At 70.3% G+C, this 230,686-nt stretch carries 195 protein-coding genes and 16 pseudogenes (2 of these 211 only partly in view); 105 read left to right on the top strand and 106 right to left on the bottom strand.

What is annotated here, in order from left to right; all coding sequences use genetic code 11:
* Positions 1-16: the 3' portion of a cupin domain-containing protein gene (locus K1J60_RS04525; protein ID WP_220645023.1), read on the top strand. The gene continues 341 nt to the left of window position 1, outside the view; the window shows 16 of its 357 coding nt (coding positions 342-357); its start codon lies beyond the left edge, outside the window; the stop codon is at positions 14-16.
* A gap of 144 nt (positions 17-160) precedes the next feature.
* On the opposite strand, the gene K1J60_RS04520 is transcribed toward K1J60_RS04525, so the two are convergent.
* From K1J60_RS04520 to fdxA, 3 genes are all read right to left on the bottom strand, one after another.
* On the bottom strand, positions 161-958 hold the full coding sequence (locus K1J60_RS04520) for an IclR family transcriptional regulator (RefSeq protein WP_220645022.1): 798 nt from the start codon (positions 956-958) through the stop codon (positions 161-163).
* 236 nt (positions 959-1,194) lie between these two features.
* Positions 1,195-2,193: an NAD(P)/FAD-dependent oxidoreductase gene (locus K1J60_RS04515; RefSeq protein WP_259407552.1), complete on the bottom strand. Its 999-nt coding sequence runs from the start codon at positions 2,191-2,193 to the stop codon at positions 1,195-1,197.
* A complete protein-coding gene (gene fdxA, locus K1J60_RS04510) occupies positions 2,190-2,522 on the bottom strand; it encodes a ferredoxin (protein WP_383897524.1) in 333 nt (110 codons plus the stop codon). The genes K1J60_RS04515 and fdxA overlap by 4 nt, the downstream gene beginning before the upstream one ends.
* A gap of 188 nt (positions 2,523-2,710) precedes the next feature.
* On the opposite strand from fdxA, the gene K1J60_RS04505 reads away from it, so the two are divergent.
* The 6 genes from K1J60_RS04505 (at position 2,711) to K1J60_RS04480 (ending at position 8,594) form a co-directional block, all read left to right on the top strand.
* Positions 2,711-4,063, top strand: a complete 1,353-nt coding sequence (locus tag K1J60_RS04505; RefSeq protein ID WP_220645021.1) for an aromatic ring-hydroxylating oxygenase subunit alpha — start codon at positions 2,711-2,713, stop codon at positions 4,061-4,063.
* A complete protein-coding gene (locus tag K1J60_RS04500) occupies positions 4,060-4,587 on the top strand; it encodes an aromatic-ring-hydroxylating dioxygenase subunit beta (protein ID WP_220645020.1) in 528 nt (175 codons plus the stop codon). The genes K1J60_RS04505 and K1J60_RS04500 overlap by 4 nt, the downstream gene beginning before the upstream one ends.
* A gap of 21 nt (positions 4,588-4,608) precedes the next feature.
* Positions 4,609-5,820 (top strand): VOC family protein, encoded by a 1,212-nt coding sequence (locus K1J60_RS04495; protein WP_220645019.1) that lies wholly within the window; start codon positions 4,609-4,611, stop codon positions 5,818-5,820.
* A complete protein-coding gene (locus K1J60_RS04490) occupies positions 5,817-6,977 on the top strand; it encodes a hypothetical protein (RefSeq protein ID WP_220645018.1) in 1,161 nt (386 codons plus the stop codon). Before K1J60_RS04495 ends, K1J60_RS04490 begins: the two co-directional genes overlap by 4 nt.
* 193 nt (positions 6,978-7,170) lie before the next feature.
* Complete coding sequence (locus tag K1J60_RS04485; RefSeq protein WP_220645017.1) at positions 7,171-7,947, top strand: CoA transferase subunit A; 777 nt, start codon at positions 7,171-7,173, stop codon at positions 7,945-7,947.
* Positions 7,947-8,594, top strand: coding sequence for a CoA transferase subunit B (locus K1J60_RS04480; RefSeq protein ID WP_220645016.1), 648 nt, complete (start codon positions 7,947-7,949; stop codon positions 8,592-8,594). Before K1J60_RS04485 ends, K1J60_RS04480 begins: the two co-directional genes overlap by 1 nt.
* Positions 8,595-8,787: 193 nt before the next feature.
* Here the strand turns inward: K1J60_RS04480 and K1J60_RS04475 are convergent, their stop codons facing one another.
* Together K1J60_RS04475 and K1J60_RS04470 are read right to left on the bottom strand one after the other, a co-directional pair.
* Complete coding sequence (locus tag K1J60_RS04475) at positions 8,788-9,861, bottom strand: TauD/TfdA family dioxygenase (protein WP_220645015.1); 1,074 nt, start codon at positions 9,859-9,861, stop codon at positions 8,788-8,790.
* A gap of 114 nt (positions 9,862-9,975) precedes the next feature.
* On the bottom strand, positions 9,976-10,116 hold the full coding sequence (locus K1J60_RS04470; protein ID WP_220645014.1) for a hypothetical protein: 141 nt from the start codon (positions 10,114-10,116) through the stop codon (positions 9,976-9,978).
* 295 nt (positions 10,117-10,411) lie between these two features.
* Between K1J60_RS04470 and K1J60_RS04465 the strand changes: the two are divergent.
* Positions 10,412-11,078, top strand: a pseudogene (locus tag K1J60_RS04465) (acyl-CoA dehydrogenase family protein); the annotation flags it as partial.
* A pseudogene (locus K1J60_RS04460) lies at positions 11,078-11,275 on the top strand (CoA-transferase); the annotation flags it as partial. The pseudogenes K1J60_RS04465 and K1J60_RS04460, both read left to right, overlap by 1 nt.
* Before the next feature lie 82 nt (positions 11,276-11,357).
* On the opposite strand, the gene K1J60_RS04455 reads toward K1J60_RS04460, so the two are convergent.
* On the bottom strand, positions 11,358-12,059 hold the full coding sequence (locus K1J60_RS04455; RefSeq protein WP_259408227.1) for an IclR family transcriptional regulator: 702 nt from the start codon (positions 12,057-12,059) through the stop codon (positions 11,358-11,360).
* A 286-nt stretch (positions 12,060-12,345) separates the two neighbouring features.
* Between K1J60_RS04455 and K1J60_RS04450 the strand changes: the two genes are divergently transcribed.
* The 3 genes from K1J60_RS04450 to K1J60_RS04440 are packed head-to-tail and all read left to right on the top strand — an operon-like array spanning position 12,346 to position 15,556.
* Entirely contained in the window at positions 12,346-13,431 is a 1,086-nt protein-coding gene (locus K1J60_RS04450) for a maleylacetate reductase (protein WP_220651267.1), read from the top strand.
* The gene (locus K1J60_RS04445; RefSeq protein WP_259407551.1) at positions 13,428-14,339 is read left to right on the top strand and encodes a dioxygenase family protein; all 912 of its coding nucleotides are present in this window, start codon (positions 13,428-13,430) and stop codon (positions 14,337-14,339) included. The genes K1J60_RS04450 and K1J60_RS04445 overlap by 4 nt, the downstream gene beginning before the upstream one ends.
* Positions 14,336-15,556: an FAD-dependent monooxygenase gene (locus tag K1J60_RS04440; RefSeq protein WP_220645011.1), complete on the top strand. Its 1,221-nt coding sequence runs from the start codon at positions 14,336-14,338 to the stop codon at positions 15,554-15,556. Before K1J60_RS04445 ends, K1J60_RS04440 begins: the two co-directional genes overlap by 4 nt.
* Positions 15,557-15,593: 37 nt before the next feature.
* Here K1J60_RS04440 and K1J60_RS04435 read toward each other — a convergent pair whose 3' ends face one another.
* Positions 15,594-15,947: a LysR family transcriptional regulator gene (locus tag K1J60_RS04435; RefSeq protein WP_259407550.1), complete on the bottom strand. Its 354-nt coding sequence runs from the start codon at positions 15,945-15,947 to the stop codon at positions 15,594-15,596.
* Positions 15,948-16,146: 199 nt separating this feature from the next.
* Here K1J60_RS04435 and K1J60_RS04430 point away from each other — a divergent pair, with 199 nt between their 5' ends.
* Positions 16,147-16,764, top strand: coding sequence for a nuclear transport factor 2 family protein (locus K1J60_RS04430; protein WP_220645010.1), 618 nt, complete (start codon positions 16,147-16,149; stop codon positions 16,762-16,764).
* Between the two features lie 177 nt (positions 16,765-16,941).
* Here the strand turns inward: K1J60_RS04430 and K1J60_RS04425 are convergent, their stop codons facing one another.
* From K1J60_RS04425 to K1J60_RS04400, 6 genes are all read right to left on the bottom strand, one after another.
* Entirely contained in the window at positions 16,942-19,005 is a 2,064-nt protein-coding gene (locus K1J60_RS04425; RefSeq protein WP_259407549.1) for a glycoside hydrolase family 2 protein, read from the bottom strand.
* 242 nt (positions 19,006-19,247) lie between these two features.
* Positions 19,248-21,305, bottom strand: a complete 2,058-nt coding sequence (locus K1J60_RS04420; RefSeq protein WP_220645008.1) for an RICIN domain-containing protein — start codon at positions 21,303-21,305, stop codon at positions 19,248-19,250.
* 471 nt (positions 21,306-21,776) lie between these two features.
* Entirely contained in the window at positions 21,777-23,792 is a 2,016-nt protein-coding gene (locus K1J60_RS04415; protein WP_220645007.1) for a beta-galactosidase, read from the bottom strand.
* A gap of 47 nt (positions 23,793-23,839) precedes the next feature.
* A complete protein-coding gene (locus tag K1J60_RS04410; protein WP_220645006.1) occupies positions 23,840-24,724 on the bottom strand; it encodes a carbohydrate ABC transporter permease in 885 nt (294 codons plus the stop codon).
* Entirely contained in the window at positions 24,721-25,701 is a 981-nt protein-coding gene (locus K1J60_RS04405) for a carbohydrate ABC transporter permease (protein ID WP_220645005.1), read from the bottom strand. The genes K1J60_RS04410 and K1J60_RS04405 overlap by 4 nt, the downstream gene beginning before the upstream one ends.
* A 37-nt stretch (positions 25,702-25,738) precedes the next feature.
* On the bottom strand, positions 25,739-27,049 hold the full coding sequence (locus K1J60_RS04400) for an ABC transporter substrate-binding protein (RefSeq protein ID WP_220645004.1): 1,311 nt from the start codon (positions 27,047-27,049) through the stop codon (positions 25,739-25,741).
* A gap of 507 nt (positions 27,050-27,556) precedes the next feature.
* Between K1J60_RS04400 and K1J60_RS04395 the strand changes: the two genes are divergently transcribed.
* Entirely contained in the window at positions 27,557-28,594 is a 1,038-nt protein-coding gene (locus K1J60_RS04395) for a LacI family DNA-binding transcriptional regulator (protein ID WP_220645003.1), read from the top strand.
* A 251-nt stretch (positions 28,595-28,845) separates the two neighbouring features.
* Positions 28,846-30,906 carry an RICIN domain-containing protein gene (locus tag K1J60_RS04390; protein ID WP_220645002.1) on the top strand — a complete coding sequence of 687 codons (2,061 nt, stop codon included), beginning with the start codon at positions 28,846-28,848 and terminating at the stop codon, positions 30,904-30,906.
* A 698-nt stretch (positions 30,907-31,604) separates the two neighbouring features.
* Here K1J60_RS04390 and K1J60_RS04385 read toward each other — a convergent pair.
* Complete coding sequence (locus K1J60_RS04385; RefSeq protein WP_220645001.1) at positions 31,605-32,894, bottom strand: cellulase-like family protein; 1,290 nt, start codon at positions 32,892-32,894, stop codon at positions 31,605-31,607.
* Positions 32,895-33,052: 158 nt separating this feature from the next.
* On the opposite strand from K1J60_RS04385, the gene K1J60_RS04380 reads away from it, so the two are divergent.
* On the top strand, positions 33,053-35,101 hold the full coding sequence (locus tag K1J60_RS04380; RefSeq protein ID WP_220645000.1) for a glycoside hydrolase family 2 protein: 2,049 nt from the start codon (positions 33,053-33,055) through the stop codon (positions 35,099-35,101).
* Between the two features lie 67 nt (positions 35,102-35,168).
* On the opposite strand, the gene K1J60_RS04375 is transcribed toward K1J60_RS04380, so the two are convergent.
* From K1J60_RS04375 to K1J60_RS04365, 3 genes are read right to left on the bottom strand one after another with little or no spacing between them, the layout of a single operon-like run.
* Positions 35,169-36,098, bottom strand: a complete 930-nt coding sequence (locus K1J60_RS04375) for a carbohydrate ABC transporter permease (RefSeq protein WP_398683110.1) — start codon at positions 36,096-36,098, stop codon at positions 35,169-35,171.
* The gene (locus K1J60_RS04370; protein ID WP_220644999.1) at positions 36,095-37,075 is read right to left on the bottom strand and encodes a carbohydrate ABC transporter permease; all 981 of its coding nucleotides are present in this window, start codon (positions 37,073-37,075) and stop codon (positions 36,095-36,097) included. Before K1J60_RS04370 ends, K1J60_RS04375 begins: the two co-directional genes overlap by 4 nt.
* Positions 37,075-38,424, bottom strand: coding sequence for an ABC transporter substrate-binding protein (locus K1J60_RS04365; protein ID WP_220644998.1), 1,350 nt, complete (start codon positions 38,422-38,424; stop codon positions 37,075-37,077). Before K1J60_RS04365 ends, K1J60_RS04370 begins: the two co-directional genes overlap by 1 nt.
* A 188-nt stretch (positions 38,425-38,612) precedes the next feature.
* On the opposite strand from K1J60_RS04365, the gene K1J60_RS04360 reads away from it, so the two are divergent.
* The 8 genes and pseudogenes from K1J60_RS04360 (at position 38,613) to K1J60_RS04325 (ending at position 45,629) form a co-directional block, all read left to right on the top strand.
* Entirely contained in the window at positions 38,613-39,356 is a 744-nt protein-coding gene (locus K1J60_RS04360) for an SDR family NAD(P)-dependent oxidoreductase (protein ID WP_220644997.1), read from the top strand.
* Positions 39,357-39,423: 67 nt separating this feature from the next.
* Entirely contained in the window at positions 39,424-40,206 is a 783-nt protein-coding gene (locus K1J60_RS04355; RefSeq protein ID WP_259407548.1) for a FadR/GntR family transcriptional regulator, read from the top strand.
* A complete protein-coding gene (gene dgoD / locus K1J60_RS04350) occupies positions 40,203-41,348 on the top strand; it encodes a galactonate dehydratase (protein ID WP_220644995.1) in 1,146 nt (381 codons plus the stop codon). Before K1J60_RS04355 ends, dgoD begins: the two co-directional genes overlap by 4 nt.
* Before the next feature lie 119 nt (positions 41,349-41,467).
* On the top strand, positions 41,468-42,088 hold the full coding sequence (locus tag K1J60_RS04345) for a bifunctional 4-hydroxy-2-oxoglutarate aldolase/2-dehydro-3-deoxy-phosphogluconate aldolase (RefSeq protein ID WP_220644994.1): 621 nt from the start codon (positions 41,468-41,470) through the stop codon (positions 42,086-42,088).
* 41 nt (positions 42,089-42,129) lie between these two features.
* The gene (locus K1J60_RS04340; RefSeq protein ID WP_259408225.1) at positions 42,130-43,050 is read left to right on the top strand and encodes a sugar kinase; all 921 of its coding nucleotides are present in this window, start codon (positions 42,130-42,132) and stop codon (positions 43,048-43,050) included.
* Between the two features lie 14 nt (positions 43,051-43,064).
* The gene (locus tag K1J60_RS04335) at positions 43,065-44,015 is read left to right on the top strand and encodes an SMP-30/gluconolactonase/LRE family protein (protein WP_220644993.1); all 951 of its coding nucleotides are present in this window, start codon (positions 43,065-43,067) and stop codon (positions 44,013-44,015) included.
* Between the two features lie 274 nt (positions 44,016-44,289).
* Entirely contained in the window at positions 44,290-44,424 is a 135-nt protein-coding gene (locus tag K1J60_RS04330) for a hypothetical protein (RefSeq protein ID WP_259407547.1), read from the top strand.
* A gap of 112 nt (positions 44,425-44,536) precedes the next feature.
* Positions 44,537-45,629, top strand: a pseudogene (locus K1J60_RS04325) (tartrate dehydrogenase).
* 150 nt (positions 45,630-45,779) lie between these two features.
* Here K1J60_RS04325 and K1J60_RS04320 read toward each other — a convergent pair.
* From K1J60_RS04320 to K1J60_RS04310, 3 genes and pseudogenes are all read right to left on the bottom strand, one after another.
* Positions 45,780-46,420 (bottom strand): annotated as a pseudogene (locus K1J60_RS04320) (metallophosphoesterase); the annotation flags it as partial.
* Between the two features lie 391 nt (positions 46,421-46,811).
* Positions 46,812-47,546: an SDR family NAD(P)-dependent oxidoreductase gene (locus K1J60_RS04315; RefSeq protein ID WP_220644992.1), complete on the bottom strand. Its 735-nt coding sequence runs from the start codon at positions 47,544-47,546 to the stop codon at positions 46,812-46,814.
* A 65-nt stretch (positions 47,547-47,611) separates the two neighbouring features.
* Positions 47,612-48,520, bottom strand: a complete 909-nt coding sequence (locus K1J60_RS04310) for a helix-turn-helix transcriptional regulator (protein WP_220644991.1) — start codon at positions 48,518-48,520, stop codon at positions 47,612-47,614.
* Between the two features lie 137 nt (positions 48,521-48,657).
* Between K1J60_RS04310 and K1J60_RS04305 the strand changes: the two genes are divergently transcribed.
* Positions 48,658-50,265 (top strand): MFS transporter, encoded by a 1,608-nt coding sequence (locus K1J60_RS04305; RefSeq protein ID WP_220644990.1) that lies wholly within the window; start codon positions 48,658-48,660, stop codon positions 50,263-50,265.
* Positions 50,253-51,275 (top strand): zinc-dependent alcohol dehydrogenase family protein, encoded by a 1,023-nt coding sequence (locus K1J60_RS04300; protein ID WP_220644989.1) that lies wholly within the window; start codon positions 50,253-50,255, stop codon positions 51,273-51,275. Before K1J60_RS04305 ends, K1J60_RS04300 begins: the two co-directional genes overlap by 13 nt.
* Here the strand turns inward: K1J60_RS04300 and K1J60_RS04295 are convergent.
* Positions 51,265-51,492, bottom strand: a complete 228-nt coding sequence (locus K1J60_RS04295) for an STAS domain-containing protein (protein ID WP_220644988.1) — start codon at positions 51,490-51,492, stop codon at positions 51,265-51,267. The two genes, K1J60_RS04300 and K1J60_RS04295, sit on opposite strands and share 11 nt — an antisense overlap.
* Between K1J60_RS04295 and K1J60_RS47055 the strand changes: the two are divergent.
* A pseudogene (locus tag K1J60_RS47055) lies at positions 51,415-51,605 on the top strand (ATP-binding protein); the annotation flags it as partial. The gene K1J60_RS04295 and the pseudogene K1J60_RS47055 overlap by 78 nt on opposite strands.
* Before the next feature lie 76 nt (positions 51,606-51,681).
* Here K1J60_RS47055 and K1J60_RS04290 read toward each other — a convergent pair.
* Positions 51,682-52,047, bottom strand: a complete 366-nt coding sequence (locus K1J60_RS04290; protein WP_220644987.1) for a hypothetical protein — start codon at positions 52,045-52,047, stop codon at positions 51,682-51,684.
* 155 nt (positions 52,048-52,202) lie between these two features.
* Here K1J60_RS04290 and K1J60_RS04285 point away from each other — a divergent pair, with 155 nt between their 5' ends.
* The gene (locus K1J60_RS04285; RefSeq protein WP_220644986.1) at positions 52,203-53,072 is read left to right on the top strand and encodes a helix-turn-helix domain-containing protein; all 870 of its coding nucleotides are present in this window, start codon (positions 52,203-52,205) and stop codon (positions 53,070-53,072) included.
* Positions 53,073-53,384: 312 nt separating this feature from the next.
* On the opposite strand, the gene K1J60_RS04280 is transcribed toward K1J60_RS04285, so the two are convergent.
* From K1J60_RS04280 to K1J60_RS04255, 6 genes and pseudogenes are all read right to left on the bottom strand, one after another.
* A complete protein-coding gene (locus K1J60_RS04280) occupies positions 53,385-54,521 on the bottom strand; it encodes an XdhC family protein (protein WP_220644985.1) in 1,137 nt (378 codons plus the stop codon).
* 167 nt (positions 54,522-54,688) lie between these two features.
* Positions 54,689-56,884 carry a xanthine dehydrogenase family protein molybdopterin-binding subunit gene (locus K1J60_RS04275; protein ID WP_220644984.1) on the bottom strand — a complete coding sequence of 732 codons (2,196 nt, stop codon included), beginning with the start codon at positions 56,882-56,884 and terminating at the stop codon, positions 54,689-54,691.
* Complete coding sequence (locus K1J60_RS04270) at positions 56,881-57,861, bottom strand: FAD binding domain-containing protein (RefSeq protein WP_220644983.1); 981 nt, start codon at positions 57,859-57,861, stop codon at positions 56,881-56,883. The genes K1J60_RS04275 and K1J60_RS04270 overlap by 4 nt, the downstream gene beginning before the upstream one ends.
* A 7-nt stretch (positions 57,862-57,868) precedes the next feature.
* Positions 57,869-58,519: a (2Fe-2S)-binding protein gene (locus K1J60_RS04265; protein WP_220644982.1), complete on the bottom strand. Its 651-nt coding sequence runs from the start codon at positions 58,517-58,519 to the stop codon at positions 57,869-57,871.
* Positions 58,520-58,957: 438 nt separating this feature from the next.
* Positions 58,958-59,107: pseudogene (locus tag K1J60_RS04260) on the bottom strand (aminoglycoside phosphotransferase); the annotation flags it as partial.
* Positions 59,108-59,393: 286 nt separating this feature from the next.
* Positions 59,394-61,952 carry a glycoside hydrolase family 32 protein gene (locus K1J60_RS04255; protein WP_220644981.1) on the bottom strand — a complete coding sequence of 853 codons (2,559 nt, stop codon included), beginning with the start codon at positions 61,950-61,952 and terminating at the stop codon, positions 59,394-59,396.
* 536 nt (positions 61,953-62,488) lie between these two features.
* On the opposite strand from K1J60_RS04255, the gene K1J60_RS04250 reads away from it, so the two are divergent.
* The 9 genes from K1J60_RS04250 (at position 62,489) to K1J60_RS04210 (ending at position 75,554) form a co-directional block, all read left to right on the top strand.
* Complete coding sequence (locus K1J60_RS04250; protein WP_220644980.1) at positions 62,489-63,496, top strand: LacI family DNA-binding transcriptional regulator; 1,008 nt, start codon at positions 62,489-62,491, stop codon at positions 63,494-63,496.
* Positions 63,497-63,894: 398 nt separating this feature from the next.
* Positions 63,895-65,193, top strand: coding sequence for an extracellular solute-binding protein (locus K1J60_RS04245; protein ID WP_220644979.1), 1,299 nt, complete (start codon positions 63,895-63,897; stop codon positions 65,191-65,193).
* 48 nt (positions 65,194-65,241) lie between these two features.
* Positions 65,242-66,228 carry a carbohydrate ABC transporter permease gene (locus tag K1J60_RS04240; RefSeq protein ID WP_220644978.1) on the top strand — a complete coding sequence of 329 codons (987 nt, stop codon included), beginning with the start codon at positions 65,242-65,244 and terminating at the stop codon, positions 66,226-66,228.
* 6 nt (positions 66,229-66,234) lie between these two features.
* Positions 66,235-67,122 carry a carbohydrate ABC transporter permease gene (locus tag K1J60_RS04235; protein ID WP_220644977.1) on the top strand — a complete coding sequence of 296 codons (888 nt, stop codon included), beginning with the start codon at positions 66,235-66,237 and terminating at the stop codon, positions 67,120-67,122.
* 165 nt (positions 67,123-67,287) lie between these two features.
* Positions 67,288-69,585, top strand: a complete 2,298-nt coding sequence (locus K1J60_RS04230) for a glycoside hydrolase family 3 N-terminal domain-containing protein (RefSeq protein ID WP_220651263.1) — start codon at positions 67,288-67,290, stop codon at positions 69,583-69,585.
* Between the two features lie 100 nt (positions 69,586-69,685).
* A complete protein-coding gene (locus K1J60_RS04225) occupies positions 69,686-71,158 on the top strand; it encodes a glycoside hydrolase family 32 protein (protein WP_220644976.1) in 1,473 nt (490 codons plus the stop codon).
* A 92-nt stretch (positions 71,159-71,250) separates the two neighbouring features.
* Positions 71,251-74,187 carry a discoidin domain-containing protein gene (locus K1J60_RS04220; protein ID WP_220644975.1) on the top strand — a complete coding sequence of 979 codons (2,937 nt, stop codon included), beginning with the start codon at positions 71,251-71,253 and terminating at the stop codon, positions 74,185-74,187.
* A 553-nt stretch (positions 74,188-74,740) separates the two neighbouring features.
* The gene (gene panD, locus K1J60_RS04215; RefSeq protein ID WP_033532407.1) at positions 74,741-75,160 is read left to right on the top strand and encodes an aspartate 1-decarboxylase; all 420 of its coding nucleotides are present in this window, start codon (positions 74,741-74,743) and stop codon (positions 75,158-75,160) included.
* Positions 75,161-75,209: 49 nt separating this feature from the next.
* Positions 75,210-75,554 (top strand): GNAT family N-acetyltransferase, encoded by a 345-nt coding sequence (locus tag K1J60_RS04210; RefSeq protein WP_220644974.1) that lies wholly within the window; start codon positions 75,210-75,212, stop codon positions 75,552-75,554.
* 477 nt (positions 75,555-76,031) lie between these two features.
* Here K1J60_RS04210 and gndA read toward each other — a convergent pair whose 3' ends face one another.
* Positions 76,032-77,471, bottom strand: a complete 1,440-nt coding sequence (gene gndA / locus K1J60_RS04205; RefSeq protein ID WP_220644973.1) for an NADP-dependent phosphogluconate dehydrogenase — start codon at positions 77,469-77,471, stop codon at positions 76,032-76,034.
* A 336-nt stretch (positions 77,472-77,807) separates the two neighbouring features.
* Between gndA and K1J60_RS04200 the strand changes: the two genes are divergently transcribed.
* A complete protein-coding gene (locus tag K1J60_RS04200) occupies positions 77,808-78,962 on the top strand; it encodes a transglycosylase family protein (RefSeq protein ID WP_220644972.1) in 1,155 nt (384 codons plus the stop codon).
* A 33-nt stretch (positions 78,963-78,995) separates the two neighbouring features.
* On the opposite strand, the gene K1J60_RS04195 is transcribed toward K1J60_RS04200, so the two are convergent.
* Complete coding sequence (locus K1J60_RS04195; RefSeq protein ID WP_220644971.1) at positions 78,996-80,165, bottom strand: DMT family transporter; 1,170 nt, start codon at positions 80,163-80,165, stop codon at positions 78,996-78,998.
* Between the two features lie 228 nt (positions 80,166-80,393).
* On the opposite strand from K1J60_RS04195, the gene K1J60_RS04190 reads away from it, so the two are divergent.
* From K1J60_RS04190 to K1J60_RS04170, 6 genes and pseudogenes are all read left to right on the top strand, one after another.
* Positions 80,394-81,134 carry a (2Fe-2S)-binding protein gene (locus K1J60_RS04190; RefSeq protein WP_220644970.1) on the top strand — a complete coding sequence of 247 codons (741 nt, stop codon included), beginning with the start codon at positions 80,394-80,396 and terminating at the stop codon, positions 81,132-81,134.
* Between the two features lie 94 nt (positions 81,135-81,228).
* Positions 81,229-82,380, top strand: a complete 1,152-nt coding sequence (glgA, locus tag K1J60_RS04185; protein ID WP_220644969.1) for a glycogen synthase — start codon at positions 81,229-81,231, stop codon at positions 82,378-82,380.
* A 66-nt stretch (positions 82,381-82,446) separates the two neighbouring features.
* Positions 82,447-83,667 (top strand): glucose-1-phosphate adenylyltransferase, encoded by a 1,221-nt coding sequence (gene glgC, locus K1J60_RS04180; RefSeq protein WP_220644968.1) that lies wholly within the window; start codon positions 82,447-82,449, stop codon positions 83,665-83,667.
* A 165-nt stretch (positions 83,668-83,832) separates the two neighbouring features.
* Positions 83,833-85,176 (top strand): wax ester/triacylglycerol synthase family O-acyltransferase, encoded by a 1,344-nt coding sequence (locus K1J60_RS04175; RefSeq protein WP_220644967.1) that lies wholly within the window; start codon positions 83,833-83,835, stop codon positions 85,174-85,176.
* 28 nt (positions 85,177-85,204) lie between these two features.
* A pseudogene (locus K1J60_RS47050) lies at positions 85,205-85,402 on the top strand (cobyrinate a,c-diamide synthase); the annotation flags it as partial.
* 88 nt (positions 85,403-85,490) lie between these two features.
* Positions 85,491-86,984, top strand: a complete 1,494-nt coding sequence (locus tag K1J60_RS04170; RefSeq protein WP_220644966.1) for an SDR family NAD(P)-dependent oxidoreductase — start codon at positions 85,491-85,493, stop codon at positions 86,982-86,984.
* On the opposite strand, the gene K1J60_RS04165 is transcribed toward K1J60_RS04170, so the two are convergent.
* Positions 86,963-87,460 (bottom strand): hypothetical protein, encoded by a 498-nt coding sequence (locus tag K1J60_RS04165; protein ID WP_220644965.1) that lies wholly within the window; start codon positions 87,458-87,460, stop codon positions 86,963-86,965. The two genes, K1J60_RS04170 and K1J60_RS04165, sit on opposite strands and share 22 nt — an antisense overlap.
* 494 nt (positions 87,461-87,954) lie before the next feature.
* Between K1J60_RS04165 and K1J60_RS04160 the strand changes: the two genes are divergently transcribed.
* Both K1J60_RS04160 and K1J60_RS04155 read left to right on the top strand, forming a co-directional pair.
* Positions 87,955-88,128 (top strand): hypothetical protein, encoded by a 174-nt coding sequence (locus K1J60_RS04160; protein ID WP_192829880.1) that lies wholly within the window; start codon positions 87,955-87,957, stop codon positions 88,126-88,128.
* A gap of 49 nt (positions 88,129-88,177) precedes the next feature.
* On the top strand, positions 88,178-88,660 hold the full coding sequence (locus K1J60_RS04155) for a GNAT family N-acetyltransferase (protein ID WP_220644964.1): 483 nt from the start codon (positions 88,178-88,180) through the stop codon (positions 88,658-88,660).
* A gap of 202 nt (positions 88,661-88,862) precedes the next feature.
* Here K1J60_RS04155 and K1J60_RS04150 read toward each other — a convergent pair whose 3' ends face one another.
* Both K1J60_RS04150 and K1J60_RS04145 read right to left on the bottom strand, forming a co-directional pair.
* Entirely contained in the window at positions 88,863-89,468 is a 606-nt protein-coding gene (locus K1J60_RS04150; protein WP_220651262.1) for a lytic polysaccharide monooxygenase auxiliary activity family 9 protein, read from the bottom strand.
* 220 nt (positions 89,469-89,688) lie between these two features.
* A complete protein-coding gene (locus K1J60_RS04145) occupies positions 89,689-91,113 on the bottom strand; it encodes a lipase maturation factor family protein (RefSeq protein ID WP_220644963.1) in 1,425 nt (474 codons plus the stop codon).
* Positions 91,114-91,213: 100 nt separating this feature from the next.
* On the opposite strand from K1J60_RS04145, the gene K1J60_RS04140 reads away from it, so the two are divergent.
* Together K1J60_RS04140 and K1J60_RS04135 are read left to right on the top strand one after the other, a co-directional pair.
* On the top strand, positions 91,214-93,301 hold the full coding sequence (locus K1J60_RS04140) for a SpoIIE family protein phosphatase (RefSeq protein WP_220644962.1): 2,088 nt from the start codon (positions 91,214-91,216) through the stop codon (positions 93,299-93,301).
* A gap of 181 nt (positions 93,302-93,482) precedes the next feature.
* Positions 93,483-94,352 carry an Fpg/Nei family DNA glycosylase gene (locus tag K1J60_RS04135; RefSeq protein WP_220644961.1) on the top strand — a complete coding sequence of 290 codons (870 nt, stop codon included), beginning with the start codon at positions 93,483-93,485 and terminating at the stop codon, positions 94,350-94,352.
* Between the two features lie 155 nt (positions 94,353-94,507).
* Here K1J60_RS04135 and K1J60_RS04130 read toward each other — a convergent pair whose 3' ends face one another.
* From K1J60_RS04130 to K1J60_RS04115, 4 genes are all read right to left on the bottom strand, one after another.
* Entirely contained in the window at positions 94,508-95,167 is a 660-nt protein-coding gene (locus K1J60_RS04130; protein ID WP_220644960.1) for a hypothetical protein, read from the bottom strand.
* Positions 95,168-95,372: 205 nt separating this feature from the next.
* Positions 95,373-95,888, bottom strand: a complete 516-nt coding sequence (locus tag K1J60_RS04125; RefSeq protein ID WP_220644959.1) for a hypothetical protein — start codon at positions 95,886-95,888, stop codon at positions 95,373-95,375.
* Positions 95,889-96,043: 155 nt separating this feature from the next.
* A complete protein-coding gene (locus K1J60_RS04120) occupies positions 96,044-96,589 on the bottom strand; it encodes a sigma-70 family RNA polymerase sigma factor (RefSeq protein WP_033532425.1) in 546 nt (181 codons plus the stop codon).
* A 106-nt stretch (positions 96,590-96,695) separates the two neighbouring features.
* Positions 96,696-97,157 (bottom strand): universal stress protein, encoded by a 462-nt coding sequence (locus K1J60_RS04115; protein ID WP_220644958.1) that lies wholly within the window; start codon positions 97,155-97,157, stop codon positions 96,696-96,698.
* Between the two features lie 146 nt (positions 97,158-97,303).
* On the opposite strand from K1J60_RS04115, the gene K1J60_RS04110 reads away from it, so the two are divergent.
* Entirely contained in the window at positions 97,304-98,188 is an 885-nt protein-coding gene (locus K1J60_RS04110; RefSeq protein ID WP_220644957.1) for a polysaccharide deacetylase family protein, read from the top strand.
* A 34-nt stretch (positions 98,189-98,222) separates the two neighbouring features.
* On the opposite strand, the gene K1J60_RS04105 is transcribed toward K1J60_RS04110, so the two are convergent.
* A complete protein-coding gene (locus tag K1J60_RS04105) occupies positions 98,223-98,894 on the bottom strand; it encodes a class F sortase (RefSeq protein WP_220644956.1) in 672 nt (223 codons plus the stop codon).
* 344 nt (positions 98,895-99,238) lie between these two features.
* Between K1J60_RS04105 and K1J60_RS04100 the strand changes: the two genes are divergently transcribed.
* A complete protein-coding gene (locus K1J60_RS04100) occupies positions 99,239-99,730 on the top strand; it encodes a hypothetical protein (protein ID WP_033532428.1) in 492 nt (163 codons plus the stop codon).
* A gap of 118 nt (positions 99,731-99,848) precedes the next feature.
* On the opposite strand, the gene K1J60_RS04095 is transcribed toward K1J60_RS04100, so the two are convergent.
* The 3 genes from K1J60_RS04095 to K1J60_RS04085 form a co-directional block, all read right to left on the bottom strand.
* Positions 99,849-100,367, bottom strand: coding sequence for a hypothetical protein (locus K1J60_RS04095; protein ID WP_220644955.1), 519 nt, complete (start codon positions 100,365-100,367; stop codon positions 99,849-99,851).
* A gap of 236 nt (positions 100,368-100,603) precedes the next feature.
* Positions 100,604-101,368: a bestrophin-like domain gene (locus K1J60_RS04090; RefSeq protein WP_220644954.1), complete on the bottom strand. Its 765-nt coding sequence runs from the start codon at positions 101,366-101,368 to the stop codon at positions 100,604-100,606.
* Between the two features lie 16 nt (positions 101,369-101,384).
* The gene (locus tag K1J60_RS04085) at positions 101,385-101,990 is read right to left on the bottom strand and encodes a hypothetical protein (RefSeq protein WP_259407545.1); all 606 of its coding nucleotides are present in this window, start codon (positions 101,988-101,990) and stop codon (positions 101,385-101,387) included.
* Positions 101,991-102,263: 273 nt separating this feature from the next.
* Between K1J60_RS04085 and K1J60_RS04080 the strand changes: the two genes are divergently transcribed.
* From K1J60_RS04080 to K1J60_RS04070, 3 genes are all read left to right on the top strand, one after another.
* Positions 102,264-103,265, top strand: a complete 1,002-nt coding sequence (locus tag K1J60_RS04080) for an SCO0930 family lipoprotein (protein ID WP_220644952.1) — start codon at positions 102,264-102,266, stop codon at positions 103,263-103,265.
* A gap of 337 nt (positions 103,266-103,602) precedes the next feature.
* Complete coding sequence (locus K1J60_RS04075) at positions 103,603-104,415, top strand: SAM-dependent methyltransferase (RefSeq protein WP_220644951.1); 813 nt, start codon at positions 103,603-103,605, stop codon at positions 104,413-104,415.
* Positions 104,412-106,556, top strand: a complete 2,145-nt coding sequence (locus K1J60_RS04070; RefSeq protein WP_220644950.1) for a putative bifunctional diguanylate cyclase/phosphodiesterase — start codon at positions 104,412-104,414, stop codon at positions 106,554-106,556. Before K1J60_RS04075 ends, K1J60_RS04070 begins: the two co-directional genes overlap by 4 nt.
* 134 nt (positions 106,557-106,690) lie before the next feature.
* On the opposite strand, the gene K1J60_RS04065 is transcribed toward K1J60_RS04070, so the two are convergent.
* Entirely contained in the window at positions 106,691-107,575 is an 885-nt protein-coding gene (locus tag K1J60_RS04065; protein ID WP_220644949.1) for a LysR family transcriptional regulator, read from the bottom strand.
* 93 nt (positions 107,576-107,668) lie between these two features.
* On the opposite strand from K1J60_RS04065, the gene K1J60_RS04060 reads away from it, so the two are divergent.
* The 6 genes from K1J60_RS04060 (at position 107,669) to K1J60_RS04035 (ending at position 114,138) form a co-directional block, all read left to right on the top strand.
* Positions 107,669-108,394 carry a succinate dehydrogenase gene (locus tag K1J60_RS04060; RefSeq protein WP_052146611.1) on the top strand — a complete coding sequence of 242 codons (726 nt, stop codon included), beginning with the start codon at positions 107,669-107,671 and terminating at the stop codon, positions 108,392-108,394.
* 2 nt (positions 108,395-108,396) lie between these two features.
* On the top strand, positions 108,397-110,355 hold the full coding sequence (locus tag K1J60_RS04055; protein WP_220644948.1) for a fumarate reductase/succinate dehydrogenase flavoprotein subunit: 1,959 nt from the start codon (positions 108,397-108,399) through the stop codon (positions 110,353-110,355).
* Positions 110,352-111,101, top strand: coding sequence for a succinate dehydrogenase/fumarate reductase iron-sulfur subunit (locus K1J60_RS04050; RefSeq protein ID WP_220644947.1), 750 nt, complete (start codon positions 110,352-110,354; stop codon positions 111,099-111,101). The genes K1J60_RS04055 and K1J60_RS04050 overlap by 4 nt, the downstream gene beginning before the upstream one ends.
* A 192-nt stretch (positions 111,102-111,293) precedes the next feature.
* On the top strand, positions 111,294-112,319 hold the full coding sequence (locus K1J60_RS04045; protein WP_220644946.1) for a hypothetical protein: 1,026 nt from the start codon (positions 111,294-111,296) through the stop codon (positions 112,317-112,319).
* Between the two features lie 159 nt (positions 112,320-112,478).
* The gene (locus K1J60_RS04040) at positions 112,479-113,270 is read left to right on the top strand and encodes a GNAT family N-acetyltransferase (RefSeq protein WP_220644945.1); all 792 of its coding nucleotides are present in this window, start codon (positions 112,479-112,481) and stop codon (positions 113,268-113,270) included.
* A gap of 4 nt (positions 113,271-113,274) precedes the next feature.
* Positions 113,275-114,138, top strand: a complete 864-nt coding sequence (locus K1J60_RS04035; RefSeq protein WP_220644944.1) for a lysophospholipid acyltransferase family protein — start codon at positions 113,275-113,277, stop codon at positions 114,136-114,138.
* On the opposite strand, the gene K1J60_RS04030 is transcribed toward K1J60_RS04035, so the two are convergent.
* From K1J60_RS04030 to K1J60_RS04005, 6 genes are all read right to left on the bottom strand, one after another.
* On the bottom strand, positions 114,102-115,121 hold the full coding sequence (locus tag K1J60_RS04030) for an LLM class flavin-dependent oxidoreductase (RefSeq protein WP_220644943.1): 1,020 nt from the start codon (positions 115,119-115,121) through the stop codon (positions 114,102-114,104). The genes K1J60_RS04035 and K1J60_RS04030 overlap by 37 nt on opposite strands.
* Before the next feature lie 223 nt (positions 115,122-115,344).
* The gene (locus K1J60_RS04025) at positions 115,345-120,543 is read right to left on the bottom strand and encodes a family 43 glycosylhydrolase (RefSeq protein WP_220644942.1); all 5,199 of its coding nucleotides are present in this window, start codon (positions 120,541-120,543) and stop codon (positions 115,345-115,347) included.
* Between the two features lie 250 nt (positions 120,544-120,793).
* Positions 120,794-121,753: a GNAT family N-acetyltransferase gene (locus K1J60_RS04020; RefSeq protein ID WP_220644941.1), complete on the bottom strand. Its 960-nt coding sequence runs from the start codon at positions 121,751-121,753 to the stop codon at positions 120,794-120,796.
* Positions 121,754-121,962: 209 nt separating this feature from the next.
* The gene (locus tag K1J60_RS04015) at positions 121,963-122,685 is read right to left on the bottom strand and encodes an FAD:protein FMN transferase (protein WP_220644940.1); all 723 of its coding nucleotides are present in this window, start codon (positions 122,683-122,685) and stop codon (positions 121,963-121,965) included.
* Positions 122,686-122,689: 4 nt separating this feature from the next.
* Entirely contained in the window at positions 122,690-123,427 is a 738-nt protein-coding gene (locus K1J60_RS04010) for an FMN-binding protein (RefSeq protein WP_220644939.1), read from the bottom strand.
* A gap of 19 nt (positions 123,428-123,446) precedes the next feature.
* Positions 123,447-124,790 carry a ferredoxin reductase family protein gene (locus tag K1J60_RS04005; RefSeq protein WP_220644938.1) on the bottom strand — a complete coding sequence of 448 codons (1,344 nt, stop codon included), beginning with the start codon at positions 124,788-124,790 and terminating at the stop codon, positions 123,447-123,449.
* 149 nt (positions 124,791-124,939) lie between these two features.
* Here K1J60_RS04005 and K1J60_RS04000 point away from each other — a divergent pair, with 149 nt between their 5' ends.
* The 4 genes from K1J60_RS04000 (at position 124,940) to K1J60_RS03985 (ending at position 129,333) form a co-directional block, all read left to right on the top strand.
* A complete protein-coding gene (locus K1J60_RS04000) occupies positions 124,940-125,629 on the top strand; it encodes a response regulator transcription factor (protein WP_220644937.1) in 690 nt (229 codons plus the stop codon).
* Positions 125,626-127,071 (top strand): sensor histidine kinase, encoded by a 1,446-nt coding sequence (locus tag K1J60_RS03995; RefSeq protein WP_220644936.1) that lies wholly within the window; start codon positions 125,626-125,628, stop codon positions 127,069-127,071. The genes K1J60_RS04000 and K1J60_RS03995 overlap by 4 nt, the downstream gene beginning before the upstream one ends.
* A 362-nt stretch (positions 127,072-127,433) precedes the next feature.
* The gene (locus tag K1J60_RS03990; RefSeq protein ID WP_220644935.1) at positions 127,434-128,618 is read left to right on the top strand and encodes a sensor histidine kinase; all 1,185 of its coding nucleotides are present in this window, start codon (positions 127,434-127,436) and stop codon (positions 128,616-128,618) included.
* Between the two features lie 70 nt (positions 128,619-128,688).
* Positions 128,689-129,333 carry a response regulator transcription factor gene (locus K1J60_RS03985; protein ID WP_220644934.1) on the top strand — a complete coding sequence of 215 codons (645 nt, stop codon included), beginning with the start codon at positions 128,689-128,691 and terminating at the stop codon, positions 129,331-129,333.
* Positions 129,334-129,380: 47 nt separating this feature from the next.
* Here the strand turns inward: K1J60_RS03985 and K1J60_RS03980 are convergent, their stop codons facing one another.
* The 4 genes from K1J60_RS03980 to K1J60_RS03970 form a co-directional block, all read right to left on the bottom strand.
* The gene (locus K1J60_RS03980; RefSeq protein WP_220644933.1) at positions 129,381-130,835 is read right to left on the bottom strand and encodes a DUF1996 domain-containing protein; all 1,455 of its coding nucleotides are present in this window, start codon (positions 130,833-130,835) and stop codon (positions 129,381-129,383) included.
* 423 nt (positions 130,836-131,258) lie between these two features.
* The gene (locus tag K1J60_RS45610; RefSeq protein WP_259407544.1) at positions 131,259-131,765 is read right to left on the bottom strand and encodes a zinc-binding dehydrogenase; all 507 of its coding nucleotides are present in this window, start codon (positions 131,763-131,765) and stop codon (positions 131,259-131,261) included.
* The gene (locus tag K1J60_RS45605) at positions 131,702-132,037 is read right to left on the bottom strand and encodes an alcohol dehydrogenase catalytic domain-containing protein (protein WP_259407543.1); all 336 of its coding nucleotides are present in this window, start codon (positions 132,035-132,037) and stop codon (positions 131,702-131,704) included. Before K1J60_RS45605 ends, K1J60_RS45610 begins: the two co-directional genes overlap by 64 nt.
* 111 nt (positions 132,038-132,148) lie before the next feature.
* Positions 132,149-132,916 (bottom strand): SDR family NAD(P)-dependent oxidoreductase, encoded by a 768-nt coding sequence (locus K1J60_RS03970; RefSeq protein ID WP_220644932.1) that lies wholly within the window; start codon positions 132,914-132,916, stop codon positions 132,149-132,151.
* A gap of 236 nt (positions 132,917-133,152) precedes the next feature.
* Between K1J60_RS03970 and K1J60_RS03965 the strand changes: the two genes are divergently transcribed.
* From K1J60_RS03965 to K1J60_RS03915, 11 genes and pseudogenes are all read left to right on the top strand, one after another.
* Positions 133,153-133,872, top strand: coding sequence for a response regulator transcription factor (locus K1J60_RS03965; protein WP_220651261.1), 720 nt, complete (start codon positions 133,153-133,155; stop codon positions 133,870-133,872).
* A 476-nt stretch (positions 133,873-134,348) separates the two neighbouring features.
* Entirely contained in the window at positions 134,349-134,732 is a 384-nt protein-coding gene (locus tag K1J60_RS03960; RefSeq protein ID WP_220644931.1) for an oxidoreductase C-terminal domain-containing protein, read from the top strand.
* Positions 134,701-135,537 (top strand): SDR family oxidoreductase, encoded by an 837-nt coding sequence (locus K1J60_RS03955; protein ID WP_220644930.1) that lies wholly within the window; start codon positions 134,701-134,703, stop codon positions 135,535-135,537. The genes K1J60_RS03960 and K1J60_RS03955 overlap by 32 nt, the downstream gene beginning before the upstream one ends.
* Before the next feature lie 70 nt (positions 135,538-135,607).
* Entirely contained in the window at positions 135,608-137,440 is a 1,833-nt protein-coding gene (locus K1J60_RS03950; RefSeq protein ID WP_220644929.1) for a flavin-containing monooxygenase, read from the top strand.
* A gap of 17 nt (positions 137,441-137,457) precedes the next feature.
* Positions 137,458-139,158: a hypothetical protein gene (locus K1J60_RS03945; RefSeq protein WP_220644928.1), complete on the top strand. Its 1,701-nt coding sequence runs from the start codon at positions 137,458-137,460 to the stop codon at positions 139,156-139,158.
* Between the two features lie 9 nt (positions 139,159-139,167).
* A pseudogene (locus K1J60_RS03940) lies at positions 139,168-139,422 on the top strand (EamA family transporter); the annotation flags it as partial.
* Positions 139,423-139,532: 110 nt separating this feature from the next.
* On the top strand, positions 139,533-140,198 hold the full coding sequence (locus K1J60_RS03935) for a GntR family transcriptional regulator (RefSeq protein ID WP_220644927.1): 666 nt from the start codon (positions 139,533-139,535) through the stop codon (positions 140,196-140,198).
* A 66-nt stretch (positions 140,199-140,264) separates the two neighbouring features.
* Positions 140,265-141,020, top strand: coding sequence for a PIG-L deacetylase family protein (locus K1J60_RS03930; protein ID WP_220644926.1), 756 nt, complete (start codon positions 140,265-140,267; stop codon positions 141,018-141,020).
* Entirely contained in the window at positions 141,020-141,730 is a 711-nt protein-coding gene (locus K1J60_RS03925) for a 4-carboxy-4-hydroxy-2-oxoadipate aldolase/oxaloacetate decarboxylase (RefSeq protein WP_220644925.1), read from the top strand. Before K1J60_RS03930 ends, K1J60_RS03925 begins: the two co-directional genes overlap by 1 nt.
* A 37-nt stretch (positions 141,731-141,767) precedes the next feature.
* Positions 141,768-142,856, top strand: a complete 1,089-nt coding sequence (locus K1J60_RS03920; protein WP_220644924.1) for a 4-oxalomesaconate tautomerase — start codon at positions 141,768-141,770, stop codon at positions 142,854-142,856.
* Between the two features lie 11 nt (positions 142,857-142,867).
* Positions 142,868-143,818: a catechol 2,3-dioxygenase gene (locus K1J60_RS03915; protein ID WP_220644923.1), complete on the top strand. Its 951-nt coding sequence runs from the start codon at positions 142,868-142,870 to the stop codon at positions 143,816-143,818.
* A gap of 280 nt (positions 143,819-144,098) precedes the next feature.
* On the opposite strand, the gene K1J60_RS03910 is transcribed toward K1J60_RS03915, so the two are convergent.
* Positions 144,099-145,055: an alpha/beta hydrolase gene (locus tag K1J60_RS03910; RefSeq protein ID WP_220644922.1), complete on the bottom strand. Its 957-nt coding sequence runs from the start codon at positions 145,053-145,055 to the stop codon at positions 144,099-144,101.
* Positions 145,056-145,132: 77 nt separating this feature from the next.
* Here K1J60_RS03910 and K1J60_RS03905 point away from each other — a divergent pair, with 77 nt between their 5' ends.
* The gene (locus K1J60_RS03905) at positions 145,133-145,651 is read left to right on the top strand and encodes a MarR family winged helix-turn-helix transcriptional regulator (RefSeq protein WP_220644921.1); all 519 of its coding nucleotides are present in this window, start codon (positions 145,133-145,135) and stop codon (positions 145,649-145,651) included.
* Positions 145,652-145,820: 169 nt separating this feature from the next.
* On the opposite strand, the gene K1J60_RS03900 is transcribed toward K1J60_RS03905, so the two are convergent.
* Positions 145,821-146,918, bottom strand: a complete 1,098-nt coding sequence (locus K1J60_RS03900) for an NAD(P)/FAD-dependent oxidoreductase (RefSeq protein WP_220644920.1) — start codon at positions 146,916-146,918, stop codon at positions 145,821-145,823.
* 135 nt (positions 146,919-147,053) lie between these two features.
* On the opposite strand from K1J60_RS03900, the gene K1J60_RS03895 reads away from it, so the two are divergent.
* Complete coding sequence (locus K1J60_RS03895; protein ID WP_220644919.1) at positions 147,054-147,542, top strand: phosphatase domain-containing protein; 489 nt, start codon at positions 147,054-147,056, stop codon at positions 147,540-147,542.
* A gap of 51 nt (positions 147,543-147,593) precedes the next feature.
* Here K1J60_RS03895 and K1J60_RS03890 read toward each other — a convergent pair whose 3' ends face one another.
* The 5 genes from K1J60_RS03890 to egtA all read right to left on the bottom strand — a co-directional run bounded on the left by K1J60_RS03890 (position 147,594) and on the right by egtA (position 152,402).
* Positions 147,594-147,809 (bottom strand): dodecin, encoded by a 216-nt coding sequence (locus K1J60_RS03890; RefSeq protein WP_033528422.1) that lies wholly within the window; start codon positions 147,807-147,809, stop codon positions 147,594-147,596.
* 207 nt (positions 147,810-148,016) lie between these two features.
* Positions 148,017-148,979, bottom strand: coding sequence for an L-histidine N(alpha)-methyltransferase (egtD, locus tag K1J60_RS03885; RefSeq protein WP_220644918.1), 963 nt, complete (start codon positions 148,977-148,979; stop codon positions 148,017-148,019).
* Positions 148,976-149,785: an ergothioneine biosynthesis protein EgtC gene (egtC, locus tag K1J60_RS03880; protein ID WP_220644917.1), complete on the bottom strand. Its 810-nt coding sequence runs from the start codon at positions 149,783-149,785 to the stop codon at positions 148,976-148,978. The genes egtD and egtC overlap by 4 nt, the downstream gene beginning before the upstream one ends.
* Complete coding sequence (egtB, locus tag K1J60_RS03875; RefSeq protein ID WP_220644916.1) at positions 149,785-151,131, bottom strand: ergothioneine biosynthesis protein EgtB; 1,347 nt, start codon at positions 151,129-151,131, stop codon at positions 149,785-149,787. Before egtB ends, egtC begins: the two co-directional genes overlap by 1 nt.
* The gene (gene egtA / locus K1J60_RS03870) at positions 151,128-152,402 is read right to left on the bottom strand and encodes an ergothioneine biosynthesis glutamate--cysteine ligase EgtA (RefSeq protein WP_220644915.1); all 1,275 of its coding nucleotides are present in this window, start codon (positions 152,400-152,402) and stop codon (positions 151,128-151,130) included. Before egtA ends, egtB begins: the two co-directional genes overlap by 4 nt.
* A 331-nt stretch (positions 152,403-152,733) precedes the next feature.
* On the opposite strand from egtA, the gene K1J60_RS03865 reads away from it, so the two are divergent.
* Positions 152,734-153,612 carry a TIGR02452 family protein gene (locus K1J60_RS03865; protein ID WP_220644914.1) on the top strand — a complete coding sequence of 293 codons (879 nt, stop codon included), beginning with the start codon at positions 152,734-152,736 and terminating at the stop codon, positions 153,610-153,612.
* A gap of 212 nt (positions 153,613-153,824) precedes the next feature.
* Here the strand turns inward: K1J60_RS03865 and K1J60_RS03860 are convergent, their stop codons facing one another.
* The 6 genes from K1J60_RS03860 to K1J60_RS03835 form a co-directional block, all read right to left on the bottom strand.
* Complete coding sequence (locus K1J60_RS03860; RefSeq protein WP_220644913.1) at positions 153,825-154,271, bottom strand: type II toxin-antitoxin system PemK/MazF family toxin; 447 nt, start codon at positions 154,269-154,271, stop codon at positions 153,825-153,827.
* 98 nt (positions 154,272-154,369) lie between these two features.
* A complete protein-coding gene (locus tag K1J60_RS03855; RefSeq protein WP_033528429.1) occupies positions 154,370-155,773 on the bottom strand; it encodes a flotillin family protein in 1,404 nt (467 codons plus the stop codon).
* 160 nt (positions 155,774-155,933) lie between these two features.
* The gene (locus K1J60_RS03850; RefSeq protein ID WP_055513823.1) at positions 155,934-156,158 is read right to left on the bottom strand and encodes a hypothetical protein; all 225 of its coding nucleotides are present in this window, start codon (positions 156,156-156,158) and stop codon (positions 155,934-155,936) included.
* 33 nt (positions 156,159-156,191) lie between these two features.
* Entirely contained in the window at positions 156,192-157,616 is a 1,425-nt protein-coding gene (locus K1J60_RS03845; protein ID WP_220644912.1) for an amidase, read from the bottom strand.
* 104 nt (positions 157,617-157,720) lie between these two features.
* Positions 157,721-158,761 (bottom strand): helix-turn-helix domain-containing protein, encoded by a 1,041-nt coding sequence (locus K1J60_RS03840; protein WP_220644911.1) that lies wholly within the window; start codon positions 158,759-158,761, stop codon positions 157,721-157,723.
* A 141-nt stretch (positions 158,762-158,902) separates the two neighbouring features.
* Positions 158,903-159,877 carry an alpha/beta hydrolase gene (locus K1J60_RS03835; protein WP_220644910.1) on the bottom strand — a complete coding sequence of 325 codons (975 nt, stop codon included), beginning with the start codon at positions 159,875-159,877 and terminating at the stop codon, positions 158,903-158,905.
* Positions 159,878-160,409: 532 nt separating this feature from the next.
* Here K1J60_RS03835 and K1J60_RS03830 point away from each other — a divergent pair.
* The gene (locus K1J60_RS03830) at positions 160,410-161,444 is read left to right on the top strand and encodes a LacI family DNA-binding transcriptional regulator (protein WP_220644909.1); all 1,035 of its coding nucleotides are present in this window, start codon (positions 160,410-160,412) and stop codon (positions 161,442-161,444) included.
* 117 nt (positions 161,445-161,561) lie between these two features.
* Here the strand turns inward: K1J60_RS03830 and trxA are convergent, their stop codons facing one another.
* Positions 161,562-161,948: a thioredoxin gene (gene trxA / locus K1J60_RS03825; RefSeq protein WP_220644908.1), complete on the bottom strand. Its 387-nt coding sequence runs from the start codon at positions 161,946-161,948 to the stop codon at positions 161,562-161,564.
* 130 nt (positions 161,949-162,078) lie between these two features.
* On the opposite strand from trxA, the gene K1J60_RS03820 reads away from it, so the two are divergent.
* Positions 162,079-163,545 carry a dihydrolipoyl dehydrogenase family protein gene (locus K1J60_RS03820; protein WP_220644907.1) on the top strand — a complete coding sequence of 489 codons (1,467 nt, stop codon included), beginning with the start codon at positions 162,079-162,081 and terminating at the stop codon, positions 163,543-163,545.
* A gap of 240 nt (positions 163,546-163,785) precedes the next feature.
* On the opposite strand, the gene K1J60_RS03815 is transcribed toward K1J60_RS03820, so the two are convergent.
* Complete coding sequence (locus tag K1J60_RS03815; protein ID WP_220644906.1) at positions 163,786-164,442, bottom strand: peptide deformylase; 657 nt, start codon at positions 164,440-164,442, stop codon at positions 163,786-163,788.
* Between the two features lie 220 nt (positions 164,443-164,662).
* On the opposite strand from K1J60_RS03815, the gene K1J60_RS03810 reads away from it, so the two are divergent.
* Positions 164,663-166,072 (top strand): PepSY-associated TM helix domain-containing protein, encoded by a 1,410-nt coding sequence (locus K1J60_RS03810; RefSeq protein ID WP_220644905.1) that lies wholly within the window; start codon positions 164,663-164,665, stop codon positions 166,070-166,072.
* A 93-nt stretch (positions 166,073-166,165) separates the two neighbouring features.
* Here the strand turns inward: K1J60_RS03810 and K1J60_RS03805 are convergent, their stop codons facing one another.
* A complete protein-coding gene (locus K1J60_RS03805) occupies positions 166,166-166,615 on the bottom strand; it encodes a MarR family winged helix-turn-helix transcriptional regulator (protein WP_220644904.1) in 450 nt (149 codons plus the stop codon).
* Positions 166,612-167,100, bottom strand: coding sequence for a MarR family winged helix-turn-helix transcriptional regulator (locus K1J60_RS03800; RefSeq protein ID WP_220644903.1), 489 nt, complete (start codon positions 167,098-167,100; stop codon positions 166,612-166,614). The genes K1J60_RS03805 and K1J60_RS03800 overlap by 4 nt, the downstream gene beginning before the upstream one ends.
* 85 nt (positions 167,101-167,185) lie before the next feature.
* On the opposite strand from K1J60_RS03800, the gene K1J60_RS03795 reads away from it, so the two are divergent.
* From K1J60_RS03795 to K1J60_RS03785, 4 genes and pseudogenes are all read left to right on the top strand, one after another.
* The gene (locus K1J60_RS03795; protein ID WP_220644902.1) at positions 167,186-168,151 is read left to right on the top strand and encodes a pirin family protein; all 966 of its coding nucleotides are present in this window, start codon (positions 167,186-167,188) and stop codon (positions 168,149-168,151) included.
* 491 nt (positions 168,152-168,642) lie between these two features.
* Positions 168,643-168,749, top strand: a pseudogene (locus K1J60_RS47390) (IS630 family transposase); the annotation flags it as partial.
* A gap of 216 nt (positions 168,750-168,965) precedes the next feature.
* Positions 168,966-169,781, top strand: a pseudogene (locus K1J60_RS03790) (transposase); the annotation flags it as partial.
* A gap of 140 nt (positions 169,782-169,921) precedes the next feature.
* Positions 169,922-170,194 (top strand): annotated as a pseudogene (locus tag K1J60_RS03785) (xanthine dehydrogenase family protein molybdopterin-binding subunit); the annotation flags it as partial.
* A 103-nt stretch (positions 170,195-170,297) separates the two neighbouring features.
* Here K1J60_RS03785 and K1J60_RS03780 read toward each other — a convergent pair.
* The 18 genes and pseudogenes from K1J60_RS03780 to K1J60_RS03705 form a co-directional block, all read right to left on the bottom strand.
* Positions 170,298-170,546, bottom strand: a complete 249-nt coding sequence (locus K1J60_RS03780; RefSeq protein WP_220644901.1) for a hypothetical protein — start codon at positions 170,544-170,546, stop codon at positions 170,298-170,300.
* A 7-nt stretch (positions 170,547-170,553) separates the two neighbouring features.
* On the bottom strand, positions 170,554-171,105 hold the full coding sequence (locus K1J60_RS45600; protein ID WP_259407542.1) for a CocE/NonD family hydrolase: 552 nt from the start codon (positions 171,103-171,105) through the stop codon (positions 170,554-170,556).
* Positions 171,042-171,692 carry a CocE/NonD family hydrolase gene (locus K1J60_RS45595; RefSeq protein ID WP_259408223.1) on the bottom strand — a complete coding sequence of 217 codons (651 nt, stop codon included), beginning with the start codon at positions 171,690-171,692 and terminating at the stop codon, positions 171,042-171,044. The genes K1J60_RS45600 and K1J60_RS45595 overlap by 64 nt, the downstream gene beginning before the upstream one ends.
* Positions 171,682-172,295, bottom strand: a pseudogene (locus K1J60_RS45590) (CocE/NonD family hydrolase). The gene K1J60_RS45595 and the pseudogene K1J60_RS45590 overlap by 11 nt, the downstream one beginning before the upstream one ends.
* A gap of 142 nt (positions 172,296-172,437) precedes the next feature.
* Complete coding sequence (locus K1J60_RS03770) at positions 172,438-173,322, bottom strand: alpha/beta fold hydrolase (protein ID WP_220644900.1); 885 nt, start codon at positions 173,320-173,322, stop codon at positions 172,438-172,440.
* A 27-nt stretch (positions 173,323-173,349) separates the two neighbouring features.
* Positions 173,350-174,051 carry an SDR family oxidoreductase gene (locus tag K1J60_RS03765; RefSeq protein ID WP_220644899.1) on the bottom strand — a complete coding sequence of 234 codons (702 nt, stop codon included), beginning with the start codon at positions 174,049-174,051 and terminating at the stop codon, positions 173,350-173,352.
* Positions 174,052-174,154: 103 nt separating this feature from the next.
* On the bottom strand, positions 174,155-174,406 hold the full coding sequence (locus K1J60_RS03760; protein ID WP_220644898.1) for a hypothetical protein: 252 nt from the start codon (positions 174,404-174,406) through the stop codon (positions 174,155-174,157).
* Between the two features lie 466 nt (positions 174,407-174,872).
* Positions 174,873-175,301 carry an ester cyclase gene (locus K1J60_RS03755; protein WP_220644897.1) on the bottom strand — a complete coding sequence of 143 codons (429 nt, stop codon included), beginning with the start codon at positions 175,299-175,301 and terminating at the stop codon, positions 174,873-174,875.
* A 31-nt stretch (positions 175,302-175,332) separates the two neighbouring features.
* Positions 175,333-176,439 (bottom strand): NAD(P)-dependent alcohol dehydrogenase, encoded by a 1,107-nt coding sequence (locus K1J60_RS03750; protein WP_220644896.1) that lies wholly within the window; start codon positions 176,437-176,439, stop codon positions 175,333-175,335.
* Positions 176,436-177,962: an aldehyde dehydrogenase family protein gene (locus tag K1J60_RS03745; RefSeq protein ID WP_220644895.1), complete on the bottom strand. Its 1,527-nt coding sequence runs from the start codon at positions 177,960-177,962 to the stop codon at positions 176,436-176,438. The genes K1J60_RS03750 and K1J60_RS03745 overlap by 4 nt, the downstream gene beginning before the upstream one ends.
* A gap of 31 nt (positions 177,963-177,993) precedes the next feature.
* A complete protein-coding gene (locus tag K1J60_RS03740; RefSeq protein WP_220644894.1) occupies positions 177,994-178,395 on the bottom strand; it encodes an SCP2 sterol-binding domain-containing protein in 402 nt (133 codons plus the stop codon).
* 41 nt (positions 178,396-178,436) lie between these two features.
* Positions 178,437-180,026: a long-chain-fatty-acid--CoA ligase gene (locus K1J60_RS03735; RefSeq protein ID WP_220644893.1), complete on the bottom strand. Its 1,590-nt coding sequence runs from the start codon at positions 180,024-180,026 to the stop codon at positions 178,437-178,439.
* 238 nt (positions 180,027-180,264) lie between these two features.
* Positions 180,265-181,020, bottom strand: coding sequence for an SDR family NAD(P)-dependent oxidoreductase (locus tag K1J60_RS03730; RefSeq protein WP_220644892.1), 756 nt, complete (start codon positions 181,018-181,020; stop codon positions 180,265-180,267).
* The gene (locus tag K1J60_RS03725) at positions 181,017-182,075 is read right to left on the bottom strand and encodes a phosphotransferase family protein (protein ID WP_220644891.1); all 1,059 of its coding nucleotides are present in this window, start codon (positions 182,073-182,075) and stop codon (positions 181,017-181,019) included. The genes K1J60_RS03730 and K1J60_RS03725 overlap by 4 nt, the downstream gene beginning before the upstream one ends.
* The gene (locus K1J60_RS03720; protein WP_220651260.1) at positions 182,072-183,280 is read right to left on the bottom strand and encodes an acyl-CoA dehydrogenase family protein; all 1,209 of its coding nucleotides are present in this window, start codon (positions 183,278-183,280) and stop codon (positions 182,072-182,074) included. Before K1J60_RS03720 ends, K1J60_RS03725 begins: the two co-directional genes overlap by 4 nt.
* A gap of 81 nt (positions 183,281-183,361) precedes the next feature.
* The gene (locus K1J60_RS03715; protein ID WP_220644890.1) at positions 183,362-184,132 is read right to left on the bottom strand and encodes a 3-hydroxyacyl-CoA dehydrogenase; all 771 of its coding nucleotides are present in this window, start codon (positions 184,130-184,132) and stop codon (positions 183,362-183,364) included.
* Positions 184,133-184,169: 37 nt separating this feature from the next.
* Complete coding sequence (locus tag K1J60_RS03710; RefSeq protein ID WP_220644889.1) at positions 184,170-185,333, bottom strand: thiolase family protein; 1,164 nt, start codon at positions 185,331-185,333, stop codon at positions 184,170-184,172.
* 13 nt (positions 185,334-185,346) lie between these two features.
* Positions 185,347-186,216, bottom strand: a complete 870-nt coding sequence (locus tag K1J60_RS03705) for a crotonase/enoyl-CoA hydratase family protein (RefSeq protein ID WP_220644888.1) — start codon at positions 186,214-186,216, stop codon at positions 185,347-185,349.
* An 86-nt stretch (positions 186,217-186,302) separates the two neighbouring features.
* Here K1J60_RS03705 and K1J60_RS03700 point away from each other — a divergent pair, with 86 nt between their 5' ends.
* Both K1J60_RS03700 and K1J60_RS03695 read left to right on the top strand, forming a co-directional pair.
* Complete coding sequence (locus K1J60_RS03700) at positions 186,303-187,403, top strand: NAD(P)-dependent alcohol dehydrogenase (RefSeq protein WP_220644887.1); 1,101 nt, start codon at positions 186,303-186,305, stop codon at positions 187,401-187,403.
* 3 nt (positions 187,404-187,406) lie between these two features.
* Positions 187,407-188,870 carry an aldehyde dehydrogenase gene (locus K1J60_RS03695; protein ID WP_220644886.1) on the top strand — a complete coding sequence of 488 codons (1,464 nt, stop codon included), beginning with the start codon at positions 187,407-187,409 and terminating at the stop codon, positions 188,868-188,870.
* Between the two features lie 190 nt (positions 188,871-189,060).
* Here K1J60_RS03695 and K1J60_RS03690 read toward each other — a convergent pair whose 3' ends face one another.
* Positions 189,061-189,588 carry a winged helix-turn-helix transcriptional regulator gene (locus K1J60_RS03690; protein WP_220644885.1) on the bottom strand — a complete coding sequence of 176 codons (528 nt, stop codon included), beginning with the start codon at positions 189,586-189,588 and terminating at the stop codon, positions 189,061-189,063.
* 188 nt (positions 189,589-189,776) lie between these two features.
* Between K1J60_RS03690 and K1J60_RS03685 the strand changes: the two are divergent.
* From K1J60_RS03685 to K1J60_RS45585, 3 genes and pseudogenes are all read left to right on the top strand, one after another.
* Positions 189,777-190,132, top strand: a pseudogene (locus K1J60_RS03685) (short-chain dehydrogenase); the annotation flags it as partial.
* A gap of 77 nt (positions 190,133-190,209) precedes the next feature.
* Positions 190,210-190,938 (top strand): alpha/beta fold hydrolase, encoded by a 729-nt coding sequence (locus tag K1J60_RS03680; protein WP_220644884.1) that lies wholly within the window; start codon positions 190,210-190,212, stop codon positions 190,936-190,938.
* A gap of 40 nt (positions 190,939-190,978) precedes the next feature.
* The gene (locus tag K1J60_RS45585) at positions 190,979-191,104 is read left to right on the top strand and encodes a hypothetical protein (protein ID WP_259407541.1); all 126 of its coding nucleotides are present in this window, start codon (positions 190,979-190,981) and stop codon (positions 191,102-191,104) included.
* Positions 191,105-191,441: 337 nt separating this feature from the next.
* Here K1J60_RS45585 and K1J60_RS03675 read toward each other — a convergent pair whose 3' ends face one another.
* On the bottom strand, positions 191,442-193,070 hold the full coding sequence (locus K1J60_RS03675) for a long-chain-fatty-acid--CoA ligase (RefSeq protein WP_220644883.1): 1,629 nt from the start codon (positions 193,068-193,070) through the stop codon (positions 191,442-191,444).
* Positions 193,071-193,212: 142 nt separating this feature from the next.
* Here K1J60_RS03675 and K1J60_RS03670 point away from each other — a divergent pair, with 142 nt between their 5' ends.
* The 6 genes from K1J60_RS03670 to K1J60_RS03645 all read left to right on the top strand — a co-directional run bounded on the left by K1J60_RS03670 (position 193,213) and on the right by K1J60_RS03645 (position 198,305).
* Positions 193,213-194,442, top strand: coding sequence for a cytochrome P450 (locus K1J60_RS03670; RefSeq protein ID WP_259407540.1), 1,230 nt, complete (start codon positions 193,213-193,215; stop codon positions 194,440-194,442).
* Between the two features lie 42 nt (positions 194,443-194,484).
* Positions 194,485-194,679 (top strand): ferredoxin, encoded by a 195-nt coding sequence (locus K1J60_RS03665; RefSeq protein WP_220644882.1) that lies wholly within the window; start codon positions 194,485-194,487, stop codon positions 194,677-194,679.
* A gap of 5 nt (positions 194,680-194,684) precedes the next feature.
* Positions 194,685-195,929: an NAD(P)/FAD-dependent oxidoreductase gene (locus K1J60_RS03660; RefSeq protein WP_259407539.1), complete on the top strand. Its 1,245-nt coding sequence runs from the start codon at positions 194,685-194,687 to the stop codon at positions 195,927-195,929.
* 27 nt (positions 195,930-195,956) lie between these two features.
* Positions 195,957-197,126: a thiolase family protein gene (locus K1J60_RS03655; RefSeq protein ID WP_220644881.1), complete on the top strand. Its 1,170-nt coding sequence runs from the start codon at positions 195,957-195,959 to the stop codon at positions 197,124-197,126.
* A gap of 11 nt (positions 197,127-197,137) precedes the next feature.
* Positions 197,138-197,521, top strand: coding sequence for a Zn-ribbon domain-containing OB-fold protein (locus tag K1J60_RS03650; protein ID WP_220644880.1), 384 nt, complete (start codon positions 197,138-197,140; stop codon positions 197,519-197,521).
* Between the two features lie 73 nt (positions 197,522-197,594).
* Positions 197,595-198,305: a TetR/AcrR family transcriptional regulator gene (locus tag K1J60_RS03645; RefSeq protein ID WP_220644879.1), complete on the top strand. Its 711-nt coding sequence runs from the start codon at positions 197,595-197,597 to the stop codon at positions 198,303-198,305.
* A 135-nt stretch (positions 198,306-198,440) separates the two neighbouring features.
* Here the strand turns inward: K1J60_RS03645 and K1J60_RS03640 are convergent, their stop codons facing one another.
* Positions 198,441-199,715: a lipase family protein gene (locus tag K1J60_RS03640; protein ID WP_220644878.1), complete on the bottom strand. Its 1,275-nt coding sequence runs from the start codon at positions 199,713-199,715 to the stop codon at positions 198,441-198,443.
* Positions 199,716-200,378: 663 nt separating this feature from the next.
* Between K1J60_RS03640 and K1J60_RS03635 the strand changes: the two genes are divergently transcribed.
* A complete protein-coding gene (locus K1J60_RS03635; RefSeq protein WP_259407538.1) occupies positions 200,379-200,705 on the top strand; it encodes a hypothetical protein in 327 nt (108 codons plus the stop codon).
* Positions 200,706-200,994: 289 nt separating this feature from the next.
* On the opposite strand, the pseudogene K1J60_RS03630 reads toward K1J60_RS03635, so the two are convergent.
* A pseudogene (locus tag K1J60_RS03630) lies at positions 200,995-202,355 on the bottom strand (IclR family transcriptional regulator domain-containing protein); the annotation flags it as partial.
* Positions 202,356-202,583: 228 nt separating this feature from the next.
* Positions 202,584-204,104 carry a carboxylesterase/lipase family protein gene (locus tag K1J60_RS03625; RefSeq protein WP_220644877.1) on the bottom strand — a complete coding sequence of 507 codons (1,521 nt, stop codon included), beginning with the start codon at positions 204,102-204,104 and terminating at the stop codon, positions 202,584-202,586.
* Positions 204,105-204,591: 487 nt separating this feature from the next.
* Here K1J60_RS03625 and K1J60_RS45580 point away from each other — a divergent pair, with 487 nt between their 5' ends.
* The 3 genes from K1J60_RS45580 (at position 204,592) to K1J60_RS03605 (ending at position 206,476) form a co-directional block, all read left to right on the top strand.
* Entirely contained in the window at positions 204,592-205,569 is a 978-nt protein-coding gene (locus K1J60_RS45580; protein ID WP_398683106.1) for an MFS transporter, read from the top strand.
* 14 nt (positions 205,570-205,583) lie between these two features.
* Positions 205,584-205,709: a hypothetical protein gene (locus tag K1J60_RS03610; protein ID WP_398683105.1), complete on the top strand. Its 126-nt coding sequence runs from the start codon at positions 205,584-205,586 to the stop codon at positions 205,707-205,709.
* A gap of 197 nt (positions 205,710-205,906) precedes the next feature.
* A complete protein-coding gene (locus K1J60_RS03605; protein ID WP_220644876.1) occupies positions 205,907-206,476 on the top strand; it encodes a TetR/AcrR family transcriptional regulator in 570 nt (189 codons plus the stop codon).
* A 207-nt stretch (positions 206,477-206,683) separates the two neighbouring features.
* On the opposite strand, the gene K1J60_RS03600 is transcribed toward K1J60_RS03605, so the two are convergent.
* The 3 genes from K1J60_RS03600 to K1J60_RS03590 all read right to left on the bottom strand — a co-directional run bounded on the left by K1J60_RS03600 (position 206,684) and on the right by K1J60_RS03590 (position 209,734).
* The gene (locus K1J60_RS03600) at positions 206,684-206,956 is read right to left on the bottom strand and encodes a hypothetical protein (protein ID WP_220644875.1); all 273 of its coding nucleotides are present in this window, start codon (positions 206,954-206,956) and stop codon (positions 206,684-206,686) included.
* Positions 206,957-207,027: 71 nt separating this feature from the next.
* The gene (locus tag K1J60_RS03595; protein ID WP_220644874.1) at positions 207,028-207,597 is read right to left on the bottom strand and encodes a TetR/AcrR family transcriptional regulator; all 570 of its coding nucleotides are present in this window, start codon (positions 207,595-207,597) and stop codon (positions 207,028-207,030) included.
* 637 nt (positions 207,598-208,234) lie between these two features.
* Complete coding sequence (locus K1J60_RS03590; RefSeq protein WP_220651257.1) at positions 208,235-209,734, bottom strand: MFS transporter; 1,500 nt, start codon at positions 209,732-209,734, stop codon at positions 208,235-208,237.
* Between the two features lie 330 nt (positions 209,735-210,064).
* Between K1J60_RS03590 and K1J60_RS03585 the strand changes: the two are divergent.
* Positions 210,065-211,383: pseudogene (locus K1J60_RS03585) on the top strand (ISL3 family transposase).
* A 303-nt stretch (positions 211,384-211,686) separates the two neighbouring features.
* Here the strand turns inward: K1J60_RS03585 and K1J60_RS03580 are convergent.
* The 7 genes from K1J60_RS03580 to K1J60_RS03550 form a co-directional block, all read right to left on the bottom strand.
* Positions 211,687-213,375: a CocE/NonD family hydrolase gene (locus K1J60_RS03580; protein WP_220644873.1), complete on the bottom strand. Its 1,689-nt coding sequence runs from the start codon at positions 213,373-213,375 to the stop codon at positions 211,687-211,689.
* A gap of 58 nt (positions 213,376-213,433) precedes the next feature.
* The gene (locus K1J60_RS03575; protein ID WP_220644872.1) at positions 213,434-214,579 is read right to left on the bottom strand and encodes a serine hydrolase domain-containing protein; all 1,146 of its coding nucleotides are present in this window, start codon (positions 214,577-214,579) and stop codon (positions 213,434-213,436) included.
* A 1-nt stretch (position 214,580) separates the two neighbouring features.
* Positions 214,581-215,408, bottom strand: a complete 828-nt coding sequence (locus K1J60_RS03570; RefSeq protein ID WP_220644871.1) for an alpha/beta fold hydrolase — start codon at positions 215,406-215,408, stop codon at positions 214,581-214,583.
* A 210-nt stretch (positions 215,409-215,618) separates the two neighbouring features.
* The gene (locus K1J60_RS03565; protein WP_220644870.1) at positions 215,619-216,635 is read right to left on the bottom strand and encodes an ABC transporter ATP-binding protein; all 1,017 of its coding nucleotides are present in this window, start codon (positions 216,633-216,635) and stop codon (positions 215,619-215,621) included.
* Between the two features lies 1 nt (position 216,636).
* The gene (locus K1J60_RS03560; RefSeq protein ID WP_220644869.1) at positions 216,637-218,571 is read right to left on the bottom strand and encodes a dipeptide/oligopeptide/nickel ABC transporter permease/ATP-binding protein; all 1,935 of its coding nucleotides are present in this window, start codon (positions 218,569-218,571) and stop codon (positions 216,637-216,639) included.
* Entirely contained in the window at positions 218,568-219,602 is a 1,035-nt protein-coding gene (locus K1J60_RS03555) for an ABC transporter permease (RefSeq protein ID WP_259407536.1), read from the bottom strand. The genes K1J60_RS03560 and K1J60_RS03555 overlap by 4 nt, the downstream gene beginning before the upstream one ends.
* A 2-nt stretch (positions 219,603-219,604) precedes the next feature.
* Entirely contained in the window at positions 219,605-221,140 is a 1,536-nt protein-coding gene (locus K1J60_RS03550; protein ID WP_220644868.1) for an ABC transporter substrate-binding protein, read from the bottom strand.
* A gap of 499 nt (positions 221,141-221,639) precedes the next feature.
* Here K1J60_RS03550 and K1J60_RS03545 point away from each other — a divergent pair, with 499 nt between their 5' ends.
* On the top strand, positions 221,640-222,635 hold the full coding sequence (locus tag K1J60_RS03545; protein ID WP_220644867.1) for a LacI family DNA-binding transcriptional regulator: 996 nt from the start codon (positions 221,640-221,642) through the stop codon (positions 222,633-222,635).
* Positions 222,636-222,695: 60 nt separating this feature from the next.
* On the opposite strand, the pseudogene K1J60_RS03540 reads toward K1J60_RS03545, so the two are convergent.
* Positions 222,696-222,806 (bottom strand): annotated as a pseudogene (locus tag K1J60_RS03540) (IS481 family transposase); the annotation flags it as partial.
* 170 nt (positions 222,807-222,976) lie between these two features.
* The gene (locus tag K1J60_RS03535) at positions 222,977-223,507 is read right to left on the bottom strand and encodes a DUF6351 family protein (RefSeq protein ID WP_220644866.1); all 531 of its coding nucleotides are present in this window, start codon (positions 223,505-223,507) and stop codon (positions 222,977-222,979) included.
* Between the two features lie 623 nt (positions 223,508-224,130).
* Between K1J60_RS03535 and K1J60_RS03530 the strand changes: the two genes are divergently transcribed.
* A complete protein-coding gene (locus tag K1J60_RS03530) occupies positions 224,131-224,379 on the top strand; it encodes a hypothetical protein (protein WP_220644865.1) in 249 nt (82 codons plus the stop codon).
* Between the two features lie 103 nt (positions 224,380-224,482).
* Here K1J60_RS03530 and K1J60_RS03525 read toward each other — a convergent pair whose 3' ends face one another.
* Complete coding sequence (locus K1J60_RS03525) at positions 224,483-226,138, bottom strand: AMP-binding protein (RefSeq protein WP_220644864.1); 1,656 nt, start codon at positions 226,136-226,138, stop codon at positions 224,483-224,485.
* Positions 226,139-226,248: 110 nt separating this feature from the next.
* On the opposite strand from K1J60_RS03525, the gene K1J60_RS03520 reads away from it, so the two are divergent.
* Complete coding sequence (locus K1J60_RS03520; RefSeq protein WP_259408222.1) at positions 226,249-227,454, top strand: IS256 family transposase; 1,206 nt, start codon at positions 226,249-226,251, stop codon at positions 227,452-227,454.
* A 67-nt stretch (positions 227,455-227,521) separates the two neighbouring features.
* On the opposite strand, the gene K1J60_RS03515 is transcribed toward K1J60_RS03520, so the two are convergent.
* On the bottom strand, positions 227,522-229,030 hold the full coding sequence (locus K1J60_RS03515; protein ID WP_220651254.1) for an ISL3 family transposase: 1,509 nt from the start codon (positions 229,028-229,030) through the stop codon (positions 227,522-227,524).
* A gap of 156 nt (positions 229,031-229,186) precedes the next feature.
* Here K1J60_RS03515 and K1J60_RS03510 point away from each other — a divergent pair, with 156 nt between their 5' ends.
* Positions 229,187-230,215: an MFS transporter gene (locus tag K1J60_RS03510; RefSeq protein ID WP_259408221.1), complete on the top strand. Its 1,029-nt coding sequence runs from the start codon at positions 229,187-229,189 to the stop codon at positions 230,213-230,215.
* 101 nt (positions 230,216-230,316) lie between these two features.
* On the top strand, positions 230,317-230,686 hold the 5' portion of the coding sequence (locus K1J60_RS47045) for a zinc ribbon domain-containing protein (protein WP_398684211.1). Its footprint extends 239 nt past the window's final position; only the first 370 of its 609 coding nucleotides appear in the window; it begins with the start codon at positions 230,317-230,319; the stop codon falls past the right edge of the window.

Here is a 230,686-nt window from a genome sequence, read left to right as displayed (position 1 = left end):
CGACCTGCTGCCCTGAACGGCGGACCGGGAGCGCTGGGTCATGCGCGTCCGCCACTCACCTGACGCCCCGCTCACGGGGAAGAATGCCACCGCCCACGCGCAGGAACGAAAGAGGGCCCACCGCCGAGGCGGTGGGCCCTTCGGTGTCGCCGCAATCAGGTCAGCCGCCGTTGGGCGCGTCCTCCGAGGTGCCCAGCCGCTGCGACAGCGCGCGGGCGGTCTCCACCAGCGCCTGGGCCATCGGCGACTGGACGTCGTCGGGAACGGTCGCCGTCGTGCCGACGATGGCGAGTGTCCCGCTGATCTTGTCGCCCTCGAAGATCGGCGCCGCGACGGTGCGCACCCCGTTGATGGTGGGGGAGTTGACCGACAGTCCGTGCTTGCGGATGGCCTCGAGCTCCTCGGTGAGTTCGGCCGACTTGCGTACCGAGCGCGGCAGCGTGGGTACCTGCTCCGGCGGCAGGAACGCGAGGAAGACACGCCCCTGTGCCGAGGCCGTGAGGTTCAGTCGCGAGCCGACCCGGACGCTGATGCGCACCATGTGGTCGGTGTTGTCCACCGAGCGCACCACGGTCGCCGACTCGCCGTCCCAGACCGACAGCACGATCGTCTCGTCGATGCGCCGGACCAGTTCCTCCATGTACGGCTCGGCGGCGGCGACGATCGGAAGGCCGGCCCGCGCCGCCGTGGCGAGCGTCAGCACCTGGGGCCCGAGGGAGTACAGCGACGTGCGCTCGTCGTACCGCAGCAGGTTCGCAGCCCGCAGCGCCTTCGTGTACCGGTGCGCGGTCGCCTTGCTCGCACCGAGACGCGCGGTGATCTCGTTGAGGCTCATGTGCGGCTTGCCGACCGTGAACGAGCCGAGGATCAGGGCCGCACGCTGCACCGTCTGGATCGTGGGCGCGGTCCTGTCCGGACCGTCCTGCTCGCCGGTGCCGTCCTGTGCCTTCGTGGCCATGGAATTCTCGCTCCTGTCCGTGCCCGGTCAATGGTATGAACGTCAAATGAAACGCCATCTTGAATGAAGCAATGGTAAGGGTCGTTTCAAGGTGGATGAAAGAGCGCGGACGCGCGTCCAACGGGCCGTGGGGCGAGCGGAACCCTGTCGCCGCACCTCAGTCGTGGAGATGAGCGTGAGCCTGCCGGGTCGACGCCGTCAGGCTCACGCTCACCGCGCCGCCCGGCGCGGCGACCTCACGCGTCCGAGGAGTGCCCCGGTGTGATCGAGCGTGCCGGATCGAGCAGGGTGGCGATGTGGTTGACGGCCAGGGCCGCCTCGCCGAAGCCGATGGAGATGAGGCTGACCTTGCCGTCGTGATCGGCGATGTCGCCGGCCGCGAAGACGCGCTCCCGGTTGGTGCGCATCGTGCGGTCGACGAGGATGCGTCTGCGGCGAAGCTCCAGTCCCCACCGCTCGATCGGGCCGAGGTCGGCGATAAAGCCGAGCGCGGCCACGACGGACTGGGCGGGCAGGGTGACCCGGTCGCCGTCGGAGCACGCGACCACGACCTCCGAGACGGCCCCTTCACCGGAGACCTTCTCGACCTCGTACGGCGTCAGCACCCGCACCGAGGAGGCGTGCACCTGCTCGACGCTGCGCTCGTGGGCCCGGAACCGCGTGCGCCGGTGCACCAGCGTCACCGACGAGGCGATCGGCTCCAGGGACAGCGCCCAGTCCAGCGCGGAGTCACCGCCGCCGACCACCACGACGTCCTGTCCGGAGAGTTCGTTCAACCGCGGTACGAAGTACCGCAGCCCCCGGCCCAGGTACTCGGAGCCCACCGGGAGCTCGCGGGGGATGAAGTTGCCGATCCCGCCGCAGACGAGCACCGCCCCCGCGGTGATCCGCGCGCCGGCGTCGGTGGTGGCGACGATGCCCCCGTCCGTGTCGTCGAGCTGGGTGACTCCGTGCCCGAGCAGATAGGTGGGGTTCCACCGCCAGGCCTGCTCGGCCAGCCGGTCCACCAGGTCCTGACCTCGGACAGCGGGGAAGCCGGCCACGTCGTAGATGAGCTTCTCCGGGTACAACGCGGCGATCTGGCCGCCCACCGCGGGCAGGGCGTCGGCGACCGCGACGCTCATGCCGCGGAAGCCGGCGTAGTACGCGGCGTAGAGCCCTGTGGGGCCGGCGCCGATGATGAGCAGGTCGACGGTGACCTCGGAGCAGGCGCCCGTGGTCACTACGCCGGTCACGCGCCCACCTCCGGGTGGTCGTGACCGACCCGGCCGACCTTGCGGGCCCCACCGGGCGACCCGAGCGGTTCGGCGCCGAGGGTGAAGAACTCGGCGTTGACGCGCTCGAACTGCTTGCTCTCCTCCGGCAGGTCCTCGTGGTGGAAGATCGATATCTGCGGGCAGACGGGTTCACAGCGCCCGCACTCGACGCATTCGTCGGGCTGGATGTAGAGCATCCGATCGCCCTCGTAGATGCAGTCGGCCGGGCACTCCTCCATGCAGGACTTGTCCATGACGTCGACGCAAGCCTGAGTGATGACGTACGGCACGAGCTTGTTGCCCTTCACACGGTCGCACAGAATGCGAGACGGTGTATTTCAATGTGGAACAGGATGATGGTCACGTCCGGGTGCGGGTGTCAACCGTCCGGTGAATGCTTGACAGTGTGGGCGCGCTGGGGGAGGGTGATGCGACATACGAGACGGCGTCTCACGAGGCGCCGCTCGGGTCGGGACTTGTGAGAGGCAAACTCCCCATGGGAAGCAATCCCCGGACCGTCCCAGCGCCGATGATCGTCGAGGACTGGGACCAGCTCACCTTCCGGGTCAACCGCGAGGCCTACCGCAACGCGGAGATCTTTGCCCGGGAACGCGGCTGGGTGTGGATGCACACCTGGCTCTACCTCGGGCATGAGACCGAGATCCCCAACCCCAACGACTTCAAGGTCCGCACCCTCGGCGGCCGACCGCTGATCTTCTGCCGGGACAGCGCCGGCGAGGTCCACGCGTTCCTGAACTCGTGTCCGCACCGCGGCACCGTGCTGTGCCGTGAGAACGAGGGCTCGACCAGGCTTTTCCAGTGCTTCTACCACGCCTGGACGTTCCGCAACAACGGTGAGCTCGCCGCGATCCCCGATGTCGGCGCCTACGAATCGGGTGACGCGTTCGGGGCGTCGATGGGGCTGCGCGGCGTGCCGCGCCTGGAGACCCACGAGGGGTTCGTCTTCGTCTCCTTCGACCCCGACGTCCCGCCGCTGCTCGAGTACCTCGGCGACGCGGCCGACTACATGACCATGATCGAGCAGCAACATCTCGGCGGGATGACCACGCTGCCCGGCACGCAGCTCTACAGCGTGCGCGGCAACTGGAAGCTCGCCGTCGAGAACGCCATGGACGGCTACCACTTCGCGCCGACGCACAACACCTTCGTGGGCTACCTGCGGGAGAGCGGCTACGCCGTCACCGACGACAACCAGTACGCCTACAACCTCGGCAACGGTCACGGCCTCCTGGTCCTGACCGGGCACGGCGGACGCATCAGCATGCTCTGGGAACCGCGCTTCGGCGAGGACGAGCGGGTCCGCACCGAGGCCCACCGCGCCGAGATGACACAGCGGCTGGGGGAGAAGCGAGCTCACCACGTGGCCGACGAGAGCCACATCCTGTTCGTGTTCCCCAACCTCCTGCTCTTCGACATCGAGGGCCTGTCGATCCGGCAACTGGAGCCGGTGGCACCCGACCAGACCGACGTACGCGCCTGGCAGCTGGTGCCGCGCGACGAGGACCCGGACACACGTGCCCTGCGCATGAAGACGGTCGTCAGCTTCGTCGGCCCGGGCGGGCTCGCCACACCGGACGACATCGAGGCCTACGAGGCGGTCCAGCGCGGCATCCAGGCCACGGCCGGCACCACCCGGCCCGAGCTGGACTACAGCGACATGTCGCGCGGCATGGCCGATGAGGTCAAGGGTGTCCAGGGCAGATCGATCGACGAAGGCGCGATGCGGGGCTTCTGGCGGCAATGGGTCGAAGCCGTCGGGCTCGACGACGGCCTTGAGATCCACGGCGAGCGGCCGGCGTCCTTCCTGGTCGGGAGGGATGTGCGATGACCGCGATCAGCAACAGCGGCCTGGTGCTGTGCGCCGGGCGCACCGTCACCCGACAGGAGGTCGAGGACTTCCTCTACACCGAGGCGGACATCCTCGACCACTGGGACTACGACAGCTGGCTGGCCCTCTTCGAGGACGGCGCCCGCTACGAGATCCCGACCACGGACTACCGTCCCGGCTGGTCGCCGCACCGGACGGGATCGTTCGTCGACGACGACTGGGACCTGCTCAAGGCCCGGGTCAAGCGCCTGAAGTCCCGCAAGGCACACGCCGAGAACCCCCACTCACGCACGCACCGGCTGGTGTCCAACGTGCGGCTGTCCGAGTCGGACACGGAGGACTCCTTCCGGGTGGCGGCGTCCTTCGTGGTCCACCGCGCCCGGGACGGTCACTTCGACGCCTATGTCGGGTGGTACGACCACCTGCTGGTGCCGACCGAGGACGGACTGCGTTTCCGGTTGCGGCGCTCGATCCTCGGCCACGAGTCGCTGGCGGCAGGCGCCCGGCTCAGCTTCATCCTCTAGCCGGCGACGGAAGGCGATCCGATGATCCGACACACCCTGTCCTTCCGTTTCGCCGACGGAGTCGACGAGGCCACACGGGAGTCCGTGCTGGCCGAGCTGCGTACCTTCCCGGACCGGTACCCGTCCATGCGCGGCTTCGTCCTCGGCGAGAACATCAGCACCCGTGACCAGACCTTCACCCACACCATGGCCGTCGACTTCGACAGTCAGGACGACCTCCTCGCCTATCTCGGCAGCGAGTCCCACGAGACCTTCGTGCACACGCGCTGGCGGCCGGTCATCGCCCAACAGGCCATCACCTCGTTCGAGTTCGCCGAGCGTCCCGCGCTCGCTGCAGGAAGGACACCGCCGGTGAGCACCCGCCCGCACGGCCCGTACGGCATGGAGTACGCCCGGATCGAAGTCCCGGACATGCAGGCCACCATCGACTTCCTCGAATACCACGTCGGGCTGCAGCTGGAGCAGCGCACGGACGAGTACGCCTACCTGCGCTCCGACATCGAGCACCACGCGATCGAGCTGATCCACGCCCCCGAGCGCACCGACGGATGGACGACCGCGGTCGGCTACAGCGTGGAGAGCGAGGAGGTCCTCGAACAGTTGCACAAGAGGGTGCTCGACGCCGGCCTCGAGGTACTGGAACTGCAGGAGCGGCAGAAGGCGCTGTGCGACAACGGCTTCGCGGTGAAGGACCCCGACGGCCTCGTCGTCGAGCTGTTCACCGAGTTCCAGGAGTATGCCGAGCCGCCGCACCTGGAGATCCGGCCGCTCGACCTGGTGCACCCGTTCATCGCCACCGCGAAGTTCGAGGAGATGGTGGACTTCTATCAGAACGTCCTGAACTTCATGCCCTCGGACCACGTCGTCGGCTCGACCACGTTCTTCCGCGGCGAGGACCGATACCACCACAGCCTCGCGATCCAGAAGAACACCGAGCACTACGTCGCACACCTGTGCTTCGCGATGAAGAGCCTCGACCACGTCATGCGGATGCGCGCCCGCGCGCTGTACAAGGGCGCGCCGATCGCCTCCGACATCGTCAACCACTCGGCGTCGACGTCGATCGCGTTCTACATGCACGACACCCGCTTCGGTCCGCGTTACGAACTGTGCGACCGGCACCGGGTGTTCACGCCGGAGGAGCACGAGACACACCGGCCCCGCAGGATGCCGGCCGACCCGCGCAACATCGACGTGTGGCGTCCGGCGTCCGACGACTGGGGACGTTTTTGAGACAGCAGTTGCTCGACGTCCTGCACCTGCTCGACGCGCTCCCCGCCCCACGCGGCGGGGAGCGCACGGCGGCCCACCGGGTACGCGCCTGGTGCGCCGAGCGGTGGCCGCACGTCGAGTGGCAGGTGCTGGAGCACGGCTCCGCGGGCGGCAGCCTGGTCGCCGCCCACGGAGGCGGGCCGCTGCTGTACTCCCACCTCGACACGTCGCTGGACGACGGTGGTGAGTTCAACCGGCTGGTCACGGGCACCGCCGCGCCGGTCGGTCCGCTCACCGTGGACGACGACCTGGTGACCGGCTTCGGCCTCGGGGTCGCCCGGGGCCCGGCAGCCGCCGCTCTGGTCGCCTTCGCCGAGGCGGGTGCCGGGCGGCTCCTGCTCGCCGGCTCCGGGACACATCGCCGCACGAGCGGGATCACCGGTCTGGAGGCGTACACCGCCGCCTACCCCCTGCCGCCCTCGGCCATCGTGGCCAAGTGCGGCCCGCCGACGCTGCTGTGGCACGAGCCGGGCGCGTGCTACCTGACCGTCCGGGTGACCGGACGTTCCGGTGCCGCGATGGTGGCGGAATCCGCCACGCCACCCGGGGGAGTCGTCGCCCAGGTCGGCATCGTCATGGACGAACTGGCACGCTGGCGCACGGCCTACCTGGCCGCCGATCCCAGGGTGGGACAGACCGGCCGGGCCTGCGGAATCGGAGCGATCAGCGGGGGCTGGCCCGACAAGCCGGACCTGCTGCCGGCCCAGCTGCGGGTCGATCTGTACGTCGTCACCGGTGACCAGGTTGAGCCGAAGGCGCTGGCGGCCGAGCTGACCGACCGGCTGCGCGCGCGGTGCGCGGTGTCGGCACTGCGTGACTGCGAGGTCGACGTGGCGGCGGAGCCGGTCGCGTCCGCCGCGGCCACGCCGGCCGACGCCCCGGTGGTGACGGCCGCCCGAGCGGCCTGGCTCGACGAGTTCGGTACGCAGCCGCCGCCGATCACCGGATGGACGGGCTCGACCGACGGCGTCGTCCTGCGCGCCCGCGGCGTCGACACCGTACGCCTCGGCCCGAGGGCCAGGCCGGCCACGGACGACACCCGGCGGGACTCCCTGTCGTTGACGGAGCTGATGGCCTTCGCGCGCGTGTACCGAAGGCTCTTGACCGAACCGGGCTAGCCCGGGCGGTAGCCGATGGCGGAGCGTCCGGTCGTGGCGGCCCGTCCATCCCCGTGCGCCGGCCATCAGAAGACGAGCGCGTCGAGACGGCCGAATGACCTCAATACATCAGAGCCACTGGTGAACCCGAGTTCGTCAGTGCGCGACCTCATACCCGGGGCGCGGACTGCCCTGAAAGGAAGTGGAGGAGTCGATGGACAAAGTCATCGCCTCAGCCCCCGAAGCCGTGGCGGACGTCCCTGACGGGGCCTCCCTGACCGTCGGCGGCTTCGGTTTGAGCGGGGTCCCCGACATCTTGATCCAGGCCCTGTACGACGCCGGTGTGACAGGACTGGACGTGTTCTCGAACAACTGCGGCGCTCTGGACTCCGGCCTCGCCGTGCTCCTGGCCGCAGGCCGGATCGCGCGGGTGACCGGCAGCTACATCGGCGGCAACCAGGAGTTCGCCCGTCAGTACCTGGGCGGTGAGATCGAGCTGGAGCTGATCCCCCAGGGCACGCTCGCCGAGCGACTGCGGGCCGGGGGCTGCGGCATACCGGCCTTCTACACCCCGGCCGGCGTCGGAACCCTGGTCGCCGACGGCGGCCTGCCGTGGCGGTACGACGGTGACGGCGGCATCGCCGTCGCCTCACCGCCGAAGGAGGTCCGCGAGTTCGCCGGCGGGGACTACGTCCTGGAGCGTGGGATCACCACCGACTTCGCCCTGGTGCGGGCGGCGAAGGGGGACCGGCACGGGAACCTGGTGTTCAGCAAGTCCGCCCGTAACTTCAACCCGCTGGCGGCCATGGCCGGCCGCGTCACGATCGCCGAGGTCGAGGAACTGGTCGAGCCGGGCGGCATCGACCCGGACCAGGTCCATCTGCCGGGCATCTTCGTGCAGCGGGTGGTGGCCCTCAGCCCCGAGCAGGCTGCCGACAAGAAGATCGAGAAGCTGACAGCCGTCCCCAGGGACCGGGAGGTGCGGGCCTGATGGCTTGGACACGCGACGAAATGGCCGCCCGCGCGGCCCGTGAGCTGCGCGACGGCGAGTACGTCAATCTGGGCATCGGGCTGCCGACCCTGATCCCGAACCACCTGCCCGAAGGTGTCCATGTGGTGCTGGAGTCGGAGAACGGCGTTCTCGGCACCGGCCCCTTCCCCTACGAGGACGAGGTCGATCCCGACCTGATCAACGCGGGCAAGGAGACCGTCACGGTGCTGCCCGGCGCCGCGTTCTTCGACTCCGCGCTGTCCTTCGGCATGATCCGCGGCGGCCACATCGACACCGCCGTACTCGGTGCCATGCAGGTCTCCGAACTGGGCGACCTCGCCAACTGGGCGATCCCGGGCCGGATGGTGACCGGCATCGGCGGAGCCATGGACCTCGTCCACGGTGCCCGCCGGGTGATCGTCACCATGACGCACACCGCCAAGGACGGCAGCCCGAAGATCGTCCAGGAGTGCGACCTGCCGCTCACCGGGAAGGCCTGCGTCGACCGGATCATCACCGACCTGGCTGTCCTCGACGTGACAGACGGCGGACTGGTCCTCGTCGAGACCGCCCCCGGTGTCACCCATGAGGAGATCGCCGAGAAGACGGCGGCGAAGGTGATCATCCCGCCGGAGGTCGCCTGCTGACCTCGCTGGACAGTAGGTCGTCGACGGTGTCGGCACCCTGGTCCCTGGTACGACGGCGCGCTGCCCGTGGGCGCGCCGCTGTACCAGGGCCTCGGCGTGTGGAAAGGGCTTCTGCATGGGGAGATCCCGCCCGGGCAGAAAGCCGCCGCAACCATGCGTCGGCATGGCTGCGGCGGTGGGGAACTGCCTGGTGTCACACGCCCCAGTCGTCGTTGACGGTGACCGCGTCGGCGATACGGAACCGGCCGCCGGGCACCAGCGGGGTCGTGGGCTCACCCAACTCGACGACGTGCTTGCCGAACTTGGGAGCCAGCGGGCGGCCGACGTCCCGCTTGAGCCACAGACGCAGCAGGTGCCGACGGCGCTCCGGCTGCGGGTGGTCGACGTAGCTGGTGCGCGAGTGCAGCGCGGCGTAGTTGAGCAGCCACTGCACGTCCCCCGGCTGGAAATCCATGTCGATCGGCAGGCCCGGCTCCTGCGAGATCTCGTCGAAGAGGTTGATGGCCGCGACCTGGTCGGGCGTCAGTTGCGGGACACCGGGGTACTCCTGGGCGCTGAAGATCATCGAGTTGCCCGCGTAGGTGCTGAAGACTCCGTCGACGTAGCCGATGATCGGAGAGGTGTACGTCAGTTCCGGAGAGTCGGGGTCCTGACGCCGCCAGTCCCAGTGGTACGTGTCGAAGAGCCGCGGGGCGAGATCCGGCCGGCGGCGCAGCATCTCGTTGTAGATCGTGGTGCCGCTGACCAGGCTGGAGGCTCCGCCCTCCTTGGCGCCGCGCAGGCACATGAGGGCGACGACGTCGGAGCTGTCCGAGTGGAACGGCAGCCGGTCCCGTACGCGGGAGGGCAGAGCCCCCTCGTCGGACAGCGTCTTGTTGGAGGTGGCGATCACATGGTCGACCAGGTCCCCTCGCTGGTTCTGTCCGATCGGCTGGCCCAGGTGCAGGCCCATGACGAAGAAGATGGCGGCGGCCACGACGTCGCCGTACTCCTCGGTGCGCAGGCCGCGCACCAGGACGAAGCCGCGTCCGGTGTCCATCTGGGCCGCGCACTCCTCGTTGAGTGCGCGGCATGCGTCGAACGGGTAGTCGGCGGCGGTGACGGTGCGCAGGTCGGGATTCTCGGCGACGAAGCGCCGCCCCAGTGCCTCCAGCTCAGCGCGCTCGGCATCGCTGAGCACGTAGATCCATTCGGTGGACCGCGACAGTTCGTCGCCGCGCCAGGCGGATGGTCCGGAGATCGGCTGGAGGCCGACAGAAGTGGTCATGATGAAGCGCTCCTCGACAATGCAGTGAAAGCCCGTGGGCGAAGACCCGACGGACGACGAAGGTTTCGGTGCGGCGGGTGTTCGTCGCTCGGCGACGAACGGCGCTCGGACTGCTCAGAACGGGGTCTGAGGCTCGCCGGCGGCCGTACCGGGGCGCAGTCCTTCCCGCGGCGGGAAGTAGCTGAGCGGCTCGTCGTAGGTCCGGCGGCCAGGGCATGACACGAGCAGAACGCCGATCAGGGCGGCTGTCTCCATGCTGGTCCCGTCCTTTCGAGAAGTGCCTCAACCATAGGCCAGGGCAGAATTCGAGTCAATGTGCGTGACGCCGTCTCGTATTGCAGTACGTGGTTCAGGTCATGGTGGCCCTGGTGCCGCTCGTCAGCCGCCCGCACTGGACGAGCGGGATGGAGCACGCCCTGACCGCCCCCTTCGACGGAGTGGTGGCCGAACTGCGCGTGGCTGCCACCGTGGCGATGGACGAGACGCTCGCCGTCGTCACGCCGCCCGTCACCCCATTCCCCATCCATCCATCAGACGGCCTGAACCCCTGCTGTTCGGCACCCAGGAGCAGAAGGCCGAACGGCTGCGGGGCGTTCGGCCTCACCGAGCCCGACGGCGGCTCGGACGCCGGAGCCTCCCGGACGACAGCCCGCCTGGACGAGGCCACGAACGAGTGGGTGATCAACGGCAGCAAGTGCTTCATCACCAACTCCGACACCGACATCACCGGGCTCATCACCGTGACCGCGGCCACCGGCACCATGCCGGACGGGCGCAAGGAGACCAGCGCGATCATCGTCCCCGCGGGAACCCGGGTCTGACCGTGGCCGCGCCGTACTCCAAGGTGGGCCGGAACGCCTCCGACACCCGGGAGCTGGCCTTCACCGACGTCCGCGTCCCGGCGCGGAACCTGCTGGGCGAACGGGGCCGGGCACACCGCCCGACTGGCCTGGCATCACGCCGCCTCGAAGCTGGTCGCCGGCGAGCGCGTCAAGAAGGAAGCCGCGCTCGCCAAGCTCTACAGCTCCGAAACAGCCGTGGACAACGCCCGTGACGCCACCCAGATCCGCGGCGGCTACGGCTTCATGAACGAGTACACCGTCGCCCGTTTCTGGCGCGACGCGAAGATCCTCGAAATCGGTGAGGGCACCAGCGAGGTCCAGCGCATGCTCATCGCCCGCGAACCCGGCCTCGCCGACCTGAACGGAGCCCGCTGATGAACAAGGTCGTCACCTCGGCCGCGGAAGCCGTCGTGGTCATACCCGACGGGGCCTCACTGGCCGTCGGAGGCTTCGGCCTCTGCGGCGTACCCTCCGTACTCATCCAGGCCCTGCACGCCCAGGGCACCACCGATCTGCGCGTCGTGTCGAACAACTGCGGTGTCGACGGGTGGGGCCTGGGGATGCTGGAAGCCCGGCGCATCTCAGTGCCTTGATCCCGGCTGGCTCGGCGGGCTGCCCTTGGTCTCGGGCAGCAGGGAGCAGGAAATCCGCGCCTCAGGCGCCGAGACCCCGGGAAATGCCCCGGCCTGCCAGCACGACAGCCGGTACCAGCAGGTGTGTTCGGGCGTCGGCGCCCACCACGGACAGGGCCGCGACCGCGCGGCCTTTGGTGTCGGTGATCGGCGCGGCCACCGAATAGGCGTCCCCGCTCATCTCTTCGCGTACGACCGCGACGCCGGTCCGTCGGCACTCCGCCAGCGTCAGACGCAGTGTGGCCGGATCGGTGACGGTCCTGGGTGTGAAGCGGGCGAGGCCGTCCCGTACGACCTCGGTGAACAGGTCCTCGCCGGCGTGGGCCAGCAGCACTTGGCCGACGGCGGACGCGTGCAGAGGCAGCCGTCCCCCGACCTGGGACACCACCGGGACCGCTCCCGCCGCGGAGATCTTCTCGACGACGAGGGCGTCGGTGCCGTCGAGGACGGCCAGTTGCACGTGCTGGCGAGTGGCCGCGTGCAGGTCCTCCATGATGGGCATGGCCCGGACGCGCAGCGGCAACCCCCGTGGGTTGAGCGTCCCCAGCTCCCACAGGCGCAGGCCGATGACGTAGGAGCCGCTCGGCAGGCGTTCCAGTGCGCCCCATGCCGTCAGTTCGCCGACCAGCCGGTGGGCGGTGGCGTGGCGGAGGCCGGTGAGGCGGCAGATCTGGGCGAGGGGAAGTTCCGGGTGTTCCTGTGTGAACGCGTCCAGGATCGCCAGGGCCCGGGAGGTGACCGTGCGGCCGCGGTCGGTGCTGTTGGCCGTGTCGGTTCCTTTCGCCGTCGTGGCGGGCCTTCCGCCTCGGCCATTCTCCGGTCGGCGGCGGAGGACGGGCAGGAAGGTGTCCGTTCAACGGACATCGTACTGACCGCCGTGGGTTCCGCGCCGGACTCTCTCTCCCAGTCCGACAGTCGAAGGGAGTCCGAGCATGCGCATGACCGGGACGTCACTGGGCGGCGGTGGCCATGGTGCCGAGTCGCAAGCCAGTCCACACAACGGGTCGCTGCTGCGTTTTGAGCACGAGAGCCTGACCCAGCGGGTCTGTTTCGCCTCGGGTGGGGCGGCGGCGCTGGTACGGGCCGAGGTGGAGCGGCTCGGCGCCTCACGGGTGATGGTGATCGCGGCGGCGGCCGAAGCCGAACTGGCGCAGACGGTCACCGCCGGTCTGCCGGTCGTGCTGCGGTGGGACGAGGTGGTGATGCACGTGCCCGTCGAGGTGGCCGAGCGGGCTCGCGCCGTGGCGGCGGAACACGGGGTGGATCTGCTGCTCAGCGTCGGTGGTGGCTCCACCACCGGCTTGGCGAAGGCGGTGGCGCTGACCAGTGGGCTGCCGATCGTCGCCGTTCCGACCACGTACGCGGGTTCGGAGGCCACGAGCGTGTGGGGAATGACCGAGCAGGCACGCAAGACCACCGGAGTCGACGTCAGGGTCCTGCCGCGTTCCGTCGTGTACGACGCGGCGCTGACGGTGTCCTTGCCGGTGCCGATGAGCGTCGCGTCGGGGCTGAACGCGCTGGCGCACTGCGTCGACGCGATGTGGGGCCCCCGCGTGGATCCGGTCGACCAGGCGCTGGCGGGGGAGGGGATCCGTGCGCTGGCGGCCGGACTGCCCGCGGTGGTCGCCGACCCGGCCGGCCTTCCGGGCCGCGAGCAGACGCTGTACGGGACGTACCTGTCCGCGGTGGCCTTCTCATCGGCGGGTTCGGGGCTGCATCACAAGATCTGCCATGTCCTGGGCGGCATGTTCGACCTGCCGCACGCCCAGACCCACGCGGTGGTGCTGCCCTACGTGCTGGCGTTCAACGCACCCGCCGCTCCGGAGGCCGAACAGCGGATCGCGGCCGCCTTCGGTGCCGGTTCGGCCATCGAGGGGCTGGAACGGCTCCGGCGTGACGTGGACGCGCCCAAGGCGCTGCGCGACTACGGCGTCACGGAGGCCGAGGTGGACAACGCCGTGCAGGCGGTTCTGGACGTGGTGCCGGACGGCAATCCGCGGCCGGTGACGGCCGCGGACGTCCAGCGGCTGCTGCGTGCGGCATGGCGGGGCGCGGACCCGCGTCCGGCGAGCGACGAGGAGGAGAGCCGACAGTGAACGAGCGGAACAAGGTGACCACGGAGCAGTACGCACGCGAGCAGGCCCTGGAGGACAAGGTCGTGGCCTCGTTCGAGACCGCCGAGGACCCGCGGCTGAAGCAGCTGACGCAGGCCCTGACCCGGCACCTGCACGCCTTTCTGCGCGAGGTGCGCCTGACCGAGGCGGAGTGGGACGAGGCGATCCGGTTCCTCACCGCGGCCGGGCACATCACCGACGGCAAGCGGCAGGAGTTCATCCTGCTGTCGGACGTCCTCGGAGCGTCCATGCAGACGATCGCGATCAACAACGAGGCGTACGCGAACGCGACCGAGGCGACGGTCCTCGGCCCCTTCTTCGTCGAGGGCTCCCCCGAGATCCCGCTGGGCGGGGACATGTCGTTCGGTGCCGCCGGGCAGCCGTGCTGGGTCGAGGGCACGGTCGTCGGCACCGACGGGAAACCGGTGCCGGGGGCCCGCATGGAGGTGTGGGAGGCCGACGAGGACGGCTTCTACGACGTGCAGTACGACGACGACCGCACCGCGGCGCGCGGCCATCTGTTCAGCGACGAGAACGGCACCTACCGGTTCTGGGCGATCACTCCGACCCCGTACCCGATTCCGCACGACGGCCCGGTCGGCGAGCTGCTCGCCGCGGTGGGCCGTTCCCCCATGCGCGCCTCGCACCTGCACTTCGACGTCCGCGCCGAAGGCAAGCGAACCCTGATCACCCACATCTTCGTCCGCGGTGACGAACTCCTCGACAGGGACTCCGTGTTCGGGGTCAAGGACTCGCTCATCCACGACTTCGTGGAGCACCCCGCGGACACACCCACTCCCGACGGGCGCGATCTCGGGGACCGGTCCTGGTCGAGTGTCCGCTTCGACATCGTCCTCGCACCCGCGGACACGACAGGAGCCGGTGAATGACCAGCCAGGAGAAAAGACGGACGCCCGCCCCGCGCGTCGTCGTGGTCGGCGGCGGAATCGGCGGACTCGCCACCGCGGCCTTCCTGCACCGGGCCGGGATCGAGGCGACCGTGTACGAGCAGGCGCCCGCCCTCACCGAGGTCGGTGCCGGTCTCGTCGTCTCCCCGAACGCCGTGCGGCTGCTGCGCGGCCTCGGTCAGCTGGACCGCTTCCGCGAGCGCGCGGTGCCACTGCGGGTCGGCTGGGAGTTCCGGCGCTGGGAGGACGGGCGCGTGCTGTTCTCCCAGAACCTCGGCGAGGAATGCGAACGGCGCTTCGGCGAGCAGAGCTACGTCGCCCACCGCGCCGATCTGCTCGCCGCGGTCCGGGCAGCGGTCCCCGAGGCGTCGCTGCGGCTCGGGTCCAGGCTCGCCGGCCTGCGCCGGCTGGACGAGGGTGTGGAGCTGACGTTCACCGACGGCGCACGGGAGTTCGCCGACGTGGTCGTCGGTGCCGACGGCGTCCACACCACGGTCGGGCAGTACGTGGCCGAGGCGGGCCCACCCCGATTCTCGGGCATCTGTGCCTGGCGGTGCCTGGTACCGGCCGCGAGAGCACCCGAGTTCGCGCGCCGTCCGGTCCAGACGCTGTGGCTCGGCCCCGACCGCCACCTGGTCCACTATCCGATCTCCGCGGGCGGACAGATCAACATCGTCGCGTTCGGGCCGGCGTACGACTGGACGACGGAATCCTGGTCGGCAGAGGGGCGGATCGAGGACCTGCGCGCCGAGTTCGCCGACTGGTCCGACGACCTGCGAGCCCTCCTCGCGGCCGCGGACCGCACCGGACGGTGGGCGCTGCTCGACCGTGACCCGATACCCCGCTGGGCGAACGGACCGGTCGCCTTGCTCGGCGACGCGGCGCACCCGATGTTCCCCTTCTTCGCCCAGGGCGCGGCACAGGCGATGGAGGACGCCGCCGTCATCGCGGGCTGCCTCGCGGACCAGCCGGAAGACCCCTCCGCCGCGCTGCGTCGGTACGAGGACATACGTCGCCCGCGCGCCACCCGGGTACAGCAGATGAGCCGGGGCAGGGCGGAGAGCAACCACTTGCCCGACGGTCCCGCTCAGCAGGCCAGGGACGCCTCGTTCTCGAGCGCGGACCCTTTCGCCCACAACGGCTGGATCTACGGGCACGACGCCGAGCTGTCCCTGCGGGAAGCACCGGCGGCCGGATGAGCCGACGGGCCGCCGCCGGCAGCGGCGACGGCCCGTTCTAGGCGCTGGTCGCGGCGATGCGGAAGGTGCGGTCCGACGTCGCGGGATCGAACGTCGGAGGCGCGAGTACGTGATGGGTGGCGGTCTCCAGGATCAGGTTGACCGGTCCGACCAGCGCGCCCGCGCGCTCGGTGAGGACGTAGTGGCGGCCGACCCGGACAAGCAGCTCGTCGCCAAGTGTGCGCCGCAGTCGCTGGAGGGCGTTGCTCATGGCCGGCCGGGTCAGTCCGACCGCCCCGGCGGCGCGGGTGACACTGCGGTGCTCGAGGAGGGCTGCGAGCAGCGGGAGCAGATTGAGGTCGACCCGGTGCAGGCCGGTCGCGGCGCTCGTCGATCGAATGTGGAAACTCACGCCTGATATTCACCTCGCCCATGTATCGCATGCGGTATTTCCATTCGATGGATCGTCGGCGCGGTATTACCGTCCTGGGTATCGGCAGAGCCAGGTCGATGCCGTCCCGTATCCGGTCGTCGGCAGGCTTCTTCGACGCCTTCCAAACCGTCTTCGCCGACCTGATTCAATTCCTTTAGCGACAGGACCGAGGTTTCGCATGCCGACAATCGAGACGGACAGGAGCGAGCTGCGTCAGCTCGTCGAGGACTGGGCACTGTGGCGTGACGCCGGGGACTGGGAGCGGTTCGCCACCGTGTGGCATCCCGTCGACGGCTGGATGACGGCCACCTGGTTCCAGGGCCCGGCGACGGACTTCATCGCGATCAGCCGGGAGGCCTTCGACAACGGCGTCAGCATTCTCCACTTCCTCGGCGGCCACACCTCTGACGTCATCGGCGACCGAGCCATGGCCCAGACCAAGATGACCATCAATCAGCGGTCCGAGATCGACGGAGTGGAGGTCGACGTCGTCTGCACGGGACGCTTCTACGACTTCTGCACGCGCCACGAGGGCGCATGGAAGATCGTCCGTCGGCAGCCGATCTACGAGAAGGACCGTCTCGACGTGGTCGATCCGTCCGCGACGCTGAGCCTGGACCCGCAACTGTTGGGCCGCTTCCCGGTGGGGTACCGCCATCTGGGCTACCTCCAGACGAAGGCCGGCTTCACGGTGAAGACCGGGCTGCCGGGCCTCACGGGCGAGGTCGTGCAGCGCCTCTACGCAGAGGGCGCGAAGTGGCTGGCCGGCTCCAGCACTCCGGGTGATCCCCACTGATCGGCCACTGACCGGCCACACTGGCGGTGTCATGTTTCCTCCGGCAGGCGACTCTCTCCCAGTAGGAGCACCATAGTGCATACACTTAGGGAGAGGGGGCGTGGGTAAGTCGCGATCGGTGGCGGAATAGGAGCAGGTGGAGCAGGCGCGGATGGAAGGGATACCCAGCGGATGTTGTCAACTGAGAGTCCAGTTGACGCTGTCGGTGTAGGTGGAGCCGTTGATCGTCGCGGTGACGGTCACGGTGTTCTGCCCGGGCCTCAAGGTGATGCTGGGCCATCTGAAGATGTGGTCGGTGCTGCTCCGGGTGCCCAGGGAGGTGCCGTTGAGGGTGGCGGTGACCTGGCCCGCGTTGGAGTAGACCTTGAGTTCGGTGGTGGCGTCGGTGCGCTGGGTCCAGCGGCGGCTGGTGATGTGGAGGGTGGGAGTGTCGGCCCAGTTGGCCTTGTACCAGTAGAAGGCGTCCTTGCGGGTCTGCCGGTCGCGGGTGACCAGGCCCTTGTCGTTGATTCCGGGCCGGTCCCCTTCGTTGCGGCCGTCGGAGGCGAAGTCGAACATGGCCCAGACGAACGTGCCCCAGATGTACGGGCGGCTCGCCAACTGCTTCCAGGCCGCTTCGTGGAACAGCGACTGGTACTCCTCGGGGTGCCAGGATCCGCCCGGAGCCGGCTTGGGCGGGTTGAGGGCGTGCTGGGTGGTGCTGGCACCGACGCCGTACTCGGACATGGCGATCCTGCGGGACGGGGAGGTCGCGTGCAGGTTGTCGGCCCACGCTCCGAGGTCGCCGTCCTTGGAGCCGTAGTACCAGCCGTAGTACTTGTTGAAGCCCGTGGTCCGCGTGTGCAGCCCTGCCTGGGCGTTGTCGGGGTCCTCACCGCGCACCGCGTAGGTGGAGAGGCGGTCGGGGTCCTCGGCTTCGATGATGCCGGCGAGTGACGCGAGGAGCTTGTTCGTGGCGGCGCCGTTGTAGTCGAGGAGTTCGTTGCCGATGCCCCAGAAGGCGATCGACGGGTGGTTGTAGTTCTGCCGGATCAGTTCCCGCAGCTGGTTCTGGGTGCTGGTGGTGAAGGCGGCCGAATCGGTGACGATGTCGACCAGCGGGATCTCCGCCCACAGGAGCAGCCCGCGTTCGTCCGCGAGGTTGTAGTCCTTCTGGTCGTGCTGGTAGTGCGCCATCCGGACGGCGTTGGCGCCGATCTCCCGGATGAGGTCGAGGTCCTGTGTGTGATCGGCGTCGGATATCGCCCAGCCCTTGACGGCCCGGTCCTGGTGCAGGTTGACGCCGTGCAGGTGGAGGTGGCTGCCGTTGAGGTGGAAGCCGGTGTCGGCGTCGACGGCGAGGGAGCGAAGGCCCAGACGTTCGGTCACCACGTCCGCGATCCGGTCCCCGCCCCCGGTGACGTCATGGATCTCGACGCTGGCGTCGTGGAGGTAGGGATCCGCCAGTCCGTTCCACAGGCGCGGGTTGTCGATGCGGACGGTCTGCCGGATCTCCGCTCCGGTGGCCGCGGGGACGGTCTGCGCGGCGCTGCCGGCCTCCGCGACGACGGTCCCGCTCTTGTCGGCGATGACGGTGCGGACGACCACCGATCTGGTGGTACCGCTGTCGTTCCACAGCTTCGTCGTGACGGTCACCGTGGCCGACGCCGCGGTCACGTTGCTCTGCCGGAGGTAGATTCCGGGGCCCGCGTAGTCCGTCATCCGCACATGGAGGTCGTCGACGGCCCACAGACTCACGTTGCGGTAGATACCGCCCTGGAAGGTGTAGTCCGCGCCCACCGGGGCGATGTTGGTGTCGCGGGCGTTGGTCACCTTCACCGCGATCACGTTGTCCTGTCCCGGGACGAGCGCGGCGGTGGTGTCGAACCTGAAGCGGGAGTACCCGCCCCTGTGCTGCCCGAGGTACGTGCCGTTGACCCAGACGTCGGCGACCTGGTTGACCCCGGCGAACTGCAGGTACAGCCGCTTGCCCGCCAGTTCGGACGGCACGGTGTAGTGACGGCGGTACCAGCCCACTCCGCGGTAGTAGTTGTTGCCGCCGTCCGCGCCGTCGACGGCGTTCCAGGTGTGGGGCGTGTTGACGGACGTCCATCCGGAGTCGTCGAACCCGGTTGCCTGCGCACCTGTGACGTCCTGTCTGATGAATCGCCACCCGTTGTTGAGGTGGATCCACACACGCGGATTCGGCGCCGTGTACGTCACGGCGGCGGACGCGGCACCGGGAGTCGCAACCCCGACCATCGAGGCCGCCACTCCTCCAGCCGTCGCTGTCAGCACCTGTCGGCGAGTGGGGGAACCGGTCATCGCAGAACTCATTTCCGTGGAGGTGGAGTAGAAGGTCTTCTTGGCACCGCGCTACGCCGACGGCCGTGGCGGGAGCACGGCTGTGACCGATGGACGCGTACGGATCAGGGATGGCCGGGCTCGTGGGCTTGGTCGTCGAGCCCGGTCGGCGGGGTGCCGCCCCCTGCCCTCGCGTCAGGTCAGTTGATGCGGACGATCTTCCAGAGCTGGTCGTCGAGGCTGAGGCTGCTCCACTGGACGATGGCTGCGCCGTCGGCGGTGGAGGACTGGGCGACGCCCGCGACGAGGGTGCTGTTCACGTTCCGGAGTCGGTAGTAGCCGTTGCCGGCGTCGATGAGGGTCCACTTCTGGGAGTCGGCGCCGGAGGGCGTGTTCTGGACGACGGCCGCTCCGGCGGTGCTGGAGGAGCTGCGGATGTCGAGGTTGAGGTTGCTGGTGACGTTCTTGATGCTCCAGGCGCCGCCGCCGGCGGACTGGAAGGTGAACAGCTGGCAGGCACAGGCGGAGTTGCGCCACTGCTGGGCGGCGGTGTTGGTGGCGGTGGAGCCGGCCGGGATGTCGAGGTACCTTCCGCTGTTCTTGTTGACGAGGACGTACTGCCCGGTGCCCAGCGGCGGCAGGGCGGTCTGGGTGAGGTTCCAGCGCTGGCAGGCGCAGTCGGTGCTGCTCCACTGGGCGACGGTGGTGCCGGTGGTGGTGGAGGCGCCCGGTACTTCGAGCAGTTTGCCGGTCACGCGGTTGGTGACGGTGTAGCCGCCGGCGGGGTGGGGGGCGACGGCCCATTCGTGGTCGAGGGTGCCGTTGTCGTCCCACTGAAGGATGGTGGCGCCGTTGGCGGTGGACTGGTTCTGGACGCCGAGGACCTTGCCGCCGGCGACGTTGAAGATCTTGAAGTAGCCGGAGGGCTGCCGGGCGAAGCGCCACTGCTGGTTGGTGGAGGTGGTCGGGGTCTGCTGGGTGGCGGGGGTGCCGTTGGTGGTGGAGCCGCCCGCGATCGTGAGGTTCAGGTCGCTGCCCGCGTTGGAGGCGGTGTAGGTGGCGCCGTCGGAGATCCCGCCGCCCAGATCGATCGTGCTGTACTGGATGGGGTTGAGGGTGCTCACGCCGTTGCGGCCTCCGGTGAACACCATCAGGCTGTGTCCGTCGGTCAGGGGGAGCAGGCCCCGGCTGTAGCCGCGGGGGACGTTGGCGCGGATACGGGTCCAGGCGCTCGGGTCACCGTTCTGGGTGTTGAGGAACAGGTCTTCCTCGGTGTCGCCGCTGACGGCGAGCGTGCCGTTCGGGCCGCCGGTGGGCAGCCAGGTGACGAAGGGTGCCCCGCTGGGGATGGTGCCGTCGGTCGCCCGCAGCACCCGGCCGGTGACGGAGCCGAACGCCTCGGGGTCCGAGGAGATCTTGTAGTAGACGGAGCACCTGCCCTCGGGGGCGTTGCAGTACTCGTGGACCATCACGTAGTTGCCGTTGGGCAGCCGGGTGACCACCGGCATGCCCGGCCGGTCCGCGTAGGTGGGCATCGACACGTCGTCGACGACCGGGCCCCAGGTGCGCAGGTCCGTGGAGACCTGGTGGACGATCTCCTGGCCGTGGGCGGTGTCGCGCTGGTCGGAGTAGTAGACGATGAGTTTGTCACCGGACACCAGGAAGTAGGGCTCCCAGACAGGGGTGTAGCCGTTGCTGGATATCGCCCGTCCGCCGGTGGCGATGTTGCTGACGAAGGTCCAGGTCTGCCCTCGGTCGGTGCTGGCGTACAGGTCGATCTTGGTGGCCGCGCGGTCGGCGGGGACGGAGTCACCCGCGGCCAGGATGGTCCCGGCGGGGAAGCCGCCCATGGCCCTGGGCAGTTCGAACAACTCGGGCTCCCAGCGCATGCCCCAGCCGTTCTGGGTGTCGGCGACCTCGGAGATCTTCGTCCAGGAGGTGCCGTTGTCGGTGCTGCGATAGATGGGGAAGACCGGCTTGCTGTTGGTCCACTGCTCGAAGGTGGCGAGGATGGTTCCGTTGGCCGAGCCGTTGTGCTGCAGACGCAGGGCTCGCGGGTACAGCGAGCCGGGGGCGGGCGCGTCCGGCGGCGGGGTGTACAGGGTCTGGGCGGGGCGGGAGAGGGCGTCCACTCTGCCCGCGGCGGGCAGGACCAGTGTCGCCGCAGCCATGACAAGGGCGAGCAGGAGGAACAGGAAAGAGGCGAGCGGGGGACGTGACGGGGCGCCGGGTCTGGCACCTGGCTGTACGAAGGACATGTGCGGCTCCCGAGCGGGAAGGGAAGGAAGGGTGTTTCGGCGTCCGCCGTCCTGGTACAGATCCGGATCGGCGCGGCGGAGTTCGTTGGGCGCGTAGCCCGGGGAGCAACCCGGGGCGCCGCAGGGCGCTGTACCTGAGGGTGGGACGAGCACGGCACTGCTGGGGCGGGGAAGGCGCCCCGGCGGAGGGGCCCGCGGGGCAGTGGAATGTGGGGGGGGGCAGAGGGAGGGCGGGGGCGCGGTGGAACCGCGGACGATGATGTGGGCGGGTGGGTCGTTCGCCGGTGGCGGTTCGGTGTCGGGCTTCTCGACGGCGTGCACAAGAAGCTGGATTTCTTGGCGTGATGCGGCTTCGAAGGGCCGGCGGACGGTGGCCAGGGGGCGGGGAGACGTAGGCGGAGACGCGGTGCACCGGGCCCTCGCCGAAGTCGGGCTCCCGCGACATCGGCGGCCCAGGAACCGCGCTCTGGGTCAGCGTGGCTCGCGGATGACGGCGACGCCTCCCGGTGGAACCCTGACAGCGCCGGAGACCGGCGAGCCGCTGAGGAGTTCGACGCCTTCGCTGAGCACTTCGGCACCCTTTCCGGTGTGGTCGATGAGGAACAGATAGTCGGCCTCCGCGCCCCGGCGCCGGACGACCTCGACCCCTGCGGGTGCGTCCTGCTCCGGTGTGACGCCGGCGTCCTGACGGATGCGGTCGAGCAGGGCGGCGAGCGTGCCCTGGTCGGGGCGGGTGGCCAGATACCAGGCGGTGCCGTCGCCGTGCCGGTGGCGGGTGACGGCGGGGTGGCCGGCCAGTGGGCCGTCGGCGTGGGAGACGACGGCCTGTGCGCCGGCGAGCCGGACGCGTTCCGACCACAGGTCGGCGGTGGCGGCCGGAGGCACGTCGCCGGTCAGGCCGGTCGTCTCGCCCGGCAGCAGGGGGAAGAGCTCGTCGGTGACCACGCCGAGGACATCGCGGAAGGCGCCGGGGTAACCGCCCGGGTACACATGGCAGTTCTCGTCGACCATGCCACTGTGGAAGCCGACGGCAAGAGTGCCCCCGCGTTCGGTGAACCGGGTGAGGTTCGCCGCGGCCGCTTCCGTGACCAGGTACAGCGAGGGTGCCAGGACGAGTTTGTAGCGGTCGAGTCCGGGATCGTCGGGGTGTACGAAGTCGACGGCGACCCCGGCCCGCCACAGGGGGGTGTACCAGTCCCGTACCAGGTCCTGGTAGCGCAGTTCGCCGCTCGGCTGGGAGGGGAGTTCCAGTGCCCAGCGGGCGTTCCAGTCCCACACGATCGCCACCTGTGCCGTGCTGGTGGAGTCCCGCACCTCGGCCAACGTCCGCAGGTCGGCGCCGAGTTGGACGACGTCACGCCAGATCTGGCTGTCGGTGCCGGCGTGCGGGAGCATCGCCGAGTGCCACTGCTCGGCGCCCGCCCTGGCCGCCCGCCACTGGAAGAACGCGATGCCGTCGGCGCCGTGGGCCACGTGCGCGAGCGCGTTGCGGCGCATTTCCCCGGGGAGCTTGGCACGGTTGACGGGCTGCCAGTTGACGGCTCCGGTCGAGTGCTCCATGAGGAACCACGGGCCGCCCGCGAGCGAACGCATCAGGTCGCCGTGGAGGGCGATGTCGACCTCGGGCTCCCGGTCGTCGGACAGTAGGTAGTGGTCGTTGGAGAGGACGTCCAGTTCGGGTGCCCAGCGCCAGTAGTCGAGAGCGTCGATGGTGCGCAGGACCAGGAAGTTGGTGGTCGCGGGGGTGTCCGGAGCGGCCCGCCGCAGTACCTCGCGTTCGGCGGTGCACAGGGAGAGCAGTTCGTCGGAGCAGAAACGGCGCCAGTCGAGCCGCTGGGTGGGGTTCGGGGGAGCCGGGGTGGTGCGGGGCGGCAGGATCTGGTCCCACGAGTAGTACCACTGGCTCCAGAAGGTGGTGCCCCAGGCGTGGTTGAGGGTGTCCAGATCATTGTCGTATCGGGCGCGCAGCCAGGCGCGGAAGGCGGCGGCGCTGGTGTCGCAGTAGCAGGCGTCGTTGTGGCAGCCGTACTCGTTGTGGACGTGCCACATGGCGACGGCCGGGTGGGTGGCGTAGCGCTCGGCGAGGGCTTCGGTGATCCGCAGCGCCGCTCGGCGGTAGGCGGGGCTGGACGGGCAGAAGGTCTGGCGGCTGCCGTACGTCAGTCGGCGGCCGTCCTTGTCGACCGGCAGGGCTTCCGGGTGCTCGACGAAGAACCAGGCCGGCGGGGCCGCCGTGGGGGTGGCCAGGTCGGCGGCGATACCGTTGGCCTGGAGCAGGTCGAGGATCTTGTCCATGCGGGCGAAGTCGTAGACGCCCTCGGACGGTTCGAGCAGCGCCCAGGAGAAGATGCCGACGCTGACCATGGTCACCCCGGCCTCGCGCATCAGGCGCATGTCCTCGGCCCAGACCTCCTCGGGCCACTGTTCGGGGTTGTAGTCACCTCCGTAGGCGATTCCAGGTGTGCGAAGACGGCGTGCGGTACTCACTGGTGATGCTCCGGGAGGGGTGTAGGGGAGGGGCAAGTGGGGGTGTGTCAGCCCTTGTTGGCGCCCAGCGTGAGGCCGCTGACGAACTGCCGCTGCAGCACGAAGTAGACGATCAGCGTCGGGATCGCGGTGAGCAGGGCGCCTGCCGCGACCAGGTTCGGGTCGGTGAAGTACGCCCCGGTGAGGTTGTTCAGGGCCGAGGTGATCGGCATGTTCTCTCCGGTGGAGATCAGGACCAGGGCCCAGAAGAAGTCGTTGTAGATCCAGATGGAGAGCAGAGTGGCCAGGGCCGCCATGGCCGGGCGGCACAGCGGGAGCACGATCTGCCAGTACTGCCGCCACACCGAGGCGCCGTCGACGAGCGCGGCCTCGGTCAGTTCGTGCGGGAGCGAGCGCATGTAGTTGCTGAGCACGAAGGCGCAGAAGCCGGACTGGAAGGCCACGTGGATCAACACCAGGCCGAGCGCGGAGTCGTAGAGCTTGCCGCTCATCGTGATGCCGGGCAGGTCGATGAGCAGGTACAGGCGGTACAGCGGGGTGATGACGACCTGCTGCGGGAGCAGGTTGCCGGCGGTGAAGACCAGCAGCAGGGCGAGGTTGAGGCGGAAGTCGAAGCGGCTGACGTAGAAGGCGACCATCGACGACAGGAACAGCGTCACCAGCACCGCCGGCACGGCGATGATCACCGTGTTGACGAAGTAGTGCCCCATGTCCGACTGCGTGAAGGCATTCGTGAAGTTGTCGAAGCTCAGCTTGTCGGGCCAGGACACATAGCCCTTCTCGCTGGTCTCCGCGTACGACCGCATGGCCGAGTACAGCGCCCAGAGCAGCGGCGCGAGCCACGCCGGCGCGGCGCCCGCGAGGAAGACGTGCAGCAGGATCCGGGCGGGCCGGACGGGCGTACGGACCTTGGTCATGACGGTGGAGCTCATGCGCGCCGCTCCTTCCGGAAGGTGGCCACCAGGTAGGGGATGATCACGGCGAGGGAGATGACCAGGAGGACGACGGCGATGGCCGATCCGTAGCCGATCCGGCTGGACTCTCCGATGATGTTGTTGGTGACGAGGATGGAGAGCAGTTCGGTGCCCTCGGCGCCCTTGTTGAAGACGTAGACGAGGTCGAAGGCGCGCAGGGCCTCGATGATGGTGACGACCAGCACGACGGTGTTGGTCGGCCGCAGGGTCGGGAAGATGACGTTCTTGAACGTCTGCCACTCGTTGGCGCCGTCCAGGGCGGAGGCCTCGCGCAGGGAGGGGTCGACGCCCTTCAGGCCGGCCAGGTAGAGGATCATCATGTAGCCGGTGTGGCGCCAGGAGGCGGCGATGAGGATGGCCCAGAGGTTGAGGTCCGGGTCGCCGATCCAGTCGATGTAGCGGCCGGGCTCGTTGGCGCCGATGATGCTGTTGATCAGGCCCGTGTCCGGGTTGTAGACCAGCTGCCAGACGAACCCGATGACTGCCATCGACAGCACGACCGGCAGGAAGAACGCCGTCTGGTAGACCCGGCTGAACCGGATGTTCTTGTCCAGCTGCACGGCGAGGAACAGGCCGAGCGGCGTGGGGAGCGCGATCAGGACGACGAACCAGATGACGTTGTGCTCGACGGCGGGCCAGAACTGCGGGTTCTGCTCGAAGAGTTCCTCGAAGTTCCGGAGTCCGACCCACTGGATCGAGTCGAAGCCGATGCCGTCCCAGGTGGTGAAGGCGAGGGCGATGGAGGCCAGGGCGGTGACCCAGACCAGTGCCACGTGCAGGATCGTCGGCAGGCCGGCCATCAGGCCGAGCGCGATCCGGTCGCGGCGGGTCAGCAGGCGCTGGTGGCCCTGCGGAACCCGCCTCTTCGGCGTCGCGGCGCCCGGAGGCGGCGCCGCGGCCGCCTCCGGGATCTTCGTGGTCGTGTCGGAGCTCATGGTGTCGGTGTTCATCCGCTTCAGAAGGGGGTCGGGCTCAGCCGGACGCGAAGATCGTCTTCTTCTGGCGCTCGATCGAGGACAGCAGGCTGTCGATGCCCTTGGGGTCGCGGATGAACTTCTGGAGTGCGGGCTGCATCACCGTGGAGGTGAAGTCGGGCCGACTGTCCCGGTCCATGAACTGGGTGAGGTGCTTCGCCTGCGCGATCATGTCGTAGCCCTTCTTCTGAAGGGCGCTGTAGCCGGAGGTGTCGGCTTTCGTGGAGGCGGCGATAAGGCTCGGGTCGGCCTTGAGGTAGATCTCCTCGGCCTGTGGCGTGCCCAGGAATTCGAGCAGCTTGACGGAACCGGCGTGGTTCTTGGGCTTCTTGCTGAGCATGATGCCGTCGGTCGGTGCCTCCACGGTGTCCTGGCCGTAGGCCGGGTCTATCTCGGGGAAGGCGAAGAAGTCGAGGTCGTCCAGGTCCGCCTTGTCGGTGAACTGCTGGGCCACGAACATGCCGAGCATATACATGCCGGCCTTCTTCGCCACCAGAGTCTGGGCCGCGTCCTGCCAGGTACGGCCGACCGCGCCCTCCTGGTGGTAGGGGAGGGTCTCGGCCCAGGTGTCGAAGACCTTGCGGACCTTCGCGTCGGTCCACGAGGCCCTGCCCGCCATCAGCTCGACATGGAAGTCGTAGCCGTTGAGGCGGAAGTTGATCTGGTCGAAGGAGCCCATCGCCGGCCAGGCGTCCTTGTCGCCGTACGCGATCGGGACGAGGCCGTCCTTCTTCATCCGCTTGCACAGGGCGAGGTACGCGTCCCACGTGGTGGGGACCTCGTAGCCGTACTGCTGGAAGACACTCTTGCGGTAGAAGACCGCCCACGGGGACGTGGTGAGGGGTACCAGGTAGTACTTGCCGTCCTGCCCCTTGCTCAGGTCGTGCATCGCCGAAGGGAAGTTACCGCCGATCGTCTTCCACACGTCGTCGATCGGGGAGGCGAGCCCCTTGGCCGCGAAGAACTGCATCCGATAGCCGGCGAACCACTGGAACACGTCGTCCGGGGTGCCTTGCAGATAGGTGTTGATCTGCTCCTGGAAGGTGTTGTGGTCCTTGGTGTTGATGTCGACGGCGATCCCGGACTGCTTCGTGAAGGCCGCGTAGACGTCGGCGTACCCCTTCTTCGGGACGGCGTCGGACGCGTTGGAGCCCACGGTGACCGTCTTGGTGCCCGACGACTCGGAACTGTCGGCGCAGGCACTCAGCAGGGGGATGCCGGCCCCCAGTAGCGCGGTTCCGCCAAGCCCGCGGAGCACGGTGCGGCGGCTGGTGCCAGGCATGGGCCGACCAAGGGATGAATGGTGCATTTTGACTCCTGACAGGGCTGGCGGTACCCAGGCGTGGCGCGTCAGCCGGAAGAGGGGAGGCGGAGAGACAGCCGCTGAGCGATCAGAACCAAACACGATCGAACAAGTGCGATCGGTGGACGCCAGGAAGCGTGAACGCTCCGTGTACTGGATGTCAAGATGCCGCGTCCGGCGATTTGCGCGGGATACAGGTCCGATCGGGGCCCGGTATGCGGGCAGTCGGAGCCGACGGGCGGGACCGCCCCGGCTGGCCGTCGCGTCGTTCCGAAGCGAGAGAACGCCTCTTGAACTGCGGTGATGAAGGGCGGGCGCGTTTCCTGGGAGCGCCTGCGGCAACCCCTCCGCCCGGCTGCGGGCCCCGACGTCCGCTCGCGTCGGAGGCAAGTGGCGTTGCGAAAACCCTTGACGTGCGATCGGTGGATGCGTAGACATTGACCGCGCGGTCAGACCGCGCGGTCATTCAATTGACCTCGTTCGATGGCGAACACACGGCCATGAGGAGACTTCATGACAGCAGGGGTGGAGCGGGGTGTCGGCTCCTCCGCGCCGCGTAGTGAGGACGTGGCCAGGCTGGCCGGTGTCTCGCGCAAGACGGTCTCCCGGGTCCTCAACGACGAACCGTATGTCTCCGAGGAGTCCCGCCGGCGTGTCCTGGCGGCCGCCGAGGAACTCGGCTACCGGCTGAACCACGCGGCCAGGGCACTGGCCTCCGGCCGTACCCGGTCCATCGGTGTGGTCGCCCTGGCAACAGCCGGGTACGGAACCGCCTCCCTGCTGGTGGGCATCGAACAGGCCGTACGGGACGCCGGTTACGCGCTGCGCGTGGTCAACACCCCCGACGGCGACCCGCGCAGCATCGCCGGCGCGCTGGAGTCACTCCTGGAGCAGGGAGTCGACGGCATCGTCGTCTCCGTACCCATCGTCGAAGGAGAGGTCCCGCTCGGTGTCGACGTACCGGTCCTCTTCGTCGGAGCGCCACCCGCCTTCACCGCCACCCGGACACTGACCGTCGGCGTGGGCGCCCATCAGCTGGCCCGTGCGGCCACCGAACACCTGCTGGACCTGGGACATTCGACCGTCCATCACCTCGCCGGACCGCGCCGGTGGTACGCCACCAAGGACCGCATCGAGGGATGGCAGGCGGCGCTGGCGGATCGGGGCGCGCACGAACCGCCCGTGCTGAACGGCGACTGGTCGGCTGCCTCCGGGTACGCCGCGGGCCTCGGCCTGGCCTCGGACCGATCGGTCACCGCGGTGTTCGCCGCGGGCGACGAGATGGCCATCGGACTCATCCACGGTCTGCGGGAAAACGGCCGCCGTGTGCCGGAGGACGTCAGCGTGGTCGGCTTCGACGGCAACCCCGTCTTCGCCTACGTCTCACCGCCCCTGACCACCGTCCGCCAGCCCTTCGAAGCCGCGTCGCACCATGGGATCCAGCTTCTTGTGCACGCCATGGAAAAGCCCGACACCGAACTGCCGCCGACGATCGACCCACCCGTCGAACTGATCGTCCGCGGTTCCACCGCACCCCCGCCCTCCCCCTGATCCACCCCGCCCCGCCCTCCCCCTGATCCACCCCGCCCGTGCCACTGCTCCGGCGCACCCACACGCCCGGGCGCTCCACCTCCACCGTTTCGCGCTTGTCGCGCCGCGCCACCCCCGCGCTCGCGCGCCCGCGCCCGGCAGTGTCGCCCGGCTGTCCGCCGGGCCACGCGCCCAACGAACTCCGCCGCGTCACCCTGAGCCGTTCCGAGCCGGCGGCGGACACCGCAACACACCTTCCCCTGGGAGCCGCAATGTCCCCTGCGCAGACAGGCGCCAGACCTGGCGCCGCTCCGCGTTCCCGTCCCGTCTTCTTCCTGTCCCTGGCTTTCGTCCTGCTCGTCGCGGCGGTGGCCATGGTCATGCCCGCCGGCCGCGCGGATGCCCTGGCCCGCCCCTCGCAGACGATGTACACCCCGCCGTCCGGTGCGCCCTCGCCCGGGTCGCTCTACCCGCGGGCCATGCGGATGCAGCACAACGGCTCCGCCAACGGCACCCTCCTCGCGACGTTCGAGCAGTACACCTCCGGCACGCCGGTCTTCCCCATCTACCGCAGTACGAACAACGGCAGCTCCTGGACGAAGATCTCCGAGGTCGCCGACACCCAGAACGGCTGGGGCATGCGCTGGCAGCCCGAGCTCTACGAGCTGCCCACGGCGGTGGGCGGCTTCCCCGCGGGAACCATCCTCGCCGCCGGGGCTTCCGTACCCGCCGACCGCTCGGCCATCAAGATCGATGTCTATGCCAGCACCGACCGCGGACAGACCTGGAGCTTCGTCAGCAACATCGCCACCGGCGGCCAGGCATTCGACCAGAACGGCAATGGCAACACTCCCGTGTGGGAGCCGTTCTTCCTCCACGCCAACGGCAAGCTGATCGTCTACTACTCCGACCAGCGCGACCCCGACCACGGCCAGAAGCTCGTCCACCAGGTCACCACGGACCTCCGCAACTGGGGCCCGGTCGTGGACGACGTGGCGATGCCCACCTACAGCCAGCGCCCGGGCATGGCCACCGTCGCGAAACTGCCCAACGGCAACTACGTCATGACGTACGAGTACGGCGGCTCGCCCTCGGGCAACTTCGCCGTCTACTACAAGATCTCCGCCGACCCGGAGGCCTTCGACTCCGTCACGGGCATTCCCCTGCGATCGACGGACGGCGCGGTCCCCACCAGCACCCCGTACATCACGTGGCTGCCCACCGGCGGTCCGAACGGCACGCTCGTCGTCGGCGCCTACAGCACCAGCGACCTGTTCCTCAACACGCAGAACGGCGCCGCGAACACCTGGACGCGCATCCGCTCCAACGTCGCCAACGGATACAGCCGCGGCATGGTGCCCCTGTCCGACGGCCACAGCCTGCTCGTGCTCAGCGGCGGCAACGGAGGCGGCAACCTCTCCAACCCCGTCACCTACAGCACCATCGACCTGGGCGGCGGCATCTCGGACGGTGCCACCTACACCATGTCGAACGCGGGCTCCAGCCTCATGCTGAGCATCGCGGGCGGCTCCACCACCAACGGCACGAACGCCACCCAGCAGAACGCCGACAACGCCACCGACCAGCAGTGGCGCTTCGTGCAGCAGAGTTCGGGCTACTTCAAGATCTTCAACGTCGCCAGCGGCAAGGTCCTGGGCGTGGAGAACCAGTCCACGGCCAACGGCGCCAAGATCCTCCAGTGGGACGACAACGGCACCCTGGACCACGAGTGGGCCGTCGCCCCGCACCAGGCCGGCGGGTACACCATCACCAACCGGGTGACCGGCAAGCACCTGGAGATCCCGAGTGCCTCCACCGCGGTCGGCACCGCCGCCGTCCAGTGGAGCGGCACCAGCTGCGCCTGCCAGCGCTGGAACCTCACCCAGACCGCCCTGCCGCCGCTGGGCACCGGGCAGTACGTCCTCGTCAACAAGAACAGCGGGAGGTACCTGGACATCCCGCAGGGTTCGACCGCCACCGACACGGCGGCCCAGCAGTGGCAGAACTCGGCCTGTCTCTGCCAGCTGTTCACCTTCCAGTCCGCCGGCGGCGGAGCCTGGACCATCAGGAACGCCAACAGCAACCTGAACCTGGACATCCGTAACGGCTCCACCACCGCCGGAGCCGCCGTCGTCCAGAACACGCCGTCCGCCGCCAACTCGCAGAAGTGGACCCTCACCGACGCGGGCAACGGCTACTACGCACTCAAGAACGTGGGCAGTGGCTTCAACGCCGCCGTCGCCCAGTCCTCCACCAGCAACGGCGCGGCAGTCGTGCAGTGGAACGCCCTGGACCTCGACGACCAGCTCTGGAAGATCGTCCGCATCAACTGAGTGGCCGCGGATGGTGCGGAGAGCGGGCGTGTGTCCACGCCCGCTCTCCGTGTTGGCCAGGCGGAGCGCATGTCCCTGCCCGTCCCCTCGTGATCGGTACGGTGGGTCGAGGACGGCTGGAGGACCCGCGTGGTGCCTGGGTCGCCGTGCAGGTGAGCGCCTTCGGCTTCCTGTACGGCCCGGCGGCGGTCGGTTCGGTGGCCGGCTCGACTGGCCGCCCAGGACCCGCAGTTCGCCCGCGGCAGGTGCCCGCCCAGGGAGGCCGTGACCAGCGGGCGGAAGGCGATCGGTGTGGGGCGGCTCCGGCGCGGCCCCTGGCCACCGGGCCCGTCAAGTGGGTGCTGCCCGGCGGGGCCACGCCCTTCATGTCCTGGGGGCAGCGGGCCGCGATCCTGAAGCAGGCCAAGAACCCTGCCGCGGCCAAGCTCCACTCGACCGGCGGCTGTCCACCGGGGAACAGCAGGCCGCCACCAACGGCCGGCCGGTCCGTACGGATGTCACCCCGCCGACGGGTCTGAAGCCCATCCGGCAGTACCCGAACGCCGACCTCGACGGATTCCCCCGCTCCATGGCCGACCGTGCAGGCCGTCCTCGTGGTCGACGGGCGGCCTGCCAGGCGGGTACCGGTTCCGGCGCGGGGTCCGGTCATCTCGCGCGTCGTGGGACCACCGGCGTCCCCGGCCGCCGCCGGGGCGTGATCAGGCCGCGGTGATACGGGCGTTGACCCGCCGCATCCAGTCCCGGTCGGTGTGCCACATGGGGTGGTGCGGGGCCGCGTTGGAGGTCAGGACGACGCCCTGGAAGCCCGCGGCGAGGCAGCGGTCGACGACGAACTCGGCGACGTCCTTGCCGACGGCGTCCTCCTCGAAGCGTGTCAGCAGCGGGGTGTAGCCCACGACGCCTTCGCCGAGGACGGCGGGGATGCCACGGTGACGGGCGAAGTCGGCGACGGAATCGACCCATCCGGCCAGCGTGTCCCGCATGGCCTGCCGGTGGGCCGGATAGTTCTCGTAGAGCCACAGGTCCCAGCGGTCGGGGTCGACCCAGTCGTGTGCGTAGAACAGTTCGCGCGGGATTCCGGTGGCGGCCAGTCGCCAGGGTTCGTCCGGCTGGTAGTCGGCGAAGGCGGGCGCGTCGGGGCGCAGCATGGCGGCCAGTTCGGGGGTGGGCCAGGTGGCCGTCTCGGGTGCCGCCTCGGTGCCGTGCCCGAGTCCGACCGCCTCGTAGAGCGCGCCGAGCACGCCGTAGACGTAGAAGTGGAAGTGCGCGATCTGCGCCCCCTCCGGCAGGTCGTCGATCTCGCTCGGCCAGGGCTCGCCCAGCGAGTAGGTGACGGGGATGCCGGGGTGGCGGGCCCGCAGCAGCTTCACGGCACGGTCGAGCGGGCCGCGCAGATAGGCGTAGTGGGTGGCGCCGTCGCGCGGTACCAGGGAGCAGTTGTCGACCTCGTTGTGCACCTCGACGTAGGCGACGTGGTCGGCCAGCCCGCGCTCGGTGAGGAAGTCGAGGAGGTCGGCGAGGGCTTCGGCCACCGCCTCCGCGCGGTCCGGGCCGGGCACCTCGGCCAGGGCGCGGTGCCAGGCGTCGGTGTCGGCGAAGCTGGGGGACTGCTGGTACTCCCAGGAGGACACGATCACCCTGCAGCCGTGGCGGGCGGCGGCCTCGAACAGCTCGACGAGCCGTCGGCGGCCGTCCAGCGGATAGCCGCCGCGCACGTCGTACCAGCGGGTGCGCTGCCCGAACTCCTCGCCCAGGCCGCGGACCTCGATGGACTCCGGATCGGGGACGCGGCCGGAGAACAGCAGGAAGGGCATGGCGCAGACGCGCACGGTGTTGAAGCCCCGGTCCACGGTCTCGGCGAAGGCGCGGTCGAGGTCGGCGAAGGGCTCGCCGGGTCCTGCCTGTGTGTACCAGCTGAAGTCCCACAGGGTGATGGCGAGTCGGCCCGTGGTCTCGCTCGTGGTCGCTTGTTGCGGTGCGGTGGTCATGAGGTCACCCGTCTTCGTGTGCGGTAGGACGCCGTCGGCGGCTCGACGGCATCACGCTAGCTCAATTCATTATTTATGAATAATCCTTGACGAGGGTGACGGGGTTGTCCAGGCTGTGGGGCGGACGAACACGTATGCGCATCGAGGAGCCGCCTGTCATGACCGAATCCATCCACCCGTCCCGGCGCACCGTCGTCACGGCACTCGGCGCTGCCGCGGTCGTCGCCCTGCCGGCCTGGCCGGAGACGGCGCGAGCGGCGGACGGCGCTGCCGCGGCCGCCGCGAACGGCCCGGTTCTCGACACTCACCCCGTCACGGAACCCTCCGGCACCCATGTGCGCGAGGTCGGCGGCACCAACGTCGTCTTCCAGTACGGCACGGTGCTCCCCGCCTTCGACGGCTGGCGCACGCACGAGCCCACGCGCGACTACCTGTCCCTGGACAAGCGGTGGCGCTTCCGCTTCGACCCCGCCGACCAGGGGCTCGACGAGGGCTGGCAGTCCCCGCGCCACGACGACCGGGCCTGGGACCTCATCGACGTCCCGGCGGCCTGGGACCTGCTGGACACCCCCGGATTCGGCTCGCAGACCGCCCCCTTCGGCCAGGGCACGGCGTTCGCCGACGGCTACGCCTGGTACCGCACCACCGTCGACGTGCCCGCGTCCTGGCGTGCCCGGCACGTACGCGTCGCCTTCCTGGCGGCCGGCTACAGCGCCGAGGTCTGGCTCGACGGCAAGCACCTCGGCAAGCACGAGGGCGCCAACTCCCCCTTCGCGCTTCCGGCGGCCGGCGCCCTCCGGCCGGGGACCCGTCAGACGATCGCCGTGCGGGTCTTCCGCCGGGCGAGCTACACCGACTACACGGCCGCCACTCCGCGGCCGGTCACCGACGACCACGAACTGCCGTACAAGCCGGTGGACTACTGGCCCTACGCGGGTCTGACCCGGTCGGCGTGGATCGAGGCGGTCCCGCAGGTCACCGTCACCAAACTGCTCGTGTCCGCCGCGAACGGGCGCCTGGAGGCACGCGCGGTCGTCGAGAACCACGGCACCTCCGACTTCGACGGCCGGCTCACCCTGGATCCCGGCCGGGGGAGCGGCGCCCGGCCCGCCGTCGTCGCGGCCCGCATCGCCGCCCGGTCGGCGGGCGTCGTACGGGTCGTGGTCCGTATACCCGGCGCGCCGCGCTGGAGCCCGGCCGCGCCGCACACGCTCACCGCCCGCGCCACCCTGACCGCCGGGAGAACCACGGGCCCACGGGTGGACACGCTGTCCACCACCTACGGCGTACGCGAACTGACCGTCGCCGACGCTCAGTTGCGGCTGAACGGCAAGCCGCTGTTCCTCAAGGGCCTCAACTGGCACGAGGAGACGGCCGCGCACGGCAGGGCGATGACACCGGCCGAGTACGACCGGGAACTGGGCCACATCACGGCAGTGGGTGCCAACTTCATCCGCAACTGCGTCTACAACCGCCACCCGTACGTCTACGACTGGGCGGACGAGCACGGCATGCTGGTGATGGACGACATCGACACCATGTGGCTCAACACCCCGCAGGAAAAGCTCCAGACCGAGCGCTACGGCCTCGCCCGCGCCCTGGCCCTGACCATGGCGTGGAACCAGCACAACCACCCCTCGGTGATCCTGTGGGGCCTCCAGAACGAGTCGGAGATCGACCCCGACGGCGCCCCCGTCTACCGGGCCTGGCTCGCCGACCTGAAGGCCGCCGTGAAGGCCGTCGACCTCACCGCCCGCCCTGTGACCTGGGCGTCCAACACGAGCAACGACCCCGCGTTCGACCTCGCCGACGTGATCGGGTTCAACGAGTACTTCGGCTACTTCTACGGCAAGGACGCCGACCTCGGCCCCACGCTGGACGCGGTGCACGCGAAGCATCCCGACAAGCCGATCCTGATCACCGAGAACGGCACCTGGTCCGTGGCCGGCACCCACGGCCCCGCCACCACGCAGGGTACGGAGGAGTGGCAGGCGGCGAGCTTCACCGCGCACTGGGACCAGGTGGCCGCGCGCAGCGAGTTCGTCGCCGGATTCACCTACTGGGTACTCAAGGACTACAAACAGCGGGCCGGATACAACCAGGACTACAACGGCATCTCCGTCATGGGGCTGCTCACCTTCGCCGAGGAGCGGCCCAAGCTCGTGTACGACGCGTTCCGGAAGGCCGTCGATCCCAGGGGCAGGTGACCTTCCGCGGACGCGGTCGTCGGCCACGGTCGCGTGGAGGGGAGGGGCGGGCCGCCCCTCCCCTCGCTCAGCCCTTGACGCTGCCCTGGGTCAGGCCGGAACGCCAGTAGCGCTGGAGGACGAGCATCGCGGCGGCCAGCGGGAGGATCGACAGGAACGCGCCGCCGATCGTGAGCTGGTAGAGCTCGGGATTGCGGTCGGCCGCCGACTGCCAGGTCGTCAGGCCCAGGGTGATCGGGTACTTGCGGTCGTCGGAGAGCATGACCAGCGGCAGGAAGTAGTTGTTCCAGATGCCGATGAACTGGAAGAGGAAGACGGTCACCAGCGCGGGCGTCATCGTGCGCAGCACCAGGGTGCCGAAGATCCGCCAATCGCCGGCGCCGTCGACGCGTGCGGCCTCCAGCATCTCGACGGGCACCGCCGCCTCGGCGTAGATACGGCACAGATACACGCCGAACGGACTGACCACGCTGGGGATCAGCACGGCCCAGTAGGTGTTGGCCAGACCCACCTTGCTGAACAGCAGGTACAAGGGGAGGGCGAGCGCGGTGCTGGGCAGCAGCACACCGGCGAGCACCACCCTGAAGACCGTCTCCCGTCCGCGGAAGCGGTACACGGCAAGGGCGTACCCGGCGGCGCACGCGAGCAGGGTCGCCAGCGCGCCGCCGACCCCCGCGTACAGGAAGCTGTTCCACGTCCAGCTCCAGAACACGCCGTCGTCGTAGGAGAAGACCTGGGACAGGTTGTGCGGCCACTGCGGGTCGGAGAACCACAGGCCGAAACTGCCGAAGAGGTCGGCACCGCTCTTGGTGGAGGCCACCAGCAGCCAGTAGACGGGCAGCAGGAAGTAGAGCGCCGCGACGGTCAGCAGCGCGACGAGCAGGATCCGCGAGGGCCTCACGCCACGGCGCGGCTTGCCGGCCCGACGTCCCGTGGCGGCCCGTGGAGCCCGAGCGGCGGCGGTCGGCTTCCTGACGTCGGGTGTGGACACGCTCACCGTGCATCCCTTCCCTTCCCGCGGTTCACCAGGCTGAGGAAGCCGAACGACAGCACGCTCGCGACGAGGGCGAGGATCACCGACTCGGCCGCGGCGAGGTAGATGTTGTTGTTGGCGAACGCCTCGTTGTAGGCGCTCAGGTTCGGTGTGTACGAACTGGTGACCGACGAGGTCAGCGGCTTGATGACGAGCGGCTCGGCGAAGAGCTGCAGCGTGCCGATGATGGAGAAGACACCGGTGAGGACGAGGGCGGGCCGGGCCAGGGGGAGCTTGATCCGGATCGCCGTCTGCCACGCACCGGCCCCGTCGATGCGCGCGGCCTCGTAGAGCTCCTGCGGGATCGCCTTGAGCTGGGCGACGATCACCAGCATGTTGTAGCCGGCGAACTCCCAGATCACGATGTTGGCGATGGACCACAGCACGTTGTCGTAGCCGAGGAAGTCGGGCGCGAGGCCGACCCTGCCGAGCAGGTCGACGACCGGGCTGACGCCCGGTACGTACAAGAAGCCCCAGAGGATCGAGGCGATGACGCCGGGGACGCCGTACGGCAGGAAGTAGGCGGCTCGCAGGACGCCCGCCCAGCGGTGGGAGAGCGTGTCGAGGGCCAGTGCCAGCGCGGTGGCCAGCAGCAGCATCACGGGGATCTGCACGACGCCGAAGAGCAGCACCCGCGCGAAGCTCTCCAGGAAGGCCGACTGCTGCAGGGCGAGGGAGTAGTTGTCCAGCCCGGCGAAGCCGACGGTGGCCGGACCCAGGCCCAGCGGACCGGAGCGGACCGGCTTGAGCATGCTCTGGTAGACGGCGTAGCCGAGCGGGAGGACGAAGGTGAACAGGAAGAGGGCGACGAAGGGGAGGAGGAACGTCCAGGCCGCCCGGTCCGGGCGAGCGGAGCGCCGGCCGCCCGGTGTCCGTTTCTCCGTCCGTTTCTCCGCTCGGTTCTTCGTCCGGTTCTTCGTCCGGCTGATCGCGGTGCCCATCACGCGCTCCTCGCCTTGAGGCCCTTGGCCAGCAGGTTGTCCACGGTGTTCTTCTGCGCGCCGGCCAGCGTCGCGGCGAGGGAACCGCCTCCGGCCATGGCCGCACCGAAGGCGTCTCCGAACTGGGCGAAGTCGGCGTCCGTGGTGGGGGACCACTTCCAGGAGGTGTCGATGGCCCGGTCGGACGCGGTGAACACGTCGTTGTACCGCTGGCCGCCGAAGAACGGGTCGGGCTTGTCGAGTGCCGATCCGCGGAAGACGCCGGCGGCGGCGGGCCAGCCGTAGCCGACCGAGATGTTCAGGTCCACGGCCTCGGGATCGGTGTTGACCCAGTGCGCGAACCGCAGCGCCTCACGCGGGTGGCGGGTGCCCTGGAGGATGGCGGTGGACGATCCGCCCCAGTTGGCGGAGGCGTTGTCCCCCCGAGTCCACTGCGGCAGGGGAGCGACCCGCCACTTCCCCTTGGTGCCCGGTGCGTTGCTGCGCAGCATGGCGTCGCCCCACTGGGGGCCTACCCAGGCGGAGATCTGTCCGGTCTGGACCTGCCTGAACCAGGCGCTGGACATGTCGGGCCCGACGAACACGAGGTCGTCGCGGACCATCCGCTCCCAGAAGTCGGCCACCTCACGCGAGAGGTCGCTGTTCATGTCGACGATCCAGTCGTCGCCCTCGGTCCGTATCCAGCGCGCACCGCGCTGCCAGCACATCGCGGCGAACCAGCTCGGCTGGTTGGGCGCGAACGTGCATAGTCGGGCGCCGCCGCCTCGGGCCTTCACCACGCGGGCGGCCTGCTCGAACTCGGCCCAGGTGGCGGGCGTTTCGATGCCCCACTTCTCGAAGAGGTCCTTGCGGTAGAAGAGGCCCATCGGGCCCGACGCCTGCGGGATGGTACGGACCCGCCCGTCGAAGACGCCCTGGTTCCACTGCCACGGCACGTAGCTGTCGCGCAGCTCGTCGGCACCGTACGCGCTCAGGTCCGTCAGGCCGTTGACCAGCATGAAGCCGGGAAGCTCGTGATACTCGACCTGCGCCAGGTCCGGCGGGTTCCCGGCCGTCAGCGAGGCGTGCATCTTCTGGTAGCCGCCCTGCACGTTCTGGGGGATGGTCTGCATCTCGACGTGGATGTCGGGGTGCGTCCGGTTCCACAGGTCGACGGTTTTCTGCATCGGCACCCAGGTCCAGAAGACGAGGTTCACCTTCTGTCCGGGGCGGGTGGCCGCCTGCCGGGTCGTGCGGGCGGCTCCCACGGTCTGACCGCAGGCGGTGAGGGCGGGGAGCGTGGCAAGTGCTCCGGTCGCCCCGGCGCCCCATCGGAGCACCGACCTCCGCGAGGGTGGTGAGCTGTTCATGTGTGTCCCTTGCGTCCCTTGTGTCCCTTGTGACTTCTTCGCGGCTCGCTGAGTGCGGCAATGCCGGTCAGTCTTGGAGCGGCATCGCCGCGCCGTCAAGATATATTCATAATTAATTGAAAGAGCTATGGTGGGTGTCGTCAGCAGGCATCAGACGGGAGACGCGCACGATGACGGAGTGCCGCAGGATGGCGGGACGCGTGGCGGTGATCACCGGCGCCGCGCGCGGGATAGGCGCGGCCACGGCTCGAAGGCTCGCCGACGAGGGCGCGACCGTCGTGGTCACGGACGTGGACGACACGGCCGGCAAGACGCTCGCCGCAGGCATCGAGGACGGCGGCGGCCGGGCGGAGTACGTGCGGTGCGACGTGACCTCGGCCGCCGACTGGGCGAACCTGGCCCGCCACGTCGACGAGCGACACGGGCGGCTGGACGTGCTGCACAGCAACGCCTTCGCCCAACTCAACAAGCCCGCACACGAGTTGAGCGAGGCCGAGTGGGACGGCCAGATGGCCGTACTGCTGAAGCCGGCCTGGCGCGGGATGAAGACCTTCGCGGCCATGCTGCGCGAGGCGTCGGGATCCGTCGTCCTCACCTCCTCGGTACACGCCGTCATGGGCCTGCCCGGCCACGCCGCCTACGCCGCCGCGAAGGGCGCGCTGTGCTCGCTGGGGCGGCAACTGGCTGTCGAGTACGGGCCGGACATCCGGGTCAACACGGTGCTGCCCGGCCCCATCCTCACCGCGGCCTGGGACGGCATCCCGGAGTCCGAGAGGGCGCGCAGCGTGTCGGCCACGGCGGCGAAGCGGTTCGGGCAGCCGGAGGAAGTCGCCTCGGCGGTCGCGTTCCTGGCATCGGCGGACGCCTCCTATGTGACCGGAGCGAGCCTGGTGGTCGATGGAGGATGGAGCGTCATGAAGGAGTCCTCGTGAGCGGGGCGTCCTGCGCGGGAAGCTGTACGCGGCATCCGCGAACAGCGACTGAACGGAAACGGAGAACGTGGTGACTCATCCCGGTAGGGGGCTGCACGGCCAGGCGGTGGAGGAGCTGGGCCGGCGCATCATCCGCGGCGACTACCCCCCGGGCTCCGTCGTGGACCCCGTCAAGTTCGAGACCGAGCTGGGCGTCAGCAAGACCGTCGTGCGCGAGGCTCTGCGCGTCCTGGCGTCCAAGGGCCTGCTGGAGTCGAAGCAGAAACGCGGGACGACCATCCGGCCCCGCGCCGACTGGAACCTGCTCGACAGCGACCTGCTGCGCTGGCAGGGCAGCAGCGCTCCCACCGACGGCTTTCTGGAGGACCTCGCCGAGGTGCGCGCGATAGTCGAGCCCGCCGGAGCCCGGCTCGCCGCGGCCCGCCGTACCCCCGCCGACCTGGACGCGCTGCGGCAGGCACTCGACGCGATGGCGGCCGCCGGGACGGACGCGGACGCGATGGTCGAGGCGGACCTGGCCTTTCACCGCGCCCTGCTGGACTCCGCCCACAACGAACTGCTCAGCCGGATGGAGGTCGTCATCGAGGCCGGTCTGCGGGTCCGTGACCGCATCGTGCACGGCGCCCGGCACTTCTCCGACTCCATCCCCGTGCACCAGGAACTGCTGGCGGCGGTCGAGGCGGGTGATCCGGACGCGGCGGTGGCCGCCGTCGAGTCACTGCTCGCGCAGGCGTCCCAGGACCTGGCGGCCGTACAGGCCCAGGAAGACCTCGACGACCTCGACGACCGCGAAGACCACGATGACCACGAAGACCTCGCGACCGACCCGCTCCCCGAGGAATCCCCTTGAAGATAACCGGACTTGAGACGTTCCTGGTGGCCCCGCGCTGGCTGTTCCTGCGCGTCGCCACCGACGAGGGCGTCACCGGCTGGGGCGAGCCCGTGATCGAGGGCCGCGCCGAGACCGTACGCGCCGCGGTGCACGAACTGGCCGACTACCTCGTCGGCCGGGACCCGCTGCGCATCGAGGACCACTGGCAGGTGCTCACCAAGGGCGGCTTCTACCGGGGCGGCCCCATCCTCTCCAGCGCCGTCGCCGGTATCGACCAGGCCCTGTGGGACATCGCGGGCAAGACCTACGGCGTTCCGGTGCACCGCCTCCTCGGCGGCCCCGTACGCGACCGCGTCCGGATGTACGCCTGGATCGGCGGCGACCGCCCCAGCGATGTCGCGGAGCTGGCCGAGGAACAGATGAAGGCGGGCTTCACCGCCGTGAAGATGAACGCCTCGGCCGAACTCGCCCCGATCGACACCCCGGCGCGCACCGCCGAGGTCGTCGAGCGCGTCGCCGCCGTCCGTGAGGTGCTGGGCGACGAGCGGGACATCGCCGTCGACTTCCACGGCCGGGCCTCCACCGCCATGTCACGCCGTCTGCTGCCCCTGCTGGAACCGCTGTACCCGCTGTTCGTCGAGGAACCCGTCGCACCGGAACACTCGGGCCACCTGCGCGGCCTGGTGGAGTCCACGAGCGTCCCGCTCGCCACCGGCGAACGCCTGTACTCCCGCTGGGACTTCCGTGAGGTCATGACCAGCGGCATCGCCGTCGCCCAGCCCGACCTCTCGCACGCCGGCGGCATCTCCGAGGTCCGCCGCATCGCCGCCATGGCCGAGACGTACGACGTCGCCCTGGCCCCGCACTGCCCCCTCGGCCCGATCGCCCTGGCCGCGAGCCTGCAGATCGCCTTCTCCGTGCCGAACTTCCTCATCCAGGAACAGAGCATGGGCATCCACTACAACCAGCAGTGCGACCTGCTGGAGTACGTGATGGACCCCGAACCCTTCCGCTTCCAGGACGGGTACGCCGTCGCCGCCTCCCGCCCCGGCCTCGGCGTCGACATCGACGAGAAGGCGGTACGCCGCGCCGCCGAGACCGGACACCGCTGGCGCAACCCCGTATGGCGGGGAGCGGACGGGGCGTTCACCGAGTGGTGAGCACCCCCAGGTACCGAGTGGTGAGCAGCCCCAGGTACCGAATGCTGAGCATCCCCAGGTACCGAATGGTGAGCACCATCAGGCCCGCACACCCCGAACCCAAGGAGAAATCCGCGCCCATGAACCTGGTGGAATCGCTTCGAGCCCACCGCCTGTTGGCGATCGTCCGCGGCAAGGACCCCGCCGCGGCCCTGCGCACCGTACGCACGCTCGCCGAGGAGGGCGTCGCGGCCATCGAGGTCTCCCTGACCACCGCCGACGCCCTGACCGTCATCCGGCAGGCCCGCGCCGAACTCGGCCCCGACGCACTTCTCGGCGCCGGAACCGTGCGCTCGGCTGCGGACGCGGCCCGCGCCGTGGACGCCGGTGCGTCGTACCTCGTCACTCCGGCACTGGTCGACGGACTGGAGCCCTACGGCATACCCGTGCTGATGGGAGCCCTGACGCCGACCGAGATCGAACTCGCCCTCGCACGAGGTGCCGCCGCGATCAAACTCTTCCCCGGCACTCTGGGCGGACCCGGCTACCTGCGGGCCCTGCGCGACCCCTTCCCCGAGGTGCCCTTCGTACCCGTGGGCGGAGTGGACGCTCAGGCGGCCCGCGACTACCTGGACCGGGGCGCCCTCGCCGTCGGCGTCGGCTCACCTCTCGTCGGGGACGCGGCCGACGGCGGCGACCTGGATCAACTCCGGTCCCGGGCGGCCGAGTTCCGCAGGGTTGCCGCCGGGGGGAGGCCGTGACGCGATCGATTCCACCCGAGGTCGTGACCTTCGGCGAGACGATGGCGGCGCTCCGGGCTCCGGGCGCGCTGCGGCTCGGCGGCACCCTCGGCCTGTCCGTGGCGGGCGCCGAGTCCAACGTCGCGATCGGCCTCGCCCGGCTCGGCCACCGAGTGCGCTGGGCCGGCCGGGTCGGTGCGGACGAACTCGGCGCGCTCGTACTGCGCACCCTGCGCGCCGAGGGCGTCGACATCGACCACGCGGGCACCGACGACACCGGCCGCCCCACGGGACTGCTGCTCACCGAACTCCGCCTGGGCACGCTCACGCGCGTCAGCTACTACCGCGCCGGTTCCGCCGGTTCGGCCGTCACACCGGCCGACGTCCTGCCCGCTCTGGCCCCCGAAACCCGCGTCCTGCACCTGACCGGCATCACACCGGCGCTGAGCCCGTCGGCGGCCGAGGCCGTTCTGGCCGCCGCCACCGCAGCCCGCGACGCCGGCGTCACCGTATGCCTCGACGTCAACTACCGCTCCCGGCTGTGGACCGCCGACCGCGCCCGCACCGCGCTCCGGCCGCTGCTGGCCCGCACCGACCTGCTCATCGCCTCCGAGGACGAACTGCCGCTGGTGCTGGAACGATCCGGCGTGGACGAACCGGAGGCCGTGCGCAGCGTCCTGGCGGAAGGGGTCGGAGAGGTCGTCGTGAAGCGTGGCGCGAGGGGCGCGACCACCTTCACCGCGGAGGGGGCGACCGACCGCGCGGCGATACAGGTCGGCGCCGTCGATCTGGTCGGCGCGGGCGACGCCTTCGTGGCCGGATATCTGTCCGGACTCCTCGACGGCGCGGACATCCCGGCCCGGCTGCACCGAGCCGTCACCACCGCGGCCTTCACCGTGGCCACCCGGGGCGACTGGGAGGGCCTACCCACACGGGACGAACTCGGCCTGCTCGACCAGCCCGACGGCACCACCATCCGCTGACCCGGGAGAGGGACATGACATCAACGGCACCGTCGGCGGCGCTCGTCGTGGAGGGAGCGTACGAACTCGCCGAGGGCGGCCGCTGGTTCGACGGCCGGTACGTGTACGTCGACATCCTCAGCGGACGGCTCTTCGAACTGCGCGACGTCGGCCACGACCGCGAGGTCCTTGAGGACCGGGACGTCGGCGAGGACCGCGAGGACCGCGAGGACCGCGACGACACCGGGCCGACCGAACTCGCCCGTCTCGACGTACCGTTGGGCGCCGTCGCGCCGGTGCACGGCCGGCCGGACACCTGGATCGCCGCCGCGGGCACCGGCATCGCGCTGCTCACCCCCGACGGCGCCCTGGAGTGGCTGGACCGCCCCGAGGACCGCACCCCGGTCCCCAGCCGGATGAACGACGGCGTCGCCGACCCCGCCGGGCGCTTCTGGGCCGGCAGCATGGCCTACGACGGCACCCCCGGGGCGGGCTCCCTCTACCGCACGGACCCCGACGGCACGGTGGTCCGCGTCCTCGACGGCCTGACCATCGCCAACGGCCCGGCGTTCACCGCCGACGGCACCACCATGTACCTCGCCGACACGGCCGTCGGCACCGTCCTGCGCTGCGGGGTCGACCCCGTCTCGGGCGACCTCACCGGCGACCCGGAAACCTTCGCCCGACTGCGGGACGGCGAGGGCAGCCCCGACGGAATGACCGTCGACGAGGAGGGCTGTCTGTGGGTCGCGCTGTGGGGCGCCGGGGCGGTCCGCCGCTACCGTCCCGACGGCCGCCTGCTCCACACCCTGACCGTCCCCGCCCCGCACCCCACGTCGGTGTGTCTGCACCCCGACGACAACCGCCTCTTCGTCACCACGGCCCGGTACGGGGTGCGGAACCCGACGGCGACCTCCGGCGCGGTACTCGGCATCCCGGTACCGGCCAGGGGACCGGCAGCCTGCTCCTGGCGGGGTCGGCTCTGAGAGGCAGGGTCGCGTGAAGAGAGCCCGTGACGTGCGCCGGCACTGATAGGCCACGCCTATACGGGGCATCGATTTTTGGTCGTGGACCCCCCCATCTGTGACCCGGTTCACTGTGGCGAAAGTCGGTGCGGTACCGATCGGGCTCGGTACCGCGCGATCAGGGAGGCCGCAATGACGCATACCCCGGGCATCGGACGAGCCGAGCAGGCCGCGCGTATCTCGGCGAAGCCGTGGTACCGGCAGTTGTACCCGCCTGGCCCGCCGTTGCGGTGCCGTGGTCGCCCCCATCGAGCCGACCGCCCACCTCCACGTGGCGATGGTCAGCCTGCCCGCGCACCTCACCCCGGCCGCGCGGGCGTTCCTCGCTCTCACCGGGTCGTTGGCGGAGCGGCGGGCACGCCCCGCCTGACGCGGGACCGATCGGCCACGCCTATACGTCGTATCGAAAGCTGGTCTTGGACGCGCTGTGACCTCGGTGTGTTGACTCGAACCGACCGCACGACAGCGAGCCGGAGGCCCTCATGACAGCCGCACCCCGCACGTTCCGCATCGCCGCCATCCCCGCCGACGGGGTGGGCAAGGAGGTCGTCGCCGCCGGGCGAGCCGTCCTGGACGCCCTGGCCGAGACCTCCAGGAGCTCCGCGGCCCCCTTCGCCTTCACCTGGGAGGAGTTCCCCTGGGGCTGCGAGTACCACGAGCGCACCGGCAAGATGATGGACGAGGACGGGCTGGAGCAGCTGAAGGACTTCGACGCGATCTACTTCGGCGCGGTCGGCTGGCCCACCGTCCCCGACCACATCAGCCTGTGGGGCCTGCGCCTGAAGATCTGCCAGAACTTCGACCAGTGGGCCAACGTCCGCCCCGTGCACTTCCTGCCCGGTGTGCAGAGCCCCTTGCGCAAGGCCGACGACACGGAGCTGGACTGGGTCGTCGTCCGCGAACAGCGAGGGCGAGTACGCGGGCCTCGGCGGCCGCAACCTCGGCGGGCGCGGGCCCGGTGGTGAAGTCGCCGTCCAGTCGGCCCTGTTCACCGAGGTGGGCTGCGAGCGGATCATGCGGTTCGCCTTCGACCTGGCCCGCACCAGGACACACAGGAAGGTCTCCTCGGTGACCAAGAGCAACGCCCAGCAGTACGGCATGGTCCTGTGGGACGACGTCTTCAAGCGTGTCGCCGCCGACTACCCGGACGTCGAGACCGAGAGTGTGCTCGTGGACGCGATGTCGGCGAAGTTCGTCCTCAAGCCCGAGGATCTCTCGGTCGTCGTCGCCTCCAACCTCAACGCCGACATCCTCTCCGACCTCGGCAGCGCACTGGCCGGCAGCCTGGGCCTGGCAGCGAGCGCCAACCTCAACCCCGAGCGCCGCTTCCCCAGCATGTTCGAGCCGGTCCACGGCTCCGCCCCGGACATCGCGGGCCAGGGCCTGGCCAACCCGATCGGCGCGGTCGGCAGCGCCGCGCTGATGCTGGAGCACTTCGGCCTCCCCGACCAGGCGGCCCGCCTGCACAAGGCGATCGAGGCCACGACCGCCGGGGGCATCCTCACCCGCGACGTCGGCGGCACGGCCACGACGGAGGACGTGACCAAGGCGCTGATCGACGCACTCGACGCCTGACGGTCCGAGAGCGTTTCCGGACGCGGCGTCCCAGCCGTCGGCCCGGGAACGGTCCGGATCCCGTCCTCGGGGTGAGGGGCCTGGCCGTCTGCTTTCCCCGCACCCCTCAGCTCGACGACACCTCCAAGCGGATGTGCCGGCCCGCCCCGTCTACGGCGAGGTGGGCAGGTGCGGGGAGCGGAGCACGAGCAGGGTGATGTCGCTGGGTGCGAAGACGCGGAACGGCGGGCCCCAGAAGCCGGTGCCGCGGCTGGTGTGGAGGAGGGTGCGGGTGCCATGGTGGCTGAGGCCGGCGACAGCGGGCTGGTCGATGCGGACCAGGTGATGGAAGGGCCAGATCTGGCCGCCGTGGGTGTGGCCGGAGAGTTGGAGGTCGATGCCGGCGGCTGCCGCCCGGTCGACGAACTTGGGCTGGTGCGCCAGGAGCAGCACGGGCAGATCGGGGTCGGCGCCGTCCAGGGCACCGGCGAGGTGGGCGCGGTGGCCTGCGAGGCCGGAGGACTCGGCGGTGACGTCGTCCACGCCGGCGACCACGAGGGTGTCGCCGCCGCGTTCGAGCAGCAGATGGCGTTGCGCAGCGGCTCCCAGCCCAGCTCGTCCATCAGGTCGACCCAGCCCCGGGCCTCGCTGTAGTACTCGTGGTTGCCGGTGACGTACACGCGGGCATGGGTGGCCCGCACGGTACCGAGGGGGAGGGCCTGGGCGCGGCGGCGTTCGGCCGTGTCGTCCGCGATGTCGCCGGTGTGGCAGACCAGGTCCGCTTCCAACGTGTTCACGGTGCGCGAGATCCGAGTGACGGTGGACGCGAGCTGCCGGATCCCAGGCAACGGCAGCGGATTCCGTACGGCCCCACCCCGGTGGCCAAGCCGCTCTTCGCCAAGTGCGGGGGCGTCTTCATCCCGCAGGGCACCTTCCCCGACGCGCCCGTCCCCGAGGTCTCCCTCACGAGCGTCATCGCCATCGTCCGGGGCAACATCGCGCGCGTCCAGAACTGCACATCCCGGTCGCTCTCGGTCTCGCCATCCGCACGTGCCACGAGATCTGCATCCAGGACCTCAAGGCCCGCATGGCATGGACGGAAACCAACGACACCCCTGATCAAGACCCGTACGCTGGGCCCTGACACCGAGGAGCGCGCCGCCGCAGGAGGCGAGTGCCGCAGGCACCCCTGGAGGGGTGTTGTCACCGCACTTCGAGAGGGGTGCCTGTCTCCTCGGCCAGCGTCTGCAGGAGCCGGTCCTGGAACGCCTCATCGTGTACGGCGGGGTGAGGCCGCTGCCGCTCGCGGTGATACCAGTAGCCCCCGGTCGTGAGCGCCTGGAGATCGTCGCTGGAGGCCAGCCACTGCTGTGTCCGGTGACCGAGCTGAAGATCGTCGGGTGCGCCGGGTCCCCCCATCTTCGTGGGCACCCAGCCCGGGTCCACGGCGTTGCTCAGCACGTCGGGGCACAGGCGGGCCACGGCGGCTGCGAGCGTCGTGACGAACAGCTTGCTGTCCGCGTATGACCCCGGCCTCGTGCCGCGCCAGTCGATGCCGTCCGCTGAGGGGCGGCCGTCGAAGTGCGAGCCGCTGCTCACGTACACCAGGCGGCGCGGCCCGCGCACGAGCGCGGTGAGCAGGTACGGGGCGACGATGTTGACCGGCATGACCGCAGGCCCGCTCCAGACACCGGCGTTGTGAACGACCGCGTCGAGCGGCGGGGTGTCGTTCAGTTCGGCGGCAATCCGCCGTACGGCGTCACGGTCGGTCAAGTCGGCCACGACGAGACCTGCTCCGCGGCCGACGAGCAGGTGGAGGGCTCTGGCCCGTTCAGGGTTGCGGGCGTGGACCACGACGTCGTGCCCCGCGGACTGCAGCGCCTCGGCCGTGGCGTATCCGAGGCCGTCCGTGGAACCGGTGATGAGGATCCGGCTCATGCTCGTCCTACGTGCTTCACGGAGGGGCTCCTTCGCTGCTTGGAATGGCTGTGCTGAACGGCTTTTCAGCGTGCCGGAGACTGCCGGGTGGGTGGGTGAGGCCTGTGGGTGGCTGCCCAGGACGCGAGCAGGCGCAGGCCGTCTTCGGAAGCGGAGCCGGGTGCGGCGGTGTAGATGGTCAGGGAGTGCGCCTCGCGGGCGGACATGGGCAGGTCCAGGGGCTGGTAGGTGAGTTCCAGGTCCCCGGCCTCGGGGTGGTGGAAGCGTTTGACGCCGCCGTGATGGATACGCACGTTGTGAGCCGCCCACCGGGTGCGGAACTCGGGGCTGAGGGTGGAGAGTTCACCGATGAGCTCGCGCAGGGCCCTGTCGTTGGGGTAACGGCCGGCTTCGGCGCGCAGGAGTGCGGCGGTGATGTCGACGGCGCCGTCCCAGTCGGCGGCGAAGTCCTGGGAGTCGTCGTCGAGGAACCAGAACCGGGCGAAGTTGGGGCGGCCGCGCACGTCGGCGGTTCGGCTGTTGAACAGGGGTGCGAACAGGGCGCGGGCGAGTGTGTTGGTGGCCACGATGTCGAGACGGCCGTTGGTGACGAAGGCCGCGGACAGGGGCATGGAGTCGAGCAGCCACTGGACGCGGGGCGGGACGTCGACGGCCTTGCGGCGGCGCCGAGGGGCCGGGCTGGGCTGGGCGGCCTTGGCGAGGTCGAACAGGTAGGTGCGTTCGTCGTCGTCCAGCCGCAGGGTGCGGGCCACCGCGTCGAGGACCTCCTCGGACACACCGCTGATGTGGCCTTTCTCCAATCGGGTGTACCACTCGGTGCTCACGCCGGCGAGGACGGCGACCTCCTCGCGGCGCAACCCGGGGACCCGGCGCCGGCCGCTGGTGGGCAGCCCGACCTGCTCCGGGGTGAGCTGGGCACGGCGACGGGCGAGGAAGTCGCGGATGTCGGCGCGGTTGTCGGAGCGGCGTTCCATGCTCTTCACGCTACGGCGGGAACCCGGCGAGTGGGGGGTCGAGCCTGTACCCCCTATGAACGCAGCCTCCCGCGCACGCGGCCGGGCCGGTTTCGTGGAATGCGCACCCCGATGCCGAACCGTTGCGGAGATATCGCATGACCACGCGAGGAGGAACCCTCCAGGCCCCTTCCGACCTGCCGTTCGGTGACCGCGAGCGTCCGCCCGCCCGGCTGCCGCTCGTTGTGTACGTGCTCGCCCTGGCCACGTTCTTGATGGGCACGACCGAGTTCGTGGTCGCGGGTCTGCTGCCCGAGATCGCGACTGATGTGCAGGTCGGCGTGGCCCGGGCCGGGCTCCTGGTCACCGTGTTCGCGGTCGGGATGGTCGTCGGCGCGCCGCTGATGGCGATGCTGACCCTGCGGCTGCCCCGGCGATGGACGCTGCTCCTCGCCCTGGCCGTCTTCGCTGCTGGTCACGTGATCGTGGCCCTCAGTACCAGCTTCACGCTGGTGCTGGCGGCCCGGTTCCTGACGGCGCTGGCGACCGGCGCGTTCTGGGCGGTGGCCAACGTGGTGGCCACTCGCGCGGTCGGTCCCGCCGCGAGCTCCCGCGCGCTGGGCGTCGTAGGCGCCGGCGCGATGCTCGCCAACGTGGTCGGAGTGCCGCTCGGCGCCTTCGCCGGACAGCTCATTGGCTGGCGTGGCCCCTTCTGGGCGCTCGCCGCCCTCGCCGTGGCCGCCATGACACTGATCGCCCGCCATGTCCCGCACGACGGGCCCGCCCAGGAGGCGCTCTCGCTCCGGTCCGAACTGTCCGCTCTGCGGTCGGGGCACCTGTGGCTGGCGCTGGCGGCCTGTGCGACCACGACCGGCGGCGTGCTGTCCGCGTACTCCTACGTCTCGCCGCTGCTGACCGACCGGGCGGGCCTGGCCTCCAGCCTGGTGCCGTTGGTCCTGGCCGGATTCGGGATCGGCGCTCTGGCGGGCTTCCTCGCGGGAGGCCGTCTGGGGGATCGCCACCCGTACGCGACCACGATAATGACCCCCGCGGTCACGACGGCCCTGCTGCTGGCAACCTGCCTGTCGGCCGACCATGCCGTGCCGACGATCGCACTGATCGCCCTGCTGGGCCTGTTCGGGCTCGGCGCGAACCCAGTGCTCATCGCGCTGGCCGTCCGCTTCGCCGGCCGCGCCCCCACCCTGGGTTCCGCGCTGACCGTCTCGGCGTTCAACCTCGGCACCGCCACCGGCTCCTGGGCGGCCGCAATCGCCCTCGAATCGCCGCTGGGGGCCGGGGGACCGGCCGCGGTCGGCGCTGTCATCGCCGCGCTGACGCTGATCCCCACCACCATCATCGCGCTCACCCAGCACCGCCTCCCATCGCCGTGGCCCAGTGCCGCGACAGGCAACGTCCGCCCCGTCGCGACGCCCGGCACGCCCTCTCGCCGCACCGGCCGAAAGCGCGAGTACGTCCAGTACGAGGGCTTCCGGCCGGCACACCGAGAGCACGCTCCCCCGGTCTCGGCTGCACTCGACCGGGAGGTACCCCCACGACGTCGCCCTTTGACGGGCAAACGTTGTCTGCCGCGGCACTGGACACCGGCGGGCAACGAGCCTCCGAGCCGGTTACGCCCTTCCAGCGGGCTCGGCGCGCCAGAACCACCGACCGAGGAAGCCGCGGCGATCCCGTGCCTTCCTGAAACAGGAACCGGCGCCCAGGGCGCCGGAACAACCAGCAAGGAGAAGCCACCATGCGTGGAGTAGTGATGCACACCGCCGGCGACGTCCGCGTGGAGGAGCGCGACGACCCGAAGATCATCGATGCGACCGACGCGATCGTGAAGCTGACCGCGACCTGCATCTGCGGCTCCGACCTGTGGCCGTACCGCGGAATCGAGCCCGCCGACCATCAGGCCATGGGGCACGAATACGTGGGCGTCGTCGAGGAGATCGGCTCCGAGGTCAAGAACGTCAAGGTCGGCGACTTCGTCGTCGGATCGTTCGTCATCTCCGACAACACCTGCGAGATCTGCCAGGCCGGGTTCCAGTCCAAGTGCGTGCACGCCGAGTTCGTCGCGCAGACGATCGGCACCCAGGCCGAGAAGGCCCGTATCCCGCACGCCGACGGCACTTTGGTCGCCACCCCGGGCCAGCCCGACCCTGAGCTGATCCCCGCCCTCCTCGCGGCCTCCGACGTACTCGGCACCGGCTGGTACGCCGCCGTCGCCGCCGAGGCCGGCCCCGGCAAGACCGTCGCGGTCGTCGGTGACGGCGCCGTCGGCCTGATGGCCGTCCTCGCCGCCAAGCAACTGGGTGCCGAGCGGATCATCGCCATGTCCCGCCACCCCGAACGGCAGAAACTGGCCCGCTACTACGGTGCCACCGACATCGTCGAGGAACGAGGCGAGGACGGCATCGCGAAGATCAAGGAACTGACGAACGGGCTCGGCGCGCACTCGGTCGTCGAGGCGGTCGGCACCCAGGAGTCCTTCATGCAGGCCGTCGGCGCCACTCGCGGCGGCGGCCACCTGGGCTACGTGGGCGTGAACTACGACGTCACCATCCCCGGGATCGAACTGTTCTTCGCCGGCATCCACACCCTCGGCGGCCCGGCCCCCGTACGCCGCTTCCTTCCCGACCTGATCCAGCTCATCTGGGACCGCAAGATCGACCCCGGCAAGGTCTTCGACCTCACCCTGCCGCTCGACCAGGCCGCCGAGGGCTACAAGGCCATGGACGAGCGCCGCGCCACCAAGGTTCTCCTCACCCTCTGACCCACTCTGCCTGTGCCGGGGCCTGGCCGGGTACGCCAAGCTCCGGCCGGGCATTCCTGCAACGCCTACAGGCCGTCAGGGCCTGCTCGACGCTTTGCGCGGCGGCGATACGCAGCCACCCCTCGGTGGGGCTGACGGCCTGGTAGGCGGTGACGAAGATGCTGATTCCGCTGGAGTCCACGAAGGTCACGCCGCCGCCTTCCTCGAGCAGGCCCACGCCGACGGCCGCCTGATGGTGTCAGCTCGCACGCGGACCTGAGCCGGCTGGTCGTCAGCGAACTGGTCACCAACGCCCTCAAGTACGCTCCCGGCCCGGTTCTGATGAAACTGCACGATGAGCCACCAGATCCACCCTTCGGGGACATATGCGAACCACTGCAGTTCGCTCGCCGACAGGAACGCCTTCTCACGGCAGAGTTGAGCGGTGGTGACGGTGCTTGGCGCGCAGGACCCCGCGGGCTTCGCCGTCATGGCCGAGGACGCGATAGGCCGCTGCCAATTGCTCGTAGGGCTGAAACAAGTACTGACCGCTGAGGCTCTCCTTGAGCCAGGCGAGCCGAATGCTGGTCGAGCGAGGTGGGAGCGGCTCGAGCCGCTCGTAGGTGAGGGCGTCCAGTTCCAACAGGGGACCTCCTTGCGGACGGTCGACCAGCTTGCCGATGGTCGCTCCATGGCCCATCGGGTGGGGCTCGTCGACCGGTTCCGCGCCGCGGTGGGGCCGCAGGTCCGAACCGGACACGCAGGTGACGACGGTGCGGACCGTGCCGCGCATACGTGGGCTTCCCCACGGTGCTGGAGGTCTCTTCGACACGAGGCTCACCCGCGTCGGCGTGTACGAAAAGCAGAGAAACACATCCGGGGAGAGAGACATCCTGGGAGGAAACTCTCCCCCCTTGCCGGGGTGCGATCGATGTCATCCTGGGCACCATGACCAGCAACCTCCCCCTCAATGAGCTGGGTGAATTCCTCAAGAAGCGCCGATCCGAGCTGAGCCCGCGCACCGTCGGACTACCGGAGACCGGCGGGCCCCGCCGGGTGACGGGGCTGCGCCGCGAGGAGGTCGCCCAGCTCGCCTCGATCAGCACCGACTACTACACCCGGCTCGAACAGGGGCGCATGCAGGCGTCCGCCCCGGTGCTCGACACCCTCGCCCAAGTGCTTCATCTGGACGACGACGAGCGGGGCTATCTGTTCCGGCTCGCCGGCAAGCCCGCCACGCGCACCCGGCGGCGCGGCCGTCAGACGGTTCAGCCACAGCTGCAGCGGCTCCTGGACGACGTGACCGCCACGCCGGCCATCGTTCAGGGCCGTAGGGGCGACGTCCTCGCCTGGAACGCGCTGGCCTCCGCGCTGGTCACCGACTTCGCCGCAGTTCCGGAGAAGCACCGCAACTATCCGCGGATCATCTTCACCGAGCCGGCGATGCGCACCCTGTACGCCGACTGGGACGGCTCCGCGCGGACCGCCGTGGCGCAGCTGCGGATGGAGGCCGCCAACTATCCCGAGGACTCCCGGCTGATCGCGTTGGTGGGCGAACTCTCCACACGGGACAAGCAGTTCGCCCGCTGGTGGGGAGACCACCGGGTCTCCGCCCGCACCATCGGCACGAAGACCCTCAACCACCCGGTCGTGGGCGAACTCGTCCTCGACTGGGACACCTACACCGCCAACACCGATCTCGACCAGCACCTCACGGTGTGGACCGCGGCCCCCGGCTCCGCCACCCACGAGCGGCTGCGCATCCTCGCCTCCTGGGCCGCCGACCAGAACCTGTCACCCTCCTCCGCCCTTGCCTGATCATGATCGGCCGCCCTTCGCCCTTCGCCCTTCGCCCTCCGGTCGCCCGTCGACGGTTGCCGGTCGTCGTGAGGGGCCATGCCACTGATGGCAGTGGTGGCGCTGAGGAGGGGAGCGGACAAGTGGCGTTGCCCGACCTTCGTGACGTTCCTGGGGCCGCGGAGCAGGTCGCCGGAGCCGCAAAGGGCAGCGCCGACCCACGCTGCCCGCTGTCCTCCGGGGCGGTGCGCCTTCTCGGCGGACGCTTTCGACGGATCTCGCACGCCGCACGGTCGGCTGCGGGCACGCCGTGTGGTCCGTGTGGGCAAGGCCTCAGCGAGCGCTCGACAGCATGAGCTGCCCGTCCCGGTGGATCGGCCCGGAGAGGCCGGACAGGGGGAGACCGGTTCGCTGGTTGGCGGCGGCCACGATTTCCGCCGCGATGGAGAGGGCCGTCTCCTCGGGCGTGCGGGCGCCGAGGTCGAGGCCGATGGGGGAGCGCAGCCGGGACAGCTGTTGCCCGGTCACGCCCGCCTCGCTCAGGAGGCGCAGACGCTTCTCGTGGGTACGCCGCGAGCCCATGGCACCGACGTAGCCGACGGGCAGATCGAGCGCGAGACGCAGCAGCGGGATGTCGAACTTCGCGTCGTGGGTGAGGACGCAGACGGCGGTGCGAGCGTCCACGGTGGTGCGCTCCAGGTAGCGGTGGGGCCAGTCGACGACGACTTCGTCCGCGTGCGGGAAGCGGGCGTGCGTGGCGAAGACCGGGCGGGCGTCGCACACCGTGACGTCGTAGCCGAGGAACTTTCCGGCCTGGCTGAGGGCCGCCGCGAAGTCGACGGCTCCGAAGACCAGCATGCGGGGGCGTACGGCGTTGACGTGGAAGAGGACGGACAGCGGGACGGGGCAGGCCTCGCCGTCTCCGCCCAGGTCGACGCGCGTGGTCCGTCCCGCGCGCAACTGGGCGACCGCCTGCGCGGTCACCGCGCGGTCCGCGGCCGCGCCGTCCAGGATGCCGTAGGACGCGGCACCGTGGCCGAGCACGCTCAGGGTGGCTCCGATCAGGTCGTCGGGGCCGTCGACCACCTGGGCCACTGCCGTCGGCAGCCCCTGTGCCACGTCCTCCAGGGCGGCACCGAGTTGCGGCTCCGTTGTCGGGTCGACGCGTCGGACGAGGACGTCGAGTTCACCGCCGCAGGTCAGGCCGACGGCGAAGGCGTCGTCGTCGGAGTATCCGAACCAGGCGCGTTGGGGGGCGCCCCGGTCGTGGAGCACCTGTCGGCACAGTTCGTAGACCGCGCCCTCGACGCAGCCGCCGGAGATGCTGCCGACGGCGTTGCCGTCCTCGTCCACCGCCACCGACGTACCGATCGGCAGGGGTGCGCTGCCGTGGACGTCGACGACGGTGGCGAGGGCGAAGCGGCGGGCTTCGCGGCACCAGCGGTGCAGTGTGTCCGCGATGTTCAGCATGCACGGGTCCTTCGTGGAGGTGAGGTGAGCGGGCCGCCGCCGTGACGCCGGGGAGCGTGACGGCGGCGGCCCGGGAGGTCCGGCAGTCGAACGGGGGAGCAACTGCCGGACGAGGAGTGGGCGTCCCGGGCACGGGTCCCTTGCTTCCCGTGCCCCGGGCGCTCGGTTCAGAGCAACGCCTCGGCCGTGATGGGCAGTTCGCGCACCCGGCGACCGGTGGCGTTGAAGACCGCGTTGGCGATGGCGGGCGCTACGCCGATCATCACAAGCTCGCCGAGGCCCTTGACGCCGATGGGGTCGGCCTCGTAGTCCTCACCGTCCAGGAAGATCCCCTTGAGATCGGGGATGTCTGCGTTGACGGGGACGAGGTAGTCGGCGAGGTTGGCGTTCACGATCCGGCCGTCGCGGTGGTCGGTGACCGTGTGTTCGAGCAGGGCCGTGCCGATGCCGCCGACCATGCCGCCGAGGGCCTGGCTGTCGGCGAGTTTGGGGCTGATGATGCGGCCGGCGTCGTACACGCCGAGCACGCGCCGCACGCGGACCAGGCCCAGGGTGGCGTCGACGGCCACCTCGGCGAAGGTCGCGTTGTAGCCGTAGAAGGAGTGCCGCTCCGGTCCTGACGGCGGGGCGAAGGAGCCGTCCGCTTCGAGATGGGTGCGGTCGTTGCGGGACAGCAGCCGCTGGTAGGTCTCGCCGCGGGCCGGGTTGCCCTGGACGTGCAGTCGGCCGCTCCGGACGACGACCTCGTCGGCCTGGACGCCGTACAGCGGGGAGTCCCTGTCCTCTACGGCCAGTTGGATCGCCTGCCGCCGGATCCTGTCGCAGGCGTCGAGGGTGGCGGAGCCGACGCTGGCCATGGTCATGGAGCCGCCGTGGGGCGGGGTCGGCGGGTAGAGCGAGTCGCCGAGGCGGAAGGTGACCGTGCGCATGGTCAGCCCGAGGGCGTCGGCGGCGACCTGGGCCTGGGAGGTGTAGGTACCCGGTCCCATGTCGCTGGCGGCGGCCTCGACCACCGCCGTGCCGTCGGCGTCCAGACGGGCCCGTGCCTCGGCCTGGAACCGCGCGGTGTCGTACACGCCCGCGGCCATCCCCATGCCGATCAGCCAGTCGCCGTCACGCGTCGAACGCGGCCGCGGATCGCGGCGGTGCCAGCCGAACTCGCGGGCGCCGACGGTGTAGCACTCGCGCAGCCGGCGCGTGGAGAACGGCACGTTCCTCGCCTCGTCCTCGTTCGGCTCGTTGCGCCGACGCAGCTCGATCGGGTCGACGCCGAGCTTGTGGGCGAGTTCGTCCATGGCCGACTCGATGACGAAGGACGCCGTCTGGAAGCCCGGGCCACGCATCCACAGCGGCGTGGGCAGATCCAGCGGCACAAGCCGGTAGGCCTGCCGGACGTCGGGCATGCTGTAGAGCATCTGCCCGGCCGCCAGGATGGCCTCGGTGAACTGCTCGTACGACGAGGTCTCGGCGTCCATCGCGTGGTCGGCCGCGATCAGCCGTCCCCGCCGGTCGCTGCCCAGCCTCAGCCGGTACTCGTACGACGGCCGGTAGCCGGTGCCCAGGTACATCTGCTTGCGGCTCAGGACCAGCTTGACCGGTCGTTCGGTCTCGCGGGCGGCCAGCGCGGCGACGATCACGTGCGGCCAGCAGCGCAGCGCTGTTCCGAAGCCGCCGCCGACGAACGGGGAGATGACCCGCACGGCGTCCGTCTCCAGGCCGAACACCGCGGCGAGTTCGGTCTGTGTGCCGACGACCCACTGGGTCTTGTCCCAGACGGTGAGCTTGTCGCCCTTCCAACGGGCGATGGTGGCGTGCGGTTCCATCGGGTTGTGGTGGTTGCGGGCCGTGCGGTAGTTCAGGTCCAGACGTACGGCCGCCGAACGCAACCCGGCCTCGACGTCGCCGCGCGCGTAGTTCGCCGGCTCGCCCGGCTCACCCTCGGTGAGGTCGGTGGCGGGCTGTTCGGAGTCGTAGCGGACCTTCACCAGGCTCGCACCGTGCTGAGCGGCCTCCAGAGTGGTGGCGACCACGACGGCGACCGGCTGGCCGTGGAAGCGCACCTGGTCGTCCTGGAAGACGCGCAGGCGCCGGCCCGGCGGGTTGTTGGAGCCGGAGTTGTCGCGGTACGGCAGTTTCGGCGCGTTGCGGTGGTGGATCACCCGCAGCACGCCCGGGTGGGCTTCGGCGTCGCGGGTGTCGATGGACGTGACGCGCCCGCGCCCGATGGAGCTGTCCACGATGACCGCGTGCACCGCCCCGTCGACGTCGTGCTCCGCGGCGTACAGCGCCCTGCCCGTGACCTTCAGCCGCCCGTCCACCCGGGACAGCGGCGCGCCCACGGCTGCCTGTGGCTGGGGGCTCACTTCGTACCTCCTACGATGCGCAGCTGGCGTTCCACGGTCCGTTTCAGCAGCTCTGTCTTGAAGCGGTTGTGTGCCAACGGCCGGGCTCCGTTCGCGGCGTGCGCGGCGGCGGACGACCAGAGGGCGTCCGAGGGCCGTTCGCCGACGAGGTGCTGCTCGACCACGGGGAGCTTCCACGGCACGGTGCCCACCCCTCCGGCGGCCACCTTCGCCGTCTGGATCACGCCGCGCCTGACATGCAGCGCGACGGCCGCCGAGGTCAGCGCGAACTCGTACGACTGTCGGTCACGCACCTTCAGATAGCCCGACTTCAGCGGGCGCGGCAGCGCGGGAATCTCCACTGCGGTGATCAACTCGCCCTTTCGGAGGGCCTGTTCACGGTTCGGTGTGCTGCCGGGCCTCAGGAGGAAGTCGGCGAAGGGGACACGACGCTCCCCGGCCGGCCCCAGCAGGTGCACGTTCGCCTCCAGCGCCGCGAACGCCACGGCGACGTCGGAGGGATGGGTGGCCACGCAGGCGTCCGAGGTGCCGAGGATGGCGTGCGTGCGGTTGTGGCCCTCCAACGCGGCACAACCCGAGCCGGGCTCACGCTTGTTGCAATCGGCGGTCACGTCGCGGAAGTACGAGCACCGGGTGCGCTGCATGATGTTGCCGCCGATGGTGGCCATGTTGCGCAGCTGCGCGGACGCGCTCAGCTCCAGGGCCTCGGAGATCACGGGGAACAGGGAGCGCACCTTGGGGTGGGCGGCGGCCTCCGCCATCCGCACCAGCGCGCCGATACGCAGTCCGCCGCGCTCGGTGACAGTGACCCCGCGCAACGGCAGACCGGAGATGTCGATCAGCGTCTCGGGGCGCTCCACGGTCTCCCGCATCAGGTCGACCAGGGTGGTACCACCGGCGATGTATCGGCCGCCGCCACGACCGGCGTCGAGGGCCTCACGGGTGTCGGTGGCCTTGGCGAAGGCAAAGGGATACATCAGGCCCTCACTTCCGGCCGGCGGTCTGCTCGACCGCGCGCACGATCTTGACGTAGCAGCCGCAGCGACAGATGTTGCCGCTCATGAACTCCCGGATCTCCTCCGGCGAGTCGGTGTGACCCTCCTTGATGCAGCCGACCCCGGACATGATCTGCCCGGGGGTGCAGTAGCCGCACTGGAAGGCGTCCTCGTCGATGAACGCCTGTTGGAGCGGGTGCAGTCGGTCGCCGTCGGCCAGGCCCTCGATCGTGGTGACCTCGGCGCCCTCCAGCCGAACGGTCAGCGCCAGACAGGAGTTGACCCGCTGCCCGTCCACCAGGACCGTGCACGCCCCGCAGGCCCCGGCGTTGCAGCCCTTCTTCGAGCCGGTGAGACCGAAGTGCTCACGCAACAGGTCCAGCAGCGAGGTGCGGTTGTCGACCGTCACCGTGCGCCGGGTCCCGTTGACCGTCAAGGACACCCGGCTCGAGGGGGCGGCGTCGGCGGCGGCCGCCGCCGCATCGATGAACCCGGAGCCGGCGACGAACCCGCCGGCGACGACGGCGCTTCCGACCGCGGTGGTCGTGGCGATGAACGTGCGCCGTGTGGGCGTCGTGGACGACCCTCCGGAGTCGCCGGAAGGCGGTACTTCTGACTCGGTCAGCTCAGTGGGAGGCATGCGTACGCTTTCGAATCGGTGGATGGGGCACCTGGCCCGCACATCGGCATGGACGCGCGATTCCCGTGACGTCGTCCTCACCGGGCACGGGGCGATTCGGATCCGCCGAGCGGCCCGAGGTCCGTCACGCCGGTGAGTCTCGCACCGTCGACCAGGCCCCTGGGAGGGAGACTTTCCTCCCCGGATGCCGTTCTCCCTGGCAGGGCCGCGCGATCCAGGAGGAGAGCAGCCGCAGGCTGTCGTGCGAAGCCGTTGTTCGACCTGTTGGTCGGGTGGTCGAACCCTGCGTGGTGAGTGTCACGAGAGTCTTCGGGAGCTGTTGCGTACGCTGATCGCGGGCGTTCGTGAGGGGCGCACCCGGGGGCGTGGGGGCGAACCCGAGTGCTCCTCCCGACGCCTGATGCACCGTCAGATAGTCGGCATCCCGTCAGCGCGCTACCGGACGGCGAGGTCGTCGCCGAGCCGCCACAGCTGGTTGTCCCAGCCACGCGCGCCGAGCTTCAGGGGACGACCGGCCAGGTCCGGGTGCTGGTCGAGCAGCAGGTCCCGGACCAGATCTGCGGTGATGTCGATCTCGGTATGGGGCATGCGGAGCCACGGCAGTCGGACGCTGACCCGGGCGTTTGTGACGCCCAGCGCTCAGTGCCGCTCACCATCCTCACTTCCTGGACTGGGCACCGCACTGCAATGCCCATCGGCGCCTGGTTCCCCCTCGGCCGTCCTGCGAAGGGAGGAAGAGACACAGGCTGGCACCCCCCGGTGCGGGCCAGGTTCGGTGGGGATTGCTTCCACGCCCCTTTCTTGGCGCCTGCCTTGCCGAGAGCCGCGGGCCGGTCGCCGCCCCTGGGCCACCGGCCCGCGGACCTGCGGCTTGTCACCTCCAGATGGACTTCAGCTGCCATGCCTGCATGTGGTCGAGGGTGGCGGTGCCGCCTTCGGCGAAGACCTCGACGCCGGTGCTGGAGGGGTCGGGGAAGATCTGGTCGGTGATCACCGCTTCGCCATTGCCGCCGAAGACCTCGACGGACGACCAGTCGACGAGGATCCGCAGCTTGACCTTGCCGTTCTTGGGCTTCAGGGGTGCGGTCTGGACGCCGGGGAACGTGCTGTTGAAGTCCCCGGCGCCGGAGCGGGTGCGGTCGACGTACAGCTCCTGGGTCGTGGTGTCGTAGCCGATGACGGTCTCCTCGCCGCCCGCGCCGGTGCGCACCTTCAGGCCGAAACGGTCGGCGTTCTCGACGGAGAAGGTCGCCTCGATGTCGAGTGCCCTGCCCTGGGCCGTGGGGCCGATCAGGGGCTTGGAGGTGCTCTTGACGGTGACGCCGGACGCCTTGGTCGGGCGCTTGTTCCGGAGGGACTCCAGGCTGCCCACCGGCTTGCTGGTCAGCCGGATTCGGCCGTCGACGGTGCGCAGCGCCATCTCCCTCGGAACGCTCTGCGCGCCGCGCCAGGGGGAGGTGGGGACGGACTGGCCGTAGTCCCAGTTGTTCATCCAGCCGATCATGTAGCGCTTGCCTCCCGGAGCGTTCTCCCAGGACACGGCCGCGTAGTAGTCCTTGCCGTAGTCGGCCCAGTCGGCGCGCTGTACGACGGAGAGGGCGGGCTTGTCGGCGGCGGTGAACCGGTCGGCCATGACGTGGCCCCAGCCGGCGGTGTTCATGTCGACGACCTGGATCCGCGCCTCCTTGCCGGCGTACGGGCGCAGGTCGAAGGACGCCCAGTCCAGGCTCTCGCTGTCGGCGCCGGTCACGCTGCGGACCACCTTGCCGTCGACGATCAGGTTGACGGACGTCTCCTGGGAGACGCGCGGGGCCAAGGCGTCGGACAGCACGATGTGGTCGACGTTGATGTGGCCCCAGCCGCCGGTGTTGTGGTCGACGATCCTGATCCGCGCCTTCTTGCCGGCGAGGTCGCCGACGTCCCAGGAGGCCCAGTTGAGTGCCTCGGCGTCCTTGCCCGTGGCGCTGCGGACGACCTGGCCGTCGACGAGCAGTTCGACGGCGGTGGGGTGGTCGGAGGCGGCCGGGTGGTTGCCGCCGCCGATGAGGAAGTTGATGTGCTTCTTGTCGACGACGAACTCGGGCGAGGTGAGGGTGCCGGTCGTGGCGTCGCCGTTCCGGAAGGTGTTGACCAGTCCGTCTCCCAGGAAGCCGGAGACCTGTCCCTGGTGGGGGAGGGTGCCGGTGGCCGGTGCGGTGCCGAAGGCGTCACCGGTCGCCGTCCAGTCGCCGTAGGTTCCGCCCTCGAAGTCGGCGAGAACCGTGCCCTCGGGCGGAGTCCTGTCCATGACGGTTCCGGGCTCGTGCGGATGCCGCCCGCCACCGATCTTGAAGTTCAGGTAGGGGCTGTCGACGGTGAAGGAGGGGGAGGTGAGCGTGCCGGTGGCGCCGTCGCCGCCGTGGAAGCTGTTGGCGAGGCCCTTGCCGTCGAAGCCGGAGACCGCCCCCTGCCCGTCGACCGCACCGGCTGCCGGCCCCGGGCCGAAGGCTGTTCCGGTGGTCGTCCAATCACCGAAGCCGGAGCCTTCGAAGTCCTGGACGACCGTGCCCGTGGGCGGTGTGTAGGTGCCCTTGTCCTCGGCGGTGAACTTCTTGCCGTCGAAGTCGCCGATGAAGTACTGGGCGGCCGAACCGCCCGCGATGCCCCCGGGGTTGATGTTGACGACCAGGACCCACTTGATGTTGTTCTTGTCCCCGTCGACCGCGAGGGGGAACAGGTCGGGGCACTCCCACACGCCGCCCGTCGCACCGGCCGGCCCGAACTCGCTCTGCAGCTCCCAGTCCTTGAGGTTCTTGGACGAGTAGAACTGCACCTTGTGCTCGGCGGACAGCGACACCGTCATCAGCCAGCTCTTGGTCGGCGCGTACCACTGGACCTTGGGATCGCGGAAGTTGTCGGAGCCGATGTCGATGACGGGATTGCCCTGGTACTTGGTCCAGGTGCGGCCGCGGTCGGTGCTGTAGGCGAGCGACTGGGCCTGCTTGCCGCCGTCCTTGTAGGCGCTGGTGTAGACCGCCACCATGGGCGGGTTCTTCTTCGTGCCGAAGCCGGTGGTGTTGTTCCAGTCGACGACCGCGCTGCCGGAGAACACCATCTCCTCGTCGTCGTGCGACAGGGCGAGCGGCAACTCCTCCCAGTGCACCAGGTCCTTGCTCACCGTGTGCCCCCAGGACATGTCGCCCCAGGAGTTGCCGTTCGGGTTGTACTGGTAGAAGAGGTGGTATTCGCCCTTGTAGTACACAAGGCCGTTCGGATCGTTCATCCAGTTCTTCTGCGGCGTGAAGTGGAACTGGGGTCTGTAGGTCTCGGAGTACGGCGGGGTGTCGGCCGCGACGGCCTGGGGGGTGAGCGGGGCCGCGGACAGGGCGCAGACGGTCGCGACCGCCGCCATCATCCGTATGCGGGCATGCCGGGATACGCGTACAGAGCTCATGGTGTCTCCTAGTCCCGCGGCCGTCCACGCAGCGGTGACTGCGGCTTCTGCGCGACGGACCGAAAAGTGCACCCCAGGCCGATGCCGGCTCCGTGCCGTCGGCCGAGGGTGTCATCGTTGACTTGTGTCATCGATGACATCGATGCCCGATTATGAAGCCCAATCCGGCCTCCGCGTCAACGGTCCGGGCCCGATCGCTCCAGCATGACCGCCAGTTCATCGGCTGTCGTCGGTGGTCGCGAACCGCGCCGCCCCGTTGGCAGTGGCGGTCTCGGGTTCTGTGACCGCCCAGTTCGGAGGGGTGGGGCGGGGGCCGCCCGGCAAGCTTCGGCCTCATCGTCGACGTTGAGACGGGCCGGTGAACGAGTTGTTTCCGGCCTGTTGACCGATCGGGCCTTTCGGTGCTTCACTGCCGGAACCGCTACCGAAACCGGTTCCGGAACCGATACCGGTACCGGTTCCACAGGCCTCTGTACGATCGGCCCTTCGGTGCGGGAGGACGTCTTCCGCCTCTGCAGGAAGGAAGGGGAGGTGACATGGGAGTCACTATCGCCGACGTGGCCACGCGGGCCGGGGTCAGTAAGACGACGGTCTCGCGGGTGCTGAACGGCAAGGGCGAGATCAACGAGAACACCGTCTTGAAGGTCCGCAAGGCGATATCGGAACTCGGTTATGTGCCGAGCGCCGGGGCAGTGGGGCTCGCACGCGGTACGACACAGATGATCGGCATGCTGGTCCCTGACCTGGCCTGGGCCTGGGCCGGCATAGTGCAGGCGGTCGTCGAAACGCTGGAGGCCGAGGGCTTCGGGCTGCGGATCCTGACCTGGAACCGCGGTGAGGAGTCACTGCGCAGGCTGGGCCTGCAGGTCGCTGCCAAGTCGTTCGACGGGCTGCTGGTGATAGAGCCCGAGGGGGCCCTGGGATCCATCACAGAACTGCACGAGGCCGGACTGCCGGTGGTGCTGATCGACGACCGCTTCCAGCGGCCGGGATTCCCCTACGTGGCCACCACCAACCGGGAGGGCGGTGAGCAGGCGGCGCGTCACCTGCTGGACCTCGGTCGCCGTCGCCCTCTGGTGGTGACCGGTCCTGATGAGTACGGGTGCACGCAGGAACGGCTGGGCGGCTTCGTCGACGCGTATGCGCAGGCCGGGATCGAACTCGACCCGCGCAGAATCATCTGCGGCGACTTCCTGTTCGACGACGGCCGGAGCGCGGTGGCGCAAGCTCTCGCGGACGGCGTGGAGTTCGACGCGGTCTTCGGTCACAACGACCCGTTGGCAGCCGGCGTGATCGCGGCCCTGCACGAGGCCGGCCTCAAGATTCCGCGGGATGTCGCCGTGGTGGGGTTCGACGACGTCGAGGTGGCGTCGTACACCTATCCGGCGTTGACCACCATCCGCCAGCCGATGCGGGAAATGGGTGAGGCGGCGGCTCGTCTGCTGCTCGACCACGTGCGCAGATCGCCGGAGGCCGCTCCCTCGCGCATCGTTCCCACCAGCCTCGTGATCCGTGGCTCGACGTTAGAGCCGAGCTCGAACTGACGCGACGTCATCGCGATGAGCGAATGACGGCGCCCCGGCGGCCGGGCGGTGCGTTGCCGGTGACGCACCGCCCCCCGTCTCCTTGAAACATCGGCGAACCTCTTCGGGCCTCGCCTTCCTCACAACTCAGGGCGGCTGCGCCTGCGTTCACGCGGCACCGCCCACCTGCACCTTCCGCCCGCGCGTTTCCCGATCCGGGACACCGAAGGGGCGCCTGGCACATCCCGCCCGGCCGCTACCCACTCCGCGTCGGACGCTCCCACCGCGACCCGCGAGGAACCGCCGCCGCTGTCACCACAGACGCTGCCCACTCGTGGGCCGGCCCATCCGGGCGCCCGCCCCTTCTCATTCTTCGCCGCCCCCCGCGCCTGTCTCGCACAACGGCAAGGAGCCGCATCATGCGTATCACCACCCGTCACGCTGTCAGAACCGTCCAGACCCTGTGCGTCACCGTCACGGCAGCCCTCGTGGCCACCGGCTGCGGCCGGAGCGAGGACTCCGGCCCCGGCAAGGACGCACCCGCCGAGATAGCCGCGGGCAAGGCCAAGGGGACGGTGGTCATGTGGTCCATGGGCGACCCCGACGAAGACCTGAAGGAGCTGGGCAAGAAGTTCGAGCAGGAGAACCCGGACGCAGACGTCAAGATCACCGCGGTCCCGTGGGACGGCGCCCACGACAAGCTGACCACCGCGATAGCCGGCGGCAACACACCGGACATGTCCATGGTGGGCAGCACCTGGATGGCCGAGATGGCCGCCTTGAACGGCTTCCAGGCCACCCCGACGTCGATCAAGTCCTCGGACTTCTACCCCGGTCAGTGGGACACCACCAAGTACAAGGGCATCTCCTACGGCGTCCCGTTCATCGCCGACACCCAAGCGGTCTTCTACCGGACCGACATCACCAAGAAGGCCGGTATCAAGGGCGCGCTGGCTAGCGACCGGGCCGGGTACCTGAAGGACCTCAAGGCCATCCAGGCCACCGCCGGCAAGGAGAACCCCGAGCTGCGCCATGCCAGCGGGCTGGTGATGGGCTTCAACTCCTGGATTTTCTGGGTGCCGATGGTCTGGCAGCAGGGCGGTGACATCTACGACGCCAGGACCGGGAAGTTCACCTTCGACTCGCCCGAGGTCGCCAAGGCGCTGGAGGACTACGCGAGCGTCCCCAAGCAGGGCCTGGCGCCGACCGACAGGTCGGACAACGTGCAGGGTTTCCGGGACGGGCTGATCGCCGTCTACCAGGAGGGTGCGTGGGCCGGCGGCAGCCTCCACAAGGACGCCCCGGAGCTGGACGGCAAGTGGAAGACCATGCCGATGCCGTACACCGAGCAGCCCGCCGGGTTCGCGGGCGGCAGCGACCTGGCGGTGTTCAAGGAGGCCAAGAACCCCGACGCGGCATGGAAGTTCGCCCAGTTCCTGACCGAGCCCGCCAACCTCGCGGCCTATTCCAAGTCCACCGGCAGCCTGCCGCCTTCGCCCCAGGCGTGGACGGAGGGGAAGCTGACCGAGGACGAGAACCTGAAGGCGTTCGCCGAGCAGCTCGAGGTCAGCAAGGCGCCGCCCGCCATCACGACCTGGCAGCAGATCGCCGACACCATCGACTCCGAACTGGAGAAGCTGACCCTCGGCAAGGCCACCGTCGCCGAGGTGCAGAAGACGCTGCAGTCCAAGGCCACCAGCATCGGCACCGGTCGCTGAGCGCCGCCGCGTGAGTATCCCTCGTACGGACAACCCTCGCACGGACGGATGACATCCATGTCCACGAAAACGCTCCCCGAGCGGGGCGGCACCCACGAGCAGGGCACCGCGGGGTCGGAACGGAGTGCCGGTCGCCGGCACTCCGGGCTCCGGAGCGCGGCGCGCGGCAGGCAGGCCCGGGCCGCCTGGGCCCTCGCCGCCCCGTTCCTCGCGCTGTTCTTGGCCTTCATGCTGCTGCCGGTGGTGTGGTCGCTGCTGATGGGCCTGACCGACACCAAGAGCGCGGACCTGCGCACACCGCTGAACGTGTCGTTCGTCGGCCTCGACAACTACGTACGCCTCTTCGAGGACCCGCAGTTCTTCACGGCCCTGCGCAACACGGCCGTGTTCGTCCTGGTGGCCCTGCCCCTGACCCTGGCCGCCGGGCTCGCGGCGGCGGTTGCCCTCGACCGGGGCATCCGCCGCTTCCGGGCCGTCTTCCGGGTCGGCTTCTACCTGCCGGTGATCACCAGCATCGTGGCCGTCGCCGTGGTGTGGAAGACGCTCCTGGAACCTCGCGCGGGACTGGCGAACCTCGTCCTGGGCTGGTTCGGGATCGACGGTCCGGCCTGGCTGGCGGACACCCGCTTCGCCCTGCCCGTCATGATCGTGATGGCGGTGTGGCGCAACCTCGGCACGGTCATGATCATCATGCTGGCGGGGCTGCAGTCCGTACCCCAGTCCCTGATGGAAGCGGCCGAACTCGACGGCGCCGGGCCCTGGCAGCGGTTCTGGCGGGTCACCTTCCCGCTCCTGCGGCCGGCCCTGCTGCTGACCGCCGTGACCACCGGCATCGGCTATCTGCAGTTCTTCGACGAGCCGTTCGTGATGACCGACGGCGGACCGCTGGACTCCACCCTGTCGGCGACGTTGTACGCCTACAAACAGTTCGGCAACGGCAACTACGAGATGGCGTCGGCCGCCGGCTACGTCATCTTCGTCCTCATCGTCGCGCTGACCGTGCTGCAGTTCCGCGTGCTGCGAGACAAGGACTGATGCCTCATGAGCACCCTCTCCACTCTCCGAACGCCACAACCGGGCACGAACCGCGCCCTGAGGCGGCGCCGCATTCGCCAGAACTGGGGCCAGCCCTGGCTGTACCTACCGCTCGCCGGCGCCCTGCTGCTGATGATCGCGCCGTTTCTGTGGATGCTGTCCGGGTCGTTCAAGCCCGAGGCCGACATCCGCAGGGTCCCGCCCGTCCTGATACCCACGGCGCCCACGACCGCCAACTACGGCGAGCTGTTCAGCACGCTCGACTTCACGAGCATGTTCGCCAACTCCGTGATCGTGGCCCTCGCCGTGACCGCGGGCAACCTGATCTTCTGCTCGATGCTCGGATACGCCCTGGCCAAGCTGGAGTTCCGAGGACAGCGCGCCGTCTTCCTGCTGGTCATGGGGACGCTCATGATCCCCGGCCTGGTCACCTTCGTACCGCTGTACGTGCTGGTGGCCAACATGCAGCTGACCGGCTCCCTGCTCGGGCTGATCCTGCCGTTCCTGGCCACGCCCTTCGGGGTGTTCCTGATGCGGCAGTTCATCTCCACCCTGCCCGACGAACTGATCGACGCCGCCCGCGTCGACGGCTGCCGCGAGCTGGCCATCTTCGCGAAGATCATCCTTCCGCTGACCAAGCCCGCCCTCGCCACCCTCGGGATCATCACCTTCCTCGGCTCCTGGAACAACTTCCTGTGGCCCCTGGTCGTGGCCCAGAACGAGAGCCAGTACACCCTCCCCGTCGGCCTCGCCCTGGCCAGCAGCGGACAGTCCTTCACCCGCTTCGGCATCCTGCTCGCCGGCGCCATGGTCGTCCTGCTGCCGGTGATGATCGTCTTCCTCCTCTTCCAGCGCCAGTTCGTGGCCGGCATCGCCACCACCGGCCTGAAGTGACACCCCGATTCCCGCCCCGCCGTCCCATGCCGTACCGGTCCCGCCCGGAGCGGCGGACGGACGGCACGCGAGCCCCGCCGCGCGGCGGCAAGGTTCGCGCGACGAAGCACTCACCGTCGCCAATCAACTCTCTGATCTGTGACGACTCATCTCTTGGAGAACACCGTGGGACAGCCGGTCCACTCTGCCGCGTACCTGGATCCGGAAGCGTCCGTGGAAGCGAGAACCGACGACTTGCTGTCCCGGATGACCCTGCCGGAGAAGGTCGGGCAGCTGCTGATGCTCGACGCACAACACGGGGACCTGGCGGACATCGTGTCGGCCAAGCTGGCCGGGGCAGTGCTGCATGTGTCTCCCGACCTCATGCCGCAGGCCATGGAACTGGCCCGGCGGACACGGCTCGGCATTCCGCTGCTGACAGCCGACGACGGCATCCACGGCCACTCGTTCTGGCCGGGGGCGACCATCTTCCCGACCCAGCTGGCCATGGCCTGCACCTGGGACGCCTCCCTGCTCCACCGAGTCGCCCGAGCGGCCGCGACCGAGATCGCGGCGACCGGAATCCACGGGACGTTCTCCCCGGTGCTGTGCATCACCCGCGACCTGCGCTGGGGCCGGATCAACGAGACGTTCGGCGAGGACCCGTTCCTGATCGGTGAACTCGGGGCGGCGATGGTGCGCGGCTACCAGGGCGACGGCCTCAGCGACCCGACCGCCGTGCTGGCGTACGCCAAGCACTTCGCGGGCTACTCCGAAACCCTGGGCGGGCGCGACGCCAGCGAAGCCGATCTCAGCCCCCGCAAGCTGCGCTCGTGGTTCCTGCCCCCCTTCGAGCAGGCGGTACGGGCCGGCTGCCGCGGCTTCATGCTCGGCTACCAGTCCATCGACGGGGTGCCCATCACGGCGCATCAGTGGCTGATCAACGACGTGCTCAAGGGCGAGTGGGGCTTCACCGGGACGCTGGTGACCGACTGGGACAACGTCGGCCGGATGGTCTACGACCAGCGGACCTGCGCCGACTACGCCGAGGCGGCGGCGGTCGCCGTCGACTCCGGGAACGACCTCATCATGGCCACGCCGCAGTTCTTCGAGGGCGCCCAGGAGGCGGTCGCCCGCGGCCTGATCGAAGAGAAGCAGATCGATGACGCGGTGCGGCGGGTTCTGCGGCTGAAGTTCGAGCTCGGACTTTTCGAGGACCCCCGTGCCCCCGACCCCGAGCGGCAGGCGCAGGTGATCGGCTGCCGTGCACACGCCGACCTCAACCTGGAGACGGCCCGTCGCGCCCTGGTGTTGCTGCGCAACGACGGGGTCCTGCCCCTCGAAGGCGGGCTGACCTCGGACGGAATCGGCCGCGCCGCGAGCCGAGGCACGCAGCGGACGATCGCGGTCATCGGCCCCAACGCCGACAGCCCGCAAGCCATGCTCGGCGACTGGGCGGGCGCCACCGGCCAGGTCCCGTGGATGCCCGACGGACATCCACGCGAGTCGGTGGAGACGGTGCTCGACGGCCTGCGCGCCGTCGCACCTGCCGACTGGACCATCACGTACGCCCGCGGAGCCGACATCGAAAGCCCCGCCTCCAACTCCGAGTGGTCCCTCGGGCCCGACGGCCAACCGCAGCCATCCGTTTTCACCCCCGCCCCGGTCGACCAGGCACAGCTACGGGAGGCCACCGCCGCCGCGGAGGCCGCCGACTACGCCGTCGTGGTCGTGGGGGACACCATCGCCCTCACCGGCGAGGTGCGCTCCACGGCGACGCTCGACCTCCAGGGAGGCCAGATCGCGCTGCTGGACGCGGTCGCCGCCACCGGCACACCGATGATCGTCGTACTGGCCCAGTCCAAGCCGAGCACCCTCCCGGAGTCGGCACTGAACGCGGCAGCCCTCATCGAGGCGTTCAACCCGGGCATGCGCGGTGGCCGCGCCGTCGCCGAACTGCTTCTCGGACTCACCGAACCCAGCGGCCGGCTCCCGGTCTCCTTCGCACGGCACGTCGGACAGCAACCGGCCTTCTACAACCAGGTGCGAGGCCAGCACGGGAGCCGCTACGCGGATCTCACACAGGACCCCCTGTTCGCGTTCGGCGAGGGCCTCACCTACACCACGGTCACCTACTCCGACCTGGTCGTGCACGACCCGGAGGTCTCCGCCGACGACACCGTCGACGCCACGGTGCGGCTCACCAACAGCGGCAGCCGCAGGGCCGTGGAAACGGTCCAGGCGTACGTCAGCGACCTGACCACCAGCGTCACCTGGGCCGAGCAGGAGCTGAAGGGTTTCACCCAGGTCGAGATACCTCCCGGCGAAAGCCTGGACGTCCGCATCAGCATCCCCGCCTCCCAGTGCTCACTCGTCACCGCGGACAACCGCCGCGTGGTCGAACCAGGCGAGTTCGCACTCCGCGTCGGCCCCAGCTCACGACGCGAGCAGCAGCTGAGCGCGGAATTCCGCATCCGGATCTGAAGGCCGCACACAGGCTTGAAGACCACCGCCCCGTCGGCCCGCCGCCCCGCCAACCAGAGGGCCGGCGGGGCGGTCCCCTGTCATACCGAAAGGCACGCGTGTGTCCACCCCACCCCGCGACCCGCACTTCCCCGTCGCGCACCTGCGCCCGCCCCGCAACTGGATCAACGACCCCAACGGGCTGGTCTTCCACGACGGCCACTACCACGTGTGCTACCAGTACAACCCGCACGGAGCGACCCACGCCACCATGCACTGGGGCCACTTCCGCAGCCCCGACCTGCTGACCTGGGAGCCGCTGCCGATCGCCCTGTCCCCGACCCCCGGTGGCCTGGACGCCGACGGCTGCTTCTCCGGCAACGCCATCTCCGACGGCGAACGGCTGGTCGCCTTCTACTCCGCGCACCGCGAGGACCGCTCGTTCCAGCACCAGCCGGTCACCCGCGCCGTCTCCCGAGACAGCGGCCGGACGTTCAGCCCGAGTGGTGAACTGGTCATCCCCGGGCTGCCCGAGGGCTGCACCATGTACCGCGACCCGTACGTCTGGCAGGACGGCGAAGGCTGGCGGATGCTGGTCGGCGCCGCCCTCACGGACGGCCGCGCCGCCGCCCTCCTCTACGACTCGCCCGACCTGGAGAACTGGGCCTACCGGGGGCCCTTCGCCACCCGCCATCCGGAGCCCGTCGGTGGCACCGACCTGCTCACCGGGGAGGGCTGGGAATGCCCGCAATACCTCCCGGCAGCCGACGGACGCGGCGCCCTCCTCTTCAGCACCTGGACCGAACCCACCGGTCCGCAGAGCGTCGCGGCCCTGATCGGCGAAGAGCATGACGGTCACTTCAAGGCGGGCTCAGCGGTGCCCGTCGACCACGGCCCCGACTGCTACGCCCCCGCCCTGCTGCGGGCACCGGGCGACCGGTGGCTGCTGTGGGGCTGGTCGTGGGAAGCCCGCGACGAAGCCTGGGCCGTCGCGGACGGATGGGCCGGCGTCCTCACCCTGCCCCGCGAGATCCACGTCCACGACGACGGCACACTGCGCCAGCGGCCCGCCACCGAACTGCTCGCCCTGCGCGGCCGACACACCATCACCGCCACAGGCGCGACGCACGGCTCGCAGCCGGTGGACCTCGGCACCGTGGGCCGCGCCTTCGACCTGACGGCCCGTCTGGAGCCGACCGGAAACGCCGGCCTGCGGCTGCTCACCAGCCCGGACGGCTCCGAGTACCTCGACATCCGTCTCGACGTGGACGCGGGCGACCTCGTCGTCGACCGTGACCACGCCTCACTGGACAGCCGGGCCCGCGGTGGTTCCCACCGGATGCCCTGCCCGCCAGACCGGCCCGTCGACCTGCGCGTCGTCGTCGACCACTCCATCGCCGAAATCTTCCTGATCACCACCGGCCAGGTCCTCACCCTGCGCTTCTACCCCACAGGGCGGAGCCCGTGGCGACTTCAGGCCCGCACCGCCCCGGGCACGCGCCTCGGCTTTGCCGTCGACGCCTGGGAGATGCACCCGCTCGTGATCAAGGAGCCGAGCACCGGCACCCCAGAGCCGGCGCAGATGTCGCCGTAGAACCGACTCCAACCGGTCGATCCCCCACCTCGGCAATGTGTCCCACCCCTTCTCCCCAGTACTGAACAAGCAGGTCCGAAGGAGGATCTTCCATGAGGTCATACGGTCTCGGACGACGCCAGTTCCTGGCCACCGCCGTCGGTGTCGCCGCCGCCTGGACCCAGGCTTCCGGGAACGCCATCGCCGCCCCGCAGTTGAAGCAAGCCTCACGTGACAATTCCGTCCGTGTGTGGCTGACGGACGTATCGGCCGACAAGTGGGTCGCCGGCCAGGACGATGTGCTGTTCAAGGCGAAGAGAACGGCCAACCCGCTGACGATCAAGATCGACGACAGCGTCAAGTACCAGAAGGTCCAAGGCTTCGGCGCGGCCATGACCGACTCCTCCGCCTGGCTCATCGACAAGCTGTCCACCGCCGAGCGGACCAAGCTGATGAAGAAGCTGTTCGATCCCTCGAAGGGAATCGGCCTCAGCCTGCTCCGCTCTCCGATGGGCGCCACGGATTTCAACGCGTCCGGGAACTACTCCTACAACGACATGCCCGCAGGACAAACGGACCCCACGCTGTCCAACTTCTCCGTCCAGCATGACGTGCCCTACATCATTCCGGCCTTGCGGCAGGCCCTCTCACTCAACCCGTCCATCAAGATCATGGCCAACCCGTGGAGCCCACCGGGCTGGATGAAGACCTCCGACTCCATGATCGGAGGCACCCTCAAGAGCGAGTACGTCTCCGCGCTCGCCACCTACTTCGTCAAGTTCGTGCAGGCCTACGGCGAAGCCGGCGTGCCCATCTCCTACATTTCCCCGCAGAACGAACCCATGGGTACCCCCACCTGGCCCGGAATGTTCCTGTCCGCGTACCAGGAAGCCGAGTTGATCCAGGAGATCGGCAAGGCGTTCGAAGCAGGCGGAATCTCCACGAAGATCCTGGCTTGGGACCACAACTGGGACGTGCCCTCGTATCCGGAGACGATCTTCAGCGACCCCGCAGCCTCCAAGTACACCGCGGGAACCGGATGGCACATCTACAGCGGCAACCCGAACTACCAGACAGTGGTCCACAACGACTACCCGAGCAAGGAAACCTTCATCACAGAAGCCACCGGAGGCGTTTGGCAGGACAGCAACCAGACGGCGTTCAGCGAAGCACTGGGAACGTGGATCATCAACGGAACGCGCAACTGGGCAAACGGGGTGATGCTGTGGAACATCGCACTCGACCCCGATCGGGGCCCGCTCAACAGCGACACGGCCGGCATACCCATGCTTCGGGGCCTGCTCACGATCGACCCGGCCGACGGACGGGTGACCTACAACGTGGACTACCACGCCCTCGCTCACGCCAGCAGGTTCGTCAAGCCCGGAGCACGCCGGATCTACTCGAACACCTTCGGCGAAGGAAGCATAGAGAACGTCGCGTTCCAGAACCCGGACGGATCGAAGGTCCTGATCGCCCACAACTCGGGCAGCGCCGCGAAAACCTTCAGCGTCGCGGACGGGACACACTCGTTCGACTACACCCTGAACGCCGGCGACGCCGTCACCTTCACGTACTCCGGACCTGCGCAGAGCGGCCGCACCCCCGCAGCGACCAAGGTCTCGGACCCGACACACGACTTCACGTTCACGTCGGCATCCGGCCCGGTCACCGTCACGTACGATCCGGCACTGCTGCCCTACCAGAACGCCATCCGTACCGGAAACAAGCTGGTCACGTACTCCCTTCCGATCGGGGCTTCCGTCCAGACGACAGGAAGGGCGCTGAGCCGTGGCAAGTGGACCGCCACGGCTTCCGCGCAGCCGGACTGGGGGGTGGCCGCGAACGCGATCGACGGCGACATCGACACCAGGTGGAGTCTCGGGCACGGGCCGACGAGCGGCGACTGGTTCCAGATCGACCTGGGGAACCCCACGAGCTTCAATAAAATCGTCATCGACACCGGCGTGAACAATTCGTTCGACTACGTCACCAGGTACCAGATATACGTTTCGAACGACGGAGTCGATTGGGGCAGCGCGATTGCGAGCGGCAGCGGGGGCATCGGCAAGATAGCCGTCACGTTGCCGACCCGAACGGCACGGTACATTCGCGTCGTCAGTACCGCGGCATCCGGTTTCTGGTGGGCCATCGGCGACATCGAGGTGTACGGGTCTGCGCGTGGAACCGGCTCGATCACAGCTCCTGCAGCGGTATCGAACGGCCTCCAGCTGAAGACCTGGACCAGCAAGGAAGGGTCGCGGGTCACCGTCGTATTCAACGGGACTGCCGACAGCAGGAGTTTCAAGATATCCACCGACGGCTCGTACACGTATACGCTGCCAAGCGGCACCTCGGCGATGTTCACCACCAAGAAGCTGTCGAGCTTCCCCGCGCCGACCTTCAGTGATCTGAAGCCGGGCCAAGGCATGCCGCGCTCCAAGTTCACGATCCGCGGTTCTGGTTTCGGTGATGCACAGGGGCTGGGTACGGTGTATTTCGGATCGAGCTATGCCGAAATAGACACCTGGTCGGACACGAGCATCAGCGCCTACGTTCCGAAGGGGCTTCCAGCGGGGAAGGTCACGGTTTCCGTGAAGGGGGCCAGCGGAGCAGAGGCAGGTGGATCAACGTTCGACGTCATAGATCTTGGTCCTGCGCTGCCGCGGACGGGCTGGACCGCAAAGGCTTCGGACGCAAGCCAGTGGGATGCGCCCGGAAACATGCTCGACGGTAGTTCCGACACTCGCTACAGCTCCGGAGCAGGGCAGTACGACGGCCTCTGGATCCAAGTGGACATGGGGCAGACACAGACCTTCGACAAGATCGTGCTGGATGTCGGCGGCAGTGTCAGCGACTATGCGCGAAGCGCAGACGTATACGTATCCACGGATGGAACCGACTGGACCAAGGTCACGTCCGTAGCGGACGGCCAACGAGTCCACCTGATCTCCTTCCCCACGCAGACAGCTCGCTACATCAAAATCGTCAATACCGGCAACGTGGCGCGTAGCTGGTGGTCAGTCGCAGAATTCAACGTCTACAACTGACCTCGGGCTTTTGAGGGCCGGGGTGGCACGCCTCACCAAGGCGTGCCACCCCGGCCGTGGGCTGACGCTCGTGACGTGGGAAGCCGGCACCGGGGCTCGTGCGGGAGTCACCGGTCCCTTCGCCGACAGTCCTCGCGCTCCGCTTGGCTCGCCGGAAGCTTCGGCACCTTCATCTCCGCCTCCGCCGCGCCGTCCCTGCACCGAAGCCTGGACAGCTCACGTCAAGCCATCCAGGCGCGAGTTACACCGCTATTTGCCATAGGTGCTCGCGTGAAGCGACTCGCCCTGGGCTCCTCGTGTGCCTGATATAGCGTCAGCTGAGTCAGTATCTGATCAGCATCAGTCCTTGCACATTCCGAGACGGTTGTCTGAAAAGGTGCTTGGCGACGGCGTCGCAGCAGCCTGGTTCGCAAAGAGCCGCAGGCAGGAAGCCTTCTCGCCAGAGTGAAGCGACGTTCCTCACAATCTTCGAGTCCAACGCGTGCCGGTGTACAGTAAAGACCGCCCTTGACCTGCACAAAACAGGCAGGGAGCCGTCTTTCAGGAGTCCAACATGCTGCGCACCATGTTCAAGTCCAAGATCCACCGTGCCACGGTCACCCAGGCCGACCTGCACTACGTCGGTTCCGTGACCATCGACGCCGACCTGCTCGACGCCGCCGACCTCCTGCCGGGTGAGCTCGTGCACATCGTCGACATCACCAACGGCGCCCGGCTCGAGACGTACGTCATCGAGGGCGAGCGGGGGTCCGGGGTGGTCGGCATCAACGGGGCCGCGGCCCATCTCGTGCATCCCGGGGATCTGGTGATCATCATCAGTTACGCTCAGGTCTCCGACGCCGAGGCCCGCGCCCTGGAGCCCAGGGTCGTGCACGTGGACCAGGACAACCGGATCGTGGCGCTGGGTTCGGACGCCTCTGAGCCGGTGCCGGGTTCGGACCAGCGGCGCAGCCCGCAGGCCGTCTCCGTCTGAGGCCTCGGGCGACCCGCTCGGCGTCCCCGATCCGCACGCGAGGAGTGGCATGAGCGACGTACAGATCCGCGACGACCGGGCGGCCGGCCGGCTGGAAGCCTTCGCCGGTGACGAACTGGCCGGTCACATCCAGTACTTCGCCCTCGAATCCCCGCAGAGCGCGCTGGTCCCGGTCCACACGATCGTCGAGCCGGCGTACGAGGGGCAGGGCGTCGCGGGCTCGCTGGCCCGGGAGCTGTACGGCATCGCGGCCCGCGAGGGTGTCGTCGTCGCCCCCCTGTGCCCGTACGTCGTGAAGTGGGCCGAACGCCACCCCGAGGAGGCCCCCGCCGCCGATCCGGAGCTGCTGAGGGCCGCGAAGGACTGGCTGATCGCCCACCCCGAGGGCTTCTGAGGAACCCGTCGGCGGCCGTTGTCCGCCGCTCTCCGCCGCTCTCCGCCGACCGGGTGACTGGCCGTGCGGGCGACGGGTACCCGTGGCATCAGTCCATGGCCGACGTACCCCTGGCTGGAGGACGCGATGACGCATCCCGACCCGGACCCCGTGAAGCCCGGCCCCACCCCGGGCCCGGGCCCCGACCGCCCGGAACCCTTCCCGGAGCCCCCTTCCCCGACCCTGTCCCCACCCCCGACCCCCGCCCCACCCCGGAACCGGACCCCATTCCCAGCCCCCCGGGCCCGGACCCGGTGCCGGGGGAGCCGAGGCCGGGACCCTTGTCGTAGCGGGCAGCGCAGCACATGAAGGTGGCCCGGCGCGGACTTTTCCGCACCGGGCCACATCTCCGACCTCAGGGGCGCGGGCAACCGCGCGACCAGCCACAACCAACCCGCGGCCGCCGACCGATCAGCACCCCCACCCCCTCAGGCGCCCTCAGGCCTCGACCTCACCGCGGCCCTGCCCCCACAGCGTGTGGAACGACCCCTCCCGGTCGACCCGACGGTACGTGTGCGCCCCGAAGAAGTCCCGCTGTCCCTGCGTGAGCGCCGCGGGCAACCGCTCGGCGCGCAGCGCGTCGTAGTACGCCAGCGCCGCCGCGAACCCGGGCGTCGGCACGCCCTGCCGCGTCGCGGCGACCAGCACCTCGCGCCAGTCGTCCTGCGCCGCCGCGATCTCCTGGGCGAACGTCTCGTCGGACAGCAGGCTCGGCAGGTCGGGCCGGGCGTCGTAGGCCGCGCGGATCCGGTCCAGGAAGGCCGCCCGGATGATGCAGCCGCCCCGCCAGATGGAGGCGACCTTGCCCAGGTCGATGTTCCAGTCGTACTCGTCGCGGGCGGCGTCGATCTCGTGGAATCCCTGGGTGTACGACACGATCTTGGAGGCGTACAGCGCCTGCTCGACCCGGTCGGCGAAGGCGCCCGCCTCGGCCGCGCTGAGCGGGGTGGCCTTGGGGCCGGCCAGCGAACGCGAGGCGTCGCGCAGCGCGGCGTGGCCCGACAGGGAGCGCGCGAAGACGGCCTCGGCGATACCGGACACCGGAACGCCCAGGTCCAGCGCGATCTGGACGGTCCAGCGGCCGGTGCCCTTCTGCTCGGCCTGGTCGACGACCACGTCCACGAACGGCTTGCCGGTGGCCTCGTCGACGTGCGCCAGCACCTCGGCCGTGATCTCGATCAGGTACGAGTCGAGGCGTCCGGTGTTCCAGGTGCGGAAGATCTCGGCGATCTGCGCGGGGGTGTAGCCGGCCACGTCGCGCAGCAGCTGGTACGCCTCGCCGATCAGCTGCATGTCGGCGTACTCGATGCCGTTGTGGACCATCTTCACGAAGTGTCCGGCGCCGTCCGGGCCCACATGCGTGACGCACGGAGCGCCGTCGGCGGCCTTCGCGGAGATCTTCTCCAGCATCGGGCCGAGGGAGTCGTAGGACTCGACCGGACCGCCGGGCATGATGCTCGGCCCGTTCAGCGCGCCCTCCTCGCCGCCGGAGATGCCCGCGCCGACGAAGTGGATGCCCTGCTCGCGCAGCGCCGCCTCACGGCGGCGGGTGTCGGCGAAGTGCGCGTTGCCACCGTCGATGATCATGTCGCCGGGCTCCAGGAGCGGCGCGAACTCCTCGATCACCGCGTCCGTCGCCCCGCCCGCCTTCACCATGACGACCAGGCGCCGGGGGCGCTCCAGCGCCTGTACGAAGTCCTTGGCGGTCTCGGCCGCGATGAAGTCGCCCTCGTGCCCGTGCTCCTTGATCAGCGCGTGGGTCTTCGCCGCGGAGCGGTTGTGGACCGCCACCGTGTAGCCGTTGCGAGCGAAGTTGCGGGCGAGGTTGCTCCCCATGACCGCGAGGCCGGTGACGCCGATCTGGGCTGAAGTGCTCATACGGTTGGCTCCTATGGATCCTGATATCGGTGGTGCCGTTCCTGCCCGCCAGTATTGTCCTTCCGGCCATCCTGACGTGCACCGGCCCCGTCCGCACTGCGCGGCCTGCCGGGATTGAGTACGCGGGAAGGGCCCTACCTGCCTCAATGGGGCGCGCAAGCCGATGCATTGCGCGCCGTCCCTGGTCACTCGCGCGCCGGACGGGGGCACTTACGCGCCGGAGCAGGTCGCTTACCCGCCACTCGCGGGACGGGAGCGGCTGAATTTTCGTCTTGTCCTGGCCGGTTCGTGGCGCTTACTTTTGCGGCTCATGGCACAGGCGAGGGGGGCTTTCCCATGGCCGTACGCGGTCGGCACCGGCGGTACCAACCGAACAGGATCAACCGCGCCTCACTGACCGTCACGGCGGGCGGTGCGGGGATGGCGCTCCCGCTGATGGGCACCGGGGTCGCGGACGCGGCCGATGTCGAGACCTGGGACAAGGTCGCGGCCTGTGAGTCCACCAACGACTGGAACATCAACACCGGGAACGGCTACTACGGCGGCCTGCAGTTCAGCCAGTCCACCTGGGAGGCCTTCGGCGGCACGGAGTACGCCGCCCGCGCGGACCTGGCCACCAAGGAACAGCAGATCGCGATCGCCGAGAAGGTCCTCGACGGCCAGGGCCCCAATGCCTGGCCCGTCTGCTCGCAGCGCGCGGGCCTCACCCGCGGCGGCGACGGGCCCACCCGCCAGATCGAGGACGTGAAACCGCAGACCACGCCCCAGTCCCAGGCCGGCCAGGTCGAGATGTACACCGTGGTCCGTGGCGACACCCTCTCCGAGATCGCCGACGCCCACGACGTCAGGGGCGGCTGGCGCGGGCTCCACGAGGCCAACCGCACCACCATAGGCTCCGACCCGCACGTGATAATCCCCGGCCAGCGCCTCAGTCTGAACACGGCGGGCCAGAAGAAGGAGCAGAAGAAGGAGCAGAAGAAGGAGCAGAAGAAGGAACACAAGCAGGAGCAGAAGCAGGAAAAGAAGAAGGTCCAGAAGGACCAGAAGCAGCAGAAGCAACAGGCCTCCGAGAAGCGGCAGGAGTCGGCGTCCCTCGTCGCCCCCGTGAGCGCCTCCCTCGGCACGCCCTACCGCGCTTCGGGCTCCTCCTGGTCGAAGGGCTACCACACGGGTGTCGACTTCCCCGTGTCGACCGGCAGCACGGTGAAGTCCGTGGCAGCCGGGGAGGTGGTCACCTCGGGCTGGGGCGGCTCCTTCGGCTACCAGGTGGTGATCCGGCACGCCGACGGCCGGTACTCGCAGTACGCCCATCTGTCGGCGATCTCCGTGAAGACCGGGCAGAACGTGAGCGCCGGACAGCGCATAGGCCGCTCCGGTTCCACGGGCAACAGCTCGGGCCCGCATCTGCACTTCGAGGTGCGGACGGGGCCCGGCTTCGGCAGCGACATCGATCCGATCGCCTATCTGCGGGCGGGAGGGGTCCGGATCTGACGTGGTGCGGGAGGCCCGGTCCGGGCCTCCCGCTCAGGATTTCACGCGGTCGCGATGCCGGTCGAGGAGTGCCCTGGACACATACGGCTCGCCGTGGAAGGAAAACGGCAGCAGGCTGCCGGGCGGGACGTCGTCCTCGTACTCCGGGATCCGCCGCAGGAACGAGGCCGGTACGGCCACGGCCTTGTCCAGGTCGTGCGGTTCCTCGACCACCTCCGGCGCCCCGTCGGTCTGTCGCGGCAGACCCGCGAGCAGCTTCTCCACGGTGAGCGATTCCAGGTCGACGGTCCCGGCCGCCGCACCCTGGGGCATCGCCGTCGGCTGCTGCTCGTCGGCCGGGACCGGGAGGCCCTCGTCGGCCCGCTCCGTCCGCACCTGGTCGGCGAGCCGCTCGGTGGTCAGCAGGATCAGGCCGCCCGCCGCGACGACACCGCTGGCCAGTGCGAGCAGGGTGCCGGTCGTGCCGTAGCGGAACGTCTCGCCGAACATCGCGATGCCCACGGCGGCCGCCACCACCGGGTTCACCACGGTCAGCGTGGCGAGCGGGGCCGCCAGGCCGCCGCCCCGGTACGCGGCCTGGGACAGCAGCAGACCGGCCGTGGCGAAGACACCGATGAGCGCAAGGGTCGGCACGTCGGAGAGGGCGACGCCGTCCGTCCAGTCGACGGCGACCGTCTTGGTGAAGACCGAGGACATGCCGAACGCGACACCGGAGGCGATCGCGAGCAGGATGCTGCGGACCGCCGGGTGCCGGTGCGCCGCGCGTCCCGCCACCATCAGCGCGGCGACCGCGCCACCGCTGACCACGGCCACCAGCACCCGCTGGGTGTCGTCCAACGACTGGGCGTCGGCCGAGCCGACCAGGGCGAGGAGGCCCGCGAGACCCACCGTCGCCATGATCGCGCCCCGCCAGGCCGTCGCGCCCGCCCTGCGGCCCACGAAGAGCGCCGCCATGGGCAGGGCGAAGACGATGGTCAGCGCGCCGAGCGGCTGCACCAGGCTCAGGGGGCCGTAGGCCAGGGCGACCACGTGCAACAGCCCGCCGAGGCCGTTCAGCCCGACGGCGGCCCACCAGACCGGCCGGCGCAGCGGTGCGTACGCCTGGCTGGAGGACACCGCCACTCGCTCCTGGACGATCGCCCCGCCCGCGTAGGCCACGGCGGAGACGAACGACAGCAGTACGGACAACGCGAGGGCACTCATATGCGGCTCCTCAGCGAAGCGCGGGGGCTCCCGGCCCGGCGCGGTGAACGCTCGGCTTTCATGATGTCCACGATGCCTCGGACGGGCGTCGGCGTCGTCGTACCTGAGCACTCAAAAAGTCCTACTGCCGTTGGAGTACGACGGGCCCGCCGTCATACCCAAGGGGGGCGACACGGGGTGCAGGCCGCCCGGTGAACGCGGGTACCCGCCCTGGTACTACTGGTCCTCGTGGATCACGACCCCGGTCTCACCGCCCTCGCGGCCCTCGGCGACTTCTTCGTACTACGCACGGGACGACCACCGCACGGCCGGCCGCCCACGCTCGCGGAGGCCTACGTGGCACGGGATGCCGATGTGGAACGGGAGGTTTACGCGAATCCCGTAATTTTCCGTGTCCGGAAGGTCGCGCGGAGTCTCCGGACGACCGAGCCGCGCGTGGCGGCGTCCATCGCCCACCTCGGCTTCGCCGCCCGCCTGTGGTCGGTGGCCCTGGGGTCGGCCGCCCTGTACGGACGCGTCCCCGACCTCGACCCCCGTCTGCTGCGCTGGGACGCCGACGCGAGCGCCCCGGACGAGCTGTGGCTGACCGAGGTGCGCGGCCTGCCCGTCGAGCGCATCGGCGAGGTCGTACGGGAGGGCCACCTCGTACCGCTGGCGCGGTCCCTGCGTGCTCAACTGCAGCTGTCCGAGCGCCTGTTGTGGGGCAACGCGGCCTCCGCCCTGATGGGTGCCGTGCGTCAGGTCGATCACTGGGCGGCGGCCAACGGCCATGCGGAGGCGGCGAGTCGGGCTCGCGCCCTCGCCGCCGACCTGTTCGCCCACCCCACCCTGCGCGGCACGCTCGACCCGGTCACCCGTCGCCGGCGCAGCTGCTGCCTCTACTACCGCCTGCCCGGCGGCGGGCTGTGCGGCGACTGCTGTTTCGACCGGCCGCCCGGCACCCGCTCCCGCCGCGGTCCTCGCTCCTGACCCGGGGGTGCGCCCGCGCGAACATCGTGGTCTTCCCCAACCGACCCTTCTGAGTGACCATGTGGGAACCAGCCGCAGAGACAGGGGGTTCCGGGTGCGAGTCGGCCTGCTGACCCGGGAGTATCCGCCCGACGTCTACGGTGGCGCGGGCGTCCATGTCGAGTTCCTCGCCCACGAGTTGCGGTCCCTGGTCGACCTGGAGGTGCACTGCTGGGGCGAGGGCGCCGCCGGTGGTGTCGTACGCCACCGGCCCTGGTCCGCGCTCGACGGCGCCAACGACGCGCTGCGCACGTTCTCCGTGGACCTCTCCATCGCCGCCGGCCTCGAAGGCCGCGAACTGGTCCACTCGCACACCTGGTACGCCAACCTGGCCGGCCACTTCGGCAAGCTGCTGCACGGCGTCCCGCACGTGATGACCGCGCACTCGCTGGAACCGCTGCGCCCCTGGAAGGCCGAGCAGCTGGGCGGCGGCTACGCCCTGTCCAGCTGGGCCGAGCGCACCGCGATCGAGTCCGCCGACGCGGTGATCGCCGTCTCCGGCGCCATGCGCGACGACATCCTCGGCTGCTACCCCGCCCTGGACCCGGCACGGCTCCACGTCGTCCACAACGGCATCGACACCTCCCTCTACCGGCCGGACCACGGCACGGACGTCCTCGACCGCCTCGGCGTCGACCCCGGTCGCCCGTACGTCCTGTTCGTCGGCCGCATCACCCGGCAGAAGGGCGTGCCCCATCTGCTGCGCGCCGTGCGGGACATCGACCCGGCCGCGCAGGTCGTGCTCTGCGCGGGCGCGCCGGACACCCCGGAGATCGACCGGGAGTTCCGGGACCTCTTCGCGGAACTGAGCCGTGCGCGCGAGGGCCTGTTCTGGATACCGCAGATGCTGCCGCGCCCGGACGTGATCCAGCTCCTCACCCACGCCGCCGTGTTCGTCTGCCCGTCGGTGTACGAGCCGCTCGGCATCGTCAACCTGGAGGCCATGGCCTGCGGTACGGCGGTGGTGGCGTCACGGGTCGGCGGTATCCCGGAGGTGGTGGAGGACGGAGTCACGGGCCTGCTCGTGTCGACCGACGAGGACTTCGAGAACGGACTGGCGCGTGCACTGGACTCGGTGCTCGCCGACCCCGTGGCGGCCGCCCGGATGGGCGAGGCCGGCCGGGAACGGGCGGTGCGGGAGTTCGGCTGGGACGCGGTCGCCCGGCGGACGGTCCGGCTATACGAGGAAGTCCGCAAACAGGGGTAGGCACGGGGTAGTCACAGGGCAGTCAGGATCAGCGTTCGGCACGACCGGGCGTAGAGGGGCGGCGGCATGCGGCGCGGTGGACCATCGGTGCTGGGAATCGTACTGGCGGGCGGTGAGGGCAAGAGGTTGATGCCCCTCACGGCCGACCGCGCGAAACCGGCGGTGACTTTCGGCGGCACGTACCGCCTGGTGGATTTCGTTCTCTCCAATCTCGTCAACGCGGACATCCTGCGCATCTGCGTGCTCACGCAGTACAAGTCGCACTCGCTGGACCGGCACATCACCACGACCTGGCGGATGTCGAGCCTGCTGGGCAACTACGTCACCCCGGTCCCGGCCCAGCAGCGGCTCGGCCCGCGCTGGTACCTGGGCAGCGCCGACGCGCTCCTGCAGTCCCTGAACCTGGTCCACGACGAACAGCCCGAGTACGTGGCCGTGTTCGGCGCCGACCACGTCTACCGCATGGACCCCCGCCAGATGCTGACGCAGCACATCGAGGGCGGCGCGGGCGTGACGGTGGCCGGCATCCGGGTGCCGCGCACGGAGTCGTCGTCCTTCGGCGTGATCACGCCCGGCTCCGACGGCCGGACCGTCGAACGCTTCCTGGAGAAGCCGTCCGACCCGCCGGGCCTGATCGACGACCCCGAATGCGTGTTCGCCTCGATGGGCAACTACATCTTCACCACCAAGGCCCTGGTGGAGGCGCTCCAGCGGGACGCGGAGGACGAGCACTCCGTCCACGACATGGGCGGCTCGATCCTGCCCCAGCTCACCGACCGGGGCGAGGCCCAGCTGTACGACTTCAGCGCCAACCACGTACCTGGCGAGACCACTCGTGACCAGGGCTACTGGCGGGACGTCGGCACCCTCGACGCCTACTACGACGCCCATATGGACCTCATCGCCGAGCGCCCCGCCTTCAACCTCTTCAACCGCAGCTGGCCCATCTACACCAGCTCCGGCCAGCTCTCCCCGGCCCGCTTCAACGCGGGCGGCATCGCCAGCGAGTCGATCATCAGCGCGGGCTGCCTGATTCGCGGCCAGGTCACGAGATCCGTCCTCTCCCCGGGGGTCGTCGTGGACCCGGGCGCGGTCGTCCAGGGCTCCGTGCTGCACGACAACGTCCACATCGGGCGGGGCGCGGTCGTCCGGGGCGCCGTGCTCGACAAGAATGTCCAGGTGCCTCCGGGGGCCACCATCGGAGTCAATCCCGAGCGCGACGCCGAGCTCTACACCGTCTCCCGGGGCGGGGTGATCGCGTTGGGCAAGGGGCAGCAGGTGTCCTAGCCCTTCAGGGTGACCGCGTTGCACACAGATGTCGCATGAGTCCCGCCTTTTATCGGAGGCGGGACTTAATCTGTTGTTAACTGTGCGTAGCTTGATCGTACTTGACCGTAATCGGCAAACAGCGATTGACTACCGACTCACCCGTCGTCGACGCGAGGCAAGCCATTGACTTCTCACCTGCTCGCCCCCCTCGACCTTGCGTTCTGGAACATCGAGTCCGCCGAACACCCCATGCACCTGGCCGCCCTCGGCGTCTTCACGGCGAACTCGCCCACCGCGGGCGCCCACGCCGCCGAGCTGCTCGCCACGCGGGCCGTCGCGGTGCCCGGGCTGCGGATGCGGATCCGGGACGTATGGTTCCCGGACGTCCGACTGCCCCTGGCGTTCGGCGGCGCGACCCGGGAGCCCGTCGACGACTTCGAGCCCTTCGACCACGTACGGCTGCACGCGCCGACAGCCGACTTCCACACGGTGGCCGGACGGCTGATGGAGCGCCCGCTGGAGCGCGGCCGGCCCCCCTGGGAAGCGCATGTGCTGCCGGGGGAGGACGGCACCTCCTTCGCCGTGCTGTTCAAGTTCCACCACGCCCTCGCCGACGGACTGCGGGCGCTGACGCTCGCCGCGGCCGTCATGGACCCCATCGACATGCCCGCGCCCCGGCCGCGCCCCGCCGAGCCCCCACGCGCCCTCCTCGACGTGCGCAAACTCCCCGACCTGGTCAGAGGCACGCTCTCCGATCTGGGGCGCGCCCTCGACATCGGCGCCTCCGTGGCCCGCACCACGCTCGACGCGACCCTCGGCGCCCGTTCGTCGGCCGCGCTGACCTCCGTGGCCAGCGGCACCCGTCGAACCGCCGGGGTGCTCGTGGACCTCGACGACGTGCACCGGATCCGCAAGACCGTCGGCGGCACCGTCAACGACGTCCTCATCGCCGTGGTGGCGGGCGCGCTGCGCCGGTGGCTGGACGAGCGCGGGGACGGCAGCGAAGGGGTCGCGCCCAGGGCGCTGATCCCCGTCTCCAAGCGCCGGCCCCGCACGGCGCACCCGCAGGGCAACCGGCTCTCCGGGTATCTGATGAAACTGCCGGTGGACGATCCGGACCCGCTGCGCCGGCTGCGTACGGTGCGGGCGGCGATGGACCGTAACAAGGAGGCGGGGCCCAATCGGGGCGCCGGCGCGGTCGCCCTGCTCGCCGATCACGTGCTGCCGCTCGGTCACCGTCTCGGCGGACCGCTGGTCAGCCAGGCCGCCCGCCTCTGGTTCGACATCCTCGTCACCAGCGTCCCCCTCCCCAGCCTCGGGCTCCGGCTCGGCGGCTGTCCGCTGGCGGAGATCTATCCGCTGGCTCCGCTCGCTCACGGGCAGTCTCTCGCGGTGGCTGTCTCGACGTATCGGGGGAGCGTTCATTACGGGCTGGTCGCCGACGCGGAGGCCGTGCCCGATCTGGAGCGGCTGTCGGGGGCGGTCGTCCGGGAGGTGCGGGAGCTGTTGGCGGCGTGTGAGCCCTGACACGTGACGCCGGGCGCCCGATCTTCCTTCGCCCCCGCCGCCCCTGCCCGTCCCGTCCCCAGGGGCTGCGCGCCCCTTCGACCCCCGGTCACAGACTCGGGGCTCCGCCCCGGACCCCTCTCGCGCAGTTCCCCGCGCCCCTTCAGGACCGCGGGGAACTGCGCGAGAAGCCCCACCGGGCCCGCGCATCGGACGGGCAGGGGCGGCGGGGGCGGGATTCGTTTTTTGGTGACCGGGCACGGCGATCCGTACAATCCACCGTTCGGTGGCGGACGCGGTGGGCGGGCCGCGGTGATCAGGGAAACGGCAGCGCGATGACGGTGACAGAGGACGGCCCCGCGACCACGGACGAGGTCGCGTACGGCCCCGGCATCGACCCGGAGCGGCTCGCCGTGTGCCTCAGCGTGCTGGAGGAGCTCGACAAGCTGGAGGTCGACCACCCGGACGCGATCGCGGTGCGCCGGGCGACCGCCGGCGTCTACCGCACGGTCAAGCAGCGCCGCCGCCAGGAACGCCGCGCCGCCAAGACCGCGCACGACAAGGCGGTCACGGAGTCCACGGCCACCGGCTCCGCCCAGCGCATCGACGACGAGACCGAGGGCATCCTGCCGTCGTCCGTCACCGAGGCGGGGCAGATCGCGGGGATACTCCAGCGCCCGCGCTCCTGCTACACCTGCAAGACCCGGTACATCGAGGTCGACTACTTCTACCACCAGCTCTGTCCCGAGTGCGCCGGCGTGAACCGCGCCAAGCGCGACGCCCGCGCCGACCTCACCGGAAAGCGCGCCCTGCTCACCGGCGGCCGAGCCAAGATCGGCATGTACATCGCGCTGCGGCTGCTGCGCGACGGCGCGCACACCACGATCACCACGCGGTTCCCCAAGGACGCCATCCGCCGCTTCAAGGCCATGGACGACTCGGCGGACTGGATGCACCGGCTGGAGGTCGTCGGCATTGACCTGCGCGATCCGGCGCAGGCCGTCGCCCTCGCCGACCGGGTCGCCGAGGCCGGTCCCCTCGACATCCTCATCAACAACGCGACCCAGACCGTGCGCCGCCTGCCCTCCGCCTACGCCGCCCTGGTGGACGGGGAGAGCGCCCCGCTGCCCGCCGGTGAGCTCCCCGCGCACCACGTCATCGGCGCCTTCAACTCCGGCGCCGTCGACGGTCTCGCCGCGCTGCCCGTCGGTATCAGCGGCCTCGACGCGCAGCAGGTCGCCGACCTCGCACTGGTCGCGGGCAACGCCAGCGTGGCCCGGCACCTCGACGGCACCGCCATCGACGCGGGCGGCCTCGTGCCCGACGTCGTCGACAGCAACACCTGGGTGCAGACCATCGAGCAGATCTCCCCGGTGGAACTGCTGGAGACCCAGCTGTGCAACTACACGGCGCCGTTCATCCTCATCAGCAAGCTCCGCCCGGTGATGGCCGACGCCGCCCGGAAGGCGACCAGTTCACGCGCGTACGTCGTCAACGTCTCGGCGATGGAAGGTGTCTTCGGCCGTGGCTACAAGGGCGCGGGACACCCGAACACCAACGCCGCCAAGGCCGCGATGAACATGGTCACGCGGACCAGCGCGCAGGAGATGTTCCAGACCGACGGCATCCTCATGACCTCCGTCGACACCGGCTGGATCACCGACGAGCGCCCTCACTTCGACAAGCTGCGCCTCGCCGACGAGGGCTTCCACGCCCCGCTCGACCTGGTCGACGGCGCGGCCCGCGTCTACGACCCCGTCGTCCGCGGTGAGCAGGGCGAGGATCTGTACGGCGTCTTCCTGAAGGACTACGCGCCCGGCAAGTGGTGAGCCGCCCTCGCCCGGTCCGACACCAGCTTCAGTACCGTCCGCCAGTCCTCCAGAACCCCGGCGTCCATGCCGGGGGTCCAGCCCGCCTCGTCCGCGTGCCGCAGGGCCAGCACGTCCTCGACGAGCGTGGCGTCCGCCCACCCGCCCGCGTGCAGCCGCACGAGGTCGTCCGCGCCCAGGGCGTGCAGGCGCACGAGACGGGCGACCCGCTCGCCGAGCAGCGGCCGTACCGCGTCGGCGGCCAGATCGGCGTGGCCGGTGTCGTCACCCGGACGGAGCAGCCGCCCGAGGGCGTGCACCAGGCCCGCCACCTGCAGCTCCTTGTCGGCGGGCCGGACCCGGCGCAACAGCGCGGCGGTCCGCAGCGCGTGCTCGTACGGATCGACCGCGGTGCCCCGGCGGTGGTCCGGTGCCGTGCCGCCGCTCCGGCAGGCGTGCAGCAGATCCATCAGCTCCTCGACGCTGCGCAGTTCCATCCGCCGGTCCTCCCGAGTCCGCCCGCGAGAAATGCCGTTGCGGTGCATGAGCAGATCATGGTCGGCTTGCGATTCGGCCAACAGGACCTGAACTGCGTACCGGGAGCGGCGATCCGATGGGTCGTCGGGTCGGTGCGCGGTTCGAGTACTGAGCCGAACGGGTGATGAGAAACCGAACAAATGGGTCAAATTCCCCTAGGGTGGGGCCTGCTGGACGCTGAACGACTTGGGACAGTTACCTCTTGTTTTCAGCCCCATCGAGCGGCCGCCCGCTCATTTGGTTACTCTGTACCGGACGGACAGCCTTATATGGGTCCCACCCACACCCACGGTCCGTCCCGGGGCAAGCCGGTCACCACGGCCTGCTCTCACACCAGGTAATCCGGCGCCACCGCGTCCGAACTGACATCGACTCAGACCCGAGCGGACGTCAGGCGCGCAGCGGCAGGCTGGGCCGACGCCCCGAGGGTGACCCGACACATAAGGAGTGCGCGGTGACACCAGAGAAGACGAATCGCGAGCAACGCCCCGAGGAACACACCGAGGGCGGCGGCCGGTCGAAGAAGGAGCTGGGCAGCCTGGACGTGTGGGCCAGGTCCGCCCCGATCCGACTGGCGGGCTACGAGGACGACCTCGCAGAGCCCCACATCCTGCCCAGCGTGGACTGAGCGGGAGCACCGCGATCACCGTCTGCATGGGCGTGCCAGACTCGCGCCCATGCAGATCAGAGAAGCCACCGCCGACGACTGGCCCGGCATCTGGCCGTTCTGGCACCGCGTCGTGGCCGCCGGCGAGACCTACACCTGGGACCCGGACACCTCCGAGGAAGCCGCCCGCGCCCTGTGGATGGCCCCCGCCAAGCGCGTGTACGTCGTCGAGGACGAGACCGGAACCGTGGTCGGCTCCGCCTACCTCACCCCCAACTACGGTGGTCCCGCCGCCCGCGTCGCCAACGCGGGCTTCATGGTCGACCCCGACCACGGCGGCCGCGGCATCGGCCGCGCCCTCGCCGCACACGTCCTCGCCGAAGCCGGCGCCCAGGGCTTCCGGGGCATGGTGTTCAACGCCGTCGTCGAGACCAACCCCGCCGTACGGCTGTGGACCTCCCTCGGCTTCACCGTCCTCGCCACCGTCCCGGACGCCTTCGAGCACCCGAAGGACGGCCTGGTGGGACTGCACATCATGTACAAGGCGCTGTGACGTGACCGGTCCCGTGTGCCGGACGGCGCCGGGAGGCGGCCGGTCCTGCCCGCCGAGGGTTCGGACAGGCCAGGCCCATCTCGAGCAGGAAGCCCCGTCGGGGCAGGGCTACATGGGTCGCTGCCCCGACGGAACCCGGTCGGCCGGACGGCGGGCTACCGGCGCCCGGCAGAGGCCGTTGCCGTGTGCGGCGCTCCTCGGCTCAGCCGAAGTTCACGTCGCTGCACCACATGTAGGCCTGGTCGAGGTGCGAGGCCTGCCAGATCACGAACAGGATGTGGTGTCCGGTGTAGCCGGAGGTCTGGACGGGGAACGTGATGTTCTGTGCTGGGGCGAAGCGGCCGGTCTGCGTGATGAAGTCGAGGTTGCCCCAGCCCAGGGTCTGGGTCTTGGGGTTGAAGCCCTGCTTGCTCACGTAGACCTTGAGGTAGTCGGCACCGTGGGACGCCTGGTCGTACAGGTGGACCGAGAAGTTGTTGCCGACGGTGGTGGTCTTCCACTGCCCGGGCTTGTCCAGGCTGGCGTTCCTCGAGAGGTTGTTGCTGCAGAGCGTCCCGTCGGGGGTCCGCGCCTGGAACTGGCCACCGAGGCCGTCGCGGAGCGCGCTCATCCAGTTCCACATGGTGTCGGGGTTGGCCTGGAAGGCCTGCCAACACATGGGGTCTTCGGTCTGCATGGCCGGGTTCGTGTGGTTGTTGCCCCATGTCTTCCAGCACTGGTACGCGCGGGAAGCGGGGCCGACGATGGTGCCGTGAGCCTGAGCGGGAACCGACCAGGTCAGTGCGCCGACAACCACGGCGAACAGCATGACGAGCGCCTGGAGGGGCCGGCGGAGGGACGATCGCGAACGTCCGGTCAACGGACTTTGTGTGCGCATGTGGGGGGAGCTCCTTCCGGTTGCGAGGCTGTCATGGGAGCGCTCCCAACGGTAGATGTCCTGAGTTGGATGTCAATGAAACAGACGGAGTTGGTTACCGGGGCGGGCGACGAGCGGGAGGGCCGTGGCCCTGACCGGGCAAGTGGCCCGGTCAGGGGTCGCCCGCGGGCGACGTGACCAGTCGCGTCGGTGGCAGGAACTCCCTTACGTACGTCCGCTCCCAGCACGCCCCGGTCTCCCGCAGCTCGCGCCAGGTCGTGTAGCGGTAGCGGAAGAGGCGGGCGCGGACGAAGCGGGGCGGGGCATCGGCGGGGAAGGGCGAGCGGCGCAGCAGGCGGAGGGTGTCGCGGTCGTTCTCCAGGAGGCGTTCCACCATGGCGCCGAACCAGGAGCCGGCGTACGCGGGGGAGAGCGCGGCGAACCACATCAGCCAGTCGAGCCGCAGGTGGTACGGGGCGAACTGGCGCGGCCAGCGCCTCGGGTCACCCGGCTTGCCCCTGAACTCGTACTCCCGCCACTCGGAGTCCTCGCGCGGTACGTCGTCCGCCGTGCCCTCGACCACCACCTCGTACCGCACCCGGCTGACGCTGCCGAACGCCCCGTAGGTGTTGACCAGGTGCAGCGGGTCGAAGGAGCGGTTCATGACCTGGCGGCGGGAGATCATGTTGCGGACCGGGTGGTAGCTGAGCCAGAGGACCAGCGCCGCCACGGCGAGCACGACGATCGTGTACCACAGCGGTGGGCCGGGGGTCCGAGGTGCGGTCGTGCCGAAGTCGACGGCGGACAGGGCCAGCACGATGGTGATCCAGTTCAGCCAGGAGAAGTTGCCGGAGAGCACCAGCCACAGCTGCGTCGCGATCATCAGCGAGGCGGCGGCCGTCGCGACCGGCTGTGGGGCGAAGAGCAGGAACGGGACCACGAGCTGTGTGACGTGGTTGGCGGCCACCTCGACGCGGTGGAACGGCTTCGGGAGGTGGTGGAAGAACCAGCTGAGCGGGCCGGGCATCGGCTGGGTCTCGTGGTGGTGGTCCAGGCAGGTGAGCTTGCGCCAGCACTCGTCGCCGCGCATCTTGATCAGTCCGGCGCCGAACTCGACCCGGAAGAGCACCCAGCGCAGCAGGAACAGCACGACGACCGGCGGCGCCACCTCGTCGTTGCCGAGGAAGACGGCCAGGAAACCGACCTCCAGGAGCAGCGACTCCCAGCCGAAGGAGTACCAGGTCTGGCCGACGTTCACGATCGACAGGTACATCGCCCACGGCACGAGCCACAGCAGCATGCCGGCCCACAGGGGCAGCAGGGAGTCCAGTCCGGCGACCAGCGCCACCGACACGGCGCAGCCCGTCCAGGCCCATGCCGCGAAGAAGCGGTCCGAGTAGTGGCGGTGGAACACGCTCGGCGCGCGCCGGAACGGCACCCGTTCGACGAAACGGGGCACCGGCAGCATGCCCCGCTCGCCGATCAGCGCGCGGAACTGCAGGGCCGCCCCCAGGAAGGCGACCGCAAAGATCACGGCCAGGGACCGCTGGAAGAGCAGTCGGCTCAGCCAGAGGTCGGGTGCGGTGAACCAGTCCACGGCACCGACGATAGTGAGCGGATCGATGCCCGGTCCGATGTCCGGTCCGATGTCGGTCCCTCCACTCGAATAATCGGGCAAATGCTGTCAAAGTGGCCCCATGGTTGATCGGGGAGCGAGCGACTCGGACGTCCCGGACGACTGGCTCTCCCACCCGGACCCCGTCCTGGCGCTCAACCTCATGGGCACCTTCGACTGGGACCTCGACGCCGGTGCGTTCCACATGGACGCCAAGGCCCACGAGATCTTCGACGTGCGCCCGGACGAGTACGACGGCAACCCCGAGACCCTGTCCATGCGGGTGCCCCCGATGGAGGGCTACAGACTCGACGCCATGGTCTCGCAGGCATTGAAGGACGGCAGCGAGAACTACGGGGCCTACTTCCGCCTCCGGCTGCGCGACGGCACCCTGCGCTGGACGCACACCCAGGGCTACATCCGCCGCGACGCCACGGGCCGCCCGTACCGGGTCATCGGCATCGTCCGTGACGCCACCCGCGAACTGAGCGAGATCGGCTCCCGCACCGAGCCGGCCGCCCTCGACGAGGCCCGTCGCAAACAGACCAACGTCGTCCAGGTCATCACGGCCGCCCTGGCCCACGCCCGGACCGTGCAGGACGTGATCGACGTCCTGGAGGACACCGACGGCCTCACCCACCTCGGCGCGACCAGCCTCGTCATGGGCCTGGTGGAAGCCGGACGCGTCCGGATGGTCGCCGCCGGACCCGAGGACAGCTATGTGCCCGGCACCAGGATCACCCGCCTCGACGTGAAGTACCCGATGAACGAGGTCGTACGGCACCTCTCCCCGCACTTCATCGAGTCGCCGGAGGAGTTCGCCGAGTCCTATCCGCTGCTGTGGCCGCACATCACCGACCTCAAGATCACCTCCGCCGCGTATCTGCCGCTGATCGTGCAGGCCCGACCCATCGGGGCGATGGGGCTCCTCTACAACGACCGGCGCGGCTTCAGCTCCGAGGAACGCGACGTCCTCATCGCGCTCGGCAGCAGCATCGCCCAGAGCCTGCAGCGCGCCATGTTCTACGAGCAGGAGAAGGACCTCGCCGAGGGGCTCCAGCAGGCCATGCTGCCCCGGTCCATCCCCAGCGTCCCGGGCGCCGACATCGCCGTCCGCTACCGCGCCGCGTCCTTCGGAGGCTCGCTCGGCCGGGACATCGGCGGCGACTGGTACGACCTGATCCCGCTGCCCGGCGGGCGCGTCGGCGCGGTCATCGGCGACGTCCAGGGTCACGACACGCACGCGGCGGCCGTCATGGGCCAGCTCCGCATCGTCCTGAAGGCCTACGCCACCGAGGGCCACACCCCGGCCACCGTGATGGCCCGGGCCTCCGCCTTCCTCCACGAACTCGACACCGACCGCTTCGCGACCTGCCTGTACGCGGAGGCCGACCTGTCCACCGGAGTGGTCCAGGTCGTCCGGGCCGGACACATCGACCCGCTGGTGCGGCACACCGACGGCACCTGCCACCGGATCAACGTGGAAGGAGGCCTGCCGCTCGGGCTGTCCGCCGAGTTCGGGGGCCTGGAGTATCCCGTCACCACCGTCGAGATGTTCCCCGGGCAGACTCTGCTGCTCTGCACCGACGGCCTCATCGAACAGCCCGGCGCCGACCTCGACGACGGGATGCGGACGCTGAAGGCGCTGATCGCCACCGGCCCCGACGACGTCGACGATCTCGCCGACCGGCTCATCGACGTGGCGGAGGAGAGGGGCGGCGACGACGATGTGGCCCTCCTGCTGCTGCGACGCCGCAGCCGCAGCGCCGAGCAGCCCGGCGGGCGGCTCCAGCAACACGTCGCGCCCGGCGATCCGGAGGCGCTCACCGAGGCCCGGCACATGATCGGCGCGGCGGTCCGCACCTGGGGCGCGCGAGATCGGGCCGACGAGATCGAACTCGTGGCCGACGAGCTGATCACCAATGCGCTCATGCACACGGAGGGCGCCGCCATCGTGACGCTGCGGGCGCTCGCCGGCCCCGACCGGCGGCTGCGGGTGGAGGTCGAGGACTCCTCCAGCGCGCTGCCACGGCGGCGGGAGGCGGGGGAGGCGGGGGTGTCGGGGAGGGGGTTGCTGTTGGTGGACCGGCTGACGGATGTGTGGGGAGTGGAGGCGCGGGGTGGGGGGAAGTGCGTGTGGTGCGAGTTCGTGCTGCCGGGTGCCTCATAGCTCGGGGGTGCGTGTGCGTTGGCGGCCTCGGGTGCGTGGGGCTTCTCGCGCGGTTCCCCGCACCCCTGAGAAGCAGGGGCTGCGCCCCGTGCTTCTCGGGCCCGCAGCCCCTGCGGCTGAGTGAGAGGCCCCCGCCCCCACGCACCCGGCCCGGCGACGCACCCCGTGGCACTCTTGATGTATGCCCGAATTGCCTGAAGTGCAGGCTCTCCGGGACTTCCTGGTCGACAGGCTCGTCGGCCATGAGGTCGTCCGTGTGCTGCCCGTGGCCATCAGCGTGCTGAAGACGTACGACCCGCCCCTGAGCGACTTCGAGGGCCGGGAGGTCACCGACGTACGGCGGCACGGGAAGTTCCTCGACCTCGCGGCGGACGGGGGCGAACTGCATCTCGTGACGCACCTGGCGCGCGCCGGATGGCTCCAGTGGAAGGACCGGCTGCCGGACGGTCCGCCGAAACCCGGTGGCAAGAGCCCGCTCGCGTTGCGGGTCGCCCTGGAGACCGGAGAGGGCTTCGACCTCACCGAGGCCGGGACGCAGAAGCGGCTCGCGGTCCACCTCGTGCGGGACCCGGCGGAGGTGCCCGGCATCGCCCGCCTCGGCCCGGACCCCCTCGCCGACGACTTCGACGTGACTCGTTTCGCCGGGCTCCTCGCCGGGGAGCGGCGGCAGATCAAGGGTGCGCTGCGGGACCAGAGCCTGATCGCGGGGATCGGGAACGCGTACAGCGACGAGATCCTGCACGCCGCGAAGATGTCGCCCTTCAAGCTGGCCTCCTCGCTGAAACCGGAGGAGATCCGCCACCTCCACGAAGCGCTGCGCACCACGCTCACCGACGCCGTGGAGCGCTCCCGGGGGCTGGCGGCCGGGAGGCTGAAGGCGGAGAAGAAGAGCGGGCTGCGGGTCCACGGCCGTACCGGCGAGCCCTGCCCGGTGTGCGGTGACACCGTCCGGGAGGTGTCCTTCAGCGACTCCTCGCTGCAGTACTGCCCGACCTGTCAGACGGGCGGCAAACCCCTCGCCGACCGACGTCTGTCACGGTTGCTCAAGTAACCCGGACCGAGAGCTCGAACAGCCCGGAACCGACGGCCGGTCATGATCCGCAACCATTGAAGGTACGGACCAATCCTGGACGGAATCGGGGGCGGAACTTCAGGAGGAACCGGGGCTGTTCCCGGGCCGGCGCGGAGCCGGTCCGGTGGACCCGGTCAGCGCCAGGCCGGGGCCTTGAGGGTCACCAGGAGCTCGCCGTCCTGGCTGCGTACCTCGAAGTGGTCGATGTCCTCGCGCTGCATCGCGGTGCCCCCCATCATCTCGGAGGCCTTGTCGGCGCCCTCGGGGGACTTCCAGTTGGCGGCCGTCTCCTCGGAGCCGTCCTTGCCGACCACGACGAGCCGGCAGGCGTGGGCGCCGTCGGCCTCCTTGACCTTCAGCTCGATGTCGCTGCCCCAGAGCCGCTCCTCGGCCTTGACCTCGGCCCACACGCCCGTCTTGGCGTCGGTGGCGGCGACGGTGTCCGGAGCCTCGCCCGGACCTGCGAGAACGGCCACGGCGGGACCGCCGACGGCGATGACCACGGACGCCGCGAGGGCGAACAGCCAGCGCCTGCGCTTCGCCCGGTGGCGGGCGGCCACCTCGTCGAGCAGCCGTCCCAGCATCCGGGGGCCGGGCGCCGCGAACGGGTGCACGGCGCGCGGTGTCGCGTTGCGGTACAGCATCAGCTGCCGGGCAGCCGGACGGAACTCGGTGACCTGTACCGCGCACTGCGGGCAGCCGCGGACATGGTCCTCGAAGTGGAACGAATCCACCTCGTCCAGCACGCCCAGCGCGTACGCGCCGACGTCGTGATGACGATCCTGGGACCACATGGCAATTCCTCGGGCCGGTGTGCGGTGGGGGTTGCTTCCTGCCCCCACCGGTACGGACCAGACCGGCGAATCACTCAAGCCTCTCGACAATGCCAACCAAAAGATTCGGAGCCCTCCGCCGCGCGGATTGGTCCGGGACCGAGAAAGTTGGTTCACCAAGGCCGGGACAGGTGGACGGCCGACACCCGCGCACGGGGCGTCCCGGCTAGAAGAGGTGGATCGCCAGGTGCCCCAGCGGCAGACCGAGCCGCCATGCCGGCGTCCAGACCTTTGGGCCGTCGTCCTCTCCCAGTACCGCGCCGCCGCCCGGCACCGCGTCCAGGTCCGGTGCGAGCAGCTCCGTCTCCTCCAGCCACCGCCACGCGGCGGCCGCCAGCTCCAGATCCGGGGACGGGCCGCCCGACTCCATCGCCTCGGCGGTGAAGTCGGCCATGCGCTCGCACACCCAGTCCTGCCACGGCTGGTCGTACGCCGTAAGTGAGAGCCAGGTCTCCAGCTGGGTGACGACCCGGATGCCGGAGAGCTCACCGCCCGCGTCCGAGAGGAAGATGGTCAGCGCCAGGGCGTCCCGCCCCGCACGGAACTCGAAGGACGTCGGCGGCATCAGGTCGCCCGTCCGCAGCAGCTCCTCCGCGATGTACTCGGCATAGAACCACGCCATCGGGACGGCCAGTTCTCCGCCGCCGGCGCCGTCCGTGCTCTCTTGACCTCTGTGCAGCATCCCTTCCTGCCTTCCTCCGGTGCGTGCGCGTCGCCCGACCCCGGGCCTGGAGACCAGGCCCCGGCCCCCATCCGGAACACGGATAGAAGACAGCTGATTGCTCAACGGGGGTCCTCAGCAAGGCGCTTTACCGAGGTTTGACTCGGCCATGGGTTTCACCGCAGGTCGGCCGCGTATCCCGGAAGCACCCGGCGTAGGGCGCGCAGTGCGTAGTACGCGCGGGACTTCACCGTACCGGGCGGGATTCCGAGGGCTTCGGCGGCTTCCGCCACACTCGCCCCCTGGAAGTACACCTGCACCAGTACTTCGCGGTGCTCGGGAGTGAGTGTCTTCACAGCTTCCCGCACATCGAGGGTCGCCACCGACCGTTCGGCGTGATCGGTCATCACCCGGGCGTTCTCCAGCACCGCGTCCCCCACCTCCGCGGGACGCGCCTGCCGGGCCCGCCGCGCGTCGATGGCGAGTCTCCGCCCGACGGTGAGCAGCCAGGGGCGTACGGAGTCGAAGTCGTCGGCGCGCAGCGCCTCGGGGTGCTGCCAGGCGCGCACGAAGGTCTCCTGCACCAGGTCCTCGGCGCGATGGCGGTCCCCGTCGGAGAGCCGCAGCAGCAGGGCGAAGAGGGGTCGGCCGTGTTCGCGCTGGAGCTCGGCCAGCTCGTGTTCGGCGGTCGTCCCGTTGGTGATCGTGGTTCCGGCCGTCATGGCCGTATGGGAACGCGGGGCGCTTCGCGGGGACAGAGGCCGGTCAAGGATGTGCGGCGGGCGGTCGAACCTGTCGACGAACGGTGCGACGAACGGTCGGCGGAAGCTAGGGAACCACGGTCACCGGCCAGCGGCCCGCCTTCACCAGGCGCACGGCGACCGAGCCGACGATGCGGTGGCCGGCCTGCTGGGAGGCCCCCACCACGACCGCGTCCGCCTTGAGGCGTTCCGCCGCCGTCACCAGGCCGCTGTACGGGTCGCCACGGAAGGTGTGGAACTCCCAGCGCACTTCGAAGATCCCCTTCACCTGCTCGGCGGCCTCCCGGATCTCCGCCACCAACTGCTCGGCGATCTCCTCGGTCGTGCCCGCCACCGGCACCCCGAGCGCCGCGCTGGTCGCCAGCGGCGGCTGCACGTACACGATGGCGAGCAGCGCGTGCTGGCGGCGGGCGAGACCGGCGGCGTAGGCCACGGCGCGCAGGGAGGTGTCGGAGCCGTCCAGACCGACGAGGACGACCTTGGGTCCGTCGGTCCCGCGTTCGAACCGCGGTGCTTGCTGATCGGTCACGGTCGCGAGGCTATCCGAGCAGCCGGCCCCCGGCGTGCGCCGGGCGGTCAGCAGGGGCGCGGAAATCTACTCTCATCGTGTGATTTCATGCCGCCGCACCGGTGTCGTGGTGGTGCGCCGTCCCCGCCTTGGTCGACTGATGAGTCATGACGAAGGATCAGATGCCCACGGTTCGCCGCCTGTTCACACGTCGCCACCTGCTGACCGGCGCGGCCGCCCTGCTGGGCGCCGCCGGTACGGCGGGCACCGCCGCCCTGCTCATCGGCGGCGGGGGCTCGGCCCCGGCACCGGCCGGAGCCGGCTCCCCGGCCGCCGGTCCGGTGGGCCGTCCCGCGCTCAGGCCCACCGCGTACCGGCTCGAGCCCATCGCCGGGTACGGCCCGCGCACCCGCCGCCGCACCCTCGTCCCGGCCGGCGTCCGGCGCGAGCCGTTCCTGCGGGTGGACGGACGCGGCCGGAGCATGGTGCTGACCTTCGACGACGGCCCCGACCCCCGCTTCACCCCGGACATCCTGCGCATCCTGCGCGACCACGACGTCCGGGCGATGTTCTTCGTGTGCGGCGAGATGGTGGTCCGGCAGCAGGACCTGCTGCGCGAGATGGCCGACGACGGCCATGTGGTCGGCAACCACACCTGGTCCCATCCGCTGCTCACCACCCTCTCCCGCTCCAGGGTCCTCACGGAGATGGCCCGCACCAGCGAGATCATCGAGAAGGCGTACGGGGAACCGCCGCTGTGGTTCCGTGCCCCCTACGGCGCCTGGAACCGGGCCGCGTTCCGGTTCGGTGCCGAACTCGGCATGGAGCCGCTCGGCTGGACCGTGGACACCCTGGACTGGCGGATGCCGGGCGCGCACACCATCGCCGAGCGCGTGGAGGACGGCGCGGGTCCCGGAGTCGTCGTGCTCTCCCACGACGCGGGCGGCGACCGCTCGCAGAGCGTGGCGGCCCTGCGCGACTATCTGCCCGAGTTGCTGGAGTCCGGTTATCGCATCACCGTGCCGCAGCGGCAGTACGTAGAGGCCCGATGACGTCCGTGGGCTCTCGCCCGCCGACCGGGAGCGCTCAGCGCACCTCGACCAGGCGGGCGAACACGACGACGTTCCCGTCGTAACCGTTCTGCTTGGAGAAACCGCCCCCGCAGGTGATGACGCGCAGTTCGGGAACTCCGCTGTTCCCGTAGACCCGGTCGCCGGGGAAGTTGTTCTTCGCGAAGACCTCGACGCCGTAGGTCTCGAACACGGCGGTCCGGCTGTCCGCGCGCCGGATCTCGATCTTGGCGCCCTTCTTCAACGCGCCGAGCCCGTAGAACACGGCCGGGCCCTGATCGTTGTCGACATGGCCGACGACGACGGCCGTGCCCTTCTCCCCGGGGGAGACCGCGCCGGTGAACCAGCCCGCGAGATTCGGGTCGCGGGCCGGGGGCGCGTCCACCCAGCCCTGCGCGTCCAGTCCGACCGCCACGGCCGGCGCGTCCACGCGGATGGACGGGATCCGTACCCGGTCGACCATGGCGTACGGCAGCGGGTCCGGGGCATGCGCGAAGGTGCCGTGCGGGGTGCTGCGGCTGTCGGCGGCCGCCGCCGACGCGGGTTGCGGCGGACCCACGTCGAATTCCCCCGAGCCGTTGCGAATGAGAGCGAGACCGGTGAGCAGAACAAGCGCTATCACGCCCCACGGAGCGCGCTTCTTCCGCCGCTCCTCCCATTCGGCCTCGGCCGCTCCGGACGAAGACATTCGCCATCCCCTCTCGACACGGCCGTCGCCGTGTGCGTCGCGCGTACGAAAAAGCTAAGCGCCCCGCACCGCGACGGCGACGGGGCAGGTACGAACGGGTGGCGGCGCCGCGGAGTTCTGCGCCATCCGAGTTCGTCTCCCCGAGGAAATTTCTGCCGGTCCGTGACCTGCGGTGATATCCGATCATGCGGAGATATCCCCGGCGTGTCCCCTCACCGGCACTCACCAGGACGGACCAGCCCCGAAATGCGGCCCCGCGCACGGCATCTGAGGGTCTTTCTGGGAGGCGCTTTCTCGCCGATCGACCGGGGACGGGACCCGGGGCGCCTTCCGCGGAGGATCACATGCGTACTACTCGCGTCCTGGCGGCCACGGCTGCCGCGGCCGCCCTGGTCGGTGTCGCCGCGCCGACGGCCGCCGCTTGGGACCAACCGAGCTCGGTCACGGCCGCACCCAACGTCATCGCCCGTGGCGGGCAGATCGTCCTCACCGTCAAGGGCGGTGACGCGTGCGCGACCGCCGGCAGCACGATCAGCTCGAACGCCTTCCCGACCACCAACCTCGCCTCCATGGGCGGCACGACCGCCACGGCCCGGGTGCGGGTCAACTCCGACGCCAGTCCCGGCTCGTACAGCGTCACCACCCACTGCGAGGGCGAGCGCAAGACGTTCACCGGCGTCTTCACCGTCATCGGCGGTGTCCGCGGTGGGCTCGGCGGCAGCACCTCCACCGGGGCCACGACCACCGACATCGCGATCGGCGGCGGACTGGTGACGGCGGCTGTCGTCGGCGGCGGCGTCTTCTGGATGCGGCGCCGCTCCGAGAACAAGATCTGAGCCCGGGAGCGACGAGCCGGATCGGCTCGCGAACGACAACTGCGCCGCACAGCCCTACGCCCCGGAACCCGTAACGGTCCGGGGCGAAGGGCTGTCGGGGGTGTCGCGCGGGCGGCGGTCAGGAGTGGCTGCCGTCCTCGGGGCGACGGCGCGCCCAGTGCCAGGCCACGCCCAGCGTCCCCGCGACGAGCGCGGCGCCGAGGCCGATCTCCGACAGGTCGAAGCCCGCGACGGTGCCGCCGGCCCCGGCGTGGGAGCCCCGGGTGGGGTGGTGGCCGGGGTGCCGGGTCGGGTGGACGCCGATGATGGTGAGATCGGTCCGGCCGCTCTCGTCGCCGCACTGGAACGTCACCTCGTACACCGTGCCGGGCCTGGCGTCCGCGTCGACCGTAACCGTCGCCGAGGACTGACCCCTGGGGATGCTGACGGCGTCGAAGACACCGGAGGAGACGGTCGTACGGCGGTGGCAGCCGTCCACGCGCAGGATCACCTGCCCGCCGGGGGCGACGGCCGAGGGCGTCACCCCGAATCCGAACGACGTGATGTCACTGCCCCGTGCCGCGTGTGCGGCGGGGGCGGAGAGGGAGAGGGCGGCCACGCCCAGCAGAGCGGCCGAAGCGACGCGTATCGCGCGCATGGTGGAGCCTCCGGGTCCCCGAGGAGCCTGCTGCGGACCGTTTCCGCCTGCGTCTGAAATGCACCTCGATGACCGAAACGCTAAGAAGGCGCGCCCGGTGGCGCGATCGCAGTCGCGCGAATGGGGCAAGCGTGTGCTCCGCACAGGGGACCGGCATACGTACGGCCGGGGGACGGGCGCGGCACCGCGCCCGTCCCCCGGCCGCGGACCGGGCCGGGCCGGGCTGGAGGGGACCGTCACCCGCCCGCGTTCGGGAACAGGGCCAGGAACGGATCCGCCGTGGCCGACAGTCCCCGGCTGTAGGGCGCGTCGAAGTCCCAGACCAGGAACAGCAGGAACGCGATGAGGGCGGAGAACAGCCCGGCGAGGATCAGTTCGCGCGGCGTGCGCCGGATCTGCAGGGCGAACACCATGCCGACCGTCACGACGGCGCCGATGATCAGGCCGAACCACACCACGCCGGGCATCGTCTCGCCGGTGGAGTCCGCGCGGCTGCCGCGCGCGGCGTCGGCCACGGCGACCTGGTCCAGCAGCGGCTGATAGGCCTGCGCCTCGAAGTCGCTGCGCGGCTCGTAGTCGGTGACCTCGTGGCGGACGGTGTCGAACAACTCGGTGCCGCGCTCGGTCACCTCGCCCTTCTCGGCCATCACCTTCCACTCGGTGGTCACCACGTGGCCGACGTAGGCGTCGATGTCCGCGCGGATCCGGTCGCGTACATCCTCCGGGTACACGCGCACCCGCTCACTGATCTCGTGCAGGGCCTGCGCCTCCGTCTGGACCTGGTCCTGGGCGGCGCTGCGGGCCTCCCAGACACCGGCGATCGCCAGACCCAGCACGATGGCGTACACCACGCCGATCATCATGGTGATGTACTCGATGACGTCCGGGGTCTCGGACGGGTCCTCGTCCGCGGGTGCGGCGTGATGCCGTACTACGGCCACGATGAGGACGACCAGACAGGCCGCCCCCATCGCGAGGGTGAGAACAAGCCATTCCGACAAGAGGTTCCTCCAGGAATCAGCGCGGACGCAGGGCCGCGGCGGCGAACACCGCGGGCACGGTGACGAGCAGGGCGAGTGAGACGAGCGACGGTCCGGAGCGCTTGGCCCGCGCGTGGGACGGGGCCCGGTACGGCGGGAAGCTCACCGGGGTCGGCGACACCTTCGGGCGTGGGCTCGGCGAGGGTTTCGGCTTCGGCGGGGGAGTCGGGGCGAGGGCGGGCCGGGGCGCCTCCTGCACGGGCGGCGGCGGTGGAGGTGGCGGCGGTGCGGGCTTCGGTGGTGGCGGCGGCGTCGGCTTCGGGGCGGGCGGGGGATCCGGCGTGGGCTCCGGGGTGGGCGTGGGCGACGGCGGTCTCGGCCGCGGCGGGGGCGTAGGGGTGGGCGTCGGCTCCGGCGGGCACGACGGCGTGGGCGTGGGGGTGGGCGACGGGGTCGGCTCGCAGGAGTCGGTGCTCCCGATCGCCACGGCGACCCTGCCTCCGCTGTCCGGGCCGACGGTGGCGTACGCGCAGGCGTCGGCGACCGCCGTGCCGCTCGGTGTTCCGGTGAGGAGCCAGGTCAGTGCGATCAGGGCCGACAGCCGTAGGGCGAGAGCGGATCGGGTCCGCTGGGGTCCTTGCACGTCGGAGATCATCCGGGCCCGCGCTCGCGCGTACGCGGGAGCGCGGAGGGATTGCTCCAAAAGAGCGAAAAACGGGCCCCGAACGTTTGAGTGCGGATGCCCGGTGCTGACCCCTCTTTCGATATCCCCGGGGGTCGCGTCGCACGCCGCGGCACAGACTTCGGAAAGAAAATCGTGCGGCGTTGAACACGGCAGGCACTCCCACGCGTACCTAGGGCCAGCAAGCAGCGCAGTAGAGCGCTGCAACACCCACCGGATACACGGGGAGTTGGAATGAAGACCTCCTGGCGGAGCGCCTCACTCGTAGCGACAGCTGCGGCTGTGCTGGTGCTGACGACGGCGTGCGGTCAGGAACAGGGGTCCACGTCCTCGCAGAACGTGGGCGCCGCTTCCACCCCGACGCTGGGCACCGGCACCATCGCCGGAACCGGATCCGGTACGGCCGGCGCCGGTGCGGCGGGTTCCGGCACGTCGGACCAGGCCCAGTCCACCACGGCGGCCTCCGCGGGCCAGCTGACGGTGTGGAACAGCGACGAGTACGGCAAGGTCCTCACGGACAGCGCCGGTCGCACCCTGTACCGCTTCGACAAGGACTCGTTCGAGCCGCCGAAGACGACCTGCGAGGGCGAGTGCGCCACCACCTGGCCGCCGGTGCCCGCCTCGGGCGCCACCGCCGCCCAGGGCGTCGACAAGGCCCTGCTCGGCGAGGTCAGCCGTCCCGACGGCACCAAGCAGCTGACGGTCGGCGGCTGGCCCATGTACTACTTCGCCAAGGACACCAAGGCCGGTGACATCAAGGGCCAGGGCCTCAAGGGCACTTGGTTCGCGTCGGCCCCCAACGGCAAGAAGGCCTCCACCAAGGGCGGCGGCGGAGCCGGCGCGGGCGACACCGGTGGCGGCGGGGCGGTCGAGCAGGCCGGTCTGACCACCCGCAAGGACGCCAAGCTCGGCGAGATCGTCGTCGACAAGAACGGCATGACGGTCTACCGGTTCCTCAAGGACACCCAGTGGCCGATGTCGACCAAGTGCGTCGGCGACTGCCTCGACAAGTGGCCCGTGGTCGCCCCGGTCGACAAGAACGACACCGAGGGCATCCTGCTGAAGGGCTACACGGTCTTCGACCGTCCCGACGGCATCAAGCAGCAGACCATCAACTGCATCCCGCTCTACACCTTCGCCAACGACAAGGCTCCCGGCGACACCAACGGCCAGGGCGTCGGCGGCACCTGGTTCGCGATCAACGGAGACGGAGAGCCGATCGGCGCCGACAAGTAGGCCGCGCCTTCCCCACGCACCGCATCAGCGCGGCCGATCCAGGTCCGCCCCCTCCGTACTGCACCGGAGGGGGCGGACCGCTTGGCATGCCCGGGCGCGGCCGAACCGGCCTGCCCGGACGCGCTGTTGGGGGGATGCGGGCAGAGCTCCGCGGGGGCGCGCGGAATGTTCGGCTGCCGAACAGGCATGGTCGGGGCGGCGGTTGGGCATGTGCCATCGGCAGCGGCTTTGAACGGACGGTCAATTTCCGTTTTCGCTCGCTCCTTCGGCGGACGATCAGTAGCCTCAGCTCGAACACCGGATCGCCTACGCCACCCCCGACGCGTTGGAGAAACTGATGGAGCGTCCCGCCTGGGCGCCGCGGAGCATTGACATCTCGATGCCGTCCGTGGCCCGCATGTACGACTACTACCTGGGCGGTTCGCACAACTTCGAGGTCGACCGCGAGGCGGCCCGCCGGGCCATGGAGTTCGTGCCCGGCCTGCCCAAGATCATGCAGGCGAACCGCGCCTTCATGCGCCGTGCGGTGCGGTACGCGGTCGACGCGGGCGTCACCCAGTTCCTGGACATCGGATCCGGGATCCCCACCTTCGGAAACGTGCACGAGGTCGCCCAGGAGGCCAGTCCCGGCGCACGGGTCGTGTACGTCGACCACGACCCCGTCGCCGTAGCACACAGCCAGGCCGTTCTCGAGGGGAACGACGACACGGATGTGGTCGCGGCCGACCTCCGCAAGCCCCGCGAGATCCTCGAGAGCCCCCGAGTCCGGCGACTGATCGACCTGAACCGGCCGGTCGCGCTGCTTCTGGTTGCCATACTGCACTTCGTGGAGGACACGGACGACCCGTACGGAGCGGTGGCGGAGCTGCGTGACGCGCTCGCGCCGGGCAGCCTGCTCGTCGTCTCGCACGCCTGCCGCGAGGGAATTCCGCTGCCCGAGGAGCGGGCGGCGGGTGTGGTGGACGTGTACAGGAACATTCGCAATCCGCTGACCATGCGCTCGTCCGACGAGGTCGCGCGGTTCTTCGAGGGGTACGACATGGTGGAACCCGGAGTGGTGCCGATGGCGAAGTGGCGGCCCGACACGGCTTCCGAGGACGACGACCCGTACGCCTACGCACAGTTCGCCGGCGTGGGGACCAAGGCGTGAGGGCGGAGCCGGACGGGCCGGAGGACAGACTCCGCAGGTTCGCGACGATCTGGAGCCGCGCGGTCTTCCCCGCCACCTCCACGTCGCTGACCCGGCCCGAGTTCGAGGAACAACTCCTGCCGCTGGCCCGCAGGCTCAGCGAGGCACTGCGGGCCAGGACGTACGACGCCGAGGAGGGCAGGGCCGTCGGCGCCGACCTCGTGGCGGCGCACTGCACCGAACCCGAGGCGCTCAGCCGGACCCTGGACTGCGTCGAGGCCTATCTGGTGCTCTACTGCGGCGGCGACGGACCCCAGGAGGACCTGCGGGCCCGTGCCGCGCGACTGCAGTCCGCGATGGCCGCCGGATACGCCGAGGCGCTCCGGCAGCGCACGCTCGCCGAGCAGGAGGCGATCGCCCGCGCGGCGCTGGAGGCCCAGGGCGCGGTCGCCCGGGCGCTGCACGCCACCGAGGCCCGCTTCCGCGCCGTCTTCGAGGGGGCCGCCATAGGCATCGGCATCGCCGATCTCGACGGCAACGTCCTCCAGGTCAACGGCGCGCTGCTGCGGATGTTCGGCGTCACCGAGCAGTCCATGCGCGGGCGGCCCGTCCCCGACTGGCGACACCCCGACGACGCGCCCCAGGTCTGGCGCCTCTACGACGAGCTGGTCCGCGGAGAGCGCGAGCACTACCACACCGAAAAGGCGTTCTCCCGACCCGACGGAACGGTCCTGTGGACCAATCTCACGGTCTCCCTGCTGCGGGACGCCGACGGCCGGCCCCAGTACCAGCTGGCCCTCATGGAGGACACCACCGAGCGCCGGCTGCTGAACCTCCGCCTCCGCTACGAGGCCACCCACGACGCGCTCACCGGACTGCCCAACCGCACCCTGTTCTTCGAGCGCCTGGAGAAGGCCCTCGCTGCGGGCGACGGCCAGCGCTTCGGCCTCTGCTACCTCGACCTCGACGGCTTCAAGACCATCAACGACAGCCTCGGGCACGCGGCCGGCGACCGGCTGCTCGTCGAGGTCGCCGACCGGCTGCAGTCCTGCGCGACCGCGCCCGGCGAGATGGTCGCCCGGCTCGGCGGCGACGAGTTCGTGGCGCTGACCACCGGCCCCGACACCGAGCGCGAGGTCGACGACCTCGCCGACCGCATCATGAACGCGCTGGTCACCCCCGTCCGCATCGACGGCCGGGAACTGCTGGTGCGCGGCAGCATCGGCATCGTCGAGGGTCCGGCGGGCGAGCGCGGTCCCGCGGAGGTGCTGCGCAGCGCCGACATCACGATGTACCGCGCCAAGTCGGCGGGCGGCAACCGCTACGAGGTCGCGGACGCCGAGGCCGACGCCCGCGCCATCACCCGGCACGGTCTCACCACCGCGCTGCCCGCCGCTCTCGACCGGGGCGAGTTCTTCATCGAGTACCAGCCGCTGGTCCACCTCGGCGACGGCACGGTGCGCGGCGCCGAGGCCCTGGTCCGCTGGCTGCATCCGCAGCACGGCGTCCTCGGCCCCGACCGGTTCATCCCGCTCGCCGAGCGCACCGGCCTGATCGTGCCGCTCGGCCGCTGGGTCCTGGAGCAGTCGGTGCGCCAGGCCCGGGAGTGGCAGGAGCGACAGGGGGGCACGGGGGCCGCCGGTCCGCTGCGTGTCAACGTGAACCTGTCGCCGTGCCAGTTGACCCACCCCGGGCTGGTCCAGGACACCGTCGACATCCTGGAGCGCGCGGGCCTCGAACCCGACGCCCTCTGCCTGGAGGTCACCGAGTCCGCTCTGATCGGCGCCGACGACGACCTGCTCAAACCCCTGCGCAGGCTCTCGGAGATGGGCGTCGACATCGCCCTCGACGACTTCGGCACCGGCTACTCCAACCTCGCCAATCTGCGCCGGCTGCCGGTCCGCGTCCTGAAGTTGGACCGGTCCTTCACCCAGAGCATGCAGCAGTTCCCGGCCGACCCCGTGGATCTGAAGATCGTCGAGGGAATCGTCTCCCTCGCCCACAGCCTCGATCTCGCGGTCACCGTGGAGGGCGTGGAGACCGGCGCCCAGGCCGAACAACTGCGCGTACTCGGCTGCGACACCGCCCAGGGCTGGTACTACGCCCGCCCGGGCCCGCCGGAGCGCCTGCACGAACTGGCACTGGTGGACGCGACGGGTTAGGGGATCGTCTCAGCCGCCGGTTCGCGCAGCGCGCCCCTCGGGGCGCGGGGAACTGCGGCACCAGCCACAAGGCACCCGCAGACCCCAACGGTGGCTCACCACCAACGGTGGGACCGGGGCCCGCCGGAGCCCCCTCACCGCTCCACCAACATCCGCTGCAACTCCCTGGCGGCCCGAGGCGGAGCCACATCGCTGCGGTGCGCCAGCGCGATCGTCCGATGCAGCCCCGGGCGGGCCAGCGGGGTCACCCGCAGGCCCCGCCCGGAGCGGTGCGCGACCATACGCGGGACGACGGCCACGCCCAGTCCCGCCCGTACGAACCCCAGGACCGCGTCCATCTCTCCGCCCTCCACCGCGAAATCCGGCTCGAACCCCGCGGAGCGGCACGCGGCGACGGTGAGTTCCCGCAGGTCGTAGCCGTGACGGAACATCACAAGGCGCTCGCCCTCCAGATCGGGGACACCGACCGTGCGACGGCCGTTGCCGGGCTTGGGGGCGTCCGGGGAGGAGACCACCACCAGGTCCTCGCGCAGCAGTTCGACCGTGGTGAGCGCGGGAGAGGGCGTGGGGAGCGGGAGGACCACCAGGGCCAGGTCCAGCGCGCCGCGCGCGAGCTGGCGTACGAGGTCGTGCGAGCCGCCCTCCTCGATCAGCAGCCGGATGCCCGGATAGCGGTCGTGGAAGGCGCGCAGGACGTCCGGGAGCAGCCCGGTGCACAGGCTCGGGGTCGCGCCCAGCCGGACCCGGCCCCGCCGCAGCTGCACCAGCTCCTGCACCTCGTGCCGGGCGGTGTCCGTGTCGGCGAGGATGCGCCGGGCCAGCGGCAGCAGGGCCTCGCCCGCGTCGGTCAGCGTGATGTTGCCGCGCGCCCGCTGGAAGAGGTCGGCCCCCAACTCCCTTTCCAGCGCCTTGATCTGCTGCGAGAGCGACGGCTGCGCCACATGGACCAGCTCGGCGGCCCGGGTGAAGTGCCTGGTCTCGGCCACCGCCACGAAGTACTGGAGCTGCTGGAACTGCATCCATCCACCATACGGGACGATAGTTTGCGGCTATCGAAACGAGCTGTTTCATGTCTTGGACCGATGGGGTGACGCGGATCTAGCGTCATGGGCATGGCTCTGGCAACGCGGACGGAACGGGCGAAACGGTCGGCGCGAAAACCGTCCCCGGCGCGCTCGGTGTGGGACAGCTCCCTCGGCAAGAAGACGGTGATGGCCGTCAGCGGACTGATCATGCTGGCGTACCTGGTCGTCCACATGCTCGGCAACCTCAAGATCTTCTTCGGCTCCGACGAGTTCAACGGCTACGCGCACTGGCTGCGCACCCTCGGCGAGCCCTTCCTCCACCACGAGTGGGCCCTGTGGATCGTCCGTGTGGTCCTCGTCGTCGCGGTCGTCGCCCACGCCACGGCCGCCTACCAGCTCAGCCGCCGTGGCATCAGGGCCCGGCCGGACAAGTACGTCCACACGAAGCGCCGGGCGAGCTACGCGACCCGCACCATGCGCTGGGGCGGCGTCATCCTCGGCCTCTTCATCGTCTGGCACATCCTCGACCTGACGACCGGCACCGTCCACCCGAACGGCTTCGAGGCCGGGCACCCGTACCAGAACGTGATCGACACCTTCTCCACCTGGTACGGCAACGTCATCTACCTCGTCGCGATGCTCGCGCTCGGCCTGCACATCCGGCACGGCTTCTGGAGTGCCGCGCAGACCCTCGGCGCCGGCAGCCGCACCCGCGACCGCGCGCTGAAGGCCACCGCGAACGTCCTGGCCCTGGTGCTGACCGTGGGCTTCGTCTCCGTACCCGTCGCCGTCATGACCGGAGTGGTGAGCTGACCATGACCACGTCCTCCGCATACGCGGACTTCCTGACCGGTGCCCCGGTCGTCGACGGCAAGGCCCCCGAAGGGCCGATCGCCGAGCGCTGGGACAAGCGCCGCTTCGAGGCCAAGCTGGTCAACCCCGCCAACCGCCGCAAGCACACGGTGATCGTCGTCGGAACGGGTCTCGCCGGCGGCTCGGCCGGTGCCACGCTCGCCGAACAGGGCTACCACGTGGTCCAGTTCTGCTACCAGGACTCCCCGCGCCGGGCCCACTCGATCGCCGCGCAGGGCGGCATCAACGCGGCCAAGAACTACCGCAACGACGGCGACTCCGTCCACCGGCTGTTCTACGACACCGTCAAGGGCGGCGACTTCCGGGCGCGGGAGTCGAACGTCCATCGCCTCGCGCAGATCTCCGTCGAGATCATCGACCAGTGCGTGGCCCAGGGCGTGCCGTTCGCGCGGGAGTACGGCGGTCTGCTCGACACCCGCTCCTTCGGCGGCGTCCAGGTGTCCAGGACCTTCTACGCCCGGGGACAGACGGGACAGCAACTGCTGCTCGGCGCCTACCAGGCACTCAGCCGGCAGATCGCCGCGGGCAACGTGGAGATGCATGCGCGCACCGAGATGCTCGACCTGATCGTCATCGACGGCCGGGCGCGCGGAATCGTGGCCCGGGACCTGATCACGGGGAAGATCGACACCTACTTCGCGGACGCCGTGGTCCTGGCGAGCGGCGGGTACGGCAACGTCTTCTACCTGTCGACCAACGCCATGAACTCGAACGCGACCGCCGTGTGGCGGGCGCACCGGCGCGGCGCGCTGTTCGCCAACCCGTGCTTCACCCAGATCCATCCGACGTGCATCCCGCGCACCGGCGACCACCAGTCCAAGCTGACGCTGATGAGCGAGTCGCTGCGCAACGACGGCCGTATCTGGGTGCCCAAGGCACGGGGCGACCAGCGACCCGCGAACCAGATCCCGGAGGACGAGCGCGACTACTACCTGGAGCGGATCTATCCCTCCTTCGGCAACCTCGTCCCCCGTGACATCGCCTCCCGCGCCGCGAAGAACGTCTGCGACGAGGGACGGGGCGTCGGGCCCGGCGGACAGGGCGTCTACCTGGACTTCGCCGACGCCATCGCGCGGATGGGCCGGGGGGCCGTCGAGGCCAAGTACGGCAACCTCTTCGACATGTACCAGCGGATCACCGACGAGGATCCGTACGAGGTGCCGATGCGGATCTACCCGGCCGTCCACTACACGATGGGCGGGCTGTGGGTGGACTACGACCTCCAGACCACCGTCCCCGGCCTGTTCGCGATCGGGGAGGCCAACTTCTCCGACCACGGGGCCAACCGGCTCGGCGCGTCCGCGCTGATGCAGGGCCTCGCCGACGGCTACTTCGTACTCCCGGCCACCATCAACGACTACCTCGCCCGGCATCCGCGGCAGGACGGCATCGGACCCGAACACCCCGTCGCCCAGGAGGTGCTGGCCGAGACCGAGGACCGGCTGAACCTGCTGCTCGCCGTCGACGGCGACCGTACGCCCGACTCCTTCCACCGTGAACTCGGCGAACTGATGTGGGAGTTCTGCGGCATGGCCCGCACCGACAGCGGACTGCGCAAGGCCCTGGAGCGGATTCCGCAGATCCGTGAGGAGTTCTGGCGGCGGATCAAGGTCCCCGGGACGGGCGAGGAGTTCAACCAGTCCCTGGAGAAGGCCAACCGGATCGTCGACTACCTCGAACTCGCCGAGCTGATGTGCCTCGACGCGCTGCACCGCGGCGAGTCGTGCGGCGGTCACTTCCGCGAGGAGTCCCAGACGGCCGACGGCGAGGCGGAGCGCCGGGACGAGGACTTCTCGTACGCCGCCGCCTGGGAGTTCACGGGTACCGGCACGGCCCCCGTACTGCACAAGGAAGACCTGGTCTTCGAGTACGTCCACCCCACCCAGCGGAGCTACGCATGAGGCTCACCCTGCGCGTATGGCGGCAGCGGGCCGCCGACGCCGACGGCGCCATGTCCACGTACCAGGTGGACGACATCTCGCCCGACATGTCCTTCCTGGAGATGCTCGACACGCTCAACGAGGAACTCATCCTGCGCGGTGAGGACCCGGTGGCCTTCGACCACGACTGCCGGGAGGGGATCTGCGGGGCGTGCTCGCTGGTCATCAACGGGGACGCGCACGGGCCGGAGCGGACGACGACCTGCCAGCTGCACATGCGCTCCTTCTCGGACGGCGACACGATCGACGTGGAGCCGTGGCGGGCTTCGGCGTTCCCCGTCGTCAAGGACCTGGTGGTCGACCGGTCCGCGTTCGACCGGATCATCCAGGCCGGCGGATACGTGACGGCGCCGACCGGGGCCGCGCCGGAGGCGCATGCCACGGCCGTTCCCAAGCCGGACGCCGACTTCGCGTTCGAGCACGCGGAGTGCATCGGGTGCGGGGCGTGTGTGGCCGCGTGTCCCAACGGGGCGGCGATGTTGTTCACCTCGGCCAAGATCAACCATCTGAACGTGCTGCCGCAGGGGGCGCCCGAGCGGGAGACGCGGGTGCTGGACATGGTGGAACGGATGGACGAGGAGGGGTTCGGCGGGTGCACGCTCGCGGGGGAGTGCGCCACGGCTTGCCCCAAGGGGATTCCGTTGGTTTCCATCACGAGTATGAACAAGGAGTGGCTGCGGGCCGCTCGTAAGGCCGGGAAACGGTAGCGCCGTTGGAGGCCTGAACTTCTCGGGCTGCGGGTTCGTCGTGGCTGGTCGCGAAGTTCCCCGCGCCCACGAAGGGCGCGCCGTCGTGGACGGCGGTCAAAAAGCGTTCGCCGAATCGTGCGGACGGGCGGGGTCGGGAGTGGTGCTCAGTCCCGGCCCCGTCTGGATTTTCGGTGTAGGTAGGCTGCGCGCATGATGCTCGGGCGGAGGGGGAGACAGCGGTTCCTCGAAGCCGTCGCCGGTTTCGACGCCGCCGTGCGGGAGCGGGACGGGGCCCGGACCCAGCGCGCCTACCGTGAGATGCACCGGCGCTTCGAGGGAGCGGCGCAGCACGAGATCGTCCAGGCGGCGCCCCGGCTGGCCGCGTTGCTCCCGGAGCTGCCCGCCGGGCCCGACACCATGGTCGCCATCGTGATCGGCGCCTGCGTCGAACGGGGCGCGGAGCCGGCCGTCTGCGCGCCGGCGATCTTCCACGGGCTCGACTGGGCGCTCGGCGCCGCGGGGGAGTTCCGCGAGCGCTGGTCGGCGACCGGCGGCGGTGACTACCCCGAACCCGACCACGGGGATCCCGACCCCTCGATCGTCGAACGCGTCGGGATGGAGGCGGCCCTCGGCTGGTGGCTGCTCCCGCGCTGGGAGACGGCGTCCGTCGCCCTGCTCAACCACTTCGCCGTACGCACGGGCCTCGACGCCGAGTGGCGCGCCGGGGTCCTCCGGGCACTGCGGGCCGTGGAGGAGGCGTCCGGGCACGACTTCAAGTGCCTCACGTACGCCCTGCTGGTGCTCGACGACGAGCCGCTCGTCGTGCTGCACCGGCCCAGCGGCACCGGGTACGCGCTGCGGATGAGCGGCATCGCGGACAACTTCCAGCTCCACACCCTGCTCGCCGGGGTGCTCGTCGGAGGCGGGCACGTGGCCGGCCGGGCGCCGTCCGCGCAGGAGGTCGCCGTGTGCCGGGACGCCCAGGGGCAGGTGCCGACGACCGGGTCGTTCAACCTGGTGACGCCCGGCGGGGAGTGGGTGTGGAACGAGGGCACACCCAGCGACATACCCGTCGTCGACGGCGTACGGCTGCTGGTGCTCGATCCACCGCCGTACGAGCGGAGCTGGCCCGCCGGGCGATTCTTCCCCCGGATGACGGGCGAACTCGTCCTGGAGCGGGTCCTCGGCGCCGATGAAACCCGCGCGTGGCTCGGGGGTTGCGTCCCGGCCAGGTGACGGCCACCGGGACCGTTCCGTTCAGCAAGCGCACATCCGGGCTCCCGCCATCGGTCACGCGAAGGCCAGACGGCGTCGGAAGAACAGGTACGCGCAGGCCGTACCCGACCGGCCTGTCCTTCCGCTCAGGCCGAACCGGCCCGTGACCTGGAGTGAGCCATGACCGCCGTATCCGCTCTGGACACCCCTCCGCCGCCGTCCCCGGCGCCCCAGTCGGCGGACCCCACCGCCTACACCGTCACCCTCGCCCGCGACGAGGACGACGTGCGTGCCGCCCAGCGGCTGCGGCACGACGTGTTCGCCGGGGAACTGGGCGCCCTGCTGGCCGGTCCCCGGCCGGGCCTCGACGTCGATCCCTTCGACGCGTACTGCGACCACCTCCTCGTCCGGGAGAAGCCGACCGGGAAGGTGGTGGGAACCTACCGGCTGCTGCCGCCGGAGCGGGCCGCCGTCGCCGGACGGCTGTACTCCGAGGGCGAGTTCGACCTCGGCCGGATCGACGCCATCCGGCCCGGACTGGTGGAGGTCGGCCGCTCCTGCGTCCACCCCGACCACCGCGACGGCGCGGTCATCGGCCTCATCTGGGCCGGTATCGCCCGCTACATGCTCGACCGGGGCCACGAGTGGCTCGCCGGCTGCTGCTCCATCCCCCTGGCCGACGGCGGCACGCTCGCCTCCGCCACCTGGGACCGGGTGCGGGACAAGCACCTGGCACCCGAGGAGTACCGGGTACGGCCGCTGCTGCCCTGGATCCCGACGAACGAGAGCCCCACGGCCCGCATGGAGCTGCCGCCGCTGCTGCGCGGTTATCTGCGGCTCGGCGCCTGGGTCTGCGGCGAGCCCGCGCACGACCCCGACTTCGGGGTCGCCGACCTGTACGTGCTGCTGTCGATGCGCCGGGTCGACGCCCGCTATCTGCGCCACTTCCTCTCCCTCGTACCGGCGGCGTGACCCGATGAGCGTCTGGCTGCCGAGCGCGCCCTGCAGCCCGCAGGCCTGCGTTCAGACGCGGGCGTCGATCGCCGCCGTGCCCGGGGCCGTCGCCCGGTTCGCGGCGGTCGTGGCCCTGGTCCTCGTCGGGGTGCTGGTCGGCGTCGTCGGTCTGCGGGCTCCGGCCGGGCTCGTGCGGTCGTGGTGCCGGGGGGTCGTACGGGCGTCCGGCGTCCGGGTACGGATCTCCGGCACCGCCCCGCCCGACGGCGGGCTGCTGCTCGTCGCCAACCATGTCTCCTGGCTGGACATACCGCTGCTCGGCGCGGTGCGTCCGGCGCGGATGCTCGCCAAGGCGGACATACGGCGGTGGCCGGTCGCGGGCGCTCTCGTCGCGCGGAGCGGAGTGCTGTTCATCGAGCGGGACCGGATCCGCGCGCTGCCGGACACGGTCACCCGGATCGCCGACGCCCTGCGCGGTGGTGCGGCCGTCGTCGCGTTCCCCGAGGGGAGCACCTGGTGCGGCCGCGCCCAGGGCCGCTTCCGGCGGGCCGTGTTCCAGGCCGCGCTCGACGCCGGCGTGCCCGTACAGCCGGTCCGCGTCCGCTACCGGCTCACCGAGGGCGGAGCGAGCACCACGCCGGCCTACGTCGGGGACGACTCGTTGCTCGCCTCCGTGTGGCGGGTGGTGACGGGACGCGGCGTCGTCGCCGAGGTGGACGTACGGGCCGTCATCGGTCCGGCCGACCACCCCGACCGGCGGGCGTTGGCACGGGCCGCGCAGACGGCGGTGATCGACGCGGCGGCCATGGTCGAGCACGTGCCCGAAGTCGGCGGCGGGTGCCTGCCCGCTCAGCCGAGCCCCGCGATCCGGGCCAGCCTCGTGTAGGAGTCCAGCAGCGCCTCACGGTCGTACGTGCTGGTCGTGACCAGGACCTCCTGCGCGCCCGTCTCCTTGATCAGCGACTCCAGCTCGTGCGCCACCTGTTCCTCGGTGCCGTGCACCTGACCGGTCAGCCCCCTCTCGTAGAAGCCGCGCTCCCTGGCCGTCATCGTCCGCCGCTCGATCTCCTCCGCCGGGGCGAGCGGCGGGAACGTGCCGTGGGTACGGGAGTGGGCCATGGCCCAGGCCTCGGGGAGCAGGATCCGGCGCGCCTCCTCCGGGGTGCCGGCGACGGCGATCGTGCCGGAGACGACGACGTACGGCTCCTCGGCCCACGCGGACGGACGGAACCCCGCGCGGTAGCGGTCGATGCCGTGCCTCATCCGCTCGCGGTCGCGGAGATCGCCGATCACCATCGGCAGGCCCGCCCGCGCGGCGATGTCGGCGCCCTCGCCCATCGCGAGCACGAACGGGGGGACGGTGAGGCCCTCCGGGGGGCGGGCGTGCACCCCGGTCGGGGAGGTCCCGGCGAACCAGCCCAGCAGTTCGTCGAGCTGCCCCTCGAAATCCGCCGTGTCGGCGGCGTCCTTGTCCCGGCCCAGGGCCCGGCGGACGCCGTCCGTGAAACCGACGGAGCGGCCGAGGCCCATGTCGATCCGCCCCGGGAACAGGGACTCCAGGACGCCGAACTGCTCCGCGACGATCAGCGGACGGTGGTTGGGGAGCATGACCCCGCCGGTGCCCACGCGGATGGTGCGGGTGGCCGCGGCGACGGCAGCGGCCAGGACCGTGGGGGCGGAGCCGGCCACGCCGGGTACGCCGTGGTGCTCCGACACCCAGAAGCGGTGGAATCCGAGCCGTTCCGCGTCCCGGGCCAGCCGCACGGTGTCCCGCAGGGCCTCGGGGGCGGGGTGGTTCTCGCGGGTGCGGGAGCGGTCGAGGACGGAGAAGCGGGTCGAGGAGAGTGCGGAGGAGAGGGGCGGGGTCATATGGGGTTCAACGTTCTGGGGGTGGGGGGATTCCCGGGCGCCGCGGGCTGCGGGTCCGGTGGGGGCTGGTCGTGCAGCTCCCCGCGCCCCTGCAAAGCAGGGGCTGCGCCCCGTGCTTCTCAGGCCCGCGAGGCCTGGCCCGAGACCACCCGCCCCACCCCATGGACCGAGCCGCGCCCGGAACGTATCCGGACGCGGCTCGGTCTGGGTGGCGCTCAGAGGGTCACTTGCGGCCGATCGTGATCCCCTTCGTCTTCGCGGCCGTCTTGTTGTCGTAGACAACCGAACCCGTGGACTTCTTCCAGATCTTGATCCTGAAGGTGTCCGGGCCGTCGGTGGCCGTGATGCGGAAGGCGTAGCCCGTCTTGCCGTTGACCGTGCCGGAGCCCTGGTAGACCGCCTTCGAGCCGGTGACGACCAGCCAGTCGGAGCCCGTGGAGCGGAACTTCAGCTTGGCCTTGGTGAAGTCGAGCGCGGCCTTGCCGGACGGCCTGGTGTCACCCTTGCCGTACTTGGCGGTGAAGGAGAAGGCCGTCGTGCCGGTCAGCTTCGGCCCTGCCGGGAAGGACCCGGCCGGTGAGGTGTAGGTGCCCTTGCCGGCGGCGGACCCGGCGGCCCGGTCGTAGACGATCAGCTCGGGGAGCGTGCTGCTCGCCGAGGCGCCGTCGTCGTCGGTGACGGTGACCACCGGGCGGAAGATGCCCGCCTTGCGGTAGGTGTGCTCGGCCTTGCAGACGCCGGCGCCGACCTTGCCGGCGGTGGGCTTGGTGCCGTCCTTCCAGTCGACCTTGCAGGTGTGGGTGTCGCGGGTGCCCGGGTCGGTGAACTTGGCCGTGACCGAGGTGCCCTTGCCGACCGCCACCGGGGACTTGGGGCCGGTCGCGGAGGTGATCTTCGGGGCGGCGTTGGTGACGGTCACGGTCGCCGTGTCGGTGCTGCGGCCGCCGGTCAGGGTGAGCGTGTAGGTGCCGTTGTCGGCGCAGGTGACCGTGGTCTTCGCGGACTTGGCGTCGGCGAAGACGCAGGGCACGTCGTTGCCGATCGTCCACTGGGCGGTGCCCGCGCCGGAGACCGTGCCGTTCAGCTGGATCTTGGCGCCCTCCTTGCCGGAGGTGTCCGCGCCGGCCCGGGCGATGGTGACCGGGTCGATGCTCTCCAGGGTCGGCACGACCTTCTTCAGCAGGCCGTCGGCGTCGAACTCCAGCTTGTCGATGGTGGTCTCGCGGTGGGTGCCGTCACCGCCGGGGATGGCGAAGCGGTGGTAGACGATGTACCAGTCGTCGGTGTTCGGGACGTGGACCACCGAGTGGTGGCCGGGGCCCTTCACACCGAGCGAGAGGTCCTTCTCCAGGATCACGCCCTGCTTGGTCCAGGGACCGGTGGGCGAGGAGCCGGTGGCGTAGGCGACCCGGTAGTTCTCGTCACGTGTGTCGTTCTCCGACCACATGAAGTAGTAGGTGCCCTTGCGCTTGATGACGAAGGTGCCCTCGTTGTAGCCGCTCGGCGTGATGTTGGTGACCTTCGAGGCGTCGAAGGAGACCATGTCGTCGTTGAGCGGGACCACGTAGGCGCGGCCGTTGCCCCAGTAGAGGTACGACGTGCCGTCGTCGTCGGTGAAGACCGCCGGGTCGATCATCTGGCCCGTGTGGTCACCGGCCTTCAGCAGCGGCTTGCCGAGCGCGTCCTTGAACGGGCCGGTGGGCGAGTCGGAGACCGCGACACCGATGTTCGCGTCGGCGCAGAAGTAGAAGTAGTACTTGCCGTTCTTCTCCTCCATCGCCGGCGCCCAGGCCCTGCTGTCCGCCCAGGAGACGTCCGGACCGAGGTCCAGGATGACACCGTGGTCGGTCCAGTTGACCAGGTCCTTGGAGGAGTACGCCTTGAACTGCGTACCGCTCCAGCCCTCGAAGCCGTCGGTGGTCGGGTAGATGTAGAAGGTGTCACCGAAGCGGACGACGTTCGGGTCGGCGTTGAGACCGGGCAGGACCGGGCTCTTCATGACCACCGCGGAGACGGTCCAGGTGCGCTTCTTCCCGTCCGAACCCGTGACCTCGTACGTCACCGGCTCGCTGAAGTCGCGCAGGGTGCCGGAGGCCGGGCTGATGGTCGCGCCGTGGGCGAGGGTGAACTCCGGTGCCAGAGCGGTGACATCGCTGCCCGGGGTCAGCGGCAGGACGACTTTGCTGTCCTTGTCGGTGATGATCGCGTCGGTCTTGAGCGCCGGGTGGGTCACCGCGGCGATCCCGGTCGTGTTGCCGCCGAGCTCCAGGACCTCGGCCGGCGTCAGGGCCCGGTTGTAGATACGGAAGTCGTCGACCTCGCCGCCGAAGTACGGGTCCGGGGAGTACAGGGACTTGCCGATGTAGCCGGAGTGGTCCTTGGCGGAGTCGTACAGGTCGGACGGCTTGATGGTGACCCCGCCGACGCGGGCGACCTCGGCGCCGTCCACGTAGAGGACCGCCGTCTCGGTCGCGCCGTTCAGGGTGACGGTGAGGTGCTTCCACTCGCCCGGGGTGAGCTGGGAGCCGCCGAGCATCTGCTTCTCACCGGACCAGGTGGCCTTGGTGATCGCGGAGAACAGCTTGCCGCCGCCGTTGGACGGAGTGGCGAACAGGTACTTGTTGCTGTCGGGGCCGAGCCCGAACAGCCACTGGAAGTTGTCGCCGCCCTTCCACTTCACGTACGTGGAGACGGTGACGCTGCTCGTGTCCTTCAGGACGCCGTTCGGGATCTTGACGTACGGCGAGCTGGAGCCGCTGTTGCCGCCGGACATCTTGAACGAGCCGCCGTCCACGCCGGTCCCGAAGTCGGGCGTACGGACGTAGGTGCCGTGGTAGCCGTGGCCGCTGGAGTCGCGGGCGATACTGCCGCCGGTCTCGTCGAAGTCGTAGTGCAGGAGCAGGTCGGCGGGGACGTCGGGGCCCTCGGCGGAGACCGTGACCTCCGCGGTGACCTCGATCGCCGAGTCGCCCGCGATGTCGCCCTTCACCGTGAAGGTGCCGGCCTGCGCGTACTGCGACGCGTCAACGGCCTCCCAGGTGACCGCGACGGGCCGCTTCACACCGTCCGCCGACTCGGCGATGACGGTGGCCGGCAGGACCGGGGCGTCACCGACACGCGTCTCGACCTTCACGTCCTCGACGTCGGTGATGATCTGGTCCGGCTGGTAGGTCTGCAGCAGCCGGTCGTACTCGGCCTGGGTGACCGGGAGGACGGTGCCGTGCCGGGGCTTGGACGGCAGGTCGTAGCCGGTGGAGGGGGTCCAGACGCCGGAGGCCAGGTCCGTCGTCTCGAAGGGGATGTAGCCGCGCCCGCCGAACTCGTCCAGGAACGCGTACCACTTCTCCTCGGTGTTCGACTTGAACACCAGCGGGCCCTCGGCCGCGCTCATCTCGCCCTTGCCGATGCCCTCGGCGACGGCGGTCCAGGAGAGGTTGCGCAGCGTGTCGCTCTTCTCCTCGAAGATGAACTTGCTGTTGGGCGTGGAGGAGCTGTTGTTCCGCTCGTCCTTGGAGAGGCGGAAGTACTCGCCGTCGTGCCGGATGACCGTGGAGTCGATGACCGAGTAGCCGCGGTCGATCCAGACCTTGGGCTCGCTGAAGGTGTAGAAGTCACGGGTGGTCGCGTACATCATGCGGTTGTACGTGTCGCCGGAGTGGGCCTCGTTGTCGTACAGCTTCGACGCCCAGAACACCACGTACTCGCCGAGCTCCTCGTCGTAGTACGCCTCCGGGGCCCAGGTGTTGCCGGCCGAGTCGGGGGAGACCTTCACCAGGCGCTGGTTGGTCCAGTTGACCAGGTCGGTCGACTCCCAGACCATGATGGACTTGCTGCCGGTGCGCTGGGAGGCGTCCCAGTCGCCGTTGCCGTAGATCTTGAGGTCCGTGGCGATCTGGTAGAACTTGTCGCCCTCGGGGGAGCGGATGATGAACGGGTCGCGCAGACCCTTCTCACCGAGCGTGGAGGTCAGGACGGGCTTGCCGTCGTTCAACTCCCGCCACTTCAGCGGGTCGTTGCCCTTGCTGAGGGCCGCGTAGAGCTGCTCGCCGTCCGAGGTGCCCTCGCCGGTGAAGTAGCTGAACATATAGCCCTTGAGGGCTTCCTTCTTCGGCAGTTCCGGCACCTTCGCGGTGAAGGTGCGGTTCTTCTTCGCGTCGCCCTTGGTGACGGTCGCGGTCAGCTCCACGGTGGTCGCGCCGTCGCCGTGCGCGGGACGCTGGACCACTCCGTCGTCGGTGACGACGGCCGTGTTCGCGGAGGACCAGGACACCTTCGTGGCGAAGTCGCCGGACGTCGGGAGCGTCAGGTTCCCCCGCGCGTCGTCGAGGTTGTGCACGGTCAGTGCCGCGGCGGCCTGGTCGACGGCGGTGGTGTCGTCGAAGGCGGGCAGGACCGTGACCTCGAAGGTCTTGGTGGCGCTCGCGGGACCCTTCTTCAGAGTCGCCGTCAGTGTGGCGTGGCCGTCCGGCTGACCGGCGGCGGGGCGGGTCACCGCGCCGGAGTCCGAGACCACGTCCGTGTTGTCGCTCGCCCAGGTGATGGTCGAGCCGCCGGCCGTGCCGGTCTTCGGCAGGTCCAGGTCGGCGGTCACCGCGCTGGTGTCCCCCAGGGTGAGGGCGGCCTTGTCGGCGGCGACGCCCTCCGCTGCGATGGGGAGCGAGAGCTGCTCGACCTCGGAGCCGGCGAGGGCCCGGTCGTAGACCCGGAAGTCACGGATCTTGCCCTTGAAGAGCTTGTCGCTGGTGTAGACCGACTTGCCTATGTAGTTGGCGGTCGTCGTGCCCGAGCCGATGGAACCCGGGGTGGTGGTGACCGAGGTGTTGCGGCCGACCTCCACGCCGTCCTCGTACAGCACGCCCGTGGTGCCGGTCTGGGTGTAGGTGAGCTGCTTCCACACCGAACGGGTCAGGTTGTGCGAGTCGGAGGGGCGGGTGTTCTGCTCGGTCGACCAGTTGCCCGACGCGATGGCCGTGCGCAGGGAGTTGCCGGTGGCGAAGAGGTAGCCGTTGCCCGTGCCGTTGCTGGTGTTGCCGAAGCCGTAGATGAAGTACGGCCCCGACTGCGACTCGTCCATCAGCACGTCCATGGAGACGCTGATCGAGTTCATGCCCTTCATGACGTCGTTCGGCACCTTGACGTAGGTGTCCGAACCGTTGAAGGCGAGACCCTGGCCGTCGCCCGTCCAGCCGGCGGTGCCGTTCACCGTGCCGTCACGGCCGTTGCCGGAGGCGTCGGTGACCGTGGTGCCGGAGGTGGCGTCGAGCTTGTACCAGAGAGCCAGACCGTCGGTGAGGTCGGCGTCGTCCGCGGCGGCCGGAGCGGCGGGCCCGGCGAGGCCCAGGAGCAGTGACGCGGCGGTGAGCCCGGCGAGCGGACCCGCCCAGCGTCTCGCGCGGCCGCGCAGACGTGCGATGTACGTCATGTGGAGTATCCCTGCTGAGAGCACGACTGATGAAGGAGTGGCGAAAGGCGACGGGAGGCAAGCGGAAAAGGGGGTCGAGAAAGGGCGGGAACCCTCGCCCCGGGTGTCCCGCTGTTTCGGCCGTGTGACGTCGTGTTGCGAGAGTGTCAATCGATGTGTGGTGGGGCGTCAAGGGGTTTCGAACAATGTCCGACAGGCCGAACGCAGAGCCCCCGTCCTCGGTGGAGAACGGGGGCTCTGCGATCGGGGCCTACCGGACGGGGCGTATCAATTCCCACGTGTCGACCGCGAAGTCCCGCTTCATGCCGTGCCGTTCGTACAGGGCGAGGGCTCCGGTGGTGTTGTCGGTGTCGACGCCGAGGCTGATGCGGTCGCGGCCCAGGGCCGCGTAGTGACCGAAGGCTTGGCGGAGCAGCAGGCTGCCGAGGCCGCGGCCGCGGGCCTCGCGCAGGACGCCGATGCTGGAGATCCAGGCCGCGGCGGAACGGTCGTTGCGGGACCGCAGGGCCGCCACGTCCCCGAGGCCGTCGACGTGCGCGATCCAGAGCAGCGACCAGTCGACGTTCTCGGCGTCGATGTCGTCCAGCCACTGCTCGTACGTACGCGGCTGGAAGTCGAAGTGGTCGGCGAAGGCCGTCTGCAGCAGGGAGTAGGCCTTCCTGCGGTCCTCCTCGGTGGCACAGGTGCGCAGGGTGACGCCGGGCGGGAGCGGCGGCAGGGGCTCGGTGGGGGAGAGGGGGCGGGACATGACGTGGTAGCGGCGGACCGTGCGCCAGCCGCGTCCGCGCAAGGCGTCCAGGTCCATCGTGGGGGTGATGTTGAGGTGCATGTGCACGACGGCCCGGTCGGCGCCGTTGGCCGCCGCGCGCTCCGCCGCCCGGGCCTCCATCAGGTCGAACAGGTGCAGCGCGCCGAGCAGTTGGCCCGGCAGCGTGTAGTGGTCCATGTCGATGCGCTCGCCACCGGACTCGTCCCACTGCAGGCCGTACGCCACCAGGCGGTCCCCGTCGAACAGCAGCCAGGAGTCCCGCTCCAGGTCCGCCTCCGGATGCTTCAGATCGGCCTGCACCTCGACGAGTTCGGTCTCCGCGCGGCCGATCTCCAGCAGGTCGATCTCGTTGAGCAGCGCGCACACCGCTGCGGCGTCGTCGAGCGTGGCCGGGCGCACGGCCAGGCCGGGCGGGAGGGGGGTGGGGTGGGTCGTGGTCATGGGGCCACTGTCGGGGGGCGGGGGCGTGGCCGCAACGGGATTTCCGCGGGCGGCGTCCGGTGCGCCGGGGGTGCGAGGCGCTCTCCCTCGGGGCCGGGCGGGGGGGAGATGAGAGCCGCAGGCCCCTTCAGGGCGCGGGGAACTGCGCGAACAGCCACGTACTGGCCGCAGTCGCCGAACCACCCGCGCCCCCGAGTTGTGAGGCGCCCTTACGCCGCCACCGGCAACCCCGGGGTGCGGAAGACCCGTTGCTCGGCGTCGACCGCGAAGACCTCGCACCCCTCCCGCGACGCGGCCCACTCGATGCCCTCCGTGCCCATCGCGAACGCCGCCGTCGCCGTCGCGTCGGCCTCGGTGAGGGACGGGGCCACCACCGTGAGGCTGAGGAGGCCCGTCGCCGGGCGCCCGGTGCGCCCGTCGAGGATGTGGTCGCCGCGCTCGTAGCGGGCGGACGTGGCGACCGCGCCGTCCGTGACCGACAGGACCACACAGAGGCGGTCGGCCCGCTCCGGGTGACGCACCCCCACCCGCCACGGCCCGCCGGTCGCCGCCACGTCGCCACCCGCGTTGAGGCACAGCCGCTTCGCGCCCAGCCCCGTCAGCAGCTCCGCCGCCCGCTGCACGGCCCAGCCCTTCACCATGGCGCAGGGGTCGAGTCCGCGCCCCGGCAGCCGCACGTCGAACGCGCCGTCCGTCGCCACCCGGTACTCCTCGCAGAGGGCGAGGACCTCGGTCAGGTCCGGACTCAGCTCGTGCGGTGCCAACTCGCCCCGGTCCAGCCGCGACACCTCGCTGTCGGCGCGGAACGGGCTGAACCGCGCGTCGACCTCCCGCAGCCACGCGAACGCCGGCTCCGCGGCCTCGGCGGTGGCCTCCTCGTCCTCGATCAGCAGCGAGATCGGGAACCCCATGATGTGTTCGACGCGGCGCACCGGATCAGGCCTTCGCGTCGATCGCGGCCTGGAGGGACTCCCGGTAGCCGTCGCTGGTGATGGTGGCGCCGGAGACCGTGTCGATGTCGGCGCTCTGCGCCGCCAGGGTCTCCTTGATCAGCACCGGGACGGCGGCCTCGGTCTGCGGGTGGTTCGGCTGCTTCAGCATCTCCACGGCCGTGATCTCGTCGCCCTCGAAGGTCACCTGGACCTGGACGTCGCCCTTGACGGTGCCGACCGTCGGGCCCGCGACGGTCTGGCTCGCGCTCGCCCGCCCCGCCTCCGAGTCTCCCGAAGCCGACCCCGACGCGGAGTCGGAGCCGGAGCCGGACGATGACGCCGACTTCTCGTTCTCGTCGATCGCGGCCTGGAGGGATTCCCGGTAGGCGTCGCTGGTGATGGTGGCGCCGGAGACGGTGTCGATGTCGGCGCTCTGCGCGGTCAGGGTCTCCTCGATCAGTACCGGCACCGCCGCCTCGGTCTGCGGGTGGTCCGGCTGCTGGAGGAACGTGACGGCGGTGATCTTCTCGCCCTGGAAGGTCGCCCGGACCTGGACGGGTCCCTTCTCGGTGTCGATCGTCGGGCCCGTGACCACGGTGGAGCCCGACGACGTGGACGCGGAGGCCGACGGGGCGGGCTCGGCTGTCGTCGTCGTGGACGTCGTGTCGGTCGAGGGGGCGTAACGCCAGACGGGCACCAGCGCGGCGGCGCTCAGGACCAGGGCGGGTATGGCTCGTTTCACAGTGCTGTCCTCGTGTCCGTCATCCGGCCAGGCTGAAGCGTTCGAAGTGGATCTGCGGCTTGGGCACGTCCAGCTCACGCAGGCTGCGCAGGACCGCGTTCATCATCGGCGGCGGCCCGCACAGGAACACGTCCCGGTCGGTGATGTCCGGCACCATGCGCCGCAGTTCGCGCGGCGCCAGCAGGTCTGGGCTGACGGGGCCGGAGACCAGGTGCAGCTCGGCGCCCTTGTCGAAGGCGAGCTGCCGCAGCTCGTCGTAGAGGACCGCGTCCTGCTTCGTGGCGACCCGGTAGATGACCACCGCGTGCCCCTCGATCTCCTCCAGCAGGGCCCGGATCGGGGTGACACCGACGCCACCGGCGATGAGCACGGACTCGGGCCGGGTGCGGTGCATCGCGGTGAAGGCGCCGTACGGGCCCTCGGCGAACACCCGGGTACCGACCTTGACGTGGCGCAGGGCGGCGGAACCCGCGCCGGCCGCCTTCGCGGTCAGCCGCAGCTGGCTGCCGTCGGGCGCGGCCGACAGCGAGAACGGGTTGGCCTGCCACCAGCGGTCCCGGGTCAGGAACCGCCACAGGAAGAACTGGCCGGCCCGCGCGGGCATCCGGTCCAGGTCACGGCCGCTCATGTAGATCGAGACGACGTTGTCGGCCTCGGGGACGACCGCGGTGACGCGCAGCTGGTGGCGCCAGTTGCGCCACAGCGGGAGCACCAGACGGCCCAGGAACACGGAGGCCAGGGCCACGCCCCACAGCGCGTACCAGTACGCCGTCGCGGTCTCCGACGAGGCGAACGACGTCCCCGCCGCGACCTGGTGCGTGAACGCCAGCACCACCGCGACGTAGGTGTACAGGTGGATGAAGTGCCAGGTCTCGTAGGCCAGCCTGCGGCGGGCGAAGCGGGCCGAGACCACACCGATCACGACGATGATGCCGAGCGCGACGATCGCGCGCAGCACACCCTCGACGGTCTCGGCGAGGTCCACCAGCTGACTGAGCGGGTCCAGGTCCGAAAACTGGGCATAGCCGAAGGTGATGAACACCCCGTGCGCGACCAGCAGCCACAGCACCGAGAAACCGGTCCAGCGGTGCCACGAGGTCAGCCGGTCCATGCCGATGCGCCGGTCGAACCACGGCAGCCGGGCCACCAGCACCAGCTGGAACGCCATCAGCAGCGCGCCGTAAAGACCGGTCAGGCGGCCCAGCACGATCAGGGCGTTCGAGGCGAAGCCCGCCTGCACGAAGAAGAAGGTCACCACGGCGACGTTCGCCGCCAGCACCGCGTACAGACCGGTGCGGGCGACCACTTTGGGACGCGCTCCCGAGCGGCGGACCGCCGCGGGGGGTTGTTGGACGGTGGTCACGTGGAGTGCTCCTTGATCGAGTGGGGGATACGAGCTTCTCCGGTGACCGCTGTCGTTTTGCTGTCGGACAACTTTCAAGTATTTATCGATCGGGCCGCGAGGCTGTGAGCGGCTATGGCGCACGGCGATCGGTGGCGCAGTATGAGGACGTGGAAAAAGTGCGACTGCTCGTGGTGGACGACGATCCGCCGATCGCGGACCTGGTGGCGACCGTCGCCCGCTATGAGGGCTGGGACGCCGTCACGGCCCACTCCGGTGAGGAGGCGCTGCGGCAGGCGGCCGAGTTCCGCCCCGACATCGTGGTCCTGGACCTGATGCTGCCCGGCGTGGACGGCTTCGGCGTGCTCGACCAGCTCCGGCGGTCCGGCACGATGGTGCCCGTGGTGTTCCTGACCGCCCGCGACGGCGTCGCCGACCGGGTCGCCGGCCTCACCCGGGGCGGCGACGACTACCTGGTCAAACCGTTCGCCGTGGAGGAGCTGATGGCCCGCCTGCGCACCGTGCTGCGCCGCAGCGCCGGGCCGGCCTTCCAGCGGTCCGTGCTCCAGGTCGCCGACCTGTCGATGGACGAGGACACCCGCGAGGTCCGCCGCGGCGACAAGCTGCTCACCCTCACGCCCACCGAGTACGAGGTCCTGCGCTACCTCATGCGCAAGTCCCCGACCGTCCTCACCAAGGCGCAGATCCTCGACCACGTCTGGGAGTACGGCTTCGGTGGCCGCTCCAACGTCGTCGAGCTGGTCGTCAGCCGGCTGCGCCGCAAGCTCGACGACACCGGCGAACCGCTCATCCACACCGTCCGCGGCTTCGGCTATGTGCTGCGGCAGGCCACCGAGTGATCGCCCGCCTCAAGCAGGGCTATCGCGGCATGCGCCTCGGCACCAGGCTGGCCCTCGGCCTCGGGGCCGTGGCGCTCGTCGTGTTCGCCGTCGTCGGCAGCGCGCTGACCATGTACATGCGCGACTATCTGTCCGCGCAGCTCAACGAACAGCTCAAGATCGCCCAGATCGCCCAGTCCAAGAGCATCGCGGACTACGGCACCCTCCAGGGGAAGAAGTACTACCGCTGGTACTACGCCGTGTACGACACCTCGGGCGGCACACCGGTGCTCCGCAAGCCCGAGGACCCCGGCGATCTGCCCAAGGACATCGACGACTTCACCCTCGTGGCCAAGGCGCTGACCGTCGAAGGCACGGAGGTCACCCGCACCGAGCACCTCCAGGGCCAGGGCCAGTACCGGCTGCGGGCCTGCGAGGTCGAGCCCGGCGTGGTCCTGGTCAGTGCCGCGCCCATGGACGACATCGAGGACACCGTGGGCCGGCTGATCACCGTGCAGGTCTTCACCTTCGTCCTCGCCCTGATGGCGCTCGTCGTCTTCGGCCGGGCCATGCTGCGGCGCGGCCTGAAACCGCTGAGCGACATGGCGCACACCGCCCGCGGCATCACCTCGCACGACCTGACGGACTCGGCACGGCTGCCGGTGCGCCACGACAACCGCGACGGCGGCCCCGAGGTCGAGGAACTGCGCACCGCCTTCAACACCATGCTGGAGCACATCGACGACGCGTTCGCCGTCCGCACCGAGGCGGAGCAGCGGCTGCGGCGCTTCGTCGCCGACGCCTCCCACGAACTGCGCACCCCGCTGATGTCGGTACGCGGCTACGCCGACCTCTTCCAGTACGCCGCCGCCCACAGCCCCGAGGAACGCGACAAGCACCTGGCCCGGCTGCGCGCCGAGGCGGCCCGGATGGGCGTCCTCCTGGACGACCTGCTGATGCTGGCCCGCCTCGACGCCGCCGACGTGGAGACACCGCTGCGGCTGGAGGAGACCGACCTGGTGGAGCTGGCGCGACAGGCGACGGACGGCTTCCGGGCCGGCCACCCCGACCGTCCGCTGACCGTGGTGACCGGCTCCGCCCCGGTCCGGCTGCACCTCGACCCCCTCCGCCTCCGCCAGGTCCTCGACAACCTCCTCACCAACGCCGCCGTGCACACCCCGCCCGGTACGAAGGTCTCCCTGGAGGTCGTCGAAGAGTCCGGCGCGGCCGAGGTACGGATCACCGACTCGGGGCCCGGGATCCCGGCAGACGATCAGGAGCGCGTCTTCGACCGCTTCTACCGGGTCGACAAGGCCCGCAGCCGCGACCGGGGCGGCAGCGGCCTGGGCCTCGCCGTGGCCCACTCCCTGGTCCGCGCCCACGGCGGCACCATCACCCTGACCAGCCGGCCGGGCACGACGACCTTCACGGTCCGGCTGCCGCTGTCCGGGGCCGCGTCCTAGGGGTGCCGTCCATGAGGGGTGAGCTCTTGGCGGGCTGCGCATGGGGGCGTGGAGGGTTGGTGCGGTGCGTGGGGGAGGAGCGTGGCGGGCACGGCACAGTGCGACTGAGTCCCCCTGCACCGTGCCCGCCACGCCCCTCCCCGCTGCCTCGCCCCTCCCGGACGCCGCCTCGCCCCACCTCGCTCCGACCCGCACCTCGTCGCCCCACACCATGCCGTGCCGACCCCTGCCTCCCCGCCCCACCACACGCCGCGCCGCGCCCACGTCGCACCCACCCGCACCGTGCCCGTCCCACGCCCGCTCCTCACCAGCCTCAGCACCCTCACCGCTCCCGCCTCGCCCGGTCGCCTAATCTGGCCGCCATGAGTGCAACGGTGCGGCAGGCCTGGCGGGCCACGCTCCAGTTGGTCGTCGCCGCCGCGACGGCGTTCGGCGTGTACCTCTTCATCACGGTGCTGCTGATCACCGCCGTCGCCACCCTCGCCGTGGTGGGCGCCTGGATGCTGCCCGAGACCGTGACCCTGATCCGCCGCATCGCCGGCGCGAAACGCCACCAGGTGGCCGCCTGGACCGGCCGGGCAGTCCCCGAGGCCTACCAGCCCATCGAGGGCACCCTGCGCGAACGCCTGCGGATCGCCGTCCGCGACCCCGGCACCCGCACCGACGCCCGCTGGATGCTCGCGTACTACGTCTACGGCGCCCTCTTCTTCCTCGCGGTGCCGCTGTGGCCACTGGGCCTGGTCGTCGACGGAACGCGGTGCGGACTGCTGCGCCGCGAAGCCCTCGTCCTGCCGCTGATCAGCCGTCTCGCCGACCTCGACGCCCACTGGTCCGAAGCCCTCCTCGAACCGTCCCCCGGGGCCCGGCTCGCCGAACGGGTGGAGGAACTGACGGTGACCCGCGCCGACGCGATCGCCGCCCACGGTGCCGAACTGCGCCGTATCGAACGCGACCTGCACGACGGCGCCCAGGCCCGCCTCGTCTCGCTCTCCCTGCGGATCGGGCTCGCCCGGCGCGCGTACGACAGCGACCCGGAGGCCGCACGCGGGCTGCTGCTCGACGCCCAGGAGCAGGCCGAGGCCGCGCTGACCGAACTCCGCCACGTCGTCCGCGGCATCCACCCACCGATCCTCACCGACCGGGGCCTGGCCGGCGCCGTACGGGCCCTGTCCGCCGCCGGCGGCATCGAAGTGGCCGTCTACGTGCGCGGGTTGGAGGACAGCGACGGTCCGCGCCCGCCCGCCGCGGTGGAGGCCGCCGCGTACTTCGTCGTCGCCGAAGCCCTCACCAACGCCGCCAGGCACAGCGGCTGCGACCACGCCGAGGTCCACCTCACCCGCACGGCCCGGGGCGTGGCCGTCCGGGTGCGGGACGACGGCCGGGGCGGCGCGGAGGCGTCCGGCCCGGCCGCCACGCCGTCCACGACCGGCGGATCCGGGCTCCTCGGGATGCGGCGACGGGTCGCCGCGCTCGACGGGCGCATGACCGTGACCAGCCCGGTCGGCGGGCCCACCGTGATCGAGGTGGAGCTGCCCTGCGTATGGTGAGCGAGAGGGAATCAACGACCGAACCGGGGACCTCCCGCACAGGGCGGTCGACGACTGAGGCGGTACGGCCGTGCGTGTGGTGATCGCCGAGGACAACGCTCTGCTCAGAGAGGGTCTCGTCCTGCTGCTGACGTCGGCCGGACACGAGGTCGTCGCGGTCGCGGGCAGTGGTCCCGAGGTCCTCCCCGCCCTGCTGGAACACCGCCCGGACGTCGCCGTCCTGGACGTCCGGATGCCGCCCGGGTTCCGTGACGAGGGCCTGCGCGCGGCGCTGGAGGCCCGTCGGCGACTCCCCGGCCTGCCGGTGCTGGTCCTCTCGCAGTACGTGGAGGAGTCGTACGCCGCCGAACTGCTGGGCGGGGGAGCGGGCGGGGTCGGCTATCTGCTCAAGGACCGGGTCGGCCGGGTGGACGAGTTCCTGGACGCCCTCGACCGGGTCGCGGCCGGTGGTACCGCGCTCGACCCGGAGGTGGTGACCGAACTGCTCACCCGCCGCAAGGACTCACCGCTCGACTCGCTCACCCCGCGCGAACGCGAGGTGCTGGCGCTGATGGCCGAGGGCCACGACAACGCCGGCATCGCCCGGACCCTGGTCGTCACCGAACGAGCCGTCAGCAAGCACATCGGCAACGTCTTCCTGAAACTCGGCCTGCCGACCGGCGACAGCGGACACCGCAGGGTGCTGGCCGTGCTGGCGTATCTGCACAACACGTAGAAGCGGGGGGTGCCGTCAGGACGACACCCCCCACCCGCTGCCCGGACTCAGCTGCACTTACGCCCGGTGTTGATGCACTGCACCGCCTTGTTCATCAGCTTCTGGTCGAAGACGTTGATGAAGTCGCCGTGGTCGGTGACCGGCTTGTGCTGCTGCTCGGGGAAGCTGTCCAGCGAGTAGAACGGACGGGTCTTGCCGTTGTCCTTCACGCTGGGCGCGTCCACGTCGTAGACCAGACGCTGCACCAGCTGCGGGATGGCCTTGAAGCCGGCAGCGCAGTTGCCGCTCGCGTCGGCGAAGGCCACGTGCGTGCGGTGGTTCGCGCTGTCGATGTTCTTGCCGTCCCAGCAGCTCTGGAACTTGAAGGTGCGCACCACGTCGCTGCCCGAGGGGCAGAGCGGGTACTTGTCCTTCAACTGCACCTTGTTCTCGAAACCGGTGCAGCTCCAGGAGGCGTTGGCGTTGGCGGTGCCGTTGACGAACGCCTTGGCGTCACCCGTGATGATGCGCAGGAACTTGGGCATCGCCACCACCTTGCCGCGGGGGCTGCCCACGAAGTTCAAGGTGGCCTTCTTGGCCGTCAGGATCCGGCCCGTGTTGCCCTCGGCCCCGCCGCCCTGCTGGGTGGCGTCGAACTCCTTGGTGCCGTCCTGGAGCCGCAGCACCGGCCAGTAGTACGACGACTTGTCGCCCTTGTTCCGGCAGCTGGTCCCCGCCTTGGCGAAGTCCTGGTCGCTGGAGAAGGCGTCGTTGTCCTGGTTGCCGACGTAGTCGTGCATGTGGTGCGCGCCGTTGGTGACACCGGGTGCGACGATGACGTTGTCGCTGTTGTACAGCTTGTTGGCGTTCACGCCGCACTGGGTGACGAAGACGCCCTTCGAGGCGTTCGCCGACCTGGCCGGTGTGCGCACGTTGGGCTGCACCTTGGTGATGTCCACGAAGTCGGCGGCGACGGGACCGTTGCCGGCCACTCCGGCATTGGTGTTGTTGCCGCCCTGGTTGTTGCCGGCGTTCTGAGCGGGGGCGGGCTGGTTGCCGGTCGGGCGCAGTGTGCAGGCCGCGAGCGCGTCGAGACCCTGCGGCTTGGCCGCCACCCGGCCGATGGCGATGGCGATCCGGTCGATCGTCGCCTTCCGCTTGTCCTTCAGCGGACCCACGATCGCGTTCTGCGCGAAGCCCGGGTCCTGCTGGATCGCCCGCTGCGAGGTGGAGAGGCGCTGGTACGCCTCGGAGATCTGCTTGTCGAGCAGGGCCAGCTCCCTGTCGACCTGAGCCTTGGCCTGGGCCGGTACCGACGTCAGCTTCTGGCCCACGTCGGGGCAGTCGATGGTGGACGTTCCGGCCGCGAGCACCTGGTTCTGGGCTGAGCCCTTCGAGCCGCTCTCGCCGGCCGAGGCGTAGATGTTGACCGCCACCAGTCCGCCGGCGCCGATGGCCACTGCGGCTGCCGCGCCCACCGCTCGGCGGGCGGTGTTCGATCTCTTTCGCGTGTTGCGTCTCATCAGGCCTCTCAAGGACAACTCCGGCACCGGAGGGACATCCGGCACGGGTCAAGCGCGTACTCGTCTACGTAGCGGGCACGCGGAATGCTCAGTGAATCCTCAGATTCGTAGCATCCTCCATGCGCGAACCGCGCAAGTGACGCCAATTCGGACCGAGTTGACCGCCCGTAGGACCCGGTGACGGGAACGGGGGCCTGCCATCCGGCGACAACCGGCGGCAGGCCCCCGTCACTTGGGACCCTCGGGCTCTACTCGTCGAACGTCACGATCACCTTCTCCGCCGCCCCCGGCGTCAGCGTCAGCTCGAAGGCCCGGTCGACGTCGGCGGCGGGCACCCGGTGACTGATGAGCGCTGCGGAGCATGCCGCCGAGGTCGATCTCCGACCCCTTCTTCTGCACGGCGACCATGACCAGCTTCGCGCGCTACTTGGCGGAGCCCACCACGGTGTTGAACACGGCCGGCGCCCTCGCCGCGTCGATGTAGATGTCGGTGCCGGGCCGGGGCTGCCCGAGCGCGTTGGCGGCCTGCCCGTGCAACTCGGTCAGCCGCGCGGCGACATCCTCCCGCGCCGAGTCGACGACGGCGTCCGCGCCCACGGCCAGTGCCTTCTCCAGCCGGGAAGGGATGACGTCGGCCACGACCACGTGCTTCACCCCGCGCAGTTTCAGCCAGATCGCCGTGCCGAGGCCGATGGGCCCGGCACCGAAGACCACGACCCTGTCGTCGGGTCCGGCCTCCGAGCGGTTGACGCAGTGCCGGGCCACCGCCATGGGCTCGTTGAGGGAGGCCACGTCGAAGGGCACGGAGTCCGGGAACACCGCCACACCCTTGCCGACCTCGGCGTTCTCGATCAGCAGGTACTCGCTCATCCCGCCGTACGCACCACCGCAGCCGATGATGCCGGTGGGGGCGTCCTGCGGGTTGACCACGACCCGGTCCCGACCGCGAGGCCGGAGACCTCGGCGCCGACCTCGACGATCTCACCGGCCGGTTCGTGGCCGAGCGCCACCGGGATCAACTCGCCGCCCAGGTGGGCGCGGGACGGCACGCCTCCCATGTGGAGGAAGGTGACGTCGGTGCCGCAGATGCCGCAGGCACGGACGCGGACGAGTACGTCCGCGGGGCCGGGTGCGGGGCGCTCGACGTCGACGACCTCGACCTTGCCGACACCGGCGGTCCGTACGGACTTCATCGTCGCCATGGGGAGACTCACTTTCTGCGGAGACGGGAGCACACCGCCCGAGTGGGCGTGCGTGGGGAAGGCGACGCCGGTCGGGGGCCGGGGCAGGCCCTCGGTCCGGGACGCGGTCCGTCAGACGGCGGCCCAGGCGTCGTCGACCGGCAGCACCGCGCCGTTGACGAAGGCGGCCGCGTCGGAGGCGAGGAAGACGATCGCGTCGGCCTGTTCCTCGGCTGTGCCGAGTCGGCCGATGGTGGCGCCGATCAGGCCGCGGATGACCGCTGGACCGTGCGCCTGCTGGTCGGCGTCGACCTGGATGTTGGTCATCGTGGGGCCGGGCGCTATCGCGTTGGCCCGGATGCCCTGCTTGCGGTACATCACCGACAGGCTCTTCACCAGACCGACGACACCGTGCTTCGACGCGGTGTAGGCGGCCCCGGCCGCGCTGCCGCGCAGTCCCGCCTCGGACGCGGTGAAGACGATCGCGCCGCGCTCCGCCTTCAGCATGTGCGGCAGTGCGGCCCGGGTGAGCAGGAACGGCGCGGTCAGATTGACCCGGATGACCCGCTCCCACTCGCTGTCGTCGACATCGGCCAGGGCGGACATCCGGTCCATGATCCCGGCGTTGTTCACCAGCACGTCCAGCCCGCCGAAGGTCTCCACGGCACGCGCCACGACCTCGTCCACGACCGCCTGGTCACTGAGATCGCCGACGACCGCGACCGCGGTGCCGCCGGCCGCCGCGATCGCCTCCAGGGTCTCCTCGGCGGCCTTCCCGGAGATGTCGGCCACCAGCACCTTCGCACCCGCCGCGGCGAACTTCAGGGCCGCGGCCCGGCCGATGCCGGACCCGGCTCCCGTGACGACGACGCTGCGGCCGTCGAGACCGTCGATGCTCATGGAATGTCCCTCTTCCCTGGGGTGGGCGGGTCGCCGGACGGATCGCCCGGCTGCTCGTCGTCTTGCCTGAGTGAGGCAAACACAGGTGACTTACTTGAGTCAAGCAACGAGAGTAGTAGGGTGCTGTCCACGCCCACGTTCAGGCCGCCGGCGCCGCTCCGGCCCGCCCGCCGGCCGTGCGCAGCCACCGAGCCCATCCGCCCCGCAAGGAAGAGCCGACACGAATGGCCTTAACCATGTACGGCAGTGCCAGTGAGAAACCGTCGCTCCCCAGGGGTGCGGGCCAACACGTCCTGATCGTCGTCGACGCCCCGGACGTCGCGGAACTCCTCTTCACCACAATGGAGTTGGCGGGATACCGGATCCACATGGCGGAGTCGGGCGCGGAGGCCGTCGCCCGGCTCGCCGAGCAGCGGTTCGACCTGGTCGTGCTCGACCTCGCGCTGTCGGACCTGGAGGGTCTCGGCCGGGAGCGCCGCCCGCTGACCCACCGACCACCCGTCCTCTTCCTGACCCGGTACGACTCCCTCGGCGAACTCCTCCCGGAAGTCGGCCTCGGGGAACAGGACTACGTCACCAAACCCTTCCGCGTCGCCGAGGTCCTGGCCCGCGCCCAAGTCCTGCTCCGCGGCCGCAAACCCGTCCGCCGGGACAGTGAACTGTCCTACCGCGACCTGGTCCTGGACGACTCCGCCTGTCAGGCGCTGCGCGCGGGCCGGGCGTTGCACCTCACCCCGGCGGAATACCGCCTCCTGCGCCACCTCCTCGTCAACGCGCACAAGGTGCTGTCGAAGGAGCAGATCGGCCGCTACGTCTGGGGCGACTTCCACGGCGACAACGCCATCGAGCAACTCGTCTCCCGGCTCCGCCGCAAGGTGGACCGTGAGGCCCCGCCGCTCATCCACACCCGCCGCGGCTTCGGCTACTGGCTCGGTGTCTCCTCGGCGGACCGCTGAGCGGGCCGCCGCGCACACGGCTCCGCCTGCAAGGCCCCGCGCGTACGGCCCCGCGCACACGCAGAGAAGCAAACCGTCGTGGCCACGCGGCAGCGGCTGACACCCGCCGCGCCCCCGAATGGGCGGCACCGGACCCCTGCGGTGCCGCCCATTCGGGTCTCCATGGTGGCCCCACCCCGGACGCGCCCACGATCGTCAACTGGACGCAACGGAGCTCCCGTTGGTTGGCCAAGAACCCACTCCGGCCCACCCTGGCAACGCGCCCCCGCCACCATCCCCACCCCCGAAGTGATCCAGGTCACGTCAGCCTCTTGTCAGGCAACTGGCCGGGAGCCGTCAGACCGTTCTGTTTGCATGTGTTCATCGAGGCCTCGAAGCATTCCCCGGCGCTCCCCACCGGAGCCCCCACCACCGAGGAGAGACCATGGCCGACACCCTGACCGACGCCGCCCCCACACCGGCGGACAGGCTCCCGAGTGCCCAGGTGCGGATCCGGACCCCTGGCGGCCGCCCGCGATCTGCTCGCCGCCGATCCGCACGCCCGCAAGGCGTTCGCCCCGGTGCCGTACTTCTGGTCCGACCAGTACGGCATGAAGGTGCAGGCCTATGGCTGGCTGCGCGGTCACGGCGAGGTGGCGATCGTCGACGGGGGTCCGGCCGAGCGCCGCTTCGTCGCCGTCTACCGCGCCGACGACCGGGGCACCGGCGCGCTCGCGGTCGGTATGCCGCCCAAGGCGATCCGGCGGTGGCGGCAGGCCATCGCGTCCGGCGCCGGATGGCGCGAGTCGCTCACGCCGACGAGGCCGGCGGTGTCGGAGGGGGGCGACCATGGTGGAACAGCGGTCCGGGCCGTCGCGTGACGTGGTCGTCGTTACCGGCGCGGGTGGCATGGGCGGGGCGATCGCACGCCGGATCGGCAGCGGGCGCACGGCGCTCGCCGACGCCTCGCGCGGTCAACTCGACCGTGTGGCAGGCGCGTTGAGCGACGAGGGATACGCGGTGCGGGGCGTCCCGACCGACGTGTCCGATCGTGGGTCCGTCGACGAGCTCGTGGCGGAGGCCGCCGGTGAGGGCCGGGTGGCCGCCGTCGTGCACACCGCCGGAGTCTCCGCCGTCCAGGGGACCGACGAGACGATCCTGAAGGTCAACCTGCTGGGCACCGTCCACGTCATCGACGCCTTCGAGGGCGTGGCGGGGCCGGGGACGGCCATGGTCTGCGTCTCCAGCATGGCCGGCCACGTCGCCGCCCTCGGCCGCGAGGACGAGGCCGCCCTCGCGACGGCTCCGGTGGGGGAACTCCTCGGGATCGGTGCCGTGGCAGCCGTCGGGGACAGCTCGGCACGGGCGTACATCGTGTCCAAGCGGGCCAACCAGGTGCGCGTCGAGGCCGCCGCGCTCGCCTGGAGCCGGCGCGGCGCCCGGATCAACAGCGTCAGCCCGGGAATCGTCGCCACCGCCATGGCGAAGGCGGAGGCCGAGGGCCCGAGCGGCGCGCGCATGCGGGTGATGCTGGAGGCGAGCGGCGCGGGCCGCACCGGCACTCCGGCGGAGACAGCCGATGCCGTGGCATTCCTCATCGGCCCCGAAGCGCGTTACATCACCGGAACGGACCTGCTCGTCGACGGCGGCCAGGCCGCCTGGCTGCGCCACCACCGACCGGACTGACGCCCCGGCCGCCCGGGGTTCCACGGCACCCCCCAACAGCAGAGGCTCAAGGACCGAAGAGAGGACACCGATGTCCACCCCCCACACCCCGTCCGGCCCCCCGTCCCTCGACCCCGAGGAGCTGGGCTTCGACCCGGACGCACTCCGTGCCCGCTACCGCGCCGAGCGCGAACGCCGGATCCGCCCGGACGGCGGCAGGCAGTACCAGCGGATCACCGGCGAGTTCGAGCACTACGACGACGACCCGTACGCCGACGGGGAGTTCACCCGGGAGCCGCTGACCGACCGGGTCGAGGCCGTCGTCGTCGGCGGCGGCTTCGGCGGGCTGCTCGCCGCGGCGCGGCTGCGGCAGGCCGGCGTCGAATCGATCCGCGTGATCGAGAAGGGCGGCGACTTCGGCGGCACCTGGTACTGGAACCGCTACCCCGGCATCCACTGCGACATCGAGTCGTACATCTATCTGCCGCTGCTCGAAGAGCTGGGCTACGTCCCGAAGTGGAAGTACGCGCCGGGCGAGGAGATCCGGCAGCACACCCGGGCGATCGGCCGTCACTTCGACCTCTACCGGGACGCCGCCTTCCGGACGGTCGCCACCGAACTGCGCTGGGACGAGACCGAGTTGGAGTGGATCGTCGCCACCGACCGCGGCGACCGCATGCGCGCCCGGTACGTGGTCGTCTCCAGCGGCACGCTCAGCCAGCCCAAACTCCCGGGCATCCCCGGCATCGAGACCTTCAGGGGCCACACCTTCCACACCAGTCGCTGGGACTACGACTACACCGGAGGCGACGCGGGCGGCGGCCTCACCGGCCTCGCCGACAAGCGCGTGGCCGTGATCGGCACCGGCGCCACCGCGATCCAGGTCGTCCCCCACCTGGGGGCCGACGCGGCCCACCTCTACGTCTTCCAGCGCACCCCCTCGACGGTCGACGTGCGCGGCAACGGGCCCACCGACCCGGAGTGGGCCAAAACGCTCACCCCCGGCTGGCAGGCCGAGCGGATGGACAACTTCCTGAAGACCGTCACCGGTGTCCGGGCCGGCGAGGACCTGGTGAACGACGCCTGGACCAGTAGCGCCCGCCTCCAGGAGAAGCTGATCCCGACCGACGCGTACGCGGACGTCCCGGAGGACGAGCGTGAACGGGCCTACGAGATCGCCGACTTCCAGAAGATGAACGAGCTGCGCGACCGCGTGGCGGCGATCGTCGAGGACCCGGAGACCGCCGAGAAGCTGAAGCCCTGGTACCGCTACATGTGCAAGCGGCCCACCTTCAGCGACCACTACCTCCAGACCTTCAACCGGCCCAACGTCACCCTCGTCGACACGGCCGACACCCATGGCGTCGAACGGATCACCGAGAAGGCGGTGGTGGTCGGCGGGGTCGAGTACGAGGTGGACTGCGTCATCTTCGCCACCGGCTTCGAGGTCGGTGTCTCGGGGCTGCTCTCCGGTCGCCTCCCGGCATACGGCCGGGACGGCGTCGGCCTGCTGGAGACCTGGATGACGGCCGGCCCGAAGACCCTCCACGGCTTCTACAGCCACGGCTTCCCCAACCTCTTCCAACTCGGCCCGATGCAGAACGCCAGCGCCGTCAACTACGTCCACATCCTCGACCAGCAGTCGATCCACGTCGGCGAGGTGGTCGCCGAGGCCCGCAGGCGCCGCGCCCGGTACGTCGAGCCGAGCGCCGAGGCCCAGGACGCCTGGGTCGCCACCATCCGCGAGAAGGCCGCCGACCTGTACCGGTTCCAGGCGGAGTGCACCCCCGGCTACTACAACAACGAGGGCCGGCCCAGGGAGCGCAGCGAGTCCTACGGCGACGGACCGGTCGCCTTCCACGAACTGCTCCGGCGATGGCGTGCCGACGGCGGCATCGACGACGTCCTCGTCGGCGCCGAATGAGCCGGGCGGGAGGAGACATGACGACCCTGGGAGAGGACATGGACAGGCGGCCCAACCGGTACGACGAGAGCGGCGATCTCCGTACCACCAGCGCCCGTTGGGAGGCGCGGCGGCTCAACCCGCCCAACCCCCTGTGGGGTTCCAACGGTGTCGCCTTCGGCCCCGACGGGCGGCTGTACGTCGCGCAGTTCCTCGCGGGCCAGATCAGCGCCGTAGACCCGGCGACCGGGGACGTGGAGGTCGTCGTCCCGATGGACGGTCCCGTGCAGTCGCCGGACGATCTCGCCTTCGGCGCCGACGGCTCGATGTACATAGCCGACCTGGTGCCGGGCCGGGTGTGGCGCCGGAGCCCGGCGGGGGAGTACCGCCTCGTCTCCGACGACGTCACCAACCCCAACGGCATCACCTGTGTCGGTGACCGGCTCTTCGTCAACGAGATGAAGCCGGGCGGCCGGCTGCTGGAGCTGTTCCCGGACGGCGGCGACCCCGTCGTGCTCACGGAGGGCCTGGCCCTCGGCAACGCGATGCAGCTCGGCCCGGACGGTCACCTGTACTACCCGCACATGATCACCGGTCAGGTCTGGCGGATCCCGCCGGACGGCGGGACGCCCGAGCTGGTCGCCGAGGACGTGCACGAGCCGGTCGCGGTCCGTTTCGACCGGGGCGGTGTCCTGCACGTCCTCTCCCGGGGTGTCGAGGGCATCGTCACCCGCGTCGACCTGCACGGCGCCGGAACGCGCACGCTCGTCACCAGCGGGCTGAAGGGCCTGGACAACGCGGCGTTCGACGCCGAGAACCGCATGTTCGTCTCCAGCTACGCCAGCGGCGGCGTCACGGAGATGCACCCCGACGGCCGCACCCGCGAGATCGTGCGGCGCGGTCTCGACGGCCCCTACGGCGTGACCGTCGACCTCGGCGGCACGGTCTACGCCGCCGACCACTACCGGCTGGCGAGCCCGGCGGCGACCGACGAGGGCGAGCCGCTCGGCGCGGGTCCGGCGACCGGGCCCGGCGGAGTGACGACGCACCGTCTGCTGCACTTCGTCCACGGCGTCACCGCCGACGGCGGACTGCTGCACTACACCTCGCAGTTCGGCGACGTGCAGACCTACGACCCCGCGAGCGGGGAGCTCCGGCCGCGGGCACGGGGGCTGCAGCGGCCCATCGGCATCGCCGTCGGACCGGACGGTGCGCTCGTGGTCGCCGAGACGGGCGCGGGCCGGGTCGTGGCCGTCGGCGACGGCGAGGGCGAGGGTGACGACACCGTGACCGTGCTCGCCGAGGACCTGGACCGGCCCACGGACGTGGCCTTCGACGCGGAGGGCCACCTCTATGTGAGCGAGGAGCGGCTCGGAACCGTCCTGCGGATCGAGGCGCACGGCAGCACGAGTGTCGTCCTGGACGGGCTGGGCGCGCCCCAGGGGCTGGCGGTCCTCGGCGACGACCTCTTCGTGGTGGAGACGGGGTCCCGCAGGCTGAGCGCGGTCTCCCTCACCACCGGGGCGCGGCGGATCGACGCGGAGGATCTGCCGGTGGGCCCGCCCCCGGGCGTCGTCCAGCGGACCGAACCGGCGCTGTTCGCGGACGTCATGCCCGGGACGGCCCGGCGTTTCGCGGGCCTCGCGGCCGCCCCGGACGGGGCCCTGCTGCTGTCCGCCAACGGTGAGGGCACCGTGCTGCGGCTGACCCCGAGGGCGGGGGCTCAGCCGGTGCGGTAGAGCGCGAACCCACCCACCGCCGGGGCCGTCGGTCACGCGGTCGCCGCCGGGGTCCTCGCCTCGGCCGTGCCCTACCTCGCGGACGTGTTCACGCTGCGCCGTGTGCCCGCCCAGGTGTTCGGGCTGTTCATGAGCGTCGATCCCGTCCTGGCCGCGCCGACGGGCTGGGTCGTGCTCGGGCAGGAGCTGGGCGGGGTCGAGTGGGCGGCGATCGGAGCGGTCGTCGCGGCGAACGCGCTCAGCATGCTCGTGCCGCGCCGCTGAGCGTGTGCACGGCCCCGCGGTCGGTGGGTGCCCTCCTGTGAGAACAAAATTGTTGACAATCTTGTTGGCCTAGATTTACGTTCGACAGGCACTCACTCAGGGAGGGCACGATGCAGGAGGAAGCCCGTCCGGGCACCGGGGAGCAGGCCAAACAGCTCGCGCTGGCGAAGCTGCGGCAGGCGATCCTGCACGGCGAGATGGCGCCGGCCCAACGGCTGGTGGAGAACGAACTCGCCGAGCAGTTCGGTGTGACACGGGCCAGCATCCGCGCGGCACTGATCGATCTGGAGGCCGAAGGGCTGGTCGAACGGATCCGCAACCGCGGCTCGCGGGTGCGGGTGGTGACCGTGGAGGAAGCGGTCGCCATCAGCGAGTGCCGCATGGTGCTGGAAGGGCTGTGCGCAGCGAGGGCGGCCACCGTGGCCACCGACGACGAACTCGCCGAACTGGCCGACATCGGCACGGCGATGACCAAGGCCGTGGCCGACGGCGAGCCGGTGACGTACTCCGAGCTGAACCAGCGGCTGCACGCCCGCATCCGGGAGATCTCCGGTCAGCGGGTGGCGGTGGAACTGCTGGAACGGCTCAACGCCCAGCTGGTGCGTCACCGCTTCCAGCTCGCGCTGCGGCCGGGACGGCCCCAGCACTCCCTGGGCGAACACCTGGCCATGATCGAGACGATCACGGCCAGGGACCCGCGGGCGGCCGAGGAGGCCGTCCGCGCCCACCTCACGAGCGTGATCGCCGCGCTGCGCGAAGAGCGCCCGGCCTCCTGAGCGCTCCGGGGTGACCCCACAGGCCTGACCGGCCTGTCCGGTCCGTCCACCGAGGAGACCCATCAGATGACCGACGGCACGGCCCCCGCCACCGCCCCACCCCGATCGACCCTCGTCGTCACCGCGCACGCGGGAGACTTCGTGTGGAGGGCCGGCGGCGCCATAGCCCTGGCGGCCTCGCGCGGGGAGCGGGTCACCATCGCCTGCCTCACCTTCGGTGAGCGCGGCGAGTCCGCCAAGGCCTGGCGCGAGGGCAGGACGCTCGACGAGATCAAGGCGATCCGCCGGGAGGAGGCCGAGAAGGCCGCCGCGACCCTCGGCGCGGCCATCGTCTTCTTCGACGCCGGCGACTATCCGCTGACCGGCACCCCGGAACTCACCGACCGGCTGGTCACCGTCTACCGCGCGGCCCAGCCGGACGTCGTCCTCACCCATCCGCTCGAGGACCCCTACAACGGCGACCATCCCGCCGCCGCCCGCATGGCCCTGGACGCGCGGGTCCTGGCCCAGGCCATCGGCTACCCCGCCGAGGGCGAGATCATCGGTGCCCCGCCGGTGTTCTTCTTCGAGCCGCACCAGCCCGAGATGTGCGGTTTCAAACCGGAGGTCCTCCTCGACATCACCGAGGTCTGGGAGACCAAGCGCAAGGCCATGGAGTGCCTGGGCGCCCAGCAGCACCTGTGGGACTACTACACCGACCTCGCCGTACGCAGGGGAGTCCAGCTCAAGCGCAACGCGGGCCCCAACCTGGGCCTCGCGCACAGGACCATGGCCGAGGCGTACATGCGTCCCTACCCGCAGGTCACGGAGGTGCTGGACTGATGGGCGGCGTGATCGTCACCAACCCGCCGAAGGCCGACGCCGAGGATGTCGAGGCGATCGGCCGGTACGGCGTCGCCACCGTCCACGAGGCGATGGGCCGCACCGGCCTGCTCGGCACCCACCTCCGCCCGATCCAGCGGGACACCCGCGTCGTCGGCACCGCCGTCACGGTCCTCTCCTGGCCCGGCGACAACCTCATGATCCACGCGGCGGTCGAGCAGTGCGGCGAGGGCGACATCCTCGTCGTCACCACCACCTCGCCCTCCACCGACGGCATGTTCGGCGAGCTCTTCGCCACCGCCCTCCGGCGGCGCGGCGTACGCGGCCTGGTCATCGACGCCGGGGTCCGGGACACCGCCGAACTCCGCGCGATGGGCTTCCCCGTCTGGGCCGCCGCCGTCAGCGCACAGGGCACGGTCAAGGCCACGGGCGGCTCCGTCAACGTGCCGGTCGCCGTCGGAGGCCGGCCCGTCCACCCCGGCGACGTGATCCTCGCCGACGACGACGGCGTGGTCGTCGTCCCCCGGTCACGGGCCCGCCGGACGGCCGAGGCCTCCGCGGCCCGCGAACAGAAGGAGGCCGCCTCCCGCGCCGCCTTCCTCGACGGCCAACTGGGCCTGGACCGCTACGGGTTGCGCGAGACGCTCGTGCGCCTCGGGGTGACCTACCGGTCGTACGAGGAGTACGAGAGCGAGCGTGCCGAGTCGTGAGGCCGCACCAGGTGCGCGTCGGCGGGAGGACCCGGCGGTGACCGGGTGGCCCGAGGGGATCCGCTGCATGCTGATGCGCGGCGGCACCTCCAAGGGCGCCTACTTCCTCGCCGGGGACCTGCCCGCCCGCGCGGCCGACCGCGACGAGCTGCTGCTGCGCGTCATGGGCAGCCCGGATCCCCGCCAGATCGACGGCCTGGGCGGGGCCCACCCCCTGACCAGCAAGGTGGCCGTGGTGTCCGCCTCGGCCGACCCCGAAGCCGACGTCGACTACCTGTTCCTCCAAGTCGGCGTCGAGGAAATCCAGGTGAGTGATCGTCAGAACTGCGGCAACCTGCTCGCCGGGGTCGGCCCGTTCGCCGTCGAACGCCGCCTGGTGACCGTCGGCGAGCCGGTGACCTCCGTGCGCGTCCGCATGCTCAACACCGGTGACCTCGCCGTCGTCACCTTTCCCACCCCCGGCGGCCGCATCGCTGTCACCGGGGACACGGAGATCTCCGGGGTGCCGGGGACCGCCGCGCCGGTGGTGATCGAGTTCCCGCGGGGCGGCCGCCCGCTGCTGCCCACCGGGAACGCCCTGGACGTCGTCGCCGGTACGGAGGTGACCTGCGTGGACAACGGCATGCCCACCGTACTGATCCCCGCCGCCGCCCTGGAGGTCACCGGCTGCGAGGCCCCCAAGGACCTGGAGGAGGACCTGGCGCTCGCCGACCGGCTGCGCGAGATCCGGCTGGGGGCGGGCCGGTTGATGGGCCTCGGCGACGTCGAGCACACCACCGTGCCCAAGCTCAGCCTGCTCGCGCCGCCCCGCAACGGCGGAGCGGTCACCACCCGCACCTTCATACCGGTGCGCTGCCACACCTCGATCGGCGTACTCGGCGCCGCGAGTGTGGCGGCCGGGCTGCGCGTCGCCGGGGGAGTGGGCGAAGGAGTGGCGCGACTCCCTTCCATCGGTGACCGATTGCGCATCGAGCACCCCACCGGCTTCCTCGACATCGAGACCCGCGTGACGTACGGCCCCGACGGCAGCCCCTCGGCGAGCCGCACCGCCGTCGTCCGCACCGCCCGCAAGATCTTCGACGGCACGGTCTTCTCCCGGCCCGCAGCCCCCTCCTCCCGCCCCTAAGGAGTCCACCGATGGCCCCGCCGCTCGGCGACATCGCCCACCTCGGTCATGTCGAACTGCTCACCCCCGACCTCGACGGCAGCCTCTGGTTCTTCACCGAGATCCTGGGCCTGACCGAGAACGGCCGCTCCGGCGGCTCGGTCCATCTGCGGACCTGGGACGACTACGAGCACCACAGCCTCACCCTCACCGCCCACTCCACCAACGGCATCCGCCGCACCGCCCTGCGCACCTCCGGCGAGGAGGCCCTGCGGCGCCGGGTCAAGGAACTGGAGAGCACCGGCCGCGCGGGCCGCTGGGTCGAGGACGAACCGGGCATCGGCCCGCTGTACGTCAGCACCGACCCCGACGGCCACGAGGTCGCCCTGTACTGGGAGAGCGAGTGGTACGAGGCGCCGGCCGACCTCAGGCCGGGTCTGAAGAACCAGCCGCAGGCCAGACCCGGGCACGGCGTCGGCGTGCGCCGCCTCGACCACGTCAACTTCCTCGCCGCCGACGTCGAGGCCAACGCCGCCTTCACCCGCGACGTGCTCGGCGCCCGCGCCACCGAACAGATCGTCCTCGACACCGGGAAGGTCGCCGCCCAGTGGCTCACCTTCACCAACAAGTCGTACGACGTCGTCTACACCGAGGACTGGACCGGCTCACGCGGCCGACTGCACCACATCGCGTTCGCCACCGACACCCGCGAGGACATCCTGCGGGCCGCCGACCTCTGCCTCGACCAGGGCGTGTTCATCGAGACCGGCCCGCACAAGCACGCCATCCAGCAGACGTTCTTCCTCTACGTCTACGAGCCCGGCGGCAACCGGATCGAGCTGTGCAACCCGCTCACGCGGCTCGTCCTCGCCCCCGACTGGCCGCTCATCACCTGGACCCAGGCGGAACGCGCCAAGGGACAGGCATGGGGCCTGAAAACCATCGAGTCGTTCCACACGCACGGCACCCCGCCGGTCGACTGACTGTTCCGTCCTCCGCGGGGTCACGCTCCGAACAGGACGCGGTGGGGCGTTTCGGTGCCGTCTTCGGCCCCTGGTTCGGCGGCCGGCTGCTCGCCGCGGGCAACGGCGACCGGGGCTTCACCGCCTTCGCGCTCGCCGGTGTCTCCTCCACGGACTTCATCGGCATCGTCTCCCTGCGCGCGTCCCCCGGGCCCCGCGGAACGAGCCCGCGACATCGCCGACCCCGAGGGGCCGAACACCGCCGCACGGGTGGGCCCCACCCCGGGGCCCACCCCGCCCCCTACAACGCCTCCTCGGCCGCCCCTCCGTCGAAGGCCTGCCGCACGCGCGCGGCGATCAGCGGGTACACCTCGCGGGCCCGGGCCTCGTCGTTGGTGTCGTAGCCGTGGTCGGCGCCGCCCACGTCGTGGTGACCGACCAGGGCCCCGGCGGTGCGGAGCCGGTCGGCGTAGGCGACGCCCTCGGACTTGAGGAGGTCGAACTCGGCGGTGACGACGAAGGCCGGGGCGATGCCCCTGAGATCAGCCGTGTCCGAGGGGTGCGCCGGCGAGGCCAGCCGGTCGGCACGCTGCTCGGGGTCCGGGATGTACGCGCTGTCGAAGACGTCCGCCATCCATGGCCGCAGCATCGGCTTGGCGATCGCGGCCCGCTTGTCGCGGGCGGCGGTGGCGAGGTCGAGCGGCGGGTAGTGCAGAACCTGGAGCGCGATCGAGGGGCCGCCCTCCTCCAGGGCCTGGCGGGCCACCGCCGCCGCGAGGCCGCCGCCCGCGCTCTGCCCGCCCACCGAGAGCCGCTCGCCGTCCCAGCCGTGCTCGCCCCCGTGCCCGGCGACCCAGCGCACGATCTCGTACGCCTGCCGGGGTGGCGCCGGGAACGGGTGCTGCGGGGCGACCACGTAGTCCACGTTGAGCACGGCCGTACCAGCCTCGACGGCTATGCACCGGCACAGCGCGTCGTCCAGCTCGATCTGGGGCATGACATAGCCGCCGCCGTGGAAGTTGACGTGGACCGGCGGGGGAGAAGTGCCCTCGGCGGCGGGCAGGTACAGCACGGCGCGGGCCGGGCCGTAGGCGGTGGGGACGGTCAACTCGCGGGTGGCGCAGGCGTACTCGGGCAGACGGGCGCGCCATCCGGCGGCGGAACCCGGCCCACCGGACCGGCGGCTCGCCACTGACGCGATACGCTGCATCGCCTTGGCCGCGAAGGCGGCCACGGCCGGGCGGGCGAGAAGGGACATGGGGCTCCGTTCGGTCGCGGGGGTACCCGGGCCATGAATTTACTTGAGTCAGGCAACAAGATGGTAAAGTAGCTCCCATGTCCCCATCACCGCTACCCTCCGACCCCGCCTCGGCGGAAGTGATCGAGATCGAGCGAGCCCTCACTCGCATCACCTACCTCAGCACCCGGGCGCGGGCCCACGAGCGCCTGATGAGCCTGGCCGGCGTGCCGCTGGACCGTGCCGCCGTGGCGCTGCTGCGGCAGATCGCCGACTCCGAGCCGCTGCGCCCGGGGGAGCTGGCCAACCGGCTCGGTGTCGAGGCCTCCCATGTCACCCGCCAGGTGCAGCAGCTCCAGAGGACCGGCTACGTCACCCGCGTACCGGACCCGGACGACCGCCGCGCCCAGCGCATCGAGCTGACGCCGGCCGGTGAGGAGGCCATAGGGCGCATCCGCGAGGCCGGCGTCCGTGGCATGCAGATGGCGCTGTCCGAGTGGTCCCCGGAGGAGCTCCGGCAGCTCGCGGGTCTCTTCCACCGGATGGTCGACGACTTTCTCACGCATGCGAACGACCTGGTGGAGCAGGAGACGGCGGGGGCGGCGCGGGTCGAATGACCGTCGTGGGGTGCGTCGTCGGGTGCGGGTGAGTGGGGGTTGCTCGCGCTGTTCCAACCGCGCCCCTTGACGGCAGGGGTCGCGCCCAGCGCTTTCAAGGGGCGCGGGGAACTGCGCGACCGGCCCCCGCCGATCCGCACCCGACGACGCACCCCGCAACCCCCGAGCCTCAGTACCCCAACTGCTTGCGCACATACGGCGTCATCAACGTCTTCGCCTTCGCCAGCGTGGACGTCCGAGCCCCCAGCACGGCCGTCTCACCGCCCGGCACCGGCAGCAGCGTGATCCCGTCGGCCGAACCGAGAGGAATGATCAGCGGGGTCCGCCGGATCGGCCGGTACAGACGCGGTTCCTTACGGTGCTTGCCCGAACTCCCCAGATAGGAACGGATGTTGTGGGCGGCGATGTCCGCCTGGGCGAACGCGACGGGGGAGACCTTCTGCTCGCTCACATCGTTCACGTCGCCGACCGCGAACACGTCGAGGCGCCCGTCGACCCGCAGCATCCGGTCGACCTTGACCTGTCCGGCCGCGTTCAGCCACGCCCCGTGCCCGGCCAGCCGCAGCCAGAGCGTGTTCGGCGTGGTGCCGTTGGCCCAGAACGCGAGGTCCGCCTCGATGAGCCCGCCCCGGCCGTCCCGGTAGGTGCCGAAGTCGGGGCCCTGGGAGACGAACGTGTCGAGCCTGACGTCCACGTCGTGCGACTCCAGCCAGGTCAGGGCCCGTCGTCCCGCCCACTTGCTGCCGGTGGAGCTGAGCAGTTCCGATCCGGCGTGCGCGAGGGTGACCCGCGCGTCCGGCCGGGCCAGCCGGACCTCGGCGGCGAGCTCCACACCACCGGGCCCGCCGCCGACGATCAGGACGTGCCCGGCGGTCGCCACGTTCTCCTGGTGGGCGGCGAACGTCTTGCCCGCCTCCTCGGGAGTGGTGCCGAGGAAACGCGCCGGCTCGGGATAGTCCGCGCCGGTCGCGATCACCACCACGTCGTACGGCAGCCGCTCACCCGTGGCGAGCTTCACCTGCCGCTCGCCGGTGTCGATGTCGACCGCCTTGCCGACGACCACACGGCCGTGGCGCAGCAGCCGGTCGTACGGGATGAAGGGGGTGGACGTCCATGCCTCGCGCACGCCCGCGCGCAGAGCGGCGATGCGGTGGAAGAAGACCTCCTTGCGGTCCACGAGGGTGACCCGTGCGACATCGTCCAGCTGTTTGGCGAGGCGGATGCCGCCGTATCCGCCTCCGATCACGATCACTTCGCCGTCAGGCACGCCGATTCTCCTGTGCTGGGTGGGGGGAGAGATGACGACCTTAACGTTTGAAACCTCAAGCTACTGGCGGGCTTCGTGGTTGTTGTGTGAAGCGACGGCGGACGACACGAGTCAGCTGCTGCCTAGGCTGGTGCCGTGACCGACAACGACCGGCCCCTCGCCGTATTCGACCTCGACAACACCCTCGCCGACACCGCGCACCGGCAGCGGTTCCTGGAGCGCGCCCCGCGCGACTGGGACGCGTTCTTCGCCGCCGCGCCACAGGATCCGCCGCTGGCCGAGGGCGTGGCGCTCGCACGGGAGAGCGCCGAGGAGTGCGAGGTCGTGTATCTGACCGGGCGCCCCGAGCGCTGCCGCCGCGACACCGTCGACTGGCTGGCGGCGCAGGGGCTGCCCGAAGGGCGCATCTGGATGCGCCGGAACAACGACCGCAGGCCCGCCCGCCGCACCAAGCTGGAGATCCTCCGAGACCTCGCCAGGACCCGCGAGATCCGCGTCCTCGTGGACGACGACGAACTGGTCTGCGAGGACGCGGAGCGGGCGGGATTCACGGTCGTACGGGCGCGCTGGGCCGCGACCTCCGCCGCGCTGAAGGTGGCGCAGGAACGGGAGGGCCGGACCTGAGGGCCGGAGACCTGAGGTCCGGAGACCTGCGGGCCGGACCGCCCCGGTCCGTCACTCCGCCTCGTCCAGCCGGAAGCCGACCTTGAGGCCGACCTGGTAGTGCGCGATCTGCCCGTCCTCGATGTGCCCCCGGACCTGCGTCACCTCGAACCAGTCGAGGTTGCGCAGGGTCTGGGCGGCGCGGGCGACACCGTTGCGAATGGCGTGGTCGACGCTCTCCGCCGAACTGCCGACGATCTCGGTGACCCGGTACACGTGGTCGGTCATGCGGGTTCTCCTTGTCGCGTGCTCCACCGGTGGCCGATACGCCACACGTCACTCCACGGTGCCCCAGGTCGCCCGACGGCGCGAGAGATGCCGGCAGGTGCGGGTGAGTGGGGTTGAAAAGCAGGGGCGCAGCCCCGCTCTTTCAGGGGCGCGGGGAACCGCGCGACCAGCCTCCCCGCACCCGCACCCGACATCGAACCCCTCCCCCTACCCCACCCCACTCAACGACAGCGCGAACCGCCCCTCCTCATCCGTCCACCAATGCGTCAGCTCCAGTCCGACAGAAGCCAGTTCGTCCCGAACCCCTTCCTCCCGGAACTTCGCGGACACCTCGGTCCGCAATTCCTCCCCGGCTTCGAAGTCGACCGCGAGATCCAGCGCGGGGATCTTCACCGTCTGCGCCGTACGGGACCGCAGCCGCATCTCGATCCACTCGCACTCCGTGTTCCAGAGGGCGACATGGTCGAAGGCGTCGGGGTCGAAGTCCGCCCCCAGCTCCCGGTCCACCACGTTGAGCACGTTCTTGTTGAACTCGGCCGTCACCCCGGCCGCGTCGTCGTACGCGGCGACCAGCACCGCCTCGTCCTTGACCAGGTCCGTGCCCAGCAGCAGCGCGTCACCCGGCGCCAGCAGGGCCCGTACGGCGCCCAGGAACGCGGCGCGCTCCACGGGCACCAGATTGCCGATGGTGCCGCCCAGGAACGCCACCAGACGCGGCCCCGGCGTCTCGGGCAGGTCGAGCCCGGCGGTGAAGTCGGCGATCAGGGCGTGCACGTTCAGCCCCGGCCGCTCGGCGGCCAGCGCCTCGCCCGCCTGCCGCAGCGCGCTCTCGCTCACGTCGACCGGCACATAGGTGTCCAGGCCCGGCATCGCGTCCAGCAGGTGCCGGGTCTTGTCGGAGGAGCCGGACCCCAGCTCGACCAGGGTGCGCGCGCCGCTCGCCGCGGCGATCTCGCCCGCCCGGCCGACGAGGATCTCCCGCTCGGCACGGGTCGGGTAGTACTCGGGCAACTCGGTGATCCGCTCGAACAGTTCACTGCCGCGCGCGTCGTAGAACCACTTCGGCGGGAGTGTCTTCGGGGTGCGGGTCAGGCCCTCCAGGACATCGGCGCGCAGGGCCGCGTCGGTGGCGTCCTCGGGCAGGGTGCGGGTGAGACGGAACGGGCTCACTCGGAAGGCTCCTTCGGCGGTGCGGAGGCGGTCTCGTCGTTCGGGCGGCTGGGTTCCTCCAGCTCCTTGAGCGGGGTGAGCAGGACGTCGTCACGGCTCGCCGCCAGCAGCGTGCGGTCCGGGACCTCCACCCAGTGCGGATCGTCGTCGTACGGCTCGGAGGCCACGACCGTGCTGCGGCCGGGCTCGGCGAGGTACCAGAGCGTGTCGCCCCAGGCCGTCGCGGTGATCGCCTCCCCGTTGGTCAGCAGCAGGTTGAGCCGCGAACCGGGCGCCGCCCGGGCGACGTCGAGGACCGTGTCGGCCAGCGCCTGGCCCTCCTCGTCGCCCGCGCGCAGCCGGTTCAGGACCAGTGCCCACACGAGCGCGGAGTCGTTGCGGGCCTCCATCGACAGCAGCTCCGCGGCGGGCAGACCGTCCGCGAGATGCCCCAGCGACCGGGGCCAGCCGGCGACCGCCCCGTTGTGGCTGAACAGCCAGGGCCCGGCGGCGTACGGCGCCGCCGCGGCCTCGTTGTCCGCCCCCGGCACCGTGGCGTCCCGTACGGCGGCCAGCAGCGCCCCGGAACGGACCACCCGGGCGAGGTCGGTGAAGGACAGGTCCCCCCAGATGGGCCCGGACCGGCGGTACCGCCCCGGCACCGGGTCCCCCTCGGCGTACCAGCCGACCCCGAAGCCGTCGGCGTTGACGGTCCCGTACCGCTGTCGCCGGGGCGCCCACGACTGCCGGAACAGGCTGTGCGGCGGATCCACCAGAACCCTGCCCAGCGCGGACTGCGGCCCGAGATAAGCGAGATGACGACACATCAGACGACCTCCGGGGAGGCGTCCCGCGCCGTGCGGAAGCCGCTGAAGATCTGCCGCCGGATCGGGTAGTCCCAGTTGCGGAACGTCCCCCGGCACGCCACGGGGTCCACGGCGAACGCGCCACCGCGCAGCACCTTGTACTCGGGGCCGAAGAACACCTCCGAGTACTCCTTGTACGGGAACGCCGTGAACCCCGGGTAGGGCAGGAAGTCGCTCGACGTCCACTCCCACACGTCACCGATCAACTGCCGTACGCCCAGGGGAGATTCCCCCGCCGGATAGCTGCCGGCCGGTGCCGGGCGCAGATGCCGCTGCCCCAGGTTGGCGTGTTCGGGCTCCGGATCGGCGTCGCCCCACGGGTAACGGGCGGAGCGGCCGGTGACCGGGTCGTGCCGGGCCGCCTTCTCCCACTCGGCCTCCGTGGGCAGCCGCCGCCCCGCCCAGCGGGCGTACGCGTCGGCCTCGTACCAGCACACGTGCAGCACGGGTTCGTCGGCCGGTACGACCTCGGTGACCCCGAAACGCCGCCGCAGCCACTGCCGGCCGTCGCGCCGCCAGAACAACGGTGCGTGGATGCCGTGCGCACGGATGTGGTCCCAGCCCTCGGCCGTCCACCAGCGCTCGTCGTCGTAACCGCCGTCCTCGATGAACGCCTGGTACGCGCCGTTCGTCACCGGCGTGGTGTCGATGTGGAACGCCGGGACGATCCGCCGGTGCGCCGGCCGTTCGTTGTCCAGCGCCCACGGCTCGGTCGAGGTGCCCATCACGAACTCCCCGCCGGGTACGAGGACTTCGGACGGCCCCGTGTACAGCGGGACAGTCTCCGGGTCCGGCGCCGACAGCACGGCGGGCCCCTTGCGCAGCTGATGGGTGATCAGCATCGTCTCGTCGTGCTGCTGCTCGTGCTGGGCGATCATGCCGAAGGCGAAACCCGCGTCGGTGAGCCGGGTGCCGTGGAAGTCGACGCTCTCCAGCACGTCCAGGGCCCGGCCGCGCACCTCCGCCAGATACCGCCGGGCCTCCTCGGGCGGCAGCAGCGGCAGCGAGGGTCGCTCGGCGCGCGGATGCTCGAAGGCGTCGTACAGCCCGTCGATCTCGGGCCGCATCGCCTCCCGCCCGGCGACGTTCCGCAGCAGCCACAGCTCCTCCTGGTTGCCGATGTGGGCGAGGTCCCACACCAGGGGCGACATCAGCGGCGAGTGCTGCGCGGTGAGATCGGGTTCCTCGACGGCGCTGGTCAGGAGCGCGGTGCGGGCCCGGGCCGTGGTCAGCGCCGCCAGCGCGCGCTCCCGGAGTATGCCGGGGTCGGCGTCGGTCGTCGGAGCCGGCGTCTCGGGTGCGGTCATGCGGGGAGGTCCTTCCCGTGCGACAGGTCGAGCAGATCGTCGGCGGGGCAGCGCCCCCGGGCCACATAGCGGTCGGTGTACGCCGCGACCGCGTCCAGCACCTCGGGGCTCGCCCCGAGTCTGGGCAGCGCCTCGGCCGCCGCGGCGAAGCAGACCACCGCCGCCTCCCGCAGTTCGGGATCGGCCAGCCCGTCCCGGGCCGCCGCCTCCCACAGCGGATTGCGCGGTGGCGGTTGCGAACCGGCCCGCTCCGCGAGGGGCTTGACGGTCCGATACGCGGTCTCGGCGGCCGCCGGGTCCTCGAACAGCGCCGCCGTCACGGCGAGCGGCACGATCCACCCGTCCTCGCCCGGCTGCGCGTCGATCATGCGGAACTCCAGATGGCCACGCGGGCGCACCGGCGGGAACAGGGTCGTCAGGTGGTAGTCGAGGTCGGCCCGGGTCGGCGGGGTGTCGGACCGCGTCCACTCCCGGAACGTCATCCCTCCGGGCACGGCCCAGGGGCCCTCGTCGGCCCGGACGCACATCACGGGCGCGTCCAGCACCAGCCGGGCCCATGCCGCGCGCGGGTCGCCGTCCAACGACGGCGCGTCCGTACGACCGGGGTCCATGGCGGCCCACAGCGCCTGCCGGGTCGAACGCCAGCCGGTGACCCGGCCGCGCGCCAGCGGGGAGTGCGCGAACGCCGCCACCAGGACGGCGCCGAGCTGATGCGACAGCCACCAGCGCCGCTGGTGGCCGAGCGGGCCCGGCTCCTCGTACCCGGCGTCGAGACACACCTGCACCGAGGCGGAGGAGCACATCATGGACCGCCCCTCGGGTCCGAAGCGGTCGAGATAGATCTCCATCGCGTCGTAGCGGGGTTCGTGGAGGTAGCGGGTCGGGGGGTTCCAGGGTTCGTGGCCGAAGCCGCTGATGCCGAGACCCGCCTCCCGCAGCGTCGCGCGTACGGCGACGAGGTCGGCCGAGACGGACCCGACGCACTCCATCAGGGAGGCGGCCGGCGCCGAGCTGAGCTCCAGCTGGCCGCCGGGCTCGACGGTCAGGGGCGAGTTCAGGGTCAGGGTCCGCAGTGCGGCGTAGGCCGCTTCGAGTCGTGCGGGTGTTGCCGGGAGCCGTGGATCACGCAGCTCGTGGATGTGCCATTCCAGCTCTACACCGAGAGTGCGGGGTGGACCGGTCTTGAAGCAGATGCCCCGTACCAGGGCCTCGACCTCCGCCTCGGTGACCGAGGAGCGGTGCTCCGTACAGCCACTCGTCGAATCTGACATGTCGGGATCCTCCTGTCTGACATGTCGGGATCCTCCTGAGATGCCATCTCGTCAACCAAGCCGCCGATCCCCGCCCGGTGGGGCCGGACCGGCAGCGCTCGTCCCACCCAAAACCCTCGCGCCGCTCTCGCACAAGGGGGCACATCGTGGCAATGCGGATCGGTGATCTCTGCTTACGGGAACTCCTGGCACCTCTTCCCGTATGCGTCCCGGGTCATTCACACGAGGAAACTCCGTTGCGGTCACTCACCAGCATCGCCCAGGATGCGCCCATGAGCACGACGGGGGAGTACGCGCGGGCGGCGCGCGCGGGAGACACGGCGGTGCCGCGATGAGCGCCCGCCTACGCGGAATCGCACACGAGACCGAGCGGATCGTGGCGGCGGGCGGCTACCGCGCCCCGGCCGGCCACGAGGTCTCCCTGACGGCCGCGATCGAGGCCGCACGCTCCGGCACCCGCCTGTACGGTCCGGACCCGGTGCCGACCCCACCGGTCGCCCCCGTCCCGTCGGCCGTCGAGGTCACCGGTGAGAGCAGCCTGGAAGCCGCTCACCGCCTGACAGCCACCGACGCCACCCCCGTGGCCGTCCTCAACTTCTCCTCCGCCCGCAACCCCGGCGGCGGCTACCTCAACGGCGCCCAGGCCCAGGAGGAAGCCCTCTGCCGTGCCTCCGCCCTCCACACCTGCGTCCGCGAGGCCCGCGCCTTCTACGACCACCACCGCACCCACCGCGATCCGTTCTACACGGACCGTGTCATCCACTCACCCGCCGTCCCCGTCTTCCGTGACGACCGGGGCACCCTCCTCGACACCCCGTACACGACCGGCTTCCTGACCTCGGCGGCCCCGAACGCGTCGGTCGTCCTGCGGACGATGCCGGAGCGCGCCCCGGAGCTGCCGCGCGCCCTGGCCGTGCGCGCGGAACGAGTCCTGGAGACGGCCGTGGCACACGGCTACCGGAGGCTGGTCCTCGGCGCCTGGGGCTGCGGTGTCTTCGGCAACGACCCGGCGCACGTGGCGACCGCCTTCCGTGCCCTGCTCACCGACGGCGGCCGGTTCGAAGGCCACTTCGCGCACGTGGTGTTCGCCGTGCTGGACCGCACGAGGGGCACGACGGTCCGGGCCGCCTTCGAACGAGAGCTCAGCCCCGGTTCCGCACGGCGCGGGCAGCCGGATGATCGGCGCTCGACGGCCCGCGGACGACCGTGATCAGCCCTGATCGACCGTCGGGCCGACCACAGGTGCCGTACCCGCCAGGGGCCGGCAACGCGGCAAGGACCTTCGCCACCACCGCGCCGTGTGTCTGAACGCCACCACCGCGCCGTAGTCTGAACGCCACCGCGCGCACCTCGTCGAGGTCACGGACGGCGTCCGGCACGGACCGGCTGGCCTTCTGCGGAACGGCAGTTCGTCGTGACCTCCTAACGCCACCCGTACCGTTCCCGCAGCCGGTGCACCACGGAGTTGAACCGCATCCGGTCCAACGCGCAGGCCTCCCGCCGCATCCCCGTCTCGTGCAGCCGCAGCACCCGGTCCACATCCACCCACGAGTCCCGGCCCGACCGATCCCACGGCCCGCTCCCGATCGGCACCCACTCCCGGTCCCCGTCGTGCCGCTTGCTCGACAACTGCACGGCGAGCAAGGTCCCGCCGGCCTCCCGAGCCACGACCAGCACGGGCCGATCCTTCCCCCGCCCGTCGTTCTCCTCGAACGGCACCCACGTCCAGACGATCTCCCCGGGATCCGGATCCCCGTCGTGCGCGGGCGCGTACTCGGTGCGCACCCGCCCGACATCGCGGGGATCGGCCTCGATGGTGGCGAAGGGCCCGTAGCGCCCCGGCACGTCCTGCTCAGCGAAGGAAGTCACAGCGCACACGCTAACCCGCGCCCCGTGAGGGGCGCGGGCAACCGCGCGATCAACCACACGCCGTCCGCGGCCGACCTCTCCCGGCCGACGTCACGGCGCTATGCCTCCCTGTCCACCTGCACCTTCTCCACCGGCACCCCGTTGACGCCGGCCGGGCCGCCGGCAGGCACCCCGTTCTGGTTCATCGAGGCCAACAACTGCCGCGCCAGCCCCAACCCGGTCCCGCCCATCGTGAGCGCCTTGGCGAACATGTCCGCCATCCCGTCGGCCCCGTTGAGCAGCACCATGTTGTCGACGTTCCCGAACGCGGACGCCCCCGCCTGCACGATCTCCGGCCACCGCTCGGCCAGTTGCTGGGCGATCACCGCTTCCTGGTTCTCCGCCAGCGCGGCGCTCCGCGCCTTGATGCCCTCGGCCTCGGCGAGCCCCTTCGCCCGCGTGGCCTCGGCGGCCGCGAGCCCCTTGGCCTGCCGGGCGGCGGCCTCGGCCTCACCGGTGACCTGCGTCGCGGTCGCCTCGGCGGCGGCCGCCAGTTCGGTCTCCTTGGCCTTGGCCTGCGCGGCCGAGATACGTGCGTCGCGCTCGGCCTCGGCGAGAGTCCGTTTCTCGTAGGCCTTGGCGTCGGCCGGCTTGCGGACGTCGGCCTGGAGCTGCTGCTCGCGCCGGGCCGCCGCCAGCTCCGCGACGCGCGTCTCCTGGACGACGACCTCCTGCAGGGCGGCCGCTTCGGCGAGCGGACCCGCCTGCTTGGCCCGCGCCGAGGCGTTGTCCCGCTCGGCCTGGTAGCCGGCCTGGAGGATCTCGCTGTCCCGGGTGGCCTCCGCCATGCGCGCCGCGGCCTGCTGCTCGGCCTCGGTGGCGAGCCGGTTGGCCTCGGCCTGGGCGATACGGGCGTCCCGCTGGACGGCCGCCGCGTGCGGCATGGCCAGGTTCTTGATGTAGCCGGTCGGGTCCTCGATCTCGTGGATCTGCAACGAGTCGACGATCAGGCCCAGTTTCTCCATCTCCGTACCGCACGCGGCCCGGGTCTGACCGGTCAGCTTCTCGCGGTCACGGATCATGTCCTCGACCGTCAACCCGCCCACGATGGAACGGAGATGACCGGCGAACACGTTGTGCACCCGTTCCGAGACCCGCTTCTGCTGGCCGAGGAAGCGACGGGCCGCGTTGGCGATGGACACGAAGTCGTCGCCCACCTTGAAGATGACCACGCCCCGGATCTTCAGCGGAATGCCCTGGAAGGTCACGCACTCCACGGCCAACTCGGTCTGGTTCAGGTCGAGCGACAGCTTGCGCACCGCCTGCATGCCGGGCAGCACGAGCGTGCCGCGCCCGGTGACGATACGGAAGTTCATGCCTTCCGTCAGGCCCTCCATCTTGTGCTTGGAGCCGGAGATGATCAGAGCCTCGTTCGGTTCGGCGACACGCCACATGAGCTTGAACAGAGCGATCAGTACCAGAGCCACCGCTGCGGCGGCCCCCGCGATGATGCCGATGAACATCGGCACACCCCCCTTGGCCAGGTGCCCTTTCGGCACCGAACGTCGGGAGTGTCCCGCGTGGCTCAGCGGTGGTACAGGCACCGGGGGACCCTTGTTGCAGTCCTGATGCCATCCGGTTCCCGAAAGCCGACAGAGCGCGGCCCGGACACCTCACGGACCGTCAACTGTCGTACGCGGCAGACACATACACGGTGCGCGGCGGCAGATACTCGATCACCATCACCAGGGTCCCCGGCTCGATCCGGTCCTTCGCGGACGCGGGGTAGGCGAGGAAATGCTCGGCGCCGCCCCGCACCCGGACGATCACCTCGCCGACGAGCCCGGGACCGACCGCACCGGTCACCCGTCCCATCAGCCCGACCATCGACGCTTCGTCCATGGTCACAGCGTACGGGTCGGGCCCGGGCACCGAACCCGCTCACACGGCCGGCGAGTTCGCGGTGGTGTGCTCCGGCGGCCACCGCTCGTGCCAGCGCTGGTCCGCCTCCAACTGCGCGGCCAGCGACAGCAGGAGAGGCTCGCTGTTCGCGGGGCCGAGCAACTGCGCGCCCACCGGCAGCCCGCCGTCCACGAACCCGGCCGGTACGTTGACCCCGGGCCAGCCCAGCACGTTCCACGGCCAGGCGTACGGGCAGGCCGCGATCATCGCGCGGTCGGTGCCGAGGCCGCCGAGGTTCACCATGGACCCGACGCGGGGCGGGGGAGCGGCCGTCGTCGGCGCCAGCAGCACGTCGTACGTCGAGAAGAGCGCGCCGATCCGCCGGTGCAGCGTGACCTCCGCGCGGCGGGCGAGCCGCAGGGGCGCTCCCCCGAGCAGTCGGCCGAGGCGGGCGGCGTCGAGGGTGCGCCGGTCGAGGAGGCCCTGCTCGGAGATGGCGCCGACCCGCTCGGCGATACCCGCGGTGGCGCGCGGGACGAACGTCAGCCCGATCTGCCCGTACCGGGGCTCCGCCTCCTCCACCACGTGCCCGAGCGCGGCGAGCCGCTCGGCGACCGCCCGCACCCGTTTCTCCACGCGCGCGTCGAGCCGGGCGGGCAGCGCGGTGAACGGGGGCTTCAGCGACAGGGCGACGCGGAGCCGCCCCGGGTCCCTCCCCACGGCCTCGGAGGCGTTGATGGCGGTCGGCCGGTGCAGATCGCCTTCGTGGTTGCCGCTCGCCGCGTCGAGGAGGAGGGCGGCGTCGGCGACCGTGCGGGCGAGGGTGCCGTTGACGGTGATGCCCTGGAAGGACTCCGCGTGCGGCCAGGTGGAGATGCGGCCGCGCTGGGGCTTGATGCCGACGAGATGGGTCCAGGAGGCCGGGATGCGGACCGAGCCGGCGCCGTCCGAGCCCAGCGCGGCCGGAACGAGTCCCGCGGCCACGGCCGCCGCGGACCCACCGGAGGAGCCGCCCGGGGTGTGGTCCGGGTGCCAGGGGTTCCGGGTGGCGCCGAAGGCCGGCCCCTCGGTGAACGGCCACTGTCCCAGTTCGCAGGTGTTGGTCTTGCCGACGACGATCGCCCCGGCCGCGCGCAGCCGCCGTACGGCCTCGCCGTCCTCGGGCAGCGACGGGAATTCACCCCGGCAGCCGAACGCGGTCGGTTCACCCGCCACGTCCATGTCGTCCTTCACGGCCACGGGGACGCCGAGCAGCGGCCGCCGACCGCCCTGCGCCAGTTCCTTGTCCGCCGCCTCCGCCTCCACGAGCGCCGCCTCGGCCCGCACCCGCCGGAACGCGTTCACGGTCCCCTGACTCGCCTCGATCCGCGCGAGCGCCGCCGCCACCAACGCCCGTGACGTCACCTCCCCGGCGGCCAGCGCCCGAGCGCACTCCACGAGACCCGGCGTACGGTCCACACCCATACGAACACCTCCGGAAGCAGGACTTTCTACCGAACGGTAACGTCCACGCGGCCACGGGGGTACGGGGAAGACGAGTTCGCTGACGGGGTCGGCGATTCGCGGGCTCAGCCGCGGGCCAAGTGGCGCATGGTGAGAGCCAGGTGGAGGCGGAGCCGGCCCTGGGGGGTGCGGACCGGCCAGCCGAGGAGGGCCTCGGCGTGGATCAGGCGGTCCTGGAGGGTGGAGTGGTGCACGTTGACGGCGGTGGCCGCGGCCCGCAGGCTCGCCGTCGAGGCGACCGCGTGGAGCGTCGCCAGCATCCAGGGCGAGTCCGCCGCGGCCCGCTCCAGGTCCCGTACATCGGGCGGGGGTTCGGCCCCGGGTCCGATCAGTTCGGCGAGGAGGGCGGTCCCGCCGAGGTCGTCGGCGCGCACCACCCGCTCACCGGGGTCCCGCGCGGTGCCCTCGGCCGTGAACCGCAACGCGGTCCGCGCGCCGTCCCAGGACCCCGGCAACCCGAGCACGGGCACCGCGGGCCCGACCCCGACCCGCCCCTCGGAAAGCCCGGCTGCGTATGCGGTGGCGTCGGCCGACGGCTCGTCCCGGCGTACCCGCAGGATGCGGGGTCGCCCACCGAGCGGGGCGACGGCCCGGGCCAGGGCCGTGGGGTCGTCCGGGTCCAGGCCGAGGAGCCGGGCGGCGTGGAGGCGGGCCCGCTCGGCGGCGGTGCGGTCGAGGACGGTCTCGACGAGCGCCGGGTCGTCGCCGGGGGAGACGGGCGCGCGGCCCCGGGTCCGGTCCAGCACCAGCCGCAGGGCGCCGGCGGCCCGTTCCAGGATGACCGCGTCCACCACGCTCGGCTCGGCGCCCTGGGAGCGCTCCAGCCAGAGCGCGGGCACGCCGCCCGGGGCGAGCGCGGCGGACGGCCAGGCCGGGTCCGGCGGCAGATCACTGTCCTCGCGCCGCCCGTCGGGCTCCACCCGGACCCGCACGCGCCGCTCGTCGTCGACCAGCCGCGCGGGACACCCGGCCAGTACGGCCGCCCCGCGCACCAGCGCCTCCAGCCCGGCCCGTGCCTCGGCCAGCGTGTCGAAGTAGGCGATGACCCGCACGGCCGCCCCGGCATCCGGATCGACCGCGGTCAGCCGCCCAGCCAGCTCTTTCATAAGCCCATAGTGCGCCATGGCTCCGCCGACCGACCGGCGGGCCGAAAGGCAGGAGCGCGGCCCCTGCCTTGCAGGGGCGCGGGGAACTGCGCGACCAGCCCCCACCGGACCCGCGCACGGGGGGCGAAGGGGGCACAGCCGCTACTCCCCGATCAACCGTCGCAACCACCGCACATGAGCCTCCCGGCAGTCCCGCGACACCGCGGCCTGCGGAGCCAACCCGTCGAACCCGTGGAATCCGCCCGCCCACACATGCAACTCCGCGACCCCACCCGCCTGCCACAACCGGGACGCATAGGCGACGACCTCGTCCCGGAACGTCTCCGCCGACCCCACATCGAGAAACGCCGGAGGCAGCCCCGACAGATCCTCCGCCCGCGCCGGCGCCGCGTACGCGGACACGTCCGGCCCGCCCCGCCGCGCCCCCAACAGGGCCGTCCACCCCGTCTCGTTGGCCGTCCGGTCCCACACCCCCCGCCCCGCCATCTGGTGCACGGACGGCGTGTCGTTGCGGTCGTCGAGCATCGGGCACATCAGCACCTGCCCGATCGGCCGGGGCCCCTTCCGGTCCCGCGCGAGCAGCGCGAGCGCGGCCGTCAGCCCACCCCCGGCGCTCGCTCCCGCGATCACGATCCGCTCGGCGTCGCCCCCGAACTCCTCCGCGTGCTCGGCCGTCCACAGCAGCCCCGCGTAGACGTCCTCCACGGGCGCCGGATGCGGATGCTCGGGAGCCAGCCGGTACTCCACGGACACCACGACCGCGCCCAGCTCCCGTGCCCAGGTCAGCGGCTCGTCCACCCCGACCCGGTTGTTGCCGACGACCATGCCGCCGCCGTGGACGTGGTAGATCACCGGCAGCGGACCCCGCTTCGTGGGGGCCGCGGGGCGGCAGATGAGCAACGAGATCTCCGGCGCGTCCTCGGGTCCCGGCACCAGCCGGTCCTCGACCTCGAAGAACCCGTCCATGGTGAGGTCCAGCCGGGCGAGCATCTCGATGCCCGGCCCCTGGCGCATCAGGGGGATGTCGTCCATGCTCAGCTCGCGCGGGACCATGTCCTTCAACGCCTCCAGAGCCGCGGCGAGTTCCGGGTCGAAGGGGGGCGGGATCATGGTCATGGGCTTCTCCTCGTGCGGGTACCGCGTCCACGGTGCGACCGCGACGCGCGCCAACGGTTCGTACCGTGATGATGAGTGTCGCGGCGAGCCACGCGGACGCCGTCGTACGGCGGGGGATGCCCGCCGATCGGCGGGTGGCCGGGGGAAGCCCGAAGCGGCGTCGCTCCCACAGCCAGCACATAGTTCACGCCATAGCTTTCGGGCATCATCGCCACAGGACACCCACACGGGTGACCGGACACCGGGCGGGGGAGAGGCACCCGAGTGCGCTGCCACGAAGCGGTCGTACGTCCTTGGCCAGGCACGGGGTCACCCGGCGGGCGTGCGGGCCGACAGGTCGTCCCTCTGCACGGGCGGCTCTCGCCCCACCTCGGTGGAGCTGGCGCGAAATGGTTGCCGGGTTGCACAGATTTCGAACACATTCGCCAAACTGCCCTGCCACAAAGATCGGTGGCCCGAACCCGAGCTCCCGCATGGCCGGTACGCCCCCGGCCGGAACGACCTTCACCGCTTCTGCAAGGATGCCGTCCTCATGGTGCAGATACCGAAAGAGCCCGCCCCGCCCTCGCCCCTGCAGCGATCCGTGCCCACGAGCGCGGACGTGGCTCGACTCGCGGGTGTCTCACGCGCGACGGTCAGCTACGTCCTGAACAACACCAGCGCGGTCCGCATCAGCGAGCCCACCCGCCGCCGGGTCCACGAGGCGGCCAAGGAACTCGGCTACGTACCCCACGCGGCGGCCCGCAGCCTGCGCGCCGGCCACAGCCGCCTGGTCCTGATGCCCACCCCGAACGTGCCCATCGGCCCGCTCTACAGCCAGTTCATCAACGAGATCCAGTGGGCCCTGAGCCGGCTCGACTACACCGTCGTGCAGCACGGCGGCATCGGCCTGCGCGGCGACGACGCGGCCCGCGCCTGGGCCGAACTGCGCCCGGTCGCCGTCATCGTGCCCGGTGTCGGTATCGGCCCGCAGGGCGTGGCCGTCCTCAAGCGTTCCGGAGCCAAGGCCGTCGTCACCCTCACCCCCGAACCCGTCGAGGGCGCCCACGCGCTGATCCTGGACCACGCGGGTGTCGGCCACAGCGCGGGACGGCACCTGGTCGAGCGCGGCCGCCGCCGGATCGGGGTCGTCGTTCCCGAGGAACCAGGCTTCGGGGTCTTCTCCCAGCCCCGCCTCGCCGGCGTACGACGCGCGGTGCAGGGCACGGAGGCGACGGTCACCGAGCTGCCGCTCGCCTACGACGAGGCGGCCGCGGCCCGGCTCGCCCGTGACTGGCGTTCCCTCGGTCTGGACGCGGTGTTCGCGTACAACGACGAGTACGCGATGCTGCTGATGCGGGCCCTTCAGGACGAGGGCATCGGCATCCCGGAGGAGACGGCCGTGGTCGGGGCCGACGACCTGATGATCGGGCGGCTGCTGCGACCGCGCCTCAGCACCGTCCACCTGGAGCTGCCGTCCGGACGCGACCTCGCGGAACTGGTCGACCGCGTGGTGCGCGACCCCGCCACCATCCCCACGACGCACGACGTCCTGGCCGCGAGGATCGTCCACCGCGAGTCGAGCTGAACGAGCCGGGCCGCACGAGCCGAGCAGAACGAGCCGAGCCGAACGGACGCCGGAGCGGGGCCCGTTCGACGCTCCGCGCCCTCGCACCCCGGCGCCGGGCACGCCCGGCCGCTCCGCTCACTGACCGTTCTGCTCGACCTGCGCCTGCTGCTCGGCGACGGCCTTGCGGACCTCGTCCATGTCCAGCTTGCGTGCCTGCCCGATGACATCGGTCAGCGCGGCCTCCGGCAGCGCGCCCGGCTGCGCGAACACGGCCACCTGATCACGGACGATCATCAGCGTCGGGATGGACTGGATGCCGAAGGCCTGGGCCAACTCCGGCTGGGCCTCGGTGTCGACCTTGCCGAACACCAGGTCGGGGTTGTCGTCCGCGGCCTTCTCGTAGACCGGGGCGAACTGGCGGCACGGCCCGCACCAGGACGCCCAGAAGTCGATCAGGACGAACTCGTTGTCGGTGACCGTCTGGTCGAAGTTCTCCTTGGTGAGCTCCACGGTGCTGCTCATGGCGTGCATCCCTCTTCCTGGTGTCTCTAGGTGCTCGGGCGAGCCGCTCTCGACAACGCCATCCCACGGTGGCGTATTCCGCGCGCGTACCCGTGTGGCCACGGCGCACACCACCAACCAGACTGGCCCCATGACGGATACGGAAATCACCGAAACCACCGAGAGCGCGGCTGAAGCGACGGCGATCGAGTACGACGTCGTGGTGCTCGGTGCCGGACCCGTGGGGGAGAACGTCGCCGACCGCACCCGCGCCGCCGGACTGTCCACCGCGGTAGTGGAGAGCGAACTGGTCGGCGGCGAGTGCTCGTACTGGGCGTGCATGCCCAGCAAGGCCCTGCTGCGCCCCGCGATCGCCCGCGCCGACGCCCGCCGCGTACCCGGCCTGCGCCACCTCGTCGACGGCCCGTTGGACGCCGCGGAGGTGCTCGCCCACCGTGACTACGAGACCGCCCACTGGAAGGACGACGGCCAGGTCGGCTGGTTGGACAGCGTCGGAGCGACCCTGTACCGGGGGCACGCGCGCCTGGCCGGGCCCCGCCGCGTGGTCGTGGACGCCCCCGACGGCGGGCGGCATGTCCTCACGGCCCGGCGCGCGGTGGTCGTCGCCACCGGCAGCCGCGCCCTCCTGCCCGACCTGCCGGGACTCGCCCAGGTCCGGCCCTGGACCAGCCGGGAGGCCACCAGCGCGCAGAAGGTCCCCGGCCGGCTGATCGTCGTCGGCGGCGGTGTCGTCGCCGTCGAGATGGCCACCGCCTGGCGGTCCCTCGGCTCCGAGGTCACCGTTCTCGTCCGCGGCAAGGGCCTGCTGCCCCGGATGGAACCCTTCGCCGGCGAACTGGTCGCCGAGGCGCTCATCGAGGCGGGCGCGGACGTCCGCACGGGCACGTCGGTGACGGCGGTGTCCCGGGAGAACGGGACCGTGGTGGCCCTCACCGACACCGGCGACCGTCTGGAGGCCGACGAGATCCTCTTCGCCACCGGTCGCGCCCCGCGCACCGAGGACATCGGCCTCGACACCGTCGGGCTGGAACCCGGCTCGTGGCTGCCCGTCGACGACAGCCTGCGGGTGACGGGCAGCGAATGGCTGTACGCGGTCGGCGACGTCAACCACCGGGCGCTCCTCACCCACCAGGGCAAGTACCAGGCCCGGATCGCCGGGGCCGCCATCGCCGCCCGCGCGGCCGGTGTCCCGCTTCTGGAGAGCGACCCGTGGGGTGCCCACGCGGCCACCGCCGACCACGCCGCCGTCCCCCAGGTCGTCTTCACCGACCCCGAGGCCGCCGCTGTCGGCCTCTCCCTCGCCGAGGCCGAACAGGCCGGCCACCGCGTCCGCGCGGTCGACGTCGAGTTCTCCTCCGTCGCGGGCGCGGGCCTGTACGCCGACGGCTACCGGGGCCGCGCCCGCATGGTCGTCGACCTGGACCGCGAGATCCTGCGCGGCGTCACCTTCGTCGGCCCCGCCGTGGGCGAGCTCATCCATTCCGCCACCGTCGCCGTCGTCGGGGAGGTCCCGATCAGCCGCCTCTGGCACGCGGTGCCCTCGTACCCGACGATCAGCGAGGTGTGGCTGCGGCTGCTGGAGGCGTACCGGGGCTGAACCGGACCGGCGTGCTGGTCGGCGGGGCTGGTCGGCGGGGCTGGTGCCGCGGCAGGCGACGTTCGCCCGGTCGCGACGCCCGGCACGCCCTCTCGCCGCACCGGCCGAAAGCCCGAGTACGTCCAACGAGGGCTTCCGGCCGGCACGCCGAGACCACGCTCCCCCGGTCTCGGCTGCGCTCGACCGGGAGGTACCCCCACGACGCCGCTCCTCGACGGGCAAACGTTGCCTGCCGAGGCCCTAGTCGGGCAGGAGGAAGCCCAGTTCCCGCGCGGCCCTGGCCGGGGTCGGGTCGTTCCAGTGGTCGGCCATCGCCTGGTTGGAGGAGAGGGACCGCAGTTCGGCGTGGTCGAGGTAGAGCGTGCCGTTCAGATGGTCCGTCTCGTGCTGGACGATCCGGGCGGGCCATCCCGCGAACTCCTCGTCCACCGCCCGCCCGTGCTCGTCGAGCGCCCGTAGCCGCACCTTGGCGTGCCGGGCCACCACCGCCTGCCAGCCCGGCACGCTCAGACAGCCCTCGTAGAACGCGTCACGGAACGGCCCGACCGCCTCGTACGCCGGATTGACCAGGACGCGGAACGGCTGCGGGACCCGGCTCCGGGCCAGCCGTACCGCCTCAGGAACCGGTGCGGGGTCCTCGATCACCGCCAGGCGCAGGGGGACGCCGACCTGGGGTGCGGCGAGGCCGACGCCCGGTGCCGCGTGCATGGTGGCGCGCAGGGCGGCGACGAAGCGGGACAGGAGACCCGGGTCCAGCTGGCCGTCGAAGGGCTCGGCGGTGCGGCGCAGGACCGGGTCGCCCGCGGCGACGATCGGCAGCGGCCCCTCGTGGGCGAGGAGTTCCTCCACCCGGTCGCTCAGGGGGCGGGACTCGGTGCGATCACGTTCGGAAGCCATCGGGCCAGGATGCCAACCGGGCTCGCGCGACGCGAGGCGGCTCTCGCGACGCAAGGCGGCTCGATGCGGGGCGGCTCTCGCGGTCGGTCGCCCTCGGGGGAATCGCGGCACCGACGCGGGCGAGTGACTCACATCACACGAAGTGCCGGGAACTCGGAGCGCGCACGCCCCGACTACTGAACCGCCACGACGTCCCCGCCCCCCCCCGGAGCATCCGCCGATGACCATCGCCCCCTCGACCGAGACGGACGAGCCCCAGAAACCCCTCACCAAGTCGGACGGCTCGACGAGGGGCTGGACCTCGCTCCGGCCGCTCGTCCTGCGGCTGCACTTCTACGCGGGTGTCCTCGTCGCCCCGTTCCTACTGGTCGCCGCCCTGACCGGCGGACTGTACGCGGCCTCGTTCTCGATCGAGGAGATCGTCTACGCGGACCGGACGACCGTCGCGGAGGTGGGCGACGAGAAGCTGCCGATCTCCGAGCAGGTGGCCGCCGCCCGCAAGGCGCACCCCGAGGGCACCATCTCGGCCGTACGCCCCTCGCCGGGGGACGACGCGACGACCAGGGTGATGCTGACCGGCGTCGGGGGCATCGACGAGACCAACAGCCTCGCGGTCTTCGTCGACCCGTACACGGCCGAGGTGCGCGGGGCGCTGGAGCAGTACGGCTCCACGGGCGCGCTGCCGGTGCGGACCTGGATCGACAAGTTCCACGCCAACCTCCAGCTCGGCGAGACCGGCCGTCTCTACAGCGAACTCGCCGCCAGCTGGCTGTGGGTCATCTCGGGCGGCGGCCTGGTGCTCTGGTTCGCCCGCCGCCGCGCCCAGTGCAAGGTGCGCGGCACCTCGGGCCGCCGTCGCACCCTGGGCCTGCACGGCACGGTCGGCGTCTGGGCGGCCCTCGGGTTCTTCTTCCTCTCGGCGACCGGCCTGACCTGGTCCACGTACGCGGGCGCCAACATCGAGGTCCTGCGGACCGAGCTCCACCAGGCGACCCCGGCCGTCTCGGCCGCGGCGGGTGACCACGGCGCCCACGGGGGCGGCTCGACGGACGACGGGACGGACGCGGAGGGTGACCTGGACAAGATCCTGGCCGCCGCGCGGGCAGAGGGCCTCGGCGACCCGGTGGAGATCGTGCCGCCCGCCGACGCCTCCTCCACGTACGTGGTCAAGCAGGTCCAGCGCAGCTGGCCCACCAAGCAGGACGCGGTGGCCGTGGACCCGGCGACCGCGGAGGTCACCGACACCCTCCGGTTCGCCGACTTCCCGATCCTCGCCAAGCTGTCCCGCTGGGGCATCGACGCCCACACCGGCGTCCTGTTCGGCCTGGCCAACCAGCTCGTCCTGATCGCCCTCGCGGCCTCCCTGGTCGTGTTGATCATCTGGGGCTACCGCATGTGGTGGCAGCGCGGCCGCGCCTCGTCCTTCGGCCGCCCGATCCCGCGCGGTGCCTGGCAGCACGTACCACCCCAGATCCTCGTCCCCGCTCTCGCCGTGATCGCCGTCCTCGGCTACTTCGTGCCCCTGCTCGGCATCCCGCTCGCCCTGTTCATCGCGGTGGACGTCGTCCTGGGCGAGATCGCCCACCGGCGCGGCAAGCGCTCGTACGGCGGCAGGTCGGAGGCGAAGTAGCGCGGGCCCGGCCGGGACTGCGGGAGGCTGCCCCTGCCCCTGCCCTTCCCGCTTCCCCCGCTTCATCCACTGCATCTACTGCGTCTGCTTCATCTATTTCATCGCGGCCAGCTCCGTGTTGGCCCGCTCCGTGATGAGTGTCAGCGTGCGACCGGCGGTGGCCAGGTCCTCGGCCGGGATGCCGGCGTAGATCCGGGCGGAGATGGGTGCGGTCTCGGCGGTGGACCTGGTGTGAGACTCCCGGCCGGCATCCGTGATCCTGAGCCGGGACGGCCGCGCCGGGTCCGTCTCGACCAGCTCCGCGGCGACCAACTCCTCGACCACGGACCGTATCCGGGCCTTCTCGACCTTGAGCGAGTCGACTATCCGGTCCACGAGTGCCTCCCGTTCGACGGGTTCGTCGGCGAGCGCGACGAGCCGGAGGGTCACCGACTGCTGGAACGTGAGCCCGTGCCCGGCCAGCACTTTCTCCAGCACCGCGCGGGCGGCGTAGTGGGCGAGGCCGAGGACCCGGGAGTTGAGAACGGGTGCGGTGGTGGTCATGGTTGCTCCTTCTCGTGTTCCTGTTCGGTGGACGGGATGAGCGGTACGTCGAGCAGCATGGTCAGTTCGCGGGCGAATTCCCGGGTGCGGGCGCTGTCGAGGCCGCCGAGCGGCTCCAGCAGCTGCCCCATCAGTTCCTGGACGACCTCGATCGCGCGCCGCGTGGCCTCGCGTCCCTGCTCGGTGAGTGCCAGCCGCACGGCACGGGGGTCGCGGGAATCCCGCTCGCGTTCGAGGAGTCCGGCGGTCTCCAGGGCGCGGGCCAGCTTGGAGACGTACAGGGCCTCCAGGCCGGTGTGGTCCGCGAGCTGCCGCTGACTGGGCCGCAGCCCGTCCCGGTGCATGCCGTACAGCGACGCCACCAGCGCGTACTGCGCGTGCGTCAGCCCCAGCGGAGCGAGCGCGCGGTCGACCGCGACGCGCCACTTCATGGACAGCCGCCAGACGAGAAAACCGGGCGTCGCGCCCTCGATGACCGAACTCATGACGGATACCGTACATGGCTACTATAGCTATGGCTGCTGTATGGACCGCTGGCGACGGGAGCAGGACGGGGCTAGGTTGTGGAGCATGAGCAATCTTGATCGCGAGGCGGTGCCCGCGGTGTGCGGCGGCCGGGGCTTCGTCGTGGCCGAGCCGGTTCGTGAACTCCTCAGCCCTCGCCGGGTGAAGCTCGGCGAGTCCACCGAGGTGCGACGTCTGCTGCCCAACCTGGGCCGCCGCATGGTGGGCGCGTGGGCCTTCGTCGATCACTACGGTCCCGACGACATCGCCGACGAGCCCGGCATGCAGGTGCCGCCGCATCCGCACATGGGTCTGCAGACGGTCAGTTGGCTGCACCAGGGCGAGGTGCTGCACCGCGACTCCACGGGCAGCCTCCAGACCATCCGCCCGCGCGAGCTGGGCCTGATGACCTCCGGCCGGGCCATCAGCCACTCCGAGGAGAGCCCGAAGTCGCACGCCCGCTTCCTGCACGGCGCCCAGCTCTGGGTGGCGCTGCCGGACAGCCACCGGCACACCGACCCGCGCTTCGAGCACCACGCCGAGTTGCCCGTCGTCACGGCGGCCGGACTGAGCGCCACCCTCATCCTCGGCAGCCTGGACGGCGCGACCTCGCCCGGTACGACGTTCACGCCGATCGTCGGTGCCGACCTCACCCTCACACCGGGCGCCGACCTGCGCCTGCCCCTCGAACCCGACTTCGAGTACGCCGTCCTGTCCATGTCCGGCGAGGCCCACGTCGACGGCGTCCCCGTCCTTCCGGGCTCCATGCTCTACCTCGGCTGCGGCCGCACCGAACTGCCCCTGCGCGCCGACTCGAACGCCTCCCTGATGCTCCTCGGCGGCGAACCCTTCGAGGAGGAGCTGATCATGTTCTGGAACTGGATCGGGCGATCTCAAGAAGAGATCGTGCAGGCGCGTCGGGACTGGATGGAGGGGACGCGATTCGGGGAGGTAAAGGGGTACGACGGGCCTCCACTGCCCGCACCGGAACTGCCGCCGGTGTCGTTGAAACCGCGGGGAAGAGTGCGCTGACCTGCGGGAACGAGTCAGCTTAGGTGACCGTTGGGCGGAAGGCGGTCGAGGATTTCTTACTGCCTTCCAGCTGCCTGCCGGAAGGCGTCTGAACAGTCGGCTGGCTCGAGCCGGTGCGGTTGGCGATTCCACAGTGTGGGTGCCTGTGGGCAGCTGTGGCAGGACTCTTGCTGACCTAATGCTGACTTTGCTGACGCCTCGTCAGGTCGGGGTGAGAGGTCCTTGTCCGAGCTTAGGCGCTCGCGCAGGCGTTTGCAGGTTCGGTGATGTCCGGACGCATGCTGACCTTGCTGGCGGTCGAGTCAGGCGTTGCGGAACGGTAGCGCCGCTCACGCTGCCGCCTTGTGAAGATTCCACACGTTTCCGGTGTCACGGCTGTCTGTCGGCAGCGCCGCTCGCGTCCGGTCCGAGAAGCGCTGCGCCCGAGAGTGACTACTGAGGTTTTCGGGCTAGGGTGACGGTGATCTCGTGGGTGGGCGTATTGCTGGAGGATGCGATATCCCGATGGGGATGGCCTGACCGCGAAGCAGCGGGCCGGCGGGAGCAAGTGCAGTTCGAGGCTGCCGAGTTATTCGCGCAAGGCGTGACACCGCCGCAGGTCGCGCGGGTGGCGTCCCGCCCTGTGGTGTAGCGGATCAAGGCGCCGGAATCCGCAGGTCATCGCCCATTCGGCGCGGTTCGGGACCGTGCAGAGGGCTGACGGCAGGCGCGACCCGGGAGCCGTGTCTCAGGGGGTAGCTGACGCGCGGCTTACCGGAACGCGTCGAGCAAGGTCGCTTACACCACGGAGCGGGACACGACCGTCGCGCGGCGGTTGCGGGTCTCACGCAAGCCCGCCTATGCCTGGCATGCCCGCTGGCGGGACGACGGCGTTGAGGGGCTGCGGCCCAAGGGGCCGTCCGGGCGTCCGTCACAGATGAAGCCGGAGTGGCGGGCCTGGCCGGCGGCGGAGCTGGAGCAGGGGCTGGCCGCGCACGGCCGGCCGGAGGACCAGCGGTGGACCCCGGCCCGGGTGGCCACGGTGATCGCCCGGCGCTTCCACGTGCGCTTCAGTTCGGCAGACCTGGCGCATTCTGCACCAGATGGGCTTTTGTGCAGGTGCCGGTGCGGCGGGCCGCCGAACGCGACGAGGAGGCCGTGGCCACGTGGATCAAGGAGACGTGGCCGCGGGTGGAAAGACGGTCAGGGCCAGGACGCCTGGCTGTGTTTCGCGGACGAGGCAGGGCAGCTGCTGCGGCCGCCGAAGGCGTGCACCTGGTCCCGCCGCGGCTGTCCGCCCCTGGTCAGGGTCCGGGCGGTCGGCTCAGGCCGTTTCTCGATGGCGGGCCTGGTCTGCCGCAAGGCCGGTCAGCGCACCCGGCTGGTCTTCCGGATACTGGTCCACCACGGCCGCAAGGGTGAGATGAAGGGGTTTCGGGAGAGGGACTTCGCCTCGTTGTTGGACGCCGCCCACCAGCAGCTCGGCGGCAACATCGTGTTGGTCTGGGACAACTACAGCCACCACGTCGACGCCCCAATGCGCGAGCTGATTGGGAGGCGGCCGTGGCTGACGGTCTTCCGCTTCCCGACCTACACCCCCGACCTCAACCCGGCCGAGGGCGTATGTGCGCACTTGAAGAAGAGCTTGGGCAACCTCGCCCCGTGCAGCATCGATGACCTTGCCGGGTTGTTCCGCACCCGCCTCGAACGGATGCAGCACCAGCCGGACCAACACGACGGGTTCATCGCCGAGACCGGACTGTGGTTGTGGCGCGATCGGCGGATTCTCCCATGGCAGTGCGGTGCTGGGGGCGAGTCAGCGCCGTCGGTACCGCGCACACCCATGTCGAGGGCCGCGACAAGGTCGCCGGAGCGGCCCGCTACGCCGGGGAGGTCCCCTTCACCGGGCTCGTCCACGGCTGGCTGGCGCTGGCGACCGTGGCCCGCGGCCGGATCCGCGCCATCGAGTCCGCCGACGCGCTCGCGCGGCCCGGCGTGCTCGCCGTCCCGACTCACGAGAACGCCCCGCGCGTCGAGACCGACTACACGGGCCTCATGGGTCTCGGCGGTCGCGTCCCGGAAGAAGGCGAGAAGGGACGTAACTTTGCTCCCTGTCGGCAGAAGGAGTTCAGCGATGGGTAAGCCAGGACGCTTTTCCAGTGCCGTGTCAGTGCGGCGGCGAGTTCCCGCGGCTGCTGGAGCTGCGGCCAGTGACCGCTGTCCAGCAGGGGCTGGTGACGTTCGCCAAGCCGGGCTCCCACTCCGCCCCTGTGTGGATTCCCGAGCGGACGAGGCGAAGGAGGCTGTCCTTCCTGGTGGCGTCCAGTCGGCTCACCGTCTCGTCGGCACGATGGGCGGGCATGCCGTTGGCCTTCAGCGCTACCTCGCTGGACTCCGACGGGTCGAGTTCGGCCATCCATTGCTCACCGAGGCCGGGTGTCTGCCAGATTTTCGATAGGGGACTCCATTCCGGGCTTCACCGCGGCCGCGGTGAAGCCCGGACCCACGGCGCACTGGATCGGTCGGCCCTCCCGCCGCTTTCTGTCAGCCCGGGACCACCGGCAGGACGATGCGGGAGGGCCGGGTGGGGTCGTGGAAGATCTGCTGGCGGGCCACTCGGCCGTGGTCGCGCTCTCCTCGGGTTCGCCCGTGTTGAGGTTGCGGTCCCAGCGGGGGAAGTTGCTGGAGGTGATCTGGACCCGTATCCGGTGACCGGCACGGAAGACGATGCTGGTCGACCACAGGTCCACGACGTGCTCGGCCGGCTCGCCCGGTGTCGCCGCGCGCACCCGCACGATGCCGTCGGTCACGTTGCGGGAGACACCGTGCTCGTCGACGTCGCACAGGCGGGCCACCCAGTCGGTCGACGACCCGTCTGTAGCGGCGAAGAGCACCGCCCGCACACGGCCGGTCACCTCGACATCCTCGGTGAGCGGTTCGGTGGTGAAGACCAGGACGTCCTCGCGCGCCTCCACGTCCCTCTGGTCGAGGGCCCGGGACGGAAGTCGTCGGTCAGCAACAGGGCTCCGCCGGTCGTGGGCACCGGGTCCATCGGGTCGTAGGTGAACTGCTCGGGCTGCTCGGCGACAGGCGGCGGCTCAGGGGTCAGGCGTCCATCCGCGCGCAGATGGAAGTCCGTGTCCACGGCCCGCGACAGGGGCCATTCCGTCTCCTCGCGCCACTGGTTGACGCCCATGACGAACAGCTGCACCTTGCCCGTGTCGGGCTCCGGAGCCTCGCCGTCGCCGATCGTGCGCTGGAACCAGTCGGGCTGGAGGCCGTTCAGGGGTCCGCGCATGCCCATGAAGGCGGAGTTCGCGCTGAACCCGAAGTTGACGTCGCCGATCACGTGCTGCTGGTTGGCGTGACTCCACGGCCCCATGACCAGCGTGGCGGACCGGCCGGCGCGGCGCATGGCGGTGAAGTTGTCGAGCGTGCCCTGGGCGAAGATGTCGTACCACCCGCCGACCTGAAAGGTGGGCAGGTCGACCTCGTCGTGCCGGCCCGCGACCCGGCAGGACCGCGCCCATTCGGGCTCCCGACGGGACCGCTCATAGCCCAGTTCGGGAAGATCGTGCCGGACGAACGCGGGGAAGCCGCCCGGCGGGCAGTTCGCCGTAGCCGCCGTCGGCCAGGCCGTCGAGATCCTGCACCAGCCTGCCGAGGGTGGCCGGGTCGGCGCCGTGCCGGCGCATCAGCGCGTCGGCACCCATCATGAGGGTCCAGGGCGCGGTGATGCCGAGCTCGATCGCGCCGCCGCGCGTCCACAGTCCGTCGTCCGGATCGGACCACGTGACCATCGGTGCGATCGCCTTCAGCTCCGGCGGCTTGGACAGCGCCGCCATCCACTGCGTGTTGCCGAAAAGCTGGCGCCGATCATGCCGACGGATCCGTTCGCGCCGGGAAGGGCGGCCGCCCACCGTACGGTGTCGTAACCGTCGCTCTCCTCGTACGTCAACGGCTCCCACTCACCCCCGGAGGCGAACCGGCCACGGGTGTCCTCGACGACCACTATGAAGCCACGCCGAGCCGCGGCCAGGGGATCGAGGATCGCGACCGCCAGGGGCATCTGCTTCCCGTACGGCAGTCTGCTCAGCAGCACCGGCCACGGTCCGCTGCCGCCGGGCCGGTAGACATCCGCGCGCAGCACTGTGCCGTCACGCATCTCCGCGGTATGTCGAACTCGATCTGGATCTCCGTCATGTGCTGCTCCTTTGCCTGCCACGACGCCTTGGCGAGACATGGTTGATCGGATCTCCACCCACGCGATACCCCCGATCGGGGTGACCACGGTGGTCTCGGGACGCTTACGCCACCGCGTTCAGCAAGTCGGCCAGGACGTCGGGCCGTTCCAGGGCGATGAAGTGGCCGGCCTTGGGGACCTGTGTGAAGTCCGCGGCCGGAAGCAGCTGCTTGTTGGCCTCCCGGTCCGAAGGCCGGGACCAGTCCTTCTCGCCGTAGACGAGGTGGATGGGAGCCTTGACCTCGGGGTAGCGCGAGCGGGCCGCGATGAGACTGGGCAGGGCCTGGTACACGCCCCGGGCGACGGTCGGGTAGCCGGGGCGGCCGCCGACCTGGAGCAGCTCGTCCACGTAGTCCTCCCGCAGTGCGCTCTTGTCGTCCAGGCCGCCCTGGAGGATCGTGCGGAGGGCGGGCTTGGGCTCCACCCCGGCGATCACCGGGCCCACCCCGGGTGTGAGGACACCGCTGACCACCACGCGGGCGAGGAGGCTGGAGCGGGTGATCCCGCCGCGGAAGTCGTAGGTGTTCACCGCGACGACGCGGCGGACGCGCTCCGGGAGATCGGCCGCGGTGGTCAGGGCGAGCACCGCCCCCATGGACTCCCCGGCCAACGTCACGTCGTGCAGGTCGAGTTCGGTCAGGAGCCGCTTGACGCCCGCGCGCATGGCCGGCTCGTCGTACGACGCCCCGGGCACGATCTCGGAGTAGCCCATCCCCGGCAGATCCAGGGCGTACACGGTGTACCGGTCCGCGATCAGCGGGATGAGGTGGCGGTAGTGCTCCGCCTGGGTACGCACGGTGTGCAGCAGCACCAGGGGCGCGCCGGTGCCCGCCTTGAGGTACCGCAGAGTTCCCTCGCGGCCGTGTCGTCCTGCGCGCGGGGCGATGGTGTGGCTGGTGGTCCCCGGGACGTGGATCGTGGGACGGGGGTGCTGGCTGGTGCTGGGCATCTCGTTGACTCCTGTTGAGTGAAGGGATTACTTGGCCAGCTGGGGGTACAGCCCGGCCAGGTCGCCGGCGAGGCCCGCCTTGACCTGCCGCGTGATGTCGTCGGCGAGGACCTCGTACGCGCCTGCCTCGACGCCGTCGAGGGCGAGCGCGGCGACGTCACGCGGGTCGGACTTGGGTGCGTCGACGCCGGCCGCCAGGTCCGTGTCGACGTATCCGACGTGCAGTCCGGTGACGGCGATGCCGCGCAGCTGAAGCTCCAGGCGCAGGGAGTTGGACTGCGACCACAGGGCGGCCTTGGAGGCACTGTAGGAGCCGCCGAGCGCGATCCAGGAGAGCACGGAGTGCACGTTGAGGAGGTGACCGCCGCCGTTGCGTTCGATGACCGGCACGAAGGCGCGGGTGAGCAGCAGTGGGCCGTAGAAGTTGGTCTCGAACTCCCGGCGTACGTCGTCGACCGGGGAGTCGAGGAAGGACGCGCCGACCGACGCGCCGGCGTTGTTGATCAGCACGGTGACGTCCCCGGCCTGTGCGGCGGCGGCCGCGACGGAGGCGGGGTCAGTGACCTCCAGTGCCACCGGGACGGCGTCGGGGTGCGTCACCGTGCGCGGGTCGCGGGCCGTGGCGTAGACCTTGCCGGCACCGCGCGCGTACAGCTCTTCCACCAGCGCCTTGCCAATGCCCCGGCTGCCGCCGGTGACGAAAACGTTGGCGCCCTTCAAAGCGGTCATGACTGCCTCCACAAGAATTGGAAACCGATCGGTTTCCAATTCGGTAAACCGTTCGGTTTCCGAGCGCAAGCTCATCGAAGGAGGCAGTCGCGTGGGGTCGGCTTCAGGGGGTGGTTCCGTATCCGTGGATCCCGGGGATGATGAGCCTTCCGCCCGTTTGTCCGGCCTGGTCGATGTCGGCGTCATTCAGGCTGAGTCGGAGCCTGAGGCCGAGTTTCCCGACCGTGTCGTAGAGCCACTCCGGAACGGTGTCGGGGGCGAGATGGAGGCGGAGAGCAGCGGGAGGCGTCGGCGCCACGGCGGGCGCCGACGGGTCGTCGGAACGTAAGCAGTCGACCCCGTCGTCGGCCGCCACCTCGGGAACGGAATGCGCCGTGGTGGCACTCGTGTCGACGGCGGGCGGACGCTGACTCCCCAGGACGAGAGCGGTCGGCGGCGCGGTCAGTGCGAGAGCCTTCCCGAGCGGCAGACGCAGACGGGTCAGCGCGGATGTACGGAACGGGGTGTCGGCCCCTCGACGGTCAGACGAAGCGGGCTTCTACGGCTTCGCCGTTGATGTCGGACGACGGTTCGGCCATTGCCTGGCTCTCCCTCCGAGCCGGCGGTGTCGCCAGGTGCATCCACCGGGCCCCACGCCAGAGCGAGGAGCCCGCCCGTGGCCGCGAGCAGGGTGCCGACGAAGAATCCGCTTCTCGCCACTGGCTGATGGCCTGACACAGGCGCATACGTGCAGCACGCCGTGCGGCAGAAGGGCGCGGCCGTGGGCGTCGGCGCGCCCTCGACCGGACGCGCCCCGCTCGACAACGATGGTCCTCAATGCGTCAGTTCGTCAGGCCGAGCTGCGTGAGAAGTTCGAAGGAGTCGTAGTACACGCGATATTCGCTGACCCGACCGTCGCGCAGGCGCCAGAACTCGGCCAGCCCGATCTGAATGGTCCTTCCTGTCGGGGGGATCGCGCTGCCGTCGGGTTGGGCGAGGTCCTGGGTGTGGGTGCCGGTGACCTCGAGCTCTACGGCGACCTCGTCCTGCGCGGTGACGATTCGGTGCGGCCGGTGGGTAAGGTCGGGGAAGGCGGCGAAGAACCCGGCCATCCAGATGGTGACCATCTCGGGTCCCTTCTGCAGGAATCCCGGTGCCTGGATGACGCACTCCGGATCCAGCATCTGCTCGACCCAGTCGAAGTCATGGGCATCGACATGTGCGAAGAAATCGACGACGAAGTCCTCGGACACAGTGGTCTCGGTTGTCATGGAACGGCTCCTCACCGATCGGTGTGCTGTGTCAGGCGGTGTCGAAGACCAGTACGGGCTTGATGACCTGCCCGGAGCGGGCGGATGAGATCGCTTCGTTGATCTCGTCGAAGGGGCGGCGTTCGACCAGCCGGTCGAACGGGAAGTCGCCTTCCCGCCAGAGCTCGATGAGCTTGGGGATGAGTTCGTGCGGGTCCGCGTCGCCTTCGATGACGCCGGTCAGGGTGCGGCCGATGAGGAGATGGCCCTGGTCGATGGTCATCTCGTTCTCCAGGCCCTGGAGTCCGAGCGTGGCGCAGACGCCCGGGGAGCGGAGAGCTTCCACCGCCTGGCGTACGACGGAGCCGAGGCCCACGGCGTCGACGGTGAAGTCCAGTCCGGTGCCGGTGATCTCGGTGATGGCCCAGTTGACGTCCTTGGTCTGCGACGGATCGATCACGTGGGTCGCGCCGAGTTCGGTCGCCAGCTTCAGCCGTTCCGGATTCAGGTCGACCGCGACGATGGTCGCGCACCCGGCCGCCTTGGCGGCCATGACCGCGCTCAGTCCGACCGCGCCGAGACCGAACACGCCCAGGCTCTGGCCGGGGGCGGGCCGCAGGACGTTGAACACGGTGCCGGCGCCGGTCATCAGACCGCACCCGAGAGGACCGAGGATGTCCAGCGGCACGTCGTCGTCGACCTTGACCGCGTTACGGACGCTCGCCACCGCGTACGCGCCGAACGAGGACTGGCCGAACCAGCTGCCGTGGACGTCCTCGTCGCCGCGGCTCATGGTCGCGGTCCCGTCGAGACGGGTGCCGAAGTAGTTCAGCGCGGCGAACAACTCGCAATAGGCGGGGTGTCCGGCCTTGCAGGTCGCGCATTCCCGGCAGGAGTCGAAGCTGAGTACGACGTGGTCGCCCACCGAGAGCGTCTCGACAGCACTCCCGACGGCGTGCACCACTCCCGCGCCCTCGTGGCCGAGCACGACCGGAAGCGGCAGCGGGACGCCGCCGGACTGCGCGGTGAGGTCGGTGTGGCAGACGCCGACGCCGGCGATCCTGACCAGTACCTCGTCCGAGGCCAGTTCGCCGAACTCGACCTCCTCGATGGTCAGTTCGGTGCCGGACTCCCTCAGGACGGCGGCGTTCCCTCTCATACGTTCTCCTTGATCTGATCCGCGACGGGAGGCAGGACGAGGTCGTAGACACGTCGGTCCAGCCGCCGCGACAGGTCGATGTGGACGAACTTCTCCTCGGTGTACTCGTCGAGCGAGTGAGGGCCGAGTTCGCGGCCGAGGCCGCTCTGCTTGACGCCGCCGAAGGGGTACTCGACGCTGACCATGTGCCAGTCGTTGATCCACACGGTGCCGGACTCGAGGCGGCCGGCGACCTCGATGGCGGCTTCGACGTCCTCGCTCCAGACCCCCGCCGACAGCCCGTACTCGCTGTCGTTGGCGATGGCGACCGCCTCGTCGACGCTGCCGTACGGGATGACGCAGAGGACGGGGCCGAAGATCTCCTCCTGGGCGATGCGCATGTCGGGGCGGACACCCGTGAAGATGGTGGGCCCCACCCAGAACCCCGGGCCCTCGGGCGCGGGGCCGCTGTACGCCAGGGTGGCGCCTTCCTTCTGCCCCAGTTCGATGTACCCGAGGATCCGCTCGCGCTGTTCGGCGGAGACGACAGGGCCGAGGTCTGTGTCGAACTCGGCCGGATCGCCGATCTTCATCGTCTTGGCCCGCTCGATCAGCCTGGCGACGAAGTCGTCGTGCAGCGCCTCGGGGAGCAGCAGCCTCGTGCCGGACTCGCAAGCCTGCCCCGAGTAGAGCATGCAGGCGAACAGCGCGCCGTCGACCGCCGTGTCCAGATCGGCGTCGGCGAGCACGATGTTGGCGCCCTTGCCTCCCAGCTCCAGCGTGACCCGCTTGACGTTGTCCGCCGCCAGCCTGCTGATCTCGCGGCCCACGACGGTCGAGCCGGTGAAGGCGATCTTGCGTACGTCCGGGTGCGCGGCCAGTCGCGCGCCCACCTCTTCGCCCTCCCCGGTGACGACGTTGAGGACGCCCGGCGGGAGTCCGGCCTCGTGGGCGGCCTCGGCGAGGGCGAGGAGGGTGAGAGGGGTCTTCTCGTCCGGCTTGAGGACGATGCAGTTGCCCGCGGCGAGCGCGGGACCGAGTTTCCAGACGGCCAGCAGGAGGGGGAAGTTCCAGGGCACGATGCCGGCCACGACGCCGATGGGCTCCCTGCGGACGACTCCGGTGGCGAGCGTGGGATAGGACAACTGCGGACCGGGGCGCTCGAAGGCGTAACTCCGGGCCAGATCGGCGAAGTACTGCAGATGAGAGATGGAGTAACCGACGTGGAAGGCCATGGCCTGCCGGATCGTGACGCCGTTCTCCTTGATGTGCAGCTCGACGAGCTCGTCCATCCGCTCGGAGAGCTTGGCCACGATCGCCGACATCACCTCGGCCCGTTCCTCGGGGCTCTTGCCGCGCCATTCACCGCGCTCATGGGCGCGCTTCGCGGCGGCCACCGCGAGGTCGGCGTGCTCGGTCCGGCCCCTGGCCGCCGTGGCGAACACCTGCCCGGTGGCGGGATCGACCATCTGGAACGGGCCGTCGGCCGTGTCCACCCATTCGCCGTCGATGTACATCCGGTAGTGCTTGGTACCTGTCGTCATTGACCGACCTGCCTTGGGGTGTCGAGGGGGCTCAGATGCCGGCGTCCTTCTTGCTGACGAGTTCGCGGTAGACGGGGAACAGCGGCTTGGTCAGCGGCACCAGCTTGAGGATCTGGGTGACCGGGCCCTTGGCCTTGACCTGTCCCTTGGCCAGGCCGACCGCGACGTTGTACTCGCCGCGCCAGAACTTGTTGCCGTTGTCGGCCGACATCGCGAGCCGGACGTCGGGGTCGAGGTCGGACTCGCCCTCGATGACGACGATCTCCGGCTCCTTCATGAGCACGGTGATGGAGGAGTCCGGGCCGGTGTAGTCGAGCCGGAGGGTGATGCCGGAAGCCTTGAGGACCGGGCCGACCTCGGGGTGGCTGTTGGCCTCCCGGAAGACGCCGCCGAGGTAGAGGTAGACCTCTTCGGCACTGGTGAAGTAGCTCATTGTGGGACCTTTCGCTCGTGTTGATTCAGCTGATGTGTGATTCAGCTGATGTCGGTGCTCTTCGAGTACGCCTTGCGGAGCTCGCGCTTGAGCACCTTGCCCGTGGCGGTGCGGGGCAGCTCTTGGACGATCTCCACCGACTTGGGGCACTTGTAGGCGGCCAGGCGCTCACGGCAGAAGGCGATGAGCTCTGCGGCGTCGACCACGGCACCGGATGTCACGGTGACGACGGCCTTGACCGTCTCGACGTAGGTGGGGTCCGGAACTCCGATGACGCACACGTCGGCCACGGAGGGGTGCTGGTTGATCACCCGCTCGACCTCGGCCGGGTAGATGTTCTCGCCACCCGAGATGATCATGTCCTTGACGCGGTCGCGAACGAAGAGGAAGCCGTCGTCGTCCACGAAGCCTGCGTCGCCGGTACGGAACCAGCCGTCGCTGAAGGATTCGGCGGTGGCTTCCGGCTTGTCCCAGTACCCGGCCATCACCTGCTCCGACTTGATCCAGAACTCGCCGGTTTGGCCGCTGGGAACCTCCTCACCCGTGAGCGGGCTGGCCACTCGGACCTGTACGCCCGCCACAGGCCTGCCGGCCGAGGTGAGCAGGTGGATCCGGTCCGGGTCGCGGTGGGCGTCCGGTCCCAGGACGCTGAACACCCCGGATGCCTCGGTCATCCCGTACACCTGGTAGAAGTCCGACGTGAACCGCTCCAGGCACCGTCGCATCAGCGGCAGCGGCATCGGGGAACCGCCATAGCCCAGGCACCGCAGGCTGGACAGGTCCGCCTGGTCGAGTTCCGGCGTGGCCAGGAAGTACTCGTAGACCGTCGGGACGAAGAAGGCGTGGGTGACCCTTTCCTGCCGGATCCGCTCCAGGACGGTGGCCGGGACCACGTCCCGGACGAGGACCGTACGGGCGCCCACCCAGAGGCTGATCAGGGCCCAGCTGATGCCGCCGACGTGGAACAGCGGCATGGCCACCATGTTCACGCTGTCGTGGGAGAAGTCGAACGCCTCCGCGGCCGAGACGCAGTGCGCTCCCAGACTGCGGTGGGTGAGCATCGCGCCCTTGGGGAATCCCGTGGTGCCGGAGGTGTAGAGCAGGAGGACGCAGTCGTCCGGCTGGGGCCGGTGGCTGCGGGGCACGGGCGCGGCCGACGCCAAGTAGCTCTCGTACTCGTCCGCGTCGCCGCCGACGACGATGACCTTCGTCAGGTGGGGCAGCCGGTCCCGGACCTGTTCCAGTTGCGGGAGGAACTCGGCGCCCACGAAGAGGATCCGGGTCTTGGCGTCGGCGAGGACGTACTCGATCTCGCCGGGGCTCAGTCGCCAGTTGACGATGACGTGGGCGTATCCGTCCCTGGCTGCGGCGAACGTGGCCTCGATCGTGGCGGAGCTGTTCTTGTTGAGGGTCGCGAAGTGGTGGCCGGGGCGCAGGCCGTCCGCGGCCAGTGCGGCGGCCAGGCGCGAGACCCGGTCTGCCAGGCCGCTCCAGGTCAGCCGCCGGTCGCCTTCGGCGAGTGCTTCGGCGTCCGGCGCGGCCCCGTTCCAGAAATCCAGGATGCCGTGCAGGTCGCTGCCGGGTGCTGGGCAGTCGCTGTTCTCGGCCGTGTGTGGTGTCGCTGTCGCCATGTGCGATTCCTCCGGTATTGGCCGCCGGCCGTTGTCGAAACGGCCGGGGAGGGCGGCGAGTGTGGGTCGGTGGCGGAAGGTTCTGCCCCGGCGGGTCGCGGGGCGGTGACGGGGAATGGCCGCCGGACCGGCTCTCAAAGGGAGTGCGGTGCGGCCACATTAGGACTGACCGGATGTACGGTCAATAGAGCGGACGGGTGGATTTGCCCGCCCGTCCGGCCTCGACGAGCGCCGGGTCTCAGGCCCGCCAGAGACGACGGCCCGGCCTGGTGATCACGATGCTGGGGACCACGGCCGTACGGGACAGTCCGACAACGGACGAGACCATCTCCGCGACGTCCTCCGCCGTGATCATGTCCTCCGGGGCCAGCCGTTCGTGCATCCATGAGGTCATATCGGTGTCGACGTATCCGGGAGCCACCGCGCAGGCCGAGACGCCGGCCTCGGACTCCTCCACGTTGACCGACTCGCACAGGGACAGCAGGGCCGCCTTGGTCGCCGCGTATGCCGCCAGCGACGGCTCGGCTGCGACGCCGGTGATGGAGGCGATGGCCACCACCCTGCTGCCGCGGTGTACGCCGGTGCCGTCCCGGGCCGGGGAGGCCGTGGCGCGCAGCGCGGGCAGGCATTCCTGGACCAGCTGGAACGGGGCACGCAGGTTCACGGCGTACTGCTTGTCCAGCCGGGCCAGGGGAAAATCGGCGATCGCGCCCGTCTGTCCCATCCCCGCGCTGAGCACGAGCGCGTCCAGCCGGCCGTCGTACGCCGTGAGGTGCTGCCGCGCCACGTCGCGGACGTCGGCCTCCTCGGCCATGTCACCCGGCGCCGTGTGCACGCGCACTCCGTACCGGGCGTGCAGTTCGTCGGCCAGCGCGCGCAGGGGCCCGGGGGAGCGGGCGGCGAGGCTCAGGTCCCAGCCGTCGGCGGCGAGGCGGCGCGCGATGGCCGCGCCGATGCCACGGGAGGCTCCTGTGATGAGCGCGGTGCGGGTCATGCCGTTTCCTGTCCGGTCAGTGCGGCGGACCCCGCCCGCAGCAGGGGCAGTACGGCGTCGCCGATGGTGTGGAAGCCGTCGCCGACGGTCTGGCCGGCGAGGTGGCGGGCGTGGATGCCTTCCGCGATCACCGCGAGTTTGAAGTAGCCGAGCGCCCGGTAGAAGGGCAGATGGCTCAGGTCCTCGCCGGTCCGGTGGGCGTAGTGCTCGGCGAGTTCGTCGGCGCTGGGGAAGCCGGGGTTGCCGTGCAGGATGTGCCGCACACCGAGCACCGGTTCGCTGACGGGATCCCAGTAGACGAGCAACATGCCCAGGTCAGCGAGCGGGTCGCCGAGAGTGGCCATCTCCCAGTCCACGATCGCGCGGACGAGCTCCGGGTCGGCGCGGTCGAGGATGGTGTTGTCCAGGCGGTAGTCGCCATGCACGATGCCGCTCGGGCCTGCCGGAGGCAACCGGTCGACCAGAGCCGTGAACAGCCGGTCCACGAGAGGTGTCTCTCTCGTTGCGACCAGGTCCCACTGGCTGCGCCAGCGCTTCAGCTGTCGCGCCAGATAGCCCTCGGGGCGGCCGAATTCCGTCAGCCCCACCGCCCCGGGGTCCACCTCGTGGAGCGCTGCCAGCTGGTCCACCAGGGACAGCGCACACCGCCATCGCTCGGCGGCGCTGATCAGCGCGGCGTCCTGGGCGCTGCGGACGACCGTCCCGTCGACGAACTCCACCACCGCGAACGGGGCTCCGATGACCGAGCGGTCCTCGCAGAGGCCGACCGGCGCCGCCACGGGTACGCCGGTGCCGTGCAGGGCGGCGACGACACGGTACTCGCGTGCCATGTCGTGGGCGCTGGGCGTCAGGGTGCCCAGCGGCGGGCGACGCAGCACCCAGTGGTGCGGGCCCGCCTGGATCTCGTACGTCAGGTTCGATCGGCCGCCCTGGAGGAGGCGGGCGTGCACGGCCCCGTCGAACTCGGGGACGAGCTCGCCGACCCACTTCCGCAGGGCCGGGACGTCCAGGCCGATCGGTGACCCGGCGGGCGTGGTGATGTCCGTCGCGGTCATGTCGCGGTCTCCTCACGGCGGCGCGCATGGCGACTGACGGCGCGTCGCGCGATGGCCCAGCGGTGGGTCTCGGAGGGGCCGTCGTAGATGCGGAAGGCCCTGACCTCGCGCAGGAAGCGGGACAGCGGGACGTCGGAGGAGATCCCCAGGGCACCGCAGATCTGCACGGAACGGTCCACGACGCGGCCCACCGCCTCGGCCACGAACGTCTTGGCGATGGCGGACTCCTGGGCGCCGCGTGCCCCGCTGTCCAGGACCCGGGCCGTGTCGTGGATGAGCGCGCGACTGGCCGCGATGTCGATCTCGGAGTCGGCCAGTTGCTGCTGGACCATGCCGAGTTCGGCGAGGCGCGAGCCGAAGGCCTCGCGGGTGCTCGCCCGCTCCAGCGCGATGTCCTGCGCGCGCCTGGCCAGGCCGAGCCAGCGCATGCAGTGCGTCAGCCGGGCCGGCGCCAGCCGCACCTGCGCGTACTCGAACCCCCTGTCGACCTCACCGAGGACCTGGTCGTCGCCGACGACACAGCCGTCGAAGACGATCTCGCTGTGGCCCGCGAACAGGCCCTCGTCGAGGGTGTCGATGTCGCGCTCGATGGTCATGCCGGGCCGGTCGGTGTCGACCAGGAACATGGTCGCCCCGCCCCGGTCGCCCGGCGCACCGCTGGTCCGGGCCATGCAGATGGCGAACCCGGCACCGCGCGCACCGCTGATGAACCACTTGCGGCCGTCGATGCGCCAACCTCCGGGCACCGGCGTGGCCGTGGTGGTCAACGCGCTGGGGTCCGAGCCCGCGCCCGGGGCCGGCTCGGTCATCGCGAAGCAGGACCGGATGTCGCCGGCGGCCAGCGGGGCCAGATAGCGCCGCTTCTGCTCCTGGGTGGCGACCTTCTCCAGGAGGTGCATGTTGCCCTCGTCCGGAGCCGCGATGTTCAGGGCGAGCGGACCGAGCAGGGAGTAGCCCGCCTCCTCGAAGACCACGGCCTGGCCGAGGGTGTTCAGGCCGAGCCCGCCCCACTCCCTGCCGACGTGCGGGGCGAGCAGGCCCGCTTCGCGGGCGGCGTCCTGCAGTCGGCGCCGTACCTTCTCGGGGCCGTCGTGGACCCGGCCGCCGGTCTCGGTCTCCACGGGGATCACGACGTCACGCACCAACTGCCGTGTGCGTTCGGCGAGTTCGGTGACTGAGGGATCGGTGTCGATGGGGATGGGGATGGGCACGGTGACGGCGCCTCTCGGTCGTGCGGTCGGGGTCGGGGTCGGGGGTACGTGGGGTCGCGCCGGAGCCGGACGGCGTCAGCGTGGTGCCATCCGGATCGCGCCGTCGAGGCGGATGACCTCGCCGTTGAGCATCGGGTTGGCGACGATGTGCTCGACCAGTGCGGCGTACTCGTCGGGATCGCCGAGTCGGCTGGGGTGGGGCACCTGGGCGCCGAGCGAGCGACGCGCCTCATCCGGCAGCCCGTTCAGGATCGGGGTGGCGAACAGACCCGGGGCGATGGTGACCACGCGGATCAGGCTGGCCGCCAGTTCCCGCGCGATCGGCAGGGTCATGCCGACGATGCCGCCCTTGGAGGCCGCGTAGGACGCCTGTCCGATCTGTCCGTCGAAGGCCGCCACGGAGGCGGTGTTGACGATGACGCCGCGTTCCTCGCCGTGTGGTGCGGCCGGCTCGGTGTCCTGCATCCGCTGCGCGGCGAGCCGGATCACGTTGAACGTTCCGACCAGGTTGATCTCCACGACCCGGCGGAAGCGCTCCAGTGCCAGCGGCCCGTCCCTGCCGACGGTGCGGCCCGGGTCGCCGATGCCCGCGCAGTTGACGACCACCCGCAGCGGCCCCGCCTCCACGACGAGGTCGAGCGCGGCCGTCACCTGCGCCGGGTCGGTGACGTCGGTGGGCGCGAAGGTGACATGGTCGCCGAGGTCCTTGGCGACGGTCTCGCCCGCCGAGGAGGGGAGGTCGGCGATGACGACCCGGGCACCGGCCGCCGCCAGGCGCTGCGCGGTGGCCAGCCCGAGCCCGGAGGCTCCACCGGTGACGAGGGCGGCGCTGCCTGAGAGATTCATGGTGGGTCTCCTCTGGAGGTACTCGAACGGGGAGGGCTCAGAGCCGCTCGATGATCGTGGCGTTGGCCATGCCCCCGCCCTCGCACATGGTCTGCAGGCCGTAACGGCCGCCGGTGGCTTCCAGGTGGTTGACCAGGGTGGTCAGCAGCCGGGTGCCGGAGGCTCCGAGGGGGTGGCCGAGAGCGATGGCGCCGCCGCGCGGGTTCACCCGGTCCGGATCGGCTCCGGTTTCCCGCTGCCAGACCAGCGGTACCGCGGCGAAGGCCTCGTTGACCTCGAAGGCGTCGATGTCGTCGATGGACAGGCCCGCCCGCTCCAGCACGCGGACGGTGGCCGGGATCACGCCGGTGAGCATCAGCAGCGGGTCGCTGCCAGTGACCGTGAAGGAGTGGAACCGCGCGCGGGGGCGCAACCCCAGGGCGGCGGCCCTGTCCTCGCTCATGATGAGCGCGGCGGAGGCGCCGTCGGTGAACGGGGAGGAATTGCCCGCGGTGACGCGCCAGTCGATCTCGGGAAAGCGCCTGCCCATGGCGTCGTCGAGGAACGCCGGCTTCAGACCGGCCAGGGCCTCTTGGGTGGTGGCCGGCCGGACCGTCTCGTCCGTCTCATGGCCGCCGACCGGGACGATCTCGCCGTCGAAGCCGCCCGACGCGGCGGTCGCTGCGGCGAGCCGGTGGGAGCGCGCGGCGAAGGCGTCGAGCTCCTGCCTGCCGATCTTCCAGCGAGCGGCGATGAGCTCCGCCGAAACGCCCTGCTGGACCAGGCCGTCGGGATAACGCGCGGCGAGCGGGGCGTACGGGTCGCGGCCCTGGACGGCGGAGAACATCGGCACCCGGCTCATCGACTCGACGCCGCAGGCGATCGCGATGTCGTACGCGCCCGCCAGCACGCCCTGCGCCGCGAAGTGCGCGGCCTGCTGGCTGGAGCCGCACTGCCGGTCGACGGTCGTGGCCGGCACCGTCTCGGGAAGTCCGGCGGCCAGCACCGAGTTGCGCGCGATGTTGAGCGCCTGCTCACCGTTCTGCCCGACGCACCCGGCGATCACGTCGTCCACCAGAGCCGGGTCGAGGTCATTGCGGCGCAGCAGCGCGCTCAGCACCGTGGCCAGCAGCTCCACCGGGTGCGTCCCGGACAGGGCGCCGCCCGGCTTGCCCTTGCCGGAGGGAGTACGTACGACATCGACGATCACCGCTGACTGCACCGCTGTCTCCTTGTCACTTGCCCTGCCACCGGGGCGGGCGCTTCTCGGCGAAGGCCCGCGGGCCTTCCTTGGCGTCCTCGCTGCGGCGGACCTCGCCGAACTCGGCCTCGTTCATGTCCCAGATCGCCGGGTCCCAGTCGGAGCCGAACTCGACGCTGCGGCGCATGATCCGTTTGCTCGCCCGGACGGCCAGCGGCGCGTTGGCCGCGATCTGCCGGGCCAGTTGCAGAGCACGGGCGACTACCTGGTCCGCGGGCACGACCTCGTTGACCAGGCCCCAGCGCAGCGCGGTGGCCGCGTCCAGCGGCTCACCGGTCAGGGCGGCGTGGGCGGCGACCTTGGGCGGGATCTGCCGGTGCAGCCGCAGCAGCCCGCCGGCGGCGGCGACCAGCCCGCGCTTCACCTCGGGCAGCCCGAGCTGCGCGTCCTCGCTGATCACCGCGAGATCGCAGGCCAACACGATCTCGGTGCCGCCGCCGAGCGCGAAGCCGTTGGCGGCCGCGATGAGCGGCTTGTCCACGACGTGGCGCACCAGGCCGGCGAATCCCCATTCGGGGTGCCCGGGCGCACTGACCGGTCGGCCGGCCCCGAGCTCCTTCAGGTCGGCGCCGGCACAGAAGGCCCGCCCCGCCCCGGTGATCACACCGACACTCAGCTCCGGGTCCTCGTCGAGTTCCCGCAGCGCGTTTCCGACGGCCACCGACATCGCCGCGTTGACCGCGTTCATCGCCCGGGGCCGGTTCAGGGTGATCACGGCGACCGGACCTTCACGGCGCAGGACCGCGGCGGCCTCTCGATCCGGCTGGTCCGGCTGTTCCTGCCGCTCTGGGGACTGTACGGGGAGGGCCACGCTCGGCTCCTTCGTCGTGCGGGTGATAACCATGAAGCTACTGTTGACCGCTCGTACGGTCAACAGTAGCGTCGGTCACGCGACGCGGACCGATACGCGGACGGACCCCGGGAGCGGACATGCGCATGCAGGCAGCGGTACTCAGGGCCAGTGACGGGCCCTTCCTCGTCGAAGAGGTCGACATCGCCGATCCGGGGCCGGGGCAGGTGCTCGTGCGCATCGCCGCGGTGGGCTTCTGCCACACGGACGTGCTGCCGCGCGGCACGGGCTTTCCCGCCCGGCCGCCGATTATCGCGGGCCACGAAGGAGCCGGCGTGGTCGAGGCCCTCGGGCCGGGCGTGACCGAGCCGTCAGTGGGCTCGCACGTCCTGCTCTCGTTCGACCACTGCGGCGCCTGCGAGAACTGCCTGGACGGCCACCCCGCCTACTGCCGGTCGTTCGTCCAGCGCAACCTCACCGGCACCGGCACCGAGAGCGGTGGCCGGCCGGTGACCGACGCCGAGGGAAAGCCCGTCGCCTCGCGCTGGTTCGGCCAGTCCTCGTTCGCCACCCACGCCGTGGTGGACGTGCGCAACACGGTCGTCGTCGACCCGGATCTGCCGCTGGAGCTCCTCGCCCCACTCGGCTGCGGCATCCAGACCGGCGCCGGATCGATCCTGCTCGCTCTCGGCGTCCGCGCCGGTTCGCGCGTCGTGGTGTTCGGCGCGGGCGGCGTGGGGCTGGCGGCCGTCATGGCGGCCCGAGTCGCAGGGGCCGCCACGATCGTGGCGGTCGACCTGCACGAGAACCGGCTCGACCTGGCCCAGGAGCTCGGCGCGACTCACGTCCTGGTGGGCAGCGCCGACGACCTTCCTCGGCAGCTCCGCAAGATCACCGAGGGAGGAGCCGACTACGTCCTGGACACCACCGGGGTCCCGGAGGTGATCAGGGACGGGGTCGACAGCCTGCGGGGCAGGGGAACCATCGGCCTGGTCGGCGCCCAGTCCCGCGACCTCGTCCTGGGCCCCGCCGCTCTGTCCGCCGGCAAGAACGTGATGGGAATCCTGGAGGGCGACGCGGTACCCCGCCGCTTCCTTCCCCAGCTGATCGAGCTGTGGCAGCAGGGTCGCTTCCCCTTCGAACGCCTGGTGCGGACCTATCCGCTCAGCGAGATCAACACCGCCGAGCGGGATGCCGCGTCCGGCGTCACCGTCAAGCCCGTACTGCTTCCTGGGAGTTGACCCATGCCATCGGAAACCAGGCTCCACTACCGTCGCGAACACCTCTTCATCGGAGGCGACTGGCGGCCGAGTACCGCACCCGGCACCCGCACCGTGATCTCACCCGTCACCGAGCAGCCCGTGGGCGAGGCGCCCGACACCGCTCCCGCCGACGTCGACGCCGCCGTTGCCGCGGCCCGGCAGGCGCTGACCGCGTCGCCGTGGGCGTTGTGGGACGGGGAGACCAGGGCGGCGGCCCTCGACCGCTTCGCCGACGCGCTGGAACGGCGGGCCGAGGAGACCGCGCGTGTCGTCACCGCCGAGATGGGCATGCCGATCTCGGTGTCCGGCCCGGTCGAGGGGACCGGCCCCGCCCGGACTCTGCGGTACTTCGCCCAACTGGCCCGCGCCACCCCGCAGGAGGAGCGCCGCCCCGCGTTCCCCGGCCCCGGAACCACCGTGGTGCGCCGCGAGCCGGTCGGTGTGGTCGCCCCCGTCGTCCCGTGGAACTTCCCCCAGTCGCTCACGATGTTCAAGGTCGCGCCGGCACTCGCGGCCGGCTGTGCCGTCGTCGTCAAGCCGGCGCCCGAGACCGTGCTGGACGCCTTCCAGCTCGCCGACGCCGCACAGGAGGCCGGGATCCCGGACGGGGTCGTCAACGTCGTCACCGGCGGCCGCGAGACCGGTGCGTACCTGGTCGCTCACCCCGGCGTCGACAAGGTGGCCTTCACGGGGTCCACCGAGGCCGGACGGGCCATCGGCGAGGTGTGCGGGCGGCTGCTGCGGCCCGCCACGCTCGAACTCGGCGGCAAGAGCGCGGCCATCGTGCTGGACGACGCCGACCTCGGTCAGGCGGTACGCGGACTCGCGTGGGCCTGCCTGCTCAACAGCGGACAGACCTGCTACACCAGCTCCCGTATCCTCGCGCCCCGCAGCCGCTACACCGAGGTCGTCGACGCCGTCGCGGACCTCGCGGCCTCCCTGCGGGTGGGAGACCCGTCCGACCCGGCCACCCGAGTGGGCCCTCTCGCCTCGGCCCGACAGCGGGCCGGCGTCGAGTCCTACATCGACGCCGGCCTGGCCGGCGGGGCGAGGGTGGTCACCGGTGGTGGCCGTCCCGCGGGCCTGGAGCGGGGCTGGTTCGTCGAGCCGACGGTCTTCGCGGACGTGGACAACTCCGCCGTCGTCGCCCGTGAGGAGATCTTCGGCCCGGTCCTGGTGGTGATTCCGTACGACGACGTCGACCAGGCCGTGGCGATCGCCGACGACTCCCCGTACGGCCTGGCCGGTACCGTCTGGACCTCCGACGAGGACAAGGGTCTGGAGATCGCCCGCAGGATGCGCACCGGCACGGTCGGGGTGAACTTCTACAACATCGATCTCGGCGCACCCTTCGGGGGCGTCAAGGCCAGCGGGCTGGGGCGTGAGCTGGGCCCCGAGGGGCTGGCGGCGTACGTCGAGCACAAGTCCGTCTATCTGCGCAGCTGAGCGCCAGAGGACGAAGGGGGGGCATGGACGATCAGGCCGGGGCTGCTTGCCATCAGGGCCGCGCTCGCTGCGCCCTGCGCGATGCGGGCCAGGATGAACGGGCCCGTTTGCGTCTCATGCGAACGCACTGTCAGGCGCACGGTTCCGGGGCTACGGCAGGAGTGGCCCGGTCTCGGCTGGCAGCGGGAACTTACGCCTGATCGACCATGACGGGCTCCAAGAGCCTCTTCGGCCGGAGCAGGGCCCGGCTGATCGGGGCCGCGGGGTCGGGGTCGAGGCCTGGGCCCGGGACCATGAGGACATCCACGACCGGTACGACGGTCGCGCACTTGGGGCACTCACCGTAGACGCCGAGTTCGGTGCGGCACTCGGCGTGCTGGAAGAGGCGCAGCGCGGTCCCGCCGGTGTGCTTGCGGCCCCAGAGGTCGAGGGTGCGAACGGTGGGCCACAGGGTGGTGCCGCGATCGGTGAGGACGTACTCGTCGCGCGGCGGGGACTCCTGGTACCGGCGCTTCTCCAGGATGCCCTCGTCGGTGAGCATCTGGAGGCGGGTGGCCAGGACCGCGCGCGGAATGCCGAGGTGGACGAGGAAGTCGTTGTAGCGCCGGATGCCGTAAAGGGCGTCGCGGACGATCAGCAGGGTCCATCGCTCGCCGACGATCTCCAGCGCGCCGGCGATCGAGCATTCCTGCGTCGCGTAGTCCTTGCCCAGTGCCATGGCATCCACTGTAGTCAACTTCCAGCGAGAGGTTCAATGACCGAACTCACTCTGCTACGGTGGCGGCACGAGCTAAGTTCAATGAACGAACTGTGAAATTCTCTGGAGACCAGCCATGACCGCACTGAAGGGCGCGCGCGTCTTCGTCACCGGCGCGCGCGGTCGGCGCGTCCGAGACCGACCACTTCGGTGCGTCCCCCCTCAATTCCCCCCTCGACGACGTACGCCGGGAATTCGAGACCAACCTCTACGGCCCGCTGCTGCTCACCCGCGCCTTCGTACCGATCATCGAGGGCAACGGTGGCGGCCACATCCTCACCATGCACTCACCGGACTGCACGCGGGATACGTCAACACGGACCTGACGGCGGACCGTAACGCACCCAAGTCCGACCCCCGCACCATCGCCGCACTCGCCCTCGACGGCATCGAGACGGGAGCGTACGAGGTGCTCGGTGACGACATCACCCGGCAGGTCAAGAGGCTCCTCGCCGGCGACCTGACGGAGCTTTACCCCCGGCTGGCGAAGTGGGCAGCCACGTGATTCGCCGTCCTGAGTAACCGGCGCCAAGCCGGAACCACAGCGACCCATGACAATCATCAATCGACTGGAGAGACCCTGTGCCTGCTGTATTCGTTCACGGCATTCCGGACACCCACCACGTCTGGGACGACCTCTTTGGCCACCTGACCAGCACCGATGTCAGTGCACCCGCGCTGCCCGGTTTCGGAATCCCCCGGCCGGAGGGATTCACCGCCACCAAGGAGGAGTACGTCAACTGGATCATCGCCCGGCTGGAGGAGATCGGCAGCCCGGTCGACCTCGTGGGCCATGACTGGGGCAGCGCCCTTACCGCGCGCGTCGCCTCGCTGCGTCCCGATCTGGTGCGGACCTGGGCCGGCGGAGACGCGGCGATCAGCCCCGCGTTCGACTGGAGTCCCCTCTCGGAGATCTGGCAGACCCCCGGGTTGGGAGAGCAGTGGATGGCCGAATTGGATCCGTCGGCGTTCAGCACGCAATTGCAGGGCGACGGTGTGCCCATCCGTCGCGCCGACGAGATCGTGAGCCGGATGGACGACACGATGAAGGACAGCATGCTTCGCCTGGTCCGCTCGGGAGTCCACACGGGGGCGGAGTGGCAACCCGGTCTGGCGGACATCACCAGCCCTTCCCTCGTGTTCTGGGGCCGAGAGGACCAGTACCAGCCGGTGGAACACGCCGAAGCTCTCGCGAAGAACGTCAGGGCCACGAACCTGGTCCTGCTGGACAGCGGTCACTGGCCGCACCTCCAGCAGCCGCGGGAACTCGCCGCCGCACTGACACAGCACTGGGAAAGCGTCCCGGCTTAGAAGTCACGAACCCGCCTGAGCCGCCGTGATCCTTCCGGCGGTGATCGGCAACATGCAGGACTTCAAGGACCTGCGGCACTTCGGAAGGGAGACCGGCCAGTCCTGGAGTTCCGTGCACGCGTCGGAGACGCAACAGGGTTCGCCCAAGCGCCCCTCCGCCGGCTGATCAAGAGCAGTACGTCGACAGGGCCGGTGGCTCGCTTCTCGTAATCGCACCGGTGATCGCGTCTGCGCGCGGTGCCGGTTGGGCCACCTTCCGCAGTTATTGCGCGGATCCACCCATGGGGTCGCCCGGCGTCAGCGGGTGAGACCGATGCCACCGGGCCGTCCCGCAGTTCCGGAAGGACCTGGTTCTCCGAAGTGCAGCGCCGCCCCTCATGCCGAGACCGGAACGAGGAAAGGGGACGGCCCGGAAGCCGTCCGGCTCGGACTCCTTGAGCTTTTGTCCTGGCGGTGACCGGAGCAGCTCATCCCCATGCTCCCCCCACCCCCTTCTCCGGCGCTCAGCCCAGCGTGGTCACCGCGAGCTCCTGATCGGCGTAGGCCCGCCTGATCCGGTTCTTGTCGAGCTTGCCCACGCTCGTTCTCGGGATCCGCTCGACGAACGCCCAGCGCTCCGGCAGCCACCAGCGGGCGACCCGGCCGGTGAGGAACGCCCGCAGTTCCTCCGGGGTCACGGTCGCCCCGTCGCGCAACGTCACACAGGCCAGCGGTCGTTCCTCCCACCTCGGGTCGGGCACGCCCACCACCGCGACCTCCGCGACCGCCGGGTGCCCGGCCAGCGCGTTCTCCAGCTCCACGGTGGAGATCCACTCGCCCCCGCTCTTGATGCCGTCCTTGAGCCGGTCCTTCAGCTCCACCCATCCGCCCGGGTGAATCACCCCCAGGTCACCGCTGCGCAGCCGGCCGTCGCGGAACTTGTCGGCCTGCTCCTCGGCCGTGGCCCGGAAGTACGACCCCGCGACGGTCGGGCCGCTCAGCTCGATCTCACCCACGGCGTTGCCGTCCCAGGGCAGTTCGGCTCCCGACTCGTCCACCACACGGGCCCGCACCCCGGGCACGAGTCGGCCGCTGCGGGTGGTCCATCCGGTCGCCTGGTCGTCAGGGGTGCCGTGCGGCGGGCGGGAGAAGGTCAGCAGGGGGCTTGTCTCCGTCATGCCCCAGCCCTGGGTGAGCCGCACCCCGTGGTGGGCGTGGAAGCTGTCCGCCAGCGCGGCCGACAGCGGCGATCCCCCTGCCACGGCCAGCCGGAGGCTGCTGAAGTCCGCGCCCGTGGCGACCCCGTGGTCGTCCAGTCCGCTCCACAGTGTCGGCACCGCCGCCGCCGCGGTCGCCTTGAGGTCGCAGATCGCGTGGGCGAGATGCGCGGGCTGCAGGAACCGGTCGATCATGATCAGGTCCGCCCCGGCCAGCCAGGCCGCGTACGGCCAGCCCCAGGCGTTTGCGTGGAACATCGGCACGATGGGCAGCACCCGGTCGGCGTCGCTCATGGCATAGGCGCTGCCGGTGGAGATCTGCAGGGTGTGCAGGTAGATCGAGCGGTGGCTGTACGCCACCCCCTTCGGGGCGCCGGTGGTGCCGGTGGTGTAGCACAGGACGGCCGCCGAGCGTTCCGGCAGCTCCGGCCAGTCGAAGCCGGGCGGGGCGGCGTTCAGCAAGGTGTCGTAGTCGTGCACGGTGACCCACGGCGGGGCCTCCAGCCGTGCCTCGCCGACGACGATCACGTGCTGGACGGTGGGCAGCCGGTCGATGATCCGCTGCAGCTGCGGCACCAGGTCCGCGTCCACGATGACGGCCTTGTCGGCTGCATGGCCTGCGATGTAGACCAGCTGGTCGTCGTGCAACCGCAGGTTCAGCGTGTGCAGCACCGCGCCCATACCCGGGACGGCGAAGTACGCCGCAAGATGGGCCGGGGTGTTCCAGGCCAGAGTGGCGACCACGTCGTCCCGCCCGATCCCCAGTCCGGCGAGCGCGGCGGCCAGCCGCTCGGTCCGCTCGGCCAGACCCGAGAAGGCCGTCGAGGTGGTCGTATCTCCCCTGTAGTGGTGGACGCGGCTGTCCGCGTGCACGGCGGCTCCATGCCGGAAGATGCCGCTGACCAGCAGCTCCGCCTCCTGCATCGTGCTGTCCATGATGTGCCCTTCCTGATGTCCCGGCCCCGCCCTCTCACTCGAGCGGTTGACCGTTGGGTAGGCTGCGTGTTTACGTTAGACCGTACGTACGGTCAATAACAACGGTGCATGTTCAGAACGACGAGGGATTCGAGGAGTTCGAGTGATCGCTCAGACGCTGGGCCCGGACCTGGGGCATCCGGACACCTACCGCGATGGAGTCCCGCACCACCTGTTCGCGGAGCTGCGCCGGACGCGGCCCGTGGCCTGGATCGAGGAACCCCCCTCCGAGGGCTTCGCCGGCGGACCGGGCTTCTGGGCCGTGACCAGGTACGAGGATGTCGTCACGGTGTCCCGCGACCCGGCTGTCTTCTCCTCGCACAGGGGAGCGACGTTCCTGAGGGACCAGCGGCCGAAGGACGTTGCCGCGCTCCAGCAGATGATGCTCAACATCGACCCGCCCGACCACGGCAAGCTGCGGTCCATCGTCAGCAAGGCGTTCACCCCGCGCATGGTGAAGGGCATGTTCGACTCTGTCGATGCCCACGCGGAAGCCATCGTGGCGGACCTGGAGCCGGGCACCGAGATCGATCTGGTGGAGAAGGTGTCGTCCGAGATGCCGCTGCGCGTCCTCGCCGATGTCCTCGGGGTGTCTTCCGCCGACCGCGGTCTGCTGTACGACTGGACCAACCGGATGGTCGGGCTCGACGACCCCTCGTACGGCGGCCTGCCGGCCTTCGTCTCCGCCTTCACCGAGATGTTCGCGTACGCCGCCGAGCAGACCCGGGCCAAACGCGCACACCCCACCGACGACGTCTGGAGCACCATCGTCAACGCGGAGGTCGACGGCGAACGGCTGTCGGACGGGGACCTGAACCGCTTCTTCCAGCTGTTGGTGATCGCGGGCAACGAGACCACTCGCAACCTGTTGACCGGAGCCGTGCTCACCCTCGGCGACCACCCCGACCAGTGGGACGCCCTGCGCGCCGACCCCGAGCTGCTGCCGTCCGCGATCGAGGAGGCGCTGCGCTTCCACTCGCCGGTGATCCAGTTCCGGCGTACGGCGACCCGCGACACCGTCCTCGGTGGCCAACGGATCGAGGAAGGCCAGAAGGTCGTGATGTTCTACGGCTCCGCCAACCGCGACGAGGCCGTGTACGCCGACCCGGACCGCTTCGACATCACCCGCAACCCGGTCAACCACCTCGCCTTCGGCACCGGCACGCACTTCTGCCTGGGCAACAGCCTGGCCCGGATGGAGGCGCGGGTGCTGCTCGGCAGGCTCTTCGCCCGGTTCCCGCACATGCGGCTCGCCGGCGAACCGGAGCGGTTCCGCTCCAACTTCATCAACGGAATCCGGCGACTGCCCGTCCAGCTCGGTCCGGCCGCCTAGCCCCTCGCCCAGCCCTCTCGACGCCAAGGAGGCGACCCGACCATGAAGATCCTGCTCGACCGCGGGAAGTGCACCGGCCTCGGCATCTGCGAGTCCCTGTCGCCCGACGTCTTCGAGGTGGACGACGACGGCGCTCTCGTCCTCAGCACCGACGTCGTCCCCGACGGAAGACTGGCCGAGATCCGGGCAGCGGTGACCAGTTGCCCGACCGAGGCCCTCCGGCTGACCGAGGACTGACGGCCGTGACCACACCACAGCGACTGGTCGTCGTCGGCGCCTCCCTGGCCGGACTGCGCGCCGTCGAAGGCGCCCGCGCGAGCGGCTTCACCGGTTCCATCACGCTCATCGGCGCCGAGGACCACCTGCCGTACGACCGTCCGCCCCTGTCCAAGGCGTATCTGGCCGAGGCACCCGGCGGCCCCCCGGACACCACCTTCCGCACCGAGGACACCCTGCGCGGCGAACTCGGCGTCGACCTGCGGCTCGGCGCCCGCGCGACCGGCCTGGACACCGAAGGCGGTGCGGTCCTGGTGGACGGCGGCGCCCCGGTCCCGTACGACGCGCTGGTCATCGCCACCGGAGCCGTCGCCCGCGTCCTGCCCGCAACGGAGGGCCTCGCGGGCGTCCACACCCTGCGTACGGCCGACGACGCGGCGGCGGTTCGCCGGGCGCTCGACGACCGAGCCCGGCTCGTCGTCGTCGGCGCCGGTTTCATCGGCTCGGAGGTCGCCTCGGCCGCCCGTGAGCGGGGCCTGCCGGTGACCGTCGTGGAGGCCGCCGACGTTCCCCTGCGCCGGGCCCTGGGCGACGAGATGGGTATGGCCTGCGCCGCGCTGCACGACCGGGCCGGCACCGATCTGCGGCGCGGGGTGAGCGTGCGGGCGATCCGGCGGGACGGCGACGGAATCGGCGTCGAACTCGGGGACGGCAGCACGCTGCACGCGGACCTCGTCGTGGCCGGCATCGGCGCCGACCCGGCCACCTCCTGGCTGGACGGCTCCGGCGTCGCGCTCGCCGACGGGGTGCGCTGCGACCGGACGCTGGCCACGTCGGTACCCAGCGTCTACGCCGCCGGTGACGTCGCGCACTGGTACAACCCGTTGTTCGGACAGCCGATGAGGCTCGAGCACTGGACCAGCGCCGCCGAGCAGGGCGCGACCGCCGCTGTCAACGCCCTGAACCCGGGGGAGGCCCGGCCGTACTCCACCGTCCCCTACTTCTGGTCGGACTGGTACGGCACCCGCATCCAGTTCGTCGGGATCTCCCGGGCCGACGAAGTCCGGGTGGTCAGCGGTGATCCGGCGGACGGGCGATGGGTGGCGCTCTACCGCACCGGCGAACGCCTCACCGGCGCGCTGGCAGTCGACCACCCCACCCATGTCATGAAGTACCGGGTGATGATCAATCGCGGTTGTACCTGGAACGACGCGCTGGACTTCGCACGCGAACGCAGCGCGCGGGCACGCCGAACCACCGCAGTGGCCTGACGAGCGGCTTGAAGAAGGGAGATCCGGATGAGCGGCCGTCATGCGGCGATCGCGGGCCTCGGCCTGACCGAGGTCGGCAAGGTGTACGGGCGTACTGCGGCGGACTTCGCCGACGAGGCGGTACGGCTCGCGGTGACGGACGCCGGCCTGAAACTGCGGGACGTGGACGGACTCCTGATCAACGCGGGCAAGAGCCCGGGCCTCGACCTGGGCCTGGCCAAGCGTCTGGGCCTGCGCGACCTCACCCTGCTCTCCCAGGTGCAGTCCTTCGGAGCCTCCGCGGGCATCATGGTCGCCCAGGCCGCCACGGCCGTGCTCTCCGGCGCCGCGACCACCGTTGTCTGCGTCTTCGCGGACGCGCCGCTGCGCGAGAACGCCCGGAGCGGGGACGCGTACCTCTCCAGTTCGCTCGCCGCCACCGGCTTCCGCAGCGCGGAGACAGCCGGCGGATTCACCAGCGTCAACCACCGCTACGCCGTGGCCGCCGCCCGCTACATGGCGCACTACGGCGTCACCGACGACCACCTCGGTGCCGTCGCGGTCGGGCAACGGCAGTGGGCCGCGCACAACCCCGCCGCACAATTCCGCAAGCCGCTGACCCTGGAGGACTACCACCGGTCCCGCTGGGTGGTGGAGCCACTGCATCTGTTCGACTGCTGCCTGGTCTCCAACGGAGGCGCCGCCGTGGTCGTCACCACCGCCGAGCGCGCCGCCGCCCTGCCCAGGCCACCGGTCCACGTGTGGGGCTGGGGCCAGGCACACCCGGGATACGTGATGGAGCGGGGCAGCGACTTCGGTCTCGTCACGGGAGCCGCCGCCTCGGGAGCCGCCGCGATGAAGATGGCCGGTATCACCCCGTCCGACGTGGACGTCCGGGAGATCTACGACTGCTACACCTACACGGTGCTGGTCACCCTGGAGGACTACGGGTTCTGTGCGAAGGGGGAAGCCGGAGAACTGGCGGCCTCCGGCGCGCTCGCCCCCGGCGGCGCGCTGCCCACCAACACCGGCGGCGGACAGCTGTCGGGTTTCTACCTCTGGGGCATGACCCCGCTGGTCGAAGCCGTCCAGCAGGTACGCGGCCAGGCCGGTGAGGGCCGCCAGGTCCCCCGCCACGACGTCGCGCTGGTCAGTGGCAACGGCGGCGTCCTCGACCACCACGCGACCCTGGTGCTCGGCGCCGGGCACGCCTCCTGAAGGAGCTTTCCATGACCGCGCACATCATCGCCCGACGGGACGCGGCATCCGCGGCATGGTTCGATGGGCTCACGGAGGGCCTGCTGCTGATCCGTCGCTGCGACGCGTGCGGCCACCACTGTCGCCCTGACGCCGAAGCGTGCACGGCCTGTGAGTCACGGGACCTGCGATGGGCCGAGACCATGGGCACCGCGCGGGTCGTGGCCGCGGTGTCGACCCCGGGCGAAGCCGGGACCGCCACGATCCAGGCCCTGGTCGAACTCGCCGAAGGGCCCTGGATGCACGCGCCGGTCCTGGGTGCATCCTCCGCCCCGCCACCGGGGACGGCACTGGTCCTGACGATCCTGCGCCCGGACCACGGTGAGCCGTTCCCCGCGTTCACCGTGCCCGCCTGACTGGTCGCTCGTACGGTCAGCCGACGCGATAGGCTGAGGGCCGATCGTCGTCGGGAGCACGGAGGAACCTGAAATGGCTGCTAGGCGCGCGGGTGCGGGCGCCCCGGGCAGGTCGGGCCACATCCTGGAGTCGTTCACCCGCCGAGTCGCCCAGTCCGGCTACGACGGCACCAACTTCAGCGACATCGCGGCGGAACTGGGCATCTCCAAAGGCACCATCGTCCACCACTACGGCACGAAGGACCGGCTGCTCGCCGCGCTGCACGAGTCCTACATGCGCCGCAGGCTCGCCGAGGCATACCTGATCATGAGTCGGCTGTCCTCGCCGCCGGAGCAACTCGCGGGGATGCTGTTCGCTTTCATGCTGTACCAGGAACATGACCGCGACGCCACGGTGGCCTTCCAGCGGGAGATCTCCAGGCTCGCGGACAACGAGACGCTGAGCGAGGGCGTACGTCTGCGCGGGGAGTACCTGGGGCTCGTACGAGGCATCCTGCGCAAGGGAACGGAAAGCGGCCAGTTCCGCGAGGGTGACCCCAACCTCCAGAGCCTGCTGATGATGGGCTCCGCCCAATGGGCCTGGACCTGGTTCGACCCGTCCGGACCACACACGGCCGAGGAGGTCGGCGCCAGTCTCGTCGACATGGTGCTCGGCGGCCTGCTCACCCGCCCGGCGACCGCGCCAGGGCTCGCCGACCCCGACGGCGCGGTGCTGAGGATCGTACGCTCTTGTCTGGCCGACGCCGCCGCCCCCAGCGAACCGCCCGCGACCCCGGCTTCCTGACGGGCTGAAGAGCGAAGGCACCGGGAACGAAGCCCAACTGCGACGCGCCCTACGCGAGTACGAGTAGCTCTGCAACTCCCACCGGGCTCCCCAAGTCATGGGGGGAGCCCCTCGGAATGCTTAAGACGCGACGGGTCAGGGAAGGCCGACCTCGTGGCAGCCGGCAACGGCCTGCTTGCCCGCGAGGCGGTCAGCCAGCCACTGGATGCCGGCCGGGGCCCCGGCGACGAAGCCGGAGATGTGTTCGACGCCGGGGATGACCTCGTACTGCACCGATGCTCCCCGAGCGCACCAGTCGTGGTAGAGCATGTCTCCTTGGGCGATCGGGACGATGGTGTCCGCCGTGCCGTGGTAGAGGTAGGCGGGCGCGCCGGGTTTCCTCGTGCCGAGCAGAGAGGCCCGGTAGGCCCTCTGCCACGCCGGGTCGGAAAGGACGTCGGGGTTGGTGACCTGACCGACGGTGGTCGTGCCGAACGCGGCAAAGTCCTCGATGTAGCAGGACTGCTTGACGTGGTTGATGATCTGCCTGCCCTCGGGCGTCAGCCTGCCGTCCAGGTCGAGCTCGGGGTAGGCGTGGTTCAGCCCGACCAGGGTCGACAGCGCGAAGCCGGCGCCCCCGGTCACGTTGCCGTTGAGGTGATTGACTTCCAGCAACATGTCGGCGGGGACGCCACCGGCCAGCACTCCCCGGAGGGACAGCTCAGGTGCGTAGGCCGGCTGCAACTCGGCCGCCCACGCGGCGCCCTGCCCGCCCTGTGAGTAACCGGCGATCCCCACCGGGGAGTTCGACGACAACCCCGAGCCGTTGATCCGCTCGGCAGCCCGCACCGCGTCCAGTGCGTTGCGCCCCTCGGACGGCCCGACCAGGTACGACGAGTCTCCCGGCGTGCCTTGTCCCTCGTAATCGGTGACGACGACGGAGATGCCGAGGGCCACCAACTGTTGGTACTCGGCGACCTCGTAATCCGGGCTGCTCGGGTTGGCCTCCAGCAGGTCGGCCTGCTTCGACGGCGCGCACCCGTCGTCGAGACCCCGGGTGCCGGGAGTGCCCACCACCACCGGATTGTCGTTGCCGGGCTTCTGCAGCAGCGGAGTCAGCAGCATCCCGGTCACCGGCACCAGACGGTCGCGGAGGTCGGTCGAGAGGTACATGATCTGCTGAACGTGGGCGCCCTGATACGACGACAGCGGAACGTCCCGAACCCTGATCACCTCACCAGGCTTGCCGTCCGGCAGCGGCGAGGGCGGGACGTAGAACGCGTCGTCGCTCAGTGGCGGCGCCGGCAACACCGGAACGGTCAGGGGCGGAAGCGTCGCCGAAGCCACGCCCGTGCCTGCGGCCAGCGCCAGCAATGCCGTCGCGAACGAAACAACGCCCTTGGTGGCCTTACGTACACGACATCGACGCATTCCTGCTCCTTGTGTTTCAACCGTGCCCTCGTGAAGAGGGGAGCGACCTCTGTCGCGCTTCGAGTGAGGCTGACGAAGCCCAAGGCGGCCGCTGATGACTTCGCCGCTGCGGATCCAGGCGGGCGAGGTCCAACTCCTCGGCTACCAGCCTCGTGCAGGCCATGACGATCCCTTGGCCGACCTCCGTGCGGTGCAGCCACGCCACGCGTCGCCGACGTCGTACAACGCCGACGGCCGCGGTGGGCTCGGGATCGCCGCACCGGCGCGGTCTCGACGCCGAAGTATTGACCGTACATGCGGTTAGTTTCTCGCATGGTACGAGACCTGTTCAACGAGCACTCCAGAAAGGTGTTCCGCGTCCGCGATCTGCACGAGCATCTCGGCCTGCCCACGGACGAGCCCTCGACCAACGTCACCCGCTCCCGCCTGGGACGACTCGTCCGCCAGGGTCTCCTCGAACAATCCGGACGCGGCCGCCACCAGCAGCGGACTCAACCCCTCTCAGAGGTGTCCATAAGGACGGGCTCGACGCTACGGCGCCTGCGTGAAGGCCGGCTCGGTGGCGATGATCCACTGGTCCAGGTCCGACGTCATGCTCCTCCGCCTCACCCGCACCGCCGACCCGACCTGGCGCGATGCATCCCAGGCGAGCGGGAGCGGGCGGTGAGAAAGCTCCTGGACAAGATCGAGGCCCGGCAGCGGCTGGTGCGTGAGACCGCCGAACGGCTCCGCGAGCAGATCGCCGAACTCACCGGGCAACTCGCCGCCGCCGAGGGCACCTCGGAACGGCTGGAGACCACCCGCGAGACCGTGCTGGAACTGGCCGCCGAGGACGGCACCCCACCGCCCGAGCGGTTGCCGCCCGGCTACCGCCAGATCCTCGCCCTCTTCGAGCAGAACGGGGACGGGCTGCGCGCCAGGGATATCTGTCGCATCCTCGGCACCGGCACAGAGCACCGGCACACCGAAGGCACGCGCGCGCCAAGCTGAAACGCCTGGTCAACCGCGGCATCCTCGCCGAAGCCGAGCCCGGCCTGTTCACCCTGACCCCGCTGGCACTGCCCACCCCAGAGACCGGCTCAAACTAAAATCAGGCGAAGGCCCGCAGAACACCCACTCAAAGCCACTCCTGGCGAACTGTCGGGTGAGGCGCCGTCCCCGAAAGGCGGTTCGAAGCCATCCGCGCGACGGCCCGCGATCACCTGCCGGTGCAACTGGCCTGCGGGTGCCGTATGTCGCCGAGTCCGGGTACTACCCCTGGCGACATCGCCCTTGCCGTTCAAAGAGGCGGAACTCGAACGAACCGTCCGGCCAGGTGCAGATCCATCTCCGTCCGGACAGCCGTGGCACGCAGTTCCGGCAAGACGGCACTGACGCACTCTGCGGCCGAGCGGCGGCTGCTGTGCATGGTGACGTTGATCGCCGCGACGAGGCTGCCCTCGCGGTCACGCACTGGTACGGCAATCGAGCGGAGGCCCGCTTCGAGCTCCCCGTCGACCAGGGCGTAATCCTCCTCGCGCACCTGATCCAGGATCGTCCTGAGGTCGGCGGGCCGTGCGACGGTACGGGGGGTCAACGCCCCCATCCGCAGGTGGGCCAGCCGGCTGGAGTACTCCTCGGCCGGCAGACCCGCCAGCAGGACCCGTCCTGTGGAGGTCGCGTAGGCGGGCATGCGTGAGCCCACGACGATGTCGGCGTCCATGATGCGCCCCGCGGCGATGGAGACCGCACACTGGACGTCATCCCCCGTGAGCACCGCCAGGGACGTCGACTCCTGCACCCTCCGGGTGAGAGCGGTGAGGTGGGGATGGGCGATTCGGGCCAGCGTTGTCCTGGACAGGGGCGGGAAACCGAGGGCGAGAACCCGTGGAGTGAGCCGGAAGACCCGGCCGTGCAACGTGACATGACCAAGATGCTCCAGCGTTATCAGGGCCCGGCGAGCCGTGGCACGCGGCAGGCCGGTGCGCTCGGCAACCTCGGAGAGCGTCAGCTCCGCACGGCCCTCGCCGAATGCGGTGATCACGGTCAGGCCGCGGGCCAATGACGCGATGAACTCCCCGCCCAGTTCTTGCTTGGATTCTCTGGTCCAGGCGGCGCGGCCTGAGGGCGCGCTCCGGCTTTCGGACGGTGGGGCGTCGGCCTCAGCGAGCTCCCGTTCCATGGCGGCCACCGCCGTACGCAGTCTGGACAGAAGGGAGTCGCGCAACGAGTCGGCGCTGTGTCTGCTGGTGTGACTCACGGCACTCGCCACACAGGCGATACGGCCATCCGGGGCGCGCACCGGAACGGATACCGCCACGAGGCCCGTCTCGATCAACTGGTCGTCCACGGCCCAGCCGTGCATACGCGCACGTTCGACCCGTGTTTCGAAGTCCTCGGCGACGGCGCCGTGCGACCGAGGCGGGTCGCCGGGAAACCGAAGTCTTCAGGGTCGAGGACCTGACGCTCTCGCCACCGCGTCCAGTCCTCCTCGCACCACTCGGTTGCCAACAGCGGTCCGGGGGCGGTGCGTTCGGCAGGCAGCAGACCGCCGATACGGAAGCTCAGCAACAAGGTACGGCGGCGGATCGCCTGGTGGATGAAGCGGATGCCGTCACCGTCCGCCACCGCGAGGGACACCGACTCGTCGATTTCGCATGCCGAACAGGCAGGCCGAACGTTAGGCGCCCGCCCGTACCGAGGTCAATTGGCGGTACGGCAGGGGTACGGAGGCTTGGCTTTCCGGGGTACGGCATCGGCGGGCACGCGACCGAGACCCCGAACATCCCGTTCGCGGCGAAGGGTGACAGCGGGGCGGGCCAGGGGCGCCATGGCCGACCGGTCATCACCTGGCCGACCATGGAGCGAAGCAGCCCCGACGTGGCCGGGCTACGCCGCCGTCAGGGGCAGCGGGGCGAAGACCTGGTGTTCCCAGATGCGGCGGGCGGCCTCTTCCGGGTATCTGGTGACCGTCGGTTCGGTGTCGAGGAGTTGGACGAGGCGGCGCTCGGTGTCGTACGCGGGCCAGCCCGGGTCACCCGTGGTGGCGAAGGCGGTCCAGGCGGAGCGGAAACGGGCGGAGAGCGCCTCGGTCTCGGGCGAGGGCGCGGGCCCGGTCAGCATGGCCCCGAGGCCGCCGTACACACCGAAGGTCAGGGGTACGTCGAGTCCGTGGCAGGCGCCCAGAACGCCGCCGTTGGCGGGTGCGGCCCAGGTCAGCTCGTACATGTGCGCCCGGCCGCCGCCTGCCACCTGCGCCTCCGCAAGGTGAAGGGAGGGCATGCGGAACAGCCAGTCGGACTGCACCAGTTCGAACAGGTACTCCGCCGAGGCGTCCGGGAACGCGGCACGGTAGGTCCGTTCGCCGTCGGGGGCCGGTCCGAACAGGTCCAGCGCCATCGAGGCCAAGGTCTCGTCCACCCGTCCGAGCAGCCCGCCGAGCATGAGGAAGAGCCGGTACTCGTCCCGGTTGTGCCCGGCGATCAGCTCCACGTCCCGCGCGGCGCCGCTCGCGAGGGCCTGCCACGGGGTGGTGGGCAGGACATCGCCGTCGACGACGGGCGAGAAGGGGGTCGGGGTCAGAGCGACCGGGCCCCAGCGGTCGACGTACCCGCGCATCCCGGCGGTCAGTGCGGCTCCCGCCTCGGGCAGCTTGCGCGGGTCCACACCGGACAGATCCGCGACCGTCGGGCGCAGTCCCAGCCCGCCGGCCAGGGCTTCGGCGATGTCACCGGCCAACGCGGCGGAGAAGAACGTACCCGGCACACTCTGGGCGATGGCCCGCCGGAACAGACCCCGCGCTCGCGGCATGGCCATCAGCGCGGCGATGGACCCGGCGCCCGCGGACTCGCCGAAGACGGTGACCTGGTCGGGATCGCCGCCGAAGGCGCTGATGTTCTCGCGCACCCACTCCAGGGCGGCGACCTGGTCGAGCAGTCCGCGGTTCGCGGGTGCGCCGTCGATCAGGGCGAACCCCTCGATCCCGACTCGGTAGTTGAAGGTGACCACGATCAGGTCACCGTCGCGGGAGAGACGACTGCCGTCGTAGGCCGGGTCGTCGGCGGAGCCCAACTTGTAGGCGCCACCGTAGATCCACACCATCACCGGCCGTCGTGCGGCAGGATCCGTCTCCGGCGTCCAGACGTTGACCGTGAGCCAGTCGTCACCGGCCGGAAGGCCGGTGGGGAGTTCCGCCTCGGGGCCCATCGGCTCCTGCGGGGGCGGCGGTCCGAACGCGAACGCCTCCCGCACTCCGTCCCAGCGGTCCACCGGTCCCGGCGCCGCGAAACGCGCCGCGCCCACCGGGGGCTGGGCGAACGGGATGCCCCGGAAGACCTCCAGGCCACCCTCGCGGCGACCGCGCAGCGCGCCTGCCGCCGTCCTGACCTCAGGGAACTCGCTACTGCTCATCGATGGCTCCTCAAAGGACCGGCTACCTGGCAGACGGTCCACGCACGGGATGCAAGTCGGGTGCCCGAGACGGAATACCGGCCGTTCCCATTGACACCAGCCGACCGTCGTCCGAGACTCATGGCTTGAGGTGAACCATATTTCACTACGCGAACCTACTTGTCGACAGACCCGCGCTTTGAGGCCCCCACATCTCCAAGGACGCAGATGCTCCTTCCCCCACGTCCGCCGCGTCGGCTCCCTCACACACGTTCCGCACGGTGTTCCCTGTGCTGGCCCTGTGCCGGCTGGCCGTGTTCTTCGACGGCATGGGCGTCAGCATCTACGGCGCCGTGATGCCCCACATGCTCGACGACGCGGACTCGGCCTGACCCAGGCGAGTGCGGGCACCATCGGCAGTTGGACCACGTTCGGCATGGCGTGGGCGCGCTCACGGCCGGAAACCTCACCGACAGGTTGGGCCGACGGGCTGACGCTCGTCTCCAGCGTGACGCTGTTCTCCATCGGCTCGGCGATCTGCGCCACGGCGGGAGGGGTCGGACTGTTCGGGTGCGGCCGGTTCATCGCCGACCTCGGGCTGGGCAGGCTCATGCCGCTGTGCCTGGCCATGGCCATGGAGTTCGCACCACCGCGCAGAACCGCCCTCACCACGGGCCTGCTCATGACCTCGTACCACGTCGGCGGCATGGCGGCGACGGGGCTCGGGCTGGCTCTGGCCCCGGCCGCGGGCTGGCGCTGGGTCTTCTGGGCAGGCGTGCTGCCGGGCGTGATCGCCGTGCCTCTGCTGCTCAAGCTGCTGCCGGAATCGCCCGGCGTGCTGCTGGCACGGGGTGAGTGGGACAGGGCCCCCGCGGTCGCGGACCACTACGGCCTGCCCTGGCCCACCGTCGTCGCCGCACCGGCCGCTGGAGCCAGGGGCCGTTTGCCGCGGTGCGGGCACTGTTCCACCCCGAGGCGCGCTGGGCGACTCCGTTGCTCTGGCGCGCGCCTCCTTCTGCGGTCTGCTGTTGGTGTACGGCGTGGGCACCTGGCTGCCGCAGGTGCATGTACGTCTCCGCGCACCCCTTGGACGGCACCGAGCACATCCTGTCCCGCCACCGGTCCACCACCATCACCGAGCTCACCGCGTCCGGCCGCACCCGAAGGCGTCGTCAAACTCGCCGGCCTCATCACGCACGTCCAACGCAAGACGACCAAACAGGGCAAGACCTGGGCAGTCGTCCGCCTCACAGACCGCGACGGCGCGATGGAGTTCCTGTGCTTTTCCGCCACCTACACCCTGGTCCAGCATGCGCTGATGCCGGACAGGTCGCTGTCCAAGGCCGCCTCAACAAACGCGACGGGAACATCAGCCTCGGCGGCCAGGAACTCGCCGTACTGGACATATCGTCCGCCGAGAGAAGCGGGAAGCCGCCGTACGGCGATGCGGCATACCGCGAGTCCACCTGAGGCGACGCGGGTCTGACGCGGGGCTGGGTGATGATGGCGGTCGGCCTCGTGGTGGCCGCGCTGTTCGGCTTCGGCGTACTGGGGTGGTACGACCGCAAGGGGCTGCACCGCGTCCCGGAGGAGACGAAGCCCGAGAAGACCGCCGTCCCGGCATAGCGGAAGCCACTCCACATCCCCTCAGGGCGGGGCCATCACTCGGAGTGGCCCCGGTGTATGTCGTCTGCCGGACCGCAGGCGCGCACCATCAGGGCTCGGCGACGGCCTTTCCCTCAGGCCGTCGCCGAGCCTCTGCCCGGAACCCCCGTAGAAACCGATCGGTTTTCATTTCGTCCGTTTCGGGTTAACCTCGCGGTATGGCCACCGAAGTGAAATTGAGCCCCGGAGGGCGGCTGCTGGAGGCGGCGGCCACGCTCACCTACCGAGACGGCGTCGGCATCGGCGTCGAGGCGCTGTGCAAGGCGGCGGGAGTGTCGAAGCGCTCCATGTACCAGCTGTTCGAGAGCAAGGACGAACTGCTCGCGGCGAGGCTGGAGCAGCGCACCTCCGCCTACGTGGCAGCACTCCTGCCCGCGGCGGACTACGGCCGGTCACCCCGCGAGCGGATCCTGCATGTCTTCGAGCAGGTGGAATCGCAGGCAGAGGCGCCCGAGTTCCGGGGCTGCCGGTACCTGGCCGTGCAGATCGAGCTCAAGGATCAGAGCCACCCCGCGAGCCGGGTCGCCCATCAGGTCAAGGAGAACCTGACCGCCTTCTTCCGTGCCGAGGCCGAGCGCGGCGGGGCGAGCGACCCTGACCTGCTGGCCCGGCAGCTCAGCCTGGTCTTCGACGGCGCCAGCGCCCGCGCGGGTATCCAGGCGGACAAACCGACCGGGCTTGTCGCGCCCACGGTGACCACCTTGCTCGACGCAGCAGGCGTGCGCTGACGCATCGCATTTTCGGAGCGTTCCCTCACCGCCCGACATCCGAGGGAAGCCCGATGGCCGCAAGCGTGTTGCCGAGGGTGCCGCAGGCGAAGAAGCTTGCGGTCTTGTCGGCGGCACTTCACCCAGATCAATTGCTTCCAGACCTGCCGATCGCATGATGTCCCTTCTAGTTGCCGGATGCCATGGCCGCCTGCGGACGGCGTCGCTTCAGCGTGACGTGGAGAGCTCCCGTCCCTTCAGACGGGCCGGCAGGCGCGTACCTTTCGGGTGTTGTCGCAGGTGGTTGGTGACGGGGTGCGAGAGACGCGAACAGTTCTTGGAGCGGGCGTAGAACGCGCCGCGGCGGTGGGGGGTGGCGCACACCTTCAGCCGGCGCCTCATGTCGGCACAGGTAGCTTCGGCCAGCTGGATCAGGACGTAGGAGCGGAGGAGTTCGACACCCGTACCGCGGGGATGCAGCCGCGCGTCTGAGGCGTCCACGGTGACCATTGCCGTCGTCTGGATCGACGTGACACCCCGTCCGCGGAGACTCCCGCCGACGACGGGGCGCGTCAGCGCATGCCTGCCGCGTCGAGCAGGGTGGCGACCGTGGGCGTGATGAGCCCGGGCAGTCTGTCGGCTCCGATCCCCGCGCGGGCGCTGGCGCCGTCGAAGAGCAGGATCAGCTGCCGGGCCAGCAGGTCGGGATCGTCTGCCCTGCCCCGTTCGGCCTCGGCGCGGAAGAAGGCTGTCAACTGCGCCTTGACCCGGTGGGCCACCCGGCTCGCGGGGTGGTTCTGGTCTTTGAGCTCGATCTGAGCAGCCAGGTACCGGCAGCCTTGGAAGCCGGGAGCACCCGCCTGCTCCTCCAACTGGTCGAAGACGTGCAGGACCCGCTCGTGGGGTGAGCGGCTGTCGTCCGCCGCGGGCAGAAGGGTCGCCACGAAGGTGGCGGAGCGCTCCTCCAGGCTCGCCGCGAGCAGTTCGTCCTTGCTCTCGAACAGCTGGTACATGGAGCGCTTCGACACCCCTGCCGCCTTGCACAGCGTGTCGACGCCGATGATGACGCCGTCTCGGTAGGTGAGCGTGGCCGCCGCCTCCAGCAGCCGCTCCCTGGGGCTCAGTTTCACTTCGGTGGTCATACCGCGAGGTTAACTCGCTTGCGACGAAAAGAAAACCGATCGGTTTACGACGCTTCTCCGGGGCGATCTTCACGCAGCCCACGGTCGAGCAGGAGGTGAGTACGGTTCCGCTGTGCCAGGGCGGCGGTCTTGTCGGGCTTCGTTTGGGCAGGCACGCGTTGTGCCCCTTGGCGACCGAGGCGGCCCGTCACCCCGAAGCTGAGGTGTGCGGCCGCGATGAGACCGACGGCCATGCTCGCGCAGCCCCGGCCAGGCCCGCGTCCCCTGGCGCCGTTGCAGAGGATTGAGCGGTTATCGCGAAGTGGAACAACGTGACCACCAGCAGGCGTGCCGAACACGGTAAGGCGGGGGAGCGCACCGGTCCCGGAGGCCGCGATGGCGCATACCGACTACAGCCGCGGCAGCGGCAGGCAGGCGGGAGGCGTCCATCCCCATGAGGCCGACGGCGCCCGGCATGACCAGCGTGACTGTCAGCCTCGGAAATTCAGCCCACATCGTGGATCTGACGCCGTGGTGACGGAAGACGCCCGCCACCTGCGATGATTTGTGCCTTGAGAGGGCACCAAATCATCGCAGGTGGCGGCGCATTTCCCGCAATCCACGCTTGCGACAAGCGCGCATTCCGGTGGATTCAGGCTCAGTGGGCGATGACGGGCTCGCCCTCCGACGGCGCCAAAGCCCGATTCGGCATCAGGAACGCGGTGAGGACCGCGCCGACCACGAAGATCCCGGCGCCCCAGGCCAGGGTGGCCGTGTAGCTCTCGACGCCGGCCTGGGCCGCAGTCAGTGCGCTCGGCTTGTGGGAGGAGAGGTAGTCGGTCGCGGCCGATGAGGCGACTGTGGTCAGCAGTGCCGTGCTGATCGAGCCGCCCACCTGCTGGCTGGTGTTGATCAGTGCCGAGGCGACGCCCGCGTCCTCGTGGTGTACGCCTGCCGTCGCACCCTGGAACGCGGTGGTCATCACCGCACCGATACCGAGACCCAAAAGGATCATGCCCGGCATGATGTCGGCGACGTAGGCACTGTTCAGCGTGAGCTGGGTCAGCAGGGCCATGCCGGATGCGGAGACCAGGAAGCCGGCGGTGACCACGATCTTCGGGCCGACCCGGGGCAGCAGCAGCGAGGGCACCGTGGTCGACGCGGCGACGATGCCGCCGACCATGGGCAGGAAGGACAGGCCGGCCTCTATCGGCGAGTAGCCGATGCTGGCCTCCAGGTAGTAGGTCAGGAACAGGAAGATCGAGAACATCCCCATGCCCAGGACGAAGACGGCCAGGAACGATCCGCCCCGGGTCCGGTCCAGCACGACGCGCAGCGGCAGCAGCGGATGTGCGACCCGAAGCTCCAGCCAGACGAACACGGCGAGCAGCAGCATGCCGCTGATCACGGAGCCGAGGGCGACCGGGTCGGTCCAGCTGGTGGATTCCACGTGCGCGAGCCCGTAGACGATGCCGAACAGCGCGGTGCTCACCACGACGGTGCCGGGAATGTCGATCTTGGGTCGCTCGGTGTGTGTGGGCTTGGCCAGCAACAGCAGCGCGCCGAGCAGCGCGACGCCCGCGAAGATGACGTTCACATACATCACCCAGCGCCACGAGGCCCATTCGGTGAGCATGCCGCCGAGCAGGAGTCCGACCGCGGCGCCCGCACCGGACAGCGCGCTGAAGATGCCGAACGCCTTCGGCCGTTCGGCCGGGTCGGTGAAGGTCACACTCAGCAGGGAGAGCGCCGCGGGCGCGAGCAGCGCGGCGAACAGGCCCTGGGCCACACGGGCCGCGACGAGTATGTCGAAGCTGCCGGCCGCGCCGCCGACGACGGATGCGGCCGCGAAACCGATCAGGCCGGTCACGAAGGTCGTCCGTCGGCCGAACAGGTCGCCCAGGCGGCCCCCGAGCAGCAGCAGGCTGCCGAAGGCCAGGGCGTACCCCGTGATGACCCACTGTCGGCTGCCGTCACTGAAGCCGAGGTCATGCTGCGCCTCGGGCAGTGCGATGTTCACGACGGTCGCATCGAGCGTGACCATGAGCTGCGCCACGCCCAGCACGACGAGCACCCACCAGCGCACGGCATGTGAGCCGCGGCGGCCCGAGTCTGTTGTCTCGGAGGCAGGCGCTCTGCGGTCGAAGGTGGTAGTCATGTCTTCCCTTTGTTGCAGGTCGGAGGCTGGGCACCGGTTGGAAACCGATCTGTTTCCATCTAGAAAAACAGATCGGTTTCCGCAGGGCAAGTGCACGGGCGGTCGCTGACCTGTGAGGGACCCGACAATGCGGCCGCCCGCCTCGGTGCCGCCGGTGCCGGTCTCGACGCGCGATCGGGTGCTCGACGTCGTTGCGTAGCCGCTCCACGGGCAGGGCGTCCGCATCGGCATCGACGCGCTGTGCCGCGCCGCCGGGCTGGCGTTGACCTTCATGTGATAGGTGTCAACGAGCTTGTGCAGACGGTGTTTTCGGGTCTGTCCCCACTGGTCATGGAGGATGTGGTCGACGAGGGTGAGCGGATCGTGGTGCGGGCCCGGACGCCGCTGGACACCGCGGTCTGCCCGGTGTGCGGGGCCTCGTCGGGACGGGTGCACGGCTATCACTGGCGGACGGTGGCCGACGGTCGACGGGCGACGGGTGGTGGTCCGTGTACGGGTGCGGCGTCTGGTGTGTCCCACGCGAGGCTGCCGCCACACCTTCCGCGAACAGGTGCCCGGGGTGCCGGAGCGATACCAGCGACGCACCGCTCGTCTGACCAGGCAGGTCAAGGCCGTGGTCAAAGAGTTAGCGGGCCGGGCGGGATCACGTCTGCTCGCGATACTCGCGTGGGCCTGTCCCGCCACACGGCCCTGCGCACCCTGCTGCGCGTCCCGTTGCCCACCGGGCGGGTGTCCCGCGTGATCGGCGTAGACGATTTCGCCCTGCGCCGGCGGCACCGCTATGCCAACGTGGTGATCGACGCCGAGCCCCATGAACAGATCGACGTGCTGCCCGACCGCACGGCCGACACGCTGGAAGCGTGGCTGCGCCGGCATCCGGGCATCGAGGTCGTGTGCCGCGACGGCTCAGCCACCTACGCCGAGGCCATCCGCCGTGCTCTGCCTGACATGGTGCAAGTCGGTGATCGGTGGCATTTATGGAAGAACCTGTGCGAAGCCGCCCTGAGCGAGGTGAAGGCACACAGAGCCTGCTGGGCCACCGTACTGGACGCGCCGATCCACGACGGGCCCCGCGCTCAGACCACCCTCGAACGCTGGCATCAGGTTCATGGCCTGCTCGACCAGGGCGTGGGCCTGCTCGAATGCGCCCGCCGCCTGCAACTGGCCCTGAACACCGTCAAACGCCACGCCCGAGCCGACCGGCCCGAGCGCATGCTCCGCGTCCCCAAGTACCGTGCCGGCCTGGTCGATCCCTACCGCGAGCACCTGCGCAAACGCCGAAGTGAAGACCCCGGCGTCCCCGTCCAGCACCTCTTCGAGGACTCCTGGCCAAGCTTACCGTCGCCTGCCCCGAGATGACCCAACTGGCCGCAGGAATAAGAGACTTCGCCCCGCTCCTTACGCCACACACCGACAACGCCGATGCGCTCACGCACTGGATCGCCCAAGTCCGAACAGCCGACCTGCCCCACCTACACGCCTTCACCCGGGGCCTGGACCGGGACATCGACGCCGTGATCGCCGGGCTCACGCTTCCGTACAGCAACGGCCCCACCGAGGGCGTCAACACCAAGACCAAGCGGATCGCGCGCCAGATGCACGGACGAGCAGGCTTCACCCTGCTTCGCCACCGCATCCTCCTCGGATAGCGACACGCTCCGTCACCACCGAATGTGAGACAGGGCCGAACGTCTTACAGTCCCCTCCCGCGCGGCCTGACCCTGCGGAGTAGACCACCGCCCTGCGCATATCTCATGGCCACGGCGTACCGCAGGGATCTAGCAATGTCAGTCCCGACAACTGAACGGAAAGGTCAGTAACACAATGAGCCGAGTCTGGCGCGGGGCGTCCGCGCCAGACTCGGCGGCGGTGACGTCGGCGAGCGGGACGGCGCGCTCCCCGGCCGGGTCCGGGCCGCGCGGTGCGTCACGCCCTGAGCGTGGCTGTCCGTGTCACCCGGGCGGCGTCGGCAGGAGCACCCGGGACACCGCGCCGGTGTCGTGGTGGACCGTGTGCGTGCACGGCCGCAACTCGCTTCCGGTGCCGGGCGCTGCGCCGGTGCCCTCGTTACGTGCGTACCGTGGGTGGGAGCCGCCGGCTATCAGCAGGCGGATCCGGTGTCCGGCCTTGACCTCGTGTGCGCAGGAATCCAGCCGCACGCGCACGGTCTGCACCTGGCCGAGGGGCGAGGCGGGGTCGAGCCGGACGAATCCTTCGGCGAAGTTGCGGGACACGCCTTCGAGGTCGACGTCGCAGAGCCGCACGAAGACGTCGGCGTACGGGTTGCTCCTGCTGTGCGCCAGCTCGACGACCGGTGCTCCCATGATCTCGAGCGGCGCGGTCAACGGGTCGGTGGTGAAGGTGAGCACATCAGAGCGGCTCTCCAGTTTCGCGTTGTCCTTGCTTCCGCCGTCGAGGGTGAGCAGGGGGCCACCGAGGGTCGGTGTGGGGTTCGCCGGGTCGTAGACGTACGTCGACGGCGCACCGCCGCTCGGCTCGTCGGCCAGAAGCCTCCCGCCCGACTGCAGGTAGCGCACGGTCTCACCCGCCGCCGGCGGCCACTCGGCCAGCTGCCGCCAGGCGCCCTGTCCGGTGACGTACACCTCGACGGGGGATGCGGACCGAGGGTGTTCCGGCGCTTCGCCGGCGAGGCGCGTCTCCAGCCATTCGAGATTGCCGCGAAGCAGGCGCCCCATGCCTTTCTGAGCGAGCTCGTTGTGGGTCCAGGGGCCGACGGTGAGTGAGACGTCGACCCCACGGGCACGCAGCGACCGGTACTGGTGCAGGGTCTGGTCGACAAAGAGGTCCTGCCAGCCGGCGGTGAGCCGCACCGGGACGGTCGCCCGCTGAAGGGCCTCGTCGAGCTTGAGCCGATCCCATACCGGATCGTTGGAGTCGGGCGTCGTCAGCCATTCCCGGAACCACTGCGCGCGGTGCTCGGTCGCCGTGTCGGCCGCCTCGGCCAACGGGAGGGCGTCGAAGACCGGCGCCAACCGTCGCTTCATCGTCAGCACCCGGGCCATACCGCGCAGCCCGGGGAACCGCTCCTGGTGGACCACCATCTCCGCCCAGGACAGGAAGTCGCCCACCTGGAACGCTCCGGCTCCATACAGCGCGTCGTGCATGTCGTGCGGGGCGACGGCGATCAAGCAGGTGCGCAGCTCGGGGGGCGGGTCCATCAGCAGCGCCCATTGGGTCCAGCCCACGTAGGAACCCCCGGCGGTCGCGAGCCGTCCGTCGAACCAGGGCTGGGTCCGCAGCCAGGCCACCGCGTCCTGGGCGTCGTCGGCCTCGTTCGCCATCGGGTAGAACTCTCCCGTGGAGCCGAACGTGCCGCGGCAGCTCTGCAGCACGACGTGATACCCATGGCCCGCGTAGACCCTCGCCTCCAGATCATGCGGAAAGCCGCGCCCGTACGGGGTGCGCAGGAGGACGGTGCCTCTCGGCTGGTCGGTGACGGGGGCGTAGTGGTCTGTCACCAGGACGGCGCCGTCACGCGCGGGGACCCGAAGGTTCCGCTCAACCTGGTAGCCGTTTCGAGTGCCCGGCGACCGCATCAGGCGGGTCAGGACCCGGTCAGCCGCGCGGGCGGACAGGCTCGGGGGTGCCAATGTGGTGGGACGGGGAAGTGTCGTGGTCATGGCCTGGTCTCTGGTTCTACGGTGGACTGGTTCGGACGTGATGTACCGAAGTTGGGCTTCACAGGCAGGCGTGCAGCGCGTGGCAGAGCGCGTTGGCTCGGTCGTCGGGCAGGCCACCGGGCTGTGCGGTCTGGTAGGCGAAGGCGATCCCTGCTTCCAGGTGGGCGAAGCCCAGGCAGCCGCCGAGGCCGTCGTGGCCAAAGCTGCCGGAGCCGATCATCGGCCGCTGGGTGGAACTGGTCATGAAGCCGGTGCCCCAACCGCCGCCCAGGTCAGGGCCGACGAACGGACGGCCCTCGGAGCGCACCACGAGGGCGTCGCGGACGACGTCCGAGCCCAGCAGCCTGACTCCGTCGACCTCGCCCACCGTGGCCGCGTACAGCCGTGCCAGGCTGCGGGCGTTGGTCACGAGATTGCCTGCCGGGATCTCTACCGACAGCCACGCCTCTGTGTTGGCGTCCTGGGTGATGCGGGCGGCGTCGAAGACACCGCCCAGGCTGATGGAGCGTTCGATCATCGGTGCGCCGAGAGCCGCGGCCATCATCGCGGCGGCCTCGGGGTCGGTGATGGGCAGCGGGTCCGACAGGAGGTGGAAATCGGCGGCCGCGGGGTCGGCGCCGTACGTCATCGTCAGGTTCAGTGGATCGGTCACGTGCTCGCGCAGCCACTGACCGGGCCGCAGTCCCGTCGCCCGGCGCAGCACCTCGCCGGCCAGCCAGCCGATGGTGAGCGCGTGGTAGGCGTACGCCGTCCCGGGAGCCCAGGCCGGCGCCTGCCGGGCCAGTCCGTCCGCCACCGGCTCCCACGCACGCAGGTCCTCCACCGTCACATCCCACTCGGGCGCCACCAGGCCGGCCTGGTGCGCGAGGAGCTGCCGTACGGTCGTCGTCTCCTTGCCGTTCGTGGCGAACTCCGGCCAGTACTTCGCCACCGGGGCGTCGAGGTCGATCAGGCCGCGTTCGGCGGCCATCAGCAGGCAGACCGTGGTGACGCCCTTGCTGACGGAGAACACGACGGTGCGGGCGTCGGGTGTCCAGGCGCCCCGGGCGGTCCGCCCGGCCCAGATGTCCACCACGGGCGCTCCCTGGGCGTACACCACGCAGGAGGCGGCCGTGTCGCCTCGCTGCCGGAAGTTGTCGGTGAAGGCGTCCGCGATGCGTTCGAAACCGCTGGACACGTGACCTTTTACCGGTATTGCTGTCATGTCACGCAATTCCTCGTGCCGTGTTGTCCCGAATCTGAGTGATGATCTGAGGCCAGAGCTGAGGGGGGAGCTCATGCCCCATGCCGGGGTAGATGGTCAGCTTCGAATCCGTGATCAGTTCGTGCATGACCGTGGACGCATCGGGGTCGATCAAGCGGTCGCCGTCGCCGTGCAGGATCGTGGTGGGCGCGGTGATGCGGTGCAGGCGGGGCGTACGGTCGGGAGAGTTGTAGAGCGCCTCCACCTGCCGCAGGATGCCGTCGGGGTCGTAGTCCCGGTCGTACATCTGGCCGCCGAGTTCCCGCAGCCACGTGATGTCCCGGGGGTATCCGGGTGAGGCGCACCCCGCTTCGATGTCCAGGTACTGCGCGATCGCCTCGTCGCGGTCGCGGGCCCGGGGGTGCTGCGTTCGCTCGTCGACCACGTCGCGTCCGGCGATGAAGTCCGTGCTGGGCGCCGTGTAGACCAGGGCGAGGGTCAGCACGCGCGTGGGGTGGTCGAGGGCGAGCTGCTGGGCGATCATACCGCCCAGCGACTGTCCCACTATGTGTGCTGCGGGAATGTCGAGCGCGGCGAGGAGGCCCTCGGAGTCGTTCGCCATGTCGGCCAGGGTGTAGCCACCATGCGGGAACTTCTGCGACAGACCGACATCCCGGTTGTCGAAACGGAGGACGTGGAAACCCTCGTCGGCGAGTTGCCGGCACAGCTCGGCTCGCCACCCGAGCATGTGGGCCCCGAGCCCCTGGATCAGCAGCAGCGGGGGGCTGCCGGGATCGCCGAAGGTGTCGTAGTTGAGTGACACCCCGGCGGGCGTGGTGACCGTGGTCATGTATGTCTCTTTTCGGCTGTTGGATCGAGCGGATGCCCTTGGCTGGCGCATCGGCGACCATGGCGGACGCGTCGATGACGAGGAACAGCGAGCCGCAATGAGTAAGTCGGCGGTGGCCGGCACCGTGAGCTGGGCATACCGGTGGGGCCTTGAGCCTCCGTCCGGGTTCGACCCGCGGAGTGCGTGCGATGTCGTCGGCGACGGCGTTGTTCAGCGCACGGAAGGTGTCGTTACGGCCGCCGCCTCCGTCGGCGCGGTGCCGAGTTCTTGCCACCGGTGACAGGCGACGGTCGTGCCTGCCGGGGTCTCTTCGAGCGCCGGCCGTTCGGTGCGGCACAGCGGGACGGCGTGTGGACAGCGGGTGGCGAAGGGACATCCCGCGGTGGGGACGGGGCCGCTGTTGTCACCCGTGCGCGCGCGTCGCAGGCGGCGTTCTGCCTGGCGCACCGGGTCCGGGACGGGCGCTGCTTCGAGCAGGGTCCTGGTATAGGGGTGCATCGGCGCGGTGTAGACCGTGTCGGCGGGGCCCTGCTCCATGATCTGTCCGCGGTACAGGACCATGATGCGGTGCGAGAGGTGCCGTACGACGTCCAGGTCATGGGCCACGAACAGGTAGCCGAGTGCGAACTCGTCCTGCAGCTCCCGGAGGAGGTTGAGCACCTGCGCCTGGACCGAGAGATCCAGGGCGCTGACCGGCTCGTCGCAGATCACCAGCCGCGGTTGTGCGACGAGGGCCCGGGCGATGGCGATGCGTTGACGCTGGCCGCCGGAGAAGCTCGACGGATAGCGGTCCGCGGCGGTTGCGGGGAGTCCGACGCGCTCGAGCACGGTGATGACCCGGTTGCGGACCTCGTCCGTGGCCAGTTTCTCTGCCCGCAGCGACTCGCCCAGCGTCTGAGCGACGGTTCGGGTCGGGTTCAGGGAGCTGTACGGATCCTGGAAGATCACTTGCAGGTCGCGGCTGAGCGCACGGCGCCGGTGGTGGTCGGCTCGGGTGATGTCCTCGCCCGCGAACTCGATCTGCCCGCCTGTCGGCGGCACCAGGCCGAGCACGGCCCGGCCGATGGTGGTCTTGCCGGAGCCTGATTCGCCCACGACGCCCAGCGTCTCCCGCTCGGCCACGGAGAAGCTCACCTGGTCGACGGCTCGCAGGACGGGTGAGCCGTGTCCGCGGCGGAAGTGCACCGACAGATCGCGGACTTCGAGGAGGTTCGTCTCGTCGTTCACGTCACGCACCTTCGATCTGGTGAGCGTGGAGGCAGCGGGCCTCGTGGGAGGCGCCGATTTGGAGGAGGGGAATATTGCCGCTGCCGCACTGGTCGGTGGCGTGTGCGCATCTCGGCTGGAAGTGGCAGCCCTGCGGCCACGAGCCCGGCATGGGGACCGCCCCCGGGATGGTGGACAGCACCGCCGAGCTGTGCTGGTTGTGCGGATTCGAGGCGAGCAGTGCCCGGGTGTAGGGGTGGTGCGGGTCGCCGAACAGCTCTTTCACGCCGGCGCGTTCGGCGACCTGGCCGGCGTACATCACCACGACCCGGTCGCACATGTCGGCGACCACGCCCAGGTCATGGGTGACCAACATGATCGCCATGCCCCGGTCGCGTTGCAGCGTGCGCATCAGATCGAGGATCTCCACCTGGATGGTGACGTCGAGGGCGGTGGTCGGCTCATCGGCGATCAGGAGCTTCGGTTCCCCGGCAAGGGCACGCGCGACGACGACGCGCTGGGCCATGCCGCCCGACAGCTCGTGCGGGTAGCGGCGGGCCACGAGATGGGGTTCGGGCAGCTGCACCTGTTCCAGCAGCTCGATGGCGCGTCTCCTGGCCTTGGCACGGCTCATTCCGGTGTTGATCCGGACGGCTTCGGCGAGTTGCCAGCCGATCCGGAAGGCGGGATCGAGCGCGACCATCGGTTCCTGGGACACGTAGCCGATCTCGGAACCGCGGACAGCCTGGAGTTCGGACTCCGACAGGGCCGCGAGGTCCCTGCCGTCGAAGAGGACGTGTCCGGAGTCGATCCGTCCGCCGCCGCCGAGCAGTGCAATGACGGCGAGTGCTGTCGTGGTCTTCCCGCAACCGGACTCTCCGACGACTCCGACGGTCTCTCCACGGGCGATGTCGAAGGTCACCCCGTCGATCGCACGGATGGGGCCGGTGGGCGTGGCGTAGGACACCGTGAGGTCGCGGACCGAGAGCAGGCTGTCGTCGGTGCTCGTGGGAACGACGGCGGAAGCTCGCGTGGGCGCGCCTCGGCGCTTGTCGCCCAGCGGGAGGCCGGACTTCGCAGACCAGCCCTCCGTGCCGGCGTCTCTGACCGCGTCGCCCAGAAGTCCGAACGCCAGCACGGTCAGCGCGATCGCCAGGCCGGGCGGCCAGATCAACCAGGGCTGCTGGAAGAGGGCGCCGACCCCGTCCGCGACCATCCCTCCCCAGCTTGGCTCCGGAGGCGCGGCGATGAGGGCGAGGAAGGCCAGCCCGGTCTGCACCAGCAGGGCAGCCGCCGCCAGCAGGGACGCCTGCACGACGATGGGTCCCATGATCCGAGGCAGCACGTGCCGGGTGATGATGTAGGTCCGCGACATGCCGGATACCCGGGCGGCGGCGACGTAGAGCTGTTCGCGCACCGGCAGTGTCGCGGCTCGTACGACGCGCACAAGACCCGGCGCGGCCAGGACACCGAGAGTCACCATCGCGGCCGTCACGCTCTGCGGGAAGACCGACAGCACGACGATGACCAGGATGATCGCCGGCAGCGACAGCACGAGATCCGCCAGCCAGGTGACCGCCCGGTCGGTCTTGCCGCCGACGTAGCCGGCCACGAGCCCGATGGGGATGCCCAGCGCCAGGACGACCGCCATCGCCTCGACGACGCCGACCAACGTGACCCGGGTGCCCACCAGCAGTCGCTGGAGAACGTCGCGGCCCAGGCTGTCGACGCCGAGGGGGTGAGCGGCGCTCGGGCCGTGCAGGGCGGTTCCGAGATCGCCGGCCCTGTCGGTCCCGACGTGTGGCATCAGCATCGGGGCGACGACGGCGATCACGACGAGGATCGCCAGGTACGCCAGACACACGACGGCCAGCGGCCGTCGCATCAGGCGGCGCACGAAGCGGGGGTTCACGGAGGGTGATGCCGACACTTCGGCACCGGTCACGGTCACAGTCATGCTGTGCTCACTCTCGGGTTGAGCAGCCCATAGGCGAGATCGACCAACAGGTTGACGATGATGACCACCACGGTGAAGAACACCGCGACCGCCTGGACCGTCGGGATGTCGTGGGCCAGGGCCGAACCGACCACGAGCGAACCAAGGCCCGGCACGGAGAAGACGCTCTCGATGAGAACCGCGCCGCCCAGCAGGCCGATGGTCTGGACACCCAGGACGGTGACGACCGGGATGGCGGCGTTCTTGAGGGCATGCCGGTAGATCAGTGAGTTTCGGGAGACGCCGTTGGCGGCCGCCATCCTGATGTACTCGCTTCCGAGCACGTCGAGCATGGCTTCCCGGGTCTGCTTCAGGACGGCCGCGACGGAGCCGAGGGAGAGTGCGGTCACCGGCAGCACCAGCGATCGGACCCAGTCCTGGGGCGATTCGGTGAACGGCACGTACCCGAGCGCGGGGAACCACTGGAGCTTGATGGCGAAAACGACGACCAGCACGGAGCCGACCCAGAAGACCGGCAGTGCCCAGCCGAGGAGGGCGAGTGCGTCGACCGCCCTGCCGATCACCCCACCACGAACGGCACTGAACACACCGAGGCTGACACCGACCACGACGCTCACCAGCAGCGAGCCGACGATGAGTGACATGGTGACGGGCACTCGGCTCATGACCGATTCCAGGACCGGGGTGCCATTGGTGATCGAGTTGCCGAAGTCACCCGAGACCGCGTGGCCCAGCCAGCGCCCGTACTGCTCGTAGACCGGGAGGTCGAGCCCGAGTTGCCGACGCAGTGCTTCGTACTGTTCCGGTGTGCCACTGGTTCCGAGCATCTGCCGTGCGGCATCTCCCGGGGTGAGCGACAGCAACAGGAAGTTGAAGCTCGACACGACCAGCAGCAAGGGGACCGCGGTCACCATGCGGCGTGCCAGCAGCGAGGTCAGCCCGCTGCCTCCGGCGCCGCGTCCACGCTTGGCGCGCCCGCGAGGGGAGCGCGTGAGCGGCGCTCCCATCGCGTCAACCGACGTGTCGGCCATCGTCAGTTCGTCCATCCGAGGTCGGCGCCGAAGACCATCCAGGAGCCCTTCTTGACTCCGGTGATGTGCTCGTTCATGCCCCACGGGATGTGGTACTCGTAGATCGGCACATGGATGGCCTGCTCGGTGACCATGCTGTTGAGCTTTCTGAACGTCTTCGCTGCCTGGTCGCCCTGCTGTGTCTGACCCTGGTGGTAGAGCGCGTCGATCTTGGCGTTCGAAGCACCGAAGGGGTTCATCGAGGCCTTGGGGCCATACAGGAGCGAGTACGCGATCGACGTCGGGGAGGCGTCCGGTGCCCACTGCATCGCGGCGAACTTCTTCGAGAGCGCCTGCTGGATGAAGTCAGTGGTCGCCTGGGTGACCTTGACGCGGACGCCGACCTTTTCCCAGTACTTCGCGACCGTCTGCATCGTCGGGTCGCCCCAGTTACCGATGATGGCCCCCGGGTCCACCACGTCCATGCTGAACCCCTTCGGGTAGCCGGCCTTGGCGAGCAGCGCCTTCGCCTTCTTCGGGTCGTAGGGGTAGCGGTCTTCCAGGGCCGGGTTGGTGTACTCGGTCTGGTACTGGGACGTGGGCCGGCCGTACTCGCCGACCATCGCTTTGGTGATCGACTCACGGTCGATGGCGTAGTTCAGCGCCTGCCGTACCCGGACGTCGGCGAGCGGCTTGGTGGCTGTCCCGTCGCGGTCGGCGAGCGTCACCGCGATGGTGCCGCTGCGCCAGTGCATCACCTTCACGCCCGCCTTCTCCGCTGCGGGCGCGGTGGATGAGTCGAGGTTGCCGAAGTCGATCTGCCCGGACTGGAACGCGCGCAACATCGAGGACGGGTTGGGGATGATCCGAACGGTCACCTTCTTGAAACGGGCAGCCGACGGATCGTGGTAGTGCTTGCTGGGCACCAGGGTGTAGTGATCGCCTGTCACGGACTGGGCGGGATCCAGGACGTAGGGACCGACGCCGTACGTGCCCTTCGCCAGGCTGCCGGGGTCGGCGACGGACTTGGGGCTCGAGAGGGCACCCCGGTTTCCGTACTGGGACAGGAGCAGGGGCACGATCGGAGACGGCGAGGCGAGGTTGAGCCGGACCGTGTACTCGCCCTTGGTCTCGACGGAGCCGATCGAGAGCGTGGAGGCGTACGGCCCGGGCTGCTTCGCGAAATACTCTAGCCAGGTCTTGACCGCCGCCGCGTCCAGCGGACTGCCGTCGGTGAAGCGGATCCCCTTCTTGAGGGTGAACTCGAAGACCTTGTTCCCGTCTCCGACGTACTTGTAGTCGCTCACCAGGGCCGGGCTGGCGGTGTAGTCGGCGTTCATGTGGAACAGGGACTCGTTGGTCAGCGAACGCATCACGTTGGGCGTTCCGCCGCCGTCCTTGGCCGGGTCGAGTGTGAACGGCCCGAACGAGAGACCGATACGCAGCTCATTCGCGCTGGTGCCGGTAGGCCCGTCCCCCTCGCTGCCGGCGCCGCACGCTGTGGTGCCGAGCGCCAGCGCCGATGCGGCGAGCAGCGCGATCAGTGGTGTGCGGTTCATGTGTCTTCTCCTGGAAGTCTCAACTGGGCCACGACTCGCGTGTGGACACGCGTGGTCACATGTGTGGGGACTGCGGGCAGGCGTCGGCAGGTCGCTTGACCTGGTAGTCACGGCGAGTGCCCGACAGTCGCATCAGGTGCGGGTCAGGACCGGTCCGTCGCGCGAGCGGCCTGGCTCGGGGGCCTCGAAGCGGCGTGACGCGGAAGTGTCGTGGTCAGCGGGACCGGATCGGCGGCGGAGACAACGCGGCCGGGCGTCGTGTCGGTGCTGACGGGGATCGTGTCGTCCATGACAGATCTCTCTTCGTGTGGATCCACCCCGTCGGCACGTATGAAGACGGTGATCAGCTGGGGGTGGGCGGCTCAGGCAAAACGGTTGCGGGGCGTCATCCCCTGCGGGCCATTGCGGCGACCTATGCGGCGACCTAATACGTATTAGATTCGCTGGTTGCCGTACCGTAGCCTGTGCGTGAAGGCGTGGCAAGAGGTGGGGAGGGGCTTTGCCAAGGGTCACCAGCAAGGACGTGGCGCGAGAGGCCGGGGTCTCCCAGACCACCGTGAGCTTCGTGCTCAACGGCAGGGACGAGCACGGGCTCTCCGCGGAGACCCGCCGACGGGTGTTGGAGACGGCGAAGCGTCTCGGATACGTACCGTCGGGGGCCGGCCGTGCGCTGCGCAGGGGCCGCAGCAACGTCGTGCTCTGCGTGGTTCCGGACCTCCCCGTCGCGGAGGCCATGGAGCAGTTCAAGCTGGCCCTCGTCCGATCACTGGGCGAGGCCGGTTACACCTGCGTGTACCTGCACCACGACGGGACGGCCACGCCGCTGGCCGAGCTGTGGCAGCACGTCCAGCCGGCGGTGGTCGTCGCGTTCGGCACTCTGCCGCCCGCCGACGCACAGTCACTGCATCGGGCGGAAATCCCCCTGCTCGACGGGGTGTTCACACCGGACAACACCCGCCTGACCGGGCTGAGCCAGGAAGACATCGGACGCCTGCAGATCGAGCACCTCGCCGCACGCGGGCACCGGCACATCGGCTACGCCGCGGTGGACGACCCCCGAGAGCTTCCCTTCTGCCGGCCCCGCCTGCAGGGAGCCACCCGGGCCTGCAACGACCTGGGCCTGCCGACGCCACAGGTGGTCAGCATGCGCTACTCGCGGGCCGGCGCCCGGGCTGCCGTCGTGGACTGGACGCAGGGCGCCACCCCGGTCACGGCAGTCGCCGCCTTCAACGATCTGATCGCTCTCGCCATCCTGGCGAGCTGCCGCACGCAGCACATCGACGTCCCGCACGACCTGGCGCTCATCGGCGTCGACGACCTCCCCGTGAGCTCGCTCGCCGTACCGGCCCTGACCACCATCGGCATGGACCTCACCGCGGCAGCCGGCAATCTCACCACCAGCATCCTCTCGACGGTCGGCGCTCCGGCCCCGGCAACGCCGAGCCGCCCCGAGGCGGGCGACATTCTCGCCCTCATCCACCGCGAGACGACCTAGCCGACCGGCCAGGACATTGAGATGAAGCTCGACGGCCACCGGACGGTCGTCTGGCGTGAGGAAGCCTCCGCCGTCGGGGATGTTGCCGAGCTTCTTGATGTCCACGTGCATCAGCTCGCCGGGCCTGTCACGTTCGTAGCGTCGTATGGTCCGGCCGGTCGCGCGGTCGATCTCATCTCAAGACCGGGCGGACGCGGTCGCATCGAGCCATGCTTCGTCGGCAACGACCACCGGACCGGGTCTCTTCTCGTGACAGTGGTACGAGGGGCTGGGTGCCCGCGGCCTAGCGTCTGATGGGGAACGCACCACGCCGCGGGGCACAGGAGTGATGAAAGGGCGTTTCACGGCGCCGGGCTGGACTGCGGTGGGGCACCCAGCGGTTGCCCGCCGGGTCCGCCGGCAAAGGTCAGCGATGGCAGCGAGGGCTGCTGGGCCACGCCTGGCTTGCGGTAGTCGCACACCCCCTCGGGGAAGGTCGTCCGCAGCCGGTCCCACTGGGCGTTGGTGAAGTCGACGGTGTAGTCGCCTCGGTCGAGTGGCTTGAGCGCGCACTTGACGATGTTGTTGGCCAGTGGGCCCTCGGCGGCGGTTCGGGGCAGACCGAAGTAGGGGTAGGCGGCTCGGCAGACCGACATGTCGGTGATCTTGCGGTCGGCGATCCAGCACGCGTCGACCGCGTCGGCCGGCTTGTTGCGCACCACCTTGGTCTCGATCGGGTCGGTGGATGTGTCGGCCTCGATGCGAGCCAGCCATCTGTCCATGAGCACGAACGCCGTCTCGTTGGCGTCGTTATCGCTTGCGACGGCAGGCACGCCCGTCCAGACGATCTGGTTGTCGTGGTGACCGTTGGCCTGGTCGAGTCGGGCGCGCATTTCGTAAGGAACAGCGAAGCGATCGTCACTCAGGCCGTCCTCACACCAAGGGCCGCAAGAGCTTCACGGAAGCCCGGCAAGAGGCGCACATCCGCCACCAGGTCCCGGTGAGCGCTCGCCGCATCGGCCTGGTGCCGAGACCGGCACCTCGTGGCCAACAGTCGGCCCCCATGCCGGGGGTAGTCCGGCAACGAATCGGTCCTGTGCCATCGGCTCCGATGCGCCGCCCGGCGGCGCAGGCCCTGGATCCGGCGACCGTTCCGGTGCAGCCGACCTTCACCCACGCAGAATCGCCGCTCTTGTCGTCGCTCTTGTCGCCGTGCTGCCCGCGGTCGGCTGCTCCGGTGGCGCCTCGTCGGGCGGAGGGGCCGCAGCCTGGGGCCTCGGTGAAAAGGTCACTTTCGGCGCACCCCTGTCGCCCCCGAGCCTGATTCCCGCCCTCGGCGATCCTGCGTACGGCTCCTTCTACCAGTTGGCGTACGACCCGCTGGTCGTCATGGGCCGGACGGCAGCTACGGCGCCGGCCTTGGCCGTGAAGTGGGTTACGTCAGAAAGGGGGATCGCGCCTATGAGCTGACTCTGCGCAAGGGAGTCAAGTTGGCACGCCTCTCGACGCGCAGGCCGTGAAGACCTACCTGGACTACGAGAGGAAGCGGAATACCAGTTCGCTGGCCGTATTGCAGGGCCGCGTCACGTCCATCAAGGTCACGGGGCCGCTGACCGTCCGTATCGAGCTGGGTTCCTCCGATCCCAACCTGACCTTCTTCTTCGCGCAGGCGTTCGGTGCCGGGTACATCGGGAGTCCCAAGGCGGTGGCCGCCCCCAAGACGCTGGACCAGGGGACGGCCGGAGCGGGCCCGTACATGCTTTGACGCGAGCCGGACGGTGCAGGGGATCACTACACGTTCGTGCAGAACCCGCACGGATCTCCTCCAGGATGCGCAGAAGGGTGGGGCCACGATCCCGGCGAGTGCGTCAGCCGTGGGTGGTGGGGGTGGCATCGCCGAGACCGAACTGCTGGGCGGCGATCTCGCGCAGTTCCACCTTGCGGATCTTTCCGGTGACGGTCATGGGGAATTCGTCGATGGTGCGTACGTAGCGCGGGATCTTGTAGTGGGCGAGCTTGCCTCGGCAGAACTCGTGGACGGCCTCGGTGGTGAGCGGCTCAGCGCCGTCCTTCATGCGCAGCCAGGCCATCAGCTCTTCGCCGTACTTCGCGTCGGGCACACCGACGACCTGTGCGTCGAGGATGTCGGGATGGGTGTAGAGGAACTCCTCGATCTCGCGGGGGTAGATGTTCTCGCCGCCGCGGATGACCATGTCCTTGATCCGGCCGGTGATACTGACATAGCCCTCGTCGTCCATGACCGCCAGATCTCCGGTGTGCATCCAGTGCTCGGCGTCGATGGCCTCGGCGGTTTTCTCCGGCTGGTCCCAGTAGCCCAGCATGACCGAGTACCCACGCGTGCACAGCTCGCCGGCCTCGTCTCGGGGCACGGTCAGGCCGGTCACCGGGTCCACCACCTTGACCTCCAGGTGCGGTCCCACCCGGCCCACCGTGGAAACACGACGGTCCAGTGAGTCATCCGCCCGGGTTTGGGTCGAAACGGGAGAGGTCTCGGTCATCCCGTAGCAAATGGAGACCTCCTCCATTCCCATCCGCTCGATGACCTGCTTCATCACGTTGATTGGACAGGGCGAACCCGCCATGATGCCGGTTCGCAGACTGGACAGGTCGTAGGAATCGAAGTCCGGATCGGCCAGCTCGGCGATGAACATGGTCGGCACTCCGTACAGCGAGGTGCACCGCTCCGCCGCCACTGCCTCGAGGGTGGCTTTGGGGTCGAACGAAGGCCCGGGGATCACCATCGTCGCGCCGTGGCTGGTACACGCGAGATTGCCCATGACCATGCCGAAGCAGTGGTAGAAGGGCACCGGGATACAGACCCGGTCCTCCTCGGTGTAGTGACACAACTCGCCTACGAAGAATCCGTTGTTCAGGATGTTGTGGTGCGACAGGGTCGCCCCTTTGGGAAAGCCCGTCGTCCCCGACGTGTACTGAATGTTGATTGGGTCGTCTGGGCTCAGGCCCGCACCGATGTCGGTCAGACGCGCCCTGTCTCCGGAGAAGCCGGTCTCGATGAGCTCGCTCCACGAATCCTGGCCGATCAGCAGAACATCCTTCACCGTCGGACAGTTCGGAAGCGCTCGGGCGAGCATCGCGGCGTAGTCGGAGGTCTTGAAGGTCGGCATGGCCACCACCGTGCGGACGCCCGCCTGGTTGAGGACGTACTCCAGCTCGTGAGTGCGGTAGCTGGGGTTGATGTTAACCAGGATGGCGCCGATCTTCGCGGTCGCGTACTGAACGAGCGTCCACTCCGCGCAGTTCGGCGACCAGATGCCCACCCGATCACCCTTGACCACGCCCGACTCCAGCAGTCCGAGCGCGACCGCGTCCACCTCCTCGGCAAGCTCTCGGTAGGTCCATCGCCGCTCCGTCGGGACGTCGACAAGAGCTTCACGTTCGCCGAAGGCAGCCACCATACGGTCGAAATTGCCGCCGATGGTCTCGTCCAGCAATGGCGTCTCAGAGACGGGGAGTGTAAATCTAACGGCGGATCCGACGATCATGGGAGAGACGTCAAGTGGCTGATACCGCCGTTGAGTTGGAGACCGTGGCACCTGTCGAGAGTGCCCAGTCCGGGCCGTCCGTCCCCGTGTCGGATGAGCAGCTGGTCGCGATGCTGGTGGAACGGGCCCGGTCGGAGGGACTGCAGCTGACTGGGCAGGGTGGGCTGCTGCAGCAGCTGACCAAGCGGGTCCTGGAGTCTGCGCTGGAAGGTGAGATCGCCGATCACCTCGGCTATGAGAAGCACGATGCGGCCGGCCGGGGCAGTGGCAACTCCCGAAACGGGGGCCGGGCCAAGACTGTGCTGACCGACGTCGGGCCGGTCGAGGTCAAGGTGCCGCGTGACACTGCGGGCACGTTCGAGCCGCAGATCGTCAGGAAGCGGCAGCGGCGGCTGACCGGGGTCGACGAGATGGTGCTGTCGTTGTCCGCGAAGGGGCTCACGCACGGCGAGATCGCCGCTCACCTGGCCGAGGTCTACGGGGCCGAGGTGTCCAAGCAGACCATCTCCACCATTACCGACAAGGTGATGGAGGGCATGGCCGAGTGGCAGAACCGTCCCCTCGACCGTGTTTACCCGGTTTTGTTCGTGGATGCCATCAACGTCAAGATCAGGGACGGGCAGGTCGCGAACCGTCCGGTCTATGTCGTGATGGCGGTGACGGTGGACGGGACCCGCGACATCCTCGGCATCTGGGCCGGCGACGGCGGAGAGGGCGCCAAGTACTGGCTGCACGTGTTCACCGAGCTGAAGAACCGCGGCCTGGACGACGTGCTGATGCTGGTCTGCGACGGGCTGAAGGGCCTTCCCGAGGCGGTGGAGACCGTCTGGCCTCGCACGATCGTCCAGACGTGTGTGGTTCACCTGCTGCGGAACTCGTTCCGATATGCGGCCCGCCAGGACTGGGACAAGGTCGCCAAGGCTCTCAAGCCCGTCTACACCGCGCCCAGCGAGGACGCGGCGACGGAGCGGTTCCTCGAGTTCCAGGAGACGCGGGGCCGAAAGTATCCGGCGATCGTGAAGCTGTGGTCGGACGCCTGGGCCGAGTTCGTGCCCTTCCTCTCCTTCGACGTCGAGATCCGCAAGGTCATCTGCAGCACGAACGCGATCGAGAGCGTCAACGCCCGCATCCGCAGGGCCGTCCGGGCCCGCGGGCACTTCCCCAACGAGGCCGCCGCCCTCAAGTGCATCTACATGGCGCTGATGAGCCTGGACCCGACCGGCAAGGGCCGCAAGAGGTGGACCATGCGCTGGAAAGCACCCCTGAACGCGTTCCAGATCGCCTTCGAAGGCCGCCTCACCCCGAGCAACAACTGACCATCAACAACCAAGATCAGCCGTTAAATTGGCCCTGTCTCGCTTTCGGTGGTGACGGAGCGTGCTGCTATCCGAGGAGGATGCGGTGGCGAAGAAGGGGGAAGCCTGCTCGTCCGTGCATCTGGCGCGCGATCCGTTTGGTCTTGGTGTTGACGCCCTCGGTGGGGCCGTTGCTGTACGGAAGTGTGAGGGCGGCGTTTACGGCGTCGCGGTCTCGTTCCAGACCTCGGGCGAAGGCATGCAGGTGGGGCAGGTCGGCGCCGCGGACCTGGACGATCCAATGTGAGAGCGCGTCGGCATTGTCGGCGTGGGGTGCAAGGAGCGGGGCGAAGTCCCTGATAGCTGACGCCAGTTGGATCATCTCTGGGCAGGCGGCGGTGAGCTTGGCCAGGCGCTCGTGCTGCTCGGCCTTGAGGTTGTCCGGCCTGGTCAGCAGCATCCGGGCGAGCCGGCGCGGGGAGATATGGCTGCGGTCGGCGTCCGCGCGGCCTTGGTTGATGTACTTGTGCAGGAGGTTCAGGCAGCCCGTGAAGCCCAGGGCTTTGATCTCTTCGAAGAGGTGCAGGACGGGGACGCCAGGGTCCTCGGCCCGGCGTTTTCGCAGGTGCTCACGGTAGGGATCGACCAGGCTGGCACGGTACTTGGGGACGCGGAGCATCCGCTCGGGCCGGTCCGCGCGGGCGTAGCGTTTGACGGTGTTCAGGGCCACTTGCAGGCGGCGGGCGCATTCGAGCAGGCCCACGCCCTGTTCGAGCAGACCATGGACCTGGTGCCAGCGTTCCAGGGTGGTCTGGGCGCGGGGTCCGGCGTAAATAGGTGCGTCCAGTACGGTGGCCCAGCAGGTGCTGTGTGCCTTCACCTCGCCGAGGGCGGCTTCACACAGGTTCTTCCACAAATGCCACCGATCACCGACCTGCGTCGCACGGGGCAGAGCGCGGCGGATGGCCTCGGCGTAGGTCGCCGAGCCGTCACGGCACACGACCTCGATGCCCGGATGTTCGCGCAGCCACGCTTCCAGGGTGTCGGCCGTGCGGTCGGGCAGCACGGCGATCCGCTCGTGGGTCTCGGCGTCGATGATCACGGTGGCATAGCGGTGGCGCCGGCGCAGAGCGAAGTCGTCGACGCCGATCACGCGGGGCGTCCGCGCTGCGGGCAGCGGGATGCGCAGCAGGATACGCAGAGCCGTATGACGCGAGACGCCCGCCGCGAGTGCAGCCAGCAAACGTGCCCCCGCCCGCCCCGCTAACTCCGCGACCACGGCCTTGACCTGCCTGGTCAGACGAGTAGTGCGCCGCTGGTATCGGTCGAGCACTCCGGGCACCTGCTCGCGGAAGGTATGTCGGCAGCCGCGCGTGGGGCACACCAGACGCCGCACCCGCACACGGACCACCACCCGCCTCCCGTCGACCGGCACGTCAGCCACAGTCCGCCAGTGGTAGCCGTGCACCCGCCCCGACGACACCCCGCACACCGGACACGGCGCCATGTCCTGCGGTGTCCGCGCCCGCACCACGATCCGCTCACCCTCGTCGACCACTTCGTCTATGACCAGCGGGCACAGGCCCGAAAACACCATCTGGACAAGCTCGTTGACATCCCTCACGTGACGGTCAACGACGTGTCACAACGCTGCGTCACCACCGAATGTGAGACAGGGCCGTTAAATTGACACACCCCGCCGCCGCCAGCACCAAGCCCGCATCAGCCACTAAAAACGACGCGGACACAGCCCCTGAACTGCCCAGTACTCAGAACAAGCACCGTTGCAGTACTAGTGACCCTCCGGGCGTTGCAAGGGCTCGCGGTCGGTGGCGAGTGGGCAGGTGCGGCGCTGCTCACCGCCGAGTACGCGCCGTCGGGCAAGCGCGGTTTGTACAGCATGTTCCCGCAGCTCGGCCCAGGTGTAGCGCTGGCGATGTCCAGCACCACCTTCCTCATCACCGCATTGGCGATGAGCCCCGAGAGCTTCGCGGCCTGGGGTTGGCGGATCCCGTTCCTGCTCAGCTTCGTGCTGGTCGCAGTCGGCCTGTACATCCGGCTGAACATCGAGGAGACACCGGCCTTCAAGCAGTCCACGGCCCGCCGCGAGCAGGTCAAGCTGCCCTTCGTGGAGGCGCTGCGTGACCAGTGGCGACAGGTGCTGCTGACCGGCGGCATGCTGACCATGACCTTCGGAGTCTTCTACACCAGCAGCGTGTACCTCACCAGTCACGCGGGCCAGGCGCCGGGCGTCGGCGTGCTGGGCCTGTCGCGCCCCACGGTCCTGGTCGGCGGCATCATCGCAGGGCTTGTCTTCTGCGTCGCCGTCATCACTTCGGCCCTGTACTCCGACCGGATCGGCAGGCGGCGGGTCCTGCTGGTCGGCACCGTCGCCTCGATGATTGTGGGGCCCTCGGCGTTCCTCATCATGCAGCCCGGAAGCATGCTGTCGTTCTTCGTCGGAATCAGCCTGCTGATGGTGGTGCTCGGCATCCCCTACGGCCCGGCCGCCGCCTACCTGCCGGAACTCTTCCACACCCGGTACCGCTACACCGGCGCCGGCATGGGCTACAACCTGGGCGGCATCCTCGGGGGTGCGCTCCCGCTGATCGTGGCACCGCCGCTGGCGGCCGAATTCGGCGGTATCGGGGTCGGGTTCTACCTCACGGCGCTCGGGCTGATCAGCACTCTGTGCGTGCTGGCGATGAAGGACACCAAGGACGTGGTCATCGACGGCGGGCCTCCCGCAGTACCGGGAACCGCCGCGGCCGCGACGTCCTGATCGCTGTGGCAGGCGGGCCGCTTCTGCGGTGTGGCCCGCCTGCCCTCGAAACGGACAACGAAGCGAGGAGTCCTGTGAGCGATCAGCAGCTTCCCTACGAGATGACCGAGGTCCCGCTCTGCGGCCAGGTGGCCCGCGAGGTGCTGCATCCGCAGGCTGTCGGATTCCGCCACCGTGCGAGCGTGACCGCTGACCGCACGGCGCTGACGTTCATGTCGGACATCGTGACGTCGATCCCGCTCCCCGTACCCAGGCATCGTGACCTGGCCGTCGAAGCCGCTTGTGTCAGCCCGTCCAAAGGCGGTCCGATCTCCGACTTCGATCATGCGGGCCGTTTTGGCGGGCTCAAAGATGGTGCGCTCCACTTCCAGCGCTGCCGATGGTGCCGGACTCCGGTCTTCCGGCGCGTGTTCTGTCCCGCCTGCGCCTCGGACGACCTGGATCTGGAGCGCAGTGGGGCACTGGCGTCGT

It is taken from the genome of Streptomyces akebiae, assembly GCF_019599145.1.
GTDB classification, from domain to species: domain Bacteria; phylum Actinomycetota; class Actinomycetes; order Streptomycetales; family Streptomycetaceae; genus Streptomyces; species Streptomyces akebiae.
The sequence above is the reverse complement of the archived record's forward strand: the minus strand, read 5'-3'. Positions and strand labels throughout refer to the sequence as shown.

Bases quoted from the DNA above. Each gene is read 5' to 3' on its own strand.
- K1J60_RS04520 (WP_220645022.1), bottom strand. From the start codon at position 958: ATGGCCACGAAGGCACAGGACGGCACCGGCGAGCAGGACGGTCCGGAC.
- K1J60_RS04505 (WP_220645021.1), top strand. From the start codon at position 2,711: ATGGGAAGCAATCCCCGGACCGTCCCAGCGCCGATGATCGTCGAGGAC.
- K1J60_RS04500 (WP_220645020.1), top strand. From the start codon at position 4,060: ATGACCGCGATCAGCAACAGCGGCCTGGTGCTGTGCGCCGGGCGCACC.
- K1J60_RS04495 (WP_220645019.1), top strand. From the start codon at position 4,609: ATGATCCGACACACCCTGTCCTTCCGTTTCGCCGACGGAGTCGACGAG.
- K1J60_RS04485 (WP_220645017.1), top strand. From the start codon at position 7,171: ATGGACAAAGTCATCGCCTCAGCCCCCGAAGCCGTGGCGGACGTCCCT.
- K1J60_RS04480 (WP_220645016.1), top strand. From the start codon at position 7,947: ATGGCTTGGACACGCGACGAAATGGCCGCCCGCGCGGCCCGTGAGCTG.
- K1J60_RS04475 (WP_220645015.1), bottom strand. From the start codon at position 9,861: ATGACCACTTCTGTCGGCCTCCAGCCGATCTCCGGACCATCCGCCTGG.
- K1J60_RS04470 (WP_220645014.1), bottom strand. From the start codon at position 10,116: ATGGAGACAGCCGCCCTGATCGGCGTTCTGCTCGTGTCATGCCCTGGC.
- K1J60_RS04440 (WP_220645011.1), top strand. From the start codon at position 14,336: ATGACCAGCCAGGAGAAAAGACGGACGCCCGCCCCGCGCGTCGTCGTG.
- K1J60_RS04430 (WP_220645010.1), top strand. From the start codon at position 16,147: ATGCCGACAATCGAGACGGACAGGAGCGAGCTGCGTCAGCTCGTCGAG.
- K1J60_RS04425 (WP_259407549.1), bottom strand. From the start codon at position 19,005: ATGGTCGGGGTTGCGACTCCCGGTGCCGCGTCCGCCGCCGTGACGTAC.
- K1J60_RS04420 (WP_220645008.1), bottom strand. From the start codon at position 21,305: ATGTCCTTCGTACAGCCAGGTGCCAGACCCGGCGCCCCGTCACGTCCC.
- K1J60_RS04410 (WP_220645006.1), bottom strand. From the start codon at position 24,724: ATGAGCTCCACCGTCATGACCAAGGTCCGTACGCCCGTCCGGCCCGCC.
- K1J60_RS04405 (WP_220645005.1), bottom strand. From the start codon at position 25,701: ATGAGCTCCGACACGACCACGAAGATCCCGGAGGCGGCCGCGGCGCCG.
- K1J60_RS04400 (WP_220645004.1), bottom strand. From the start codon at position 27,049: ATGCACCATTCATCCCTTGGTCGGCCCATGCCTGGCACCAGCCGCCGC.
- K1J60_RS04395 (WP_220645003.1), top strand. From the start codon at position 27,557: ATGACAGCAGGGGTGGAGCGGGGTGTCGGCTCCTCCGCGCCGCGTAGT.
- K1J60_RS04390 (WP_220645002.1), top strand. From the start codon at position 28,846: ATGTCCCCTGCGCAGACAGGCGCCAGACCTGGCGCCGCTCCGCGTTCC.
- K1J60_RS04385 (WP_220645001.1), bottom strand. From the start codon at position 32,894: ATGACCACCGCACCGCAACAAGCGACCACGAGCGAGACCACGGGCCGA.
- K1J60_RS04380 (WP_220645000.1), top strand. From the start codon at position 33,053: ATGACCGAATCCATCCACCCGTCCCGGCGCACCGTCGTCACGGCACTC.
- K1J60_RS04370 (WP_220644999.1), bottom strand. From the start codon at position 37,075: ATGGGCACCGCGATCAGCCGGACGAAGAACCGGACGAAGAACCGAGCG.
- K1J60_RS04365 (WP_220644998.1), bottom strand. From the start codon at position 38,424: ATGAACAGCTCACCACCCTCGCGGAGGTCGGTGCTCCGATGGGGCGCC.
- K1J60_RS04360 (WP_220644997.1), top strand. From the start codon at position 38,613: ATGGCGGGACGCGTGGCGGTGATCACCGGCGCCGCGCGCGGGATAGGC.
- K1J60_RS04345 (WP_220644994.1), top strand. From the start codon at position 41,468: ATGAACCTGGTGGAATCGCTTCGAGCCCACCGCCTGTTGGCGATCGTC.
- K1J60_RS04340 (WP_259408225.1), top strand. From the start codon at position 42,130: ATGGCGGCGCTCCGGGCTCCGGGCGCGCTGCGGCTCGGCGGCACCCTC.
- K1J60_RS04335 (WP_220644993.1), top strand. From the start codon at position 43,065: ATGACATCAACGGCACCGTCGGCGGCGCTCGTCGTGGAGGGAGCGTAC.
- K1J60_RS04315 (WP_220644992.1), bottom strand. From the start codon at position 47,546: ATGAGCCGGATCCTCATCACCGGTTCCACGGACGGCCTCGGATACGCC.
- K1J60_RS04310 (WP_220644991.1), bottom strand. From the start codon at position 48,520: ATGGAACGCCGCTCCGACAACCGCGCCGACATCCGCGACTTCCTCGCC.
- K1J60_RS04305 (WP_220644990.1), top strand. From the start codon at position 48,658: ATGACCACGCGAGGAGGAACCCTCCAGGCCCCTTCCGACCTGCCGTTC.
- K1J60_RS04300 (WP_220644989.1), top strand. From the start codon at position 50,253: ATGCGTGGAGTAGTGATGCACACCGCCGGCGACGTCCGCGTGGAGGAG.
- K1J60_RS04290 (WP_220644987.1), bottom strand. From the start codon at position 52,047: ATGCGCGGCACGGTCCGCACCGTCGTCACCTGCGTGTCCGGTTCGGAC.
- K1J60_RS04285 (WP_220644986.1), top strand. From the start codon at position 52,203: ATGACCAGCAACCTCCCCCTCAATGAGCTGGGTGAATTCCTCAAGAAG.
- K1J60_RS04280 (WP_220644985.1), bottom strand. From the start codon at position 54,521: ATGCTGAACATCGCGGACACACTGCACCGCTGGTGCCGCGAAGCCCGC.
- K1J60_RS04270 (WP_220644983.1), bottom strand. From the start codon at position 57,861: ATGTATCCCTTTGCCTTCGCCAAGGCCACCGACACCCGTGAGGCCCTC.
- K1J60_RS04265 (WP_220644982.1), bottom strand. From the start codon at position 58,519: ATGCCTCCCACTGAGCTGACCGAGTCAGAAGTACCGCCTTCCGGCGAC.
- K1J60_RS04255 (WP_220644981.1), bottom strand. From the start codon at position 61,952: ATGAGCTCTGTACGCGTATCCCGGCATGCCCGCATACGGATGATGGCG.
- K1J60_RS04250 (WP_220644980.1), top strand. From the start codon at position 62,489: ATGGGAGTCACTATCGCCGACGTGGCCACGCGGGCCGGGGTCAGTAAG.
- K1J60_RS04245 (WP_220644979.1), top strand. From the start codon at position 63,895: ATGCGTATCACCACCCGTCACGCTGTCAGAACCGTCCAGACCCTGTGC.
- K1J60_RS04240 (WP_220644978.1), top strand. From the start codon at position 65,242: ATGACATCCATGTCCACGAAAACGCTCCCCGAGCGGGGCGGCACCCAC.
- K1J60_RS04235 (WP_220644977.1), top strand. From the start codon at position 66,235: ATGAGCACCCTCTCCACTCTCCGAACGCCACAACCGGGCACGAACCGC.
- K1J60_RS04220 (WP_220644975.1), top strand. From the start codon at position 71,251: ATGAGGTCATACGGTCTCGGACGACGCCAGTTCCTGGCCACCGCCGTC.
- panD (WP_033532407.1), top strand. From the start codon at position 74,741: ATGCTGCGCACCATGTTCAAGTCCAAGATCCACCGTGCCACGGTCACC.
- K1J60_RS04210 (WP_220644974.1), top strand. From the start codon at position 75,210: ATGAGCGACGTACAGATCCGCGACGACCGGGCGGCCGGCCGGCTGGAA.
- gndA (WP_220644973.1), bottom strand. From the start codon at position 77,471: ATGAGCACTTCAGCCCAGATCGGCGTCACCGGCCTCGCGGTCATGGGG.
- K1J60_RS04200 (WP_220644972.1), top strand. From the start codon at position 77,808: ATGGCCGTACGCGGTCGGCACCGGCGGTACCAACCGAACAGGATCAAC.
- K1J60_RS04195 (WP_220644971.1), bottom strand. From the start codon at position 80,165: ATGAGTGCCCTCGCGTTGTCCGTACTGCTGTCGTTCGTCTCCGCCGTG.
- glgC (WP_220644968.1), top strand. From the start codon at position 82,447: ATGCGGCGCGGTGGACCATCGGTGCTGGGAATCGTACTGGCGGGCGGT.
- K1J60_RS04170 (WP_220644966.1), top strand. From the start codon at position 85,491: ATGACGGTGACAGAGGACGGCCCCGCGACCACGGACGAGGTCGCGTAC.
- K1J60_RS04165 (WP_220644965.1), bottom strand. From the start codon at position 87,460: ATGGAACTGCGCAGCGTCGAGGAGCTGATGGATCTGCTGCACGCCTGC.
- K1J60_RS04155 (WP_220644964.1), top strand. From the start codon at position 88,178: ATGCAGATCAGAGAAGCCACCGCCGACGACTGGCCCGGCATCTGGCCG.
- K1J60_RS04150 (WP_220651262.1), bottom strand. From the start codon at position 89,468: ATGCTGTTCGCCGTGGTTGTCGGCGCACTGACCTGGTCGGTTCCCGCT.
- K1J60_RS04140 (WP_220644962.1), top strand. From the start codon at position 91,214: ATGGTTGATCGGGGAGCGAGCGACTCGGACGTCCCGGACGACTGGCTC.
- K1J60_RS04135 (WP_220644961.1), top strand. From the start codon at position 93,483: ATGCCCGAATTGCCTGAAGTGCAGGCTCTCCGGGACTTCCTGGTCGAC.
- K1J60_RS04130 (WP_220644960.1), bottom strand. From the start codon at position 95,167: ATGTGGTCCCAGGATCGTCATCACGACGTCGGCGCGTACGCGCTGGGC.
- K1J60_RS04125 (WP_220644959.1), bottom strand. From the start codon at position 95,888: ATGCTGCACAGAGGTCAAGAGAGCACGGACGGCGCCGGCGGCGGAGAA.
- K1J60_RS04120 (WP_033532425.1), bottom strand. From the start codon at position 96,589: ATGACGGCCGGAACCACGATCACCAACGGGACGACCGCCGAACACGAG.
- K1J60_RS04110 (WP_220644957.1), top strand. From the start codon at position 97,304: ATGACGAAGGATCAGATGCCCACGGTTCGCCGCCTGTTCACACGTCGC.
- K1J60_RS04105 (WP_220644956.1), bottom strand. From the start codon at position 98,894: ATGTCTTCGTCCGGAGCGGCCGAGGCCGAATGGGAGGAGCGGCGGAAG.
- K1J60_RS04100 (WP_033532428.1), top strand. From the start codon at position 99,239: ATGCGTACTACTCGCGTCCTGGCGGCCACGGCTGCCGCGGCCGCCCTG.
- K1J60_RS04095 (WP_220644955.1), bottom strand. From the start codon at position 100,367: ATGCGCGCGATACGCGTCGCTTCGGCCGCTCTGCTGGGCGTGGCCGCC.
- K1J60_RS04080 (WP_220644952.1), top strand. From the start codon at position 102,264: ATGAAGACCTCCTGGCGGAGCGCCTCACTCGTAGCGACAGCTGCGGCT.
- K1J60_RS04075 (WP_220644951.1), top strand. From the start codon at position 103,603: ATGGAGCGTCCCGCCTGGGCGCCGCGGAGCATTGACATCTCGATGCCG.
- K1J60_RS04065 (WP_220644949.1), bottom strand. From the start codon at position 107,575: ATGCAGTTCCAGCAGCTCCAGTACTTCGTGGCGGTGGCCGAGACCAGG.
- K1J60_RS04060 (WP_052146611.1), top strand. From the start codon at position 107,669: ATGGCTCTGGCAACGCGGACGGAACGGGCGAAACGGTCGGCGCGAAAA.
- K1J60_RS04055 (WP_220644948.1), top strand. From the start codon at position 108,397: ATGACCACGTCCTCCGCATACGCGGACTTCCTGACCGGTGCCCCGGTC.
- K1J60_RS04050 (WP_220644947.1), top strand. From the start codon at position 110,352: ATGAGGCTCACCCTGCGCGTATGGCGGCAGCGGGCCGCCGACGCCGAC.
- K1J60_RS04045 (WP_220644946.1), top strand. From the start codon at position 111,294: ATGATGCTCGGGCGGAGGGGGAGACAGCGGTTCCTCGAAGCCGTCGCC.
- K1J60_RS04040 (WP_220644945.1), top strand. From the start codon at position 112,479: ATGACCGCCGTATCCGCTCTGGACACCCCTCCGCCGCCGTCCCCGGCG.
- K1J60_RS04035 (WP_220644944.1), top strand. From the start codon at position 113,275: ATGAGCGTCTGGCTGCCGAGCGCGCCCTGCAGCCCGCAGGCCTGCGTT.
- K1J60_RS04030 (WP_220644943.1), bottom strand. From the start codon at position 115,121: ATGACCCCGCCCCTCTCCTCCGCACTCTCCTCGACCCGCTTCTCCGTC.
- K1J60_RS04025 (WP_220644942.1), bottom strand. From the start codon at position 120,543: ATGACGTACATCGCACGTCTGCGCGGCCGCGCGAGACGCTGGGCGGGT.
- K1J60_RS04020 (WP_220644941.1), bottom strand. From the start codon at position 121,753: ATGACCACGACCCACCCCACCCCCCTCCCGCCCGGCCTGGCCGTGCGC.
- K1J60_RS03990 (WP_220644935.1), top strand. From the start codon at position 127,434: ATGAGTGCAACGGTGCGGCAGGCCTGGCGGGCCACGCTCCAGTTGGTC.
- K1J60_RS03980 (WP_220644933.1), bottom strand. From the start codon at position 130,835: ATGAGACGCAACACGCGAAAGAGATCGAACACCGCCCGCCGAGCGGTG.
- K1J60_RS45605 (WP_259407543.1), bottom strand. From the start codon at position 132,037: ATGGCGACGATGAAGTCCGTACGGACCGCCGGTGTCGGCAAGGTCGAG.
- K1J60_RS03970 (WP_220644932.1), bottom strand. From the start codon at position 132,916: ATGAGCATCGACGGTCTCGACGGCCGCAGCGTCGTCGTCACGGGAGCC.
- K1J60_RS03965 (WP_220651261.1), top strand. From the start codon at position 133,153: ATGTACGGCAGTGCCAGTGAGAAACCGTCGCTCCCCAGGGGTGCGGGC.
- K1J60_RS03955 (WP_220644930.1), top strand. From the start codon at position 134,701: ATGGTGGAACAGCGGTCCGGGCCGTCGCGTGACGTGGTCGTCGTTACC.
- K1J60_RS03950 (WP_220644929.1), top strand. From the start codon at position 135,608: ATGTCCACCCCCCACACCCCGTCCGGCCCCCCGTCCCTCGACCCCGAG.
- K1J60_RS03945 (WP_220644928.1), top strand. From the start codon at position 137,458: ATGACGACCCTGGGAGAGGACATGGACAGGCGGCCCAACCGGTACGAC.
- K1J60_RS03935 (WP_220644927.1), top strand. From the start codon at position 139,533: ATGCAGGAGGAAGCCCGTCCGGGCACCGGGGAGCAGGCCAAACAGCTC.
- K1J60_RS03930 (WP_220644926.1), top strand. From the start codon at position 140,265: ATGACCGACGGCACGGCCCCCGCCACCGCCCCACCCCGATCGACCCTC.
- K1J60_RS03925 (WP_220644925.1), top strand. From the start codon at position 141,020: ATGGGCGGCGTGATCGTCACCAACCCGCCGAAGGCCGACGCCGAGGAT.
- K1J60_RS03915 (WP_220644923.1), top strand. From the start codon at position 142,868: ATGGCCCCGCCGCTCGGCGACATCGCCCACCTCGGTCATGTCGAACTG.
- K1J60_RS03910 (WP_220644922.1), bottom strand. From the start codon at position 145,055: ATGTCCCTTCTCGCCCGCCCGGCCGTGGCCGCCTTCGCGGCCAAGGCG.
- K1J60_RS03905 (WP_220644921.1), top strand. From the start codon at position 145,133: ATGTCCCCATCACCGCTACCCTCCGACCCCGCCTCGGCGGAAGTGATC.
- K1J60_RS03890 (WP_033528422.1), bottom strand. From the start codon at position 147,809: ATGACCGACCACGTGTACCGGGTCACCGAGATCGTCGGCAGTTCGGCG.
- egtC (WP_220644917.1), bottom strand. From the start codon at position 149,785: ATGTGTCGTCATCTCGCTTATCTCGGGCCGCAGTCCGCGCTGGGCAGG.
- egtB (WP_220644916.1), bottom strand. From the start codon at position 151,131: ATGACCGCACCCGAGACGCCGGCTCCGACGACCGACGCCGACCCCGGC.
- egtA (WP_220644915.1), bottom strand. From the start codon at position 152,402: ATGTCAGATTCGACGAGTGGCTGTACGGAGCACCGCTCCTCGGTCACC.
- K1J60_RS03865 (WP_220644914.1), top strand. From the start codon at position 152,734: ATGAGCGCCCGCCTACGCGGAATCGCACACGAGACCGAGCGGATCGTG.
- K1J60_RS03855 (WP_033528429.1), bottom strand. From the start codon at position 155,773: ATGTTCATCGGCATCATCGCGGGGGCCGCCGCAGCGGTGGCTCTGGTA.
- K1J60_RS03845 (WP_220644912.1), bottom strand. From the start codon at position 157,616: ATGGGTGTGGACCGTACGCCGGGTCTCGTGGAGTGCGCTCGGGCGCTG.
- K1J60_RS03840 (WP_220644911.1), bottom strand. From the start codon at position 158,761: ATGAAAGAGCTGGCTGGGCGGCTGACCGCGGTCGATCCGGATGCCGGG.
- K1J60_RS03835 (WP_220644910.1), bottom strand. From the start codon at position 159,877: ATGACCATGATCCCGCCCCCCTTCGACCCGGAACTCGCCGCGGCTCTG.
- K1J60_RS03830 (WP_220644909.1), top strand. From the start codon at position 160,410: ATGGTGCAGATACCGAAAGAGCCCGCCCCGCCCTCGCCCCTGCAGCGA.
- trxA (WP_220644908.1), bottom strand. From the start codon at position 161,948: ATGAGCAGCACCGTGGAGCTCACCAAGGAGAACTTCGACCAGACGGTC.
- K1J60_RS03820 (WP_220644907.1), top strand. From the start codon at position 162,079: ATGACGGATACGGAAATCACCGAAACCACCGAGAGCGCGGCTGAAGCG.
- K1J60_RS03815 (WP_220644906.1), bottom strand. From the start codon at position 164,442: ATGGCTTCCGAACGTGATCGCACCGAGTCCCGCCCCCTGAGCGACCGG.
- K1J60_RS03810 (WP_220644905.1), top strand. From the start codon at position 164,663: ATGACCATCGCCCCCTCGACCGAGACGGACGAGCCCCAGAAACCCCTC.
- K1J60_RS03805 (WP_220644904.1), bottom strand. From the start codon at position 166,615: ATGACCACCACCGCACCCGTTCTCAACTCCCGGGTCCTCGGCCTCGCC.
- K1J60_RS03800 (WP_220644903.1), bottom strand. From the start codon at position 167,100: ATGAGTTCGGTCATCGAGGGCGCGACGCCCGGTTTTCTCGTCTGGCGG.
- K1J60_RS03795 (WP_220644902.1), top strand. From the start codon at position 167,186: ATGAGCAATCTTGATCGCGAGGCGGTGCCCGCGGTGTGCGGCGGCCGG.
- K1J60_RS03780 (WP_220644901.1), bottom strand. From the start codon at position 170,546: ATGGCCGAACTCGACCCGTCGGAGTCCAGCGAGGTAGCGCTGAAGGCC.
- K1J60_RS03770 (WP_220644900.1), bottom strand. From the start codon at position 173,322: ATGCCCAGCACCAGCCAGCACCCCCGTCCCACGATCCACGTCCCGGGG.
- K1J60_RS03765 (WP_220644899.1), bottom strand. From the start codon at position 174,051: ATGACCGCTTTGAAGGGCGCCAACGTTTTCGTCACCGGCGGCAGCCGG.
- K1J60_RS03755 (WP_220644897.1), bottom strand. From the start codon at position 175,301: ATGACAACCGAGACCACTGTGTCCGAGGACTTCGTCGTCGATTTCTTC.
- K1J60_RS03750 (WP_220644896.1), bottom strand. From the start codon at position 176,439: ATGAGAGGGAACGCCGCCGTCCTGAGGGAGTCCGGCACCGAACTGACC.
- K1J60_RS03745 (WP_220644895.1), bottom strand. From the start codon at position 177,962: ATGACGACAGGTACCAAGCACTACCGGATGTACATCGACGGCGAATGG.
- K1J60_RS03740 (WP_220644894.1), bottom strand. From the start codon at position 178,395: ATGAGCTACTTCACCAGTGCCGAAGAGGTCTACCTCTACCTCGGCGGC.
- K1J60_RS03735 (WP_220644893.1), bottom strand. From the start codon at position 180,026: ATGGCGACAGCGACACCACACACGGCCGAGAACAGCGACTGCCCAGCA.
- K1J60_RS03730 (WP_220644892.1), bottom strand. From the start codon at position 181,020: ATGACCCGCACCGCGCTCATCACAGGAGCCTCCCGTGGCATCGGCGCG.
- K1J60_RS03725 (WP_220644891.1), bottom strand. From the start codon at position 182,075: ATGACCGCGACGGACATCACCACGCCCGCCGGGTCACCGATCGGCCTG.
- K1J60_RS03715 (WP_220644890.1), bottom strand. From the start codon at position 184,132: ATGAATCTCTCAGGCAGCGCCGCCCTCGTCACCGGTGGAGCCTCCGGG.
- K1J60_RS03705 (WP_220644888.1), bottom strand. From the start codon at position 186,216: ATGGTTATCACCCGCACGACGAAGGAGCCGAGCGTGGCCCTCCCCGTA.
- K1J60_RS03700 (WP_220644887.1), top strand. From the start codon at position 186,303: ATGCGCATGCAGGCAGCGGTACTCAGGGCCAGTGACGGGCCCTTCCTC.
- K1J60_RS03695 (WP_220644886.1), top strand. From the start codon at position 187,407: ATGCCATCGGAAACCAGGCTCCACTACCGTCGCGAACACCTCTTCATC.
- K1J60_RS03690 (WP_220644885.1), bottom strand. From the start codon at position 189,588: ATGGCACTGGGCAAGGACTACGCGACGCAGGAATGCTCGATCGCCGGC.
- K1J60_RS03675 (WP_220644883.1), bottom strand. From the start codon at position 193,070: ATGGACAGCACGATGCAGGAGGCGGAGCTGCTGGTCAGCGGCATCTTC.
- K1J60_RS03665 (WP_220644882.1), top strand. From the start codon at position 194,485: ATGAAGATCCTGCTCGACCGCGGGAAGTGCACCGGCCTCGGCATCTGC.
- K1J60_RS03655 (WP_220644881.1), top strand. From the start codon at position 195,957: ATGAGCGGCCGTCATGCGGCGATCGCGGGCCTCGGCCTGACCGAGGTC.
- K1J60_RS03650 (WP_220644880.1), top strand. From the start codon at position 197,138: ATGACCGCGCACATCATCGCCCGACGGGACGCGGCATCCGCGGCATGG.
- K1J60_RS03645 (WP_220644879.1), top strand. From the start codon at position 197,595: ATGGCTGCTAGGCGCGCGGGTGCGGGCGCCCCGGGCAGGTCGGGCCAC.
- K1J60_RS03640 (WP_220644878.1), bottom strand. From the start codon at position 199,715: ATGCGTCGATGTCGTGTACGTAAGGCCACCAAGGGCGTTGTTTCGTTC.
- K1J60_RS03625 (WP_220644877.1), bottom strand. From the start codon at position 204,104: ATGAGCAGTAGCGAGTTCCCTGAGGTCAGGACGGCGGCAGGCGCGCTG.
- K1J60_RS03610 (WP_398683105.1), top strand. From the start codon at position 205,584: ATGATGGCGGTCGGCCTCGTGGTGGCCGCGCTGTTCGGCTTCGGCGTA.
- K1J60_RS03605 (WP_220644876.1), top strand. From the start codon at position 205,907: ATGGCCACCGAAGTGAAATTGAGCCCCGGAGGGCGGCTGCTGGAGGCG.
- K1J60_RS03595 (WP_220644874.1), bottom strand. From the start codon at position 207,597: ATGACCACCGAAGTGAAACTGAGCCCCAGGGAGCGGCTGCTGGAGGCG.
- K1J60_RS03590 (WP_220651257.1), bottom strand. From the start codon at position 209,734: ATGACTACCACCTTCGACCGCAGAGCGCCTGCCTCCGAGACAACAGAC.
- K1J60_RS03580 (WP_220644873.1), bottom strand. From the start codon at position 213,375: ATGACCACGACACTTCCCCGTCCCACCACATTGGCACCCCCGAGCCTG.
- K1J60_RS03575 (WP_220644872.1), bottom strand. From the start codon at position 214,579: ATGACAGCAATACCGGTAAAAGGTCACGTGTCCAGCGGTTTCGAACGC.
- K1J60_RS03570 (WP_220644871.1), bottom strand. From the start codon at position 215,408: ATGACCACGGTCACCACGCCCGCCGGGGTGTCACTCAACTACGACACC.
- K1J60_RS03560 (WP_220644869.1), bottom strand. From the start codon at position 218,571: ATGACTGTGACCGTGACCGGTGCCGAAGTGTCGGCATCACCCTCCGTG.
- K1J60_RS03555 (WP_259407536.1), bottom strand. From the start codon at position 219,602: ATGGCCGACACGTCGGTTGACGCGATGGGAGCGCCGCTCACGCGCTCC.
- K1J60_RS03550 (WP_220644868.1), bottom strand. From the start codon at position 221,140: ATGAACCGCACACCACTGATCGCGCTGCTCGCCGCATCGGCGCTGGCG.
- K1J60_RS03535 (WP_220644866.1), bottom strand. From the start codon at position 223,507: ATGCGCGCCCGACTCGACCAGGCCAACGGTCACCACGACAACCAGATC.
- K1J60_RS03525 (WP_220644864.1), bottom strand. From the start codon at position 226,138: ATGATCGTCGGATCCGCCGTTAGATTTACACTCCCCGTCTCTGAGACG.
- K1J60_RS03520 (WP_259408222.1), top strand. From the start codon at position 226,249: ATGCTGGTGGAACGGGCCCGGTCGGAGGGACTGCAGCTGACTGGGCAG.
- K1J60_RS03515 (WP_220651254.1), bottom strand. From the start codon at position 229,030: ATGGTGTTTTCGGGCCTGTGCCCGCTGGTCATAGACGAAGTGGTCGAC.